A 221,766-nucleotide genomic window follows, 5' to 3' on the forward strand; every position below is an offset into this window, starting at 1 on the left:
CCTCGAACACGTCCTGGATCGACAGGGCCTGGTCGCCCAGCTTGCCGGGCATGATCGTGCCGCCATAGAGGATGCAGCCCGGCACATCCATGCGCGCTAAGGCCATGGCGGCGGCCGGGATGGTCTTGTCGCAACCGACCAGGATGACCACGCCGTCCAGGCTATGGCCGCGCGTCGCCAGCTCGATCGAGTCAGTGATCACCTCGCGTGAGATCAGTGAGGCGCGCATGCCCTCGGTGCCCATCGAGATGCCGTCGGAGACAACGATGGTGTTGAAGTCGACCGGATGGCCGCCGGCCTCGCGCACGGCCTCACGGACCGGCTCGGCGAGATCGGCCAAATGCATGTTGCAGGGCGTGACCGTGGTCCAGGTGTTGATCACCCCGATCATCGGTTTGTCGAAATCGCCATCCTCCATGCCGGTGGCGCGCAACATGGCACGGGCCGGCGCGCGGGCCGGGCCTGCCGTGATGGCGTCTGAGGATTTGCGGTGGTCCTGGGTCATTTCATGTTCCGTGGTTCGAAACACAAAAAACCCCGCTCCGTGTCCGGGAGCGGGGTTTTTTGTGTCTGCGTGTCCGAGGTCTCTCGTCAGGCAGGCGCGCTAACCGCTCCCGTTATGGTGGGGATAATAAGTACAAGTACGAGAAGGAGGAGGCCGAGCGTGTTCGCCCGCTCGCCGGTCAGGGCAGCGGCCGGTGCAACCGGCAGGGCGTACGCAGTGATCATCAGATCGGCTTTCCAGAACTCTATTGCGGTGCAACGTGACCGGTGAATTTGGTTAAGGCAACCCCGATTTGGAAAAAAACTGCACCGAAGCTCAAATTTTGGCACAAAGCGGCAGGTTCATTCCCGGAATGAGGCTTTTGAGCACTGGAATACTACGCGCTCGCGCGCGCGAAACAGGATAGGTTGCCACGATGTGGTTGAAACGCATGATCTGGCGCGGGCTTGGCCTGGTCTTTGTGGCCCTGGCGATCGCCGGTGTCGTGCTGCCACTTGTGCCGACGACACCCTTTCTCCTGCTTGCGGCCTTTTTCTTCGCCCGCTCCTCGCCTCGCCTGCATGCTTGGCTGTTGTCGCACCGGCAGTTCGGCCCCTTGATCCGCAACTGGCATGACCATGGCAGTATTGGCCGGCGGACCAAGTATTTTGCGGTTGGCGCGATGCTGGCCGCATTGCTGATCAGCATCGCCCTGGGGCTTCGCCCGCTCCTGATCGCGATACAGGCGCTGGTCCTGTCCGGTGCCGCCTATTTCATTTTGAGCCGCCCTGAGGGACCTCAAGACGAGGCCTGAAGCGCCATGTGACGGCCGGTTCACCTTGCTGCATCGGCAGGCAGGCCTGTTCATTTTCGTGCAGCGGGAAACGTCAGCACCGGAATCCTGATTAACCGGTTGACGGAACATTGAGCGCGCGCAGCAAATTTTCGGGCGACATCCGATCATGTCGCGACTCTGTGGATTGAACTGCTGGCGGCGGCCGACGCCAGCCTCTTTCCCGGAGAAGAAATTTGCAGGTCGGAGCAATATTTGGACCCACGGTGAAAAAAAGCACCGCAAATGCATCGTTCGGAGAAATTTGTTGCGATGCAGCATAATGGGTCCTACACTGATGATATCAAGAGTCGCCTCAAGGTGACCTGACCACAGAGCGCACAGATTGGATCCGTCACCACAGCGATGTGGTGCGGATCGTGAGGGACGGCGAAACCACAGGGTTTTCGCTGGTGCGCGCCACGTATGGCGACCGTCAACTCATTGATCCTCGACAAGTTTTTTCAAGTGCTGCGGGCAGTCCGCAGCCCTGTTCGCGACCTGATGACAGGCCGGATGGTGAGGGGCAGTTGCCAGAACGGGGGGATCCCAATGATTGGCAGAACACAGATGAACAAGACACTGGCCAGGGGCGCATTGTGCGCCGTGGTGGCAGGCATCGGTTTGACCGGTGCCGCCCACGCCGAGGTGTCAGAGGAAACAGCGTTTGTTTTCAACACGCTTCTATTCCTGATCGGGGGTTTCCTGGTCATGCTCATGGCGGCCGGGTTCGCCATGTTGGAAGCCGGTTTCGTGCGCACCAAGCACACGGCCGCGATCTGCCTGAAAAATATCGCCCTCTACTCGATCGCCGGCATCATGTTCTACTTGGTCGGCTATCAGGTCATGTATGGCGGGCAGACCCCCTATTTCGGCATCCCTGAAATCTGGGCTCCCTCCGAGGTGGCCAGCGACGAGGCGATTGACCTGGGAACCGGCTATGCGGCGGCATCAGACTGGTTCTTCCAGATGGTGTTCGTGGCCACTGCGGCTTCGATTGTCTCCGGCACGATCGCCGAACGGGTCAAGCTGGGCCCCTTCTTCATCTTTGTCGTTGTCCTGACTGCGGTGATCTACCCGATCCAGGGCAGCTGGGAGTGGGGCGGCGGCTGGCTGGATGCCGAGTTCGGCTTCTCTGATTTTGCTGGCTCCACCCTCGTTCACTCGACCGGTGGCTGGGCGGCGCTCGCCGGTGCCATCCTGCTCGGTGCCCGCGCCGGGCGGTTCGGCCCAGACGCCAAGCCGATGCTGCCGGGTTCGCTGCCCTTGGCAACGCTCGGCACCTTCATCCTCTGGTTCGGCTGGTTCGGCTTCAACGGCGCCTCCCAGCTCGCCCTGGGGTCATCGGCCGATGCGGTCGCGATCTCACAGATCTTCGCCAACACCAATATGGCGGCCGCCGGTGGTGTGGTGACGGCATATCTTCTGTCCATGCTGCTCGGTGGCGGCAAGGCCAATCTGGCCTATTGCCTCAACGGCGCCCTCGCCGGTCTTGTGGCCATCACCGCCGAGCCGCTGACGCCGACCATCATGGAGGCCATCGCCATCGGTGCGGTGGGTGCCGTGATCGCGACATTCGGTGCCAAACTGCTGGAACTGGTCCGCATTGACGACGTCGTCGGCGCCATCCCGGTCCACCTGTTCGCCGGTATCTGGGGCACGATGGCAGTACCGCTGACCAATTCCGACGCGACCTTCTTCGGTCAGGCGGTCGGGGTTGGCGCCATCGGTGCCTTCGTCTTCGCCACCAGCTTCGTCGTCTGGCTGGTCCTCAAGATCACGGTCGGGATCCGACTGTCACCGGATGCCGAGAATGTCGGTGGCGACCTGTCCGAGCTGGGACACAATGCCGGCTCGATCTTCGCCAGTGACGTGGGAAAGACGTCGGCCCCGGCGCAGTAACGGCACATGTGGCCGGATCCGGTGAGCCTGTCTCGCCGGATCCGGTCCCGCCGCCGGACGGGGCCGTCCCGCAGCCAAGCCAGACCGTTTCATCAACCCCGGAGCGCCGGTCCAGCCCGACCTCCCTGCAGACACTGAAATCCGCGCCGGTCGTCACGCGGTCAACGGGAGAGCTGCGCTCCCGACCAGCGGGCCGGAGCACTCTGAAATCCAGACCATCAACACCCGATTTTCCACCCAGGAGTAAGTCATGAAAACCAAGTTTCTCGCCCTCGGCCTCGCGGCCTGCTGCTTCACCGCCCCAGTTGCCGCCCAGGAAATCACCGGCAATGTCGCACTCGCGACCGACTATATCTTCCGCGGCATCACCCAGACCGATAATGGCCCGGCGATTTCCGGCGGCTTTGACGTCGAAAGCGGTGGCTTCTATGGCGGTGTGTGGGCGTCCAGCGTCGATTTCAGCGACGACACCACCATGGAACTCGACCTCTATGGCGGTTACGGCTTCGCCGCAGGCGGTTTCGACTTTGACGTTGGCGGCATCTACTATGCCTATCCCGATAGCCCGAGTGCCGGTGGCGACCAGAACTTTTTCGAGCTCTATGGCGGCATTGCGCGCAGCTTCGACATCCTGAGCTGGGACGCCAAGCTGTCCTATTCGCCGGAATTCTACGGCGAGACCGGCCCGGCCATCTATCTCGAGACCGGCCTCGGTCTGGAAATCGGCGCCGGCATCACGCTGGACGGCCGTGTCGGAGCCAGTCGCTTCGATGATTTCTCAGGCGCGGATTATGAGGATTATAGCATCGGCCTCTCTGGCACGATCTTCGACAATGTCGGTTGGGGCCTGCGCGCTCACGATGTGTCGGGTGGCGGCAATGAGTCAGTCGTCCTGTCCTTCTCGCAGAGCTTCGGCGGTTAGTCGCGGCAACCCTCCGCTCAACGCGAACGCATTGACGGGCCCGGCCTTGCGCCGGGCCCGTTTCTATTGGGCCGTCAACCGCCAGATGCCGCCATTGGCACCAATGATCCAGCCGGTCTCGCCGGACGGTGAAAAGGCAACCGCATTGGGAGCGGCAATCTCCCAGCCGCTCGCCTCCCAGCTAATGGTGTCGCCACTCACACGACCCAGATCCACACCATTCGTGCCCACCGCGATCCAGCCATAGCCGAGCGGGCTGATGTCAGAGCGGTAGCCATTCGGCTGCGGATCGCCCCGGACCCAGCTTGCGCCACCATCCCTGGTCAGGGCGAATGTGCCGTCGCGGCGTTCCGGGTCCTGGTAATCGCCGCCGACTGCAGCCAGCAGCCCGTCCGGCCCGGCTGCCAGCGCGAAAATCCCGGCCCCGCCGGACCCCGCTGCCAGAGGCGCGGCTCGCGCGACCCAGCTCTCGCCGAAATCACAACTTGCGAGAACGCGGGCGATGGCACCGCCCCCGGTTCCGATATAGGCGCAACCGTCCGGGGTAAGCGCGATCGACGTGTTGGAAGCGGCAAACCCGGCTTCGCCGTCAAGCGGTTCGGGTAGTCCTTCGACCTGTTCCCAACTTGCCCCCCCATCGCGTGTTCGGAGGATCAGGAATTGACCATCGACCGGGTCGGAAAAAGCAAGGCCTTGCCTATCATCCCTGAAAGCGAGGCTGTCAAAGAAGGCGGACCCGCTCCTGTCTTCCCAGGCGATCGTGAAACTTGCTCCGCCGTCTCGCGTTTCCAGAATCCGGGCGGGCTGGCCCGCGGTGACGAACAGCGCGTGGCTATCGTCAAAACCATGTGCCGAGCGCAGATCGGCGCCTTCGGCCGGCCCGGCTGTCGTGACCTGCCAGGACAGGCCGCCGTCCAGCGTCCGCAAAACGCCGCCTTCAGGCGCCCCGATCCAGACGACTTGGTCCGAGACGACACTTAGTCCGCGCAGCGACGTTGTGACGCCGCTGTCCTGGCGCTCGACCTGCCAGGTCTCGGCGGAACACCCGGTGAGCGCGAGTGCGACCGTGGCCAGGCCGAACCGGGACTGCCGCTTCACTCTCCCAGCCCCAGCAAGCTTGCGCTGTCGCAATGCCAGCATGTGTCGGCCCCGATCGGGCTGCCGGGCGGGACCGGCGTGTCGACCAGCTCCGGCGTTTCGCCCTCATCAAACCGGGCCAGGCCGGCCGCCGCAGCACGGGCCAGCCAGAGCTGGTGGCTGGCTGCTGCGTCACTGCGCTGCCGGGCGGGTTCATTGCGAGCAATTGTTTCAAGGCGCTGCCGGGCCGCGGCGGAAGGTGCGGCGGGGTCCGAGACAAGAATGTCGAGCAATTGCGCGACATACTCGGTCTGGAGCGCCCGGCGCAGCGGCACCAGGCGGGCCGCCTCATTGCGGGGCGCGTCGAACAATTGCGCCTCGACCCGGTCAAACAGGCTTGCAAGGCTCATCTGGCTGCCGCCCCGAGCCGCCTGGTCCGCCAAGCGGGACAGCCGGGACGGGTTGAGCATGGTTTCAAGCGTGATCTGTCCGGCTGCGGCGGCGGCGCCGGTGCGGCTGAAGGCCGGGTAATCATCGGACCGGAAGAGTTCCCGCGTTGCGGCCGGATCATAGTCGGCGAAGGGGGCCGGCATCATCAGGGTGAGGATATCATCAGGAATATCCAGCACTTGCGGATCGAGGGTTGCGAGGAGTGCGTCGAGCGCCCGGGTCTGATCTGCAGCGCTCACCGGCGTCAGCCCGATCAGGCCGGCCTCGTTGGGCCCGTAGTTGAACACCACGCCGCCAATGGATTTTCCAACCGCCTCAACCTGATAACGATGGTAGAGATAGATCGGCGGCAGCACCTGACGCAGGCCGCTGGCGGGTTCGCTCTGTGCCAGCACATGGGGACCAAAAGCCGCGAGAGCTCGCGCCCGGACGGCCAGCGTCTCCTCAAGCATGGCGACCGGATCGGCGCCATTGTCCCACAGATTGGCGAGCGGGTGGGCGCTGGCATTGCCGCGGGCATGGCGGTCAGTGATGTAAAGCAGGCCGTTGGCGGCGGCGTCATCAAGAATGGCGTTGAGCGCTGCAGTCTCTGTCGACCCCTCACCGAACTCGCCATAAAGCCATGAAATCGCGACACGATCCCAGGCCGCTATGCCGGTGTCATAGGCCGCGCTGGTATCGATCTCGCCATTGCTGTCGAGTGTCACCAGGGGGGCCGGATAGTCCATCACCGAGGCCCGATCGGAGACGCTGGCGGCGAAATTATGGGCGAGGCCGATCGTGTGGCCGATCTCGTGCGCCGAGAGCTGCCGGATACGGGCAAGGGCGAGTTCCAGCGGATCATTTGCGGCACCGGTCCCGGTATTTTCCACTCCCATAAGCCCTTCAAAGATCATGCGATCCTGACGCACGCGTTGGGAGCCGAGTATGACATGCCCTTTGAGAATTTCACCGGTGCGTGGGTCAATCACCGAGCCGCCATAGGACCAGCCGCGGGTCTGGCGATGCACCCATTGGATGACATTATAGCGGACATCGAGCGGGTGGGCGCCTTCCGGCAGAAGCTCGACACGGAAGGCGTTTTCATAGCCGGCCGCGGTGAAGGCCTCGGCCCACCAATTGCCGCCTTCGATCAGCGCGTCACGGATGAGGGGCGGAGTGCCGCGGTCGAGATAATAGACGATCGGTTCGACAACAGGCCCGGATTGTGTTGACGGATCAACACGCTCCAACCTGTGGCGCAAGGCGAGCGAGCGCCGGACGGGGGCGTCCAGCGGTGTGGCCATGTCGTAGAAATCCAACGTGATCGCGCCCGAGCGATCATCGGCTTCGCGCGCTTCATAGCCCGCTTCGGGCAGGGCCGCGAAGGAGTGGTGGACGGTCAGGGTGATCGAGTCTGGTGCCGGCGTCACAGCGCGCACTTCCGACCCCGGGCTGGAACTCGATAACGTTAAAAGTGAATCGATTTCAACATTTTGTGGAAATACCAGAGCGCTGCCGGTGAGCGCGGCCGAGCGCTCGACGGCAATCGAGAAACTGCCCTGGCCGCTGTTCGACAATTGCCGCACCGTGCCGATCGGGTCGCGCTTGAGGAAATCGCTGAGGTCGATCAGCACGGAGCCGTCCTCTTCCGCCACGATATCGGTCGACCAGATGACCGAACGGGCGAAGGAGTTTCGGGTCGCCGCAGCCTCGTCCGGCCCGGCACCCTCGGCGCGATAGCCCGTATTCTCGAACTCGGCGAACACCCGGTCGTTGACCCGGAAAAAACGCAGGATTTCAGAGCTTGATCCGAGTCCGCGATCCAGTCCCACCGGGTTGGATCCGAGGCCGGATGTCAGCCGCGCGGTATAGATCATGCGACCAAGATCATTGCCTTCGCCGCTGGCCAGCCGGGCCAGGATGCGACCATCGGACGGGTCGAGATAGAGCGGGATGAAACCGTCGCGCAATTCCAGTTCGGCAATCGTCTCGACATAGCCCGCCGCGTCATTGTCCTGCCCCTGCGCGACCGGCGTCAGGGCGGAAAAGGCGAGTGCGCAGCCGGCAATCATGGCCAGCGTCTTCGTGGTGGTCATCCTGGTGGTCTTCATGGTGGTCCTGGTCCCCTTCTTTGCGGCGACGCTAGCCGAGCTGTCACGCACTGTCACGTTGGCGGTTGACCAAATTGGATATTGTATACAATTTGGTCCTTGTTGATTTTCCCGCCGGGAGTGACAGGCTGATCGGGGCCGATCCGGCCGTTCGTCCGGCGCGGCGGCGGACACGGATGACACGGCGTTGAGCCAGGCCCGGAAGGTGCCCGAACAGGGCGTCGGTCCGGCACAAGGGGTGAGTGATGACGGTATCAAGCTGGCGCGGGGTCTTCCCCGCTGCGACGACGCAATTTGCCGAGGATCTCTCGGTCGATCTCGAAGCGACCACGGCGGTGGTCAAGGCCCTGGTCGAGGACGGGGTGCATGGCCTCATCGCCATGGGTACGGTGGGCGAGAACAATTCCCTCACTGCAGCGGAAAAGCGGGCCGTCCTCACCGCCATTGTCGATGCGGTCGATGGCCGGGTGCCGGTTCTGACCGGCGTCTCCGAACTGACCACCGATCTGGCCCGCACCTATGCCGTCGACGCGGCGCGGATCGGGGCCGACGGGCTGATGCTGTTGCCGGCCATGGTCTATGTCCCGTCCGAAGCCGAGCTGGAGGCGCATATCCGCACCGTCGCGGCCGCCACCTCTCTGCCGGTCATGCTCTACAACAACCCGCCCGCCTATCGCGTCGCGATCTCGCTCGACACGCTGGAGCGCCTGAAAGATGTCGAGACGCTGGTGGCGATCAAGGAGAGCGCGCCCGATCCGCGCCGGATCACCGACATTCTCAATCGCTGCGGCGATCGTTACCGGGTCTTTGCCGGACTGGATGATGTCGCGCTGGAGGAAATCCTGCTCGGCGCGGTCGGCTGGGTGTCCGGCCTGACCAATGCTTTCCCGGCCGAGTCGATTGCCCTGTGGGACGCCGTCGAGAGCGGTGATCTGGAGACCGCCCGCGCCATCTATCGCTGGTTCATGCCGCTGTTACATCTCGATGCCGAGCATGATCTCGTCCAGTCGATCAAACTGGCCGAACAGGTGATGGGCCGCGGCTCCGAGCGTGTGCGCATGCCGCGCATGCTGCTGTCGGGCGAGCGCCGCGCTGAAGTCATCACCATGGTCGAAACGGCGCGTGACACCCGCCCGCTCAAACTACCCTCTGTGTTGGCGCACTAGGACGGGAGCGCGCCGGTGACACGCCATGTCTTCCAATGCCTGGACGGGCATGCCTGCGGCAATCCGGTCCGCCTCATCACCGGGCCCTTGCCCTTCCTGGCGGGCGACACGATGAGCGAGAAGCGGGCCGATTTCATGGCCCGCTTCGACTGGATCAGGCGTTCGCTCATGTTTGAGCCGCGCGGCCATGACATGATGTCCGGGGCGATGTTCTACCCGCCCTGCTCGGACGATGCCGACGCCTCCATCCTCTTCATCGAGACCTCGGGCTGCCTGCCCATGTGCGGCCATGGCACGATCGGGGCGCTGACCATGGCGCTGGAAAATGGCGTCTTCACGCCGGCCGATCGCACCTGCGTCAAGCTCGACGCGCCCGCCGGGCGGATCGAGGCGGAGATCGACTGGCAGGGCGCGCACGTCACCGGCGTCCGCATCCGCAATATCGCCTCCTATCTCGCCGTCACCGGCCTGATGCTGGACATTCCCGGCTGGCAGGCCATCACCGTCGATATCGCCTATGGCGGCAATTTCTACGCCATCATCGAGCCGCAGCCCGGCTATGCCGATCTCGACGAAATGAGCGTCGCCGACATCCTGCGCCTCAGCCCGCTGGTCCGCGCCGCCGCCAATGAAGCCGTCACCCTCAGCCACCCCGATGACGCCCGTGTCCAAGGTGTCAGCCACGCCCTGTGGACCGGCCGTCCGCGCGACCCGAAAGCCCACGCCCGCAACGCCGTCTTCTACGGCGCACGCGCCATCGACCGCTCCCCCTGCGGCACCGGCACCAGCGCCCGCATGGCCCAGCTCGCGGCAAGAGGCGAACTCAAGCCCGGCGACGCCTTCATCCATGAAAGCCTGATCGGCAGCCTGTTTGAGGGCAAGGTGGAGGCCGCCACCACCGTCGGCGACCACGCCGCGATCATCCCCAGCATCAAGGGCTGGGCCATCCAGACCGGCATCAACACGATCTGGGTCGATGAGCGTGATCCGTATGCGGGTGGATTTACGGTGGGGTAGGAGCTGTCTTCTGACACGCACCCACCTTCCCTCTCCCCTGGGAGAGGGTCAGGGTGAGGGGGAAATCCAGGCGAACGCCGGAGCATCCCCCCTCATCCGGCCCTTCGGGCCACCTTCTCCCAGGGGAGAAGGACGGTCGCCATGGCACCGCCCTTTCAAACCAAACCCACCCTCATTTTTCCCGGACGCAGGCCCGGCCCTGAGCCGGGCGGAGATCCGGGACCCACCGCCTCCTCCGGCAAGCGATGAGCCTCCTGTCGGTCCCGGATGGCGCTTCGCGCCTCCGGGAAAAATGAGAGGGGAGGAAAGGGGGCGGAAACCTATCCCTCAAACGCCGTCACCAGCGCCGTTCGCGCCGTCACGATATGCTGCGTCATGCGATTGGCGCCGGCGATGGGGTCGCGGGACTTCATCGCGTCCAGCAGGCCGTCATGTTCGGTGTTGGCGGTCGTGCGGGCGTCGGGGGTGAGGGAGAGCTGGAGCCTCACATAGCGATCTATGTGCTGGTTGAGGGATTGCACGATGGCTTGGGTACGCGGGCGGTTTGCCGGGGCGTGCAGGGCGGCGTGGAAGTCGCGGTTGAGGGCGCCAAAGCGGGCGGTGTCGCCCTCGGCCAGGGCGGCGGTTTCGCGGGCGCGGATGGTCTCGACGGCGGCGATGTCGGCGGTGCTGGCGCGCTCGATGGCGTGGGCAAAGAGGCCCGGTTCCAGCTGCACGCGGATATCGAACAGCTCGGCCATTTCCGTCGCGGAGACCGGCGAGACGGTGACGCCGCGATTGGGCTGGAAGACCACCAGGCCCTCCACTTCCAACCGCCGCAGCGCTTCGCGGACCGGCATGCGCGACACCTTGTAGGCGTCGGCCAGTGTCTCCTGGCGCAGGGCTTCGCCCGGCTTGAACTCATTGGCCAGGATGCGGGCGCGGATGCGCGCGGCCAGCTGGTCGACGACCGAGGGCTGGGCGATGGGGTCGGAAAAGCTGGTATCAGTGCCCGGCAAGGGGGCGCTCCCGGATGATTGGCGTCGGGGCAGATTAGGCAGGTGTGTCGCGCGTGTCATGCCGCCAGGTCCGCTGGCGGCCTTGCGGCTCAGTCTAGGAACAGGACATTGATCATCTGGCCCGCCCGTGTCGGCGGCGCGTCGACGGCGCGCGGGATGAGGAGCTCGGCCCGGGCCAGGGCCGAGATCAGGCCGCTATCCTGACTGCCGGAGGGGCGGACACGGCCCGTTTCGGCATCGAAACGACCGCGAATCCAGGTCTCGCGCGGCCCATTGCCGGGCAGGTCGACCATCAGCCGCACCGGACGCAGGCGCGAGCGTGGCGTTTCGTCGAGCAGACGTTCGACGGCCGGGCGCACGACCAGTTCGGCGACCACAAGGGCGGAGACCGGATTGCCTGGCAGGCCCAGCACCGGCAGGTCCGGCAGCTGTCCGAACCAGGTCGGCTTGCCCGGCTTCAGCGCGATCTTGTCGAAGGCGAGCGTGCCGCCCATCTCGGCGAAGACCCGGCGCAGATGGTCATGATCCCCTACCGAAGCACCGCCGATCGTGACCAGAAGGTCGAGATCGCGGGCCTGTTCCAGCGCCGTTCGGACAGCGTCCGGCGTGTCGCGAGCGATGCCGAGATCAATGGCGATGGCGCCCCAGGCATTCAGCAGGGCCATCAGGGCCGGGCCGTTGGAATTGATGATCTGGCCGGGACCGGGCGGGGCACCGGCGGCGACCAGCTCGTCGCCCGAGGCCAGCACGCCGATGCGCGGCTGGCGGCGGACCCGCAGCGAAGCGGCACCGCCGGCGGCGGCCAGCGCCAGGCGCGGCGCGGTCAGGCGCAATCCGGCCTCCAGCAGGGTCTGGCCGGTGGTGAAGTCCTCGCCCCTGGTGCGGACATGGCGCCAGGGCTGGGGCGGGTCCTGCAGGGTGATCTGGTCGCCGGTGCGCGTCGTGTTCTCCTGGATCACGACCTGGTCGGCGCCCTCGGGCAGGGCGGCGCCTGTGGAGATGCGCACTGCGCTGCCAGGCCGGATCGGACGGTCGAGGGCATGACCGGCGGCGGATTCGCCATCGAGCGGCAGGGTGACGGGGTTGTCGCCGAGATCACCGGAACGCACGGCATAACCATCCATCGCCGAGGCATGGAAGGGCGGCTGGGTGAGGCCGGCGGTGACCGCTTCGGCCAGCACCCGGCCCGCCGCCTCGCCAAGGCCGACCGTCTCGACCTCAATCGGCGTGAGACTGGCCCGCACGCGGGCTATGGCGTCGGAGAGCGGGATCACGGCGTCGTCGTCTCGCGCTGCCAGTCGCCGGACTTGCCGCCGCGCTTGCTGTCCAGCTGGATCGCGGTGATGCGCATGCCCTTGTCGAGCGCCTTGGCCATGTCATAGAGGGTCAGCGCCGCGACAGAACAGGCCGTCAGCGCTTCCATCTCGACGCCGGTCTTGCCGTCGGTGCGCACGGTGGCGGTGATGGCAAAGGCGGTCTCGCCGGTCACCGGTTCAATCGCGACCTCAACCTTGGTGATCGGCAGCGGATGGCAGAGCGGGATCAACTCGGATGTCCGCTTGGCGCCCATGATGCCGGCCAGCTCGGCGGTGCGGCAGGCATCGCCCTTGGGACCCTGGCCGTCGCGCACGGCGGCAAAGGCTTCGGCACTCATCTCGATGCGGGCGCTGGCGGAGGCGGTGCGGCGGGTGACGGGTTTGTCGCCGACATCAACCATGCGGACCCGGCCCTCGCCGTCCTGATGGGTCAGTCTGGCCATCAGGCTTCTCCCAGGCGCGGCAGGATTTCGACCAGGTTGCAGGGTTTGTGGGAGGCGTCGAATTCATGCCGCAAAATCCCGTTCCAGGCATCCTTGCAGGCGCCCATCGAGCCGGGAATGGCAAACACATAGGTCGCCTTGGCAATGCCCGCCAGCGCCCGTGATTGCAGGGTCGAGACGCCGACCGACTGGAAGGAAATCTGGTGGAAGACGACGGAGAAGCCGTCGATCTCCTTGTCCAGCAAAGGGCGGATCGCCTCCGGCGTGACATCGCGCCCGGTCAGGCCGGTGCCGCCGGTGGTAATGACGGCGTGGACGGCCGGGTCATCGAGCCAGGTCTGCAGCTTGGCGCGGATGGTCTCGATCGTGTCGGGCACGATGCCATGGTCGATGATGGCGTGACCGGCAGCGGCGATGTGTTCGCGCAGCCAGGGACCGGTCTTGTCGCTGGCCGCATCACGCGTGTCGGAAATCGTCATCACGGCAAAGCCGAGCCGGGTCTCGTCGCTCATCAGGCATCCTCCTGCGCGATCTGGTCGCGCCAGTATTGCGATGCTGATGTGTCGCTGTCACGGGCCGCAACCCAGTGACTGCCGTCCTTTGTGTGGACCCGCTTCCAGAACGGCGCCTCGGTCTTCAGCCGGTCGATCAGGAAGCTGACCGCCTCCAGTGCGGCGCGGCGGTGCGGGGCGCTGGCGGCGACCACCACGATGGTCTCGCCGATGGCCATGCGGCCGACCCGGTGATGGATCAGAGCCTGGCTCAGCGACCAGCGGCTGATGGCTTGTTCGCAAAGCTCGGTCAGGGCGGTTTCGGTGACGCCGGGATAATGTTCCAGTTCCAGCGCTTCAAGGCCCGGCTCGGCGCGGACCTGGCCGACAAAGCTCGCCATCGCGCCGTCATCGGGATGGGTTCCTGTCAGGGCGGCGATCAGGGCCGCTGCGTCGAGCGGATCAGGCGTGACCAGGATGTCCGTCGTCATGGGTCAGCCTCCGGTGAAGGGCGGGCAGAAGGCAAGCCGGTCGCCATCATCCAGCGGGCTGGGGCGGGTGACGATGCGGTCATTGCGGATCAGGCGGATTTCCGGTGCTGCAAGCGCGGCGGCTGCAACGTCAGCGGATGTGAGATGGGCGATCAACGCTTCGCTGTCGGTGATCTCGCCGGGCAGGTCGAGCGTGGTTTCGCCCGCGCCGAGCCGGTCACGCAGGGCAGCCAGATAGCGGATATGAACCTGCATGGATCAGCCTCCCGTGATGGCCATGTGCCGCGTTACCGAGGGTTTGGCCCCCGGGCTGACGTCGAAATCATGCGCTTCCGGCTTGGCGGCCACGGCGGCCTCCAAGGCTGAATGCAGGCCGGCGACACCGTGCTCGCGCAGGGCGCCGCGCAGATCGACGCTGCCCTCCTGTCCCAGGCAGGCATGCAGCTGGCCGGTGCAGGTCAGGCGGACGCGGTTGCAGCCGGCGCAGAAATTCCCGGTCAGCGGCGTGATCAGGCCGAGCTTGCCGCCGGTCTCCGCGACATGATGATAACGCGCCGGCCCGCCGGTGGTTTCATCCAGCGGGGTCAGGGTCCAGCGTTGGTCGAGGCGATCCCGGACCGCGCTCAGCGGCAGAAACTGCACCGAACGATCGGTGCCGACATCGCCGATCGGCATGACTTCGATCAGGGTGATGTCATGGCCCTGGCCATGCGCCCAGGCGATGAGGTCGGGCAGTTCGTCCTCATTCTCGCCCTTCATGGCGACCGCATTGATCTTGACCTTGAGACCGGCAGCCTTGGCCGCTGCGATGCCGGTCAGCGTGTCGGCGAGGCGGCCGCCACGGGTCAGGCGGGAAAAGCGCCCGGCGTCCAGCGTGTCGAGCGAGACATTGATGCGCATCATGCCGGCAGCAGCGAGGCGTTCGGCAAAGCGCGGCAGCTGTGTGGCATTGGTGGTCAGGGTCAGTTCCTCGAGGCCGCCTTCCTGACCCAGACGGGCGCCGAGCCGTTCGATCAGGCTGACCACATCACGCCGCACCAGGGGTTCGCCGCCGGTGATGCGGATCTTGCGGACGCCGCGCGCGATGAAGGCGCCGGCGACCTGTTCCAGCTCTTCCAGGCTCAACAGCTCCGATTTCGGCAGGAAGTCCGGCTGCGCTTTCATGCAATAGACGCAGCGCAGATCGCAGCGGTCCGTCACCGACAGGCGCAGATAGCGGATCTGGCGACCGAAACTGTCGATCAGCGGCGAGTAGGGGTGGGACATGGCCATGCTGCGAATTTGGGGGGGAAGGCGAGGCGGGGCAAGGCGTTTTGGCGGATGAAAGCCGGTGGCACGCAATCGTGACCGGGCGTGTCGCCAGCGGGCATTGGTTCTGCAAATTGCGCCCGGAGGGCACGTCTCGCCCGCGTCGTCGCGCTGATGATCCCCAATCTGCCACATTGGCGAGCAGGCTTGCATCATTCTTGCGCGCTCGGGTCGGGCGGCCATCCCACGGGATGCCAAGTATTTGCCGTGGTGGCGGTATCAAGTCATAATTCGTGGAAATCCATTCCCTGAATTCCACTTTCAGGGCATAAAATGCCAATTCGCCGCACAGGCTCCGACTTGTGCGCATGCGAAGTCTGTGCTGCATTAGCGAACTTTCGGCTGTGTGAAGGGGGCAGGATTGCTCAGATTTGTGGACATCGACCAGGCCTATCCGGAGAAGCGCTCGGAGAGCGAACGGCGCAAGGATTTCAATGAGATCTATCGCGGTTTCTCGACCGAGGCCGCGGCGGGCCAGGCCTCGCGCTGTTCACAATGCGGCGTCCCTTTCTGCCAGTCCGGCTGTCCCTTGCAGAACAATATCCCCGACTGGTTGATGCTGGCCGGCGAAGATCGTCTCAAAGAGGCCTATGACGCCTCCGCCGCAACCTCGACCATGCCGGAGATCTGTGGCCGCATCTGCCCGCAGGACCGTCTGTGTGAAGGTTCCTGCGTGGTTGAAAAGTCCAAGCACGGCGCCGTGACGATCGGTGCCGTCGAGCAATACATCACCGATACCGCCTGGAAAGAAGGCTGGGTCGAGCCGCTCAAACCCGGCCCTGAACGCGGTCAGAGCGTCGCCATCATCGGCTCCGGCCCTGCCGGTCTTGCTGCCGCAGAACGGCTGCGCGAGAGCGGGTTCGCGGTCACCGTCTACGAGCGCGCCGACCGCGCCGGCGGCCTGTTGATGTATGGCATTCCCGGCTTCAAGCTGGAAAAGTCCGTCGTCCAGCGTCGGCTCGACCGGCTGGCCCGGGGCGGTATTGCCTTCAAGATGAATTTCGAGGTCGGCCGAGACGCGACGCTGGACGAGATCCGTGCGGAACATCATGCGGTCCTGCTGGCAACCGGGGTCTATAATGCCCGCCTGCTGACCTGTCCGGGCTCCGGTGACGGGGTGCTGGCGGCGCTGGATTACCTGACCCGCTCCAATCGCGATGATCTGGGCGATCCGGCGGCCAATGACAGTGTGCTCGATGCCAAGGGCAAGGATGTCGTCGTGGTCGGCGGCGGCGATACGGCGATGGATTGTGTCCGCACCGCCGTGCGCCAGGGCGCCAAATCCGTGACCTGCCTCTATCGCCGCGACCGCGCCAACATGCCCGGTTCGGCCCGCGAAGTGAAACATGCCGAGGAGGAGGGGGTCGTGTTCGAATGGCTCTCCGCCCCGCTCGCCGTCCTGACCAAGGGCGATGCCATTTCAGCCGTCCGCGTCCAGGGCATGCGCCTCGGCGCGCCCGACCTGTCGGGACGCCGCGCCCCCGAGCCCGATCCCGGCAAGACCTGGGACCGGCCCGCCGACATGGTGATCTCGGCCCTCGGATTCACCCCGGAAGACCTCCCCGTCCTGTTCGACGCGCCGGACCTCTCCGTGCATCGCGACGGCCGGGTCGAGGCGGATCGGGATACCCGCATGGCCAGTCTTGACGGCGTGTTTGTCGCCGGCGACCTGCATCGCGGCGCTTCGCTGGTGGTCTGGGCGATCAAGGACGGACTCGATGCCGCGCGCTCGATCGAATCCTATCTCGACAACCGCATGCGTGTTCTGGGAGCGGCCGAATGACGAACAAGACCTGGTCCGAAGCCGCCCACCGCCAGGGGCTGGAAACCCTCACTCGTGCCGGCCTGATCGATCCGCGTGATGAACGCGATGCCTGTGGTGTCGGCCTTGTCGCGGACATGAAGGGCCGCGCCCGTCGCGATATTGTCGAGCTGGCGATTGATGCGCTCAAGGCAGTCTGGCACCGCGGGGCCGTCGATGCCGACGGGCTGACAGGTGACGGGGCCGGCCTGCGCGTTGGCGTGCCGCAGGACTTCTTCAAGGCGGCCGTGGCCCGCACCGGCCACGAGCCCGAGCGCGGCGATGTCATTGTCGGCATGGTCTTCCTGCCACGCACCGATTTTGCCGCCCGCGAACGCGCCCGCGCCATCATCGAGGCGGAAATCCTGCGTGAGGGTTTTGCCTTTTACGGCTGGCGCCAGCCGCCGATCGACACGTCTGTTCTGGGCGACAAGGCCCGCGCCACCCTGCCGGAAATCGAACAGGTCCTGTTCCGCGATCCGCGCGAACGCGACAGCGAGGCGGTCGAGCGCGTGCTCTATATTGTCCGCCGCCGCATCGAGCGTCGGGCCCGAGAGGAAAATCTCCGCGACCTCTATGTCTGCTCGCTGTCCTCGCGCGACATCATCTACAAGGGCCTGTTCCGGGCCGAGGATATCGATGCGTTTTATCGCGACCTGCAATCGCCGGACTTCGTCTCGCCCTTCGCCATTTTCCACCAGCGCTATTCCACCAATACCTTCCCGGAGTGGCGGCTGGCCCAGCCCTTCCGGATGCTGGCCCACAATGGCGAGATCAACACGATCCGCGGCAATATCAACTGGATGCGGAGCCATGAGGTCCACATCGCCGAGACGGCCTTTGCCGATGTCATCAGCGATGTGAAACCGGTGATCCAGCCGGGGGCCTCGGACAGTGCCGCGCTCGACCAGACCTTTGAAATCCTGGTTCGCGCCGGCCGCTCGGCGCCGATGACCAAGACGCTGCTTATCCCGGAAGCCTGGTCCAAGCGGGCCGATGTCATGCCCGAGGGCTGGAGCCGGATGTATGAGTATTGCAATGCGGTGATGGAGCCCTGGGACGGGCCGGCCGCGATTGCCGCCTTTGACGGTCGCTGGGCGATTGCCGGTCTCGACCGCAATGGCCTGCGGCCGATGCGCTATGCCCTGACCAATGACGACGTCTTCGTCGCCGGCTCGGAAACCGGCATGGCGCCGGTTGATCCGGTGACCGTCACCGAGCGCGGTTCGATCACGCCGGGCCGCCTGATCGCGCTCGATATCGTCGAAGGCAAATTCTACCGCGAGCAGGACATCCTCAACGAGCTGTCGGAACAGCACCCCTATACGCGTTGGCTCGGCGAGATGGAGGATCTTGAATCCGTCGTCGGACCGGGATCGGAAGACCAGATTTTCAGCGAGGATGACCGCACGCGGCGCCAGGCGGCATCGGGCTTTACCTTCGAGAATATAGAACTGGTCATCAAGGCGATGGCCGAGGATGGCAAGGAGGCGGTCGGCTCGATGGGCGATGATGCGCCGCTGGCCGTGCTGTCTGAGAACTATCGCCCGCTCTCGCACTTCTTCCGGCAGAATTTCTCCCAGGTCACCAATCCGCCCATCGACCCGCTTCGCGAAGGCCGGGTGATGGGACTGAAGACCCGCTTCAGAAATCTGGGAAACATTCTCGGCCAGGGCGAAGCACGCGCGAGCGTGCTCGTGCTCGACAGCCCGATCCTGACCAATGGCGGATATGAACGCTGGCGCGGCCATATGGGCGGTGCGGTCAAGGAGATTGATTGCTTGCTGCCGGTCGTGGCGGCCTCAGGCGACGGTCAGGTTCTGCGCCAGGCCATTGATGATGTGATCCGCGAATGTGTCGCCGCCGTCCGGGATGGTGCTGCCCATCTCGTGCTCACCGATCACCGACAGGATGCCGAAAATGCGGCCCTGCCGATGATCCTGGTGGCCGGCGCCGTCCACTCGACCCTGACCCGCGAGGGGCTGCGCAATTTCTGCTCGCTCAATGTACGGGCCGGTGAGTGTTTCGACGCCCATTATGCCGCCGTGCTGATCGGGCTCGGCGCGACCACGGTGAACCCCTATCTCGCCTTCGACACGGTGACGGCCGGACGCGAAAGCGTGGGCGGCGAAAGCTGGGCCCGCGCCCGGGCCGGTCGCCTCAAGGCGGCGCTTGATGGCGGGCTTTTGAAAATCCTCTCCAAGATGGGGATCTCGATCATTTCCTCCTATCGGGGCGGCTGCAATTTCGAGGTTCTCGGCCTGTCGCGCGCTCTGGTCGAAGCCTATCTGCCGGGCGTGGTCAGCCGGATTTCCGGTATCGGCCTGCCGGGCCTGGAAGTGCGGACAGTGGAGCTGCACCGCAAGTCCTGGCGCGATGACGAGGCGCGCCTGCCGATCGGTGGCTTCTATCGCCAGCGTTCCAGTGGCGACCGCCATGCGCTCAACGCGCCGGTGATCAGCGCCCTGCAGGCCGCCGTGCGCGGCAATGATGCCAAGGCTTGGAAATCCTATCGCAGCGCGATCCGTGACCAGGGCCCGATCCAGCTTCGCGATCTGATGGACATGCGCCCCATCGGCCCGGCCGTCGGGCTCGACCGGGTGGAATCGATCAATGGCATCCGTCGCCGTTTCGTGACGCCGGGCATGTCGCTGGGCGCCCTGTCGCCGGAAGCGCATGGCGCGCTGAATGTGGCGATGAACCGGATCGGTGCCAAATCGGTCTCCGGTGAGGGCGGCGAGGACCCGGCCCGCTACAAGCCGCTGCCCAATGGCGACAACATGAATTCCGCGGTCAAGCAGATCGCCTCGGGCCGGTTCGGCGTGACCGCGGAATATCTCGGCCAGTGCCGCGAGATGGAAATCAAGGTCGCCCAGGGCGCCAAGCCCGGTGAGGGTGGCCAGCTGCCCGGCTTCAAGGTCACCGAATTCATCGCCCGCATGCGACTGGCGACGCCGGGCGTCAGCCTGATCTCGCCGCCGCCGCATCATGACATTTATTCGATCGAGGATCTGGCCCAGCTCATCTATGATCTCAAGCAGATCAATCCGACCGCCCGGGTCGGTGTGAAGCTGGTCGCGGCCGCCGGTGTCGGGGCTGTCGCCGCCGGCGTTGCCAAGGCCAATGCCGACATCATCAATATCTCCGGCTCGGTTGGCGGGACGGGCGCTGCGGCCCTGTCTTCAATCAAGTTTGCTGGCGGTCCGCTGGAACTCGGCCTCGCCGAAGCCCACCAGATGCTGTCACTCAACGGGCTGCGTGAGCGCGTCACCCTGCGTGCTGATGGCGGGATCCGCACCGGGCGCGACATTGTCATTGCCGCCATGCTGGGGGCCGAGGAATTCGGCGTCGGCACGGCCTCGTTGATCGCGCTGGGCTGTCTGATGGTGCGGCAATGCCATTCCAACACCTGCCCGGTCGGCGTCTGCACCCAGGATGATGATCTGCGCGCCCGTTTCGGCGGTTTCCCGGACCATGTCGTCAACCTGATGACCTTCCTGGCCCAGGATGTGCGCGAAATCCTCGCTGGTCTTGGTGCCACGTCGCTGGAAGACGTGATCGGGCGGGCCGACCTGCTCGACCAGGTCTCGCGCGGTTCGGAATCGCTCGACGATCTCGACCTCTCGGCGATCATGTCGCGGGCCGATGCGGTGGAGCGTCCGGCACGCTCGACCCGCAGCCTGCGCAATCCTGTCGCTCCGGCTCTCGACGAACAGATTATCGAGGATGCGGCCCCGGCCTTTGATCGCGGCGAGAAGATGCAGCTCGATTATGGCGTCAAGAATACCGACCGCGCCGTCGGCACGCGGACCTCGTCGGAGATTGTCTCCCGCTTCGGTCTGGACGGGCTGGGTACTGATCACCTCACCCTGCGCCTGCGCGGTTCGGCCGGTCAGTCGCTGGGGGCTTTCGCCGCCAAGGGGCTGCGCATCGAGCTTGATGGCGATGCCAATGACTATGTCGGCAAGGGCCTGTCCGGTGCCAGCATCATTGTGCGGCCCTATGGCGGCGCGACCGAGGCCAATGAGGAACACGCCATCATCGGCAATACCTGTCTTTACGGTGCCACTGCGGGCCGGCTCCTGGCGGCCGGTCGTGCCGGGCAGCGCTTCGGCGTGCGCAATTCCGGCGCCGATGCGGTGATCGAGGGCTGTGGCACCAATGGCTGCGAATACATGACCGGCGGCACCGCCGTCATTCTTGGCCCGGTCGGCGATAATTTTGCCGCCGGCATGACCGGCGGCGATGTCTTCGTCTATGATCCGGAACGCCGTCTCGATGCCCGCCTCAATCGCGAGACCGTGCTCGCCTTTGATCTGGAAGGCGAGGGCGAGCGCCGCTGCCTGACCCTGATCGAGGCGCATGCGGCCGAGACCGGCTCGCGTGTCGCCCGCCGACTGTTGGCGGGCTGGCCGGAAGAGCGGGGACATTTCGTCCATCTGCGCGGCGAGGAAGTGGTCAAGCGGGAGCGCGCCGCGCTGGCGGCCGCGAATGACAGCCAGACCGCCTGATTTGCCGTTTCTTGTGACCTTGAGAATTGATATTGCGGCGCAACACGGGCATTGGTCGCGCCAGCATTTGGGCGTAAAACCTCGCCCGGACCAGCCGCAAGGAGCACAGGATGCGGATCGACAAAATCTCCGCGGGCGAAAATCCGCCTGAAGACATCAATGTGATCATCGAGGTCCCGGTGGGCGGCCAGCCGGTGAAGTACGAGATGGACAAGGATGCCGGCACGCTCTTCGTCGATCGCTACCTGCACACGCCGATGAGCTATCCGTGCAATTATGGCTTCATGCCGCACACCTTGTCGGAAGATGGCGATCCGATCGACGTGATGATCGTCGGCCACACCACGCTGGTGCCGGGCTGCGTCGTCCGCGCCCGTCCGATTGGCGTTCTCCTGATGGAAGACGAGAGTGGCATGGACGAGAAAATCCTCGCCGTCCCGCACCCCAAGCTCTCCCCGCTCTATGGCAAGGTCAATGAGCCCGACGATATCCCGGAAGCCCAGCTGATGCGGATCAAGCATTTCTTCGAGCACTACAAGGATCTCGAGCCCAATAAATGGGTCAAGGTCATCGGCTGGGGCGACGCCGCCAAGGCGCGCGAGCTGATCTCGGAATCGATCGAGCGCGTGAAGGGCTGAGGCCTTTCCCACCACCGACACGAAAGAGCCCCGGACTGGCTGGTCCGGGGCTTTTTGTTGCGCTAACCTATCCTTTTGCCGAAATCCTTGAGGATTTCGCGGGCTGCATTGTGGCCGGGGGCGCCGGTGACGCCGCCGCCGGGATGGGTGCCGGCCCCGCATTGGTAGAGGCGTTTGATCGGGCTTCGATGGTCGGCATGGCCGAGCACGGGGCGGGCAGAAAAGAGCTGGTCCAAGCTGAGCGCGCCGTGGAAAATATCGCCGCCGACGAGGCCGAAAGTCCGTTCCAGGTCCTTCGGTGTCAGGGCCTGATAGCCTAGCACGCTGTCCCGGAAACTCGGCGCCCAGCGCTCGACTGTGTCGAGCATCACCTGTGCCACCTCATCGCGATGATCATCCCAGTCGCGGCCACCGGACAGTTCCGGCGCGACATGCTGGCAGAACAGGCTGGCGACGTGCTGGCCGTCCGGAGCGAGGGTTGGGTCGAGGGTTGAGGGGATCAGCATTTCGATGATCGGTGAGGTCGACCAGCCCTGGCGGCGCGCGTCGATATAGGCCTGTTCCATATAGGCCAGCGAGGGCGCCATGATGATGCCGGCGGTCAGGTGGTCGCCCGGGCCGGGCAGGGCGGTAAAGCTGGGCAGGCGGTCGAGCGCGACATTCATCCGGAAGGTGCCGGAGCCGCATTTATAGTGGCGGATGCGCTCGTTGAAATCGGCCGGCAGGGCGGCGGGATCGACCAGCGAGCCGAACAGGAGTTTCGGGTTGAGATTCGAGACCACGGCTCGGGCGCTCAGTTGCTCGCCACTGTCGAGCACTACCGTACCGGCACCGCCATCCGCGACCAGCACTTCGCGGACCGGACAGCCGGTGCGGATCTCGACGCCGCGCGCCTCGCAGCAACGGGCCATGGCCTGGGTGATCGCGCCCATGCCGCCGATGGCATGACCCCAAGCACCCTTCTTGCCATTCACCTCGCCGAACAGATGATGTAGCAGCACATAGGCGCTGCCCGGCGTGTAGGGGCTGGCGAAATTGCCGACAATGCTGTCGAATCCGAACAGGGCCTTGATGGCGTCGCTCTCGAACCAGCCATCGAGCCAGTCGCCGGCCGATTTGGAGAACAGGTCGAGCAGGTCGCGCCGTGCCGTCATCGACATGGCGCCGAGCCGTCCGCCCAGATTGGCGGCTTTCATCATCTCCGGCAGCGCGCCCAGCCAGCTGCCCTCGGACAGGTTGGGCGGGGTTTCCAGCACCAGCGAGCGCAGCGTGTCGGCGACCACTTCCAGCCGGGCGCCATACTCGGCCAGTCGTTCGGCATCACGGGTTGAGAATTTCGCGACTTCGTCGCGCGTCAGCCCGTCTCCGGCCAACAGGTATCGGTCGTCCTCGAGGGGTAGGAAATTGCCGATCTTCCGCTCGACGATTTCCAGGCCATGCCCGTGCAGGTCGAGATCGGCAATGATTTTCGGGTTGAGCAGGGAGACGGTGTAGCTGGCCACCGAATTGCGGAAACCGGGATGAAATTCCTCGGTGACGGCCGCGCCGCCGACAACGTCCCGGCGTTCCAGCACGGTGACCTTGAGGCCGGCCTTGGCCAGGTATGCGGCGCAGACGAGGCCGTTATGGCCGCCGCCGACGATCAGGATATCGCGGTCGAGGCGGGTCTGGCCGGGGCGCTGCGGGCGCGTTGCGGTGAGGGCGGTCATGGCGCGGCAGATTGGCCGTGAACCGGAAAAAGCGCAATGCAGCGTGGAGGTTGTGGCGCTGGAGGCCTGTTCAGACAGGCGTGTTGAAAGCGCCGGCCACGTCTTTCGCCAGCACCAGGGCGCGGCCTTCGGCGATTTTGACGCCGCCGGACGTCGTGCAGGTCGTGGCCAGGTCGACCAATTGCTTGTCCGGACGCAGGCGGGTGATCTCGACCCGCGCGATCAGTGGCTCGCCGAACGGGGCGTCGGCCAGGAAACGGGTTTCCTGCTTGAGATAATTGGTCCCCTGGCCTGGCAATTCGACGCCGAGCAGGTAGGAGAAGAGTCCGTTGATCAGGGGTTCCGGCACACGGGCGGTTTCCGGCGGGGCGCCGGTCAGCGTGTGCAGTTCGGCGGCATCGGCGGGCGTGAAGCGGCGCTGCGTCTGTGCCGATTGGCCGATTGTCAGCGCGGCGCTCATGCGGTTACCTCGGTCTGGCCGAGACAGGTCACCACCCCGTCGCCGAGGCGGGTGACTTTCAGGGCGATCACCATACCGTCAGGCGTTTCGCCGGTTGTTTCGGCCTCGAAACGAAGGGGCTCGCCGACCGGGCTGGGGGCCGGATACTGTGTGTCCTGGCGGATCTGCCGGGCAGCGGGACGGATTTGCGCCACCAGCCCGCGCAACACCGAGCACAGCAGGGCGCCGTGGGCGACGGTTTTTGCGAACCGGGTTCCAGCCGCGAAATCCGGATCGACATGGATCGGATTGTCATCGCCGGACAGGCGCGCGAAAGCGTCGAAATCGGCCTGGCTGAAGGTCTTGTCCAGCACGATATGAGCGGTTGTCGGCCGCGGCTTGGTGGGGGTCATCGCACCCCCTCCGGGCGAGGCAGAAGATGTTTCTGGACCTTGCCGGCGGCGGTGCGCGGAAAGTCGGTGCTGCGCAGGAAATGGCGCGGCACCTTGTACGCGGCCATGCGCTCGCGGCACCAGGCCCGCAGCGCCTCGTCGCTGACGCTTTGGCCTTCGCGCAGGATGAGATGGGCGCAGCCGACCTCGCCCCATTTCTCGTCGGCGATGCCGGTCACGGCGGCTTCGAGGATGGCGGGGTGTTCATCGAGCAGGTTCTCGACCTCGGCCGGATAAACATTCTCGCCGCCGGAGATATACATCTCCTTGATCCGGCCCGCGATATAGCAATAGCCCTCATCGTCGAACCGGCCCAGATCGCCGCTTTTCAGCCAGCCATCGGGCGTGAACAGCTGGGCCGTCTCACTGTCGCAATGCCAATAACCCGGTGTCAGGCCGGGACCGAAAAACTGCACTTCGCCGGTCTCCCCGGCCGGTAGGGGTCTACCCTCCGGTGTCGCGATGCGGGCCTCGATGAGGAGTTGCGGCTTGCCAACCGAGCCGATCTTGTCGAGCGCGTGTTCGCGATCCATCAGGAAGGCGGTCGGGCCGGTCTCTGTCATGCCGAAACCATTGCACACGACCGCGCCGCGGGCCGCAAACTGCTCGATCAACACGTCCGGCATCGGCGCACCGCCACAGGCCCAGTGGCGCAGCCGGGTCAGGTCAGTGGTGGCGAAATCGGGATGCAGGGCAAGCTCGCGATAGACCGCCGGCACACACAGCATGACATCAAGCCGGCCGGCATTGATCAGGTCGAGCACGGCGCCGGCCTCGAAACCCGGCAGGATATGGTTGAGGCCGCCGGCCATCAGCACCGGCAAGGTGTGCAGATTGATGCCGGCGGTGTGGAAGAGTGGCAGGAAGTTGAGGCTGGCATCGCCGTCGCGCAGGCCGATGGCTTGTGAGATGTTGACGTAATTCACCAACGCCATGCGATAGGTCTGGATCACGCCCTTGGGGCGCCCGGTCGTGCCGGACGTGTAGATCAGATACCAGGTCTCCTCGCCGGGCCAGGCCGGCCGGCCGGGGTGTGGTTCGGCGGCGTTCCGGGCGGCCGGCCAATCCTGCTCCAGGTCAAGCAGCGGCGTGCCGTGCGGCTGCGCGGCCTCGGCCGCAGTCGCTGTGTCCTCGGCACCGGTCAACAACAGGCTCGGCGCGCAATCGGCGAGCAGGTCGGCCAGTTCACGGGCCGGCATGCGCCAGTTCAATGGCGCGAGAATGGCGCCCAGCTTGGCACAGCCGAACAGGGCCTCAAAAAATTCCACCCGGTTGCGGCACAGGATGGCAACCCGGTCACCGGGGCCGACACCGCGATCAGCCATCAGCGTCGCGGCCCGGGCGCAGCGGTCCTCGAGTGCGGCAAAACTGACAATCTCGCCGGATTTGACATCGTGGAAGGCCGGGCGATCGGGTGTCAGGGCTGCGCGGCGGGCAGTGATGTCGGTGACGATATCCATCAGCGAACCGCCTCCCGGTGTGGTGCGAGGAAGGCCGCCATGCGCGACCGGGTCTCCGGCCGTACCAGCAGGTCGCAGAAGGCCGCACGCTCGCGGTCGAGCCGGTCACCGAGCGGATCGCGGCCCTGCCGGGCATCAAGCAAGCGGCGGCTGGTGGTGGCGACAGCGGGATCGTGGGCGGCGAGCGTTGTGATGATGTCGGTCAATGCAGCGTCGAAGCTGCCGGCCTCGGCGAGGCGGTCGACCAGGCCCATTTCGAAGGCGGCGACGGCGCTGACGCGGTCGTCCAGGGCCAGCCAGGCGCCGGTTCTGGCGCTGCCGATCCGCTCCGGCATCAGGGCGGTCCATCCCCCATCGGGAGCAAAGCCCATCTTGGCGTAGTAGGGCTGGATGAAAGCGTCGCGGTGCATCAGGACGGCATCGCAGGCCAGCATCAGGCCGATTGCGCCGCCGGTTACCGGCCCGTTGACGGCGGCAATGCTGGCGCAGGGCAGGGCCCGCAGGGCAAGGATGGCACGGTTGAGGGCGCTGACGAGTTGGTCGCCATAGGCTTCCAGCTGAGCCAGATCGCCGGTTCGGGCGTGAAACTCGCCGATATCACCGCCGCTGGAGAAGGCCCGACCCTCACCGGTCAGGATGACGGCGCGCGCGTCACCGCAATCGGCCAGAGCCACACAGAGCGCGTCCAGCAGCTCCGGTGTCAGCGCATTGCCGCGCCGTGGCCGGTTCAGCCGCAGCCGCACGATTGTGCCGTCGCGGTCAATGAGGAGCGGTGGTGCTGCGCCGGTATCTGTCATGGCTTCAGGCCGTTGGCGATCAGGTCCGAGACGACGCGGGCGATGTCTTCCGGGTCGCGGTCACGCTCCCAGATGCCGAAGCGCAGACCCATGAACACGCTCATGCCGATCAGGGCCCAGGCGCGTTTGCCCTGGTCTCCGGCCCGCACTTCGCCGCGTGCCTCGGCCTCTTCCAGATTGCGCTGATAGCGCTCCATGAAGACGTCATAGTGGGCCTTGTAGGCGTCCGGCGCGACGAACTGGCTCTCTTCGATGATGCGATAGAGATTCGGGTGGGCCCGGGCGAACTCGATATAGGCGACGAGGCCGCGATGCTCGGTTTCCAGCCGGTCCGGTGCGCCTTTGACACGTTCGGCGATCCAGCCGCGTGTCATCTCGCCCATATGGGCGACGAGGGCGCGGAAAATCTCGTCCTTGGAGTCGAAATAGACATAGAAAGTTCCCAGTGCCACCGAGGCCCGGCGCGTGATGTCGCCGATCGAGGTGGCATGAAACCCGTTCTCTCCGAAGGCGCCCTCGGCGGCCTCCAGAAGCTTGTTCCGGGTCCTCAGACCGCGGGCGGTTTTGGGTCTTTTATCGACCGTGCTCGTTTCAGAAGTTGACATATGATTCAGTTTTCACAAAATGGCTCCTAAATCAATATGACACGATCCAGCGAAAATTGGACGGTCGAGGGGAGATGCAACGTGGCCGAAGCGCAGCCGCACAGATCAGACGAGGGTGGGCGCCGCGCGCAGCACCTGACGCTGCGTGACGGCACCGTGATGGCCTATCGCGATCTCGGTCAGGGTCCGGCGCTGGTTCTGGTCCATGGTTGGGCCGCCTCAAGCGAATTTTTCGATACGATTGCGGATCGGCTGGCCGACGAGCACCGGGTTCTGGTGCCGGACCTGCGCGGCCATGGCGAGACGCCGGCAGGCGCAGGCGCGGCTTCGATTGCCGATCTTGCCGATGACATGAATGAGTTTCTCACCGCGCTCGGTCTCGACCGGGTCGTGATGCTGGGCTGGTCGATGGGGGCCACCGTCCTGTGGTCGATGATCGAACGCCACGGGCCCGACCGGCTGGCCGGCATGGTGATCGAGGATATGAGTCCGCGCATTCTCAATGATGAGAGTTGGGCGCTGGGCATGTCGAGCGGCATGGATGTGGAAGCCTCCGTCCGCGCCACCGCCGCCATGCGCGCCGACTGGCCGGCCTACGCCGCCGCCTTTGCGCCGCGCATGTTCGCCCGGGATCGCGCCGCCCGCGAGCCGCAGATCGTGGCCGATGCCTTGACTTTACTGACAGCCCGCAACGCCGATGCCATGGCGGATTTGTGGGCGTCGATGGCGCAGCAGGATCTGCGCGCAAGCCTTCCGGGAATGGCCATCCCGGCGCTGATCGCCTTTGGCGAACGCAGCGATGCCTATGGCCCGGAGACGAGCCGCTATCTCGTCGAAACCCTGCCCGCCGCCACGGCGCACGGGTTCGCCCACTCCGGGCATGCACCGCACCTCGAGCAACCGGAAGAATTTGTCGACGCGGTCAAATCCTTCGCCCGCCAGGCCCTGGCGCAGGCGACATCAAAACAGACCATCGAGGGGAGTATCTCATGAAACACTTCAAGACCCTGACGGGCACCGCGCTTCTGTTGAGCACGGTTGCCGCATCAGCCCTGGTTGCGGCACCCGCCGTCGCCCAGGACAATGGCGCGTCGGAAAGCCGTGACGTCATCACCGTCACCGCCCGCCGCCGCGAAGAAACACTGCAGGACGTGCCGCTGTCCGTGTCCGCCATGTCCGGCGAGGACCTCGAGCGCATGGGGGCTCTCGACATTGTCGCGATTGCCGACACCACGCCGAATATCACGCTGGAAGTGTCGCGCGGTACCAATTCGACCTTGTCCGCCTTCATCCGCGGTGTCGGCCAGCAGGACCCGGTTGCCGGTTTCGAAGCCGGTGTCGGTATCTATGTCGACGACGTCTACCTGAACCGTCCGCAAGGCGCCGTGCTCGACATTTATGATGTTGATCGGATCGAAGTGCTGCGCGGTCCGCAAGGCACGCTCTACGGTCGCAACACGATCGGTGGCGCTGTCAAATACGTCACTCGCCGTATCGATGCCGACGAGCCGACCATGACGGCCCGCCTCGGCATTGGCAGCTATGGCCAGCTCGACACCGTGCTGTCCGGCAGCGCGCCCTTGACCGACACTTTCCGCGTCGGCGGCTCGATGGGCCGTTTCACCCGTGACGGTTTCGGCGACAACCTGACCACCGGCGAAGACAATTACGACAAGAATGTCTTCGGCTATCGCGTTTCGGCCGAGTGGGAACCGACGGATAATTTCTTTGTCCGTCTGGCTTATGACAATGTCTCCGACACGTCGAATGCCCGTGGCGGTCACCGCCTGACGGTCGGTGCCCTGTCCGGCGCGCCGGTTCTGTCGGATGTGCATGATACCCGCGCCGGCCTGAATGTGGTCGACCAGGAAGTTGAAGGCGACGGTCTTGCCCTGACGGCCGAATGGCAGATCAACGACAACTGGACCGTCCGCAATATCCTTGCTGATCGTTCCGACACCTCGGTCACGCCGATCGATTTCGACAATCTGGCCTCGGGCGATCTCGATGTTCCGGCGATCTACGACAACGAGCAGTTCTCCGAGGAGTTCCAGCTGCTCTATTCCGGCGAGCGCCTGAACGGCCTGGTTGGCTATTACTATCTCGATGCCAGTGCGATGACGGTGTTTGACGTGCTGCTGGACAATGTCCTGGCCGGTCTCAACGCCCAGACCTTCGGCGAAGTGGACACCAAGACCTGGTCGGTGTTTGCCAACTTCACCTATGATCTGACCGACGAATTCTCGCTGACCCTCGGCGGTCGCTATACCGAGGACGAGCGCACCTCGCGCGTCCTGCGCCGCACCTATCTGGGTGGATTCTCGGAATTCTTCGGTGGTAGCGGGTTCTCGATTGCAACGACATCGGACTTCCAGGGCACGAATTCCTGGGATGATTTCTCGCCGACGGCATCGCTCGCTTGGCAGCCCAATGACGCGAATAATTTCTACCTGACCTATTCGCAGGGCTTCAAGGGCGGTGGTTTCGACCCGCGCGCCCAGACGACCGGCGCCCCGGACTTCGACCAGAATGGCACGGTCGAGGCGGACGAAATCTATGAGTTCATGAGCTTTGATCCGGAAACGGTCGACAGCATCGAGATCGGCTGGAAATACCAGGGCAATGGCTATCGCCACAGCCTGGCCGTTTTCAACATGGACTATACCGACATCCAGGTCCCGGGTTCGGTCGGCATTGATACCGACAATGACGGCGTCAATGACAGCTTCACCGGCGTGACCACCAATGCCGGTGCCGCGACCATTCGCGGTATCGAGTATGAAGGCTCACTCGATCTCGGCACTGACGTGTTCAGCGCTGGCGACATCATGACGCTGGGCTGGGCCGTTGGCCTGCTGGACGGTGAATACGACCAGTTCATCAACGCCTTCGGTGTCGATGTTTCCGATGACGTCGTAATCCAGAACACGCCGGACACGACGGCGTCGGCGACATTGACCTACATCACGCCGATGCGTGGCGGTGACCTGTCGGTGATCAACACGATCAGCCATCGCGGTGCGTCCAGCCAGTTCGAATTCCCCTTCCCGCTGCTTGACCAGGGTTCCTACACGCTGTGGAACGCCTCGGCTGTCTGGGAAGGTGATGATGGTCACTGGCAGTTCGGCCTGCATGGTCGCAACCTGACCGACGAAGAATACAAGGTCTCCGGCTATGACTTCGTCAACAACACGACCCTGGCTCCCGAACTCGGCGCCGAGGGCACGCTGGTTGCCTATTACGGTCCGCCGCGGACCTTCACGGCGACCCTGACCTGGCGCTACTGATCCGGCTTGTCCGGCGGACGGGAACCTCCCCCGTTCGCCGGAACCGGGCTATCCTGCGGCGGCGCCCCTCCGGGTGCCGCCGTTCATTTTATTTTTGCGATGAGGTTTGCCATGCGTCTGGTCATCGGTCTTTTGCTCGGTCTGGCTTTGCTGGCCGGTCTCGTTGTTTTCTGGTTGCAGCGGGAAAATGCGGACGCGCCCGACCCGGTCGGCGATGACATCGGCGTCGCGGCAATCCCGGTCATGATCGACTCGCCCTGGTGGGGTGAAAGCGACCGTCTGGTCGATGTTGACGGGGTCATGACGCGGGTCCGCATTGACGGGCCGGACGACGCCCCGGTCCTGGTCATGGTGCACGGTTTCTCGCACTCGCTGGAGAGCTGGGATGCCTGGGCGGCCGACTTGTCGGCCGATTATCGCGTGGTCCGCATGGACTTGCCGGGGCACGGTCTGACCGGACCGGATCCGCAATCCCGTTATTCCGTGCCGCAAACGGTCGAGTTCCTCGATCAGCTGATGGCAGAACTCGATATTCCCGAGGCCACGCTGGTCGGCAATTCCCTGGGCGGGCTGGCGAGCTGGCGGCTGGCGGTGGCGCATCCGGACCGGGTCAACCGGCTCGTCCTGCTGGCGCCCGGTGGTTATTCGATCAATGGCGTGACGGAGGAACCGGTGGCGGTGCCAATGCCGGTGCGCTTTTATCTGACCCAGGCGCCGCAACCGGTGATCCATGCTGCGACACAGGCCCTGTTCGGCGATGCCGCGCGCATGCCGGAGGGCATGTCAGACCGCGTCTATGCGTTGATGCAGGGCGACGGCGTCGGCGAGGCGATGATTGAGCGGCTGGAAGTTTTCACCCTGCCGGAACCGTCCGCCGACCTGGCCCGGATCGATGTGCCTACCCTGATCCTGTGGGGCGAGGCCGACCGTGTCGTGCCACCGTCGCTCGGCCCCCTGATGGCAGCCACCATCCCGCAGGCACAGCTGATCACCTATCCCGGTCTGGGGCATGTGGTGCATGAGGAAGCGCCGGACCAGACAGTCGCCGACATGCGGGCCTTTCTGGCGGCACAATAGTCCGGTCGGCGTTTCGGCGTCAGGCCTTGCGGCGCTGGGCGATCTCGGCTTGCAGGTCGGCCCAGTCCTTCGGGTCGACATCGCTTTCGCGCAGTACGACGACGCCCAGCCCGTTATCGGCGGCAGTGCTGTCGCCGCACAACAGGCGACCAAGTGCATGGGTGCGGGCGGTCTCGCGATTGAGGCGTGGTCGGTAGACGGTATCGCGGCCGGCCTGCTGGCGCTCGACGGCGCCCTTGCGGCGCAGCCCGTGCAGCAGGTTGAGCGTGGTCGCGGCCGGCTGACGTGTGGCGATGGCGAGTTCGCTGACCGAGGCGCCGCCGCGGTCCCACAGGATGCGCATGGTGGCATTCTCGTCGTCGGTGAGGCGTTGTTGGCTCTGGCTCATCATCGTCATCCTTCCACAAGTCGGTCCTGACCTGAATTGCAACAGGTCTGGTGTGTTAAGGATTTGTTTGCAAAGCTCGCGCCGAAGATCGCCATCAAAGTCATGCGATCAGTCTGGGGGAGCACATGGCGCAAGACAAGTCATCCGCGCGCAAGGCCTATTGGCGCGCCAATCTTGGCCTCATGGGCATATTGCTGGCGATCTGGTTTACCGTATCCTTCGGTTTCGGCATCCTTTTGCGTCCCTGGCTGGACCATGTATCCCTTGGCGGCGCGCCGCTGGGCTTCTGGTTCGCGCAGCAAGGCTCGATCTTCACCTTCATCGTGCTGATCTTCTACTACGCCTGGGCGATGAACCGGCTCGAAGCGCGCTTTGCAGACCAGCTCGGCAGCGATGACATGCCGCCCCCCATCCCGCCGGGACAGGAGGACGCGTCATGACCCCGACCCTGTTCTGGACCGGTTTCTTCGTCATCACATCCTTCGCGCTCTATATCGGCATCGCGATCGCCTCGCGGGTCGGCTCGACGGACGAATTCTACGTCGCCGGGCACCACGTCCCGCCGGTCTTCAACGGCATGGCCACGGCCGCCGACTGGATGAGCGCCGCCTCCTTCCTGTCGATGGCCGGGCTGATTGCCTTTTCCGGCTATGACGGCTCCGTCTTCCTGATGGGCTGGACCGGCGGATACGTCTTGCTGGCCTTGCTGCTGGCGCCCTATCTGCGGCGTTTCGGCAAGTTCACCGTACCCGACTTCATCGGCGACCGCTATTATTCCGATACCGCCCGCGTGGTTGCGGTGATCTGTGCCATCTTCGTCTCCTTTACCTATATCGCCGGCCAGATGCAGGGCGTCGGCATCGCCTTCTCGCGCTTTCTGGAAATCCCCATCGAGGCCGGTGTGGTGATCGGGGGACTGGTCGTGCTCATGTACGCCACGCTCGGCGGCATGAAGGGCATCACCTACACCCAGGTCGCCCAGTATTGCGTGATGATCTTTGCCTTCATGACGCCGGCCATTTTCATCTCGCTGCAGCTGACCGGATCGCCCGTCCCGCAGCTCGGTTTCATCGGCAATGTGGCCGACGGGACGCCTTTGCTGGTCAAGCTGGACGGCATGCTGACCGAGCTTGGCTTCGCCCCCTATACGGACGGCTCGAAATCGACCTTCGACGTGTTCGCGATCACGCTCGCCCTGATGGCGGGAACGGCCGGCCTGCCGCATGTCATCGTGCGCTTCTTCACCGTGCCCAAGGCGGCGGATGCCCGCAAATCGGCCGGCTGGGCGCTGCTCTTCATCGGCATCCTCTATGTCACCGCCCCGGCGGTCGCGGTCTTTGCCCGCACCAATTTTATCGAGACGGTGAATGAGAGTGTCTATGACGCCGAGACCACCACCCTGGTCGAGGGCGAGCGCGAAACGCCGGACTGGTTCCACCGTTGGGAAAACACTGGGCTTCTGGCTTTCGAGGACCTCAATGGCGATGGCCGCATCCAGTATCGTGCCGATCCGGCGACCAATGAGGTGACCACGCTCAATCGCGACATTTTCGTGCTCGCCAATCCGGAGATTGCCAACCTGCCCGGCTGGGTGATCGGTCTCGTCGTGTCCGGCGGCATCGCGGCCGCCCTGTCCACCGCGGCCGGCCTGTTGCTGGTGATCTCGTCCTCGATCTCGCACGACCTGTGTCGCAAGGTGTTGTTCAAATCCATGACCGACCGGCAGGAGCTCCTGATCGCCCGACTATCGGCGACGGGGGCGGTGCTGATCGCCATCCTCGCCGGCATCTATCCACCGGGCTTTGTCGCCTCGGTCGTGGCGCTGGCCTTCGGGCTCGCTGCCGCCAGCTTCTTCCCGGCCATCCTGCTCGGCATTTTCTGGCAGCGCATGAGCAAGGAAGGGGCGATCGCCGGCATGGTGACGGGGCTGGGCGTCACCGGTGCCTATATCCTCACCTACAAGATATTCGGCTGGATCCCGAATGATGCCGAACACTGGATCCTTGGCGTATCGCCGGAAGGTTTCGGCACGATCGGCATGGTCATCAGCTGTATCGTCTCAGTCACCGTCTCGCTGCTGACACCCGCTCCGCCGGCCGAGGTCAGGGAGCTGGTCGAACGCATCCGCGCGCCCTAGATCCCAGCCATGATCCCCTATCTTCTCAATCTCGCCCTCATCCTTGCCGTGATGGTGCTGGCCTGGCCGTTCAGCGTGCCGCGCAAGGACCCGTCCTATATCGACGCGATCTGGCCCATCGGCTTTCTGGTGCTGGCGCTGTCCTCGCTGCTGTTCGCCGGGGCAGATGGCGCGACCTGGTATGTCGGCCTGGTCGCGATCTGGGCCCTGCGCCTGGGGCATCACCTCTTCACGCGCTGGCAGCATGAGGGGGCGGACAAGCGCTATCAGAAACTCCTGCAGCGTTCGCCGCCGGGCAAGGAAGCGATCTTCATGCTGGTCACCGTCTTCCTCCTGCAGGGTGTCCTGCTGTGGGTGACCGCCCTGCCGATCCAGCATGCGGTGATGGAGGGGGCCCGCTTTGCCACGCCTGCTGCGATCGCGGGGGTCATCCTCTTCGGCATCGGTCTTGCCTTCGAAGTGATCGGCGACCGCCAGCTCGCCGCCTTCAAGGCCGATCCGGCCAATAAGGGCCATGTCATGGATGCAGGCCTCTGGCGCTATACTCGCCATCCCAATTATTTCGGCAATGCCGTCCTGTTCTGGGGCCTGTGGCTGATCGCCGTCGCCGATGGCGATGGCTGGTGGACCGTTATCGGTCCGCTTTTCCTCACCTTCACCCTGACCCGCTGGACCGGCGCCAAAATTCTGGAAGACGGCCTGCATGAGAGTCGCCCCGGCTATGCGGATTATGTCGCCCGGACGCCGGGCTTTGTGCCCTGGTGGCCGAAGCGGGGGTGAGGGGGTGCGTGGTTATGGAAGCTCTGCGCCGGCGCGTATCTCTTGGGTGTCGTGCTTTACCCGGCTTTTCCGGGGCCGGCGGCGTAGGCGGCGAGCAGGTCACCGAATTCCTCCATTGGCGGGAAAGCCTCATAGCTGTGCGGGGCCGTTATCGTGACGCCTTCGAGCCGGTCTTTGGTGCAGGTTTCCAGGAAGGGCGTGAAGCCGGACGGGTCGTCCAGCATGGGGGTTCGGACATTCACGAAATCCATGCCGGTCGGGCGGGTGAAAACCCAGCTCAGGCAGTGCGGGCAGTGGAAATGCCGGATGTCGTCACCGTGCAGGCCGCCAATGACGGGTTCGCCTTGGGTTACTGCAAACTGGGCGTCGGGGACAGCAACCGTGAGCGAATAGGCGCCGCCGCTCATGCGCTGGCAGCCCCGGCAATGGCAGGCGGCCGTGAACAGGGCCGGTTCGGTCAGGCGAAATCGCAGCTCGCCGCAGCGACAGCCGCCGTTTCGGGTTTTCTGTGCTTGCGTCATGTCTGATGGCTCCCGCTTGGTCATGCGTGTGGTTGTCGCTCGCGCCGCCCGAGAAATCCATCGGTTCAACGATCCGCCTCATCCGGTTCCGGTTCGAGGGGCATGTCCCAGACCGACCCTGTGGGCGCCTCGACCGGTTGTTCCTCACGCCAGCGCTTGAAATAGACAGTGAAGGCCCGCTCCCAGGCCTTGTCGATGCGGGCCGTCGCCTCGCATTCCAGCTCACCACGATACATGCCCATTCGGCGGGGGATCATGTTGGCCCGGAAGGTCCGTTCATACTCGGCCTGCAGGCCCTCGGCCTCGTCGAACAACCGGTCTTCGTAGTCAATTTCCACGCCGTTGAATGTGTCGTATATTTCAACGAAGGGCATGCTCTGCCCCCTGAAAAACCAGTTTATCACCGGCCAGCCCGCGACCTCATCCTGGAACCAGGCGTAGATGCGCGCCTCGTCTGATTGCGGCCGGACCATCCCCCACTGGAAAACGCTGATCAACACCATCCAGAAGATCATCTTGCCCTGGAAAACGCGGATCCAGACCGGGATGCGTTCGCGTTTGGGGCGGACGATGAGGACGCAGAACCACAGCGCCAGTGTGACCGCATAAAGACTGGTCCATTGTAGTGTCGCCATGCCGAACATCTCGCGGTCGAACCACCAGTCATAGAACTCGCGGCAGTTGTAGGAGACGGTCGAAAACAGATGGATCAGATACCAGAAAAAGGCCGCCAGCATGATGACCCAGGTCGTCATCCAGGCATGGCGCACGGGAAGGGGCGCGGACCGTTCAACCTTGCGGCGGACGCGTCGCCTCATCCGGCACCACCGGGCAGCGCCCGAGCGACCAACGAATGTCCAACGGCCAGCCAGTTCTGATCTTTCAGGGCGCGGGCGATACGGGCGAGGATCATTCGTCCAGCTCCGCATTGATGAGGGCGAGCAGGGCGCGCGCCTCGTCCTCCCGGGCCAGGATACTGGCGGTCTGGAACTGCCCGGTTTCCCGACTGGTTCGCAGATAGGCGAGGAAGGCGGGATTGTTGCGGGCGGCGTCGAGCACGGTGTCGATTTCATGGTCGGAGAATAGCGAGAACCCGTGCTCGAACAGTACCGGCAGGGCCGCGCTGCGAATGTCCCGGAAGGTGTTCAGATTTCTCTGGAAATCGTCATAACCGGCATAATAGCGCTGGATGGAAGAGCGCAGCTCGCCGGCCTCGATCAGGCGCAGGCTGCCGCCATTGACCAGGCTTTGATATCCCGTACGTCGCCCGGTGACGCCGCGGATCAGATTGACCCGCGCCAGAAGCATCGGCAGGTCGGCCTCGGTCACGGTGGGCAGGAGGGTCGCGTCAACCGTGCCGCCAGGCGCTGTCGACATCGATCGCAACCCGGCCCCGTCATTGGCCTCGGTCAGCAGGTACTCCGCCGCGGCGAGACGCCAGAGGCTGGCATCGCGGGTCAGCTCAATGGCCGTGATGTCGGCCCGGATATCATCGCGAACTTCGTGCAATTGCCGCGTGATCACGTCCTGTTCGGCGCGGTCGGCATTCCAGGCCGTGACCTGAAAGCCGATCACCACACCCAGGATCACGATCACGAATTCGATGCCGACGGCGAGCCAGTTCTGGTCTTTCAGGGCGCGGGCAATGCGGGAAAGGATCATGGTGCGTTTGCCTCCGGGGCGTCGTCGGGCATCGCCGCGAGCACGTCACGGGCCCGTTCCAGCGTGCCCTGATGCCAGACCCGGTTGGCTAGGTTGGCGCGAGTGGTGAGGCGGGCAGCTCCGTAGACCGCGGCCGAATGGCGGATCGCCGCGAAGACGTCATAGAGGTGTGGCGGCAGGCTGTCGGGATCATTCGAGGCGTAGGCCTGAACCTCCAGAAGCAGGCCGGCATTGTCGGTGATCAGTCGCGCCAGCGAGGCATAGGCCAGTTCCTGGCGACGCACCTGCTCGTCAAACTCCACGAGTGCCTCGCGCAGGGCTTCGGACCGGATCAGGCGCATCTCGCCGGAGGCGACCAGCTCGGCATAGGTCGCCGAGCGTCCATTGGGGACCGGCGTGCCGATGGCGTTTTGCAGGCTGGCGAAGAATTCAAGATCGCTGACCTCGCTCTGGTTTCGGCGCAGTAAGGCCTCGAAGGCATGGCCGGCCTCGATACGGGCATCCAGTTGTTCGATGACGGTTGCGGTGCGCGTTTCGATCTCGGTGAAGTCGGTGTGCAGGCGTTCCAGGATCAGCGCTTCGCGTTGATGCTCGATCCGGGTCTCATTCCAGGCAGAGATCTGGAAACCGATCACCACGCCGGCCAGAACGATGATGAATTCGACGATGACGGCGAACCAGTTCTGGGTCCGCAGGGCCTGGGTGATGGAGGTGAGGATCATGGCGAGGTCTCCGGGGCGGGCACGGGCGAGGGCTGGCCCAATTCTTCCGCCAGTGAGGCGCGAAGCTGGTCGACCTCGTTTTTCAGCACGCGCAGGAAAAGGGCGGCCGAGCGATTGAGATAGATCGCAAAGGCCAGGTTGTTGGCCAATTCGGCGTCTTCAGGGGTGAGACTGTCCGCCAGGAGGACCGAGTCCACGCCCAGACCGTCCATCGTGACGCGAAGATGGGGACGGAGGGTGGCGACGATATCGACCTGCTGGGCCTTGATCTGGTCGATGACCCCGTGGGCATCGGCCTCGACCAGCGGTAGATTGGCCAGTTCCGCGCGCAGTGCCTCATTGCGGATGAGGCCGAGCCGGCCGCTGGAAATCAGCTCGTGCAGCGCCGCCGACTGGATCTGGACTTCCGAAACACGGGTGATGGCCAGAAGCGCGAACGTCTCGCGCGCCATCGCCTCGCGGTCGCCGGCATCGAAGGCGGCGAGAAAGCCTTCCGCCTGCTCGCGTGCATCATCAAGATCGCCGCTGGCATCGTCGAGCTCGTCACTGACCACCGCAAACTCGCTCAAAAGCCGTTCCAGATAGGCCTGCTCCAGCCCGCGTTCCTGGCGCGCCTCATTCCAGGCGGAGACCTGGAAACCGATCACCACACCGGCGATGACGATGATGAATTCCAAGCTGACGGCGAGCCAGTTCTGTTCGCGAACAGCCTTGGAGATCCGGGCGAGGATCATGTGTCAGCCTCACCGTCCGGCTCCGGCCGGTCGATGCGCCTGGCGCGGACCACGAAGAAGAAGCCGAGCGAGCCGATATAGGTGACGGCCAACAGGACGGAGATCATGACCGGCATATTCCCCATGCCCGCACCACCCGGCCCGGCCGGGCCGAGCCAGGCGAGGTCTGCGGACTGGCCGGCAGTCTCGTGGATATGCACGCCCAGGGCGGCAAAGTCGGAAAAGGCGAAGAGGACGCCCGACCCGGTCATCACCGCTCCGATCGAGTAGAGCAGGAGAAAGAGCGCCGCGACCCAGCGCTCCATGCGGTGGGCGAGGAAAAAGGACGCCGTCAGCATCGCAAAAACCAGCGCCATGAAATTGGAAAAGATGAAATTGGCGGTGTTGAGATATTCCGAGAATAGCAGCGCCAGTTCGAAATCAGACATCGTCACCGCCTCCCCAGCCGGTTGAGCGCCAGTTTTCAACAAAACCGCAAGGTGTGAAAGGGGGATGGCAGCGGGTTTGGTCCCCGTCGCGCAGCAAGCCGGGCGCGACGGGGAGAGGGTCAGACCCGGTGTGGCAGGAGTTTGCGGTTGCGCAGCAGGGCCGCGGAGATCAGGCTGACCAGCACGCCGATCGGGAAGATTTCGATGAAGGTCATCGGCAGGCGGAACCACCAATTACCGTACAGCTCCATCATGGCGCTCATCTCGTCGCGGAAGGCAGCCAGTTCCGCAGCGGTCGCGCCGGCCGCTTCGCGGGCGGCGATCTGGCCGTTGAGATAGCTGTCCATGAAGGCGCGGTCGGTGGCGTTGAAATAAATCTCCCAGGCGACGACGTAGAAGACGGCAGCGAGAGCCGCGACCCCGAGGCCCAGGGCGAGCGCTGGCCAGAAGCGGATCACCCCGCCCAGATTGATGTCGCGATGGCGTTTGATGGCGACGAAGATGATGGACAGTGACAGCAGCATGCCCAGATAGCCGATGGCCTCCGAGCCAACGCCGTCGGACCCGGCCAGCAGCGTCATGCCGAGGATCAGGAAGAGGGCGACAAGGCTGCCGGCGATGCTGCCGAAAACGAGAATGATACGGGTCATGATGTCGATATCGCCCGGTCGGGCGCCTCCTTGTTTGATGGACCGGTCCAGCCTGCCGGTCCCGCGCCGCGCGTCGTCACCCGGATGGGTGATTGTGACGAAATCACCCGTCTGACCGGGTCGTCGGAGTGGGCGTATCGCCCGCCGCCGGGATCAGGCGCAGGTCGCGGGCGGTCTCGATCGCCTGGATGCGGCTGGTGACGTCCAGCTTGTCGAACAGGCGGGCGATATGGGTCTTCACGGTATTGGGCGAGACGCCGAGCGTGCGGGCGAGTTCCTTGTTGCTGTCGCCGCTGACCAGGGCTTCCAGCACGTCCAGTTCGCGCGGGGTGATGGCGAGGGACTTCAGCGCCGCCTCATTGCGCACGAAGGGCGCGGGCGGCGCCCGGCGCGTGAGCCGCATCCCGACCCAGACCCCCAGTGCCGCGAAGGCGGCACCGATCAGCCCGATCATGATTTCAAGCGGGATCATGCGGGCCCAGAAGCGGTATTGCAGCCATTCCAGCGCGAAGGCCCCGAGCGCCAGCGCCGCCGCGTAGAGCAGGACGGGGCGCCACAGGCCGCGTATGCCTGCACGGTCAGTCACAGGCGAAATCATCAGCGCCGACCGGTCGGCAGGGAGCCGGGAAACCGTGCTCGCGCCAATAGTCGAACGTGCCGCTCGATCGCATCAATTGCCGGAAGGCCGGTGTTTGCCGATAGCGCGAGGCGCCGGGTTGCCAGATCGACACCGGCGAGACTGGCAGGCCCTCTGCGCCGAGCGGGGTGAGCAGGAGCGACAACAGCAAGGCGGGGTGGTCACGATCGTCCGGCGGCATGTAGTCGAGCGCTTCGCGCAGGAGTTCCGAATGGTCGCCATCCGGGGTCTGATAGGCGTCATAAATCTCCCCGAGGCGCGGAAACCCCGGCAATATCCAGGGCTGATTGGCCGCAATCAGGAAGGCAAGCCGTTCGTCATTCTCCTCCAGAACAGCGAAATTGACCCATTGAGTGGTGCTCAGCCCGTTGGCCAGATTGGCCTCCAGTGCCGCCAATGCTTCGTCCGTTCGGCCCATGGCGGCCAAGGTGTCGTAGTAATTTTCGGCGCATGCTGCGTACCGCGCCTCGATCTGCACGCAGGTCTGGAAGCTTGACAGGGCACCGTCCAGATCGCCGACAAAGAGCCGGCCCATGCCCAGCCAGTTATGGATTGTGGCGTCGTGGGGATTGAGCGCCGCCGCTCGATTCAGGTCCGTGAGAACCGAGCCAATGTCGCCCGGCTCGCCGTGGAACATCATCCGCTGCGATCGATGGCTGGCCCGAACCGCGATGGCAAGCGCATTGTCTGGATTCAGCGCCAGGGTTTGCCGGGCATAGCTTTCGGTCAGGGCCGCCTGGTCCACCCCGGCTTCGGGGCCATAGCCATGGGACCCCCGCACATTTGAAATCGCTGCCCGCAAGGCCCAGGCTGCGGTGAAATCGGGTGATTGCCCGACGGCCTGCGCCAGCAGGTCGGCGGCGACGTCGAGATCGGCGCGGCGATGGAAGAGGTCGCGTGCCTGCAGATAGAGGTCATAGGCATCGACACTGTCCGTCAGCGGTGCGACCGCAATTTCGGGCGCTTGAATGTCCAGAACCTCGCTGAGGGCGCGGACGATGGCATTGGCGATCTCGTCCTGGATGGCGAACAGGTTTTCCGCCGTCAGCGACTGGTCATAGGTCTGCGACCATAAATGCACATCGGTGCGGGCATCGATCAGCTGGGCGGTGATGCGGATCGTGTTTCCCGAGCGACGGACAGATCCTTCCAGCACGTGGCGAACCCGCAGCCGCTCTGCGATCTCGGGCACGCCCATCGTATCACTGCGATACTGGAAGGCCGAGGTCCGCGAGGTGACGTCCAGCCCTTCGATCCGGACCAGGACATTGAGGATCTCCTCTGAAATCCCGTCCGAGAAATATTGCTGGTCACCGGCCGGGGAGAGGTCGAGGAAGGGCAGGACGGCGATCGAATTGTCACTGGGGATGCCGTCGGCGACCGCGCCTGCGTCCGCTGTCGGCATTTCCGATTGGCCGGGCCGGGTCAGCATCTGGCTGCCTGCAATCACAGCGACGATGATAAGGGCCCCGATCAGCGCATAATCGGGCATTCCCGCCGCCGGGACATGACTGGCCTTGTCCGCCGGCCCGGTCTTCTTCAGCCCGTCCGGTGAGAGTTCGAAGGCCCAGGCGATGAAGAGAATGACCGGGAAGCCGGCCAGCAGCAGGACCAGGGCGAGACTGTCAGCCCAGTCGGGCAGGCCGGCAGCGCCGCCGATCGTTGCCACCACCTGCATGATCAACCAGGCAACCACCAGATAGGCGGCGGCGACGCGAAACACGCTGCGACGGCGCAATTCGGCAATCAATCCCAACATCTGTTCCGATTTCCCCCGGTAGTTGCGTGGCATCCTGACCATATTGGCAGAATAGGCAAGCTGACGCGGGACCCGGTCGAGCCGGGGCATCGGGCAAAGAAAACGCCCCGTCCGGGCAGACGGGGCGAGAGGTCATGACAGGTCTAGCGGGTTTGGGGGATGCTAGTCCTGCTCGTGAAGCCAGGCTGCGTGCTTGGGTGCGCGCTTGGTCTGGCTCCATTCCTCGATCATCGCCGGGGCGACGCGTTTCAGTTCGGCCATCTGCTCGTCGGTGCCGGTATTGGCGGCGAGTTCCAGACGGTGGCCATTCGGGTCGAAGAAGTAGATCGACTTGAAGATGCCGTGATTGACCGGGCCAAGCACGTCCAGGCCTTGTGCCTCGATATGCGCCTTGGAGGCCAACAGCGCGTCCATGTCCTCGACTTCGAAGGCGATGTGCTGGACCCATTCCGGCGTATTGCCGTCGCGGCCCATTTCCGGCGAGTTGGGCAGTTCGAAAAAGGCCAGGACATTGCCCATGCCGGCGTCCAGGAAGACGTGCATGTACGGGTCCGGCGCCTTGGTCGAGGGGACTTCGTCCTCGGCAATGGCGAGTTTGAAATCCATGCCCATGACACGCTGGTAGAACTCGACCGTCTCTTTCGCGTCCTTGCAGCGATAGGCGACGTGGTGGATGCGCTTGATGTTGACGGACATGATGTCCTCCTACTCGGCTGCGTTGATGACGCCGCGTTCGATCTGGTCGCGTTCGATGGATTCGAACAGGGCCTTGAAATTGCCTTCGCCGAAGCCTTCATCTTCCTTGCGCTGGATGAATTCGAAGAAGATCGGGCCGATCGCCTTGCCCGAGAAGATCTGCAGCAGCAGGCGCGGCTGGCCGCCTTCGGTGGTGCCGTCGAGCAGGATGCCGCGCTTCTTGAACTCTTCTGTCGGCTCGCCATGGCCCGGCAGGCGGTCTTCCAGCATGTCGTAATAGGTGGCTGGCGGCGCTGTCATGAATTCGGTGCCGGCCTTTTTCAGACGGTCCCAGCATTCCAGCAGATTGTCGCAGGAAAAGGCGATGTGCTGGATGCCTTCACCCTTGTACTCGCGCAGATATTCCTCGATCTGGCCGACGGCTTCGGACTTCTCTTCGTTCAGCGGGATGCGGATCAGACCGTCCGGTGCCGTCATGGCACGCGAGACCAGGCCGGTATATTCGCCCTTGATGTCGAAATAGCGGATCTCGCGGAAATTGAAGAGGTCCTCGTAGTACTTGGCCCAATAGTCCATCCGGCCCTTGTAGACATTGTGGGTCAGGTGATCGATCACGTTGAAGCCACAACCCTCGGGGTGGATGTCGACGCCGTCGAGATAGACAAAATCGATGTCATAGATCGACTTGCCGTCCTCGAAACGGTCGATCAGATAGACCGAGGCGCCGCCAATGCCCTTGATCGCCGGGATGACCAGCTCGGAAATGCCCGGCTCGGTCAGCACCGGCTCGGCGCCGCGCTCCAGCGCTTCCTCATAGGCCGCCGCCGCATCGCGAACGCGAAAGCCCATGCCGCAGGCTGACGGGCCATGTTCCTTGGCGAAGAAGGACGCTTGCGTGTCGGGCTCGTAATTGATCAGGAAATTGATCCCGCCCTGGCGCCACAGCTCGACATCCTTGGAGCGGTGATTGGCGATATGGGTAAAGCCCATGGCCTGGAAGACCGGCTCGATGATGCCGCGCTCTGGGGCGGTGAATTCCACGAAATCGAAGCCGCAAAGCCCTATCGGATTTTCGAACAGGTCAGCCATGTCATCTCTCCTGGAGTGTCGGGGCGACGCCGTGGGGCCGCTCCCGGACCGGGGCGGAGGCGCGCTGTGTTCAATGTGCCCCTTGACTACCTTATTGGTTGCTATTGCGTCAAGTTGTGATTGCAACTATCATGGTGTCATGACCCAGACGAACACCCATGCAGCCAGCCCGTCCGCTGACGCCCTGGCGTCCGCCGACCGATCCGACCTTGCCGAGACGTCGGCCGACTTCGTGACCGACGTGGACTGCGAGCCGATCCGGCTCACGGAATACTGGCCCTACCAGGTCACCGTGCTGGCCGACCGGATCGCCCGTCTGACGGCGGCCATCGTCAAGCGCGAGGCCGGACTCAACCTGTCGCAATGGCGGGTGCTGGCGGCGATTGCCGAGGCGCCCGGGCGGACGGCGGTTGAGGTGGTGACGGTGACACCTATGGACAAGGGCATTGTCTCGCGCGCCACCAAGGCGCTGCTGGAAGGCGGTCTTGTGGTGCGCCGGGCATCGCAGGCCGACGGCCGGGTCAGTCATCTCTACCTGACCAGCAAGGGCAAGACGGTCTATGCCCGTTTGCGTCAAGCGGTGGAAGTGGTGCCGCTCGCCGCCAACCGGATGATGGATGCCGGCGAGCAGGGGGCGTTTTGTTCCCTTGTGACACGACTTGCCAATTCCGTGCCGGACGAAGCGCGATAGACAAGCGAATCGGCTCATCAAATATCACCGTATGTCAGCCAGTCCCGGTGTATAGGAAGGTCTCGAATCAAGGTCGGTTTTCCGTGCGCCAGGCGATCATTATTGCTGTCCATGTCCTGATTTCGGTGGTTTTTGCCGGAATTTCCGGCCTTGCTGCGCACAAAATCCTGATGTCGTCCCTGTCGATGGCGCGGGCCGAAATGCTGCAATCCTATATCCGGGTACGGGCGGATCGCGAGCAGACCCTGTTCGACGAAGCGCGCACTCTGGCCGAGGCTGCCGAGGCCGCTTTCCTGCGCCGTCACGCCCTGATCGATGGCGAGGATATCGTCGACGACTTCAACGCCTTGTTCCCGCCCTTTGGCGACGGCACCCGGCGCAGCCATCCCGACCTGTTCGACGGCCGCTCCCTGCCCGGCGCCGATCATGTGTTCGGCATCGGCGCCTATATGGGCGACGGCGAGAACATGACCATCGAGGAACAGCGCCGCTACATGGCCGGCTTCCATGTCGTGCGCGCCTTCGGTGAAGCGCATCTGGGCGAATTCTCCAGCCTGTACTATTTCACGCCGGACCGCCGCGTCGTGATCTTTGCGCCGGAGCGCGCCGACCGGCTCGCCTTCTACCGCTATGAGGCGCCGGCTGATTTCAACCTGCAGGCGGATGAAGACCCGCGCCTGTTCAGCCTCGAGACCAATCCCGACAGCGCCATGCAATGCACCCGCCTGTCGCGTTTTGTCTATTCCGACGGTGGCGAGCGCTCGGCGACCGCCTGTCGCAAACCGATCCGCGTCGATGGCGAGCTGATGGGGGCTTTCGGCACCTCGATCGACATGACCGAACACCTGGCCTCCTCGCTGGAAGCGCCGCCGGCCGGTGGCGTGAATCTGGTGTTCGACCGCGACGGCAGTGTCATCGCCCGAGGGCAGACCCTGCAGCAGGCCCGCGCGATCGGTATCAACCCGGTCGAGATCATGGCCCTTCTGCGCGATGATCCGCGACCGCGCGGTGTCGTCGGAACGCCGCGCAGCGAGTTTCTGGTCGCCTTCAGCCGGATTGCCGGTCCCGACTGGTATTTTGTCTCGGTCAGTCATCTCGCCGAAATCAAGGCCGCCTCGGATCGCTGGGGCTGGCGATTGTTCTGGTTCATCCTCGTGGTGTCGCTGGTGATCACCTCGCTTCGTGGCTTGTTGCGGCGCTCGAACTTCGTGCGCGCCTTCCTCGAACCGCAGGCGCCAGCCCCGGCGACGCGTCGCTACATGTCGACCCCGGCCCGCCCGGGACAGGACGCCAAGCCGCCCCGTGATGCCGGTCCGCCGCCGGGCGGACACTGACCGGCCGGGCACCCGCTCATCAACTCTTGACGCCCGTGCGCGGAATAAGCACTGGCCAGCCACGCCCTCACAGCGTATGAGGGCGCGCCTTTTCACGACAGGAATGACATCATGAGCGCGTCCCTCGACAAGCTGCGCAATATCGCCATCGTGGCGCACGTTGACCACGGCAAGACCACGCTGGTCGACCAGCTGCTGCAACAGTCCGGAACGCTGGGCGAGCGGGCCAATGTGTCCGAGCGCATGATGGATTCCAACGATCTGGAAAAAGAGCGCGGGATCACCATCCTGGCCAAGAACACCGCCGTCACCTGGAATGACTGGAACATCAATATCGTCGACACCCCCGGCCACGCCGATTTCGGCGGCGAGGTTGAGCGCGTCCTGTCGATGGTCGATGGCGTCCTGCTTCTGGTCGATGCGGTGGACGGCCCGATGCCGCAGACCTCCTTCGTGACCAAGAAGGCGCTGGCCCGCGGCCTCAAGCCGATCGTCGTGATCAACAAGGCCGATCGTCCCTCGGCCCGCCCGGACTGGGTGGTCGACCAGACCTTCGACCTGTTCGACCGTCTCGGCGCCAATGAGGAACAGCTCGACTTCCCGGTCGTCTACGCGTCGGCCCTGCAGGGCTGGGCTGCCAATGAGGCCGGCGTGATCGGCACCGACATGACGCCGCTGTTCGAGATGATCACCGCCCACACGCCGCGCCCGGATGTCGACCTCGACGGCCCGCTGCAGCTGCAGGTCTCGGCCCTGGACTACTCCTCCTTCACCGGTGTGATCGGCATTGGCCGGGTCGCCCGTGGCCGTGTCGCCCGCAACCAGCCGGTCGTGGTCGCCAAGGCCGATGGCAGCGAACAGCGCGGCAAGGTGCAGCAGATTTTCGGCTTCCATGGCCTCGAGCGGGTCGAGCGTGAGAGCGCCCAGGCGGGTGACATCATCACCTTCACCGGCATCGACAATCTGAAAATCTCCGACACGCTGTGCGATCCGGCCAACGTCGAGGCGCTGCCGCTGCTCTCGGTTGACGAGCCGACCCTGTCGATGACCTTCCAAGTCAATGACAGCCCCTTTGCCGGCCGCGAAGGCAAGTTCGTGACCTCGCGCAATCTCAAGGAACGTCTCGACCGCGAGCTGATCCACAATGTGGCGCTGAAGGTCGAGCAGCAGGACAATCCGGACAAGTTCACCGTCTCCGGACGTGGCGAACTGCACCTGTCCATCCTCATCGAAACCATGCGCCGCGAAGGCTTCGAGCTGGCCGTCGGTCGTCCGCGCGTGGTCATCAAGGAAATCGATGGCGAGCTGTGTGAGCCCTATGAGAGCCTCACCGTCGACCTCGAGGAAGACCATCAGGGCGGCGTCATGGAAAAGCTCGGCCAGCGCAAGGCCGAGATGAAAAACATGGTGCCGGACGGGCATGGCCGCGTCCGCATCGACTACATCATCCCGACCCGCGGCCTGATCGGTTTCCGCTCGGAATTTCTCACCCTGACCTCGGGCACCGGCCTGATGTTCCACACCTTCGACCACTACGCCCCCAAGACCGGCGGCGAGATCGGCCAGCGTCACCACGGCGCCATGGTCTCGATGATCGACGGCAAGGTGCTGGGCTTTGCCCTGTTCAACCTGCAGGAGCGCGGCAAGCTCTTCGTCGGACACGCCGTCGAGGTCTATGAAGGCATGATCATCGGCGTCAATTCCCGCGATGACGACATGATCGTCAATCCGACCAAGGGCAAGAAGCTGACCAATATGCGGGCCTCGGGCACGGACGAGAACATCGTCCTGACCACCCCGATCAAGCTGACCCTGGAATACGCGCTGGAATTCATCAATGACGACGAACTCGTCGAGGTGACCCCCCAGACCATCCGCATTCGCAAGACCTTCCTCAAGGAACACGAGCGGAAAAAGGCATCGCGTTCCGCGGGTTAGAGTCAAAACACCTTGTCATCCCCGTTGGACGTCCGGCGAAGGCCGGACGCAGGACGGGGACCCATATGCCCGCCACTAGTTAGGTCCCTGACTTTCGCCCCGCCTTCGCGGGGCGGGAACCTGCGCCCGCGCAAGCGGGTGGCAGGGATGACAAATTTGCAGCAGGCCCGACTCCCGAGCCCCTCCCTCACGTCCCCACATAAAGCTTCCGCTTGCCGGACTCGGCCTGTTTCTTCGCCTGCTTGAGCAGCCTGTGATACTCGTCGGGATCGCGGGCCCAGCCGTTGGGCTCCATGCCTTCGCCGAATTCTCCGTCGAGCATGCGGGCGATGTCGCGCAGGGTCTGCACCACGTCGAGGCGGACACTGTCATCATCAGCGCGGAAATACGCGTTCAGCTCGTCCAGCGCATTGCCCAGCCAGCTGGACTTCAGCCGGTCCAGCAGGATTTCGGCTGTGGCGATGGCAGCCTTGCTATCGCCCTTGGCGAGTTGCTGCTGCATGGCGTCGTGAATGGCTTTCAGGGCCAGGCATTCATAATGCACGCAATCGCCGATCAGCGCGCCTTGCGTGGTGGTGAGGTCGGGGTTTTTCAGGGTGATCGGCGCTTGCGGGTCGATCGGGCGGGTTGAGCGCGGCATGGGTGTCTCCAATCTTTGGTAGGTTTTCAGACAGGGTGAGGGGTCCGCACGCGTGAGCGCCGGAGAGATGGGAGGGAGCGGGATGCCGGCCGGAGCCGATAAAGCGCTGATTTAATAACGGTAGGCTTCGACAAGCATCCCGCTCACGGAGTTTTCCCGGACGCTCTCGCGACCGATTCCAATGCGTCAGGTAGATGGGGTCGGTCGTTTAGTGCCCCGCGACCTGGTCGCACGCCCTGCCGGAGCTTCGGGATGTCACCCCCGAGACGCGGACAGGCTCCGCTCGTTTCCGGGCACAAGTGACTGAGCTCGCGCCTCCCGTCCCGAAAACCGAGGGCATTATCGCTTGCGGTGAAGGGGAGCGGATAAGTTTGCCGCCTATCCCCGTAACAAACACCGTCATCCCGGCGCACGCCGGGACCCGGAATGCGACGCAAGCTGTTACCAGGCCAGGCGAAATCGTGTGCGCGAGACTGGGTCCTGACTTTCGTCAGGATGACGATTATTGGGCGGCCAGGGCGGGGATAAACTCCCGCTTGTCTCCCCGCATGCGGGGAGGTGGGCTCGGTATCGCGCAGCGATGCCGAACTCGATGGGGTCGAAAAAGGGCGGGTGAGCATCGCGAGGGAAAGACATGTCGGCGGCCCTTCACCGGTGAATGTCGCTCATTCCGTACCCGACCCTCGACAGTCGCGTTTTCACCCGCTACGCATCCCGTAACAAAACATAAACCCTGACGGGAGGTCCGTACCATGTTTGATAATCTGTTTTCCCTTGAGGGCCGTGTGGCTCTGATCACCGGCGGCTCGCGCGGCATTGGCGAGATGATCGCCGAGGGCTATGTGCGGGCCGGGGCCAAGGTTTACATTACCGCACGCAAGGCGCCCGATTGCCTGGCGACGGCCGAGCGCCTGTCCGAGCTCGGCACTTGTATCGCCCTGCCGGGTGACGCGTCTGGCGCAGATGGAGCCCAGGCTCTGGCCGCCAAGTTTCTCGAGCATGAGAGCAAGCTCGACATCCTGGTCAACAATGCTGGCGCCGCTTGGGGCGCACCGCTGGACGAGTTTCCCGAGAGCGGCTGGGACAAGGTCATGGACCTCAATGTCAAGACGCCCTTCTTCCTGATCCAGGCCCTGCACGGCGCCCTCAAGGCGGCCGCCTCGCCGCAACAGCCGGCCAAGGTGATCAATATCGCCTCGATCGACGGGCTGTCGGTCAACATGATGGAGACCTATTCCTATGCCGCGTCCAAGTCCGGCATCATCCATCTGACCAAACGCCTCGGCCTGGAAATGGCCAAGGAAAACATCAATGTCACCGCGATTGCGCCGGGCGCCTTTGCCTCTTCGATGAACAAGGTGGCGCGCGATCATGCCGAGATGGTGTCGAAGGGCGTGCCCTCGGGCCGGGTCGGTGAGCCGTCCGACATGGCGGGCGCGGCGATCTTCCTGGCCTCGCGGGCCGGGGATTATGTGGTGGGTTCGACCGTCGTGGTGGATGGCGGCGTGGCGCAGGCGCGCGGGGCTTTTTAGGGGCGGATCGAATTGAGTTTTTGGGGGCGGGTCTCGCGTGGCGGGCCCGCCCCTTTTTGTGAGCGGAAGCAAGCATTGTGGTCTTGTCAGCCAGCTGAAACTCCCCCTGAGGCGTCCTCCCGGCAAGACAATCAAGGGTGAAAGGGCGCGGATCGCGCCATTTTCGACTCACGCCCGCTCCCCCTTGCCTCCCCCGTTCCGGGTATTCCCGGCAGGCGGGGCTGCGACCGATAATCCGCCCGTCTTGAACAGGGGAGGACGTGATGCGGTGGTTGCGGGCATTCTTGATAGTGGCGTGTGTCGGGCTGGTCTCGGCCTGCAATACGATAACCGGCGGGCCGCTGGTCCGGCCGGGTGAGCCGACCGGTGTGCTCGAGATATCGAATGGCTCGCGTCATACGCTGACAGCGGTGTTGATCTCGGATTGCTCGGCGATGAGCTATGGCCTCAATCGCTTGCCCTCGGGCGTGACCATCCCGCCGGGACGGTCCTATCGCTTCACCGTGTCGGCCGGGTGCTGGGATGTCGATGCCGGCCTCGCCTACGGCACGACGCTGCACGAGGCCCGCTTTCGCACCCAGGTCCGGCAAGGGCGATTGACCCGTCACATCATACGCGGCTGATCTGGCGGCCGATGGCGTGAAAACGGGCGCCGGAGATGTCTCCGGCGCCCGCCTCATTTGTGGAACGGGTGTGAGCCGTGGCCGACGGGTTACTGACCCATGCGGCGGACTTCCACCTCACCCATGTCGAGGGCCCGGATACCGGCTTCGATCTCGGCGGCATCGCCGATGATCAGCCAGACCAGCTGTTCGGGGTGAACGACTTCCTGGGCCGCAGCGCGGACTGTCTCCAGATCGAGCGCGTGATAACGCGCGGTGATCGTGGCCGGATAGTTCCAGTCCCGGCCCAGATTGGCGCTGTTGGCCAGCGAGTTGCGAACCGCAGCCGAGGTCTCGAACTGACCCGGCAGCGAGCGGGTCGAGTTGTTGACGGACCGCTGCAGCTCCTCGGCCGTGGCCGGGTTGGTCGAGGTGAACTCGTCAAACTCGCGCAGGAGTTCGGCGAGCGAGTCCGAAGTGCGGTCGGTCTGGACCGGCGCATAGACCATCCAGGGCCGCTGGCCGCGGGCACCCCAGAGCAGGGTCTGGGCACCGTAGGACCAACCCTTGTCCTCACGCAGGTTCATGTTGACCCGGGCGGTGAAGGAGCCACCGATGGCGTCATTCATGGCCGCGTAGACTTCCGGGTTGTCGACTGAGCCGGACGGGCCGATGAGGCCGGCCAGGATCAGCGATTGCGGCGAGTTCGGGCGATCAATGATGATCACACGGGCGCCGTCGGCATTGCTGGCCTCGGTCAGGTTTTTCTGCGGCAGCGGCGCGTCGGGTGCGCGCCAGCCACGGAAGGCCCGCTCGAGGATCGGCGTCACCTCGTCCAGCGTCGTGTCACCGACGATGAACAGGGTGGCATTGTCCGGACGCAACCACGCTTCCTGGTGGGCCAGCAGGTCGGCACGACTGAAACCGGTGACGGCTTCCGGCGTACCCGATCCGGTGAAGGGCACCGAATAGGCGTGACCCTCGCCGAACATTTCCGGCGGCAGCATGCGCAGGGCGATGGCGATCGGATTGGCCATTTCCTGCTGGATGCCGTTCAGCGTCTGGGCGCGGACCCGGTCGATATCCTCGTCCCGGAAGCTGGGATCGGTGATGACCGTGGCCATCAGCTCGACCGACGGACGCAGGTTCGAAGTGAGGGCCGACAGGGTCACCGAGGAGGTGTCCAGGCCGGCACCCGTGCCGAGATTGGCGCCGAGGCTTTCGGCCCGTGCGGCAATGTCGGTGGCATCCATCCGCCCGGCACCTTCGTCCAGCATGTTCATGGTGAAACTGGCGAGACCCAATTGACCGCCTTCAACGCTGTCGGCTGCATAGCCGGCATCGAAGACCATCTGCATCTCGACCACCGGGACGGCGTCGCGGCGCACAAAGACGATATCGACACCGTTCGACAGTTCGGCGGTCTCAACCGACGGCCAGACCAGTTCCGGTGTCGAGTCGACCACCGGCAGGGCCGAGCGGTCGGCATCGGTTTCAACGCTGGCATACTGACCGAACGGCAACACGGTGATTTCGTGCGAGCCGGTGGTCAGCCAGTCATTGGCCGTCGCGGTGACCTGGTCGGCGTCGGCATTGTTGAGACGCTCCAGCTGGGTGCGCCAGAAGCCGGGATCACCGGCATAGAGCGCGCCTTCGGCGAGGGTGACGGCCTTGCCGCCAAAGCCGCCAATCTGTTCCAGACCGCGCACGACACCGGCATTGATGCGGGTGCGGGCGGCAGCCAGCTCGTCATCGGTTGGACCTTCGGCGAGCAGTTCAGCGACGATTTCGTCGATCCGTGCCGAAGCCGCTTCGACGTCCTCACCCGGATTGAGTGTGACTTCGATATGGAACTGGCTGGCCAGCTGATGGGCTTCAACATAGGCGACGGCCCGGGTTGCAACCTGGCGACCGAAGACGAAGTCCTGATACAGGCGCGAGGTGCGTCCGCCGCCGAGTACGGTGGCGAAGAGTTGCAGGTCATTGCGCGCCTCGGTGATGCGGCCGGGCACGACCCAGGTGCGGTAAATGCGCGCTTGCGGCACGTCGTCATAGAGCACTTCGGTGGTGTCGTAGCGGCGCTCCGGGATCCACTCATTGATGCGGTTCAGCGGTGGTCCGACCGGGGCGTCACCGAAATAGCGCTCGACCAGGGGACGGGCTTCTTCGGCATTGATGTCGCCAGCCAGGACCAGGACGGCATTGGTGGCGCCGTAATATTGCAGGAACCATTCACGCACATCGTCCAGCGAGGCGGCGTCCAGATCGTCCATCGACCCGATCGTGGAGTGGGCGTAGGGATGGCCTTCCGGGAAGAGGGCGCGCAGCTGGGAATACTCGACCATCCCATAGGGTTGGTTGTCGCCTTGGCGCTTCTCGTTCTGGACCACGCCGCGCTGCTCGTCGAGACGCTCCTGGTCAATGGCGCCAAGCATGTGGGTCATCCGGTCGGATTCCATCCACAGCGCCATTTCAAGGGCTGGCGTCGGCACGGTCTGGAAATAATTGGTGCGGTCGAACCAGGTGGTGCCATTCATGCCGGTTGCACCGACCTGTTCGAACGGACCGAAATACTCGTCATTATAGTTTTCCGACCCGTTGAACATCAGGTGTTCGAACAGGTGGGCAAAGCCGGTCCGGCCCTCCGGCTCGGCGCCGGATCCGACACCATACCAGATCGAGACCGCGACGATCGGTGCCTTGCGGTCTTCATGAACGACAACGGTCAGGCCGTTCTCGAGTTCGAATTGTTCAAATGGAATGTCGACGTCCGGGACCTGGGCGCTGGCCAGTCCTGTCCATGACAGGGCCGCCGCGAGGGTCACCGCAAGAATGCGTGGCATGAATGTCTCCCACCTCTGCTTCGTGTTGTGCACAACGTGACGCTGCAGGGCGTGGAGTTTAACTAAATTTCCTGTAATGGACACGGCGCCCCGGGCATGCTTGCCCGACTCAGGCCTTCTTTACGAACTCGGTCTTCAACCCCATCTGGCCGACACCGTCGATGCGGCAGTCGATATCGTGATCGCCGTCGACGAGCCGGATATTCTTGACCTTGGTTCCGACCTTCACGACCTGGCTCGTGCCCTTGATCTTGAGATCCTTGATCACGGTGACGGTGTCGCCATCGGCCAGCTCGGCGCCATTGGCATCGCGCCAGACCTTCGTCGCCTCGCCATCGCCCGCATTGGCCGGCGCATCGGCCGACCATTCATGGGCACATTCCGGACAGACCAGCAGCGCCCCGTCCTCATAGGTCCATTGACAGTCGCATTGCGGGCAGGGCGGGAGTTCGGCCATGGTCGTGTCCTTGTCGGGCGCGGCGGGGCCGGCATGGCGGCAGGGCCTCCCTTTAGACGCGGGTCCCCGGCATTCGTCGAGTCAGCAGTTGCAGGCGGCAGCTGCAAGCGGCAATGGCGAGACCGGGCTGTACCTTGCCGAGCGCCAGCGATCAGGCCTGCCGCATCAGCCTCCGCCGCGGATCGCCTGCACGACGCCGATCACCACGCCGACATTGAAACCGATGCCGAGCGTTGTCACCGTGGCGGCCAGTGCGGCAACGAGGGCCAGCATCACGGCACGCAGGGGCATCATCATCACGGCGCGGACCCGTTCCGGCCCGACCCAGCGCGGCCGGGTCAATTTTTCGACCAGGTCGACAAAGCCGCCGCGCCACAGGCAAACCGTGAGGAATATCCAGATCGCGGCCCAGACAAGCGGCGCGACCGTCAGGGCCAGGCCCATGCCGGGCAGATCGAGCAGGGCCTGGATGTCTTCGAACATATTGGGTCACTCCGGCGCACATTCCTCATTAGCCTTTACACCCGTCGCGCGCTACATGCGCAGTGAAGGCTGTTGCTCGACGCATTTGCTGTGAAAAGGCTGCGGCGGACGCGACGGATCGGGGTGACCGGATCGTGTCACAACAGGGACAGGCTCAGGGGCAGGTTGACGGGAATGGTGTCGATGAAGCGGATTTGGATCGGTGTGGTCGGTCTTGTAGTGCTGGCTGCGGTCGGCTGGTGGTGGATGTCGCAGGGGGCACAGGCCGCCGGCGAGATGGTGATAGAGACCGAAACGGTCAGCGAGGGCGAGGTGCGCCGCATCGTCTCGGCCTCGGGTGCCGTACGGGCACTGGTCACGGTCGAGGTCGGCTCGCAGCTGTCCGGCCAGATCGAAGCGCTCTATGTCGATTTCAACGACACCGTCGAGGCCGGGCAGGTCATCGCCCAGCTCAATCCGGAGACCTACCAGACGCGTATCCGTGAGGCCGAGGCCAATCGCGCCACGGCCGCCGCGACACTGGCCCTGCAGCGCGCCAACCGCCTGACCGCCGAAGCCAATGCGCGCTCCGCGCAACAGGAATATGATCGTATCCAGGCGCTGTTCGACCGCGGTATCTCGGCTCAGGCCGCGCTCGAAAACGCCCTGACCGCACACGAGGCGGCGCAGGCCAATCTCGCCGTATCCGACGCCCAGATACGCAACGCACAAGCCGTTCTGGCGCAGCGTGACGCGACCCTGGAAGGCGTTCAGATTGATCTCGAACGCACCACGATCCGGGCGCCGATCAATGGCATCGTCGTTGATCGCGCCGTCGATGAAGGCCAGACGGTGGCGGCCAGCCTGTCGGCCCCGACCCTGTTCACCATCGCCCAGGATTTGGGCCAGGTGCAGATCGATGCCCAGGTTGACGAGGCCGATATCGGCCAGATCGCCGAGGGGCAGCCGGTCTCCTTCACGGTTGATGCCTATCCGGGTCTCGACCTGACCGGCGTCGTCGACCAGATACGCCTGGCACCGCAAACCCTCAACAATGTGGTCACCTACACGGTGGTCATATCGGCCGCCAATCCGGGCCAGCGCCTGCTGCCCGGCATGACGGCGAACATGGACATCATCACCGGCGAGCGCACCGACGTGCTGACCGTGCCCAATTCGGCCCTGCGTTTCCGGCCATCACCGGCCCTGGAAAGCCGGACCCGACCGGTTGAGGCCGGTGGCGCCGGCGCCGGCGGCGGCGGACGGGGTGGGGTCGGTCGCGGTGGCCCCGGTGGCGGCCGCGGTGGCAATCCGATGGGCCAGATGGCTGACCAGCTCGAACTCACCCCGGATCAGGTCGAACGGGCCGGTGCCATTTTCCGTCAGGTTTTCGGTCGCATGGCCGCGGCGGCCCAGGCCGGCGAGGCGCCGGACCGCGAAGCCGCCCAAGCGGAGATCATGCGCGAGCTGCAGGGTGTTTTCACACCGGAGCAAATGGCCCGCTATCGCGACATCCAGCGCGAAGCGCGCGAAACCCGCTCCGTGACGGTCTGGGTGCTCGAGGCGGATGGTATGCTGGTTGAGCGGCGTATCCGCGTCGGCATCAATGACACCCAGCAGACCGAAGTGGTCGGCGGTGAACTGGAGGCCGGCGACGCCATCATCACGCGGGCCCGCGAGGTTCGCGAGTAATGCCGGCGCTGATCGAATGCCGCGATCTGGTCAAGACCTACACAATGGGCGATCAGGTCGTGCACGCCCTCAACGGGGTCTCGCTCGATATCGAAGCGGGCGAATATGTCGCCATCATGGGGACGTCGGGATCCGGCAAATCGACCCTGATGAACCTGCTCGGCGCGCTCGACCAGCCAAGCTCGGGCGAGTTGCGGATTGCCGGCGAGAATGTGCGGGCGCTGGGGCCGGACGCGGTGTCGCGCTTTCGCAATCGCACGATCGGCTTCGTCTTCCAGCAATTCAATCTTCTGCCGCGGACCAGCGCCGTCGAGAATGCCGGCCTGCCGCTGATCTATTCCGGCCTGCCACATGGCGAACGGGTGGCCCGGGCCATGAAGCGGTTGCAACAGGTCGGGTTGGGTGACCGGACCGACCATCATCCGGCGCAATTATCCGGCGGTCAGCAACAGCGCGTCGCCATCGCCCGGGCATTGGTCAATGATCCGAAAATCCTGCTCGCCGATGAGCCGACCGGCGCGCTCGACACCAAGACGTCCGAGGACATCATGGCGATCTTCGACCAGCTCAACCGCGAGGGCATCACGGTTATCCTCGTGACTCACGAGCAGGAAGTGGCCGATCATGCCCGCCGCCAGATCGTGTTCCGGGACGGTGTCATCGTGGAGGATCGCTCATGAATGCCTTTGCTTCACTGCGGGTCGCACTGACGGCCCTGCGTATCAACGCCCTGCGCAGTGCGCTGGCCATGCTCGGCGTCATCATCGGCGTCGCCTCGGTGATCGTGCTGGTCTCGATCAGCGAGGGAACGAAGCAGGCGGTCGAGGCGCAAATCGCCAGTTTTGGCGCCAATCTCCTGATCATCCGGCCCGGCTCGTCCACGTTCGGCGGCCGCCGCGGCGGTGCCGGCTCTGCCGATCCGTTGACCGACGGCGATGTGCTGGCCATCCGCGAAGAGGTTGCCGGCCTGTCCGGCGTGTCCGGCGAAGTCTCCGCAAGCACCACCCTGGTATTCGGTGGCATCAACTGGACCTCGCGCATCCAGGGCGTGAATCCGGACTATTTCACCGCCCGCGGCTGGATCATCGATGAGGGGCGAGCTTTCTCCGGCGCCGAGGATATCGCGGGCCGGCGCTATGTCCTGGTCGGCCAGACCATTATCGAAGAGCTGTTCGACGGCGCCAACCCGATCGGCCAGTCCATCCGTATCGGTGCCCAGCCGTTTGAAGTCATTGGTACGCTCGCGGCCAAGGGCGAGAGTTCTTGGGGGCAGGACCAGGACGATGTTGTGTTCGCACCACTCTCAACCGTGCGCCAGCGCTTCGGCGCCGGCATGAGCGTGACGGTGCGCGACGCGGTGTCCACCATCTATGCCGATATCGCACCGGGCGAATCGACGTCGCGCGTGATCGCCGACATTGAGGACCTCCTGCGCATCCGCCGCGATATCCAGCCCGGCGCCGAGGATGATTTCGCGGTCGGTTCGCTGGCCGAATTCATCCGAGCCCGCAATGAAACCGAGAGCCAGCTCGGCCTGCTGCTCGCGGTGGGGGCCGGGATCGTGCTGCTGGTCGGCGGCATCGGGATCATGAATATCATGCTGGTCTCGGTGACCGAGCGCACCCGCGAGATCGGCTTGCGCCTGGCTGTCGGGGCGCGTCGCGCCGATGTCCGCAACCAATTCCTGATCGAGAGCATTGTGCTGTGCGTGATCGGTGGCCTGGCCGGACTGGTGGTCGGGGTTGGCGGGACGCTGATCTATGCCGAGGTCGGTCAGCTCGAGATCGCGATTGACCCGGTGATTGTGGCCATCGCCATCGGCGCATCGGCCTTTGTCGGTGTCTTCTTCGGCCTTTATCCGGCCCACCGTGCCTCACGTCTCAATCCGATCGACGCGCTGCGCTTCGAATGACCCGGACCGGCGTCAGCTGGTATCGCCGCGTGGTTTGGGGGGCGTGTTCGGCAGGTCGAAGATGAAGCGGGCGCCCTTCTCCGGTTCCGACTCGACGCGGATCGTCCCGCCGAGGCGTTCGACCGCCTGACGCACCACGGCAAGGCCGATGCCGGTGCCTTCATACTGTTCGCGCGTGTGCAGGCGCTGGAACGGCGCGAAAATCTTTTCGGCAAAACGCATGTCCAGCCCGATACCGTTGTCGGCGACGGTGAAGCACCAACCGGTTTCGGTTTCGCGGGCTGACAGCGAAATCTCCGGATCCGCGTCGCCGCGATATTTGACGGCGTTCGAGATCAGGTTTTGAAGGATCTGGGTCAGCAACACGCGGTCGGACTCGATCACCGGCAGCTCGCGCGCCGTGATCCGGGCCTTGTTCTCGGTGATCGCGGTTTCCAGCTGGTCGGTAATTTCATTGACCAGCGCACCGGTATCGACGGTGGCGAGGTTCAGGGGCTGGCTCGACAGCTTGGAGTAGGACAGGAGCTCGTTGATCAGACGCTGCATGCGCTGGGCGGCATCGGCGAGGAAGTCGAGACTGCGCACGCCATCTTCATCCAGCTTGTCGGAATAGCGCCGCTTCACCAGCGAGGAGAAGGCTGCGACCTTGCGCAGCGGCTCCTGCAGATCGTGCGAGGCGACCGTGGCGAAACGGTCGAGCTCGCGATTGGTGCGTTCCAGCTGTTCATTGATGGCGCGCAGCTCCGACACGTCGGTGAGAATGGCATAGCTGCGCAGCGGCTTGCCTTCGGAATCCCGCTCCAGGAAGGACGACAACAGGACATCGATCGGCTCGCCCGTCTTGCGGATGAAGCGATAGGGTGTGTTGATGTTCTCGCCGACGCGGAACAGTTTCGGCAGCTCCACCTCGACGGCACGTTTGCGCGATTCCGGGTCGAGAAAATCCACGGACCTGCGACCGATCACCTCAGCTCGTTTGTAACCGAGATGGGTCAGCCAGAAATCGCTGACCTCGACGATGAACCCGTCATTGTCGATGGTGTGCATCATGGCCGGCGTGGCGCGGTAGATGCGTTCGAAGCGGGCGCGCTCCTCGGTCATCATGGATTCCAGGCGCCGCGTGGCGTCGATATTCCACAACACGCCGGAGGCGGCGATGGCCCTGCCGTCATCGGCCCGCTCGATGATGCGTCCGGTCGAGCGGTGCCAGACATAATCGCCGTTCAGGTCGCGCAGGCGGTACTGGTCATCAGCCTGGACATCACAGGTGGTGAGGATATGGGCGACGGACGCATCGACGCCGGCCATATCGGCCGGGTGGATCCGTTCACGCCATTCGTCCAGCGGTATGGTGCGGGTTTCGTCAGCGCCGAAGAGTTCGGCGACAATGGTGCCGCGTAGATCGATGGTGCGCGCGACGAGGTCGATCCGCCAGGTGCCGAGCGCCGCCGCCGTGACGGCCTGAAAGAGTTGTTGTTCGCGATCCGCCAACGCTTCCTGGGTCGACAGGCGTTCCGAGATATCGGCGACGAACCCGGTTGCGAAGGAGGGGCGGCCATCCTTGTCACGCTCTGAAACCCGGCCGCGATTATGGACGCGGATCCAACCATCGGCTTCCGACTGATAGCGAAAGACGACATCGATCGAGTCACGCTCGCCGGCGCGCAGGGCCTCGAAAGACGCGCGTGCCAGGTCGAGATCGTCACGATGGACGCGCTCCTCCCAGTCGTCATAGGTGACGCGGGCATCGCCGGCCGGCAGGCCCATCATTGCGGCGATGATGGCGCTGACTTCGGCGACCCTTGTCTTCAGATTGATCCGCCAGGCGCCTTCGCCGGCGGCCAGAAGCGCTTCACGCAGGCGCCGGTCGCTCTCGGCGAGGGCGCGTTCAAGTCGGCGTTCCTCGGTGATATTGCTGACGATGCCGGCGGCACGCGCGGCGCGGCCATCCGACGTCCATTCGACGATCCGGCCGCGTGACTGCAACCAGACTTCCGAACTGTCCGGGCCGATGACGCGGAAACGACCAAGGCTGTGACTGGCGCCGGCGCTCGGTTCGTCGCGTGTTTGTCCGGTGAAGCGACCGAAACGGCCGCGGGCGATCGGCTCGGCATCGGTGGGCAGGAGGGCGAACCAGTCGTCGAGTGAGACCGTGCTGCCGTCCTCCCGCTCGAGCAGGCGGGACAGCAGGCCGGAAATGCGCAGCTGCCCGCGTTCAATGTCGAGGCTCCAGGCGCCGTCATTGGCGCCTTCAAGGCCTTCGCGCATCAGGCGTTCGGTCTCGACCAGCTTGCGTTCCAGCAGTTTGCGCTCGGTGATGTCGACCAGGACGCCGGCGGCAACCCGGTTCCCGCTGTCGGCCTTGACGCTGCCGCGGGATCGCAGCCAGGTCCAGCTGTCGGTGCGGGCATCCCACAGTCGATACTCTGCCTCCAGCATGTCACGACTGCCATCGGCAAGACCTTGGACCTGGCGCGTCATCTCGGCCCGGTCATCCTTGTGAATGCTGTCGAGCCAGGTTTTTGAGTTGATTTCCTGTGGCTCGTCATCCAGGCCCAACATCGCCCGGATCGGACCGATTGGCGTGACGCGGCGATTGACCGGGTCCATCTCCCAAACGCCGCTCGAGCCCGACTCGATGGCGTCCGCCAATTGCCGCTCACGCGCCGCGAGCTTGTCCTCCAACGCCTGTCGCTCGGTCGTGTCTGCGACCACGCCGGAGATCCGGAGGGCATGACCTTCGCGGGTGAATTCGGTGACCTTGCCGCGCATGTGCAGCCAGCGCCATTCGCCGTCGGCGCGCTGGGCCTTGAAGACAATATCGAGTGACTGGGTCGGGTGGGTGCGCAGCGTCTCGATCGCATGCGACAGCCGCTCGCGATCCTCCGGCGCCGTGATCTCGAGCCAACGTTCAAGCGAAATGGTGGCGTCGGCGCTGATGATGCCGAGGAATTCATTGATAAAGCCGCGCGTCGAGCCGAGCCGGGTGACCAGGTTGAGCGAAAACGCGCCCTCATTCGCCGAAGCGAGCGCCGCGCGCAACTGGATGTCGCTCGCTTCGAGCTTGGCTTTCAGCGACAGCTCGGCCGTGACGTCGCGGATGAAGAACAGGGTGCCCGTGCCGTAAGCCCCTTGGCCGGCAGCCCGCACCGCCACGGTCTCGCCATCGAATACGCGGCTGTTTCGGGTGCGGTATCGTGCCGTGAACCGGCCCTCGGTCATGCCGTCGGGAATGTTGAAATGCTCGTTTTCAAGCCGGTCATAGGTGCGGGCATCGGCAAAGACGATCTGTGCCCGCTTGCCCGACAGGTCGGCCCGGTCATAGCCGAGCAGGTCGGAGGCGGCAGCATTGACGGCGGAAATGGCGCCGCGAGCGTCCAGTTCCAGGATGGCCAGTGGTGAACTGGCGAACAGGGCGCGTTGCATGTCGGACGACCTTGCGGTCATGGTGGCGCTGCTCCCACGCTGCGTGTCATCGGTCACAACATCCCCGACGCCGGTCCGGCAGTTTGCGCGCGTCCGGTGCGGATTGAAAAGGACTGATTTGGCGGAAACTTAGCATTTGCGCAGGCGGGCCGCCACGCAAAGACATTGCACGTCACGGGCAGTTGGGCATGAGAACGAGGCTGGCCTTGCGCCATTGTGTCGATATGCTCCTCCGTCACCGAGTATTTGGGGAGTATTATTGTGCCCAAGACGCAAGAGCACACGTCCGGTTCGGCGCCGATCCTTCGGGTGTCCGATCTCAATGTCGATTTCCAGACCCCGGACGGGGTGGTCGAGGCCGTCCAGGGCGTTTCCCTGGAAATCAATGCCGGCGAATGCCTCGCGGTGGTCGGCGAGTCGGGTTCCGGCAAGAGCCAGACTTTCCTGGCCGCGATGGGGCTTCTGGCCTCCAACGGCAAGGCGACCGGCTCGATCAAATACCGTGATGCCGAGATTCTCGGCCTGTCGGCCAGCAAACTCAATCGCGTTCGCGGCCGCTCGATGACGATGATTTTCCAGGACCCGCTGACCTCGCTGACGCCGCACATGACGGTCGGCGACCAGATGCAGGAAGTCCTGGGCATTCACATGAAAATGCGCGGCAAGGCGGCCGAGGCGCGGACTTTGGAATGGCTCAACCGGGTTCGTATTCCCGAAGCCAAGCGCCGCCTCGCGCAATATCCGCACGAGCTGTCCGGCGGCATGCGCCAGCGTGTCATGATCGCCATGTCGATGCTGTGCGAGCCGGACCTGCTGATCTGCGACGAGCCGACCACGGCGCTTGATGTGACTGTTCAGGCCGAAGTGCTCGATATCATGGATGAGCTGAAGCGTGAGACCGGCGCCGCCCTGGCCCTGATCACCCACGACATGGGGGTCGTCGCCCGCATGGCCGATCGCGCCCAGGTGATGAAGCATGGCGTCTATGTCGAAGGCGGCAAGATCGAGGATATCTTCGCCAATCCGCAACACGACTATACCCGCATGCTGCTGGATGCGATGCCACGCCTGGACCGTCCTGACCGGCCGGGCCACACGGCGCTGAAACCGGTTGCCGGTGACGCCGATGCCGATCCGCTGCTGTCGGTCGACAATGTGAAGGTCCAATTCCCGATCCAGGTCTCCGGCGGACTGCGCCCGACCTACAAGACGCTGCGTGCGGTCGACGGGATCAGCTTTGATCTCCAGCCCGGCGAAACGCTGGGTGTTGTCGGCGAATCCGGGTGCGGCAAGTCGACCCTGGCGCGCGCCGTGCTGCGCCTGGTTCCCGCTCAGGAAGGGACCGTGTCGTGGATCGGCCGCGATCTGCTCGGTCTCAAGCGCGATGCGCTGCGCAAATCCCGTGAGGATTTCCAGATCGTCTTCCAGGACCCGCTCGCCTCGCTCGATCCGCGGATGACGATCGGTGCCTCGATCGAGGAGCCGATGCTGACCTTCCGCAAGTCGATGCGGCGCAAGGAACGCGAGGTGATGGTCAAGGAGATGATGGAGAAGGTCGGTCTCGACCCGAACATGATCAACCGCTATCCGCACGAGCTGTCCGGCGGCCAGAACCAGCGGGTCGGCATTGCCCGCGCCATGATCCTGCGTCCCAAGCTGGTGATCTGCGACGAGGCCGTGTCGGCGCTCGACGTGTCGATCCAGGCCCAGATTGTCGAGCTTCTGATCAAGCTGCAGCAGGAGATGGACCTGTCGATGATCTTCATCTCGCACGACCTTTCGGTGGTCCGCGAGATCTCGCACCGGGTGATGGTGCTCTATCTCGGCCGGGTCGTTGAACTGGCTGATCGTGACCAGATCTATGAAGACGCCCGCCACCCCTACACCCAGGCGCTGATCTCGGCCGTGCCGGTTCCGGACCCTGTCGTCGAGAAGGCGCGGGTTCGCGTCAAACTGGACGGCGAATTGCCGTCGCCGATGGACACGCGGGCCCAGCTGCGCTTCATGAAATCGCGGTTGGTGGACGATCCGGACGCCGAGCAGTATCGCCCGCAATTGGTTGAAATTGCCGATGGTCACTGGGTCGCCGAGCATGATCCTTTCGAGCGCGTCCCGGGCTGATCGGCCGGCTTGCCGCTAATTCACTCGACAGCCGCTCCGTGGCCACTAGGTTCCGGATCGAACACAGAGCCTTGGGAGAGATGTGATGACGGTTGGACGTGGTTGGAGACTGGGCATTGCGGCGCTGGCGCTGACGTTCGGACTGGGCGCCTGTCAGCCGGCCCGGGAGGATCCGGTCGGTTCTGTCGACCTTCCCACCGACTATGCCTTCGTGCACGACGTCACCGATCTTCCGGCCGACCCGGACATCATTTACGGCCAGCTCGACAATGGCCTGCGTTATGCGGTCCGGGCCAACCAGACGCCGCCCAATGTCGCCTCGGTCCGCATGGTCTTCAATATGGGCTCGCTCGGCGAGGCCGATGACCAGCGCGGTCTGGCCCACTTCATCGAGCACATGGCCTTCAATGGCTCGACCGAGGTGCCCGAGGGCGAGATGGTGCCGCTGCTGGAGCGCCATGGTCTGCAGTTCGGCCCCGATACCAATGCCTTCACCGGCTATGAGACCGTCGGTTATCAGCTCGACCTGCCTGATGCCGGCGAAGACGCGCTGGACACCGCGCTCTTCCTGATGCGTCAGACGGCGAGTGAATTGCTGCTCGATCCGGACGCAATTGACCGCGAGCGCGGCGTTGTCCTGTCCGAGGAGCGTGTCCGCAACACGCCGATCCGGCGCTGGAACAACGCGCTGTGGCGCTTCCGCCTGCCTGACACGCTGGTTCCCGACCGCGATGCCATCGGAACGACCGAAGTGGTTGAGACGGCACAGCGCGAGCGTTTCGTCGATTATTACGAGAATTTCTACACGCCCGAGCGGGGCATGGTGGTCGTGGTTGGCGATATCGACCCGGAGGCGGTGGTTGCCCGGATCGAAGCCGGCTTTGCCGACTGGGCCGGGATCGAGGATCCGCGGGCTGATCCCGATATCGGTTCGGTGAGCGCCGACCGCCCGATTTCGGCCGGCTATTTCCATGATCCCGAACTCTACACTATCTTCACCGTCGACGCCGTGCGGCCGCACCAGCCGGTGCTGGACAGTGCGGCCACCCGCTTCGACAATAATCTGGCCAATATCGGCGATGCCATTCTGGGGCGTCGTTTCGCGACCCTGACCAGTTCCGGCAACTCACCCCTGATCCAGGCAGCGGCCAATCGCGGCACGGATTTCGGCGTTGCCGACCGCGCCTCCGTGCTGGCCATTGTGCGGCCGGATCGTTGGGAAGAGGGGGTCACCACCGTCGAGCAGGAATTGCGTCGGGCGCTGGAGCATGGCTTCACGCAGGCCGAGCTGGACGAGCAGATCGCGAACATGCACACCGGCCTGCGCGATGCGGCTGAGCAGGCCGGGACGCGGCAGACCGCCAACCTGTCTGACCAGATCTGGTCGAGCTGGCGTTCCGATCAGGTGTTGACCACGCCGCAATCCATGCTCGAGCGGTTTGAGGCAAGCTTGCCGCAGGTAACGCCGGAGGCGGTCAGTGCCGCTTTCCGGACCCGATGGGACGGTGTCGAGCCGCTGCTTTTCCTCGCCACCTCGATCGAGATGGAGGATGCCCAATCCCGTCTGATCGAAACCTGGCAGGCCAGTGCCGCCGAACCCGTCGAGGCACCGGAGGATCACGGCGCACTGAGCTTTGCCTATACCGATTTCGGCGCCGCCGGCGTCATCGCCTCGCGCGAGGAAATCGCCGATCTTGGGCTGGTCCGCCTGCAGTTTGAAAACGGCGTTGCGGTGACCTTCAAGCCGACCGATTTCGAAGACCGCACCGTGCGGGTCCGTCTCGATTTCGGTCGCGGCGAGCTTGAGCCGCGGGCGATGCCGGCGGTTGATATCATTGCCGGCTCCGTCTTCACCGCGTCCGGTCTGGGCGCGCATTCCGCCGACGATCTCGGCCGCGTGCTGGCCGGTCGAAATATCGGCTACAGTTTCAATGTCGGGGACGACAGTTTCAGCTTCAACACGGCGACCACGCCGGGGGATCTGCGTATCCAGATGGACCTGCTGACGGCCTTCATCACTGATCCGGGCTGGCGTCAGGAAGGGCTGGACCAGTTCCGTGCCGTGATTCCGGAAATCCGCCGCAATTCCTATTCCACGCCGGGCGGCGTGATGTCGGCGGAAGTGTCGCGTCTGATCCGCTCCGGTGATGAACGCTACGGCCTGCCTGATCCGGAACAGGTCGCCGGTGTCGACATGGCGGCGATCGAGGCCTTCCTGTCGCCGGCCCTGGAGCAGGCGCCGATAGAAGCGACCATTGTGGGTGATGTCTCCGAGGCGGCGCTCATCGAGGCGCTCGCCCCGACGCTGGGCGCCTTGCCGGCCCGGGCCGGCAGCTGGCCCGATTATGACGAGGCCCGCACCATCGTCTTCCCGGAGGCCGTCGCCGACCCGGTCGTGTTGCACCATAACGGTCCGGCCGATCAGGCCCGCGCCAATGTCTACTGGCCGACCTTTGACGACAGTGATCCGGCCCGGACCCGCGCCATGGCCCTGCTCAATGCGGTGTTTGACCTCAAGCTGACCGAACGCCTGCGCGAACGCGAAGGACTGACTTATTCGGCCTCCAACGCGGCGTCGGAGTCGGATGTCTATCCCGACTATGGCTATCTCTATGTCGGTGCCGATGTCAGCATCGACACGGTTGATCAGACCTATGCCGCGATCAATGAACTGGCGGCCGATCTTGCCGCCGGTGAGATTAGCGAGGACGAAGTCCTGCGGGCGCGCCGCCCGATGCTCGAGCAGATCGAGAATGCGATGGAAAACAATGCCGCCTGGATGAGCTGGCTGTCCCAGTCCTGGACCCATCCCGAGCGCCTTGACCGGATTCGCACGATCCGAACCGATTATGAGGCCGTGACACAGGCTCAACTTGTCGAGCTGGCTGCCACCTACCTCTCGCCCGAGCGCAGCTGGCGTGTCACCATCCTGCCGCGCGACGCCGAATAACATCCAGCTGACAGGACAGATTTCATGACCCGTTTTGCCCTTGCCGCGACCTGCTACGCCCTGGCGCTGTCGGCTTGTTCCGACCCGGCCGCGTCGTCTTCCAATGCCAATTCAAGCGAGACCATGACCACTCAATCCACCAATGCCGACACGATTGCGACCGGCGATGAAGCCGCGCTGCGCGCCCGCCTCGCACTGGCTGAACGGGTTGTGCCCAATCTGGACCAGCTGATCGCCCGCCAACTGGTTGTCGATTCTGCCCGTGCGTGTCCGGTCGATGACGGCGTCACCATTCCGCTTGTTGATCTGCCCGAAGATGCAACCGATCCGGCCGCCAATGGCGCCCTGGCCGAAGACTATCTCGGCAATATCGTCAGCGAACCGTGTGTGTTCCAGCTGCCGTCGGGACTGGCTTTCCGCATCCGTACCGCCTCCGACGACGGCGCCAGCCCGATGCGCGGCGACATGGTGACCGTCAATTATCGCGGGCAATTGCTCAATGGCGAAGAGTTCGACAGCTCGTGGACGCGCGGCGAGCCCGCCACCTTCCCGTCCGACCGCCTGATCGCCGGCTGGGTCGAAGCCCTGCCGCTGATGCGGGTCGGCGAGCGCTGGGAACTCTTCATCCATCCCGACCTGGCCTATGGCATGCGCGGTACGCCGGGCGGCCCGATCGGCCCCAACATGGCGCTGGTCTTCGAGCTGGAATTGCTCGACCTGCCGGGCTGATCCGGCGTCCGGAATTTGACTGAAACGGCCTGCGCCTGTCGCCTACCGCGACAGGCGCAGGTTTGTCAGGTCACCGGCAATCATTTCGAAGGCATCTTCCAGCGCCTCCGATGAGGGCGAGTCGAAATACAGGCTCGGATTGCTGGCACAGCCGCGCATCAGGTCACGGGTCGAGCTGGAATTGACCTGGAAGGTTATCGTGTAGACGCGGATGCCCTGGGCCTTGGCATAATCACAGGCGTCCTCCAGACGGTCATCGAGGCGGTTGCCCAGCGTGCTGCTGCTCGACGAGGTCGTGCCGAGCCGGCCATGCGCCGAGAAGCCATAGGCCGAGTAGTCCGACCGCAGATCGGTTGACCGGCCGGTCATGACATTGTCGCCGTCGGTCAGGATCACCATCGCCTTGATGATTTCGCGATCATCATAGGCAGTGCCCTCGGTGAAGGGTTCCTGCGGTGACAGGACACGAATGCCCCAGCCCACGCCTTGCGGGATATTGGTGGTGCCGTTCGCCTCCATGTCGTCGATGGCGTTCAGCAGGCGGGAGCGGTTCGAGGTCAGGGGCGTGATCGGTGTGGTCGTGCAGGCGCTGTTCGGACCGCCACCGCTGGGGCGGCCATTGTCATACTTCAGCAGGTTGATCAGGCGACCCAACAGGCTGGATGTAATGCCATCGTCCAAATAGTCATTGCTGTAGTCCCGGTCATTGTCCGGCTCGTCGGGGGCGAAGAAGGGCACAAAGAGCGTTTCCGGATTGCCGACCGATGGCGGGGTGTCGTCAATGTCCATCGGGATGGCGCGCGCTTCGACGCAGCCCTCCCATTCGGTGTTCCGCAGATCGTCAAACAAGTCCCAATGATTGATCAGGACTTCTTCCGTGGTGCATCGCCGCCGTCGGCCCCGACCGGTGCAGGTCTCGACCTCGACGGTGCTGCCGCCGGCCCATTCGGCGTGGAGCGGCGAGGCCGCCAGCGGGTCGAGCCACCAGGCGCGCTCGTAATTCGTGCCGACATTCACCGTCGCCGCAAAGGGGACGAGGCCGATCTTGACGTCCTCGGGCTCATCGGCGGCGTCAAACAGGATTTCGGTGAGAAGCTCGGCGCTGTCGCGAAGATTGCGGATCTTGGAGCCGCCCATCGAGCCCGTATTGTCGAGCACCATGACCAGTTCAAGGCGCTGGCGGGCGCGCTGGACTTCGCTCTCCCAGTGCACGGTGATGTAATCGATCCCCGCCATCCCGAGCATGGTGGTCTGGACCCGGGCCTCGCCCGTCACGGTGACCGTGTCGGTGACATCATCGACACTGACATTGATGTTCTGGACCACGCCAAGCTCGCGGCCGGGATAATTGGCGGCGATGAAATCATTGGCGATCTGCGTTGCCTGGGCATTCGACAGCGAGGTGTTGACCCCGACAGCAAGTGCCGCCGCATCGAGTGCCTGGGCGAGGCGCGAGCGGGCATTCATCGACTGGCTGAGATCAACCGCGCCGCCCGACAGCAGGGCAACCGGGACCAGGGACAGCGCAAAAATCGTCGCGACATTGCCGCGCGTTTCGCGGCAGAAGCGGGAGCAATGGTTGAACAGGCCTTGGAAAGGCATCGCAGGGATCCAATACAGAATTCGCTAAAATCTTATCGGATCGGGATTAAGGGGGCGTTATAAGGCACGGTTATTCAGTGGTTAATCCCGGACCTATCTCGACAGGCGCAGATTGGTGAGATCGCCGGCGATCATCTCGAAGGCCGAGCGCAGGGCGGTGTCGGACGGGCTGTCATAATACAGGCTGGGGTGGGTGGCGCAGTCGCGCATCATGTCGCGGGTCGAACTCGACGAGACCTGGAAGGTGATCGTATAGACGCGGATGCCGAGTGATTTGGCGTATTCGCAGGCCGCTTCGGTGCGGTCGTCCAGCGCGTTGCGGATCGTATTGTCCGAGCGCGACTGGATGCCCAGCCGTCCGTCGCGCATGAAGCCATAGCCGGAATAGTTCGAATAGTTCGGATTGTTCCGGCCATCGAGATAATTCTCGCCATCGGTCAGCACCACCATCGCCTTGATCGTGTCGTCCTCGTCGAAGCCGACGCCCTCGGTGAACGGCATGCCGGGCGACAGGACCCGCACGCCCCAGCTGACCCCGATCGGGATATTGGTCGTGCCGTTGGCGATCATGTCCTCGATCGCGTCGTCGATGGTCGAGCGTTGATTGGTCAGTGGCGTGATCGGGCGTGCGGTGCAGCCCCATTGCGGGCCGCGGCTCGACGAATTGATCGAGGAGTTGGTGTATTTTGGCGTGTTGCGCATCCGCGCCCGCTCATTCGAGCCACCCATCCCGTCATTGAGATAGGAGTTCGAATACCCGGCATTATTGGCGTAATTGGACTCGTCCGGGGCAAAATAGGGGAGGAAGAGCGTCTGCGGGTCGGACGTTGTGGGCAATGTGTCCTCGACATCATGCGGGATGGCGCGCGCCTCGACACAGCCCTCCCACGCGCGGTTCTGGATACTGTCATAGAGGTCCCAGCGATTGGCGGACGGGTCGAAATTCTCCGAATGCAGAGGTGACTGCGCGTCCGGATCCAGCCACCAGGCGCGGTCATATTGGGTGCCGACATTCACCGTCGCCGAGAAGGGCACCAGTCCGATCTTCAGCCGGTCGGCATCGGCGCCGTCAAACAGGATGTCGGTCAGGAGCAGGCCGGCCGAGCGCAGGCTGGAGATTTTCGAGCCGCCCATCGAGCCGGTATTGTCGAGCACCATCACCAGTTCCAGCGAAGACCGGGCGCGTTGCACCTCGCTCTCCCAGTGCACGGTGATGTGTTCAATGCCGATCAGGCCGAGAATGATCGTCTCGACCCGGCTTTCGGCGCGCACGGTGACGCGGTCATTGTCCTGGTCGAGATGGACGGTGAGGTTCTGGATCGCGCCGATCTCGCGGTCGGGATAATTCGCACCGACGAAATCGAGGGCCAGGGCGGTCGCTTCATTTTCGCTGATCGAAGTCCGCACGCCGACCGCCAGCGCCGCCGCGTCGAGCGCGCGTGACAGGCGGGCGCGGGCATTGAGCGCCTGGTTGATGTCCACCGCCCCGCCGGACAGGACGGTGATCGGGACCAGCAGGAGCGAGAACAATATCGCGATATTGCCGCGGCGATTGCGCGGGAAGTCGCCGAGGCGTTTGAAGAAGTGTCGCAACATGTCGCGGTCTGGTCCCATTGTGAGCAAGGGACAGGGTGAACCAGCAGGCCGGACAAGCGGAGCGGTGTTTGATAACGCTGTAAAAAACCTCATAACACTGTCAGCCAAATACGGATCAGATTGTTCCCATGCCCGCTTCTGCCCATCTCGATACCGCCATCGCCGAACTGCGCGATCTCGTCGCTTTCGACACCACCTCGCGCAATTCCAACCTGCCGCTGATCGACCATGTCGAGGCCAAGCTCCTGGCCCTCGGCGCGGTCTGCGAGCGCATCCCCAATGAAGACGGCACCAAGGCCAACCTGCACGCCCGTTTCGGGCCAGCGGTTGATGGCGGTGTGGTCCTGTCCGGTCATACCGATGTGGTGCCGGTCGATGGCCAGCCCTGGACGTCCGATCCCTGGGTGCTGACCGACAAGGGTGATGGCCGGCTCTATGGTCGCGGCACCTGCGACATGAAGGGCTTCTCCGCCTGCATTTTGGCGCTGGCCCCGAAAATCGCCGCGGCAAGCCTCAAGACGCCGATCCATATCGCGCTTTCCTTTGACGAGGAGGTCGGGTGTCTCGGTGCGCCGGCGCTGATCGACCGGATCATGGAGGGCCCGGTCAAACCCGCCATGGTCGTGGTGGGCGAGCCCACCGACATGCAAGTCGTCACCGCCCATAAGGGCCTGTTCTCGCTGACCGTGACAGTGCGTGGCCGCGAGGCCCATTCCTCACTGGTCCGTGATGGTGCCTGTGCCATCACCCATGCGGTGCCCCTGATGCAGTACCTGGTCGATGAGGCTGGAAAAATGGAGGCGTCGGCCCCGGCCGACAGCCCGTTCAACCCGCCCCATGGCACGCTGACGATTGGCGAGATCAAGGGCGGAACGGCACTCAATATCCTGGCGCTTGAGTGTGAGTTCGGCACGCTGATGCGGCCCTGCCCGTGGGACGACCCGCACGCAATTGCCGACGGTCTGCGCGAGCGGGCGGCCGGGATCGAGGCGGCGATGAGACAATCCGCACCGGACGCCGCGATCGAGATCACGGTGCGGTCCGACGTGCCCGCCTTCGCGCCGGAAAATGACGGGGCTGCCGAGCGCCTTGCCCGCCAGCTCACCGGCGACAATTCCACCCGCGTGGTCTCCTACGGCACCGAAGCCGGCCAGTTCCAGGCGGCGGGTCTTTCCGTCGTCGTCTGCGGCCCCGGTTCGATCAACCAGGCGCATCAGCCGGACGAGTTCGTGGCGATCGATCAGCTGGCCGCCTGTTGTGAATTTCTTGAGAAAATGGTGCGGAAAATGGAGGCCTGACATCGCGGCCGGGGACAGCCATGAGTTACCGTTACACCTTTGACACGGGGATCAATGCCTTCCGGATCCGGTTCGAAGGCCGGGTCGATATGGAAGAAATCCTGAAGTCGGATCGGGAGATAATCGGTGAGCCGCAATGGGCCGACTCGCGCCGTATCCTGACGCATCTCGATATTGATGCCGATCTGAGCGCCCTGACCCTGCAGAAATATCTCAAGGTCGCCATGCCCTATATGGATGCGACCCGTGATATCCGCGGCCGGGGAACGCGAGAAGCCTGGGTCATCCCGGCGCGCTGGAACTCGCCGATCATCCAGGTCTGGGAGCAATTGCCCCACAAGGACGAGCATCACGCTTTCGCGGTCTTCGACACCGAACCGGAAGCGTTGGCTTGGCTGCTGCAGTCGGTGGTACAGGCCCGTTAGGCCGAGCCCGAAAATCCGGGCCCCGTGAGGCGCCGTTTTCGTACTAGAGCCCGACCCAATTCGGGGGGCGCATGTTTCTCGGGGGCCATTCCACAACCGTCATCCTGACGCACGTCAGGACCCAGTGGGGCGGTTGGCCTGGCGTCCGGATTTTGACGGAATGGCGGTGTGTGGGAAGGCTCGGGATCAAAAGGGCGGCAATCTCAATCCATCGGTGCCCACATCTGGATGGTGTCGTAGAGATCATCCCAGTCCGGATTGGTGGCTTCGATCAATTTGAGCTTCCAAGACCGCCGCCAGTTTTTCAGGCGCTTTTCACGCTCAATGGCGAAGCCGAAATCTTCGTGAAACTCGTACCAGACCAGTCGGTGGACCCCATATTTGCGAGTGAAGGCAGAATCCTTGCCGTCGCGATGCAGCATCACCCGCATGGCGATATTGCCGGTGACACCGATGTAAAGCGTTCCGTTTCGCTGGCTCGCCAGTATGTAGACACAGGGGTGTTTCGCCATCCAAGCCTCAGCCGGTCTGGGTCCTGACTTTCGTCAGGATGACGGCTGGCGGTGGCGGCAAGCTGTGACCGATGTCACGCCCTCACAACATTATGGCTCACAAATCACCGTCATCCTGACGCACGTCAGGACCCAGTGGGGCGGTGGGGCCAGGTGGTGGTGTTCGTCGGCGTGAAGGCGGATCTATGTCTCGGGCAGATGGCGGACCGTTTGATGGAACCGTGCCGGTCTGGGTCCTGACTTTCGTCAGGATGACGGTAGAGGGTCGCGCGCGCACAAAAAAAGGGCGCCGCAGCGGGCGCCCTTTGATCGTGGCGTCAGACTCGCCTACTCCGCCGCCGTCTCCGCCGGCTTGGCGATGGCCGCGTCCTCACGCCCCTTGCCCCAATAGGAAATGCAGGGGATTTTCGAGTTGTCGCAGCGGTCCGCATATTTGCGGGCGATGTCGGTGACTTCTTCCATCAGCCCGTCGGCGAGCGTGGTCGGGTTCAGGCCCAGCTGGAGGAAGGTGTTGTTCTCGACATGCAGGTCGTTTTCGTCCGCCTCATTGCGCGGATTGGGGACGAGCTGCATCTCGGCGCCGGCTAGGTCGCAGATCATCTTGGCCAGGTCGCGGACCCGGTGGGTCTCGGTCATCTGGTTGAGGATGTGGACCTTGTCGCCCGGCTTGGGCGGGTTCTCGACCGCCAGCTGGATGCAGCGCACCGTGTCCTGGATATGGATGAAGGCGCGCGTTTGGCCGCCCGTACCGTGCACGGTCATCGGATAGTTCACCGCCGCCTGCATCAGGAAGCGGTTGAGCACGGTTCCGTAATCGCCGTCATAGTCGAAGCGGTTGATCAGGCGCTCATCGCGCTTGGTCTCTTCGGTCTGGGTGCCCCAGACAATGCCCTGGTGGAGATCGGTGATCTTCACCTTGTCGTTCTTGTTGTAGAAATGGAAGAAGAGCTGATCCTGGGTCTTGGTCATGTGATAGATTGAACCCGGATTGGCCGGATAGAGGATTTCCTGATCCTTCAGGCCCTCATCGGTCTCGATCTTCACCTTCAGATAGCCCTCGGGAATCTTCATCCCGGCCGTGCCATAGCCATAGACGCCCATCGTGCCGAGGTGGACGAGGTGGATGTCGCGGCCGGTCTCGACGATCGCAGCGAGCACGTCATTGGTGGCGTTGAGATTATTGTCGACCGTATAGCGCTTGTGGCGGGCCGATTTCATCGAATAGGGGGCCGCCCGCTGTTCCGCGAAATGGATGATCGTGTCGGGCTGCTCAGCCTCGATCAGATCGACGAGTTCCTGATAGTCCTTGCCGACATTCATGTTCACGAAGCCGATGTCGCGCCCCGACACCTCTTTCCACGCGGCCAGGCGTTCCGACATCGGACGGATCGGTGTCAGGCTTTCAACTTCCAGCTCGATATCGATCTTGCGGCGCGAGAGATTGTCGACGATGACGACGTCATGGCCGAGATTGGAAAGGTGGAGTGCGGTCGGCCATCCGCAGAAGCCGTCTCCGCCCAGAACGATTACTTTCATGCGACGTCTGCCCTTGACGTTAAATCCCTAGGTTTTTTGTTCTCGCAGTGAGGGGCTGGCATGGCAAGGGGTGGTCTGCTGTCCAGCTGATCGCGTCATGCGGGCAAGCTTGGCTCGACCGGCGCGAGCTGCTTGGTGCAAGCGGTAGCGTTATCATCAATCGTTGATGCGAGAAGGCGGCATTTTCGGCATGATGTTTGCGTGCTGGCGGAAAAATGCGATGAAATGGGCGGCGCAGTCGTGATTTGTAAAAAATTCCGTCCCTTGCTGTTTTGCGGCACCGCATCGGTGGACTAGGGCCTCAAAGGCCGCTAAATCCGCGCCAACTTCTTCCGGACGAGCCCTGCGTCCGGTCGATCTGACAAGGAGAGATGAGCATGGCCCTTCGGGTTGCGATTACCGGTTTTGGTCGTATTGGCCGTCTGGCGTTGCGCGCGGTTCTGGAGAACAAGCGCTGGGACGAGGTCGAGATTGTCGCGATCAATGACAGTTCCACCCCCGAAACCAATGCCCACCTCCTGACCTATGACAGTGTCCATGGCCGCTATCCCGGCGAGATCAAGGTCGGTGATGACTGGATCGATGCCGGTTTCGGCAAGATCCAGAAAGTCTCCAACCGCAATCCGGCCGAGCTGCCCTGGGGTGATATGGGCGTCGATATCGTCATGGAATGCACCGGGGCCTTCAACTCGAAAGAGGCCTCGATGGCCCATATCGAGGCGGGCGCCAAACGCGTGCTGTGCTCGGCTCCGGCCAAGAATGCCGACAAGACCATCGTCTATGGCGTCAATCACGACCAGCTGACCGCCAGCGACATCATCGTCTCCAACGCCTCGTGCACGACCAATGGCCTGGCCCCGGTCGCCAAGGTGCTCAATGACGCCGTCGGCATCGAGCGTGGCCACATGACCACCATTCACGCCTATACCGGCGACCAGCCGACTCTGGACCGCAATCACAAGGATCTGCACCGCGCCCGCGCCGCCGCCATGTCGATGGTCCCGACCTCGACCGGCGCCGCCAAGGCTGTCGGCCTGGTCCTGCCGGAACTGGTCGGCAAGCTCGACGGCGCCGCCGTCCGCGTGCCGACCCCGAATGTGTCGCTGATCGACCTCGTCTTCACACCGGGCCGTGCCACCACGGCGGAAGAACTGGCTGAAGCCGTCAAGGCCGCCGCTGACGGTCCGATGAAGGGCGTGCTGGGTTATGATAGCCTGCCGCTGGTCTCGATCGATTATAATCACGACAGCCGCTCCTCCATCGTCGCCCTCGACAAGATCAAGGTCATCGACGAGCGCCTGGCCCGGGTCATGACCTGGTATGACAATGAGTGGGGCTTTGCTTGCCGCATGGTCGACACCACCGTCGCCATGGGCAAATTCCTGTAGTTCGAGCGCCAAGAGGCTCCGTCATGACCACGATCCGCCGCATCCAGGATGCCGATGTCCAGGGCAAGCGCGTGCTTGTCCGGGTTGATTTCAACGTGCCGATGAAGGACGGGCAGGTCACCGACGCGACGCGTCTGGAATCGGCCCTGCCGACGATTGACCATCTTGTTGAGCGTGGCGCGAAAGTGATCCTGATGGCCCATTTCGGTCGTCCCAAGGGACAGCGCGTTGCGGAGATGTCGCTGGAGCCGGTCTGCCAGCCGCTGGCGGATCTGATGGGTGTCGAGCTCAGCTTTGTGGACGATGTTGCGGGTGACGATGCCGCCGCGGCTGTCGCCGGCCTGTCCGATGGCGATGTCCTGTTGTTGCAGAATACGCGCTATGAGCCGGGCGAAGAGAAAAATGAGGCCGGTTTTGCCAAGGCGCTTGCCGCACTCGGTGACATTTACGTCAATGACGCCTTCTCCGCCGCGCACCGCGCCCATGCGTCGACAGAAGGCGTAACCCATCACCTGCCGTCCTATGCCGGTCTGGCCCTGCAGCGTGAGATCGACCATCTGGTCGCGGCGCTGGAAAGCCCGAAACGTCCGGTCATCGCCCTGGTGGGCGGGGCCAAGGTCTCGACCAAGATCGACCTGCTGCAAAACCTGGTGAAGAAGGTCGACACGCTCTTCGTCGGTGGTGGGATGGCCAACACCCTGCTGCACGCTCAGGGCATCAAGATCGGTGCCAGCCTGTGCGAGAAGGACCTCGTCGACACCGCCCGCGCCATCCTGGCGGCGGCCGAGGAAAGCGGCTGCAAGCTGATGCTGCCGAGCGATGTGGTGCTGGCAAAGGAATTCAAACCCAATCCGGAGACCCGCTTGGCCGCCGTCACCGATGTTGCTGACGACGAGATGATCCTCGATTGCGGTCCGGCCACCGTGGTCGCGCTCGGCCAGGCGATCGACAAGTCGGCAACGCTGATCTGGAACGGACCGCTCGGCGCCTTCGAGACGCCGCCCTTTGACACCGCCACGGTCGAGGCCGCCCGCCACGCCGCCCGCGCCGCCGTCGAAGGCGAGCTGATTGCCGTGGCCGGCGGTGGCGACACGGTCGCCGCCATGAACCAGGCTGGTGTCGCCGGTGATTTCACTTTCATCTCGACCGCCGGGGGTGCTTTCCTGGAGTGGATGGAAGGCAAGACGCTGCCGGGTGTGGCCGCCGTCATGGGGCCGCCAGAACTGGTCGCGTGACGCGGCGGGATGACTTGCCGCATATCGGATGGTATCGGTAACATGAAAAGTCGGGCGCGGCGCGAAAATCCGCGCCTGACCGGTGGGAATTCACGCCGTCCCGCGCTAAAAGGGCGGCGTTGGAACGGGCAGGCGGGCGCCTGCCGCAACATGCTTGAACAGCTGGGGGTATCCTGATGGATCTCGATCAACTCAACGAAATCGCCTGCGCCATGGTGGCCCCGGGCAAGGGTATTCTGGCCGCTGACGAGTCGACCGGCACGATCGGCAAGCGTTTTGCCTCGATCGGTCTGGACAACACGCCGGACAATCGCCGCGATTGGCGCGACATGCTGTTCCGCACCGAGCCGGCCATGAGCAAGCACATTTCCGGCGTCATCCTCTATGATGAAACCATCCGCCAGAGCGCCAAGGACGGCACCGCGCTGACCAAGCTGATCACCGATGCCGGCTCGATCCCGGGCATCAAGGTCGATATGGGTGCCAAGCCGCTGGCCGGTGCCGAGGGCGAAACGATCACCGAGGGCCTCGACGGGCTGCGCGATCGTCTGGCTGATTATTACGAGCTGGGTGCCCGCTTCGCCAAATGGCGCGCCGTGGTCAATATCGGCGGTGGCAGCGATGACAGCGTGCCGAGCCAGTATTGCATCAATACCAATATGCACGCCTTGGCCCGCTATGCCGCCCTGTGCCAGGAAGCCAATATCGTCCCGATCGTCGAGCCGGAAGTCATCATGGATGGCGATCACTCGATCGAGCGCTGCTATGAAGTCACCGAGTTTGCGCTGAAGACGCTTTACCGCGAGCTGTTCGATCAGGGCGTCGTGCTGGAAGGCACGATCCTGAAGCCGAACATGGTCATCTCCGGCACCACCAATGATGATCGCGCCAGCCGCGAGGAAGTCGCCGACATGACCGTCCAGTGCCTGGCCAATTGCGTGCCGGCGGCCGTGCCCGGCATCGCCTTCCTGTCCGGCGGTCAGTCCGACGAGGAAGCTACCGATCATCTCTCGATCATGAACGAAGCCTATGACCTGCCCTGGCCGATGACTTTCTCCTACGGCCGCGCCCTGCAGGCCGCCCCGCTGAAAGCCTGGGCCGGTAAGGCGGAAAATTACGCGGCTGCCCAGGCCGCCTTCAACCACCGCGCCCGCATGAACGGCCTCGCCTCGCTGGGCGAGTACAAGCCGGAGATGGAAAAAGAGACGGCTTAGGGCGCGACCTTCCAGACCGACGCACAACAAAAAACCCCCGGCCGTCTGGCCGGGGGTTTTCCGTTCCGGATATCCGGTTGGCTTAGCCGCCGAGCTCGGAGATGTGGAGCGTCGAGGAAGCGAGGTCGGAATTGGTGCCGTAGGTGCCGATCCAGATGTCGTACTGGCCGGACATCGGGCTGCCCCAGGCGAGCGACGGGTTCAGGCCGTTGCTGTCGTCATTGCAATACCAGGAACCGTCCGGTGCGTTGACCACGAGCGTGGTGTCGGCGTTGGAATAGGCGCTGATGTAAAGCGGCAGCGAGCCGGCATTGAAGTTCAGGCGGAAGTCCGGAGCGTTGGCGATCATGCCGGCGCAGGAGGAGGACAGGTTGGACGCCTGGATGGTGCCGCCCGCGGTGATCGAGGTGGTGTACGGATCCGGGGTGAAGCCCGAGTTCAACGACACCGAGCCGAAGGTCGGCGGCTGCGACCAGTCCTGGGCAGCGGCCAGGCCGGCGAAGGACGCGGCAGCGATGCCGGCGGCGAGAATGGTTTTGAAAGACATGTGAAAAATCCCCTTTTTAAGACACGCAGACATCACGCCTACCCGTGTTGCGCGTCACCCTTGTATAAACTGGATGAAAGGAAGATGAATGACCCGATTGGGTGATGTTCATCTCCGATTGTCGCGGCGCCATTGTGCCGGTCGCGCAGGCCTGCGAAAAGGCGCCCCATGAGCGAGCTTTACCTGATCACCCCGCCGCGCATTGATGCGCACTTCCTTGCAAGGCTGGAAACGGCCCTCGATGCCGGTCCGGTGTCGGCCCTGCAGATACGTCTCAAGGATCACGACGAGGCGGATATCCGCCGTCTCGCGCCGGATCTCATTCGGGCGGCCCAGACGCGCGGCGTTGCTGCCATCCTCAATGACAGTCCCGACCTGGCCGACCAACTCGGCTGCGACGGTGTCCATATCGGTCAGTCCGATGGCCGGGTGAAGGATGCGCGCGCGATCATGGGCAAGGAGCGGAGCGTGGGCGTGACCTGCCATGCCAGCCGTCACCTGGCGATGGTCGCGGGTGAGGCAGGGGCGGACTATGTCGCGTTCGGTGCCTTTTATCCAACCGCGACCAAGGCAACCGACCATGTCGCGACGCCGGACATCCTGACCTGGTGGGTGGAATTGTTTGAGCTGCCCTGTGTCGCCATTGGCGGCATCACCGCCGACAATGCCGCGCCGCTGATAGCGGCTGGCGCCGACTTCCTCGCCGTCTCGGCCGGCATCTGGGCGCATCCGGACGGGCCGGCGGCAGCGGTCAGGGCCTTTGCGGCGCTGACCGGCGAGGCCTGACGGGATGATCGCGGCCGGCCCCTGGATTACATTTCACCCAGCAAACGCAGCGCAGGCTTGACGGTGCCGCAATCGACGCGCTCTAGAAGGGGCATGATCGCTTCCAACCACACCGCCCGTCTTGCCGCGTTGACCGTCAGCGCCTCCCTGTTGCTTGCCGCCGTGCCAGCCCACGCCCAGGACGTGGCCGAGCCGGAGCCGGTGCTCACCGAAGACGCGCCGACCGAAGGCACGTCGCCCGCGACGGTCTTCCCGCGCGAACTCATCCTGTTGCCCGAAGACGTCCAGAGTGCTGCGGTCGAGGGGCTGGAAGCGGACAACGCCGAAATTCCTTCCGGAATGGGCGGCGCCGAGGCGGCTTGGTATCGGGCCCAGATTGCCTATCTCGGTGAAGACTGGGCCTCGGCCCGCAATTATGCCGCGACCGCGGCTGCCGGCGGCATTGTCGATGCCGCGCTTCTCTCGGGCATCATGACGCGCAATGGCGAGGGTGGCCCGGTTGACCTGACGGCGGCCGCGCGCTGGTTCACACGTGCCGCGGACCGCGACGATCCGGTCGCGCTCTATAATCTCGGGCAACTGGCGGCGCTCGGGGATGAGTCGCTGGCGCTTGGTCAGCCTGAGCCCTGGTTCGAGCGCGCCGCCCGGGCCGGTCATATCCCGGCCATGGTTGCGCATGCGGTGACGCTGAAAAACTCGCCCGTGCCCCAGGACGCCATCGCCGCCCGCGAGTGGGCCGGCCGCGCCGCCCAGCAGGGCTCGGCGGAAGGCATGTACCAGCTCGCCCAATTGCTCGATGAGGGTTTGGGGGGCGCGCGTGACGCGGCGGGCGCCCGGGTCTGGTATGAACGTGCCGCCAACCAGCGCCACGCCGAAGCCGCGTTCCAGGCGGGCATGATGTGGGTCGATGGCGAGGGCGGGGCGCAGGATGATGTGACCGGCCGGAACTGGATGCGCATCGCCGCCGAAAGTGGTTACGCGCCAGCCCAGGGCCAATACGGTCTGATGATGTATCAGGGTCGCGGCGGCGATACGGATCCGGAATTGGCCGCCTACTGGTTTTCGCGCGGTGCCCGTGGCGGGGATGCCGAGAGCCAATTCCTCTACGCTTTCGTGCTGGCGCGCGGCGAGGGCGTGTCACAGGATCTTGAGCTGGCCTATCGCTGGTCCTTGCTGGCGGCGACCGATCATCTCGGCGCACCGGTGCATGATCGTGACCGCGACCGGCTCGAGGCCGGGCTGGCAAGCGCCCTGCCACCGGATGTCCGCCAGCGGATACGGGCTGAATTCGACGCGCTGCGCTGACGGTTTGGTGCGCCCCGGCGTCGGGCCGGTGCCGCGCGGCTTGCCGTTCCGCATGCCCGCTGATAGGAGAGCGCCACTTTGCGGCGCGCGCGCGCCGACGCGAAATATGGGCCGCATTGGCGCGGCAACAGGTGAGTTATGAAAATCAACGGTAACGAAATCCGCCCCGGCAATGTCCTGATGCACCAGGATACGCTGTGGGTCGCGGTCAAGACGGATCACGTCAAGCCGGGCAAGGGCGGCGCTTTCGCCCAGGTCGAGCTGAAAAACCTCCTCGACGGTCGCAAGCTCAACGAACGCTTCCGCGCCGCCGACAAGGTCGAGCGCGTGCGCCTTGAGCAGAAGGATCACACCTTCCTGTTCGCCAGCGATGACATGCTGACCTTCATGGATGCCGAAAGCTATGAGCAGATCGAGCTGCAGGCCGATTTCGTCGGCGAGGAACGTGCGGCCTATCTCACCGATGGCATGAATGTCGTTGTCGAGTTCCACGAGGAACGGCCGATCGGCATTTCCCTGCCGCAGCACGTGACCCTGGAAGTGGCCGATACCGAGCCGGTGGTGAAGGGCCAGACTGCCGCCAATTCCTACAAGCCGGCCATCCTGTCCAACGGCGTGCGCTCCTCGGTTCCGCCCTTCGTTGGCGTTGGCGAGCGCATCATCGTCGCCACCGAAGACGGCAGCTATGTGAAGCGGGCGGACTGATATCATGGGTACGCTGTCTCCGCTCCTCACTGTCATGACCGATGTCGCCGCCCGCGCCGGCCGTTCGCTCAATCGCGATTTTCGCGACATCGAGCACCTGCAGGTCTCGCGCAAGGGTCCGGCCGATTTCGTCTCGGTCGCCGATCACAAGGCCGAGGACATCATCTATGACCGTCTGAGCCAGGCCCGTCCGGGTTATGGCTTCCTGATGGAGGAACGCGGGATTGTTGAAGGCAGCGACAAGTCGCACCGCTGGATCGTCGATCCGCTCGACGGCACGCTGAACTTCCTGCACGGCATGCCGCACTTTTCGGTCTCGATCGCGCTCGAGCGCGAGGGCGAGCTGGTTGCTGGTGTGGTCTACAATCCGGCCACCGACGAGATGTTCCACGCTGAAAAGGGCCGCGGTGCCTGGTTGGCCGACCGCCGTCTGCGGGTTGCCGAGCGCAAGCATTTCGACGAAGCCGTCATCGCCACCGGCACGCCCTATATCGGCAAGCCGGGCCAGGCACGTTTCCTCAAGGAACTCCACCAGATCATGCCGCATTGCGCCGGCATTCGCCGCATGGGTTCTGCCGCCCTCGACCTCGCCTGGGTCGCTGCCGGTCGCTATGACGGCTTCTGGGAGCGCGGCCTGAAATCCTGGGACATCGCCGCCGGCATCATCCTGGTCCGCGAAGCCGGTGGTTTCGTCGCCGAAGCCGATGGTGCGGAAAACCTGCTGGAAACCGGTAATATCGCTGCCGGCAACGAGCCCATGCTGGCCGAGGTGGTCGAGCGTCTGAAGAAGGCCGCCGCCTAGCCAGCCGGACCCATTTTCGAAGCGGCGTCCCGCTTGGGGCATCTTTTCGGGAGAATATGGCCTAGCCTGCAATCATGACGTGCCGTTTCGGGCGTCGGCAAGGCAGGGGGGCTCGCTATGGGCCGGGCTATCGGGTTTGTATTCGGCATTGCCGTCTACGCATTCTTCTTCGTTGTATTCCTCTATTCGATCGGGTTTGTCGGCAATCTTCTCGTGCCGAAAACCATCGATTCCGGTGTGGCCGGGCCGGTCGTGACGGCCATTATCGTCAATCTGGCATTGTTGAGCCTGTTCGCCGTGCAGCACAGCGTCATGGCGCGTCCGGCCTTCAAGGCGGCCTGGACCCGACTTGTGCCGACCTATCTGGAACGCACGATTTACGTGCTGCTGTCCTCGATCGCTCTCGCCTTGATCTATGCCTTCTGGCAGCCGATTCCGGGCCTGGTCTGGTCGGTGCCCGAGGGGCTGGCGACCTATGCGGTGCAGGCCCTGTTCTGGTCCGGCTGGCTGATCGTGCTGATCTCGACCTTCCTGATCAGCCATTTCGACCTGTTCGGCCTGAGCCAGATCTACGCCAATCTGCGGCGGCGCCCCTTCAAGGGCGCCCCCTTCCGCAAACACCTGTTCTACCGTCTGGTGCGGCATCCGATGATGACCGGTTTCATGATCGCCTTCTGGGCGGCGCCGGTGATGACGCTGGGCCATCTCCTCTTCGCGGTCGTCACGACGGCCTACATGATCATCGCGGTCTATCGTTTTGAGGAAAAGGATCTGATCGCCGAAATTGGTGATGACTATCTGGATTATCGCAAGGAAGCCGGTGCCTTTCTCCCCAAGATTGGGCGAAAGGATTCCCTGGCCCAGCCTGGGGAGTAGGCGCTTCGCGCCGGCCAGATCCTGGCCGGCGCCAAGCCGTCTAGGCCGCCAGACGCTCGATCGCTTCACCGGCCGCAGCGAGCTTTTCGTCGGCGCCCTGGCCGAGCTGGTCGGCGGCGATGATTTCGACGTCGTGGATGCCAATGAAGCCGAGTACGTGTTTCATGTAGTTGGTGGCGAAATCGATCTCGCTGCCGACCCGGGTGCCGCCGGAGGCGACGACCAGGATGGCGCGCTTGCCCGTCAGCAGGCCGACCGGACCGGTCTCGGTGTAGTTGAAGGTGACGCGGGCGCGGGCGATGAGGTCGATCCAGGCCTTCAGCGCGGCGGGAATTCCGAAATTATAGACCGGGGTGGCGATGACCAGCGTGTCGGCGGCCTTGAGTTCGGCGATCAGGGCGTCCGAGCGGGCGAGCACGGCCTTCTGGGCGTCACTGCGAGCGTCCGCATCGGTGAAGTTGGCACCGATCCAGGCCTCGTCAATGAAGGCCGGCGGATTGTCGGCCAGGTCGCGGCCGGTGACGCGGATCGCCTTGTCGTCGGAGGACAGGCGCTCGATCAGCGTCTCGGCGAGCTGGCGCGTTACCGAGCCGTGATGGCGCATGCTGGCATCGACGCGAAGGATGTGGCGGGTGGCTGGATTGGTCATGGCAAACTCCATCAGCAGGCGGTGGCAACGGGCGGCGGGTGCGTGCCCCGAATTCGATGCTCGGAAGATGGCTATCGCTCCACCTGCGAAAAACCACTAATCTGGCGGCTTATTGTTTCCGTTTTGGACACAAACCCGCCATGCCTGCGGTGATGAAGCGGCGGCATCCGCGATTAGTTCGCACCAGCCCTTTGACCTCGCCTCCAAATTGTCCCAATCCGGGGGGTAGGAAAGACGGCGGCTTTTACGAGGGGTCAGCATGCCCGTTCTCAATTCCGATCAGGATATGTCCCAGGCACCCAGCGTCCGGTTCACCGGGCCGTGGCGTTACATCATCTGGATGGCACTGTTCACGGCCGTGGTGGCGGCGCTTGGCATCTTCCTGATCGAACCACTGGAAGAGGCCTTCCGGGCCAATCCGGCGATCAATGGTCTCATTCTGGGCGTGCTGGTGATCGGTGTGCTCTACACCTTTGCACAGGCGCTGGGCATCGGTCCGGCCGCGCGCTGGCTGATCCGCTTCCGGTCGGCGGAAGACCCGGCCAGCCTGCCCAGCCCGCCCGCCCTGATCGCGCCGATGGCCTCGATGATTTCGCAGGCCGATGGCCGCGTCTCGCTGTCGGCGGGCTCGGTTCGCACCGTGCTCGACTCGGTAGGCGCACGGATGTCGGAAGCCGGCGCCTTCACCCGCTATTTCGGCCGACTTCTGATCTTTCTCGGCCTGCTCGGCACCTTCTGGGGTCTGCTTTCGGTTGTCTCCGATGTCGGCGAAGCCGTCCGCGCTGTTACCGAAAGCTCGACCGGTGGTGAAGCCGATGTGATGCGGCTGATGTCGGCGATCGAGGACCCGATCCAGGGCATGGGCACTGCCTTTGCCTCCTCGCTCTTCGGTCTGGCCGGCTCGCTGGTCATCGGCTTCCTCGACCTGCAGGCCAGCCGCGCCCAGAACCGGTTCTACAACGAGATCGAGGAATGGCTGTCGTCGATTTCGCGGCTCGCCGCCGCCGGCCCGGCGACGGGTGATGATGGCGAGGTCTCGTCCGCCTATGTCGGCGCCCTGCTGCAACAGACCGCCGAGACGCTCGACCGTCTGTCCCACACGCTGGAGCGCAATGCTCGCCAGATGGACACCACGCTGCAGCGCTTTGCCGAGGACAGCCGGGCCAGCCAGGAAGAATCGATGCGGGCCCTGCGTGACGAGATCCGGGTGCTGATCCGGGCCCTGCAATCGCGGGAGCGGGGAGGGGAGTAGGCCATGGCCTCGCCGCGTTTCGCGCGTTTCCAGGAAGCCGATAATGGCGATCACTGGCCGGGCTTTGTCGATGCTCTGGCCACGCTTTTGCTGGTCATTGTCTTTCTGTTGTCGATCTTTGTGGCCGGCCAGTTCGCCCTGTCGCGCGCCCTGACCGGTCGTGACGAGCAGCTCGCTGCGCTCAATGCCCAGCTGGCCCAGCTGGCCGACGAGCTGGCCCTGACCCAGGCGGAAAACACCGAGCTCGAACTGCGCGTCTCCGGACTGGAGACTGAGCGCGATGCGCTGAGCGATGCGCTGGCGATGGCTGGCACCCAGACGGCGGCGCTGCAGGCCGAGCTCGATGCCGAGCGTGAACTGTCCGAAGAGAGCCGCCGTGCCCTGATGATGCTCAATCTGCAGATCCAGGCCCTGCGCGACCAGATCGCCACGCTGAATGCCGCCCTTGATGCGGCAGAGCTCCGCGCCGAGGAGGCTGAGGCCCAGGTGATCAATCTCGGAGAACGTCTCAATGCGGCGCTGGCCGAGCGCGCCGCCGAGCTGGCTGTCTACCGCTCCGACTTCTTCGGCCGCCTGCGCGCCATTCTCGGAAACCGCACCGGTGTACGCATTGTCGGTGATCGTTTCGTTTTCGAAACGGATGTGCTTTTCCCGTCCGGCTCGGCTGCGCTGTCAAATGAGGGGCGCGAAAGCCTGCGCCCGATCGCCGATGCGATCATCCAGCTGACCGATGAAATCCCGGCCGACCTGGAATGGGTGATCCGCATTGACGGCCACACAGACCCGGTCCCGATCCGCACCACCTACCCCTCCAACTGGCACCTCTCCGCCGCCCGCGCCATCTCGGTGGTCAACTGGATGGAGCAATTGGGCGTCCCGTCGGACCGCCTGGTCGCCGCCGGTTTTGGTGAGCACTATCCGATTGTCGAGGGACGGACCGCGGAGGCGAATGCGCGGAACCGGCGTATCGAGCTGAAGCTGACGGCGAGGTAGGGGTGCACCCAATATTGTATTATATTGTTCTTTCGGTCTTTGGTTCCGCTATTTATACCGATCAATTTCCGGATAGAACTTATGTGAAGCCCCTTTTGGAGGTTTCTATTTTCTATTTTGTTTATGCATACCCGGCGGCATTTGTTGTATATAAGTACAATCATAGTCTAAATGTTAAGTTGATATCCTTTTTTCTGTCATTTGTTTTTTTGGTAGACGTGGCGGCGCGGGCGTTTGTATCTCTTGCAGAGCGTGACGATCTAATCTTGCTTTCTGGTCTAGGTAACCTATTGGCGTTTGCTAGCCTGTTTTCGCTTTTGGCGTTGGCAGCAGACCGTCTCCATAGTTCGCATTTTGACGGTTGGGGGGAGGTTGGTCGTCGAGGCCCCATCCTAGCTTTCCTGTATGTTCTCGCCGGCTCGATTACCTATCATAGTCTGTACCAAGAGCGCCCCGAACGGGTCGGAGCTTAGGTCGGCCCTGGGCACTTTCTCCATCGCTCAGACCTGCTCATAAATCACTTGTCAGCCAGCGGGCCGTATCCGGTTCTTGAGGTCAAGGGCGGCGCAGCCGCCGCTTCGCGGCTTCACCCTTGAGCTGAAGAGCCGGATACGGCTTTCTCTCGGCAAGGGATGTATGGCCGGGTGTGCGCCGGGGCGCGCTATCCGGCTCACAGGCTCTCCGTTTTCTTCCCCATTACATGGGAAAGTGGGCCGATGGGGCCCAGCGAAGCGAGGAGGCCGCCCTCCCTCAATACCCCTGAAACAGAAGGTCCAGCGCGTTGACGATGTCGTCCCGATGTCGGGCTTCCACATTGGCGATAGCGGTGCCGAGTTGGTTCGCAGACTGCACACCCAGACCGGCCGTCGCGAAGAGATAGGCCTCGCCGTCAATGTCCAGTATCGGCTCGAGGCGGGAAATTGGCGGGCGTTTGAGATCGGCGGTCGCAAGGAGCGGGACAACGATCCGGCTGGGCAGCTCGCTCAAGAGGTTGGCCTGAATGTCGACAACCAGCGCAACACCGCTTCCCTTCAACGGGTGAACGTCGAAGCGGGCCATTCAATCGTCGTCCGGTTGGGCCCACCAGGGGGGAGGCAGCAGGGGGCCATCGCGCAGATAGCGCTCGTTATAGGCCTTGATCCCCTCGCGGTTCTCTTCCAGCCAGCGGCGGCCCTTCTCCTCGCGGATGGCGGCCTCGATGCCCGCCTCGGCGGCGCGGGAGGTGTTCAGGCCCAGCGCCTTGGCTTCGGCCATGACATCCTCGCGGACGGTAAGGTTGGTGCGCTTGCGGCGTTCGGCTTGCGGATATCGCGGTTCGGACATGGTCAGGCTCCGGTGTGTGTATGATTATACACACATTTGCCGCCGTCTCAAATCACGATTGGTGACCCGGCCCGTCAGACTCCATACCCCGCTTGCCATGGCCGGTATCTTCGGCTACTAGCCCCGCTCCTGAGTTTATATGAGCTGCGTGCGGGGCAACGTAATCCCGTTGCGCGGCGGACAAGAGAAAGCCGGACCGATGAAAAAGGATACCCATCCCGAGTATCACATCATCAATGTTGTGATGACCAACGGGACCACCTTCCAGACCAAATCCACCTGGGGCAAGGAAGGCGATACGATCAATCTCGACATCGATCCGACGTCGCACCCGGCCTGGACCGGCGGCAATCAGCACATGCTGGACCGTGGCGGCCGTGTTTCGCGCTTCAAGGACAAGTTCAAGGGCTTCGCGTAAGCTTTTCGACGTCCTTCGCGACAAGAAAAAGGCCCGTTCCGGTTGGAGCGGGCCTTTTTTCTGTCCGGCGATGTGGGGCGTGCAGCTAGCGCTGGCCGAAAGCGCCGCGCAGCATGGCCATCTGGTCGGCAACGGGATTGGCGTCCGTGTCGACCACGCCGTCGACATAAAGATTGTCGTCGATCCGCTTGAGACGGTCATAGAGCGAGCGCGAGCGGCGCACGAGTTCGCCGAGCACCGCCGGCGGGGTTTCGCCTTCCGGCCATAACTTCTCGCTCGGGCGATCCGCGGACAGGCGGTATTTGCCATCGGTTGCAGCCTCGGCCGACATCTCGCCCTCGGCCACGGCGCGCTGGGCCAACAGCCAGGAGGCGGCCTGCATCAGGCGGGTCGTCAGCTTCATGCTCTCGGTGGCGTAGGACAGGGCGCCGGCCCGATCGAGTGATTTGGAGTCGTCACGCCCCGGCCCGTCAAGATAGCTCGCGGTCTCTTCCACCAGGTCCATGCCTTCACGGAAGAGTTTCTGGAACATCTCCGAGGCGGCAAAATCCTGGGCCCGGGCAGCAGGGCCGCCGCCGGCTGGGAAGAGGGTCGGTGTGTGACTATCGGTCATTACGCGTCCATTCGTGCGTCGATCACGGGTTACGGGCGAATCGTAGCAAGGCTCGGGCCAGACTGCCCAAAGAGTTTGATCAAAACTTAAACACGGCGTCCGCCGCGTTCAGCCCGGCCTTCTTTTTTTCAGTGATATCGTCGATGCGGCGGATCTCGTCTTCCAACAGCCCACGCCGCTCGGCCAGATCGTCCAGCGACAAGGCGCTGAGATCCTCGCCGGGAATGATGCCCTGGCGTGCCCGTTGGCTTGCGATGCTCTCCTCGTCATGAAACATGGATCGGCCTCCACATGCTTGGCTCCTGGGGGCAGCATAACGCGAAGGAAGGCAAACTCCCATGATCGAGATCGCGAAAACTGAAAACCGCATCGTTATCGCCCGCGAGCCAGGCGGCCCGGATGTGCTTGAAATCGTGACCCGGCCCGTGCCGGTCCCTGGCCCGGGCGAGCTGTTGATCCGGAATGTGGCTTGCGGCGTGAACCGGCCGGACCAGATCGAGCGGCTCGGCTTTTATCCCGCCCCGCCCGGCGCACCGGAAGGCTTGGGTCTGGAGGTGGCCGGTCATGTCGCCGAGCTGGGCGAGGGTGTCAGCGCGTTTGCGGTCGGCGATCCGGTCTGTGCCTTGGTGGCGGGCGGCGGCTATGCCGATTTCTCGGTCGCCCCGGCCGGCTCGGTCCTGCCGGTGCCGGACACTGTCGCAGTGGCGGATGCGGCCGGACTGCCCGAGACCGTGTTTACCGTATGGACGAATGTGTTCGAGATCGGCGCATTGTCGCGTGATGAAACATTTCTGGTCCATGGCGGCACAAGCGGGATCGGATCGACGGCGATCCAGATGGCCAAGGCGGCGGGCGCACGGGTGATCGCAACGGCTGGCACGCCGGACAAGGTCGCGCAGTGCAAGACGCTCGGTGCCGATATCGCGATCAACTACCGGGACGAGGATTTCCAGGCGGTGGTGACCGAAGCCGGCGGAGCGGATGTTATCCTGGACATGGTTGGCGGCGCCTATGTCCAGAAGAACATCAATTGTGCGCGCATGGGGGCGCGGATTGTCTCGATCGCCTTTCTGACCGGCAGCCGTGTGGAGGTCGATCTGATGCGGGTCATGCTCAAGCGGATCACGCTGACCGGCTCGACCCTGCGGGCGCGGCCATTGGCGGAAAAGGCCCGTCTCGCGGCCGCGGTCCGTGACACCGTGTGGCCCTGGATCGCCGCCGGCAAATTGGCGCCGCTGATCGACAGCCGTTTTGCCCTGGATGATGTTCGTTCCGCACACGAACGGCTCGATTCCGGCGCCCATGCGGGAAAGATACTGCTGGATTGCTGATTTGTGCAGGCTGCCCCGCTTTGCAGGCTGCGCGGTCTGCGCTATAAATGCATCAAATCGCTGGATGGTGCAGACCTGCCACCAGCGTCGGAAGCCCAAGCCCGGCCGCCGCGTCGGGCTTTTTTTGTTTTTGTACTTCAATCCCATGCCTTGGAGCTGAGACCATGACCGAGATCCTGATGCCGAAAGCGACGGCCGTCTGGCTCGTCGACAATACCTCGCTGACCTTCGACCAGATCGCCGATTTCTGTGGCTTGCATCCGCTCGAAGTGAAGGGCATTGCCGATGGCGATGTTGCTGTCGGCGTGCGCGGCGCTGACCCGATTTCCAACGGGCAGCTGACGCGCGAGGAAATCGAGAAGGCCGAGAAGAGCGACAAATACCGCATGACGGTGGTGAAGCCGAAATATTCCGAGCTGCACCAGCCGGCCAAGCGTCGTGGTCCGCGCTATACGCCGCTGTCGCGTCGCCAGAACCGTCCGGACGCCATCGCCTGGCTGGTCCGCAATCACCCGGAACTGGCCGACGCCCAGATCTCCAAGCTGATCGGCACCACCAAGACGACGATCCAGGCCGTGCGCGAGCGCAGTCACTGGAACTCGTCCAACATCAAGCCGACCGATCCGGTGTCGCTGGGGCTCTGCACCCAGATTGACCTCGATGAGCAGGTCAAGAAGGCCTCGGCCCGTCGCCGCAAGCTCGAGGAAGAAAACCCGGAACTGCTGACCGATACGCTGAAGGCCCAGGAAGACCTGCACCAGGCCGAGGAAAAGCCCGCCCAAGAGGCCGAGATCGACCTGGAAACGCTGTTCGGTGGTCCCAAGGCCGAATAGGCCGGACCTCTGTCACCAGAATTGAAAAAGGCCTGGAACCCGTCGGTTCCAGGCCTTTCTTATTGCGTTGTGCGTCGCGGCCTCAGCCCTTGGGCACCGTGTAATTCATCGCCAGGCGTCCGCCATCGGCATAGATCGTGGTGCCGGTGATATAGCTGGCATCCTTTGACGCCAGGAAAGACGCCACTGAGGCGATCTCGTCGGGGTCGCCGATCCGCTGCAGCGGGGTGCGGGACATGATCTTGTCCATCGCTTCGGGATTGTCATTCACCGCCTTGAGCACGTCGGTATTGATGCTGCCCGGTCCGATCGCATTGACGCGGATGCCGTATTTGGCGAGCGCCAGCGCCATCGACTTGGTCATCTGGTTGATCGCCCCCTTGGTGGCGCAATAGGCGAGCTGGTCGGGGATCGCCATGACGCCGTTGACCGATGACATGTTGATGATCGAATAGCGGCGGCGCACATCTTCAGTCCGTTCGCCGTCTTCCTCGATCTGGTCGACCATCTGCCGTGCGGCCTCGCGGGCCACCAGGAAGGCGCCGCGCAGATTGACGCCCATCACCTTGTCGAAATCGGACTCCGAGAGGGTCAGGATATCGCCGCTGGCCACGATGCCGGCATTGTTCACCAGCACGTCGAGCCGTTCGAAGGTCGAGCGGGTTTCCGACAGCAAATTGTTAACGGCGAGCCGGTCCGCAACATTGCAGGAGACAAAGAGGGCGCGATCCTTGTCGGCGCCCAATTCCTCGGCGAGGGCCTGGCCGGCGCGGGCATCGACATCGGCGATCACGACATGGCAGCCGTCTTCGGCGAGACGACGGGCACAGGCCTTGCCAATGCCGTTGGCGCCTCCGGTTATGATTGCGACGCGGTCACCCATCTTCAGTCCTCATGGCCAGCGCGCAGAAACGCGCGATCAGGATTGCTGACCTTGCACAGGCGGGCGGCGCTGGCAATCCATCCGGGCGCCGCGACAGCGCGGTCAGGGATTGTGGGTTCGCTCATAGTCATGGAGGATTTCCGGATCCTCCGGCGATAACCGCCAGGCCCGGCGATAAAGCGGCCGCGCCTCCCGCATCCGGCCGACCGCTTCCAACGCCGTGGCGTGGGAGTGGACGATGGCCCCGGAGTCCGGTTCCGCCGCCACAGCCTGTTCGCACAAGGGCAGGGCGGTTTCGGCGCGATCATCCTTGATCAGGGTCCAGCACAGCATGTTCAGGGTCGATCCGTCCTCGGGCGCCAGCTCGACCGCGCGGCGGGCATCCTCGACGGCGGCCCCGGTCAGACCGAGGTCGAGCAGGGCGCCGGCCCGGTTGATCCAGGAGCCGATCCAGTCCGGTTGCAGCCGGACGACATTGTCGAAGGCGACAACCGCCTCCGCGTCGCGGTCGAGGGCCTGATAGACGATGCCCAGGGTGATCTGGGTCAGCGTGTCGTCGGGGGCTGCGGCGGCGGCCATTCGCAGGTCGTCCAGCGCCCGCTCGTGCTGGCCAAGCTCGGACCGGGCGATGCCGCGATTGCGGTAAAGCGTCGGTTCGACGGCGCGGGCACCGCCTGTCTCGATGATGGCGAAGGCGAAATTATAGGCGTCCAGCGCGTCCTGGAATTCCTGTTCGGCCAGCAAGGCGGCGCCCAGCGAGGCATAGGCGCCGACCTCCTGGTTCATGTCGAGCTCGGCATGGTCCAGGCAGGCCCTGAACTGGCGGATCGCTTCGGCATTCTCGCCGCGATCCAGCGCGGCTTGTCCGGCCGCGCATTCGGACGCATCGGACGATGCCTGGACAAGTGCGGCGGCATGGGTGGCGGGTGCGAACACCAGGCCGGCGGCCAGAAGGGGGGCAGAAAGGCGCATCGGGAACTCCGGGAGTGGCGTTTGCTCAGTGTAGCGCGCAAAAAGGGCGGCCCGAAAGCCGCCCCGTTGATAATTGCGCTGTTGTAATCAGCTAGCCCGTAAGGGTCGCGTGCGCCGATAGTCGCAAACTTTCTATCTGTTCCTTGATTCGAAGCTTCTGCTTCTTGAGTCGCGCCAGTTCCAGGGAATCCGCCGACGGGTGCTTCTTGACCTCGTCGATTTGTGTATCCAGACGCGTATGTTTAGCGTCGAGCTCACGGATGCGGGCTTCGATGGGCATGGAGACGTCTCCCTCTTGTGAAGTGGAACACTCGATTGAAGCAGGTTCCCGCATTATGTCTACTCACGAAACGTTTCGAGGATAAGATATGATGAAGCCGGAGCGGATGATTGTCGGAGTCTCGGGCGCCTCCGGGATCATCTATGGCATACGGGCGATGGAGGCGCTGAAGGCGCTGGGCATCGAGACCCACCTGGTTGCCTCGAAGGCGGCCGAGATGACGCTTGGCTATGAAACCGATATCTCGATCAAGGACTTCCGGGACAAGGCCGACCATGTCTACAAAATGCCGGATGTCGGTGCACCGATCGCATCGGGCTCGTTTGCGACCCGCGGCATGCTGATCGCGCCGTGCTCGGTCAAGACCATGTCGGAGATCGCCACCGGTGTGACGTCCAGCCTGTTGACCCGGGCCGCCGATGTTGTCCTGAAAGAGCGTCGACGGCTTGTCCTGATGGTTCGCGAGACGCCCTTCCATCTTGGTCATCTGCGCACGATGGAAGCGCTGACCGAAATGGGTGCCGTCATCTGCCCCCCACTGCCGGCCTTCTATGCCAAGCCGAAATCCATTGACGACCTGGTCAACCAGTCGGTCGGACGCGCCCTTGACCTGTTCGGTCTCGACTGGGATGGCACGCGGCGCTGGGGTGAGGACCTGGAAGGCGGACGGCGCTGAGCCGCCCCTATTCCAACGTGATGCGGGTAATGTCGCCCGCCGTGATGTCGATTGACTGCTCGGCGTCATTGCCCCATCGGATGGTGTAAGCGCCGGCGGGAATGGTCAGGATTTCACCCGGGCGACCGGTTGTGATGACCTCGCCGGTGGCCGGATCGGCAAGTTCGAAAGCACCGGTGACAGCCTGGGTCAGGGCCGCGGCGAGTTGGGTCCCGTCGGCGGCGCTGAAATAGCCACCACCACCGCTGGCCGCCCACGCGCGGAAGACGGCTTCGAGATCGGTATCGTCGATGGCAAAGCCGACAATATTCACCCGGATATCCCAGCCGCGATCGCGCAGGCCCTGAATGGACGCAGCGGCATCGCCGTCGCAGGTCTCTTCGCCGTCAGTCAGGACGATCAGGATGCGGGTGCCGGCGACATTGGCCAGGTCGCTTGCGGTCATTTCGATCGAGCGCCCCAGCGGCGTGCGGGCGAGATTCATGGCGTTGACGCCGCGGATCACACCGGTGGCGGCTGCCGGATCGAGCGGACCGAGTGGCATTTCCAGATCGGTACGGCAGCTGTCGGCCTCGCGATGCCCGAAGACCCGCAGTGCAAAGCCGGTCCCCGCGGGGATGGTGTCGTTGACCAGGCTGGTCAGTGTTTCCCGCGCAATGGCGATGCGCCGCTCCTCGCCAACCCGCTGCAGCATGGAACCGGACGCATCCAGGATAACGCCGACAGCGTCGTCGGGACCAAGCGCGGCGCGTGTCTGTTCGACCAGCAATTGCCCCGGCTCGGCCGACGGCGGCAGGACGGTTATGGCCTGCCGCGCCATCTCGCGTCCCGCCCGTGTGAGATAGATGAGGGTGTAGTCGCCCGGGGTCTCGGGCGCGCCCAGCGTGACGCTGTCTGAATTGGGGTCGATATAACTGAACGTCGCGCGCGAACCGTCGCTCGCGTGCATCTCGATCAGGTCGCCTTGATTGCCGGTGCCGGCCCAGGTGACAGGAAATTGCGTATAGGCTGCCACCTCGGCGGGCGCGTCGATAGCGATATGGGCCGCAACGACGTCGATGGATGTGCGTCCAATCACCCGGCCACTGGACACATAGACGATGTCATAGGCACCCAGCGTCTCTGATGCAGTCAGAATGGCCGCGTCGTCCGCTCCGGCATTGCCGACATAGTAGTAGCTGGCGCCGCCAAGCGGTTCACCATCGCGCGCGGCGAAGGTGATACGGTCCTGGCTGTTCTCCGGTCCGACCCAGGAAACGCGCACGGGCCCGCCCTGAAAGACCTCGGACGGGGCGGTCAGGACCGCCTCGATGCCGCCGACCTCGATCGGTGAGCGGGCGAGGACGGTCGAGCCACTGACATAGACAATGTCATAACTCCCCGCATCGGCGGGTGCCCGCAAGCTGGCCGGCCCGCCGTCCAGATTGCCGACATAGGCGTAACCCGTTCCGCGGATGGGTGAGCCGTCCCGGGCCGCGAATGTCAGATTGTCGCTGCGGCTGACGGGGCCGGTCCAGTCGAGGCTGAAGGTCTCGCCGGCGCTGACAGCGGCGGGTGCAGTAATGGACGCGCCCGGCAGGGTCACGGTCAGGGGCAGGCTGGCGCGCACCTCGCCGCCCGACACGTAAACCAGTACATACTCACCCGGTGCTTCCGGTGCCATGATCACTTGCGGGTTGTTGTGGGTGTAGGCGTAGGAGAGCCGCCGACCTTCGCCGTCGGCGGGTCGCACTTCGAGAATGTCACCGCGTGCTTCAGGGGCGGACCATTCAACCTCGATGCTCTGCCGGATATGGGCCTCGGTCGGTGCACTGATCTGCCAGTTCTGGGCCGGTGCCGGGCTGATCGTCAGAAGAATGAGGGCGCAAAGGCCGGTCAGAAAACGCATGCCTGGCTCCTAGGGTTCGACCAGTGTGTAGTGGTGATGGCTGCGAAAGGCGGCGCCGTTCCAATAAAGGCTGTAGGCCGACTTCTCGATACGCTCGAGGGTGAGGGCGTCGCCCGGCCCCTCCGGCAGCCTGGCATCGCCGACATAGTGTGCCACGGCGTCGCGCGGGCCGATCCGCCAGGCCTCCACCTGATTGAAATAGTCCGGCGCGAGATCGCTGCCCGGCGGGGCATCGTCGATCCCGTGGATCGATGTCCAGGTGCCGGCGCGGCAGATGGCGATACCGTGCTGACCGTCGACGTCCCGCACAATCGGTACCGCGAAATCATGGGCGCCATCGGCGTCGAAATCCCCGTTGAGCATTCGCGGCAGAACCCAGGCCTCGGGTCGGTAGGCGAGATCGAGGCCGCAGGTGCGGATCAGCTCCATCTCTTCGTCAATGTAAACCGGACTGGTGGCGTCCAGCTCGCGGGCGCGCTCCTCGTCAGTCTTCGGCACGATGATACAGGCGTTGAACTGGAGATAGACCATGCGCGCCTGCTCGCCCGGCTCCAGGTCGGCCAGTCCGAAATCGGTGATGCGCAGCCAGCCAAGCCCGGTATCGCGAAAGGCGCCGCCGCGTGGATCATTCAGCATGAAGCGGCGCTCGTGCTGGGGCGCATTGACGTCGCCCTCATTGGGGCCGGTATTGGCGGCGTTGCGGAAGTGCCAGCCATAAAGAAAACGCGGATTGGTGTTGCCATGGAGCGGCAAGGTGGCAAGGGCGAGATTATAGCCACCTGCGTCGAGCACATTGATGTCCCAACCGTGCGGCGCCGGCGCCAGCAGGAATGTCCAGCCGAAGCCTATATCCGCGGCGTATTGACGGTCTCTGGAAACCTCGCCGCTGACCGGGATGGCATGGTGCAGCGCTGTGTCGGTGCAGCTGTCTGCGGCGGCGCGGCTCGGCACGAGGCCGGCCAGGCAGGCTGCGATCAGGGCGATAACGCCAATTGTCACGGTAGAGCCCCTCACCGTGTTGGCTCTTCGTCGGGCAGCGTCGGCGCCGGCTCGGTGACGGGCGTCGTCGTTGTTGTTCGTGGCGGCGGCGCGTCGGATCCGGGCTGACTGTCGTGGTCGGCATTGTTCACGGCAATCGCGATGGCGATGGCCAGAATGGTGAGGCCGAGCATGCCGGCGACGACGCAGGCAATCAGCGCTTTCATCGGCATTCTGGTCGCCGCGACGATCGAGACCGCCAAGCCGGCCAAGCTCGCGAGCAGGCCATAGCCCAAGGCCTCGGCGGGTGCCGCCAGTCCCTGACCGGGCGGCACGAGATACTTGCCGCCAAAATAAGTGCCGAGCCCGAACGCCAAGACCACCATGGCGATGATGACGGGCAGGCTCAGTGCGATGCGGGTGAGGCGCGGCGACACGGGGCGTCCTAGTTCAAGACCGTGACGGACAATGTCGTGGTTGATCCGTTCGGGATCAGGTTGAATGTCGCCACGCGCCCGTCTTTTTCAAAACGCAGCATGTGCCCCGGACCGCTGGGGGCATTGGCCGCTTCGGTCCAGCCAAGCGCCGTCATCTCGCGGGCGTAGAAAGCGGCGACGTCGTCCGGCGATCCGTCGGCCAAGGCGGCCAGCGAAAAACCCATGTTCGGAATCGTGTTGGCGCCATAGATGTTGAGATCAGGGTAGTGGGCGACATCGTCCGGAAATCCGGCGGGCAGGTTCAGATTGGCGCCGGCCTGCGATTGCAGACCGCCGACATTCTGCTCCATCACAACTTGCGGCGCGTCGCTTCCGGACCGGGCAGGACTGTCGGGGCCAACCGGCTGTTCGGTGTTGCCGCCACAGGCGGCGAGAGGCAGGGCGCAGGCGGTCAGTGCGAGCATGGTCTTCAAGGTTTTTGTCATGGCAGGTCCCCCTTTGTCTGCCGCTGTCAAAACGCCCCTTGCCGGCTCCTGTCGGATCGAACCCGGTCAGCAAGGACCGGTTTGCGGGGCGTGTTGATCGCCACGCTACACTGCCTGGTCGAAATGGGTAGTCTTTTCAGGAAACCTGTTTCGTCGCTTCGTGGTCAATGATGGTGATGATCAGCGCAGTCCGACCTGCCCGACCGCGGCCTCAGCCAGGCTTTCAGGGTCATAGCCGAGACCGTTGCGGAACACGATTTGCGGGTGTCGGATCCGGCTGATGTCCGCCGACAGATCGCCTTGCAGCACGACCAGGTCGGCCCGATAGCCGGCCCGGATGAGGCCGCGATCCGTGCCCAGGCCCAACTCGACCGCGCCGTTATGGGTCGCGATCCGGACCGCCTGCTCGACCGTGAAGCCGGCTTCAACAAGCAATTCCACGTTCCGCTGGTCGCCATGACCGGGAATGATGTGGCGGCCTGTGTCGGGGCCGGCGACGAGGTGTCCGCCAGCGGCGACAAAGCGGCGTTCAAAGGCGAGCACACGGCCGAATAATTCCGGCGTGAAACGGGTCGTCTCCAGTCGCGCGGCGAGGGCGTCCTGGCGGCTGTCATAGGCCGCGCGGGCCTCGGGCGCCAACATGGCCAGCGAGCGGGCATCGCCCTGGGGCCGGTGCGCGAAATGGCTTTCTATGATGGCCAGGGTCGAGGTCAGGGTGACATCATGATCGACGAGGGTCGCAATGACGGCGCCGATGGCCTCACCATCGGGATCACTGGTTTCCAGCGATGCCAGCGTCGCGGTGCAGACGCCTTCCGGCTTGTCCGCGACCAGGTCTGACATCGACAGGAAACCGTGCTCGATACGGTCGATGCCCATTTCGGCGGCTTGCCGATAGGTCAGCGAGCACAGATGGCCGGTGACAGGCAGGCCGTGCGCATGGGCGCGTGTGATCACGGCGCGGGCAACGTCTGGCGTCACATGCCGGTAAAGCTTGAAACCCGCGACGCCGTTCTCGGTCCAGTAATCGACGAAACGATGGGCGGCCTCGGCGGTGTCCGGCTGCGCCATGACCCAATTGCCGTCCGGGCCGGTGACATAAGGTGCGGCGATGCGCATGTCGGGGCCGGGTCCGTATCCGCGCTCGACCGCTCGCGCCATGTTCAGTTCGGCGACCGGTGCGGCGCTGCCTGCCGAGAACAGCGTCGTCACACCGCCGGCGAGGTAGAGGTGCGGCGCTGTGTGATGGCTGGCCGGCGTGCCGGGATAGTGGAGATGGTTGTGCAGGCCGACCAGGCCCGGGATGACGCTGTGACCGGCCAGATCGAGAACGGCAAAACCATCCGGCACACTTATGTCTGCGGTCGGGCCGACTTGCCGGATCCGACCGTCTTCGATCAACACGGTCTGGTTGGCACGCGCCGGGTCATCGCTGCCATCGACAAGGCGGACACCGACCAGTGCGATTTGCGGCGCGTCATGGCGGATATGCTGACGCGCCCGGTCGGACAGGTCCGCAACAGGTTGCGCCGACGCGCCGGCCCAGCCGGCAAGGCTTGCGAGGAGTGCGATCATTCGAAGCATGGTTCTGTCTCTTTGCTACATTCGTGACCGTTGTGTTACATATGTAACTTGCTTGACGCTATCCGTCGTGCGGCGCAGCGTCCAGCTCCAATTCTTCGCATCTGCAGCGTGATCGGGAATTTATTTGACCGGCGAATGCCGGTATCCTACCCGCTTCGCCACACTGGCTCGGGCGAACCTGCCACCAGGGCGCCGGTTCCGACCTCCGGAGCAAGCGGATCAGAACAAGATCAGAAAGAGACGGCTGAGGAATGGATGGAGAATCCCTGGACCAGCAGGCGCTGACCGAACGGATCGAGCGCCTGCGGGAGCAGCATGAATCCCTCAATCATGAAGTCGACGCGCTGACCGAGAACGGCGTTGTCGATCAGCTCAAATACGCTCGGTTGAAGAAGGAAAAGCTGAAGATCAAGGACGTGATTTCACAGCTTGAAGACCAGCTGACGCCGGACATCATTGCCTGAAGCAGGCGGCGGCCGGATCAGGCCTGCTTGCGTTCATCGCCTGATTTCTGCGCCTGCTTGCAGGCATACATGGCGGCATCGGCGCTCGCCATGACGTCTTCGGCGCGTTTGCCAGCCTCAAGCGGCTGGCAGCCCCAAGCCGTCCCGACGGTCAGTTTGCGACCGGCATAATCGAACGGGGTCGTCGAGACCCGATCGGCCAGTTCGCGTGCCTTGGCTTGCGCCCCGTCAGCACCGGTCAGTGTCAGCACGACGGCAAACTCATCGCCGCCCAGCCGGCCGACCGCGTCGGTTTCGCGCACATGGGCCGTGAGCAGGTTGGCGACATGATGCAGGGCGGCATCGCCGGCGGCATGGCCATACTGGTCATTGATGGCCTTGAAGCCGTTGAGGTCGAAATAGACGAGCGCTGACGGCGCGCCATGACGCTCGGCGAGGGCCAGTGCGCGGCTGACTTCGCGCAGGAAGGCGCGGCGGTTCAGCACCGGCAGCATGACGTCGTGATCGGCCAGCGATTCCAGTTCGCGGACCCGGCCGCGCAGGCGTTCGGTTTCCTTGCGCAGCTGGTCGACCTCGCCCATCAGCGACAAGAGGGCGCGCTGCACATTCGGCGTGAGCTCGGCTTCCGGCACGCCCATGATCGAGGCGGCATCAGAGGGCGCCGCAGTCGATTGGGCGCCACCGCTGCTGCGGCGGGCGGTGTCGGTCTTGCTGGGGCGGGAAACATTCCCTGTGGGGCCGGTCGGTCCGATGCGCATGGCACGTTCCAATTCGATTCTGTTCGGTCGCAGCGTCGCGAAGTGTGGTTAAGAAACGGTCAAGCGCGGACGGATCGCGCTTGCTTTGCGGGATGTTCTTGACCTTCACGCGCGCAGAGTTATGGTCGCGCGCTTCCTTTTCACGCGCAGGAAGCGTCATGAGCGAAGTTTCGCCCCAGTCCCCGACCTCCCCGAATTCAGATATCGACGTCGCCATCATCATGGGTTCACGCTCGGATTGGCCGACGATGAAGAAGGCCGCCAACGTGCTCGGCGATCTCGGGATCAGCTATGAGACGCAGGTCGTGTCCGCCCACCGGACGCCGGATCGTCTGGTCGAGTTTTCCAAGGGTGCGCGCGGACGCGGCATTAAGGTGGTAATCGCCGGCGCCGGCGGTGCGGCGCACCTGCCGGGCATGGTCGCCTCGATGACGTCGCTGCCCGTGCTTGGCGTGCCGGTGAAATCGAAGGCATTGAGTGGTCAGGACAGCCTGCTCTCCATCGTCCAGATGCCTGGCGGTGTGCCGGTCGGCACGCTGGCGATCGGCGATGCCGGGGCCAAGAATGCAGGCCTCCTGGCCGCCTCCATCCTGTCACTGATGGATGCCGGCGTGGCGGAACGCCTTGACGCCTGGCGTCAGGCCCAGACCGACAGCGTTCCGGTGACGGTCGAGGACTGATCCGATGCGTGATGCGCCGCTTGCTCCGGGCAGTGTGATCGGGATACTCGGCGGCGGCCAGCTCGGTCGCATGCTGGCCGGCGCCGGTGCCGCCCTCGGCTTCGACGTCCATATCTATGATCCTGAGCCCGATTGCCCGGCCAGCCGGGTCGCCGCACGCAGTTATTGCGCACCTTGGGATGATGCCGGCGCCGTCGCCAATTTCGCCAATCGTTGCGACGCCATCACCTATGAGTTCGAGAATGTTCCGGTCGACACGGTCGCGATTGCCGCTGCAGCCGCGCCGCTGCGTCCCGGTGCGAAATCGCTGGAGCTGACCCAGGACCGCTTCATCGAAAAGCATTTCATCAACCAGCAAGGGGTGAAGACGGTCCCCTTCGCCCAGGTCGATGATGTCGACGGCCTGGAGGCCGCAATCGAGGATATCGGCCTGCCGGCGGTGCTGAAGACCCGGCGTTTCGGTTATGACGGCAAGGGGCAGGCCTGGATCCGCAGCGTCGATGATGCCCGCGGGGCGTGGGACGCGATCGGCCAGCAGCCGGCCATCCTTGAGGGGGCTGCGGCTTTCAAGCGCGAATTATCGGTCGTGGCGGCGCGCTCGGTGACCGGGGAAGTCCTGGCCTATCCCCTGTCCGAGAATGTCCATGGCGATGGTATCCTCAAGACCACCACGGCCCCGGCGCCCGGCGTCGACAGTGCCACCCAGGATCGCGCCCTGGCGATTGCCCGTGCGCTAGGGGATGGGCTGGGTCATGTCGGGGTGTTCGCGGTCGAACTGTTCGATCTCGGCGAGGGAGAGTTGATCGTCAACGAGATCGCGCCACGGGTCCACAATACCGGCCACTGGACCATGGATGGCTGCGGCTGCGACCAGTTCGAGCAGCACATGCGCGCCGTCGCCGGCTGGCCGCTGGGCGATCCGGCCGCGCATTCGGCCTGTGTGATGACCAATTTGATCGGGCACGACGCCGATGCCTGGGCCGAGCTGGCCGCCGATCCGCAGGCCCGTCTCCACCTCTATGGTAAGCGCGAGACCCGCGATGGCCGCAAGATGGGGCATGTGAACCGGCTGTCGCCGCTCTGAGCCGTCTTCCAATGGTCGCCGGACTCCTTATGTTAGGGGCATGATCCGAACGTCCCCCGATCCGCGCGCCTATATTGATGACCGCGGACCGTTCGACCTGATTGGCGATATCCATGGTTGTTTCGACGAGCTGGTGAGCTTGCTCGAACGCTTGGGCTATGACCGGCGTGATGTGCATGACTGGCACCATCCGGAGGGCCGCCGCCCGGTCTTTCTCGGTGATCTCGTTGATCGCGGACCGGACAGTCCGGGCGTGCTGCGCACCGTGAAGGCGAGCGTCACGGCGGGGCGTGGTTATTGCGTGGTCGGCAATCATGACGACAAGTTTCGCCGCTGGCTGGCCGGCCGCGACGTGAAAATCTCGCACGGGATTCGCGAAACCATCGACCAGATGCAGGCCGAGCCGGACCCGTTCCGTGAGGAATTGGCCGATTTTATCGATAGATTGCCGCATCACCTCATCCTTGATGAAGGGCGGCTGGTCGTGGCTCATGCCGGTGTCCAGGCCGACATGCATGGCGAGGATTCGTCACGCGTGCGGGCCTTTGCCATGTTTGGCGAGGTCACCGGCGAGCGCGACCTGCACGGTCTGCCGATAAGGCGCGACTGGGCCCGCAATTATTCCGGCGACGCCACGATCGTGCACGGCCATGTTGCCGAGCCGGAAATCCGTGAGCGCAACAATGTCATCTGTATCGACACGGGTTGCGTGTTCGGTGGCCATCTGACCGCCATGCGCTGGCCCGAGCGCGACTATGTCCAGGTACCGGCTCGGGAGGCCTGGTTCCACTCGCCGCGCTGGGCCGTGGACGACAACAGCGGTTAAGCCGTCTGGGCGCGTGGTTTGCGGCCGAGCTGATCGGCATAGTCGTGATTGACATCGCGATGGCCAGCCTCGTCGGCGCGGACCGCAACAACCACATCCCGCAGCCGGGCATCGGCAGCCATGTTCCAATAGTCGATGGCAATCTGCGGCGCTGGAACATTCTCGTGCTTGCCGGCGTCGATGCCTTCCAGATACTGCGTATAGCTGATCACGGCCTCTTCCTCGAAATAGCCGACCACGCGGTGCGCCGTGCGCGGGGCGAAGAGGTAGAGGAAGAAATAGCAATTATAGAAGATCGCCTGCACGACCATGATCACGATCCGCTCGAACAGGGTCGGCTTGGCGATTTCGATGAAGGTCATCAGGTGCATGCGCTCGTTTTCCGCCTCGTCCAGCAGGGTGCGGATCCAGCCTTCGTCATCGCGGATGCGGCGTAGCGCCTTGAGGTGCTGCAAGAGGCCGCCGACCATGCCGGGCACGGCCGCAACGGTTTCCAGAACCACGGCCCGGTGGCCATAGCGTTTGGCGAAGAAAGTGTCGGCGAAAAAGCGCAGGAATTTCACGAAACCAAGGGCGATATGGTCGCCTATGCCCTCGGGCTTGCGGTGTTGGTCGAGAATGATGTGGTCCGTCTTCGGCATGTCGCTCTCCCGTTTGGGACGGTGCATGCCGACACTGTGCGCCCGGATGTGGCGAGGCGGAAGGTGGCACGGCGCCGCGCGTCGATAAATCTCGCAATCGGGATGTGGGTATTGGCGCGGCGGGTTTAAACCCGGCGCGAACGCTAAATCCGCGGACCCGGCCCGTGGCGCAGCTTGCCCAGCAGCCCGGCGAGGTCGGGCAGGTCGGCGGTCAGCTTGGCGATATTGGCCTTGGTCTTTTCGAAATCCATCACATTCTGGATGCGGCGATCGAGGAAAGCCTCGGCCTCGGTCTTGTCCATGTCGGCCTCGTTGAGCCAGGTCGACAGGGTCGAGCCATAGACGCCGGCCAGTATGGTCCGCTTGGAATAGAAGTTCACATCGGTCGAGGTGTCGCCAATGGCGCGCCAGATCGTGTCGGCGGTGGCCCACAGAAGCTGCGGCGCCTCGCTGGCGGCATCCGGCAGCATCAGGCGGGCGCGGGCGCGGCGGGCGGCTTCCTCGTGCGGACCGATCGCTTCGAGCCGCGCCATCACACCGAATCGGACCCGCTCGCGGATCTTCATCGCCTTGATGTCGGCACCCCGGACAGCCGCGACCACGGCCAGGTCGAGCTGTCTTGACCAGCGCACGATCAGGTCGAGTGCGCCACGCGGGCAGGCCAGCAGGGCCTGGCCCTTGTCGATGCCGGCATCGGCGCAGGCCTGGGCGAAACTGTCATCGGTCCAGCCATCAAAGGCTGCCAACGGTAGAATCGACTCTAAAAGCGCGTCGCGTGTGCTATCCTTCACGGAGCGGGGCAGGGTATCGGCTTCCATCATGTCGATCTGTCTAGACCAGTGCGGTGACTTCGTCACCTCGCCCGTGTGTGCTGACAGTGTGGACACGTGGTCGCAGCTCTGCTAGTAGCCCCGCCTCTGGCGAACTAGCGACACGAGGAATGGCCCTCGCGTCCAACCTATGGAGAGAGAGCCATCGTACAGATCGTTGTGCGCGACAATAACGTGGAGCAAGCGCTCCGCGCGCTGAAAAAGAAGATGCAGCGGGAAGGTACTTTCCGCGAAATGAAGCGTCGTAATCATTACGAGAAGCCCTCGGAGAAGAAGGCTCGCCAAAAGGCTGAAGCCATTCGCCGGGCGCGCAAGCTGGCTCGCAAGCGGGCCCAGCGCGAAGGTCTCGTCGCCAAGCGTGGCGGCACGACGCGTCGCTAGGGTCGCCAGGCCTCATTGCGAGTAAAGTGAAACCGCCGTGTCCGTTCGGACGCGGCGGTTTCCTTTTGCCTGCAATTCAGACAGTGCAACCGGCCGCCCCGAAGGGCAGCCGGTTGTTGTGTGTCAGGACGCTGCCGGTTTTTTCTTGCGGCCGATCCTGAACCAGCCCTTCACCGTGTCCTGATTGGCCTGGTTGAGTGACCCCATGCGGAACAGCACGCCTGATCCCCAGATCACGAAGACGGCAAAGGCGATCATAGCGGCCGTGGTGCCGACAATGTCGATGAGACCGACATCATGCGGCAGACGCGCCAGCATGATGAAGGGAGTCCACAGCGGCACCCAGCTGGCAATTGCCACGATCGGGTTATCAGGGGCGTTGAGCGCCATCATGATCAGGATGATTGGCACCATCATGATCAGCATCATCGGGCTCATCAGGGTCTGGGCGTCCTGCAGGGTCTCGCACAGCGAGCCGATGGCCAGGAAGACCGCGCCATACATCAGATAGCCGATGATGAAATAGCCAAATGCCGGCAGCAGCAGGCCGGGATCGAGCACGGCGGCGAGAATGTCCGCGATCGGCATGTCGGACGAAGCCGCGACCTGCTGCAAGCCCAGCGTGCCGAGCAAGCCTATCCCGCCCCAGACGGCCAGCAGGGTTGCCGAGACGGCGGCGACGCCGATCAGCTTGCCGGTGAGAATTTCATGGTGCCGGGTCGAGGCCAGCATCATTTCCAGCACCTTGTTGCCCTTCTCCTCGATCATCGCGGTCAGCAGCATGTTGACGACAGAGAAGATGACCGCCCACAGGCCGATGGCCATCATCGTGCTGACGACCAGCGGGATGCGTTCAGCGTCGGTGACCTCGGCCGTGTCGCCGGTGCGCTCCGGATTGAGTTCGCGCACCGATGGTGACAGCTCGTCCGCGGTCTCGATCAGGCCCGGGTCAACGCCGGAATCGATGAGAAACTGCGTCTGCATGTAGGCACGCAGGGCGTTGCGGATCTGCGAGCGCAGCCCGCCATCGGAGACATTGGCGCTCCAGTAATCGATCTGGATCGCCCCATCCGCGTTTTGGCGCAGATAGATCGCCGCAAACAGGCGATGTTCGCCATCCGCGGCGGTGAAGGTCGCGTCGCCGGTGAGGTAGGGCCGCAAGGCGTCCAGTTCGGAAACGCCGACATCCACCCGCAGATAGCGCTCATCGGACAATTGCGGCTGGGAGGCGAGCGCCGCGTTCACCTGGGGCAGGTCGCCGAACAGCTCCCGGGCTGTTTCCCGAGCCCTTTCCAGCGCTTCCGCCTGGCTGGCCTCGGCTTGCGCTTCCAGTGCCGTCTCCAGCGAACCGCCGGTCTCGTCGATCAGCACATAATAGCGGGTGGGCTGGGAGTTCTCGATCAGGATCGGCAGGCCGAACCCCAGGGCCATGAACAAGGGCATAGAGGCCAGCGACAGCCAGAAGCCCCAAGTGGCGGCGTAGGACAGATATTCGCGGCGGGCGATGAGATAGATGGCGCGCATCACACGGCCTCCGTTTCGGCAGTGGCACTTGAGCCGACAAGATGGACAAACGCGTCATGCAAATGGGCGCGCACCGGCTCGAAGCGGGCCAGTTTCACGCCACCGTCAACGCAGGCCTTGAGCACGTCCTGGGCATCGACGCCGGCGGCGAGATCGATGGTCCAGACGACATTGCCGTCCAGCTCACTACGGGCGATCTCGCCCTTGCCGACCAGTATTTGCGACAGGTCATGGTCGGATGCCGCCTCCACCGTCACCCGGCGCGGCACTTCGCCGAGCGCTTGCTTGACACTGCCATCGAAGACCTTGCGCCCCTTGGCGACCAGCACGATCTGGTCACACAGGCGCTCGGCATGTTCCATGACATGGGTCGAGAACAAGACGGTCCGCCCGGCTTCGGCCTGGCGGCGCACGATCTGTTCCAGCGCATTCTGGTTGACCGGGTCGAGGCCCGAAAAGGGCTCGTCGAGAATGATGAATTCCGGCTCGTGCACCAGGGTCGAGATGATCTGGACCTTCTGCGCCATGCCCTTGGACAGGGTTTTCACCTTGCTGTCGGCGACGCCCGGAAGGTCGAATTCCTCCAGCATCGCCAAGCCGCGCTTGCGCGCCTCGGCGGCGCCGACGCCCTTGAGACGGGCGAAGAAGGTGATGACATCGATCACCTTCATCTTGCGGTAGATGCCGCGCTCTTCCGGCAAAAAGCCGACCCGGTCGAGCGCCGCCGGTCGCGGCTTGCCGCCGAACAGGCTGACGGTGCCGCTGTCAGGCGTGAGAATGCCCAGGGACATGCGCAGGCTGGTGGTCTTGCCCGCACCATTGGGCCCGAGAAAGCCGGTGATCTGGCCGCGCTTGACCGCAAAGCTGACATCCCGAACCGCTGGTTTGCCGCTATAGGTCTTGGATACATTGGATAGTTCGAGAATGGTCTCGGACATGATGCCCCCTGTCATCTTTGCGGCGAAGCCTAGTGAGGATGCAGAGCGACGGCCACCGGCATTGGGCAGTGGACCGTCCCCCCATACATTCGATCAGACAAGATCAAGCACGAAATAGGGCAGGTCGAGCGGCGGCGGTTCGGCCAGACCAAGCTGGGTCAGCTGGTGATGCGCCTGGCCGCGGTGATGGGTCGCATGATTGAACATGTGGGTCAGGATGATGCGTCGCGGCAGGGTGCGCGGATTTCCGCCCATGTCCTTGTAGTCAAAATCCGCCAGGATGGCGGCGTCATCCAGTCCGGCAATGAAGGCCCGGGTCGCCGCATCCTGCTCGCGCCGGGCTGCCCAGAGCGCCTCGAAATCGGCGGTGGGAGTCTCATCGAGCCGGGCATGCGGCGCGGGCTGCTCCAGCAGTCGGGCCATCCACAAATGGTCGGCAACGAGGATATGGGTCAGCGTGCCCTGCAAGGATCCGAAATAGGCCCCGATATCACGGCTGCGCGCCTCGGCACCGATTTCGCGTGTGGCGGCATAGATCCGCTGATTGGCCCAGCCATTATAGTCGGCAAGTTGCAGGAAATGGGCGCGCATTGGGGCCTCCGGGCTGTGTGCCGCGCTGGTCGGCGGTCTTAATCACGCAGATAGTGCCCGCGCCGTCTTGGCATGCAAGGGCGAGGATACATGACCCCTGACAATGCCCGCGCACGGCTCAACGCCCTGCGCCAGGAAATACTCGACCTGTCCGATGCCTCCAGCGAGGATCGCAAACCGGTTGAACTCGACCAGCAATCGGTCGGGCGCCTGTCGCGCCAGGACTCGATGCAGGTCCAGGCCATGGCCAAAGCCGCGGATGCGTGCCGGACCCAGGAATTGCGGCGGATCGATGCCGCCCTTGCGCGTATCGACGAGGATGAGTTCGGTTGGTGCGCCGAGTGTGGCGAGCCGATCGAGGAAGCCCGGTTGGAGATCGACCCGGCCGCGCCGCGTTGTTCCGGCTGCGCCTGACCGTGGCGGCATCGGGCACTGTCATCGCCCGGGCGAATTGCCGTTGAGTCACTTCAATCCTGCCACATGGTCTGGAAGACTGGCCGTGAAGAGGTGACCGAAATGTTCAATCTGTCGGCGCAGGGCTGCGCCCAGGCACAAAACCAGATGCGGGCATTGACCCGCGGTCAGGTCGATCACGCCCTGACGGCAACGGCGCAGGCGGCGGTTCTCGCTGCGGTGGCCCGCATACCGCGCTGGACGCTGGTCACGCGGCTGGCTGGCCGCCATCTCGATCTTGATGCCGCGGCGATGCAAGCCCTGCCAAAGGCCCAGCGGGCCGAATTCGACCTGCGTGTCCGGGCCGAGGCGGCACAGGGCTTTCAATATCTCTACGAGACCTACCCGCTATACGACAAATGGCATGGTGGCGTGCTGGCTGATGAGGCGCCGGTGCTGGCCGAGCTGTTCACGGCGCTCAACAGCGCCGCCTTCCTCGATCCGATGCGCGACCTCTTGGATGCGCCGGAGATCAGCTTTGCCGATGCCCAGCTGACGCGCTACCGCGCCGGCCATTTCCTGACCACGCATGATGACGGGATCGAGGGCAAGAACCGCGTCGCGGCCTATGTGCTCACCCTGTCGGAGGGCTGGCACGGCGATTGGGGCGGTGTCCTTGAATTCCAGCTGCCCGACGGGCGCGTTACCGAGCGTTTCGTGCCGCGCGGCAATACCTTGTCGCTGTTCAAGGTTCCCCAGCCGCACGCGGTCACGCCGGTTGCATCGACGGTGACGGCCGACCGGGTTTCGGTGACCGGATGGCTGCGATCCGGTCGTGACCCGGGGCCGGAAGCGGGCACGCGTTAGCGGGTGGCGTAGCCGGCCTGACGGACCAGGCGGCGCAGGGCGTCATCGCCCGGTGAAGCCAGTTTGAGGAGTTCGACATAGGGATCGCCGCCGAGTTTCAGGCATTGCGCGAAGGCCGGTTCGGTCTTCAACCCGCCGGCCTTGGCGTCGCGGACATCGCTGCGCAGCCGGTCTTCGGCGAGGCCGAGAAGGCGATGTTCGGCGAGCCAGTGGACATAGCTCTCATGTGTGTCCACCGGGCGTTCCCGGCCGAAGATTTCCACCGGCACGCCCTCGATCTCCAGCTTGGCGATGACGGACGCCTCTCCGGCATGTTGGTTGTCACTGACGGTCGCGTCCGCAAAACGCGAGACGAATGCATCCAACGCCGCTTTGAAGTTGGCCAGCCCGCCTGTGGCAGAGCAGGCGATGTCGATATCGGCGCCTGGTCCGTGAATGTTGAGCGGGATCGAGCCGACCCATCGCGGCGTGAACCCGGCCAGGCGACGCATCAGCCCGTGCCGGGTGATGATCTGGCGGGCGTCGCGGCAGGGCAGGAAGGCATCAGTCATCGCCGCGCTTTCGCGCGAAGCCGTGTCTGTGTCAATCCTGCCGACGCGTGTGCGCGTTGACGATTGTGTGCATGGACATGCAGGCTGTGCCGGGCCAGCCTGTGTCGAAACCGGGACGATCGACATGGGATTTTACGACGAACGCATTCTGCCCAATCTCCTCGCTTGTGCCTGCGGCAGCAAGCCGGTTGCCAATCATCGTAAGATCATGGTGCCGGAAGCGTCGGGTCGGGTGCTGGAAGTCGGGATGGGGTCGGGGCCCAACCTGCCCTTCTATGACGCGGCGCGCGTGTCGCAGGTCATTGGTGTGGAGCCTTCGGCCGGGATGCGGCGCAAGGCACAGCGGGCGATCGCTCGCCAGTCCATTCCGGTCGAACTGCTGGATGCGCCGGGCGAGGCCCTGCCGCTGGAGGATCACGCCGTCGACACGGTCCTGCTCGCCTTCACCCTGTGCACCATCCCCGACTATGATCAGGCCCTGGCCGAGATGCGGCGTGTGCTCAAACCGGGCGGTCGGCTTGTCTTCATGGAGCATGGGCTGGCACCGGATGAAGGCATTGTGAAATGGCAGAGGCGGCTGGAGCCGATCTGGAAAATCACCGGCGGTGGCTGTCATCTGACCCGCCCCATGGATCGGCTGATCGAGGCGGGTGGCTTCCGGATCAATCGGCTGGAGGCCGATTATGAGCCGCGGACGCCGAAATTTGCAGGCTATGTCTATCGCGGGCTGGCGGCGGCACGCTGAGCGCAGCCCCCGGCGCGGCGCGAGGCCAGCAGAACAGCAAGATCGGGTACGCCGAGTGCTCTACATTCCGCTAGAGTCATCGCGATCACAACAAAGGGGTGGCGGCGATGACATATGCAATACTGGCGTTGGCCTTGATGGTTCAGTCGGCCGAGGCTGAACCCGTTGATGCCGGCATTCTCGAGCAATTGGCGTGGATGGAAGGCTGCTGGCGGGCGGACGGGTTCGCCGGCGAGATGTCGGAATGCTGGATGCGCACGCAGAGCGGTGAGCTGGTGGGGGCCTTCCAATACTCTGCCCAGGGCACGCTTCAATTCACCGAAATGTTGATGATTGGCACCAATGCCGAGGGTGAATTTGGCTATCATGTGAAGCATTTCAATCGCGACTTCACGGGCTGGGAAAGCCAGAACGAGCAAGTCACATTCGACTATCGACAAATTTCGGAGACCCGGATTGAGTTCCGGGGCCTCGTGCTGGAGTTCGATGGGCCGCATGCGTTCACGGCCCGGCTCGACATGAGACAGCGGGATGGAAGCCTGACGACCGAGGTGTTCGAATTCAGCCGGATATCGCCGTAGTCGCGGGCCTTTCCGCTTACGGCAGGCCGGGAAAGCTCGACACGTATTCGATCTTGATGTCCGGGAAGCTGGTCACGAACTGGATGGTGAAGTCCGGAAAGCTGTCAACGAATTCCCACTCCCCGCAATCATCCGGGAAGGATGTGACGCGCTTGACTTTGAGGTCGGGGAAGCTGGTCACGAGTTGCACCCGAATGTCCGGAAAACTCTCCACGATCTCGACATCACCATAAAGCGGGATGCCGTTGAAGGTGCAGTCTTCGGCGACAGGGCCGGAAAGGGCGGCAGATAGCGAAAGGGCGAGTTCGGCGAGCATGGCACCAGCCTAGCCCGTCGAAACTGATCCGGCGATGAACGCCTAGTCCAGCGCTTTCAAAATGCTTTCCGTCATCTTCTTCGCATCGCCCAACAGCATCATCGTGTTGTCACGGAAGAAGAGCGGGTTTTCAACGCCGGCATAGCCGGAGCCCAGGGACCGTTTGATGAAGAAGACGGTGCGTGCCTTCCAGACCTGCAGGACGGGCATGCCGTAGATCGGCGAGCCGGGGTCATCCTCGGCGGCGGGGTTGGTGACGTCATTGGCGCCGATCACGAAGGCGACGTCGGCATTGGAGAAATCCGAATTGATATCCTCCAGCTCGAAGACCTCGTCATAGGGGACATTGGCTTCGGCTAGCAGCACATTCATGTGCCCCGGCATCCGCCCGGCGACGGGGTGGATGGCATAGGCGACATCGACGCCTTCGGCCTTCAGCATGTCGGCCATTTCCTTGAGCGCGTGCTGGGCCTGGGCGACGGCCATGCCATAGCCGGGCACGATGATGACCTTGCCGGCATTCTTCATCACGAAGGCGGCGTCCTCGGCCGATCCCTGCTTGGCATTGCCCTGCGGACCGGCGGCGGCTGCCGCGTCGCCGCTCTCACCAAACCCGCCCAGGATGACCGAGATGAAGGAGCGGTTCATGCCCTTGCACATGATGTAGGACAGGATCGCACCGGACGAGCCGACCAGGGCGCCGGTGACCAGCAGGGCGGTGTTCTCCAGCGTGAAGCCGAGCGCGGCGGCGGCCCAGCCGGAATAGGAGTTCAGCATCGACACCACGACCGGCATGTCGGCGCCGCCGATCGGGATGATCAGGGTCACGCCGAGCACGAAGGCGGCCAGGGTGATCAGCCAGAAGGCCGTCTTGGCGTCACCGCCCGAGGCCATCAGGAAGGCGATCATGATGACGATGAAGCCGCCAATGGCGATGTTGATGAGGTGACGGGCCGGCAGCATGATCGGCGCGCCGGACATGTTGCCGTTCAGCTTGGCAAAGGCGATCACCGAGCCGGAGAAGGTGATGGCGCCGATTGCCGTGCCCAGCGACAGTTCGAACAGGGACAGGTGTTTCAGGTCACCCATCGCGTCGGCAATGTGGAAGGCGCCGGGGGCGTAGAGCGCCGCGGCGGCGACCAGTACGGCGGCGAGGCCGACCAGCGAGTGGAAGGCGGCGACGAGCTGCGGCATGGCGGTCATCGGGATGCGGCGGGCGATGATCGCGCCGATCCCGCCCCCGATCATGACGCCACCGATGATCAGGGCAATCGAGGCTCCGTCCAGATTGACGGCCAAGAGGGTGGTGACAATGGCAATCGCCATGCCGGCCATGCCGAACTGGTTGCCACGGCGCGCGGTCTCCGGATTGGACAGGCCCCGCAGCGCGAAGATGAACAGGATCCCCGAGACGAGGTAGAGCAGTGCGGCGAGATTTGCAGACATGGCGCTCTCTTGCGAGTTGTGGCGATTAGTCGGAGTAGCGGATCGTGTAGCCGCTGAGGTCGCGGACGGTAGTGCCGCCGTTCAGGTCCAGCGGTCCGATCATCAAGGTCAGGTACGCGTCCGGATCATTGCGGGTGATGTTCACTGCTTCGACCAAGCGTTCGGCACGCCAGCGACGTTCCTCATTGGTGCCGCCGTCCTGGGCCGGGAAGGCGCTGACGTCGAGCCAGAGAATGTAATAATTCTGCCCGTAAGGGTCATTGCGGTCGCAGGTGATCCGCATATCCGTGACATCGATCCGCATTTCGATCACCGAATTGCATTCGACCTCGTAAAAGCGGGGGCGGGGACCGGCAGCGCGGCGTTGTTCGGCTTCCAGGGCTTGCTGATACAGTTCAACAGTGCGGCGGGTCATGACCGGAGTGTCCGAGGCGTCGTCCTCGCTCTCGGCGAGCTGCTCGGCGCCCGGGCGCTGCAGGATGGCCGGATTGCGCAGGGTCGGCAAAGCTGTCCGGGTCTGCGGTTGTGGCTGGTTCTGGGCTTCGGCGCCCGAAATGCCCACCGCCAGGACAGACAGGAGAATCAGTGGCTTCATCATGCCGGACGCTCCTTTTTCTTGTACATCGCCAGCATCCGCTGGGTGACCAGGAAGCCGCCGAATATGTTCACGCTGGCGAGGATGATGGCGACGAAGCCAAGCCCGCGCGAGAAGCCGGCCCCTTCGGTCTGCGCCGCCGTGGCAGCGACATCACCGGACCCGGTCGCAGTCGCCGTGGCGGCCAGAAGGGCGCCGACGATGATGACCGAGGAGATGGCATTGGTAACGGCCATCAGCGGCGTGTGCAGGGCCGGGGTCACCGACCAGACGACGTAATAGCCCACGAAAACCGCCAGCACGAAAATCGCCAGGCGGAAGATGACGGGATCAACGGCTTCCATGATCAGGACTCCTTTTTCGTCAGCGTCGGATGCACGACTTCACCATCCTTGGTCAGCGCCATGCCCTGGATGACTTCATCATCCCAGTGCGGGGCGAGGCCGCCCTCCTCATTGACGAGGAGCGGCAGGAGATTGGCGAGGTTTTTGGCGTAGAGCGCCGAGGCGTCGGCGGCCAGGCGGCCGGCGAGATTGCCATAGCCGGCGATCTTGACGCCCTTGTGCTCGACGACTTCATCGAGCTTGGTCAGTTCGCAATTGCCGCCATTGGGGGCGGCGAGATCGATGATCACCGAACCCGGCTTCATGCTCTCGACCATGGCTTTCGTGACCAGGGTCGGGGCCGGGCGGCCCGGGATGAGGGCGGTGGTGATCACAATGTCCTGCTTGGCGATATGGCTGGCCACCAGCTCGGCCTGTTTGGCCTGGTATTCCGGTGACATCTGCTTGGCGTAACCGCCGGCGGTTTCGGCCTGCTTGAACTCGTCATCCTCGACGGCAACGAATTTCGCGCCCAGCGAGGCGACCTGTTCCTTGACCGCCGGGCGGACATCGGTGGCGGTGACGATGGCGCCGAGGCGGCGCGCCGTGGCGATCGCCTGCAGGCCGGCGACGCCGACCCCCATCACGAAGGTCTTGGCCGGGGCGACCGTGCCGGCGGCCGTCATCATCATCGGGAAGGCGCGGCCATACAGCTCGGCACCCTCGATGACCGAGCGATAGCCGGCGAGATTGGCTTGCGAGGACAGGGCGTCCATGGCCTGGGCGCGGGTGATGCGCGGCACGAATTCCATGGCGAGGGCATTGATGCCGGCCTTGGCCAGGCCTTCCGCCATCTTGGTATTGCCGTGCGGGCTGAGATGGGCGACCAGCAGCACACCCTTCAACTTGGCCAGTGTGGCCTCGTCCGGGCTGCGCACCGCAAAGAGCGCGTCGGCGCCTTTCAGTGTTGCGGCTGCGGTGCCGATCTTCGCACCTGCGTCGGTGAAAGCCTCATCGGTCACGGCGGCGGTCAGGCCGGCGCCCTTTTCGATGGCGACTTCATGGCCGGCGGCCACGAATTTCTTGACGGTGTCCGGTGTGGCCGCCACGCGGGTTTCGCCCGCATGTCGTTCTTTCAGAATGGCAATTCGCATTTCGTCCCGCCGCTTTTGGCTTGATGGGGCGAGGATGCGCGAATTCTCCCCTGAGGGGAAGGCCCCTCCGGGAAATTTCTAGACCGAAATCGGGAAAAATTGTGCAGTGCGAAGAAAGAGCGTCTTAATCAGCCGCCCAGCGCCATACCGAATAGTTGAACAAGGCCGCCGCAAACCAGTCCGAAGACGAAAAGCCCGCCCAGGGTGACATACCAGGACGTCTTCATGCCAAGCGCCAAGCCCAGCACGCCGCCGACAATGCCGACCGCGATCAGCGATACCAGCCAGTCCATGCCCACAGCAAAGGCCAGCGTCAGGTAGAGCACGCTGACGACGGTGAGCAGGCTGCCCCAGACGGACACTGCGATGAAACCGCCAAAAGTCGCTTTCTGGTCGGCGATGTTCATTTCGCCACGAACATAATCAGACGCCATTGGTCGCGTGCCTCCGTCAATCAGGTCTGGTGCGGATAGCACGCGTTGAATGCTCCGCCAAGATGCCGGCGCCATATGCCGCAGGTGACAGCTGTCATGCTCCGGTCCCACATCCGCATCAAGCTTGCGCACCCGGCCCGACGAAAGGGGTGGTTGTCGGAAAACCCCTGTCCTAGACTGTTCGCGCTGCAGCTAGTTCGGAGCCTCGCATGCGCATTCCCTTTGCCCTCTGGTCGGGTGTCATCGCCGTTTTGGCCGTCGCGGCCCTGGCAGGGCGGGAGTATCTCAATTTCGGCGTGATCGAGTTCGCGCACGTGTGGCCGATTGCCCTCAAAGTGGCTGGCGTGTGGCTGGTGCTGGTTGTGATCGTCGGCATCGTGTCCGGCTTGCGCAAGGCGACGACACCGCCGCCGAGCGAATTGCCGGACGATGTGGCGCGGGAAATCCGGCGCCACCCCGAACACTGATCCGATTGTCGAAACGGTGTGTCAGCCCCAGCCCGGACCGGTCAGCACTTCCAGTGCGGCGGCGACGGCAATCGGTTGATCGAGGATGAGATGGTGCTCGGCCTGCGGGATCGACACCATCGTGGTCTGCGGCCCGAAAGTCTCGCGCATGAAAGCCCAGACCTCGTCATTCACCAGTCGCGACTCGGCGCCCCGGAACAGGGCGATACGGGTCTTCAGCGCACCGACGATATCGGCCGGCGGCGGGCGGTTATAGTCCAGCTTGTCCCAGAGTTTGGGGTCGAATTTCCAGGTCCAGCCCTCTGAGCCGTCCGGGCGGGTGACCTGTTTGAGCGATTGCCGGGCGATGTGATCGAGCAGGAAGGCGTTGTCGCAACCCTGTTCCGGCAACAGGCGAAAGCGCGCCAGGGCGGCCTCGAATGTATTGTAGATCATGCCGCCGCGTGATGGCGGCGACGAGCGCCGTTGCTCATCGCGGGGTCGGACCGGGCTGTCGAGCACGGCGATACCCTGCAGGCGTTCGCCATGTTCCATCGCGGTGGCCAGCGACACGAAGCCGCCGAAGGAGTGGCCGACCAGGAAGGGTTTGCCGGCATCGAAGGCGCCGCCGGCTTCGCCCGAAGCCAGCACTTCCAGCGCATAGGTTTCCATGGTGTAGCGGTCGCGATGATCGCTGTCGCCCATGCCGGAAAGGTCAAGCGCGACGACCCGGCGCGTATCGGCGAGGAAGGGGGCGATACTGTCCCACCAGTCCTTGTGGGCGACGCCGCCATGGACAAGGATCAGCCCGGCATCACCGCGCTTGCCCCAGGCCTTCCAATGGATGGTGGCGCCCTCGACGGTCACGGTCCCGCGCTCGGTCGGAACGGCGAGCGCTTTGGTAAACCAGTCCGGGGCGGGCGGTCGGTCGCCGTTGAAGGCGACAAGCGGAGCGGGGGGGCGAGGGGAGGCGGCGGCTTTTTGGCTCATTGTCTAGCGCTAGCCCCGGGCGGGCGTGCCGTCAATTGCCGCCGGTCGCCGGAGCCAGCGAGATCAGGTAGGGCACGGCGAATACCGCCCATGCATTATTGGCGACATGGCCGAGGATCGGCGCCGCCAGCCGCCCGGTCCACACCCGTGCCGCGCCCAGTGCCAGGGCCAGGAAGAAGGTTGATGTCATCACCAGCAGGCCCTGGGCGATATGGACCAGGCCGAAGGCCATGGCGGAAATGATCACCGCGAACAGGGCCGGAACGCCGCGGGCCATCATCATCGGCAGCATCCAGCCACGAAACAGGATTTCCTCGGCGATCGGCGCGGCGATCAGGGTCAGGCCGATGACCAGCCACACACTGGCCCCTGCACCGGCGAAGTCATCGACATTGGACAAGTCATCACGCGTGGCCCCGCCCGACAGGGTGAGCTGCGGATCGCTCATGGCGAATTCGTGGAAGCTCAGGGTCAGCGGGCTGGCGATCAGCACCATGAAGACCATGACCAGGGCCGCGGCGAGGAAATCGGTGAGGCGCAGCGGGAAGACACTGAAGACCGGCCGGTGGGCCTGATAGCGTTTCATCCAGGCCCACATCACCAGGGCGAGACCGGAATAGCCGATGATATTGCCAAGGAAGACGGCGCTGCCCTCGCTGAGCCCGGTGCGCGGCCCACCCACCGCATTCCAGCCGACCAGGGTCGCAAGTTGTGCCGCGATGATCAGGGCGAACATCAGGGCCGGCCAGACAATCATGCCCGGCAAGGAGCGGATAACCCGCATGCGATAGGGTTCCGCCAGTGCAGCGAAGACGTCGTGGCGGGCAAAGGGCCAGCGGGTTCGTGATCCTGGGGTAACAGCCATGTCGCGGGCGGATGCCACTTCCGTGCCAGTCGTTAAGCGGGTCTTGATCCTTATGCTTAACCGGTCGTTGCCGCCTCTTAAACGTCAAATTTAGACAAGTGTCCCATAACGGTTCGCATAGACGCCCCGCTCGCAAGGGTGGTGAGGCCAAAAGGTCCGGCGAAATAACAAGGCGACCGAAAAGGCGTGGGTGATGGTGAAATCAGTTCTGATCGTGGATGACGATCCGACGCAACGCCGCCTCCTTCAGGCGGTGATCGAGAAGCAGGGGTATCGGGCCGAGACCGTGGAGAGCGGTGAGGCGGCGCTGGATCGTGTGGCCGAGCCCGGGATCGACGTCATGCTGCTCGACCTGATCATGCCGGGCATGGACGGGATGGAAACGCTGGAAGCGCTCAAGCGCAAACAGCCGGACCTCCCGGTCATCGTGCTGACGGCGAGCGGGGGTATCGAGACCGTCGTGGCGGCCATGCGCGCCGGCGCGGTGGACTTCTTCGTGAAGCCGGCCAGCCCGGAACGCATCACGGTATCGATCCGCAATGCGCTCAAGGTCCAGAATCTGTCGGGTGAAGTGAAGCGTCTCAGCCGCAAGGCCGAAGGCACGCTGGGCTTTGCCGACATGATCGCCGGGGCGCCGACCATGCGCCAGGTCGTGCGTCTGGGTGAACGCGCCGCGCAGTCCGACATTCCGATCCTGATCACGGGTGAAAGCGGCGTCGGCAAGGAGCTGGTCGCCGGGTCGATCATGGCCGCTTCCAAGCGTGCCGGTGGTCCCTTCGTCGCTGTGAACTGCGGTGCAATCCCGGAGAATCTCGTTGAATCGACCCTGTTCGGTCACGAGAAGGGCGCTTTCACCGGCGCTGTCGGCAAGCATATGGGCAAGTTCCAGGAAGCCGATGGCGGAACGCTCTTCCTTGACGAGATCGGCGAGCTGCCGCTCGACATGCAGGTCAAGCTGCTGCGTGCCCTGCAGGAAGGCGAAGTTGATCCGGTCGGCGGCAAGCGCCCCGTGAAGGTCAATGTCCGTATCATTTCGGCGACCAATCGCGATCTCGCCGAGCAGGTCGCCTGCGGCGCCTTCCGCGAAGACCTGTTCTATCGCCTCAATGTCTTCCCGATCGAAGTGCCCTCCCTGCGTTCGCGCAAGGACGACATTCCGGCCCTGGTGCGCCACTTCATCGGTCGCTTCAATGCCCAGGAAAACAAGTCGATCCAGGACGCGGCGCCGGAAACACACGCCTTGCTGTCGACCTATGACTGGCCGGGCAATGTGCGGCAGCTGGAAAATGCGGTCTTTCGTGCGGTGGTGCTGTCGGATGACGACCATCTCAAGCCGGAAGATTTCCCGCAGATCTCGGGTCTGACGCCGCAGATCGGCGAGATGTCGGACACTGGCGCGTTGACCGCGATGGCGACGTCGCTGGCCGGTGGTGACGCCACGGCTGGTGCCGATCTGGGCCCGGTCGATATCATGGATGAAGGCGGTCATCTGCGCTCGCTCGAAGAGATCGAGCGTGACCTGATCGAGTTCGCGATCGAGACCTATGCCGGGCGGATGAGCGAAGTGGCGCGTCGCCTTGGCGTCGGTCGTTCGACGCTCTACCGCAAGGTTCGCGAATACGAGCTCGATGTGGACGGTGTTCGCGCCGCCGGCTGATCAATCAGTGTAACGTGACGGCGGGTATGGCTAATAGGCGGGATTAACCGGGGACCTCGGGGCGAAGGCGAGTGTTGGTGCGTTTACAGTGGGTTGGACCGGTAATGGGCGAGCACTTGCGGGGATTTGGCGTGTCGCCCCAGTTGGCAAAAAATCGGGCAATCGGACCAAAAGCGTGCAAGCGGGCCGAAACCTTCAAAACGCGTTTCTAGTAACCGACGCACCGTTCAAAAGCAAGCAATAGCAATTGATGAGCGCGTTTTAAGCGTGGTGACTAAACGGCTTAGAAAGCCCGTCACAGGTTACCAAGAAAGACCGCTTGGGTTACCGGCCCCGTTGGGGCATTGAAGACGTCAAGAGACGTGTTAAATCAAAGGCTACACCCGATTTAGTTGCGATGACAACGGGTAACCGAATATGCGGCCAATTTTGCCAATTTGGGCGGCTGGTAGGTCGTCAAAATGAAAGGGCTGAAACGCTTCGTTTCAGCCCTTTTAAAAGCCCAATTGAACGACGACTTCAGGCCGTTTCAACGGTGGCTGCAGGAGCCGGCGCGCGGGCTGAATTCATCATCGAAAATTCGGTCTGAAGTCGTGCGCGCAGCTTGTTGTTGTCGCTCTTGATCATGCCGGACATCAGGAAGGCATCGACCACCCACCAGATGAAGCCAGGGACGGCAAACATCAGCCAGGCGAGGATCATCAAGAGGGCCGTACCAGGCCGGCCGAGATAGAAGCGATGCCCGCCGAAGACGCCGAGAAAGAACCAAAGCAGGAAGGCTGTTCCCAGGCTTTTGCTTTCGGCGGCGACACGCGTGTCGATCATCATGTATTGTTCAGGTGTCATGCCATTGATCCCCTTTTGCCATGGCGCTTCAACACGCATCGGTAGCACAGCTGTGGCAAATAAGAGAAGCGTGCATTCGGTCGGTCAGGCCTGATCCGGCACCAAGGCTGCGAGGTCGTGCAGCAGCAACATGATTACATCCCCCTCGACCTTGTAGAGCCGAACCAGATTCACCAGGTGACCGACGACCTGGGGCGATGGCGTCCAGCCGGCTGCCTGGATCGCATCCGCGACGACGGCCTTTGACCAATCCATCTCGGCCTGGACCCGTTTGCGACGCTCTGCTTGGCGCAACTCCGCCGCCTTGTCGGCGTCGGTGTCGCGCATCGCAAACCGAATAACGAGGTCGGCGCGGGCACGGATCGGGTCATCCAGAGTGTCGTCACACGCAATCGCTATGACCTTGTCGGCGATGTCCCCGTTAAGGGCACCGGTGCTCTCCAACTCAGATTCTGCTGAAGTGATCGTCTCCAATGCTTGGCCTGGCGAAATGCCAGCACCCGAATCCGCATGCTTGCCAGTGACAATGTAGAGGACATCGGCGCCGGCCGCAGCGATCTCAGCGAGGTATGCTCCAGTTGGTGCGCGCTCTCCACGCTCATATAGCGACTGGGAGTTCACGGCTTGGCCGCCAATGTCGGCAAGTTGACGTTGCGTCTTTTCCAGTCGCAAGCGTTCCTCTTTCAGCCGAGCACCCATTTTTACTAGATTGACACCCATTTTGACATATCACCCCCATTGACACACTCATATGTGTGTGACGTTATCCAATAGTGTGTTTCACAGGTGATGATATGACAAGAAGCGAAAAAGCGAAACAGGTTCGCGCCCGTCTGCGGGCAGCGGGCGTGCAGATCAAAGAGGTCGCGCTCGAACTCGGTGTCGAATCTTCCTTGGTCTATGGCGTGCTGTCCGGCCGCCTGAAAGGCGCACGCGGCGATTCGCGGCGGGTTGCGGTTCGGTTGGGGCTCGTCGAAGAGCGGCCCCTTGCTGAACGGATGAGTGAAGCCCTGGGGCGTGCATGATGAGCGCGGCTGTCGGGCGCAGATTGCGCGAAGAACGTATCCGGTTGGATGCAAGCCAAGAAGCGTTCGCGCAGACGGTGGGGGCTTCAAAGAGGGCGCTCATCGAATGGGAGAAGGGTGCGACCTCACCAAAGGTCTGTCACCTCGCTCGTTGGGATGAGATCGGCCTCGATGTCCTCTACGTCGTCACAGGACGGCGAGAGCAGGCCGAGGCGCAAAAGGTCGGCCGCGTAGAGGTCCGTCTCCGCGTTGATGAGGTGAAGCTCTCCTCGCTGACCGACGAGTGTCTTTCCCAGTTCGAGGCCCGGCTGAACGCGGAAGATATCATCACTGTCGAGACGCGTCCCAAAGAGGGCGCGCCAGAGGCCCGCCCGCAACGACCGGTTCGTTCGACCAAGTGGTCCCTGGCATCGTTTTTGGGCCTTAACAGCAATCGTCGGGAGGGCTGACCGTCGATGCGTGAGTGGTTCACCATTGCAGACGTGCTGGAGCTGGGCATCGAGAATGCGCCTGTCTCGACGAAGAAGGGCTGGAACGGCCTCATCGTCCGCGCCGGCTGGCGCGATCTGGACGGCAAGGCCCGGCAGGGCAAGCGCGGGTGGGAATATCATATCTCGCTGTGGCCGCTGGAGGTGCGCGGCCAGCTGATGCGGGTGACGGCGCAGGAGATGATCCGCGAACGCGCCCTGGTCACCGAGACGGATCAGCGGACCGGCCCGCTGTGGGATGTTTTCAAGGCCACGTCGCAACGCAATCGCGACGCCGCAGCGGAGCGCCTGGCGGCGGTCGAGGCGGTTGCTGCGCGGGTGAAGACGGGCGCTCGCAAGGGCGAGGCCATAACGGAACAAGCGGCCGTGTCCGGCGTGTCCACCCGATCACTGCAGCGGTGGTGGGACAGTGTCCGCGACGTGCCGCATGCCGACTGGCTGCCGGCCCTTGCGCCTGGTTACCGGCCGACGGCGGTTTTCGGGCCATGCCATCCCGAGGCGCTGGCCACAATCAAGGCCGACTTCCTGCGGCCGGAGAAGCCCAGCTTCAACGCCTGTTTCCGGCGCCTGAAAAAGCTGGCCGAAGCCAAAGGCTGGTCGCCCATTCCATCGAGCCGCGCCATGCGCCGGCGTCTTGCGGCCGAGGTCGAGCAGAGCGTGGTGGCGACACGCCGCGAAGGCCGGGACATGGCCAAGGCGCTCTATCCCGCGCAGCTGCGCGTGAAGGACGGCCTTCATGCCATGCAGGTGGTGAACATGGACGGCCACCGCTTCGACGTGATGGTGAAAAAGCCGGACGGCAAGGTGTTCCGCCCGGTCCTGACAGCTTTGCAGGACGTCTATTCGGGCAAGTTTGTTGGCTGGCGCATCGATGAGACCGAAAACAAGGTCGCGGTGCGTCTCGCGATCGGCGACATGATCGAGCGCTATGGCATTCCGGAACATATCGTCCTGGATAATGGCCGGTCGTTTGCGTCGAAGTGGATCACGGGCGGGCAAAAGAGCCGCTTCCGCTTCAAGATACGCGATGACGAGCCGGACGGGTTGCTGACGCTTCTCGGCGTGAAGGTTCACTGGGCCAAGCCCTATTCCGGCCAGTCAAAGCCCATCGAGCGGGCGTTCCGCGACCTTTGCGACGACATTGCCCGGCACCCGATGTTCCACGGTGCCTATACAGGCAACAGCCCGACAACCAAGCCCGACAATTACGGCGCCCGCGCCGTTGATTATGAGACGTTCCGCCGCGCGGCCCATGGCTGCCTGCTGGAGCATAACGCCCGCGCAGGCCGCAATACAGGCACCGCGAAGGGTCGCAGTTTCGACGCGACATTCGAGGCGTCGATGAATGATGACGCGACGGTCGTGCGCCGTGCCGCCCCAGCCCAGCGCGCCTTGTGGCTGCTGACGGCCGAGGCGATCACCGCCCGCAAGCCATCTGGCGAAATCCACCTGATGGGCAACCGGTATTGGTCGGAAACGATGATCCAGCACGCCGGCAAGAAGGTGTGCGTGCGGTTTGATCCGGACAATCTGAGCCTGCCTGTCGAGGTCTTCGCGATGGACGGGGTGAAGCTGGCCGACGCCCAGGCTGTCGAGGCCGTCAACTTCCTCGATGCCGAAGCGGCGCACCGCCATGAGCGGGCGCGCCGGGACTTCCTGAAGAAGCAAAAAGAGCTGGCAGCCATGCATGTGACCATGACGCCGGAGGAGCTGGCGCGGGTCTATGCGCCAGCGATGGCCGACCCCGTTGAGGAGCCGGTCTATCCGACCGTGACGCGCCTGGCGTCCGCCAAAGGCCCGGCCGCGCCAGCCCACGAGCGCGCCGAATGGTCCGACGAGGACGAAGCCGCCTTCATCAACGTGACCAGCCTGATGGGCCGAAAGCTCATGAGGGACTGAAGAAATTCCCTCCGGCGTCCTGGCAGGGACGCCGGAGGGCTGAACGGCGAAAGCCATCCATAGCAAGACGGAGAGACGTACATGGTAGATACTTCAATCACAACCACCGCGACGGTCGCGGATCGAGACGGTTGGGCCGATCTGGTCACACGCGTGAACGCGCTCGCAGAAGCGCGCGGCTGGTCCAAGGCCGAAATCTCGCGCAAGAGCGGCGTTGCGCAAGGCACGCTGAGCCAGTGGATGAGCGGCAAGTATGCTGGCAGCTACGCGGCGGTCAGCAGCAAAATCCGCAACTGGCTTGACCAGGCCGATGCTGTCGAGGAGTTGGCCGCGAGCGTGCCGACATCGCCGGACTTCCTCGACCTGAATTTCGCCCAATCGGTCATGTCGACGCTGTCGATCGCTCAGGTCATGCCGGCCATGGTGATGATCACGGCCGACGCCGGCATGGGCAAGACGGTCGCGGCGCGGCGCTATGTGGCGACCCGGCCCAACAGTTTTCTCGTGACGATGACACCGCACACGCGGTCGATCCACAACATGCTGGCCGAGATCGCCGCCGAGCTCGGCGTTGAAGAGAAATCATCCGGCAAGCTGGTCCGGGCCATCGGCAAGCGGATCGAGCGCGTCGGCGACGGCACGCTGCTGGTCATCGATGAGGCGCAGAACCTCTCGGATGAGGCCATCGACCAGCTTCGCTGCTTCACCGACAATTATCGCTGCGGCATCGCCCTGGTCGGCAACCGCGAGACCTATGGCCGCTTCTCAAGCTGGGGCCAGGGCGACAAGTATGGCCAGCTGCGCCGCCGTGTTTTCCGGCGCATCCGCCGCGACAAGCCGAGCAAGGAGGATCTGGCGTCCTTCCTGACCGCCTGGGGCGTCACCGATCCCAAACAGGTCGAGTTCCTGACCGGCGTCGGTTTGAAGCCCGGCGCGCTCGGACAGATCGACATGACCATCAAGCTGGCCCGCCTGACAGCCGAAGGGCGCGGGCGCGATGTCTCCCTCGTCGATCTCAAATCGGCCTGGGCCAATCGCGATGTGGAGACGGTCTGATGGCTGACGGCATGACACACATGATGTCGGACCGCATCGCCATGGTTCGCGACGACATCGACAAGCTTCAGCGCTTGGCGCTGGAATTGGAGAACGAGGTCTCCAAGCTCAGGTGGAACGAAAAGGCTCGCGAAGAGCGGGTTGTCGAGCCGGACGAACAGGCTGTTGCGTCCGGGAGTGTGACCGGGATCGATTTGATGATCGAGGCCGCGATCCGCGCCGGGATGCGACTGTCTGAAGACCTCAACACCCACAACGAGGCCGCGTCGATCCAAAGCGTGATCGCAGCGCTGCTCGCCCTCTCCGCAGCCTGGCAGGAGGGACCGTCATGCACGAAGGCATAGACCATCTTGGCACGAACAGCGCCGTCGAGCCGGTGCCTGCCGGCTCGGTTTGGGGCGTCGATGTCATGAGCAATCTGGCCATCCCGGAAGGCGTGATTTGCGTCGTGCCATCCGGCGCGACCCTGACAGATCGACGCGTCCGGATATCGGCGATCGATCCGTGCTTCCTGCCGGCCGCGCGCCGCCTGGCCTTCCAGTTGGCAGCAATGCGGGACGGCAAGCCTGGCTTCCATTTTTCCCTACCTGACGAGGAGACACTGTGATGTCGCAACTCAACACACTGACCGAGCCTGGCGAGACCATCGTGAATGGCAGCCGCTATATGCGCGACGCGAAAGGCAGCCTGGTCCCGGTCGAGGCAATCAAGCCGGCCCACAAGCTGGAAGATGAAGTGATCCGCAAGATCATGGGGCATGCCCGCGATTTGTCGGCACAGATTGCCCGATTCCGCGGGCACACCTTCACCGACCTGGGCGAGTTCGACGCGCTGCTGGAGCAGGAATACGGCTCTACGCGCGGCGGCAAGAAGGGAAACCGGACCTATCAGAGCTTTGACGGCCTGATGAAAGTCTCGGTCTCGGTCGCCGATCACATCGACTTCGGCCCGCAGTTGCAGATCGCCAAGCAGCTGATTGACGAGTGCCTGAATGAATGGGCGGCGGACAGCCGGCCGGAGCTTCGCGCCATCGTGACGCGGGCTTTCAACACTGACCGGCCCGACCAGGTCAATCGCGGCGAGATTTTCATGCTGCTGCGCTTGGAGATCGAAGACCCGCGCTGGCTGCGCGCGATGGAAGCGATCCGCGATGCGATGCGGGTGACCGGGTCGAAGACCTATCTGCGCTTCTACGAGCGCGCGGCGCCGGACGCGTCCTGGGAAGCCGTGACGATCGACATGGCCAAGGCGAAAGGCGGTGCATCATGACTCCTCAAGAACGCGCCACCGAGAGCTGCGCCGGTCATGTGGTGCAGACCGATCAGTCTACCTGCTTTCGTTTCTCGACACCGGAGAAGTCGGCCTATTGGTTTTTCGTCTGCTGGGTGCCGGGCCACATCTTCATTGGTGGCGATATCGGGACCATCACCTTTGTCCACTACCAAGCGTTCCAGTCCATGCGCTCAGCCATGGATTGGCTGTCGGGCGGCGACGACACCTACCAGCTCGAAAAGTCCAACGCCTCGATGGCGATTGATGTCGACAAGACCCGCGCTCAACTGAAGGTGTTTGAGCGGGAGGCGGAAGAATATGGCGAACCGACGGAAGAGTTCAGGGAGCTTTTTTCGCAGTGTTTTCGCGGCAATGAGCCGTCCATCCCAGGCGTCTTGGCGGCGGCGAAGTGCGTCGAGGACTATTGCGGCACCGAAGATTATGGCTGGCAGTCACGCTTCCAGATCGCCTGCGCTCGCCTTGCGGCCAAGGCCTGGCTCGCCGCCAATCCGGCCTGCGTTGATGAGCGGGGGGCGTCATGAGCACTCTCGATTACACCGTACAGACGGCGGGGCGTCACCAATACGCCGTGTTCAACGGTCGCGGCGAGCGTGTCTCCGGCCTCTATGACTGCCGGCAGGAAGCGATCACGCGCGCCGACAGCCTCATTCGGAAGGGACGCCGCAGCGAACGGCCCTGCCTGACCTGCGAGCGCTCTTTCATGTCGGATGGCCCGCACAATCGCATGTGTGATCCCTGCCGCCGTGATGCGGCCGGCAAGGCCTATCTGGGCGATCCGTCGATGACCCACATCACCACCGGCGGAGGGCTGCCGTCATGACGACGAAGCGTCATCGCAGCCGGTCGGGCGCACGCACGTTGTGCCCGGTCTGTGGCCGCAGGCTGCGCGGCAAGAAGGGCCTGAAAATGCACATGGAGGCCGAGCACCCGTCCGACTTCGTCGGCGGGGCGGTATCGGCGTCCCCCGTTCGCGTCGGCGAGCAAGGGCCGGAAATGGGCATCCGGCGGTCAGAGGAGCAGGGGTCATGAGCGCGCAACCCGCATTCCGCGACTTGGTTATCCGTTTCGTCGAGACGAACAAGGAGCTCCACGAAGCGAACGACGATCTGTCGGCTGCCGCCGAGGTGATGCAGAGGGCTGAAGCCCGCTATGGCGCAGCGGTCAGGGCAGAGCGCGAGTCGCTCAAGGCCATGAGGGACGCGTCGTCAAATCCCGACCTGTTTGACGATTATCTTTCTGGTGGCGTGTCATGAGCGCGCTCGCCGCCATGCATGTGGCCAAGAAGCAGCTCGGCCTTGATGACGACAGTTATCGGGCCGTCCTCAAACAGGTGACGGGCAAAACGTCCGGCAAGGACATGTCGGACGGGGAGCGCAAGATGGTGCTGGCCCGCTTCCGCGAGATGGGGTTCGGTCCGGGTTCAACGGGGCATAAAAAGCGCCTTGAAGGGCCTTACGCGAAGAAGCTGCAGGCGCTGTGGATTGCGGGCTGGAACCTCGGCCTGGTCCGCGACCGCAAGGACTCGGCCCTGATCGCCTTCGTGCATCGTCAGACGGGCATCGAGCATGTCCGCTTTGTTCACGAACCGGACGATGCGGCCAAGGCGATTGAAGCGCTGAAGGCGTGGATGGCGCGGGAGGCCGGGGTGGAATGGGACCCCGGCCGGCATGCCGAAGCCTGGGCCTGCCAACCCGGCTACCGGATCGCCCTGGCGCAATTCGCCATTCTCAAACGGGAGATGGCGCGCAATCTGCCGACACATGTGCCAACGCAGGCCGACCTGACCGGTCGGAGCCAGACGCTGACGCTGTGGATGCAATCTCGCAAGTACGGGACGCCTGCCACGGTGATCGACACCGAATGGCACGCTGTCATGAACGAGTTGGGGCGACTGCTCCGCGACATCAAGCGAGCAGCCTGACCATGGCCAGCGGCGCGCCCCTTCTGACGTGGCGTCAGGATGCGCCGCTGGCAGCCATTGCCGCAGACCGGACCGCATTGATGGAACGGATCGAGCGGCTTCCCCCAATGAGCCATAAGCGCGTCGAGCTGATCGCCCGCCTGAAGGCTCTCACGGCCGAGGCCTTGCGCCTTGAAACGAGAACGCCGGCACCGCCCGGCAGAGAAGTGAGCTGAGAGCATGAGAGACGCCGAACAAGTCCCGGCCAATCTGCAGCCCTATGTTGATGCCCTGGGCGCCGAGGAAGCCGAACGCTTCTTCCTCGCCCTTGGCGGGTCAGACATCTACTTGCCAATCAAATCGAGTCCGCGCAGCTTGGCGGCTCGCACGATCGGCGCTGACCGGGTTGAGAAGCTTGCCGACGCGATGGGCGCGGGATACTACAAAGTTCCGCTGGCCCGGCAATGGATCGCCCGGTCGATGGCCGCGCGCGGGGCGCACTATGCCGAGATCGCCCGCACAGTCCGCGCCGATGTCGCGACCGTGCGCAGATGGCTCGGCCCTCGCGAAACCCACCAACAACCCCAACTCTTCTAGCCGGGCCTAGCCCGCGCATCCGCGCGTATGAACGCGGACCGCTGAAGCTGCCAAATTTGCCACCGTATCGCCCTCCTTCGGCCCAGCTAGCCGGGGAGGGTTTCGGCAACAAGGCAGGGACGGCCTCCAGCAATGTCTGAAATCTTCACGCTTTACCGGCCGTTACTGGACCTGATCGGGCGCTCCGAAGGGACCGACCGGCGCGAGGGCTATAACGAAACCCTCGGCTATGGCCGCTATACGGGCGGTGACCGCTTCCTGTGCGGCATGACCCTGGACGAGATTGATCGTCTGCAGACAGCCATGCTCGGCCACCCGGACAACAAGTGGCAATCCTCCGCCCTGGGCCGGTATCAGATCGTCCGCACGACCTTGCGCAAATTGCGCCAGGACCAGGGCCTGAACCCCACCGACTTGTTCGATGCCTTCATGCAGGACCGCCTCGCGGTGCAGCTGCTGATCGGTCGCGGCTTTGATCGCTTTATCTCGGGTTCGCGCACGGAAGATGAGTTCATCAACGCGCTGGCACGCGAGTGGGCCAGCCTGCCAACGACTGAAGGCGTCGGCCACTACGGCGGCCAGAGCGCCCATGTCACGGTTGATGATGTCCGCGCGGCGCTGGCCGAGTGCCGACGCCGGTTCGGTGCGGGCGAGAATGCGGCCAACGCGCCGCCTGTCGAGCCTGTGGCGACCACCGGCGATGTCGCGACCGCCGGAGTTGTCGGGACGGTCGGTGTGGCCGGACTGGTTGTGGCGGGCGCAATCGCGCCGGTATCGGCTCCGGTGTCGATTGCCGATCCGGTGCAGGGGTTTGGCCTTTCGTTTGCGGGTATCGCGGCCGGCCTGGTCCTGATCGCCATCGCGGTCCTCATCGTGCGGAGGCGCCGCACCTGATGCGACTGGACGCTGTAATTGCCTCGCCCCCAACCGCCTCGTGCGACAAGTTTTGTCACCCCTTCAAGGGGAGAGTGTGATGGGGCCGAGCGACGCCGAAATCGAACGCGCCGAGGCGAAGGTTGCTGCCGAACGCGACTTCGCCGTCCGACGCATCAGCGCCGCCCTGGATGGCGATGGCTGTGATGACTGCAGGACTTGCGGGGAGGCGATTTCGCCAGCCCGGCGCGCCGCATATCCGGCCGCGAAGACTTGCCTTGATTGTGCGCAGGACGGGGAGAATGCACGCCGATGGATGAGGTGAAGGGATGGGCTGGCGTTCTCGCCACGCTGCTGTCGATCGGGTCGATTGTCTACACGTGGCTGACCGCGACCGGCCGTGCCAACGGGGCGAAATTGGATGAGCACGGCGCCGCCCTGGTCGACCACGACCGGCGTATTCAGGCCGTCGAAGCTGAGTTGAAGCATCTGCCGACCAAGGAAGATGTCGCCGAGGTCAAGCTCGCGATCAGCGAGTTGAATGGTCGGCTGGGCCGGATTGAAGAAAGCGGCCAGGGAACGAGCCGCGCGGTTCGCCGGATTGAGGAATACCTACTGAAGGAGCGTGGGTGAAATGGCATTCGAAGAGCACCTGGTCGAAGACGCCCGCCTTGTCATTCTCAAGGAATTGGCGAGCCAGAACGACAACCGGCTGAGCGAGACCATGCTCGGCCATGTGTTGCAGATTTTCGGCCACACCCGCTCACGCGAGTGGGTGCGGGCGCAACTGCGCAAGCTCGAAGAGATGGGCGCGGTCAAGCTCACCGAAGTCGGCACGGTCGTGGTTGCGGATCTCGCGCAGGCCGGACTGGATCATGTCGAGCGCCGGGCCTTCCTCGACTTTGTCCGCCGTCCCAGCCTGGAGACCTGATCATGGCCCGTCGCAGCCGTACCAAGAGGCAGCGCCGCCAGGGCCGTGGCCGGCTGTCGACGCTGGACCTGCTGCCCGATGAGGCCGATGGCGACATCCTGTGGCTGAATGAGGAGCTGCGCGAGGGCCGCCGCCTTCAGATCGACCTGCTGGACGAGTTCAACGCGCGTCTGGCGGACAAAGGCATCGGCTCGATCAGCAAGAGCGCTTTCTCTCGATACTCGGTCCGCAAGTCGACGCAATTTCGCCAGCTGGACGAAACGCGCCGGATCTCGGTCGAGCTGGCCGACATGCTGGGCGTTGACAGCTCTGACAAGATGACGATCGCGCTTTCCGAGATGTTGAAGATGGCCGCGTTCCGGATCGCCGAGGGCGGCAATCTGGGCACCAAGGACGTGATGGAACTGGCACGGGCGACACAGTCTCTGACCAGCGCGCAGAAGGCGTCGGCCGACTATCGCCGCCAGCTGCAGGACGAGTTCAATGAGCGCGTCGAGGATGGCGCTGATCGCGCCGAAGTGATTGCGCGCGAAGCGGGCCTGTCGGCCGACCGCATCGCCCAGCTACGGCGCGAGTTCCTCGGGGTTCGCGCTTCATGAGTGAGCCGACGACCATCGACCAGGACGTCCCGCGCTCGCCGATCGACGACGTATTTCCCGGCATGATGCCGCCCGAGGATCTCGATCCTCTGGCCGACGGCATTTTGATGGAGCACCAGCGCGCCTGGATCGCCGACCAGTCCCCGCTCAAGCTGGGCGAGAAGGGGCGCCGGACAGGCATCACCTTTGCCGAGGCGCTGGACTCGACGCTGATCGCCATGGCGGCGAAAAGTGCAGGCGGTGATCACACCTATTATGTCGGCGACACCAAGGACAAGGGTCTGGAGTTTGTGGCGGTCGCCGCCCGGTTCGCAAAGACCGTGGCCAAAGAGCTGCTGGACGTTGAGGAGTTTGTCTTCACGGATGTGCAAGGGGACGGGTCCAGCAAGGACATCGCCGCTTATCGCATCCGCTTTGCGTCGGGCAACCAGATCGTCGGCCTGTCCAGCAACCCGGCCAATATTCGCGGCCTTCAAGGGCGCGTCGTGATCGATGAGGCAGCCTTCCACCGCAACGTCGCGGCTGTCATTGATGCGTGCAATGCCCTGCTGATCTGGGGCGGCACGATCCGGATCATCTCAACGCATAACGGTGCCCTCAACCCGTTCAACGAGCTGATCAAGGAAATTCACCAGGGCCTCTACGACTATTCGATCCATCGCATCACGTTCGACGATGCAGTTGCGAACGGGCTGTATGAACGTGTCTGCCTGGTGCGCGGCTGGGAGGCGTCGCCGGAGGGCAAGGAAGAATGGTATCGCCGCGTCCGGAAAGCTTATGGCAGCCGGGCCGAGGCCATGCGCGAGGAGCTGGACGCCATCCCGCGCGAAGGTGACGGCGTGCTGCTCCCCTTGGCATGGATCGAGGCGTGCAGCTCGGCCGAATACAAGGTCGTGCGGTGGGAGCCACCCTTTGAGGGCTTCGTCGACATGCCTGAAGCGGCACGTCGCGGCGAGATGGCTGTCTTCCTCAACGAGAGGGTTGCGCCGGCACTGGACCGGTTTCGCGACCAAGGCCTGACTTGGTTTCTCGGCGGCGACTTCGCCATGCGCCAGGATCGAAGCTCCTACCCGATCGGCTTCGTCGGTCAGGACCTGAAACGCCATGTTCCGCTGATCCTGGAGCTGCGCACCTGTCCCTATGACCAGCAAAAGCAGGCCCTGTTCTGGCTGGTTCAATATGTCGGTGCGTTCGGTGCCGGCGTACTCGACGCCAACGGCAACGGGATGGTGCTCGCCCAGGAAGCGCGACAGAAATTCGGCCCGAGCCGGATCACCGAGCTGATGCCGTCCGACGACTGGTTGCGCGAGTACACGCCGCGCTTTCGGGCGGCGTTCGAGGACAAGACCATCATGCTGCCGGCCGACCTCGATGTCCGCAGCGACCTTCGGCAATTCAAGATCATCGGCGGTGTGGCCAAGATCCCGCGCCATATTCGCACCGAAGGCTCGGACGGTGGCAAGCGCCACGCCGATTCGGCGGTGGCGCTCCTCAACTTCTTCGCGGCGACGTTCGGCGGTGACGCCCCTCGCTGGCGACCTATGACCGAGGCTGGCGAGATGCGGCCAGGCCGCGACAACCCAATCGACGAGAACTGGATACCGGCCGATGCTTAAAGCTCTCAAAGCCGCCGTCGACGCGACCCTGTCGCGGATGCGGCATGTGCCAGATACCGGGGCCGGGATGATGCGTCTGATGCGTCGCACCCGGATCGACTACCGTAAGGAGGTCGGCAACGGGCTGGACGCGTCGGTGTTCACCGCGCCTGTGCAGTGGATTGCGCGGGCCTTGCCGGAGGCGCGCCTGACCGTGAAGCGGACGCGCCGCGATGGTGTCGAGGAGGATCTGGCCGATCACGACCTGGTCAAGCTCGTGGCGAACCCGAACCCCTTTTATGGCGACATGGCGCTGTGGATGGCGACGATCGTCTGCTTCTGCTTCGACGGTAACGCGTACTGGGTGAAGCTGCGCAACCGGGCCGGTCGGCCGGTGCAGCTCTGGTATGTGCCTCATTGGATGATGGAGCCGTTGGGGTCGCTGGACGGATCGAGCTTCCTGACCCACTACAAGTATACGCCCGGCAGCGGGCTGGAGCCGATCATCATCGCGCCGGACGATGTCGTGCATTTTCGCCACGGCATCAGTCCAAGCAATCCGCGCAAGGGCTTGTCGCCCATCGGCGGCGTGCTGCGCGAGATCTTCATGGATCTTGAAGCGAGCAACTTCGTCGCGGCACTCCTGCGCAATATGGGCGTGCCCGGCGTGGTGATTGCACCCAAGGCCGGCGCCCTGCCGACGGCCGAGGATGTCGAGGCCACCAAAGTCTGGTTCAAGCAATCCTTCGGCGGCGACAAGCGCGGCGACCCGCTGGTGATGGGCGCGCCGACCGATGTTCACCAGTTCGGCTTCAATCCGCAGCAAATGAACATGGACGGCGCTCGCGACGTGGCCGAGGAGCGGATCTGCGCCGCCCTGGGCGTGCCGGCCGCTGTGGTCGGTTTCGGTGCCGGCCTGCAGCAGACGAAAGTCGGCGCGACCATGGAGTCGCTGCTCAAGCTGGCCTGGCACAATGGCGTTCTGCCTTATTGCCGCATGTTCGCCGACGAGCTGAGCCGGTCGCTGCTGCCTGACTTTGGCAACCCGGCCGGAACGCGCGTGACGCACGACACATCCGAAGTCATGGCCTTGGCTGACCACGAAGACCGCGAGACGGACCGTTGGGTGAAGCGATTGGGCAGTGGCGGCGTTCAGGTGGCCGAGGCGCGCGAAGCCTGGGGCTTGCCGGTGGACGACTCTCATCGCGTCTATCTGCGGCCGATTGCCGTGCTGGAAGTACCGGCCGGTGCACCGCCCCGCGCGATCGCGCCACCAAAGGCGCAAGGCGAGAAGGCCCGCGCCAGCGCACAGGCCATGGAACGGGCCTCGGCCTATGCCCGCGTCGTCGCGAGCGCAGAGAAAGGCCAGATCGCCAAGGTTGAAGGCCTGCTCAAGGCTTTCTTCATGGGTCTCGGCGCGGCCGTTCGTGAGGCGGCACAGCCCTTCATCGACGCCGATCCGACGATCGCCAAGGCCCGGCCGGCCGACGGCGAGAAAGCGGACGAGCTGTTGATCGAGCAGATCCTGCAAGCGCTGGGCATTCCGGCCCACGAGACCACTTTCCGGCGGCTGCTCGAGCAGCACTTCCTGGAAGTCGCGCGAACGATTGCCGAAGCTGGCGAGCTGGCCGGCCTGTCCGGGCGTCTGCCTGATCCGGTGGCGCGGGCCATCGTGGCGGCCGGTGGCCGCAGGGCGGGCCTGATCGACATCTCGGACCAGACGCGCCGTGCGCTTTACGACGCGCTCGCAGAAGGGCGCGCCGCTGGTGAAGGTGTGACACAGCTGGTGGCCCGCATTGCCGGTGAGGTTGAAGCCGGGCCGTGGGGCTCGGCCGAGACGCGGGCGCGGACCATTGCCCGCACGGAAACGAAGTATGCCCAGAACATTTCGACGATCGAGCGCGGCCGCGCGGCCGGCGTCGAACAATTCATGGTGATCGACGGCCGTCTCGGGCCGGGCCGGTCACTGCCCAGCCACATGGCCCGCAACGGCTCGATCGTCAGCGCGACAGAAGCGCGTGAGATGGCCGATGCGGAGCATCCGAATGGAACCCTGTCCTTTGCGCCGCACTTCGGCTTGGACGATGAGGAGGACTGACCCATGAAAACCGAGATCAAGAGCCTGATTGTCGAGCAGATGGACGACGCGGGCCATGGCTTGGCCCGTATCGCAACCTTGTCGGCGGTCGACCACGACGGCGACGCCTATGAGGAAGGAGCATTCGGCTGGAAGGAAGGCGGGCAATGGGTGCCGATCCTCCCCGCACACAATCGGAAGGCCCTGCCGCTCGGAAAGGCGCGGGTTTACGAGGCCAAGGGTGTTGCCTACGCGGAGTTGCACCTCAACCTCGACACCGATGATGGTCGGAACTGGCACTCTCACCTCAAATTCGATCTCGCCAAGGGTGAGCCATCGCAGGAATGGTCCTACGGCTATGGCGTGATGGATGCCCGCCAGGAGCTTCGAGGTGGCGAGGTTGTCCGCGTGCTCAAGAAGCTCGACATCCACGAGGTCTCGCCGGTGGTTCGAGGTGCCGGCGCGGGCACTGGCACGTTGGGCATGAAGTCACACGGAACCTTTGCCGACCAGATCGACCAGACCATCGCGGATCTCGATGACCTGGTCGAACGCGCCGAGGGCGTGAAGGCGGCGCGGGAGGGCGACGGGCGTCAGCTGGGAGCAGAGCGTCTCGCCCAGTTGGGCGAGCTGAAGGCCCGGCTTGAAGCGGTGCTGGAGACCGGCCAAGCCGATCCGGATGATGCCGAGGCCAAGGCCCGTGCGGAGGGTGAGCGGATTGCGGCAGCGTTCGAGACGCGGGATGCGTTCAGGCGCTGGGCGCGCACTCTATAGTTCGAGACGCGGAGGGCGCGGGTTCAAATCCCGCCCGAATGGTAGCTCAGCCTGGTAGAGCACCGCGAACCCGAGACGCCGGTTCGATCCCGGTCAGACGAGTCGGCTTCATGCCCCGGCGCATGCGTCTCTTGGCGCTGTCTGTAGCTCAATTGGTAGAGCGCGGTTTGAGGTTGCGGGCGGCGATGGGGTGATCTCCCAGGGCCGCCCGACAACCGACCCCGATAGCGCGCTGCGCGCCTGGAATGGCCCTTCGCGATTTTAACGGCCACAGAGCGCCGTCAGCAGCGTCTCTGCACCCCATGCGCCCGGCAGCCGGTGAATCGCGCCCCATCGCGTTCAAACTGCCTATTTAGGGGGTCTTCGCGCCCGGCCTTCACCTGCAAAATCCACCGGGCGGACCCGACGGCTGGATTCTGCGGCGATTTTCCGCCAGAACATCGACATCAGTCCTATCCGCCCCGAGCGCCCGCGCACCGGCGCGGATAGGACCGACCGCCCCCTCCAAATAGCTTTGCTTCCGATCTGACCTGCCGCGCGGGCTGCGGCGCTCATCCAACGGGAGCAACCACCCATGACCACCCTCACTGCGGCCCGCGCCAAAGCGGCCGCTCTCCAAACTTCGCTGGGTATGGTCTTCGCGGAAGCGAAAACCAATGACGGCCAGTACGACTTCCAGGAGGTGTCGAAAGACACCCTGCAGTCCAGCCTCGGCCTTGATGCCAAGGCCCACACGACGATTGATGTGGTCAAGCGCATCAATGAAAAAGACGCCGAGCTGAACGAAGCGGTCGAGCAGGTCGAAGCGCTGGAAGCGGCCGAGAAAGCCGCCGCCACTCTGTCTGACCGTGAAAAGGCCGTCCGTGGCCTGCCGATGCCGGGCGGGGACAAGTCGCGCACCGAGCGCGTCGTCCAGCAGCTCAAGGCCCTGGGCGACATGGTCCACGACGAAAAGGCCTTTCAGGAATGGGTCGAGCGCGGCGCGCCAGACGGCATCACCCTGCAATTTGACGACTACCTGCCGTCCGACATGCTGGCCAAGGGCCTGTCGATCGACACGATCGGCTCCAAGGCGGCGATGACCACGTCGGCCGGCTGGGCGCCGGAAAGCGTTCGCCTGCCCGGCTTCACGGAAGCAGCCACCCGCCCGATCCAGCTGCTGGACATCGTCCCGATGTCGCGCACCGGCCAGGCGGCAATCCCCTACATGGAAGAAACCACGCGGACCCATGGGGCTGCCGAGGTTGCGGAGGGCGGCGATTATGGCGAAGCCACCTTCGTGCTCACCGAGAAAAATGGCACGATCGTCAAGGTTGGCACGAGCATCCCGGTGACCGACGAGCAGCTGGAGGACGTCGAGCAATCGCAGTCTTACATCAACTCGCGCCTGGTCTTCGGTATTCGCCAGCGCCTGGACGGCCAGATCCTGGTCGGTAACGGCACGGCGCCGAACATGCGCGGCCTTAAGAACACGGTCGGCATCCAGACCCAAGCCAAGGGTGCTGATCCGGTTCCGGACGCCTTCTACAAGGCGATGACCAAGATCCGCGTCACCGGCCGGGCCGTGCCGACCCACCATGTCATCCACCCGGAAGACTGGCAGGATGTGCGCCTGATGCGAACCGCCGACGGCGTCTACATCTGGGGCAATCCGAGCGAAGCCGGGCCGGAACGCCTGTGGGGTCTGCCGGTTGTCCAGTGCGACGCCGACGCTGCCGGCACCGGCTATGTCGGTTCGTTCAACCCGGCCTTCGTCTCGCTCTTTGAGCGTCGCGGCGTGGACGTCCAAGTCGGCTTTGTCGGCTCGCAGTTCACCAAGGGGCAGCGCACGATCCGGGCCGACGCGCGGATGGGCATCGTCTTCTTCCGCCCGACCGCCTTCGCTTCGGTCACCGGCCTTTAATCCAGATTGGCGGGCGCGACAGTCGTCGCGCCCGCGTCCCTCATACCCCCGAGAGGGGCGTCCGGTACGGCTCGCAAGGCCCCCGGCGGCTGGTTCTAGGGCCAGCCTGAAACAAGGCCCACAAGGCGCGCCCCATTCTCCTGCCCATCGGAGGGCTTGATGACCACCATTTCCGGATTTTCCGTTGCAACCGGCTGCTGCCTCATTCCCGGCGGCGCAGCCGGCGAGCACGCGGTCCATGGCAATCTGACGCCGGGCGACACGTTGCTGTCGGTTGAACACATCGTCGACGGGTCGCCGCCAACGCGAACCGACCGTACCGCCGAGTTTTCCATCCACGCCACCAAGGCCGGGGTCGTTGAGAATACGACCACCGACACGACCGGGGACTTTCTGCATGTCCTCTGGGCGAAGAGCGAATAGGAGCTGATCATGAAAGCCACTGCACGCCTGTTTCTAAACGCCGCCAAAGACGCCCTGGTCGCCGAGGGCCACAAGGATGCTGCCTTCCTCTATGCCGCGCCGGGCGACGACATTCCCGACTCCGCGGCCGAGCGCTTCGGTCTGGTTGAGGGGGCTGTGGGCCGGCAGGGCGGCAAATCCGCGCCGGTCAGCCCGAACAAGGACAAGAAGCCCGACGGCGACAAGTCGAAGAAGCCGGACGGAGACAAGTCTGGCGGCCCGACGACCGACGATCTCACCGAGCTGAAGGGTGTCGGCGCGGCGACGGCCAAGGCGCTCGTCGCAGCCGGTATTGACAGTTTCGCCGCCCTGGCAGCCATCGACCCAGCCTCACCGCCGGAGTTGGAAACCAACGCAAGCGCCAATGATTGGGTGTCCTGGACGACACAGGCGCGAGCCATTGTGGCGGCTGGCGCACCTGATGAGCCGCCCGCCAGTGCGCCGGGCGGCTTGACCGTCACCCCTCTCGAAACCGCCAGCTGAGGCCTTGTAAATGGCCCTTCTGGATCGTGTGAAAGAACGCACCGGGTCGGACCTGTCGGATACCGAGCTGCAGGCGATGATCGACGGCGTCACGGCCGAGATTGTCGCCCGCTTCGGTCCGGCCGGGCCGATCACGCTTGAAATGGCCGACCCGACCGATCCGGAGGCGCGCACGCTCAAGACGCTGCGCCTGGCGCGTCCGATCGATGACGGCGAGGCGATCACCGTCACGGAATCGGACCCGGCCGATACGGGGCTGGCGGACACCGACATCGAGCTTGACGCGGCGGACTATCGAATTTTGCACGGCGGTCGAACCTTGCAGCGCCTCACCGGCGGCCCGAACGGGCGCAGCCATTGGGCGCCGCTGGTGACGATCACTTACACGCCGATCGGCGAAGCGGCCGCGCGTGACGAGGCGGTGATCAAACTGGTCCAGCTAGACCTGTCCTATCGCGGCGGGCTGAAGTCGGAGCGCGCCGGCGACCATTCCTTCACGCTGTCCGGCAACATCTCGGCCGAGCGTGAGCAGATCCTTGAGAGCCTGGCGCAGCGGCGCGGCGGCTTTCTCCTGGCTTGAGGCAAAAGATGCACCCGCTTTCCTTTTTTCTGGTCGGCCTGCTGGCCTTCGCCTCTTGTGGCCTCAGCGTCGTGCTGTTGACGCTCGGCCGACGCAGCGAAGGGGGGACGTGATGTCACCGATCCTGTGGCTCCTGGGCGCCGCATTCCTTGTCCTGTGGCTCTTCATTTCAGGTCTGCCGGGATGGCTGGTCAGCCAAATCCCGGAGGGCGCGCGCAGGCTTATCGGCCATGCGTTGTCATCAGCGCTAGCGGCGCTGATCCTTGTTGTCGTCGCAGCTATCTGGCTTTTGTCGTGGCTACCGATCTCGATCGGGGGGCAGTGATGCCGGCGATTGTCTATTTGTCAGAAGACAAGGTCGTTGCCGGTCGTCGGATCGACGGCGATGAGGACGCGAACGGCCTGCTTCAGCAATTGCGCAACAAGACCGGGCGCGACTGGATCGTTCTGGTCCATGTTCAAGTCGGCCGCAGGCCGCTGTTCGGGTCCTACCCGACCACCCGCCATTATGACCTGTGCCTGCCGTGTGGCGGTGAGTGGCAGGTTCTCAATCTGTGCACGAAGTCGGGCGGGTCGCTGTACGATGATGACGGCAATAGCCGCGAGCACGTCATGAATTACATGCTCGGCCTGCTGGCCGGGCTGGAGGGCTGACATGATCTCCGGCCGTCTCGTCCACTTGGCTGATGTCGAACGCAACCAGGCGGTCGGCAAAGATGACTGGGGCGATGATGTCGAGCCGGACTTCGTCGCACTGGCCACGGTGAAGTGCTGGGCTTGGTCCAACTCAACGCGCGAAGTCGTCGACGGCGACAAGTCCGCCCTGATCGAGGACATGCGCGTCATGTTCGCCCTGGGCGCTGACGTGAATGAGGGCGACGAGATTGCACGGATTACCAACCGGCGCGGCACCGTGATCTTCGCCGGCCGCTTCCGCGTCGAAGGGCAGGTTCAGCACAAGCACACACACCTTGAAGCCGCCTTGAAGAGGATCGCCTGATGCGCGTGAAGATCGGCGATGACTGGTTCGATAGCGACCACCAACCGATTTGCATCGAGCTGTCGGAGGCCGAGATCGATCGGGTCGACCGGTTCCTGGTCAATGGCGAGGACGCGCCCGAGCGCAAGTTCGCCTGCTTCCCCGATGATTGGGGCACATCAGAGGAGATGATCGCCTGGATGGACTAGGCGCAGACTGGTCAGCGGATGGCCGAGGCGAATGTCTCGGCAGCGGGGTTACAGATTGGCGTCATCGCCCCACCAAGCACCGGAAATGCTTCATCCGCCGCCCCTTGCGGGGCGCAGGGTGATTTTCACGATTCCGGAAGGATTGGAATGACACCTGACAGTATGCGGCCGGTACGGCCGACCCGAACACCGTCCGCCTATATCGGCGGCAAGCGCAATCTCGCCAAGCGGATCTGCGGATTGATCGCCGCGACGCCCCACGCGACCTATGTCGAGCCGTTTGTGGGGATGGGCGGCATCTTCCTGCGCCGCACGAGCGCGCCGGCCTGTGAGGTCATCAACGACTTCTCTGGTGATGTGGCCAACCTGTTTCGCATCCTGCAGCGCCACTACCCGCAATTCATGGACACCCTGCGCTTTCAGGTGACCAGCCGGCGCGAGTTCGAACGGCTTCAGGCCTGCGACCCAGCAACCCTCACGGATTTGGAGCGGGCGGCGCGATTCCTCTACCTGCAGCGCGTGGCCTTCGGCGGCAAGGTGGCCGGGCGGCACTTCGGGGTTAGCGTCGGCCGGGGTGTCCGGTTCAACCTCAACACGCTCGCGCCACTGCTTGAGGAGGTGCATGAGCGGCTGGCCGGCGTGGTGATCGAGAACCTGCCCTGGCAGGCGGTGATCGAGCGCTATGACCGGCCGGAGACCCTCTTCTATCTCGATCCGCCCTATTGGGGCTGTGAGGAGGATTATGGCGCCGGCATGTTTGGCCGGTCCGAGTTTGAGGCCCTGGCCGCGCGGCTGTCGTCGATCAAGGGCCGGTTCATCCTATCCATCAATGACCGGCCGGAGATCCGCGCGCTCTTCGCCGACTTCGCCCTGGACACGGCAACGGTCAACTATTCGATCTCCGGTGGCGCGGGACTGCCGGCCGGCGAGCTGATCATCCAGTCGAAAGGATAAGCATGGCCACCTCCCAGGATCTGCAATGGTTCGGCGATGCCGTGACCTCGAAGATGCGCCAGGCGCAGATCCTCGGGGTCAACAAGACGATGGCCAGTGCGGCCGCGCGCGCCAAGTTGAACCACGCCTGGCAAAACCGGACCGGTGTGCTGGAGGGCGGCATCGACATCACGGACTACGCGGCGCGGGAAGAGTCTGGCGTGCGTGGCACTTGGGGCGTGAGGGATGTCGTTTACGCCCGCATCCATGAGCTGGGCGGCATCATCAAGCCGAAAAATGGTGCCGCCCTGACCATCCCGCAGTCCGATGGAAGCGTGCGCCTGGTCAGTCAGGTCAAGATCCCGGCGCGGCCCTATCTGCGCCCGGCTGCCGATGCGGAATATCCCAAGCTCGCCCTCAACATCCGCAAGGCCTATGAACGCCTCTAGGTGGTCGCCCCTTGACCGGGTGGCGCGCGCCAGAGATTGTGGCCCGGCTTTCCTGACATAGCTCGCCCGCGCAGCCGCGCCGATATTTCAGACCCTGACTGATGCCTAGTCTCGCTGCATGGCTGAAGACGTGGACATCATCGGCGCCGTGACGGCGGTCTTGAAGGCGGATGCCCCTGTGGAAACCGTTCTGGGCACGCGCGTGTTCGGCGGGGAGCTGCCGGCCGATGAGGCCCAGCACATGCCCCGCGCCGCCGTGGTCATCCGGCCGTCCGGCGGCGTGTCCAACGCCCAGGGCAGCAATGTCCAGCACGACACCCAACGCTTTGACCTGGTCGCTTATGGCGCGACGCCATCAAAGGCGGATTCGCTGCGCCGCAAATGCCGGCGCGCGCTGACCAATGTCGAGCGCCTGACGGTCGCCGGCGCCCTCATCCACTGGATTCAGCCGGCGGGCGGGTTTTCGAGCGGCCGCGATGGCGACGCCGACTGGCCCTACGCCTTCCAATCTTTCCAGATCTATCACGCCCTCAACGAGGTTTAGATGAACACCGCACCGTTTGAAATCATCGCCGGGCCGATCGAGGCCTATATCGCGCCGGTCGGCACGGCCTTTCCCGCCATCGATGCCGCGCCAGCGGGTCCGTGGGCGCTGATTGGCGCGACGGGCTCGGAGAATTACGACGAGCAGGGCGTGAAAATTGCCCACAGTCAGGACGTGAAGGCGTTCAAGTCGCTCGGCCTGACGGGTGCCAAGAAAGCCTTTCGCGAGAATGAGGGGCTGACGGTCGGCTTTACCTTGTTCGACCTGCAGCTGGAGCAATATTCGCTCGCGCTGGCCGGCACCACCGTTGCCACCACGGCGGCCGGCGTCGGGACGGCCGGCTCAAAGGCGCTGCCCTTTTATCGCGGGCATGACGTGGCGCTTCACGCGCTGCTCCTGCGCGGCGCGTACTCGCCCTATGGCGATGCCATGAACCTGCAATACCAGATGCCGGTCTGCTACCTCAACTCCTCGCCCGAACCCGTCTTCAAGAAGGGTGATCCGGCCGGATTGGCGTTCGAATACATGGCGCTTGTCGACCCAAGCGCTGCGACGGCCGCCGCGCGCTTTGGCCAGCTGGTGATTCAGCACCAAGCCCCACTGGAAGAGTAATGCCCGGGCCGCATATCGACCCCGCAGCACTGGCGGCAGAGCACCGACAACTGGACAGCGCGGCGGCGGAACACAAGCGCGCCGCGCGGCGACACAAGGACGGCCTGAAGGCGGTTCGAACGCGCCAGGCCGAGATCGAGCGGGTCTGCGCCCGTCTTGGCATTCAACTGACCGAACACCCCGGCGAAGGAGGTATCCATGGCCGACGAAGCAATCCTCAGTCTTGAACCCATCAAGCGCGACTTCATCAGGATCAATGGCGAAGGCTTCGAGATCTACGCGCCCGACGAATTGTCGGTCGAGGCGTGCCAGGAGATCACTCGCGATGGCGCGCTGATCGGGGAACTTTCCGCCAAGCATGACAAGGCTAGCCACAAGAAGATGGCCAAGCTGATCGATGAGGTTGCGCACCGTGCCTTCGTCGAGATCCCCGATGAGGTGTTCGACAAGATCCCCGGCTTTCAGCGAATGCAGATCGTGTCGGTTTTTACCGGGCTTCTGCTGCGTCAAGCGACCGGGCTGGCAGGAGCGACAGCGAGGGCGGTGAGCGGATTGGCTGGGGTGAAGCCATCATCCGGCTCCAGCGGTTCTTTGGCGGGTCTCCCGACTGGTGGTGGCGCCGCGCGCCCGTCCGGCACGTAAAGGCCTATTTCACCATGCTCACCCGTCTGCAAGCCGAAGAGACGCTGCGGTCCGTCCAGGCGCAAGCCCTGGGCAGCGGCCTGCTGGAGAAGGGCGATTTTCACCGCTCGATCGCGCGCCTTGAGCGGGCCGCTTACGGCCGCCCGGTCCGCGCGGCGCAGGCATCGCCGGCCGCGCTGCAAGCGATGGGCATTGGCGTGACGGTTGTGCCGCCGGTTCAAGGGGCGAAGGAGGCGCATGATGGCTGAGCGCCTTGGTGTTGCCCTTCTGGATCTGCGGACCAATGACGCCGGCCTCGCGAGCGGTATGCGCAACGCCAAGGCCGGTGCCCAAAGCGTGCAAGCCTCGTTCAACGAGACTTCGGCGAAGGCGGCGCTGACGACCGCGCGCATCGAGCAGCTGACCGGCGTAACCGGTGGCCTTCGGCGTAGCGCCACCGACATCACGGCCTATGGCAGCGCGCTGGATGATATGCGGGCGCGCTATAATCCGGTCTATGCGGCAATCCGGCAGTACCGGCAGGCCCAGACAGAGGTGCGCCAGGCGCACGCTGTCGGTGCGATCTCGGCCGATGAGATGTCGGCGGCGATCAGCCGGGAGCGACAACAGGCCTTGGCCTCGATCGCTGCCCTGCGCGGCCGCGCCAACGCAATGGATCAGCTAGGCCGATCGACCCGCAATACGGCCATGCAGCAACGCCTGTTGATGTTCCAAATGAACGACGTCTTCACGACGTTGGCCATGGGCATGAACCCCTTGATGGTGCTGATCCAGCAAGGCCCGCAGATCTCGCAAATCTACGGACCTGGTGAAGGCGGCGCGGCCCGGGCCTTTCGCGAAATGGGCAGCATGCTGACCAGCGCGGTGACGAAGTTCTGGCCCTTGATCGCGATTGTCGGTGTGGCGGCTGTCGGTATCGCCGGCATGACCAACGCCATTGATGACACCACGAAGTATTCCGTCACCATGGGTGACGTGATGATGGGGGCCTTTCAGACGATCGGTGATGGCGTCCTGAGCTTCATTCAACCTGCGCTGGACACGCTGGGCGTCACCTTCAGTCAGGTGTGGGATGGGATTGTCGAAGGAACGCGAATGGTCGGCAATGTGCTGATCAACGGCTTCCGGCGCGCCATCATCCAGACGGCGGCGCAATGGCGTGTCCTGGCGACTCCGGCGATTCGCACCTTCCAGCTGATTAGTGAGCACTGGAGCCGGTTGCCCGTCATCCTGGGCGATGTGGTCCTGGGCGCGGCCAACCGTGTGATCGCCGGCATGGAGGCGATGGTCAATGGCGCTGTCGATCGGATCAACGGACTGATCGACATGCTGCCTGACTGGGTCGAGGTGGACCGCCTCGGTCAAGTCCATATGGGCCGGATTATCAACCCCTTTGAGGGCATGTCCGATACATTCGGCGAGGCACTGTCCGATCTTCCGGGCGATATCGCGGCCGAGATGGTTTCGGTGATGCAGCAGGCGGCAGCCAGCGCGGCCGACACGCTCGACGACGACCCGATGGGCGACTTCTATCGAGGCACCCGCGACCGGGCGGTTGCCCGCGCCCGTGACCGGGCCAATGCCCGTGAAGGCGACAGTGAGCGGGCGGTGGAAAACCCCTATCGCAATCTTGTTCGCGGTGCCCGCGATTTCATCGCCGCGCAAGAGATTGAGCGCCAGGCGATGTCGCTCACCGACCAAGCCGCTGCGGCGCTGCGCTATGAGCACGATTTGCTGAACCAGGCGATGCGGGCCAACATCAAACTGACGCCGGCGCAGCGTGAGGAGATCGAAGCGTTGGCGCGCGAGATGGCGAGCGCCGAGCACGAGACCGAAGCCCTGCGCGAACGGATCGATTTTCTCCGGACCCAGACGCGCAGCTTTATCGAAGACATGCGTGAAGGCATGCGCCAGGGGATGACCGTCTGGGAGGCCTTCGGCAGCGCCGTCGAGCGCGTGATCAGCCGCCTGGTCGACCGGTCGCTCGACCAGTTGATCGACGCCATCTTCCAGACGCGCGATGCCATGGCCTCGACAGGCGCTGGCACCGGCGGTGGCGGCGGAATTGGCGGGTTCATCTCACAGGTGTTTGCGGGGTTCTTTGCGAACGGTGGCATGATCCCGGCCGGCCAGTTCGGCATTGTCGGCGAAGCCGGTCCGGAGCCGGTGATCGGCACATCGCAGGGCGCCAAGGTTTTGCCGAACTCAGCGCTGCGCTCGATGGGCAATGGCCGGCAAAACAGCGGCTTTCTCGTCACCGTGGACAAGAGCAAATATTTCGACACCGCCGTTCGCAAGGTTTCCGAACCCATCGCCACCCAGGCAGCCGGCGGCGCGTACTCGATGTCGCAGGCCGTGGCCGAGAAGCGGTCTTATGACCAGTCGCGGAGGCTTGGATGACCCTGGACCTCCCGGCCGATCTGGATATCGCCAGCATCACGCCCTATCCGATCACCGCGCGACGCGAACAAAAGCCTGTGTTCGGCGGGCCGGTGTCACGCGTCAAGCGCATGGGAACCCGCTGGGCCATCGCGTATCAGCTGTTGCCGCACAGCTATCTCGAAGCGATGGACCTAACGGATCTGGAGGATGAGGACGAGCGTGTTTCGGCGCCGATACCGCAGCCCGGCCTTGATGTCGGCAATCCCGGCGATCCGGTCGTCGATGGCGCCGGGCAGACTGGCAATAGCTATGCCGTTCGCGGGCTGACCGTCGGCTATACGATCCGCAAGGGCCAGTGGATGTCGGTGATCGTCGGCGGCAAGCGCTTCGTCTACCGCGCACGCGCGGCAGTGACGGCGGACGGGACTGGCCGGGCGGTTGTTCCGGTCCGCCCGATGATCCGCTCGGCTGCGCTGGATGGTGCCACGGTCGAGCTGGCTGATCCGCGTATTGAAGGCTTTGTGACGCTGCCTCAAGACGCGTTCAAAGTCAGTGCGCCCGTCATGGTGTCCGGCCTCTCCTTCACAATCGAGGAGACCGACTGATGGACGCGCTTCTCAAGGCGGCCTGGTCGAACCCGATATCGACCCATTTTACCGCAGTCGAGATCGAATTGCCCGACGGGGCGCTTCGCCTGGTTGATGGCGGAATGGTGGCTTTCGAAGTCGATGGCGAAGCCCAGAACTTCACATCCCGCGATGTGACCTATGGCGCCCTGGGCGGCGTCGACACGATCACGGATGGCGTCGCGACCACGGCCGTTTCCGCGCAAATCACGCTCATTCCGTCCTCGGACGGGGCCGTTGCGGCGCTGGCCGCGCCAGCCGCGCAAGGATCGCAAGTACGGGTCTGGCAAGGCGCTGTTGACCCTGACACCGGGCAGGCCATCGGCGCTCCGGAGCGTTTGTTCATCGGCAGCCTGGACTTCGCCAACCTCAAGATCGGCGAAGCGACGCGGCAAGTAATCTTGCAATGTGGATCGGATGACGAGCTGCAGCTCGAGCCGACGGCCCATCAACGCCTGTCACATGCCTTTCATATCTCCGTCTGGCCGGGTGAGTATGGTCTCGTTCATATCCCGCAGGTTGCCGGCAAGGTCTTTTGGCGGGTCGCAGAACCGCGAAAGAGCATCACCAGCGGTTCAGGCGGCGGTGGGAACGTCACCAATGGCGGGGTGGTGGTGCGATGAGCCATCAAGCCAAACGCCAACGCGCAGCCCAAGCGGCGCTCGATAGCTTTCTCGGCCGACCGCAGACGTGGGGCCGCCATGACTGTGCCAAGCTGATCGGCTTCACCCTGCATCAGCTTGGCGTCGGATTGCCGCTGATGAAGGGTGTCCGGTATCGCTCCGAAGCCGGGGCGATCCGGGCGCTGCGCAGGCTGGACTTGCCGGGCCTGGCAGAGGGCGTTGATCAAGCCGGACTGACACGTATCGCGCCGGCGCGGGCCTGGCTGGCGGATATCGTCGCGCTGCCAGCACCGGAGCCGTTTGGCGCCTCGCTGATGATCAATGTGGGCAATGGCCGACTGCTGGGCCTGAATGACGGCCATTTCGTCGTCCTTCAACCGACCCAGTATCTAGCCGCGTGGCGGGTACCGGTCGATGGCTGATCCGTTCTCAGCAGCCATCGGCGCCGTGGTGACCTATGTCGGCGGGGCCTTCGCAGCGTCTGCTGCCGGCACGGCCACGCTGGCCCAGGCGGCAACGGTTTTCGCCGTGACGACCTCGGTCAACATCGGTGTCGCCGCGATCATGGCGCCGCAGGTCGGTGCGGGCGGATCTCCGACTGAATGGGCGGCCGACCCGGACGCCGCAATCCCGTTCGTGATGGGTAAGCGCGGTGTGGCGGGCAAGATCGTCCACCGCGACACCTGGGGTTCGGACAATCGTTATCAGTCGCTGGTGACAGTTTACTCCGGCGCAGGTCCGATCAAGAGCTTTGGCACCTTCCGCGCCGACGGCGAGGTGTGCTCGTTCAGCGGGCCTTATGGTCGCCAGACGACCGGGACGTGGAAGGATATCTTCTGGCGCGACCTGCGCCTTGGCACACAGCCAGACACGGCGCTTCAAACACCCGGCCAGCTGAGCGATCCGACGATAGGCGGCGCGCCGATGCCGCAATGGAATTCGTCGCATCGGATTTCCGGCAAGGCGTGCTCGATGATCACGGCCGCGATGGATGCCAAGCGCGAGCGGTGGCCCGCCGATCTGCCCAAGGTCGTCCAGGACATTGAGGGCATCTTCGGCTACGACGCGCGCGAGGACTCCACCTATCCTGGCGGTGCCGGCAGCTGCCGGGCCGATGACCCGACGACATGGGTCTACACGAGGAATGGCGCGGTCGGCGCGCTGACCTTCGCCCTCGGTCTTCGCGAGAATGGCCAGCTGGTTGGCGGGTTGGGCATGGCACCCTCGCGCATCGATGTCGCGGCCTTCGTCGAGTTGGCCAACGTCGCGGATGCCAATGGCTGGACAATGTCGGCCGCGTGGACCTCGGCCGATGACAAACACCAGACCTTGCTGGCTTTCCTACAATCAGCCGGTGGCATGTACGCACAGAATGGCGGGTTGCTGTCATGCGTCACGCGGGGCGCACCCAAGACATCGGTCGCGACGATTTCGGCTCGCGACACGGCGGGCCCGGTCGAGATTTCCGCTGCCGCGTCCCGCCTCAGCCGCATCAACACGATTGTCCCGAAGTGCGTCCAGGAGGCACAGGACTGGGAGATGGTGCCGATCGATGAGGTGACGGTCGCGGCTTACCAGACCGAGGATCGCGGCAAGCGCGTGCGCGGCATCGAATACGTCTTTGTTGATAATAGCGTGCAAGCCTCGCAGCTCGCGGTCTATGACATCTGCGACAGCCGTGAAGGCATCACCGGACGCATCCCGCTGAAATCTTATATGCGTGAGCTGAAGGCGGGTGACGCCTTCACGATCGACGAGCCGGAATTCGTCCTGGACGGCTTGAAGTGCCTCGTCCTCAAGCGCGACTTTGACCCGCTCACGTCCGTGGTCACGCTCACCTTCAGATCCGAGACAGACTCGAAGCACCCGTTCGCGCTCGGCCTCGACCCAACGCCACCGGCACCGCCGAGCCTGACACCGGCCGACCCGTACACCTTCCCGCAACCGCCTGAAGCTGATTGGGTTGCCACGCCGATCACGATTGACGGCGAGAATGGTGAAACGCAGCCGGCAGTAGAGGTCGCCGGTGAAGTCACAACGCCAGGCGTCCGGTTGGTCGAAGTGACCTATCGCTATCGCATCGGCGACGGCGCAGGGGGATGGCAGGCGTTCACGGCCTGGACGGTATGGGGATACATTGACCCAGCCGAAGGCCGAGCGGTGCTTGAAGGTATCCCCCCTGGCGCTCAAGTCGAGACCCGTGTTGCCTACATCTCCCAAAGCGGAGTGAGGTCGACGGACGCCCGCGCGCTTGCGGCGGTGACGGTGTCGGGCGAGATAATCGCGACAGGTAGCGTCAATGTCGGGGTCGGGCTGGGTTCGCGCCCGGCCGCCGCCGTCCTCGCCGACGTAGACGCCGCACTCGACGGTCTGGCGCAAGAGGTGATCGACCGCATCGACGGTGATGAGGGCTTGGGCGTCTCGCTTGACGAGGCCAATGCACGGCTGGATCTGGCGCGGGCGGATATCGACCACGAGCGGCGCCGTCTGTCTTCGACCCTTGCGCAGATGTTGGCCGGGTTTACCGGCCTGGTCTCGGAGGTCGAGTTCCGCGCCGACGAAACCGAAACCGCCTTCGTCCAGATCGAGGGGGCGGTTGTCCGGTTGGGCAATGCTGAAGCTGCGATCATTGCGGAAAACACCGCGTGGACGGACGCGGTTGCAGCCGAGGCGGCGGCTCGGCTGCTGCTCACGGCGCGCATGGACGTGGTCGAAGGTGAGGCGAGCGACAACGCCGACGCGGTTGCGGCGGTGGCGGCCGATCTGGCAACGGAAGAGACGACGCGGGCGAGCGAGACGGGCGCCAACGCCGGCGCCATTGTCGCGCTGGATGGCCGCATGACGAATGCCGAGGGTGATATCCTCACCCGCGCGACCAATGATCGGGTCAATGAAGTCGAGGTTGATGCGACCGAAGGTCTGCGCGCGGCGTCGCGGCGGCTGGACAGCTTGACGGCGCAAGTCCTGGCCGGATTCGCGGGCTATGTTGCCGAGCTGGAAGTCCGCGCCGACGAAACCGAAACGGCGTTCGTCCAGATCGAGGGCGCGGTTGTCCGGTTGGGCAATGCTGAAGCTGCGATCATTGCGGAAAACACCGCGTGGACGGACGCGGTTGCTGCCGAGGCGGCGGCTCGGTTGCTGCTCACGGCACGCATGGACGTGGTCGAAGGTGAGGCGAGCGATAACGCCGACGCGGTCGCGGCAGTCGCGGCCGATCTGGCGACGGAAGAGACGACGCGAGCGAGCGAGACGGGCGCCAACGCGGGCGCCATTGTCGCGCTGGATGGCCGCATGACGAATGCCGAGGGTGATATCCTCACGCGGGCCACCAATACGCGAGTTGATGAAGTCGAGGTTGATGCGACCGAAGGTCTGCGCGCGGCGTCGCGGCGGCTGGACAGCTTGACGGCGCAAGTCCTGGCCGGATTCGCGGGCTATGTTGCCGAGCGCGAGGTGCGGGCAACCGAGACCGAAACGGCCTTCGTCCAGATCGAGGGCGCGGTTGTCCGATTGGGCAATGCTGAAGCGGCCATCATCGAGGAACACAACGCGTGGACGGATGGGGTTGCGGTCAACGCGGCGGCCATTGTCGCGCTCGATGCGCGCCAGACGACGGCCGAGGAGGATATCCTCGCCCGCGCCACCATTGCCCGCGTTGATGAAGTCGAGCTGAACGCAGAGAACGCGCTTTCGGCCTCTGAGGACCTGATCTACGCCGCGATTGGGGACAACGCGTCTGCGGTTTCTGTGAATGCCGGCGCGCTGGCTGATGTGAACAACCGGTTGGAAGCGACCTATGGGTTCACGCTGGATGTGGGCGGCAAGATCAACGGCATGCAGGCGCATTCCGATGGCGAGACGGCGACCGTCAACTTCGCCTTCGACTTCTTCGTCATCGAAGGCGAAGAAATTTTCACATACGACAGTGGCACCGGCACGCTCACGCTTAATGGCATCAAGGCAAATTGGGCGGATATTCAAGACGTCGTTATCACGAACGCGCACATGGGCACGGCGGCAATCGACACGCTCCAACTGGCCGGCGGCGCGGTTTCTGTCCGGCCGCCGTCTGCCACCCTGACCGAACACAAGATCTGGCCATCGCCGGCTGGCGCGCTCGACCCTTACACGCATGGCGCGTCGGGGCCTCGCCCGTGTGTGTCAGAAGATTTGACGCTGTCGGTGAATCTGGTTGGCGGCAATCCCGGCGGTGAGGTCGACCTTGGTGTGGTCTACTGGCTCAAGGCCGGCGGCGACTTGTTTGAGTGGATGCATTGGTATCACGAGATTTATCGCCTGCCGTTCGGCAGCTCGGCGCCGGCGGTCGGCTCTACGACGGGCCTTGTTTATCAAGTGCCTTTGAACATGGCGAACGGGCGCGGCAACTCAGCGGTGTCGGCGAACCTGGTCAGCGACAAGCGCCACAACACGGCCGAGTTTTCTTTCGGCGCGCCGGACACGCTGCCGCTGACGGGTGCGGGCGATTATTCCGCCACCGGCTATGTCTATTTCTTCCGTTGGCGGGTCGACAAGGCGCTCCACTCGGCCGGCACGGGCGGCGACTCAGCCGGCTTTGAGGGCTTGGATGGCGGCGGCCACAACGCATACGTGAGCCATCACGGCCTGGCACCGTATTCAGCGCTCTCTCTCAACAACATCAAATTCTTCGTCGATCATCAGAAACGATAGGTCCCGGCATGTCCCTGAATCTCGCAACCGGCAATTTCTCTTCCGGCGCCCATCCGACAACCCATGAAGTGCGCCGCCTCACGCGGGAAATGGCGCGGCAGCTGGCCGATGGCGCCGCGCTCGATCTGCGCTTTGTGGATGGCCTCTATTATCGCAAGGACGTGGCGACGGGAGATGATGAATTGTTGCCGGCGTTCGAGCTGCTGGCAACATGCAGCCGCGCCAGCTTGAAGTATTATCCCAACTGGTCGGGCCGCTCAGGCGACCCGGTCGGCCGGCTTATCAAGTTTGGCGTCGACCAGCGCGCGACAGGGGATTTGGGGCCTCTTGATGAGGGTGTTGGCGAAAACCTGATCGAGTATGAGCGCACCGAGGGCGCTGTGCGGGGCGTGTTGGGGTCCGGTGGTGAATTGCCGACAGGTTGGGGCGCCTCGACCGATGGCACAACAATCGAAGTGACCGACGCCGGCAGTGAGCGCGGATGGCGCCATGTCGAGCTTGAGATTGTGGCGAGCGGCGCCGCGTCGCCCATCATCTATTTCGCCGGCGCCGCCGAAATCGCAGCTGCGACCGGTAATGAGCGCACCCTGTCAGTCACGGCGCGCGCCGTGGGCAGTGTGATCGCCAACTTCTCAGGCATCCAACTTCGCCAAGATGAGCGAACGGCCAGCGCGTTCGTATCGCCGAACACCAAGGCTGTCGAGGCGGTGACAACCGAGCTGGCGCGGTATGGTCACCCGGTCACGCTGTCGGGCGGCGGCACCGTGGCCTATGTGCGTCCGGCCGCACAGCTTACTTTTTCCGGCGCTGGTACGCAGCGCATTCGGCTGTCCATGCCGCAGCTTGAGACGGGCCTGGTTGCGACATCGCCCATGATCAAGGAATTCGGCGAGACCGGCACGGCTACCCGGTCGGCTGATGTGATCTCGCGCCTGACGATCTCGCGCGCCTCACGCAAGTCGAATGCTGGCGAGTGGGATTTCAAGTCGGGTGGCGTATACGGCCATCATATTGAGTTCGCGCCGGGTGTCGCTGCGCTGACAGGTAAGGGCCTGTTGGTTGATCCGGCGACCACGAACTGGATACGCAACCCATTGGCTGTGGGGGCGGCGGCGGGCAGCCCTGGCACGCTGCCGACACACTGGTTGACGCAGCTTTCCGGCGGTGTCTCGGTTGATGTGGTCGGGTCTGGCAAGTCGGCTGGCGCGCGCTATGTCGACTTGCGGGTTCACGGGGCAGTGACGTCCGGCGTCGCGACAATTTATCTGGAAAGCTCCAGCTCGGTCCCGGCTTTGCAAAACCAGATCTGGACAATGGCCACCGGCTTGCAGGTTGTCGGCGGGACGGCGGCCAATATCAACTATGTCAATCTGGGTCAGGTTGAACGCTCGGATGCAGGCGTGGCTCTGGCAGTGAACAACGGCGCCTCGTTCATGCCGGATCACCAGCATCGCCGCTGGGTGCAGACCGCCACGATGACAAATGGTTCCACGGCCTATGTTCAACCCCGTATTGATATCCGTACCGGCACCGGCGACGTGGACATCACCGTCCGGATATTCTTGCCGCAGTTGGAGAAAAAGTCTTACGCGACTTCGCCGGCGATGCCGCTCGATGGTGTTATTGGGACAACGACGCGTGCGGCCGACAAGATCACATTGACCGGTGATGTCTGGCTGACGGGCGGGCGCGGCACGTTGTTTGCCGAGGGCGTTGTCCCGCAGGCGGTCGCCTCGTCCGCTGATCCGGATCGTGCGGGGACGCTGGCATTCCTGCGGCCAAACACGTCGCGGGGCATTGTCGTCGGACTGGATCGGCTCGAGGACGAAGCCGAGTTTTCGTTGCGCGCCGAAGATTATACGACGAACTCGGCGACAAGACCCCTTGGTGATCTATCGGTTGGCGACAGAATTGCCCTCGCGCTGGCTTGGGATGGTGACACTTGGTCGGCGAGTGCGACAGGCGCGACGCAGGTCGTGGACAGTGTCTTGAGCGGCGACGAATTCCCAGACCAGGACTTGCAACTCGGTTGGGGGTGGCCCGGCGGTGGCTCGCCGAACGATGCCAATCTTTCCTCTTACCTTCGCCGGGTCTCGTTTTGGGATTACCGGCTCTCCAATGCGGCGCTGGAAGACCTGGCCGCTTAACCTGAAAGGAACGCATCATGAAGTCCAAGTCTTCTGCCCACGCGGCGCTTGCCTTGATCGAATGGGCCCATTCGGCCGGCCACTATCCGCCAGAGCTGGTTGAGGCAGCTGTCCACTTCGCCGGACAACCTGCTATCGACCGTGCCGGGCGCATGCCCCTGATCGCGGCTTATGGGCTGTCGACCTGGTCGACGGTCGCCCGTGAAGAATTCCTCGCCGAGGCTGACCTTCCCAAGTCGGTGCGGGACGCGCTGGCGGCTGACCCGGTTGTCAATCCGGAGCCGCTGCCGGTGATGGCGCCGGCCGAGATGTCGGAAGACGATATCGCCGCCTATCGCCAGCGTGGGATTGCCGATCTGGCTAATCGGGCCGAGCGCCTGCGCCTCTCCGTCCTGACAGGCGGCGCCGCCAAAGCGCAGACCTATCGCGAAAAGCTGGCCGAGGTGGAGCGCCACGAAGCGGCCGCCTTGAACGAGGAAGAGATCGACCCGGCCGATTATCCATACCTGTCTGCAGAGGTGGGTGTGCACGGCGCAAGCATTGCAGAAGTGGCCGCCCTGATCCGCGCCAAGCACGTTGCCTGGACGCCGGTGAACGCCGCAATCGAAGGCCTGTATTTCGCCGCCAAGGCAGATATCGCCGATCCGGAAACGGATATCGCCGGTATCCCGGCCCGCATCGATTTGGCTGAAACCGACATGGTGGCCGCGTTGGCGGGACTGGGATAGGGGCGACCAATGGTAGTTCATCGGGGACTAGCTTTGTTGGCGGGTGCGCTCGTGATGATCGCGGGAGCTTATCTGAACGGCCGCGTGGAAGGCTGGGAGCGTCGCGACGCAGCCCAGGACGCGGCGGACCTAGCGGCTCTTACGGCGTCTCAAATCAGCTTTATGGCCGATCTTCAGGTGGCGCTTGAGGACGGTGAGACCACAGCCCGATTAACTAGCGATTGGGCGCAGACAATCGGAGGAATTCGAAATGAAATATCGCGCATCTCTAGTGGCGTTGATTGCCCCAGCGATCCTGACCGTAGCCTGCTCGTCGATCACGCCGTCGAGGAAGCCAACGCCGCCCTACGCGCCGCCGGCGCCCAACCTGATGGTGCCGGCGCCGCTGGTGGCGGGGATTTCGACCCCCCCTGAAGAGCGGCAGTGCTCGGACTATGAGACGGCTTATGTCGACATGGTCAACGAGTACGTTCTGGTCAGTAGTCGGCTGCTCGGTCTACAGCGATATGCACGGCGCGTAAGCGGTGATTCGGCAGAGGATTGAACTGAGACGTTCAAAGGCGCTTTGAGGCCCCACCGAAGAGGGTTAGAAGGCCACCCTACACCGATGACAAACCCGGCGACACAATTTGCCAAACCGGGCGGCGCGCTACAATCAGAAAAAAGCCTCCCCGCCACGGGAGGAGGCCTGCCCCTCGGGGTGGGGGACGGAACGGGCCGGCGCTGCCATGCGCGCCGGCCCGTTTTCATTTCCCCAGTGGGGCCGCCGGCAGGGGCCTGATGCGATCGAAACGGTGGAAGATGGCGTCCTGGCCTGTATCGAAGACATAGCCCTCGCGGGCGGCTTCACGGGTCCAGTACTCGATATGGGCGTCCATCCACCAAGCCAGGCTGCGATCGCCTTCGCCCTCAACCCAGGCAAATTCTTCCGTGGTGTCCTTGATGGGATGGCGATCGACCCGGCTTGTCTTGATGATGCAGGCTGGTTCACCGCGGCCGTCGAGCACCAAGGCCAGCTCGCCCGGCTTGGGCAGCGGATCGCCGCCGGGTTCATGCCAGCGACTGTGGGAGGCTGTCGCCTTCTTGCGGTCGATCAGGACGAGCGCCAGCAATTCATCGGCCAGTTGGGGACTGTCGCCGAAGGCAAACACGTCATCGGGCGCCCGGTCATGCCCCGTCGCAGCACAAAATTCCTGCCAATAGGCGGATTGAGAAGGGGTAATGTCAGGCCTCCAGCGTGAAGGCCTGGTCAGGTGCGTCATGGCATTGCCGGGGTCAAGGCCCCGGCGATCGGCGTCAGCGCGCGGCGATCGCCGCGGTGGCGGAGTTCGCGGTGCGATCCAGCCAGCCGGCATAGACCGGGATGAGGGCGGCCTCGCGGCGAAAGCGGGTTCGCAATTGGCGGACCAGATTGTGCAAGGAGGCGTCCAGGGCGTCGCGGTTATCGCTGTCGGCCATCAGGCCCAGTTCGATATGGGTGCGCAGGATATCGATCCGGCTCGACAGGCCGTGGATTTGCCCATCGAGGCGGGAGATATAGTCGCGTGTCAACGGGTCTGCCGCGAGGGGGGAATAGAGATGCTCCTCCCGCTCATCGACCAGCCGGTCGAGTGCCGTCATTGCCTCGCTGAAGGCGGCATGCCCGGTCGCGCTGGCCAGACCGTCGCATTGCGCAGTTTCGAGCGAGCGGAAAAGCGACTGCTCGTGATGATCGAAAACACCCACGTCCTGAAACATCGCACCCATCCTGTGTATCCAAGATGGTCAGCCTAGCCGGGCATAGGCGCATCGGCGCGCGAAAGCCGGATTAACCCTGAACGAAGTGCTAATTGGCGTCGCCACCCCCGCCGGGGATGACGCGAAAACCGGCGCGTCGAACCTCCGGTGCGGCGGGTGGTGCGGTCTCCACGGATTCGTCCGGCCCGGGCGGGGCGTCGAGATCATCATAGATGTCCCGCCCGCGCGGCGGGGTGCTGGCGCCGGATTTTCGTTTGAAGCCATTGCCGCGCGACATCGGCTTGCGGGCCTTGCCCTTGGCCTTTTTTTCGATCTCGCGAAGCTTCAGGGCCTGGCGGGCGGAGAGCGCGTCGTCGGTATTGCCCTTGTCGGGATCATTGAAGGCGGAGCCGAATTTCTCCAGACGCTCTTCGAGTGATCCGAGGAATTCGCCTTCCCACTCGGACAGGTCGGGCTTGTCGTCCGGGGAATCAGCGGCCGCCTTGCGGGCTCGTTCGAGCCGTCGCAAGGCGCGTCGCGTCTTCTTTTCGTCGATCTTGCGGACCAAGCGGGCCTCCCGGAGAAGGCCGCCAGTCTAGCCTTCGACGGCGCCGAGATACAATTCCAGCAGCGCTTCGGTTTCCTGGCGTTCGTGACGGTCGATCTTGCGCAAGGCGATCACCTTGCGAAGGATCTTGGTGTCATAGCCCGACGACTTGGCCTCGGCATAGACTTCCTTCATGTCGGCCATGACATTGGCCTTGTCTTCCTCGAGGCGTTCGATGCGCGCCACAAAGGCCTTCAGCTGCTCGCGCGCGGCAGCGCCGATCGCGTCGGATTCGTCTTTGTGGGTTTCGTTCGCGGGATCGATGAATGCCATGGGGGAAGCCTTTCAGATGGACGGAGCGGGAGACTAGAACCAGCCCTTCGCGGCCTCAAGCGGCGGGGCCAGTCATCGCGGCTTTTCCCGACAGATAGGCAGCGCGTTGCCGGATATCCGCGACGGCTTTCGCAACCCGCTCCGGGTGATGATGGTGGAGATTGTGACCGGCGCCGGAGATCCAGTGCGCCCGCGCGCGCGGCATGCGCTCGGCCACCATGCCGCCATGGCGATGCGACCACAGCACGGTATCGGCCCGGGCGAGCAGGATTTCGGTGGGCTGGTCGATATCCTCATAACGATCCTCCTGGGCCTCCAGGTGGAAATTGACTCGCATCATGTCTCGCGAATTGGCCCGCCAGGTGCGTGGCCGAAGCAGGAGCGGCAGCGCCGAGCGTTCGACATAGGCCTCCGGCACCGGTTCGGGATGGAAGGCGCTGGCGACACCGCGTCTGGCCTGGGCCTCGCCGGTCAGTGGCACGATGACATGGGTGATCAACGGCCCCAATACGGGCCAGAAACTGGCCGCGTTGAACCAGGCGGCATCACCGATCCAGGCCGACAGGGCCGGTGCAATCAGCACGAGGCCTTTGACTTGAGCCGGATGATCCATCGCCAGCCGCATGGCGATCGCGCCGCCCCAGGAATGCCCGATAACGGTGACGGGGCCGCAATCCAGCGTCTCAAGCAAGCGCGCGATCAGGGCGGCCTCTGTTTGCGGACTCCAAGGCCCGGCCGGGCGTTCGCTCCAGCCAAGCCCCGGTCGGTCGAGCCAGATCACAGACTGATCTGCCAAGCTGTCGGCCAAGGCGAGATAGGGTTCTTCCAGGTTTGACGCGGCCCCGTGCAGGACGAGAACCGCAGAGCCGTCCGTCGGCCCGGTCCGGCGCACATGCAGCCGGGTACCGTCTATGGTGATGAAATCGGCGCGCGGTGGGAACCGGGTTTCGATACGCTTGACGGCCCGCCGGGCGGCACAGATCGCGAACCCGGCCAGAATGGCGAGCGCGGCCACACTGCTGATCAGGACCGGGTCGGTCAGCACCACCGGTTAGAGGGCCCGTCCGGCCTGCAGGGCGAGCAGGCGGTCACGGGCTTCGATGGCACCGGGATGGGCCGGATAGATGGCGAGCGCATCTTCATAAGCTTCCAGCGCTGCCTCGACTTCATTGGCCCGCTCAAGCAGTCGGGCGATGGTCAGATAGGCGTCGTAGCGGCGCGGTTCGAGGGTCAGGGCCGTGTTCAGCGATTCCAGCGCATAGGCCCAGTCTTCGGCCTGGGCGGCCATGCGACCGGCGGCAAGCCAACCTTCCGCAAAGCCCGGATCGATCTGGGTGACGTGATCATACATGCGCGCGGCGATATCGGCGTTGTCGGCCTGCTCGGCTGCGCGTCCGCGATCCATCAACAGGGCAATCGTCGCGCTGCCGGAATGGGCCCACAGGGCATGAATTTCATCGATCAGCGGCGCGGCTTCGCGCGGGCCGGCCTCGGCGAGCGCATCGAGCCGTTCGGTCAGGCGGACTTCAGGCGTCTGGAATTCGGTCTGCGGTGCGATCTGAACGTCGGCCGCAGGCGCGTCCTGCAGCGTGGTCGGGAATATCAGGCCGGAGAGAAGCAGCTGGATCATGGGCAAAACATAGCCCGGCCATCGGCTGCGTCCAGATGTCGTGTCCACATGATGGACGAGATTTAAGCCGGATCAGTGGGTGCCGTTCCCGTGCGGCGGCAGCACGGCGGTCGCAAACCAGAAGCTTTCAACCGCGTCGACGATCTCCTCATAGCCCAGCGCGTCAAACGGTTTGGTCAGATAGGCGTTGGCGTGCAGGGCGTAGCAGTTCTCGATATCGAGCGGCGAGGAAGACGTTGTTAGGACCAGAACCGGAATATTGGCCAAGCTATTGTCTGTCTTGACGGTTTTGAGGACGTCCCGGCCATCGATCTTGGGCAGGTTGAGGTCAAGCAGGATCAGGTCCGGCACCGGCTTCTCGGCATGTTCCCCAAGGCCGCGCAAGCGCTGCAGCGCCGCTTCGCCATCGCGGACGACTTCCAGTTCGTGGCGCGCGCGACCACGTTCGAAGGCGTCGCGGACGAGGAATTCATCGCCGGAATTGTCTTCCACAAGCAGGATTTTGGCGGAGCGTGGCATCTTCATTGATCTTGTTTGTCTGGTCCGGTCTTCGGGAGTGTGAAGCGGAAGACACTACCGCAGGGTTCATTGTCTGAAACAGTTAGCACGCCGCCATGCGATTCAACAATTTTTCGGCAGATCGCCAGACCCATGCCGCTGCCGGGATAGGTGTCGGGTGAGTGCAAACGCTTGAACGGCATGAAAACCTGTTCGCGATACTCGGGCTTTATCCCGATCCCGTTGTCGGTGATTGATAGGCGCCAGGCATCACCGACATCCTCGGCGTCGATGGTGATGTGAGCATCTTGGCCGACGGGCTGGAATTTCACCGCATTGCCGATCAGGTTTTGCAGTAACTGCCCGAGTCGCGCAGGATTTCCGCGTACCACCGGCAGCGGTCCGATTTTGATATTGTCGCGGGCGGCCTGTACTGACGGGCCGAGCGTGTCGAGCGTGCTGGTGACCAGCTGCGCCAGATCGACATCGCGATTCATCATGTCGACGTCGGAATTGAGACGGCCATAGGCCAACAGGTCGGTGATCAGTGCCTGCATCCGCACGGTGGCGTCGAGCGTGTGGCGGATATAGGTCCGCCCCGCCTCGTCGAGATTGTCATTGTAGCGACTGGCCAGGAGCCCGGTGAAGTTCGAGATCAGCCGCAGCGGTTCCTGCAGGTCATGACTGGCGACGAAGGCAAAGCGTTCCAGTTCTTCGTTGGCACGGGTCAGGCGTTCGATGAAGCGGTCACGATCGGCCTCGGCCTCCAGCCGCTCGGTAATGTCGCGCATGATCGTCACATCGCCCAGCGACCGGCCATCGGTGTCGCGGATCACTTCCGACGAATATTCGGCGAAGAAGTCGCTACCGTCCTTGCGACGGAAGCGCTCGACGCCGCTATGCTGGTCCGACTCCCGACCGCGCAGAACGAGGGGGCAGCCGGCGCGCGCATGCGGTTTGCCATCCATGTCCACCGGATGGATGAGGTCATGCACGTTCCGGCCGGTGAGCTCTTCGGGTTCATATCCGAGCAGTTTGGCCGCCGCCGGGTTTACCAGAACGCCGCGACCGTCCGCGTCCAGACCCATGATCGCGTCTGCGGCGTGTTCCAGGATGAGCGACAGGTTACGCGACAGGGCGAGCGTTTCCGCGGTCTTCTCGTCGACGAGGCGTTGCACCAGATCCGTCCGCGCTGTCGACAACAGGGCGAGGGCGTTGAGCACGGAGACAAAACACAGGCCGACCACAATCACGGCCCAGGAGACCCAGTCCTGCTGGGCGGCAAGGAAGCGGTCGGTTGCGACATAATCAATGCGCCAGATCTGGCCTCCGAGCCGGAATTCGCGGCTCGTTGCGAGCGGGCTGTCAGCCGGTGCTGACCCGTATTGCCAGGCCGTAGACCCGTCCGCCGCAAGCCCGTTGACCCGATAGTTGTAAACCTGCCTTTCGCGCTGAAAGGCTCCGGTCAGGATGGCGTCGATGCGGAAGGTTCCGATCGCGACGCCTTGCAGGTTTTCCCGGCGTTGTGCGACGTCGTCGGGCAGGCTTCGCCCTGAAAAGGCCGGGATCGCCAAGGCCAGCCAGGCCGTATGATCGTCTCCGCGCAGTGATGATGCGGAGAGCGTGCCGGAGGCAAGCAGGTCGTCTATGAGGTCGGTCAGGCCCTCAAAATAGAAATCGGTGACCAAGCGGCGTCCGGCCGCCACCGGGATGCGTCTGCGGGTATCAAACAGAAGGTGATCGACCGGGGCGAGAATGGCGTGGCTTGATCGCGAGTCCGCGTCCTCGACAACAAGCCAGTGGACCGAGTTGACGCTGTCGAACTGGCCGAACGCGATATCGATGAATATTTCAAACTCGTCGCGGGTCACATTCTCCGAGGCAGCAAAAAAGCCTTCCAGTGATTCAAGGCGGCGACGGGCGCCGTTCAGGCGTTCTTGCAGGGCGATGTGGTCTTCGGTGACCTGGGCGTTGAACAATTCGTCACGCCGCTCGATGGCATTGATGCGGGCAAGTGAAAACAAGCCGATCCCGATGGCACACAATAGCAGAAAGGCCAGCGCGACATTGCGTTTTCGGGTTCGGCTGACCCGCTTGCTGGCAAACAGGAGCAGGATGATCGGGGTCAGCGAGGCGCACGCCACCGCGTTGCCGGTCCAGTTGCGCAGAAAAGCCGTAAAGAAGTCGAGTTGGGGGGGCGCAAATCCGCCGATGGTCAACCAGGCTGAGGCCAGGGCTGCGCCGCACATGCTGGCGAAAATGGCGCCGAACGCGATCAAGCGGATGAGTTGGGCGCCGGATTCGAGCGACAGGTCTGACCGGTCGCCAGGATGGATGAGGCGTTTGGCAATCACGGCCTGCACAACGGCCGCCGCAGCGAGTCCGAAACTGCCGGCAAGCGAGCGGACCAGCCCCGCATCCAGGACATAAAGCCCGTAGGGCAGTGTCAGGGCGAACATGCCAAGCGCGATCGCGGGCAGGGCGCGGTGACCGACAATCAGGACACTGGCAAGACCGACAGCGCCGGGCAGCCAGACCGGGGCCAGGAAGCCCGGGGGTATGGCAAGCAGGAAGGAGCCGACGCCGACGATCAGATAGGCGATCAGTATGATCGCATTGGCCCTGAGATCACGCATTAGCGCAATCGCCTCCCGCGTCGCTGCTATCGGTGACGCCCGCGGGTATGATTGAAGCGCAATTCTGTCGGTCCGACAAATATTTGCGCAGGCATGCCGTAACGGGCCGGCCTGTCACCGGCCCGTCAATCGGCGGCTCAGGCGGTTCCGGCGAGGTCGGACAGGGCCATCGCCGTGCGCAGCTGGTCTTCGGTATCGCCCAGCTGGTGGTCGATCATGATCAGGCGTTTGGCGTAGTGCGACCCGGAATACTCCCAGGTCATGCCGATCCCGCCATGCATCTGCACCGCTTCCTCGGCGACCAGCTTGCCGGCCCGGCCGATCAGGTTCTTGGCCTGGGCGACGGCCAGGGCGCGGGCCTTGGCATCATTCGAGTCCAGCTTGGCGGCGGCATGGATCGTGATCGAGCGCGCCTGTTCGATCTCGATGGAGAAATCCACCAGCCGGTGTTGCAGGGCCTGGAAAAGCGCAATCGGGCGACCGAATTGCTGGCGCTGCATGAGGTAGTCCTTGGTCATGACCTTGAGGACATCCATGGCGCCGACCGCTTCGGCGCACAGCGCAACGCGACCGGCATCCAGGGCGAGCTCGATGGCGGCACGGGCGTCTTCGGCCAGGCAGCGAGCCTTGGACTTGTCGAGAATGATCTCGGCCGCCCCGGCGCCGTCAATCATGGCATAGGGCAGGACTTCGGCGTCGCCTGCAGCAACCTCATAGAGGCCGAGCGCACCCTTGGCCGATTTGGCGGCGATGAGCAGGTAATCAGCACTATTGCCGCCATAGACCACCGTTTTGCGGCCGGTCAGCGTGTCGCCGTCGGCGCTGGTGGTGATGCTGTCGAGATCGCCATAGGCGTCGCTCTCGTCAAAGCCGAAGGCCGCCTTGTCGGTTCCGGCGATGATGGCTTCGACGCGCTCAGCCTCGCCATGGGCGGCATAAAGGCGCAGGGCCATAAGATTGCCCAGCATCGGTTCCGCACAGATGGCGCGGCCCATCTCCTCGAACACGGTGGTGATGTCGAAACCGGCACCACCGAAACCGCCATCATCCTCGGAAACGAGGGCGCCGAGGATACCCAGTTCGGCCAGTTCGGCCCATTTGGCCGGGTCGTGGAAGACGCCTTCATAGGCGACCTTGTTGCGATGCTCGATCGGATATTGCTCGGCCAGATAGCGACGCAGGCTATCACCGATCATGCGGCGATCTTCAGTCGGCGTGAAATCCATGATCAGGCTCCGAATGTTTCTTTGGCGATGATATTGCGCTGGATCTCGTTCGATCCGCCAAAGATCGAGAGTTTGCGATTGTTGAAGTAGTTGGCGGCATTCGACGCCGCTTCCGCCGGGGCAATGGCGTAATTGCCGATCACATCCTCTGACGGGAAGGGCGCCGCCGTGGCGCCGAGGGCGCGGCGTGCCAGGTCATTGATGGCCTGGCGGATCACCGTGCCCTTGATCTTCAGCATGGACGAGACCGAGCCCTGCGCGTCGGCCACGCCGGATAGCATGCGCAGATTGGTCATCCGCATCGCTTCCAGATCGATCTCGACCTCGGCGATCTTGGCCGCGAAGATCGGGTCCTGGGCCAGCGGCTTGCCCTTGCGCTTGACCTTGCGGGCCAGGGCCTTGAGCTGGCTGAGCGCCTCGCTGGAGGCGCCGACGCCGGCGATATTGGTGCGCTCGTGGCCGAGCAGGTATTTGGCGATGGTCCAGCCCATATTCTCCTCGCCGACCATGTTGGCGGCGGGCACGCGAACATCGGTGAAGAAGACCTCATTCACCTCATAGCCGCCCTCGATCAGCTTGATCGGACGCATTTCAATGCCCGGCGTGTCGAGATCGACGAGGATGAAGGAAATGCCCTCCTGGCGCTTGCCTTCGGTCGAGGTGCGCACGAGGCAGAAGATCTTGTTGGCGAACTGGCCCAGCGTGGTCCAGGTCTTCTGGCCATTGATGATGTAATCATCCCCATCGCGGATGGCGCGGGTCTTCAGGCTCGCCAGATCGGAACCGGCGCCCGGCTCGGAATAGCCCTGGCACCACCAATCCTCGCCCGACAGGATGCGCGGCAGGATGGTCGCCTTCTGTTCCTCGGTGCCGAATTTGATCAGCACCGGGCCCAGCATGCTGAGGCCGAAGGGAACCGTGCGCGGCGCGTTGGCACGGGCGCACTCCTCTTCGAAGATATGCATGTGGACCGAGTCCCAGGTCGTGCCGCCGTGCTCGACCGGCCAGCCCGGCGCCAGCCAGCCGCGGCTGTTCAGCGTCGCGTGCCAGCCTTCCAGGTCGGCCTTGTTCAGGTCGCGACCATTGCGGACCTTGGTGGCCAGCTCCTCGGACAAATTCTCCTTGAGGAAAGCCCGGACTTCCGCACGGAAAGCCTCTTCCTCGGGGGTGAAATTCAGATCCATCTTGTTTCTCCTCGCGCCCTGTTATCGACCGTATTCACGACGAAGGCGGGGCCTGGTCTTGTGCCGGGTCCGTGCCGCTTTCGATGACTGGGTATGTATGTAAATCAAAACCTGTCGGTGTGAATAGTGCGCACCTGCAGCAATTGGTGCGGCGCTGCGGCGCAGGTCAGGGTGACGTAAGGGGAAGTTTGGCCCGGGCGAGACCCGGGCGGCGGCGTCAGGCCGAGACGAGCAGGCCGCGCGATTCGAGGGCGTCGCTCAGCGCCGCCTTGCCGGTAAACAGCTCGGCATCGAAACCATGTGCCCGCGCCGCGTCGACATTGGCCTGCCGGTCGTCGAAGAAGACAACCTCATGCGGGGCATGGGGAAGACGGGCTTCGGCAATCGCGTAGATCTTGGGATCCGGCTTGATCACGCCTTCATGCGCCGAGACGATGACGTCGCGCATATGCGCCATCTGCGGGTAAAGGCGGTGGACCGGTTCAACCCATTCGGCCGGCAGATTGGTCAGCGCGTATTGCGGCACGCCGTGGGCGGCGAGGGCGTCCATGATCTGGGGCGTGCCGTCGATGGCGCCGTTGAGCATTTGCTCGAAGCCCGTCTCCCAAGCGCGGATGGCGTCTTCGAGATGGGGATGGGCCTCGATCAGGGCGACACGGTTATCGGCCATGGAGACGCCGCGGTCATGCTCAGCATGCCAGTCCATGGTGCAGACATTGTCGAGAAAATTCCGGCACTCGTCGTCAGTGGCGAAGAGTTTCGAGTAGAGATAGGCGGGCGACCAGTCCAGGAGGGCATTGCCGAGATCCCACAGAACGGCTTTCGTCGTCATGGCCATCTCCTCAACGCAAAACCCGCGCACCTTTTCGATGCACGGGGCAAGCGGCGTAAAAGCTGATAAGCGGGCGCGCCCCGGTGGGGCGCTGCCGACGCGTCGACTAACCGGCGCGCGCTTTGAAGCGCGGATCGGTCTTGTTGATCACGTAGATGCGGCCACGGCGCTTCACGACCTGGCAATCGCGGTGGCGGTTTTTCAGCGATTTGATCGAGCTGCGGACTTTCATCGTATGGCCTTCGCATTAGAAGCGTAATTCAACGGAGCGCGGTGGATACTGGAGCAATAGCGGCCTGTCAACACGATCCGCCTGCGCAACTCGGCCGGACTGCAGTTCTCTCGCTGGCGGATTTCAGTCGTGCCTGGCGTCATTCTGACGGTGTACGTAGGGAGCGGTTCAGCACTGCGCGCGAAATGCCGATCTCTTTTCTGCGAATATTTCGTGAATTTGAAATTTTCAGAATATTGATATCAACCATAGATGATTGTGTGCTTTCTCAATTCTTCAAAACGTTAATAAATCGTCTCCTCTTTGTTACGTTTCGATCCCATATGCGGCGCGGTAACGCCTGGATAGAGGGGATCAATCATGGCGACTGCATACTCAAACGGCTTCAAGGCCGCTCTGCTAATCGGAAGCGCCGTTCTTGCGGCACCGGCTATCGCACAGGACCAGGCGGCGTCGGAAGACGTGGTCACGGTCTACGGTCAGGCGCTGTCGATCCAGCGGGCCATCGAAGCCAAGCGTGAGGCTGACGGCATCCTCGATGCGGTGGCCCAGGATGATATCGGCCGCCTGCCGGACCTCAATATTGCTCAGGCCATCGTCCGCGTGCCGGGCGTCGCGGTCCAGAACGACCAGGGCGAATCCCGCTTCCCGATCATCCGCGGTCTCAACGCCACCTATAACCGCACCACGATTGATGGCGGCATTGTCGCTTCGCCGGAGCGCGGCGGTTCGGCCCGCGCGGTCCCGCTCGACCTGATCCCGGCCTCGCTGGTCGGCAGCATCGAAGTGCGCAAGTCGGTGACGCCGGATCTTGATCACAACGCCATCGGCGGCACGATCAATCTGGTCACTCGTTCGGCCTTTGACAGTGACGGCCCGTTCTTCGTCGGCGGTCTGTTCATGGGCAGGCATGAGAGCGCTGGATCCGGCACCACGCTGGACGAAGGCGATCAGGTCCAGCCCTGGCGCGGCAATTTCGCGGTCGGTACGACCTTCGGTGCGAATGACCAGTTCGGCGTTGTCTTCGGTGTCGACTATTCAATCCGCAATTTCGAGATCACCCAGGTCGAAGTCGATGATGCCGACTACACCGAATTTGACGCCACCGGCGCCAATGTCGGCCTCGGCAATGGCAATGGTTTCGTTGTCCCGACCAATAACCGCCTCTTCCTCTACAATAATGTGCGCGAACGCCTGGGCCTGTCCGGTCAGTTCGAGTGGCGCGCCAGCGACGCCCTCCACCTTGATGCCGGCATTTCCTACAACCAGTACAATGACAGCGAACGCCGCGACGAAGAGACCTATGAGCTGGGCACCAGTGGTGCGTCCTCGCAACCGGCCGTGATCCGGGACCAGACCGCCACATCCGGTATCACGGACACCGGTTATGGCTTTATCGGCATTGGCCGCTTCGTGCTCGACCGTGAAATCCTGTCGCTGCGCGCGGGTGCCGACTGGGTGCCGGCCGAGAACTGGCTGATCGAAGCCAATCTCGTCTACACCGAAGCCGAGCTCGACAATCCGGAAGTGACGGAAGGTTTCCGCACCGGAACCGGCTATGGTGCGCGTTACGACACCTCGCAATTCTTCAACACGTTCAGCCCGCTCGATCCGGCTGCCTATAACGACCTGTCCAATTGGAACCACGTCAATCGCGGCACGCTGGACCGTTTTGCCGAAGACGAAACCCGCGAATTCCGCCTCGACGCGACCTGGACCGATGGGCTGGTCGCCGGTCTCACCCTGAAGGGTGGCCTGCTGAGCCGGTCGATCGAAAAGTCGGAAGGTTTCACCTTCGAGCGTTTTGTCGCTGATCCGGCCGCCAACTATACGCTGGCGGATGTTGCCGACCCGCAACTGGCCAATCTGGTCTGGCAGGGCGGCTATCGCTTCGAGAACCGGATCGATCTTGACGCTTCCGACGCCTTCTTCGGCGCCAACACGTTCAACTCCGTGCTGACTTCGCAGAGTGGATCGTCGGCCAATGAAGACGTCAATGCCGTCTACGCCATGGGCGATTATCGCTCGGGCCGCTGGCAGTTCATCGGCGGTGTCCGCATCGAGCAGACCGAATGGGATGGCGCGCCGCTGGGCGGCACGCGGGTTTCCGGCGATTACACGGATGTCCTGCCGTCGCTGACGGTCCGCTTTGACGTGAATGATGACTTTGTCCTGCGGGCCGCGGCCTCGCAGACGCTGGGCCGTCCGAACCTCAACGAGCTGACCCGGGGCGAAAGCATCAACCTGGTCGACAACACCATCTCGCGCTCCAATCCGGACCTCGCGCCGCGCCAGTCGACCAATTTCGACCTGTCGGCCGAATGGTACATCCCGCACGGCATCCTTGCTGCCGGTGTGTTCTACAAGGACATCCAGGACGAGGTCTTCGTTCAGACCACACAGGGTCCGATCGTGGTGGACGGGGTCACCTATGACGCCCTGACCCAGCCGGAAAATGCCACGGGCGCCGAAATCCTCGGCTTCGAAGCACAGTATCAGCAGACGCTGGCCTTCCTGCCGGGTCCGTTCAGCGATTTCGGTGTCGCTGCGAACGTCACCATTCTCGACACCGAGTTTGAAGTGCCGACCGCAACGGGCAGCCGGACGACCGGTTACTTCCAGCAGCCGGACCTGACCTACAACCTGACCGGCTTCTACGCGACCGAGGCTTTCGAGGTCCGCGTGTCCTACAATTTCACGGACATGTTCCTCGACACGATGAACGCCAACAATCCCAATCTCGACGAGTATTGGGAAGAGCGTTCGCAGGTTGACCTGCAGGCCCGCTTCAACCTGACCGACCGCTTCACGCTGATTGGTGAGGTCCAGAACCTGACCGACCAGGGTCGTCGCGAACTGACCGGTCCGGACGCGCAATACCTGCAGGAAGATGCCGAGTTCGGCCGCACCTTCTGGGTCGGCTTCACCGGCGCCTTCAACTAGGCCGCATCACAGCAACAGCACCCGGGCGCTCTCATGCGCCCGGGTGTCTGTGCGTTTGAAGGAGACAGAGATGACATTGAACATCAAAAGCCTTGGCCTTGGCGTCGCATTGGCAGCCGGTCTTTCCGGCATCGCTGCGGCGCAGCCCGACCTGCGCTCGATCCCGGTCTATGAGGCCCCCGAGCCGGTTGTGCTCCGGGCTGTGACGCTGCACAGCTTTCCGGCCGTCGAAGCGGGCCAGGGCGCGGCGGTCGATGACACGCATTTCTACGCCATCGTCAATTTCGCCATCGGCCAGTATGACCGCGAGAGTGGCGAGCGGGTCGGCGGCTGGATCGGTCCGCGCCGTGGCCTGATCGGCCATCTCAATTCCTGTTTCGAGGAAGAAGGCCGTCTCTACTGCGCCAATTCCAACCATCCCGAAGTGCCGATGGCGAGTTCGGTCGAGGTTTTCGAAACCGAGGGAATGACCCATGTCGACAGCCATAGCCTCGGCCTGATGGATGAGGGGTCGCTGACCTGGTTCGACCATTATCGCGATGGCTGGATCGTCGGCTTCGCCCACTATAACGACGAGACCGGCGAGCCGTTCAAATCCAACGCCTATGGCGGCGTGCACACGTTTGACGCCCAATGGCGCCGCACGGGTGGCTGGCGACTGCCGCCGGCCTTGATTGAGCGCATGGCACCGCAAGCGGCCTCCGGCGGAGCGATCGGGTCTGACGGCCTGCTCTACGTCTTCGGCCATCACGTGCCGGAGCTTTATGTGCTGGCCCGTCCGGCGATGGGACCGACCCTGCTGCATGTCGCGACCATCGAGCTGGAGGCCGAAGGCCAGGCCTTTGCCTTTGATCCGGCCGATGACCGCGTGATCTGGGCGATCAGCCGCCCCAACCGGGAAGTCCGCGCCATCCGCCTGCCCGAGGTCAGCCTGACCGATCCCGATGCCCGGCGCTTTGACGACTGACGCCGTGCTGGCTTGACCTGCCGGGTCGGGTACCGCTCAATCGCGGGCCCGACCCGGAGCTTTCATGACCCATTCGATTGTCCTGCCACGCCTGATCCGGACCGGAAGCGGTGCGCTCGGCCAATTGCCCGACTTGTTGACCGCTTGCGGCGTGAAACGTCCGCTCATTGTCACCGACGCCACCATGGTCGAGCTCGGCTATCTCGCCCGTCTCGGACAGGGTCTGGCGCAGGCCGGGATCAAGTCCGGCCTGTTCGACGCGACCGAGCCGGAACCGACAGAGACCTCCGTGTTGGTTGCCGAGGCTATTTTGCGAGCCGGTTTGGACGGGCAGGCGTTTGACGGTCTGGTCGCGCTTGGCGGCGGCAGCGCCATTGACACGGCCAAGGCGCTTGCGGTGCTCGGCCCCCATGGCGGCCGGATGCGGGATTACAAGGTGCCCAGGATTGTCGATGAGCCCGGCCTGCCGGTCATCGCCATTCCGACCACGGCCGGGACCGGCTCCGAAGCGACCCGCGTCACGGTGATCACCGACCCCGACAATGACGAGAAGATGCTGTGCATGGGTCTGGCCTTCATGCCGGTTGCGGCGATCCTTGATCCGGACCTCACCCTCTCTTTGCCGCCGCGGGTGACGGCAGATACCGGCATTGACGCGCTGACCCATGCCATCGAGGCCTATGTCAGCCGCAAGGCCTCACGCTTCTCGGACCAACAGGCATTGGCGGCGATGCGCCTGATCGCGCCCAATCTGCGCCGCGCCTTTCATGACGGGGAGGATCGGCAGGCCCGCGAGGCCCTTCTGATCGGGGCCTGTTTTGGCGGCATCGCCTTCTCCAATGCGTCTGTGGCGCTGGTACACGGGATGAGCCGGCCGATCGGTGCCTTCTTCCATGTCCCGCACGGGCTTTCCAACGCCATGCTGCTGCCGGCGGTGACGACCTGGTCGATCCCGGCCGCGCCGACACGTTATGCCGACTGCGCGCGGGCGATGGGCGTTGTTGGCGACGGTGTGAGCGATGAGATCGCCAATACGGCGCTGCTGGATGAGTTGCGGGCACTGAACGCCGAGCTGGGCGTGCCGACACCGGCGGGTTTCGGTATCCAGCCGGAGCGCTGGCAGCAATTGCGGCCTCTGATGGCCGAACAGGCGCTGGCCTCGGGATCACCGGGCAATAATCCGCGCATTCCGACCCATGACGAGATCATCGCGCTTTATGATGAGGTTTGGGGGTAACACCCGGGCGCCAAGCGCTTGCCTTACAACATCGAAAGTTGCCGGGGCTGAAGGCGCTCCATAATGTGCGCGCCATGACAGGCTTGGGTAATACGGGTGCCGCCGTTCTGGCGGCCTTTTTCGTGGCTGCGTCCGCTGCATCGGCGTACCAGCCCGGTTCCATCGATGTTGATGTCGAGCTCGTGCTCGCCGTCGACATTTCCTATTCCGTGGACGAGGAAGAGGCGCAGCGTCAGCGCGAGGGCTATGTCGCCGCGCTCGCGTCTGAAGACGTGATCCGCTCGATCCAGGGCGGGCCGCTGGGCCGGATCGCTGTGACCTATGTCGAATGGGCCGACAGCGGTTTCCAGCGGGCCGCCGCCGACTGGATGGTGATCGGTTCGGAAGAAGATGCGCTGACCTTTGCCTCGCGCGTCGCCGCTGCGCCACTCGAACGTGGGCATTACACCGCGATCGGTGCGGCGCTGGCCGATGCCGTCAACCGGATCGAGAGCAATGACTACAATGCGCCGCGTCTGATCGTCGATATTTCCGGCGACGGGCCGCAGAACCAGGGCCTGCCGCTGGAACAGGCACGGGCGATGGCCGATGCGGCGCATGTCGTCGTCAATGGCCTGCCCGTCATCTCGTCGGGCGATGGCCGCTGGGTGCGCCCGGTCGAGGTCAATCTGGACGACTATTTCCGCGATAATGTGATCACCGGGCCGGGCGCATTTGTGCTGCCGGCGCGCACCGAGGCCGAGTTCCGCGAGGCGATCCTGCGCAAGCTGATTATCGAGATCGCCGGTGCGCTCCCGTCGCCGGGCGAAGTTGATGCCGAGTACGGAATGGTCGTGGGCCGCGCCCCGTGACGGCCGGTCGGCCAATTCTGCGCACGCTCGTTCTGGCAGGCAGCGCCTGGTTGATGCTGGGCGCCGGCGACCGGGCGCCTGCGCCTTGGGTCGGGGAAGCGCGTCCGCACGAATACACCGATGATGGTCGTGAACTTGTTGACCTGGAACTTGTGCTGGCTGTCGATGTGTCCTCCTCGATCGACGAGACCGAGGCGCGCCGCCAGCGCGAGGGGCATGTGGCAGCCCTTGCCGACCCCGATATCATCTCGGCCATCCAGAGCGGTGGCTATGGTCGGATCGCGGTGGTCTATCTGGAGTGGGCCGATGCCGATTTCCAGCGTGTCGTGGCGCCCTGGACGGTGATCGAAACCGAAGAGGATGCCCAGATCTTTGCCGCCACGCTGGCGACGGCGCCTTTCATCTCCGGACGCCGGACGGCGATTGGCGCGGCCATCGACAGTTCCGTCGGCCTGATGCAGGACAATGCTTTTGAGGGCGTGCGCCAGGTTATCGATATTTCCGGCGATGGTCCGCAGAATTCCGGTCCCAGCCTGAGCCTGGCGCGGGAGCGGGCGGATACGGCCAACATCACCGTCAACGGTCTGCCGATCACCAATAACCGCCAGCATCCTTTCCGGCCTTCAGTCTCGATTGATGTCAGCGCCTATTTTGAAAATCAGGTGATAACCGGACCCGGTGCCTTCATTTCGCCAAGTAATGAGCATGATGATTTCGTGGACGCGCTGCGGCGCAAGCTTATTATCGAAATCGCCGGGCTCGATCCGACCCGTTTTCTCGAGCCGGCTGTGCGTGTGAGGAATGGATGATCCGTCGACTGCTTGTACTGGCCGCCAGTTTTTCCCTGATCACTGCCGGTGCGACCGCCCAACCCGAAGGTGAAAGTTTCGCGGACTGGCTTGGCGGGTTCCGGACCCGGCTTGTGGCGTCCGGCGTCGAAGACGCCACGGCAGCCGCCATGCTTGACGGGCTGCGGCCGGAAATGCGGATTATCGAGAGCGATCGCAGCCAGCCGGAATTTGTCCGCCCGCTCTGGTCCTATCTCGACATCGCGGCATCGGACCTGCGTATCTCGAATGGTCGCGCCGCCTTTGAGGAAAACCGTGATGCGGTCGACGATATCGCCGCCCATTTCGGTGTCCGGGCCGAAATCCTGATTGCGATCTGGGGGCTGGAAAGCTCCTACGGCGCGATTCCCGGCAATAACGACATCGTCCAGGCGCTTGCGACCCTGGCCTGGGAAGGGCGCCGCCGGTCCTGGGCCGAGGCCCAACTCTTCGCCGTCGCTGAAATGCTCGAGTCCGGCTATGCCACACGGGCCCAGCTGACCGGTTCCTGGGCTGGTGCGATGGGGCAGATGCAATTCATTCCGACGACCTATCTCGAGCGCGCCCACGACTGGGACGGCGATGGTCAGCGCAATATCTGGACCGATCCGGAGGACGCGCTTGCCTCCGCCGCCAATCTCCTCGCCCGCGAAGGCTGGCGCGTTGGCGCACCGACCCTGCTGGAAGTCCGCGTTCCGGCCGAGTTCGACTTTGCCGCTTGGGATCCGGGCCAATCACGCCTGGTCAGCGAGTGGGCCATGCTGGGCCTGCTGCCGGCCGCCGGTGAATGGCAGGCCGACCATCTGATGCGGGCGGCGCGTCTCGAATTGCCCGCCGGCGGGCAGGGGCCGGGCTTTCTGACCTTTCCCAATTTCCGCGTCATCAAGCGCTATAATAACTCCACCTCCTACGCGATCGGCGTCGCCCACCTGGCTGACCGTATCGCCGGCGAGGCCCCCCTGGTCGGTCCGTGGCCGCTTGATAATCCGCCGATCAACCGCAGCCAGACGCGGGAAGTCCAGGCCGGCCTGAACGCGCTGGGCTTCGACAGTGGAACGCCTGACGGTTTGGCTGGTCCCAATACGCGGGCCGCCCTGCGCGCCTTCCAGCGCGCAAACGGTCTGCTGGCCGATGGCTATCTCGGGCGGACGATGTATGAGGCGGTGATTGCGGCGCAGGCCGGAAACACCGACTGATCAGACCTCGGGTTCGATCTCGACCACATCCACCGCGCGCCGGATGCCGGGATGGTACCAGGCGATGAGGGCGGCGATCACGCTCAGCACGATGGCCACGTAGTAGGGCACCAGATGGCCGAGCTGATTGTACATGGCCAGACCGCCAACCGGGCCGATGATGAAGCCGAGGCCGGCTGTCGCGGTGGTCAGTCCGGCGACGCGGCCCTGTTCTTCCGGCTCGACCGCAATCGAGGCGCCGCCGACAAAGCCCGAGCGTGACAGGCCGAAGGCGAAGCTGATCAGGATATAGGCCGTGACGATGCCGGCATAATTCGGGGCGATGATCATCAGGGCGAAGCCGGCAATGGTGATCAGCGCTCCGATGGCCATCAGGACGCGCGCACTGGCTTTCATCGCCGGAATGACGACAAGCTGGGCCACAATCAGGGCGCCGGCCCCGGCCGCCAGGGCGATGGCCGACATTTGCAGCCCCTGGGCCTCATCGAGCACCAGCGTGTCCATGATGAAAAAGGCCAGGGTCGACAGGCTCAGCGATTGTACGATCCAGGTGACGCAGCCATAGCCGACGAAGGGCGCGATCCGCGGGTCGGCGGCAAAGGCGAATTGCTTGAACGGATTGATCGGACGGTTTTGCTGTTTCGGTGGGGATTGTTCCGGCAGGAAATGCCAGACCGCCCAGGCGCCCAGTGCGACGGTCGCCGAGATGATGACCATGAAGATCGGCACGCCCACCAGTTCGACCAGGGTTGCCGCCAGGGTCGGGCCGATCACGGCGCCCATGCCGAAGGCGGCGGTCAGTCCGGCCAGGGCCTCGGTGCGTTCAGCCGGTGAGGTCCGGTCGGCGACATAGGCTTGAGCTGCCGGGTTGGTGGCCGAGCCGAGGGAGCCAAACAGGGTGCGGGCCAGCGCCATCGCGAAGATCGCCGCCAGCGGCGGCACCCAGCCACTCTCCCCGGCCCAGGCGGCGCCGGCAAAGATCAGGGTCGAGCAGGCAAAGGCCGACAGGCCGAAAACGATGAAGGGCTTGCGCCCGCGCCGGTCGGACAGGGCGCCCCAGATCGGCGTCATGGTCATGAACAGGACGGCGGACACCGTGTAGATCGCGCCAACCCAGTATTCCGGCACAGCCAGTCCGCGCGCCAGCGGCGGCAGGATGGCGAACAGCATGTTATTGCCGATGCCCGTCGCCATCAGGCAAAGGAAGAGCAGGCGAAAGGCCTTGCGGCGTTCGGCGTGGCTGGATGGATTGGCGGGATCATAGGGCGGCGTCATGCGGCAGATGTAGACCGCGTGGTCCGGCGGCGTCCAATGCCAATCCCGAAAGGCCGCCATCTGATTTTGCGATGGCCTCCGGTAAACAGCCATCTAACGCCCGTTCAACCGGACATTAAGCTTAACCCGTCATAGTACGCTCAAATCGGGTGGAGAAACCGCCCGGAAAGCGTGGTGGACGGGTAGATGTTTCAGATTATCGGCATTGTCGTCGTTTTCGTGATGGTGTTTGGCGGCTTCTCGCTCGCCGGCGGACATTTCGACGTTATTTTGAAGGCCTTGCCCTTCGAGATGATGATGATTGGCGGCGCCGCCGTCGGGGCTTTCCTGATCGGCAACAAGCCGAAAACCGTGATGAAAACCCTGGGCGACCTGTCCAAGGTCTTCACCGGTCCCAAATGGAAGGGGCAGGACTATACCGACCTCTTGTCATTATTGTTCTTGCTAACAAAAACAATGAAGACAAAAGGGGTTATTGCGCTCGAAAGTCATATCGAGAACCCCACCGAGAGCACAATTTTCACCCGCTTCCCACGCATCATGAAGGACCATTTTGCGGTCGACTTCATCTGCGACACGCTGCGCATGATGACCATGAACCTGGAAGATCCGCACCAGGTTGAGGACGCGATGGAAAAACAGCTGGAAAAGCACCATCACGAAGCCGCCGACCCGGCCCATGCCATGCAGACCATGGCCGACGGCCTGCCGGCCCTGGGCATCGTTGCTGCCGTGCTGGGCGTGATCAAGACGATGGGCGCGATCGAGAGCCCGCCGGCGGTGCTGGGCGGTTATATCGGTGGCGCGCTGGTCGGGACCTTCCTCGGCGTCTTCATCGCCTATGGTTTTGTCGGCCCGTTCGCAGCTTATATGCAGGCCGTCTATGACGAAGAGCACGCTTTTTACAAGATCATCCAGGATGTGCTGGTGGCGCATCTGCACGGCAATGCCGCCCAGATCTCCGTCGAGATCGGCCGCGGTGGCGTGCCCTCCAAGATGCAGCCCAGCTTTACCGAGCTGGAAACGGCCCTGGACGCAATTCCCGCCGAAGCGGCCTGATCAAACAAGGCGCACACGGGTTACTGGCGCGGAGCTGAAAGGCTCCGCGCCTTTGTTTTTGTGCAATCGCTCGCCCTGTCGGGGCTGGCAGCCGCCGAAATTGGGGTTAGAAGAGCGGCATGAAAATCAAGGATTGCGAACTTCTCATCGTGCCGGGCCTCGGCAACGCCTCGCCCTTCCACTGGCAAAGCCGCTGGCAGGACAAGATGTCCACCGCGCGCCGCGTCGAGCAGGATGACTGGGATCTGCCACGGCGCGAGCATTGGGCCAATCGCCTGATCGACGAAGTCGAGAAGGCTGAAAAGCCCGTCATCCTGATTGCCCATTCGGTTGGCGTTTTGACGGTTGCCCATGCGGCCCCAGCCCTGGTCAACAAGGTGGCCGGGGCCTTTCTCGTGGGTGCCTCCGATTGGGAACGTCCCGAGCTCAAGGACAAGTATGGCGATCACGGCTTCGACCCGGTGCCGCGCGTGCCGCTCGGCTTTCCCGGCCTGATGCTGGCCAGCTCCAATGATCCGTCCTGCAATATACTGAAGGCGGAAGCTTGGGCGCGTGACTGGGAGGTTCGTTTCGGCAATGCCGGCGAGGCGGGTCATTTCGAGGCCGAGAGCGGGCATGGCCCGTGGCCGGAAGGCTTGATGGCTTTCGCCAAATTCACCCAATCCCTCGGCACGACACCGCAATGACCCCGGACGGGCTTTATTGCCAGCCCGCCTTGCTCGACTGGTCTGCCGAAAGCGGCCCGCGTGCCCGTGATTATGGCGATGTCTATTTTTCCGCCGAAGATGGCCTGGAAGAGACGCGCGCGGTCTTCCTGCGCGCCTGCGGCCTGCCGGACGCCTGGGCCGGACGGCGCAATTACACCGTCGGCGAGCTCGGTTTTGGCACCGGCCTCAACGCCTTGGGCTTGTGGCAATTGTGGCGCGAGACCCGGCCGGATGATGGCTGGCTTGACCTGGTCTCGATCGAGAAACACCCGCTCGACCGGGCCTCGGCTGCGCGCGCCTTCGCGGCGTGGCCGCAATTGGGCGAGCTGGCCGGGCGCCTGCTGGCGCAATGGCCAAGCCGTCTGAAAGGGCCGCAGCGGCTTGTCTTCCCTGAAGACCGGTTCGCGATCACGATTTTCCAGGACGAGGTCGAGGCCGCGCTGGCGCAGATGGATGGTCCGGTAGACGCTTGGTTCCTTGATGGTTTTGCGCCTGACCGGAATGCCGCCATGTGGTCGCAGCCTGTCTTCAACCGGATCGGTGAGCTGTCGGCACCGGGCGCCCGGATCGGCACATTCACGGTCGCAGGCTTTGTCCGGCGCGGATTGGCCGAGGCGGGATTCTCGGTTGCCAAACGCCCGGGCTTCGGGCGCAAGCGAGAGCGTCTGGAGGCAATCTGGCCGGGTGAGACGGTGGCCCGGTCGGGATTGCAGGCCGCGGGGCCGGTCGCCGTTATTGGTGCCGGTATCGCCGGTGCGAGCCTGGTGCACGCCCTGGCTGCGCGCGGCATCGAGACGGTGTTGATCGGCGCGGCGGATGCGCCGGGCGGCGCCTCGAATGCACCGGCCGGCCTGTTGACGCCGCGTCTGGAAAAAGCCGACCGCCCGCATGTCCGAGCGACGATGGCGGCCTTTGATTTTGCCCGTCGCCTGTATGAGGGTCGCGACGGGTTTCACGCCGAACCGGTGATCCGCCTGCCCAGGGATGCGCGCGAGGCGGCGCGTTTCGCGGTGCTGGCCGATTGGCTGCCGGACCATCTTGACTGGCAGGATGACCGCCTGGTGATCAGCTGTGGTGGACGGTTTGAACCGTCCCGCCTGGTCTCCGGCCTGATCGGTGCCTGTGATCGCCAGGACTGGCAATTCGGTCATCACGAGGCGGGTGGTGATGGTGTGCGCCTGTTCGACCGTGACGGTGTGTGCCGGCTTGAGGCGGCGCATCTGGTGATTGCCGCCGGGGCGGCTTCCCAGGCCTTCCATGGCGACATTTCGCCCAGCGCCGGGCAGGTCGCGGTATTTGAGGGGCCGGCGCCGGCCTCACCGGTCAGTTGGGGGCATTATGCCTGCCGGGCGGGCGACGGCGTGCTGGTCGGCGCGACCCATCTGCGCGGTGAGGCGGCGGCACCCGATGACGAGGCCGAGGCGTCCTTCCGGACGGCCATCGCCGAGCGTTTGCCAGACCTCGCGCTGGGGCGTGTGACGGAGCGGTGGAGCGGTGTGCGGGCTTCGACGCCGGATCGTTTGCCGGTGGCGGGGATGCTTGGCGACAGGCTGTCCATCCTGTCAGGGTTTGGGTCCCGCGGTTTTGCCCATGCGCCCTTGCTGGCGGAAGATCTTGTCAGCCGCATAACCGGCGGTGCGTCGGTGTTGGCGGCCGATGCGCGGGTGGTGTTGGGGCCGCAGCGGTTTGCCGAGCGGCGAGCGCGCAAGGCCGGTCAGACGACCGGCTGATAACGCGGCGCCTCGCTTGGTCCGATATGCAGCATGGCGATCGGGCAGGCCGAGACCAGGCAGGAAACATCCAGATCAAAATCGACGCCATGGGTCCGGGAAACTTCGACGCCCACCGGCCCGAATGACACCGACACGGCCGCGCCGGCGGCATAGGGCAGGGCAACCGGCAGGCCGAGCGCGCCCGAAAGAAGTCCGGCGATAATCGCGGATTTCGTCAGCATCATCCTCTCCCCTCACATCAAGGCTTCGACCTGTGATGCCGCCAAACGTGCATTTGGATGCAGGGCGACCGGAAAATTTCGGCGCAGGTTTTGCACGGGACGGGCGCAAGCGCGCGATTTGACGCGTATCGAGACAAGAGTGGTGCAACATGGTCATGGCAACGGGTGAGAGTTTCGTTGATCGGCGTTCCGGTTCGCGACATGTCTGGTTCCTGAACTCGGCCTTCGACAAGATCAGCATGGACGTCGCCCTGCGCCGGATCACGGAGCGCGAGGCCGCCAGCCCCTTCGCTTTCGTCGTCACACCCAATGTCGACCACCTCGTTCGGCTCGAAACGGACACGGTTCTGGCGACGCTTTACGCCCAGGCCTGGCTGACGGTCTGTGACAGCCGCGTGCTCGAACTGATCGGCAAGATCTCCGGCGAAACGATTGATGTCACGCCGGGTTCGGACCTCACCGCGCGCCTGTTCGACACGGTCATTGATCCGCACCAGCCGGTCACCATCATCGGTGGTAGCCAGGCGGTCATTGATGCCGTGACGCAACGTTATGGCCTCACCGATGTGCGCTGGCATGAGCCTCCCATGGGGCTGCGACACAACCGCGAAGCGGTTGAGGCGTGTGCCAAATTCGTCGCCGACAATCCCTCACGCTTCACCTTTTTCTGTGTCGGCTCGCCGCAACAGGAGATGATTGCTGAAGCCTGCCTGGACCATGGTGGCTGCACCGGTGTCGGCTTGTGTGTCGGCGCGTCGCTCGATTTTCTCGCCGGGGCTGCGCAGCGGGCGCCGGTCTGGATGCAGAAGTCACGACTGGAATGGTTGCACCGTCTGGTCCAGGAGCCGACCCGCATGTGGCGTCGCTACCTGGTTGAAGGGCCGAAAATCCTGCTGCTGTGGCGCCGCTGGCGCAAGACGCGGCGCTCGATGCGTGAGCTGGAAATGGCACTTGGCGCGCCGGAAAAGGTCAAGGAACGCAATCTCCATCTGCGCCTGCGCGATCTCGAGCGCCAGCTCGCAACGCGCGACTGACCCTCCTTCATTGCTTTTTGCCGCAGCGCGACATAGCGTCCGCGCCGTGATGGTTCCCTCACGGGAATAATAGGGAAGCTGGTCAGGCCGCAACGCCAAGTCCAGCGCTGTCCCCGCAGCCGTAGGCGGTGAGCGGTGAAGCACAAAGCCACTGGGGGCGACCCTGGGAAGGCGCTTCATCTGCAATGACCCGCAAGCCGGAAGACCTGCCGTCGCTGTCGTCTGTCCGCTCGTGCGGGAGCTCACGAGACCGGCGCGGTATATCCGTTTCTTGACGACTCCTTTGCAACCAGCCGGTGACCCGCGCGGGCGCCGGCACCCATGCTATGGAGACGCGGCATATGCGTATCAAAAACTGGCACCGGCTCTGCCTTGCTGCCACCTGTCTTTCCCTTCCCGGCCAGGTTCTGGCCCAGGATATCGGCGACGAGGATGTCGTCTATGTCACTGCGGCGCGTATCGCGCTGCCGGCTGACCAGGCCACGTCGAGCGTGACCCTGCTTGATGCCGCCATGCTGGAGGCTCGCGGTGCGCCGTTTGCCGCTGACGCGCTGCGGGCCGTGCCCGGCCTTGCCGTGTCACGGTCCGGCGCTCCCGGCTCGCTGACCCAGATCCGGGCGCGCGGCGCCGAGGCCAATCACGTCCTCGTGCTGATCGACGGCGTGGAAGCATCCAACCCATTCACCGGCGAAGCGGATTTCTCGCATTATGTGTTCGATGATCTGGCCTCGATTGAGGTGGCGCGCGGCGAGCAATCAGCCTTGTGGGGCGCTGACGCAATCGGCGGTGTGATCCGGCTCAACTCGGTCCGTCCCGACAGCGATTTCAATGTCGGCTTGCGCCTGGAGGCAGGAAGCTTCGACACCCGGCGGATCAGCCTGCAGGCCGGCGGCGAGTTGGGGGATCACTGGTTGACCGGCAGTTTCGGCGATTATGCCAGCGACGGCATCGATGTGTCCGGCCTTGGCGGCGAGACGGATGGCTATGACAACACCGTCCTGGCGCTGTCTGGCGGCTACCGGTTCAACGAGGCGGTTCGCCTTGAAGCCTCGCTGCGCCGCATCGAGAGCGGCAGCGATTATGACAGCGATACGGACTTCGATGGCCGGCTCGACAATGTCGATCTGCATACTGACAGCGAGACGGTGCTGGCGCGGGTCGCGGTGCTGGCTGAGCAGAGCGTCGGCAGCGTCCGCCTCTCCCATGAGGCGGCCGTGCAGCTGACCGACGACACCTCGCAATCCCTGTCGGCGGGAGTCCGGACATCGCGTTCACTTGGCCAGCGCTTGCAGGCGCATTACCAGCTCACCGGGCATTGGGAGACCGGGCCCTTCCAGCATCGCCTGACCGGTCTGATCGAGCGCGACCAAGATCGTTTGAAGGCGGATGCCGGGCCGGCGGCAGGTTCCAATCAGAGCCGCCAGCTCGAGGCCGACGCGATCGCGTTTGACTATGGTATTTCGCGCGGTGCTCTCGATCTCACCGCATCGGCCCGGCGCGATGTCCACACCCTGTTCGCGGACTCGACGACCTGGCGCGTCGGCGCCGGCTGGGCGTTCGACCGTCTTGACGGTCGTCTGCGGGCCAATTTCGGCGAGGCGGTCAAGAATCCCGGCGTCTATGAATTGTTCGGCTTCTTCCCGGATTTCTTCGTTGGCAATCCCGATCTGGAACCGGAACAGTCAAAAGGCTGGGAAATCGCTTGGGACCAGACGCTGCTGGACGGCGCCGCCAGCCTGTCCGTGAGCTATTTCCGATCCGAGCTGGAGAATGAGATCTACACGGATTTCTCGGCCTTCCCGTCAACCGCGCTCAATTCCGGCACGCAATCGGACCGCAGCGGGGTGGAGATTTCCGGCATCTGGGAAATCGACGTCGACTGGTCGCTGTTCGGCTCGCTGAGCCTGCTGGAGAGCGAGGAGAATGGTGTCGCAGAAATCCGCCGCCCCGAGCAACTCGCCTCATTGACGATATCCTGGGCGCCGGCGGACGGGCCGGTTTCGGCCTCGGCAACGTTCGACCATACCGGCGATCAGACCGATACCGATTTCGGGACGTTCCAACCGGTGGTACTCGATGCCTACACGCTGGTCGGCGGTCAGGTCAGCTGGGATGTCCGGCCCGGCATTGAGGTCTATGCGCGCGGGGAAAACCTGCTCGATGAGGAGTATCAGGATGTCTTCGGCTATCACACGCCGGGGCGCGGCCTTCATGTCGGCCTGCGTCTCAGCCACCGCTAGTCTGCTTCTGGCTCCGCAAGGCCTGGCCCAGGAGGCAGCGCCGCATGCCGGCGTCGCTTCGGCCTCCTTGTGCGCTGACGCCTATGTGCTGGCCGTGGTGCCGATGGAGTCGATCAGCGCCCTGTCCTGGCAGGTTGATCAACCCGTCTCTGTCGCGCCGTCCTGGTCTCGCGGCTTGCCCAAGGCCTGGCCGGACGCGGCGCGCTTGCTGGAGCTGGCACCGGCACTGACCGTGTTCGCAACCGGCGAGGCGGGTCGAACCGGTCGTTTGCTGGAGCGTTCCGGGCAGACGGTGTTCGAGCTGGTCTGGGCCGATGATTTTGATGCGGTCCGCGGCAATCTTCGCGCCTTGGGTGCCGCCACCGGCCAGGCCGAGGCGGCCGATGCCGTGATTGCCGATATCGACGCGCGCCTTGCCGAAATGGTGCGTCGAGCCGAGGCCCGAGCCCGAACGCCGCGGATTGCCTATCTCAGTGTGTCGGGCGGCTCTGCGGGTGCGGGAACCTATATCGACACGGCCATCGTCGCGGCCGGCGGGATCAATGTCGTGGCGGAAAACGGCGCGGTGGGCTGGACCCGGTCAGATCCGGAATTTGCCCTCACGCTCGAGGCCGACATCGTGCTCACCAGCTTCTTCATCGACGGCTATGCCAGCACGTTCAACCGGGCCCGCCGCCATGCCGCCTATCGCCGCTTGCTCGACCATCCCGAGCGTGCGGAAATCCCCGCCGGCCTGTGGCCCTGTGCGGGGCCGCGCCTGGTCGATGCTGCGGAACTGATCGCGGATGCGATTGATGCCTGGGAGGACGGCGCGTGACCCATCTGCGTCTCAATGGGCTTCTGCTTGTTGCACTGGTGTTGGTGTCGCTGGTCGCGATCTTCGCCGGCAGTGGCGGTGCCGCACCGGCGGCCCTGTTCGACACTGGCGGGGCGCTTGACGCCCTCGTTCTGCGCGAATTGCGGCTGCCGCGGGTTTTGCTGGGCGTTTTGATTGGTGCCGGACTGGGTGCGGCGGGGGCCGTGCTGCAGGGGTTTTTCCGAAACCCCCTGGCCGATCCCGGTGTGATCGGTGTTTCGGCCAGTGCCGGACTTGGGGCGGTGATCTGTCTCTATTTCGGCTTGTCGGCGAGCTTCGCCCTGGCCCTGCCCTTGGCAGGTGTTTCCGGTGCCGCCCTGGGCGTGGCGTCCTTGTTCCTGATCGCCGGGCGCGGTGCGACCGCGACCACGTTGATACTGGCCGGTGTCGCCGTGAATGCGACCGCCGGTGCCGTCACCGCCCTGTTGATGAATCTGGCGCCCAATCCCTGGGCGCTGGCGGAAATCGCCTATTGGCTGATGGGGTCCCTGAGTGATGCCAGCTGGACCGAAGTGGGTTTCGCGGCGCCGGTCATCCTGGCCGGGCTCATGGTCCTGGCGCCGCTCGCCCGCGGGCTGGACGCGCTGGGGCTGGGCGAGGAAACGGCGCGATCATTGGGGATCGGGCTGGGGCGATTGCGACTGGCGGTGATCTTCGGCACGGCCTTGGCGGTCGGTGGCGGTGTGGCCGTGGCCGGTGCCATCGGCTTTGTCGGTCTCGTCGTGCCGCACATCCTGCGACCGCTCGTCGAACACCGGCCCGGCGCCCTCATCCTGCCATCGGCGTTGGGCGGCGCCGTGTTGATCGTGCTCGCCGATCTGGTCACGCGCCTGCTGTCCGGACCGGGCATCCCGCTTTATCTTGGCGTGTTGACGGCGTTGATCGGCGCGCCCTTCTTCCTGTGGCTGGTTCGGCATTCCCAGAGGCGCGCGCCATGACCCGGATTGTGTTCGACGCTGTCACCTATCGCCCCGGCGTCGCAGACCTGTTTGCCGGCCTGTCCTTTGATGTCTCCGGCCCGGGATTGGTGGCGCTGGTCGGACCGAACGGGGCCGGCAAGTCCAGCCTTTTGCGACTGGCAGCGGGCCTGGCTGCGCCGGCTGCCGGCCATGTTCGCCTCGACGGTCGCGACCTCGCCGCGCTCAACGAGGCAGAGCGGGCGCGGGCGATCGCCTATCTGCCACCGGATGGCCGCGCCGCTTGGCCGATCACCGCGCGCCGCCTCGTCGCGCTGGGTCGTATTCCACACCTCAAACCCCTGCGCCGTCTGACCGCGGACGACGAGGCCGCCATCGAGCACGCCCTGCAGCGGACGGCAACGGCGCATCTCGCCGAGCGTGGCTTTGATACGCTGTCATCAGGCGAGCAGGCCCGGGTGCTGTTGGCGCGGACACTGGCGGTCGGGGCCTCCGTCATTCTGCTGGACGAGCCAACGGCGGCGCTTGATGTGCGTCACCAGCTCGGTGTGCTGGAAATCCTGGCCGCCGAGGCCCGGCGTGGCGCGTTGGTCATTGTGTCGCTGCACGCGCTCGACCTTGCGGCCCGGCATGCAGATCGCGTCATTGTGCTCGATCGCGGTCAGCCCGTTGCAGATGGACCACCGGCACAGGCGCTGACGACCACAGTCCTGGCGGATGTTTTCGGCGTCGAAGCGCCGGACGGGCTGACGTCCGGAGGGCTTCGCCTGTCCCGCTGAACCCGTTTAGCTGAGGACGATTTCCGGCGCCGGCTTGTTGGCCTGTTCGGCGGCTTCGAGCGCGGCCAGGGCCGTCTTGCGGAAAGCCTTGCCGACGGGGCCGTCGTCAAGGGCTGCAGGTTCGCCGGCATCGGACCGGGCGCGCAGATCCGGGTGCAGCGGGATATCGCCGAGATAGGCCAGGCCCATGCGCTCGGCTTCGGAGCGGACACCGCCCTCGCCGAAGATATGGCTGCTTTCACCGCAATGCGGGCACAGGAAGACGCTCATGTTTTCGACCATGCCGAGCAGGGGGACATGGGTCTGCTCAAACAGGCTCATTGCCTTGCGGGCATCATCCAGGGCCAGATCCTGCGGGGTCGAGACGATGACCGCGCCATCAACCGGGAGGTCCTGGGCGATGGCCAGCTGGGCGTCGCCGGTGCCCGGTGGCATGTCGATGATCAACACGTCGGGCTGGCCCCAATCCGTGTCCATCATGAATTGCCGGATCGCGCCCTGCACCATCGGGCCGCGCCAGACCACGGCGGCGCCCGGTTTTACCACGAAGCCCATCGAGACGATTTTCACACCATGCGCTTCGACCGGCTGGACACCGGCATCGGTCTTGCGCAGGCCGGCGACATCCGTGAGACCGAACAGGCGCGGTGCTGACGGGCCGTAGATATCGGCGTCGAGCAGGCCGACCTTGAGCCCGGTCCGGGCCAGGGCCACGGCGAGATTGGCGGCGATGGTTGATTTGCCGACACCGCCCTTGCCGGAGGCGACGGCGATGATGCGTTTGGCGGGCTTGGCGCCTGCCGGCTTGCCGGTGCGCTGTGGCGCCGGGCGGGCAGGGGCGGGCTTTTTGTCGCTGTGGGCGGTCATGATGACTTGGACGCGTTCGATCCCGTCGAGCTTGCCCAGGGCTTGTTCGATCTCTGGTTTCAGCCGGTCCATATCCGCCTTGCCGGCGACAGGTGCGCGCAGGATGATGGTGGCCGTATCGCCGCGTATGGCCGCGGACTCGATCCGGTCGGCATCGACCAAAGGACGGCCGGACTGGGTCTCGATAACAGTGTTGAGCGCGGCTTTCAGGCGGGTATCCATGTCGGGCCTCCGGTTGCCCGGCTGAGATAGGCCTTCCGGCACGCCGGTTAAAGCGGCAGCCGCAGGCGCGGCCGGCCGGGTGGTGTCAGGACAGTCCGATCTGCAGCGCAATCCGCACAAGCCGGGCGCTCGAGCGGACGGCCAGCTTGTCCATGATGTTCTCGCGATGCTTGCGGACCGTGGCCCGGGCAATGCCGAGGCGTGCCGCGATTTCCGTCAGACCGGCACCGCGGCCGATTTGTCGCAGGACGTCGCGCTCGCGCCGGGTCAGCTGGCCGATCCGACCGAGACCGGGCGGGGTGAGGTCCGGGTCGATGTCCGGGCTTTCGGGACCGGTCGCTGTGCCAGCGGTCGGGTTCGCATCAAGGACGTCGCGCACAACCGAGATCAATTGCTCGACCGGATCCTGCTTGTGATAAAAATGGCCTGTATGGTTCTGCAGGCGTTGGCGTTCGTCCGCATCGAGCGGTGAGCCGGTCATCAGGATGCAGGGCAGGGACGGGGTGGCGGATCGCAGCGTGGCGACGGCGTCCAGTCCGGATTCGCCCGCCAGTCCGACATCGATGATGGCAAAGCTCAGCGCGTCAAACGCCTGGTCGTCGGCCAGTCCGGCGAGGCTTGATCGTGACAGGACGTGGTCGACCAGCCCTTGATCCCGCAGAAGCCCGGCCATCCCGTCGATCACGATCTGGTGGTCGTCGAGGATCAGCGCGGTGATGCCGGTCTCTGACAGCACGGTGCGGCCCTGCATCGCAGGGGTCTTGTCGGACGGGGATTGTGCTGGCGTCATGACTTCCATCACGGGAACAAAGCAATACTGTGTCGACCCGAACAGTACCCGTACAGATTGCCAGGGGGAAGTAAATGGGTCTGATCGAGTATCCGAAGATCGACGGTTTGACTGGCGCTTTTGCTGATGACGACCTTGAAGCCGCCTATCGGCGCTCGGTCAGGGCCCAGGCTTTGCAGCTGGCGGCTTTCATCGTGGTGTCGAGCGGGTTGATCTGGCTGGTGTCGATCTCGCACGAGATGGGACGCATCGCCGAGCATCCGGGCATGAGCCTGTTGATCGCGCTGCGTATTCTTCTGGTCGTCAGCAGCGTCGTGGCGGCAGCCTACTGGCTGTGGCGGGTTCCGCGTCGCCCGCACGCTACCGAGGGGCATGTCCTGACGGCTTGGCTCATCCTCTACCTGGTTGAGATCGCCGTGGTCTCGACGGTCTATCTCAGTCTGGAAACCACACCGCAGGGCCTCGCCGACCGTTTTCTGGCGACATCTTTCTGGGTCACGCTGACTTTTGGCCTGGTCGGTATCGTGACCTTCCACAACGCGCTGCGGGCCCGTCTGTTCGGCGCCGTTTGTGTGGTCTGGTATTTTTTGCTCCTTGCCGTGTTCCGGCCGGACGATCCGCGCCCCTATCTGATCGGCGGCACCAGCATGCTGGTGACCCTGCTCATCCTGCATTTCAGCCTGCATCTGCTCGGCGGTGCCGGTCGCCGGAATTTCCACCTCACCCGGGTCTATGCCGATGCGCGCGAGAAGGCCGAAGAAGTCAATTCGGTCCTCTCCCTCCTGCTCACCACGACCGGCCATGATGCGCGCCAGCCCCTGTTCGCCCTCGATGCCAATGCGCTCGCCCTGGACGGGGCGATCGGGCGCGCCGACCTGCCGGCCGCCCGCGACCTTGCGGCCCGCCAGCGGGATCTGACACGCCATGTATCGCATATCCTGACCTCGGTACTGGAGTTGTCGCGGGCCGAACGAAACCTGCCCGGCTGGCGGACGCGTGACGAGGTGGCACTCGCCGCCCTGCTCGATGGCATCCGGGATCGCGTTGCGGCGATGATTCCCTCCGGCGATATCGCTTTGACGACCCGGGTCAGCCCGTGCACGGCGAGCACGAGTGCGGCGATGATCGAGCGCATCCTCGTGAACCTTCTCGTCAACGCCATCAATCATGCCGGCGCCACACGTGTCCAACTGATCGCCCGGCCGCGACGGGGCCGGGTCGTGATCCTGGTCATCGACAATGGGCGCGGCCTGTCCGATGTCGCGCTTGACCTCGACAGCGCCGGTTTCTTCGCAAACCGATTGACGCCGGCCGCCCATAATTCCGGCCATGGCCTCGACCTCGTATTCCGCATGGCGCAACTGGTCGATGCGCCGCTGCGTATCCGGTCGCGGCCGGGGCGCGGCGTCATCGCAAGGCTGGTGCTGCCGATCGCGGCGGGATGAGTTGAACGCGTCGAAAATACGACGATCGCCGTATTCCGCGCATTGCCCCGACATGGTGAATCTCCGGCCAAGCCAAGCGCGAGACCGGGGGGCGGGGATGAGATGGTTGCAGTGGATATCAAACCGGTTGGCGCGACAGCGCCGGGCGGGCGACCTGGCCCTTTACCCTGACGGATTGCGGATCGTCGATAATGGTCGGGCGGTTGCCGCGTTCGGCGACAAATGGGCCGATGTCAGGTCCACGCTTGCCACCAATGGCACCAGCATACCGCCACCCCCTTTCCCGATCGGCCATCCCCGACGGGAGATTGAACGGCTCGGGCAATTGCTCGGTGAGACGCGCCTGAGCGCCAGCGGCCGGATGGTTCAAACCGGTCTGCCGGACCGCGTCGACGTCGAGGGCTAGTCCGACAGGTTTGGCGCGTGGGTCCTCACCCAATTCCCGCGTGTCATTCTCCACCGGTACTCGGTCGAGAGTCCTGGTGAGGAGCGGCCGGCGCCGGATGGCGTCGGCCGTCTCTGCCCGTCGGGGAAGGCTCCGACCGATCCGGATCAGTTCTTCGGCATTGCCTGGCCGGCGGCGGAATGTGGGCCTTTGCAGCCGTGACGAGATTGCCGACACGCCTGTCCGGCGGGCTCGACCGGTGTGTCTTGCCTCTGCACTCTCACGGTGTCCGGAATGCCTGAGACTTGGATGGTGGGCGATACTGGGATTGAACCAGTGACCCCTTCGATGTCAACGAAGTGCTCTCCCGCTGAGCTAATCGCCCATCCGTCTCAAGAGAGCCGGGGTTCTAACCTCAGCTTCCGCGGAGTGCAAGCCGTCTGTCGCACCCGGTTGCACACGGGTCGCAGGCGACGGTGTCTGAAGCGTGACGGTGCGGGTCAGGCTTTCTGTCCACGGCATGTCCGGCACCTGAATGGGCTATGACTTTTTTGCAACAATTGAGACGGAAATGCGGCGGCGCGGTGAGTCTTGCTTTCATCGTCCATCGGCCTTCGACATAGTCCCGGCAGGTAGGGTTTAACCCAACCATCCCGAGTTCTGCGCCAAAGTGGATCCGGGTGACACGTAACAAAGGGGTACAATCGTGAGCAATATTTGGGATCGGGAGCGTCTTCTGCGCTCCACCATGCTTGCTGGTTTTGCTGTCGCAGGTCTGGCGATGTCGCCGGCCTACGCACAGGAAGTCCAGCAGGTTCCTGACGCAGTTGAGGAAGAAGAAGAAGACAGCGCGGACGACCGCATTGTCGTCACCGGTTCGCGTATTGCGCGTAACACTTTCTCCAGCCCGTCGCCGCTGCAGGTCATCAATGCCGACACCGCGCGCGACGCGGGTCTGATCGATGCTGCTTCTATCGTCCAGCGCACCTCGGTGGCTGCTGGTACGCAGTTCGACAACACCTTCACCGGCCAGGTCACGGACTCCGGTCCGGGGGCATCGACGGTCAGCCTTCGTGGTCTTGACGCCGAGCGTACGCTTATCCTGTTCAACGGTCGTCGTGTTGGTCCGGCCGGTGTGCGTGGCGCGCCGACCCGTCCCGACCTGAACCTCATTCCGTCGGGCATTGTCGAGCGTTATGACATCCTGACCGATGGCGCTTCCTCGGTTTATGGTTCGGACGCCGTTGCCGGCGTGATCAACGTGATCACCCGCACCGAGTTTGACGGCATCGAAATCGACACCTTCTTCTCGCATCCGGAAGACGGTGGCGGTGAAGAGCGCCAGATCTCGATCGTGACCGGTGTCAGCAATTCCAGCGGCTATATCGGCTTCGGTTTCGAATACTACAATCGCGACAATGTGCGTCGCGGCGAGCGCAAGTTCACCGCCCTCTGCACGCGTGACGTCGAAGTCAATCCTGACACGGGCACGATCCGCGAAATCTGCGAAAACAATGCCTTCGGCAACATGTTCCTGGACCCCTATCAGGTGTTCTTCGGTACGGTTGATGATCCGGGTCTTGGCGCCGACTTCGGTATTCTGGCCTTTGATTTCGACAATGGCTCCGGCTTCCAGGTCTATCCGACCAACTCGCAGCCGGGTGGCCCGGGCGATGACCTCGGTTCGCGTTGGTTGTATGACCCGCGTTACAACAACAATGCAGGCCAGGGCGCCTTCGACCTTGCCCAGGGCACGCAGCGCTATTCATTCTTCACGAATGGCGAATACTCGCTGGACATGCTCGGCGATGCGGACTTCTACTTTGAAGCCCTGCATTCCGGTCGTACCCAGGAAATCTATGCCGGCCGTAACCAGATCTTCCCGGCCGTCCAGTGTGACAACCCGTTCCTTCAGTCGGATCCGGTGCTTGCAAACGCTGGTTCCTGCCGTGAACCGTTCCGCAGCATTCTTGAAGGTGCCGGTCTCGGTGGTCTCGTCTGGACGCCGATCATCGACAACACGCTCGGCCCGATCAATGTCGACGTGACCGCAACGCGCGGCCTCGGCGGCCTGCGTGGCAACCTGGACTTCATCCAGGGCGATCTGGGCGGTGAAAGCTTCGGCATCGGTCTGAACAACTGGACCTATGACGTTTTCGCTTCCTATGACCGCAATGTCGGTATCGACACCCAGGAAACGTTGAACGAAGAGCGCGTCGCTGCCGCACTGAACAATGTGACGGACAATGGCGATGGCACGTTCAGCTGTGAATCGGTCCCGTCGGACCTGTTCGGCTTCATTACCGCTGAAGAATGTGTCCCGCTCGACATCACCGATCCGGACATCTACATCAACGGTCAGCTGCCGGAAGACTTCCTGGCATATGCCGGTGGCCTCGCTTCGACGCGGACGACCATCCAGCAGTCGATGTTCCAAGCTGCCTTCTCTGGCGACCTGGCCTATCTGCCGGCTGGTACCGTGCCGGTGGTGTTCGGTTTCGAATACCGCAAGGACGAAATCTACACCGAGAACAGCTATCTGATCACCTCTGCTTCCGGCACGGGTCGTTCGGAAAGCAACACGGTCGGCAACACCACCACCCGGGAATTCTTCGTTGAGACGGAAATCCCGATCCTGGCTGGCATGCCGCTCGCTGAAGAACTGTCTGTGACGGCTGCTGCCCGCTATACCGACGAAGAGAACTACGGTTCGCTTTGGACGTATCGTGGTCAGGCCCTGTATCGTCCGGTTGACTGGGTGACGCTGCGTACCACGGTTGGCACCACCTTCCGGGCGCCGAACCTGCGCGAGCAGTTCCTCGGTGGCCAGACATCGTTCGCCAGCGCGTTCTCCGATCCTTGCGTCGCGTCGACCTACGACAATTACACCGATGCCGATGATCAAGCCCGTATCCGTAACAACTGCCTGCTGCAGGGTGCGGATGTGGACTCGCTCGGCCTTGGCGGCGCGACCTCGATCGCCGTTGTCTCGGGTGGTTTTGAAGAGCTGAATGCTGAAACGTCTGACTCGCTGTCAGCCGGCTTCATCATTGAGCAGCCTTGGTTCGACTCGTTCGACCTCCGTCTTGCGGTCAACTACTTCAAAATCGAAATCCAGGACTCCATTGAGGAGCCGACTGTCGGTCTCATCCTCAATTCCTGTATCGTCGAGTCGACCAACCTGAATTCGCCGTTCTGCGAACTCATCGATCGTTCGACCTCGACCGATCCGTCCCGTAACTTCATCAGCCAGATCAATTCCGGCTTCGTGAATGTGGGCCGGATTGAAACCGATGGTGTTGACCTGAATGTCGGCTTCAATACCGACTTCACGCTCTTCGGTTCGCAGGCTGACCTGTCGGTCAACAGCGTTGCCACCTATATCGCGTCCAACCGTCGCGATATCTTTGCTGACCAGGATACGGCTCCGATCGAATCCTTCCGCGGCAATTACGGCTATCCGCTGTGGCAGGGTAATATGAGCGCCAACCTTGATTGGCGTGATTTCGGCCTGAACTGGTCGGCCCGCTACATCGGTGAATGGCAAGAAGATGATATCGACGCGGTTCGCGTTGGTCAGTTCATCGACGAAGCCAGCGGTGTTGTCTTCTTCGAGGAAGGCTTCCGTGATGTCGAGGAAGCTGATGCCAAGATCTTCCACGACGTGTCTGTCTCCTGGGAGCAGGACACGTGGGAAATCACCGGTGGTATCCGGAACGTCTTCTCTGAATCCCCGCCGATCATTGACAGCAATGAAGGTGTTCCGAACTCCGCCAACGCGGTGATCGGTATGGGTTACGACGTTTACGGCCGTACCTTCTTCGCTGGCATTTCCAAGCGCTTCTAAGCACTTGAATGATCACCTGCGGCTTGCCGCAGGTGATCCCGGCTTTAGTGGACGGCGCCGTGGGTAACCACGGCGCCGTTTGCGCTCAGGCTGGTGGCGTCACGCGACCGTGGGTCACCTTCACAATCACCGCATAGCCATACGGGGAGTAACTATGCGTTACGTAATCACGGTTTTCCTGGCCGGCCTGACCGCCGCGCTGGCCAGCTTCGGGGCCACGGTGCAAGCCCAGGACCCGCTTCCGCTTGAAGCTTTTGCAACCCGACCGGTCATGAGCAATGTCGCGCTCTCGCCCGATGGTCGCTATCTCGCCTATCGCGTGGCCCAGAATCGGACCGGCGACTACTACATCGAAATTCGCGAGACCGACAATCTCGGAGCCGATCCGGTTCGCCTCGGATCCGAGCGCATGGATATCACCGGCTTTTCCTGGGTCAGCAACGAGCACTTGCGGGTCAGTTTCCTCCAGCAAGTGCGGAACCGCATCGAAGGTCAGAATGCCGGCGTTTTCCAATCCAAGCAGGCGATTGTTCGCGCTGACGGCCGCGGTCGCTTCCGTGAATTGTTTGATGACGTGCAGCTCTACAGCTCGCTTCCGGATCGCCCGAACGAAATCCTCATCTACAGCGCGGATGTCAATTATGAGGACATGAACAGCGACGACATCCGCAATAGCGGTCGCTCGATGTCCGCAATTGTTCCGGACTTCAAAATCCTGAATGTGGACACCATGCGGACGCAGACCTATTTGCGCGGCGTCTCGATGTTGGGTGGTTATCGGCTCGACAATGACGGCAATGTCCGGATCGCCCAGTCCTTCGATCCTGCCAACCGTCAGTCGGTGTATTGGCACCGCGCGCCAGGCGAAGACAGTGAATGGGTGGAGTTCTTCAGAACGGACACCGAGGATCGCAACTCGTCCTTCTCGATCATCGACTTCGATCCGTCCAATCCGAACATGCTGTTCGTATCGGCCAATCGTGGTCAGGACACGGCGAGCATCTACGAGTTCAACATCCTGACGGCAAGTTTTGGCGAGCGCGTGTTTGGCTATGACATGTTGGACAACGTGCCACATCAGGATATCGACAGCGGCTGGTTCAGCACCGATCCGGACACGCTTGGCGATCTGATCGGTTTTGTCTTCTATGATGCCGATGGTGAGCGCCAGGTGGCGTTCATCAATCCTGAGGAGCAGGCGCTGTATCAGCAGTTGCAGGCGACCTTCCCGGGCAAGGAAGTGACCATCTCCAGCCGGTCGCGCGGAAGCGAGATGATGGTGATCCACACCGTCAGCGGCGACGATCCCGGCACGTATTACCTGCTTGCCGATGGTCAGCTCCAGGTCATCGGGAACCAACGCCCGACCCTTCCTGCGGATGCCTTGGCCCATGTTGAGTACATCGAGTACACCGCGCGTGATGGTCGCCGGATTCCCGGTTATCTGACCGTTCCGCAGGGTGAAGGTCCCTTCCCCCTGATCGTGCTGCCGCATGGCGGTCCGTGGGTCAATTTCCGCACAACGGGCTTTGACGAGTGGGGCCAGGTTCTGGCGAACAATGGTTACATGGTCCTCGAGCCGCTGTTCCGCGGGACGACAGGCCACGGCAATGATCACTGGTTGTCGGCTTTCGGCGAATGGGGGGGCGCGATGTCGGATGACATGGATGATGGCGCGCTGTACCTCGTCGACCAGGGCTTGGTCGATCCGGACCGGATCGCGATGTTCGGCTGGAGCTTTGGCGGCTATTCAGCCTTTGCCGCATCCATTCGGACGCCGCAGATCTATCAGTGCACGATTGCCGGCGCGGGCGTGGGTGATCCGGTGGAATTCCGGGCGTTCTTCACCCGGAACCGTTTCGGCCGTTCGATTCTGGAAGAGGGATATGCCGGCATGAACACGATTGACCGGGCTGCGGACGTCAACGTTCCGATCCTCGTCATCCATGGCGCGCTCGATCAACGGGTTCGGCTCTATCATTCCGAACAATTCGTCGATCAGCTGGAACGGTTCGGCAAACCGCACCGCTTTGTTGTGTTGGAGGGGGCAGACCACTTCGACAACACGCTGACATTCGACCACCGCATGACGCTGTACAGCGAGATGCTGGGTTTCCTGGAGAATGATTGCGGTCCGGGCGGTCTCTGACCGGACACCCCTGACGGCCATGTGAAAGGCCCGCCGGCAATCGCCGGCGGGCCTTTTCTTTTCAAGTATCGTGGCCGCTCAGGCCGCCATGACGCGGGCCACTTCGTCGACCAGTTCCCGCAGGTGGAACGGTTTGGACAGGACTTTGGCATTCGTCGGGGCGCCGGACCCCGGGTTCAGCGCCACGGCCGCGAAGCCGGTGATGAACATGATCTTGAGGGCCGGATCGATCTCGGCCGCGCGTCGCGCCAGCTCGATACCATCCACACCCGGCATGACGATATCCGTCAGCAACAGGTCGAACTGGGCCGGCTGCTCGCCGATCGCATCCAGCCCCTCTTCGCCGTCCGAGCAGACCAATACCTCATGCCCGGCCCGTTTGAGCGCCTTGGCGAGGAAGTCGCGCATCGAATCGTCGTCTTCCGCGAGAAGTATCTTAGCCATGTGTGTTCCCACCCTTGCGAAATCTCAAAGTGAACGCACCCTACAGCCATCTGGTAAAAACGGGCTGAACGCGCTGCGGCGCTTGACCCGCGAGATGCAGCTGACCAATCTTCGTCAATGGCAACCACGATTCCCACTCCGCACGCCACGGACGAAACACTTCGACCGAAGCGTGACGGGAAGGTTGTGCGGATCGAGCGCCCGTCTTTCGACCTGGCTCGACCGGTCATACTCGCTTCGCCGCATTCCGGACGCGAGTATGACGCCGATCTGAGGGCTTCCACAAGACTTTCCGTGGATCATCTGCGTCGGTCCGAAGATGCCTACGTCGACCAACTTGTTGATTTTTCCCCGGAATATGGTGCGTCACTGATCTGTGCCGAATTTCCGCGCGTTTTCGTCGATGTCAATCGTGCGGTCGGGGAAATAGATCCCGGCATGTTTTCAGACCGGGTCCCGGCGGATGATGTGCAGCCATCCCGGCGCGCCGCATCAGGGCTGGGCGTGATCCCGCGTATCGGTGCCGACGGGCGCACCCTTTATCGCCGCCGCCTGCGATTTGCCGAGGCCCAGGCCCGGCTGGCCCGCTTCTACCACCCTTATCACCAAGCCTTGCAGAACGAGATTGCCGCGCTTCGGAGCCGTTTTGGCTGTGTCGTGCTCGCCGACATGCATTCCATGCCGGCGCTCAGCGCACACGGCGCCGATATCGTGCTCGGAGACCGGTTCGGGACGTCGTGCAGTGATGTCGTGATTGACCGGGTCGAGGCGCTTTTCCGCGACTTGGGATTCGTTACAGTTCGGAACAATCCCTATGCTGGCGGCTATGTCACCGAGCATTATGGCCGTCCCATGGAAGCGGTGAATGTGATCCAGATCGAGATCAATCGCCGCCTCTACATGGATGAAAACCGGGTCACCCTGACCGCGTGTCACGCCGAATTGATCAACAAAATGCGCTGCTTTGTCAGGGGGTTGACGGCAACCGACTGGTCGATGCTCCGCTAGCCATAATCATGCCCATTTCAGGCGAAGACTGGTCGCTGCCTTCGCCCGGCACGCGCTTTGCTCCCCTGTGAGGTGTGCGTCCCATACCGGCGCATTTTGAGACGCGAAGATTAGGCGGCGAGTAGTTATGACGAATGATATCGACCTTCATGTGGGTAAACGGTTGCGCCGTCGGCGTCGCCTGCTGGGCCTGACCCAGCAACAACTGGCCGAGTCGGTCGGTATCCGCTTCCAGCAGATCCAGAAATATGAGTGCGGCGCCAACCGCGTCAGCGCAAGCCGGCTTTTCGAGCTGGCGGAGTCGCTGGATGTGCCGGTGCAGTATTTCTACGAGGGCCTGTCCAAGCGCGACGAGGCGGGTGGCGATGATACGCTGGCGCCCGACGTGCTGTCGCAAAAGGAAACGGTCGACCTGATCCGTGCCTATTACCGGCTCGGTGAGCGGCCGCGCAAACGGCTTCTTGAGCTGGCCAAATCGCTCGAGCCCGAAGAGGCGGCGAACGACGCCGCCTGACCAGTCCGATATTGACGCGATGGCGTCTGGCACCGGCTCGCCGCCCGTGCTAGGCGCCTTTGCATGTCTGATCGCACCTTCCAGCCTGATATCGGCATCGCCCACGAAATGGCGGACGCGGCACGCGCCGCCATCAAGCCTTATTTCCGGACCGCCCTTGCGGTCGACAACAAGTTGTCGAGCGGATTCGACCCGGTCACGGCCGCTGACCGGGCCTCGGAAGCGGCCATGCGCGATGTACTCGCCCGCTTGGCGCCGGACGACGGTATTCTGGGCGAGGAGTTCGGCATAACCGATGCCCCGGGCGACCGCCGTTGGGTTCTCGACCCGATCGACGGCACCCGCGCCTTCATCGCCGGCCTGCCCACCTGGACTGTGCTGATCGCCCTGGAACAGGCCGGCCAGCCAAGGGTGGGGGTTATTGACCAGCCGCATATCGGCGAGCGTTTCACCGGCTGGCCCGGCGGCGCTTCGCTGGACCATGGTGGCGCAAGCCGTGCCCTGAAAGTGTCAAACTGCGACAGGCTCGACACCGCCATCATGGCCACCACCGATCCCTATCTGTTCGAGGACGGCGAGCGGCGGGCCTTTGAAGCGGTGCTCGACAGGGCCCGGCTGTGCCGCTTCGGTTTCGACGCCTACGCCTACGCCATGCTGGCGGCTGGCGGCGTCGATCTGGTGATCGAGAGCGGCCTGCAGATCTATGACGTGCAAGCGCTGATCCCCGTGGTGACCGGCGCTGGCGGTGTCGTCACCAACTGGTCGGGCGGTGATGCCTCGGGCGGCGGACAGGTTGTTGCCGCCGCCAGCCGGTCGCTGGTTGAGCAAGCGCTTGAACATCTTTCGGATGCTGCTGTTTAGCTGTCGATCAAGACCCGGATCGGCGCCTCACCGAACTCGATACGCACAAGATCGCGCATGCCCCGATCGCGCGGGCGCACGAGGACACGGTTTTCCTGCACTGTCAGGTCTGTCGATGATCCGTCTTCGTGAATGGCGCGGGCCCGGGGCGCCGGGCCGTCGAAGACGAAGACCAAGGTTTTGAAATTCGGTGCGAACAAGGCGGCGACGCCTGCGGTCTGTCGGACGGCGTGATTGGCCTGGCCCAGGGCCAGGTCAAGGTCATCCGCGGCATAGGCTGGTCCGTCCCCGAGCCGCGCCTCGAACTGCATGGACAGCGACATGCCGCCGCCTTCCTGATTGATCCAGACGGCGGGTTCAGCCTCAAGTGTTTCCAGGTCTGGCAGGTGTTGGATACGGCCCTGCGCGTCGATCCGGAAGGAGATGCGCGTGCCATCGAGCTCGTACCACATCTCGATCTCGTCCGGCGGGATGCCGTCCTGCGAGGATACGATATAGGCGAGCTGGAAATGGCTGCGTCGGTCGGCATCCAGCTCGAGATAAGTCTCCCGGTGGGGAAAGAAACGGGGCAGGGGGCCGGCCTCCCGTTCGACGGATTGCGCGAACGCATCCGTCGGCAACAGGAGGCCGGTCACCAGACCGATCATGAGCAGGCCGAGGCGCATTATTCGCTGGCGGCCGGCTTGCGGAATAACAGCGTCATGCGGTCGCTTTCGCCGATCGCGTCATAGGCGGCGCGGTCGAAATCGGCGGCCTGTTCACTGTCGGCTGCCGGGCTGCGGCGCACCGGCGGCAGCGTCCACACGCCCATCGGATGGTCGGCAGTGTCTGCAGGATTGGCGTTGATCTCCGAGGCGCCGACAAGTTCAAACCCGGCTTCTTCCGCGAGGGCAATGACATAGGCCTGCTGGACATAGCCGCTTGATGCGCCGGGGTCCTGCTCGCGGGTCGAGGGCAGGCGGTGTTCGACAACGCCGAGCGTGCCGCCGGGGGCGAGCGCTGTGTGGAAATCCGCGAAGGCGCGTTCGGCATAGCCGCGTGACATCCAGTTGTGAATGTTGCGGAAGGTCAGGATTGTATCGACCGATCCCGCTTCCAGCGCCAGCGCCGTGTCGCTGTTGAAGTCGACAATCTGTACATCGCCATAGATCTCGGCATTCGCGACGTGGGCTTCGAACGCGGCTCGGGACCGGCGGCGATTTTCGCTACCCGACTCGGCGTCGAAATGGGCCGCCACATACTGGCCGCCATTGGCGTGGATCCACGGCGCCAGAATGTCGGCATACCAGCCACCACCGGGCCAGATCTCGACGATCGTGCCACTCGGGTCGATCTCGAAAAATTCCAGTGTCTCCTGCGGATGGCGCGAGCTGTCCCGGTCCTGGCTGGATGCGCGCCAATCCGCGTTGATCACCTCGGCCAGCACGGTCAGGTCGGGACCGGCCGGGACCTCTGCGACATCGGTCGTGGTCTCGTCTGCGGCTTCGACCGCAGTGTCCGGCGCAACCGGTTCGACAGGATCGCCGGTTTCGCCACTGCAGGCCGCAAGCACGGCTGTGCTGGCAAGCAGAGCGAGGAGAGAGAGATGACGCATGATGGAGAACTCCTTGGTGAGAGCGCAATTGGTAACCAAGCTGCCGCCCGTGCGCAAATTCTGTTTTCGGGGGTTGAAGCCGAAAAACGGGTTACCCAAATAGATGGCACGGGTCGCCATCAGGGACCCGGAACAGCGGCCAGGATCCGTCGGATCTGGCTATTTTCCAACTGCCCGGACTTCCGGGCCTGTTTATCGCTCTGAAGGAGGATGGACTGCCATGCGTACTGTTGATTTTACCCCGCTTTACCGCTCGATCGTCGGTTTTGACCGGCTCGCGGATATGATGGATTCCGCGACCAAGATCGAGTCGCAGGGATATCCGCCCTACAATATCCAGCACGTTGCCGATGATGAGTATCTGATCGAACTGGCCGTTGCCGGCTTCGGTGAGGATGATCTTGTTGTGGAAGTCCAGGAAAACGTCCTGACCGTGTCCGGCAAGATCGGTGAGAAAGCCGAAACCGATGACCGTCGCTTCCTGCATCGCGGCATTGCCGAACGGTCTTTCGAACGCCGTTTCCACTTGGCCGACCATGTTGAAGTGGCCGATGCCGGGCTGCAGAACGGTTTGTTGCAGGTGCGGCTCGTCCGGGAAGTTCCCGAAGCCGCCAAACCGAAACGGATCGAAATCAAATCCGGTGCGGGTAAGACCCGTGCCAAGCTGATCGAGGGCGGCAAGACCAAGGCCGCCTGACCCGTCGCTGACGGATACTGATTTCCCCTCCGATTGACCCTGAAGGCGGTGAGCGACAGCTCGCCGCCTTTTCTTTTGTCTTGTTCGGGGACGGCTCAGGCCGCGTTGAGATCAACGGCGCCGTCGACCGACTCGACGCTGCCGACAAATTCCTCGTCGATGCGAGCGCCAGTGAAGCAGGAGCCGTTGAAGCTGGCCTTTTTCACATTGGCGCCATTGAGGGTGGCGTAGGAGAAGTCACCACCGGTTGCCTTGGCCTGACGAAGGTCGGCGCCACGCAGGTCTGTGTAGCGCGCCCGCACACCAGCGAGCGAGGCCGGAAGAAGGCGGTTGCCGTCGAGCAGAAGCGGCCCGAGTTGGCAGTCGCGCAGATCGGCATTCGACAGGTTGGCGCCAGTGAGGTCGGCACCGCGCAAATCGGCGCCGCGCAAGCTCACCATGCGCAGGTCGGCCTTTTCCAGTCGGGCGCCCTGCAATTGCGCGCCTTCCAGGTCGAGCCCGTAAAGCGTTGCGCCGCGGGCATGGAAGGCAGTGAGGGTTTTACCTGCCAGCGACGTCAGGCCGCGCAGATCGGTACCATCGAACAGCGATGGTTTGCCCTCCTTGCCGTTGGTATCGCACCAGCGCACATGTTCGGCGATCTGGTCGGCGACCGGCTGCTCGAGGGCGTTGGCATCGATGCCGACCGGCTTGTTGGTCAATGCACCGTCCGTATTCATTCCCTGGGTCTTGGCCATCACTGTCTTGGTCCCGATCAGCACGGCGTGGCTGAAATCGGTGTCAGACAAGTCAGCGCCTGACAGGTCGGCACCTTCCAGGTTTGCACCCTGGAAGGAGGATCCTCGCAGATTGGCGCGGATCATGCGCGTGCCGAGCAGCATGGCGTCAGTGAAATCGGCTTTTTGGGCCGCGATACCGGCCATTTTCGAACGCGACAGGTTGGCGCCCGTGAAATTGGCGTTGCCAGCATCGTTTTCCTGCGACTGATGGGTCAGGATGGCGAGGCCTTTTTCCTTGTCCATCTGGGCGATCGCGCCCTCGCGCAGATCGGCTTCGGTCAGGTCGGCGCCGGTCAGGTTGGCGCCGCGCATGATGGCACCGCGAAGGTCGGCGCGGCGCAGCGAGGCGCCCTCAAGATTGGCGCGGCGCATGTCGGCCGCGAAGAATATGGCACTGTTCAGCGTGGCGCCCGAAAACACCGTGCCGCGCAGTACGGCGCCGCTGAAATCGGCATCCGACAGATCACGATTGGCCAGCACCATGTCTTCCAGGATCGTGTAGGCGAAGCTGGCCCGGGCACCGCCGGCGCGTCCCGACCACAGGCGTTCATGCCGCTCGCAGATCGCGTCGACCTCATCCTGTGTGAGTTTCTTGAACTCGATCTTGCGACCGGTCATCGGCGCGATCCTGTGGTGTAGTGTCCGGACTACCACCATAGAGAATGACCGTTAACAGGCTGTTTGTCGCCTATCTGTCATGCGCGGTCGTCCAGTCGAGTCCGGCCAGCGGGTGTTCCGGCGCAATCCGGATCCGGTTCCGACCGGCTTCGCCATGCGCCTTGAGTTCGGACTCAGCCTCGTGCGGCGTGGTCGCCGTGAGGGTGGCGTCATAGCCGCGCAGCCGGGCATCGACGCGAATTTCAGGGCGGCCGGTTTCGACGCGCGAGAAGAAGCCGGCATAGAGTTGTCCGGCCGCCGTACCGCCAAGCCCGGTATCAACCGCGATGCCCGCCGCTTCAAGGCGGGCGATGCCACGTCCGGCGACCTGCGGGAAACGGTCGAGACAGGCGATCACGACACGGGAGACCGCCGCAGCGATCAGCGCATCGGCGCAGGGCGGTGTCTGGCCGTGATGGGCGCAGGGTTCCAAAGTGACGTAGGCGGTCGCGCCCTGTGCCGCGGCGCCGGCCGCATCGAGGGCAACCCGTTCGGCATGCGGGCGACCGCCATCCTGGGTGGCGCCTGTCGCGAGAATTCGGCCGTTCTTGACGAGAACGCAGCCGACGGCGGGATTGGGCGCGGTGTGCCCTTGCCGGGCCCGCGCCAATGCCAGCGCAAGGCCCATATATCGCGCGTCGTCGAGCGCTGTCATGCGCCGGGGAGCGGCGGCAAGGGTTTGGCGCGTTGCGCGTCAAGATAGCGCGCCGCCGTGATGGTTTCGCCGTCGTCCTCAAGGTCGATCAGGAGCGGGTTTCCGGTCGGAACCTCAATGTCCATGATGTCGCGGTCGGAGACGTGGAAGAGAAGTTTGACCAGGGCTCGCAGGCTGTTGCCGTGCGCTGCCACGACCAGGGTCTCACCGGCCTTGAGACGCGGCAGGATGGAGGCCGACCAATAGGGTTCAACCCGGTCCAGTGTCGACTTCAGGGATTCCGAGGCCGGCAGGAATTCGCGCGGCACGTCAGCATAGCGATCATCATTGCGCGGATGGAAGGCATGGTCTTCGGCCACTGGCGGTGGCGGTGTGTCAAAGGAGCGCCGCCAGATCTTGACCTGCTCATCGCCATGCTTGGCCCGGGTCTCGTCCTTGTTGAGGCCGGCCAGACCGCCATAATGTCGCTCATTGAGCCGCCAGGACTTGTCGACGGGGATCCACAGCCGGTCGAGGCCATCGAGGGTGAAGTTGAGAGTCTTGATCGCGCGCTTGAGCACCGACACAAAGGCGTGCTGTGGCTTGAAGCCGGTGTCGGCGAGCAGCTGGCCGGCCCGCTGGGCTTGGGCCACGCCTTCTTCGGTGAGGTCGACATCGACCCAGCCGGTAAAGCGATTTTGCAGATTCCATTCGCTCTGGCCGTGTCGGATGAGGGCAAGTTGCGGCATGCGTCGACTCCCGAGATTGTCCCGTTGCGCGCAGCGATAGCCCGTGACGGCCTGCAGGGCAAGGCAGGCGCGCCCGCAGGCGCAGAGCCCAGAAATCACTTACACTTCCCGATCAAGTTGTGGTATAAAGAGACTACAGGTTCCGGGGCGGGCCTGGTTCGAAAAATCTGAACCCACACCCAAGGCATGACTTATCCGCCCCGATGAGCGGCGGCCGGATGTGAGGCTCTTCTCCGTCCCCCTAGAGCCGGATCGCATCTCGCCGCACCAACCGCGCGCGTCTCTTCCCCGGACGTGCGCGGTTCTGGTATGGGGTCATCCCTGAAAAGGGCATTCCTGTCCTGACTGGCTGCGAGGAACCGGCATGTCCGACAATGATCCCGTGCAATCCGCCCGCCGGGTGATTGCTACAGAACGCGAAGGCATGGTCGCGCTCGAGCAATCGATTTCAACCAACTTCGCCGAGACGGTGATGCGCCTGCGCGGACTCGAGGGGCGGTTGATCTGTGCCGGGGTCGGCAAGTCGGGGCATGTTGCCCGCAAGATCGCGGCGACCCTCGCCTCGACAGGAACGCCGGCCTATTACGTCCATCCGACCGAAGCCAGCCACGGCGATCTCGGCATGATCGGTGCCAGCGATGCGGTGCTAGCCCTGTCAAAATCGGGTGAAACCAAGGAGCTGGGTGACCTGATCGCCTATTGCCGCCGTTTCGGGGTCCCGCTGATTGCGATGACGGCGCAGCCTGACAGCACACTCGGTCGGGCTGGTGATTACCTGTTGGCGATCCCGGCGGCACCGGAAGCCTGTGGCGAGACGCGGGCACCGACCACATCGACCACACTGATGATGGCGCTGGGCGATGCGCTCGCGGTGGCCTTGCTGGAGGCACGGGGTTTCACGGCGTCGGACTTCAAGACATTTCACCCCGGCGGCGCACTCGGTGCCGCCCTGGCCAGCGTCGGTGACATCATGCACGCCGGCGAGGCTGTCCCGCTGATCGGTGAGGATGCACCGATGAGCGATGTGCTGATCGAAATGACGACCAAGAGTTTTGGTTGTGCCGGTATTGTCGATGGCGAGGGCCGGCTGGCCGGGATCATTACGGATGGAGACCTGCGCCGTCACATGGGCGCGAGCCTGGTCGACAAGCGCGCCGCGGATGTCATGACGAGCAACCCGCGAACCGGCAGCGCCGGCATGCTCGCCGCCGACGCCCTGCGTCTGATGACTGCGGGGCAGCCCAAGATCATACAACTCTTCATTGTCGACGGCGACAAGCGGCCCGAGGGGATATTGCACCTGCATGATCTTTTGCGTGTCGGCCTCAAATAAGGTTGAGACCCTGCACACAAGCCCGTGTCGGCACTGGCGAAATGCCGTTTCTGACGTTATCGTTGCATGAGAGGGTAAAAGTGGTTGTCAACGCAGCCTGCGGGGAGCGTGACCGCTTCGTGTCGCCCGGGTCGGAGTGAGAATGCAAAAACCCCTCGCCTTGCAGGTCAGGCAATGCTTGCGACCGCACATGGCGGCGTTGGCAGGGTTTTCACTTGCCTCGAACCTGCTGCTCCTGGTGTCCCCGCTTTACATGCTGCAGGTGTATGACCGTGTCCTGTCGTCGGGGTCGATCGATACCCTGATCTGGTTGTCAGTGCTGGCGGTCTTCCTGCTCGGTGTTTATGGCGCGGCGGAAGCCGGTCGTCGCCGGGTCAGCGCCCTGGCCGGGCGCGAGCTTGATGCGTTGCTGACACCGCTCGTTTTCGACCGTTTCCAGAGCGAGTCCGGCCAGCCGCATCTGGCACGGGATCTCGGTGCGATCCAGCGCGTGCAGACCGCCTTGCAAACGGGCAGCCTGATGGCTTTCGCGGATTTGCCGTTCGCACCATTTTTCCTGGTCGTCCTGTTTCTGATCCATCCGGTCATCGGGTTGGTTGGTCTGGTTGGCGCCGTGGTCGTGTTCGGCGTCGCAGTGACGGCGGAGTTGAGCACCCGGCAGGCCGGGCAGTTCTCGCAAGGTGCCTTGCGCAGTGCGGGCGATTTCGCTGCCGGGCTCGAGCGTCAGCGGTCGGCGATGGCGGCCATGGGTCTGGTGCCGGCGGCGTTCCGTCGCTGGCGCGCCACCCAGGGGGCCGGTCAGGGGTTTTCGCTCGATGCGGCCAAGGATGATGGAAAATTCACCGCCATCTCGCGCTCAACCCGCCAGGTCCTGCAGATCTGCGTGCTGGGCGGAGGAGCGGCGCTGGCGCTGAGCCAGCAAATCTCGCCCGGCGCGATCGTTGCCTCGTCCATCATTCTCGCCCGCACGCTCGGACCGATTGACCAGATTGTCGGCGGTTGGCGCAACACGATCCAGACCTGGTCGGCCTGGAAAGGGCTGATGGAAAGCCTCGATGGTGCCCAGGCCGAAGCCAGTTACACACCGCTGCCGAGGCCGGCTGCTGAACTCAAGCTGGATCGGCTGTCTGTCGTGGTGCCGGGCGCCGAGACGCCGCAGGTTCGGCCCTTCAGCTGGTCCGCGTCCGGCGGTCAGCTGGTCGCCGTGACCGGCGGCAATGGTGCCGGAAAGACGACCCTGCTCCAGACCCTGGCCGGCGCTTGGCAGCCGGGTTCAGGAACAATGAGTCTGGGCGGACGCAATCTGCATGACTGGCCGGCGCCGGATCGCGGCCGCTTTGTAGGCTATGTGCCGCAGGATGTGGAATTGCTGCCCGCGACCGTCGGCGAGAACATCGCGCGCCTCGGTGATGCCGAGCCGGAGGCGGTCATCGCGGCGGCCCGCGCCGCCGGTGCCCATGAAACCATCCTCGCCTTGCCGGACGGTTATGATACCCGCGTCGGACCGGGTGGCACGCACCTTTCGGCCGGGCAGCGCCAGATGATCGGTCTCGCGCGGGCGCTGTTTGGCGATCCCGTCCTGTTGCTGCTGGACGAGCCGACCGCCAATCTCGATGCGGCCGCGGCACCGGCCCTGGTCAATGCCTTGCGACAGGCTGCGGAGCGCGGTGCCATCATCCTCGCCGCGACCCATGACCGACGGGTGATCGAACGGGCCAAGACAGTGTTGCTGGTGCGCAATGGCGATGTCATGGCGGCACCGGCCGAGCAATTCCTCAAACTGGCGACCGGCCCCGGCGCCGGCGCGAGCGCGTCCGGCCGCGGAGGGGCGGCCTGATGTCCGGTCCCGACACACCCACCCGTCTTCTCGGCGACAGCTTCGTGCGCCGCTCGGCCCTTGCCTGCCTGATTGGCCTTGGTGGTTTTCTCGCCTGGGCCGGTCTGGCGCCGCTGGAAGAAGGGGTGCCCGCCGCCGGCCAGATCGTGGTCGAGAATGACCGTCAGGTCGTGCAGCATCTGGAAGGCGGTATCATCCAGGAGCTCATGGTGCGCGACGGCGACCGGGTGGAAGCCGGCGCGCCGTTGTTGACGTTGCAGGAAACCGCATCGCTGGCGGTGCGCGATGAATTATTGCAGGAAATCGCGACCCTGACCGGCTCCACCCAGCGCCTTGCGGCCTTGCGCGACGGGTTGGAAGAGCCGGATTTCTCGTCGCTCGACGAACTCGGCCTGACGACAGAACAGCGCGACGCGGTGGTGACGCGCCAGCGCGACCTGTTCCGGCAACAAACCCAATCCTTCCAGGCCGACATTGCTGTGCTGACGGCCCGGCGTGACGGCGCCCGTTCCTCCCGTGACCTGCACGCCCAGCAGATCCGCATCACCCAGCGCGTGCTGTCAGCGGCCCAGGATCAGCTGTCCCTGCTGAACGAGCGTTACGAGCGCCAGATGGCGAGGCTCGACGAGTTGCGCGGCATGGAGCGGGATGTGGCGGCACTCGAGGCCGATATTTCGCGCTTGCGCACCGAGGCGCAGCAGGCCGCGACGCTGGAACAGGATCTCGACGGGCAGATCGCCCAGACCGAGGCGGCTTTCAACCGTCAGGTGTCGGCTGATCAGCTGGAGGTCCGCAGCCAGTTGGAACAGGCGCGGGAACGTCTTGCGGCCGCGCAGGACGTGCTGAACCGGTCGGTCGTTCTGGCGCCGCAATCAGGCGAGGTCCTCAATTTGCGCTTCTCCACACGCGGCGGCGTCGTCCGGCCCGGCGAAGCCATTTTGGAGATCGTTCCTGCCGTCGGTGAAATGACGGCGTCGGTCCGTATCCAGCCCGCCAATCGAGCAGCGGTCTATGAGGGGCAGGCGGTCCGCACGCGGCTGACGGCCTATAAGAGCTGGATGACGCCGCGGCTTGATGGCGAGGTGATCAGTGTCAGCGCCGACCTCAAGACCGACCAGAATACCGGTGCAGCCTATTACGAAGTGCGTATCCGCATCCCTGCCGAACAAGCCGCGCGTCTGGGTGAGTTGGATGTGATCCCGGGCATGCCGGTGGAGGTCTTCATCTTCTCCGGGTCCAGCCGGACCACGCTGGATTACCTGCTCGAGCCGATCAGCGAGTCGCTGTTCCGCGGCGCGCGGACCGGGTGAGCGGGATGGGGTTCGACCGTTTTCATCTTGTGTTGGGCCGGGCGTTGTCCGGTCTGTGTCTTGTGGTGACCGCTCCAGCGGCTGCCTTTGCGGCGCAGCCGGAGACGTGCCTGTCGTTCGAGCAGGCCTTGCGGATCGCTGCCGAACGCGCGCCGGAAGTCGCCGGCGCGATCGCCCGTCAGGACGAGGCCGCCGCCGACTACCGCGAGGCCGAGTCACTAAGGCTTCCGCAATTGTCGACCTTCGGTCGTACGGCGTCGGGCGATAGCGGGTTGACCGGCAGTCAGATCGAGAACCAGGTTGGCCTGCGCTTGTCACAGCGACTCTGGGATTTCGGTGATTCCCACTACGCCATGGCCGCGGCCAGCAGCTCGATCGAGCAACGCGCGCACGAGCTTCGGGCTCAGCAAATCGACGCATCCGGACGCCTCGCCGACGCTTATCTTACGCATCTGGAAGCCGATGCCATGATCAATGTCGTGGCCGAGCGGCGCGATTATTTCGAGCGTCAGCGGGCTGCCGTGCAGTCCTTGCTGGCCACTGGCGGCGCCACCCGTGCGGATCGGGCGCAGATCGAAGCGCGTTTGGCCGAGGCCGAGGCCGACGCGCTGGAACTGGGGTTCATGCGTGACCGGGCCGCGACCCGTATCCGCGAATATACGGGCTTCGCCCCTGATGCGCTGTGCGGCGCGGAGGCCGCGGAGCAAGACCTTGCCCGCGCGTTGCGCGGTATCGAGACGGTGCATGATGCGGTCGACCACACCCTGACCCGCAATCCCGGAATTGCTGCCCAGGCCGAGGCCGTTCGTGGCCTGGATGCGCAGCGGGAACGGGCGCGGCGCAGCCGGCTTCCGGTGATCGAAGCTGTGGGTATCGCGTCCTGGGTCTATGATGATTTCAGTGAGACGTGGGATGCCCGCGACCGGGTCGGGATAGACCTGTCGGTGCCGCTGCTGACCGGCGAGGCCCTGCAGGCGCGCGGCGAACGGGCCGTGGCCCGGATGGAGCAGCAGGAGAGTGGTCTGAGAAGCCTCCAGCGCGAACTGCGTGAGCAGGCCGAAATCGTTTTTCGCCGATCGATTTCGCTGCAAGCGCAATTGGTCCGTCGTGAAGCCGTCGCTCGCTCACAGTATGAATATTTCGACGCGATCTCGGGGGAGTTCGAGTTCGGCTTGGGAACTCTGCCTGATCTGGTTGATGCACGTCTGACGTATGAGCGGGCAGAGCTCGATGTGATCGGTGCGAGGTTCTCGCTGCTTCGTCAGAAGCTGGAGCTGATGGGGTTGACGGCGCGCATGCCTGAGCCGCGCGCGGATGCTGGAAGGTTGACATCAGTGCCTTGACGCCGGGGCGGGCACCGTGAACGGTGGCATTCTGATGCCAATGAAATTGGTTGTATCGCGTGCCGAAAAGCCGGACGGCTGGGCACGCCGGGTTCGCGACGAACCCGATAGGGGATTGAACCAGTCTGCAACGAGACCGGTTCCGGGAGGAAATGAACACCCTGGGTTCAGGGCGGGGCTTGTGAGCGGGCGTTGGTCAATGCGCACCCGCTGAAATATGCCTTTTCGGAGAAGCAAGAAGATCGTCGGGAGAGATCCATCATGCCTGCTGCCAACAAAGAAAATCGACAGTCCACTGTCCGCAATGCCCTTCTGTCCACCGCACTGGCGACGGGCGGTGCCCTGATGCTGGCGGGGGGCGCCCAGGCCCAAGAGCCGGGAGCAACGCCGCCCGACGGTTTCACGCCGGTGTCCGGTGTCGATGGCGTTGCCCGGGTCGCGATGGGTGCCGATGGGTCGGTTGAGCTCGTGATGGCCGACGGACGCACGGTTCTGATCGCCGCTGAGGACGTCACCGTGCTGGACGGCGTTGTCTATCTCTCTGACGCGGCGTTGGAGGCCAATGCCCTGCTTGAAGCCGCTGCGGGGGCAGCCGCTGGCGGCGGCGGCGGCGGTGCAGTGCTCGGCCTGCTTGGTGGTGTCGGCCTGCTCGGCGCGGCCGCAGGCGGCGGCGGTGGTGGCGGGGGCAGCTCGCCGACACCGACGCCTCCACCGACAAATACAAACCCTCCGGTTTTCACCTCGGCCGAGACGGCGGGCGTCGATGAGAATGTCACCGGCACGATTTACACTGCGACCGCAACTGATGCCGACGGCAATTCCGTCTCCTTCTCGATCAGTGGTGGTGCGGATGCGAGCCTGTTCTCGATCAACAGCACGACCGGTGCAGTGACCTTCAACGCGCCGCCTGATTTCGAAAATCCGGCGGATTCGGGTGGTGACAATGATTATGTGATCACGATCCGAGCGTCGGACGGGACCAACACGACCGACCAGACCGTCACCATCACGGTCGGGAATGTGGATGAGGCGCCGGTCTTCTCATCTGGTGCGTCAGCGAGTGTCGACGAAAATGACGCCGGCACGGTTTACACGGCCACTGCGACGGATCCCGAAGGTGAAGCGGTCACCTATAGTCTCGGCGGCACGGATGCGGCCCTCTTCACCATCGATGCGGCGACCGGCGCAGTCAGCTTTGTCGCGGCACCCGACTTTGAAAATCCCGGTGATGCAAATGGCGACAATGTTTATGAGGTGATCGTCACGGCGTCTGACGGGACGACCAGCACGACCCAGGCGGTTTCGATCACGGTCAATGGTGTTGAGGAAGGCCCGGCATCTTTCACCTCGGGTACAGCGACCAGTTTCGACGAGAACGGTACCGGGGTTGTCTACACCGCCACGACCACCGATCCCGACAATGACACGATCACTTATTCGCTCGGGACGGCGGGCGACAGCGCGCTCTTCGCGATCGATGCGGCGACCGGTGAATTGACATTCCTGACCGCACCGGACTTCGAGGCGCCCGCTGACGGCAATGCCGACAATGTCTACGAGGTCGAGATCCAGGCCAATGATGGTACCGCGACGACCACGCACACCGTGTCCGTAACGGTCAATGATGTCGATGAGGCACCGTCGATCACATCCGGCGCGTCAGCATCTGTGGCCGAAAACACGGCCGGGACCGTCTACACGGCGACCGCAACAGATCCGGAAGGCGCGACGCTGACCTATTCGGTGACCGGGGCCGATGCAGCCCTGTTCAGTATCGATGCCAACACGGGCGCCGTCAGTTTTCTCGCGCCGCCCGATTTCGAAACACCGCTCGATGCCGATGGCGACAATGTCTACGAAATTACGGTCAACGCGTCGGACGGCGCCAATACAGTGACCCAAGCCGTTTCGATCTCGGTGACCAATGTCAATGAATTCGCACCGGTCTTCTCGTCGGCGGCAGTCGACACGGTGGCTGAGGACAGTGTTGGCAGCTTCTATACGGCTGCCGCAACCGACGGGGACGGAGACACGCTGACATACAGTATCGCCGCGAGTGGCGATGGCGCGCTGTTCCAGATCGATTCCGCGACAGGTGAGCTGAGTTTTGTGTCATCACCGGACTTCGAAAACCCCGCAGACGCGAACGCCGACAATGTCTATGAGCTGACACTGCAAGCGAGTGACGGGTCGACAACAACGACGCATGCGCTCGTCGTTACGGTAACCAATGTGAACGCAGCGCCGGTCATCACGTCGTCCGCGACCGCGAACTTTGTCGAGAATGGTGGCGGCACCGCCTATACCGTCACCGCGACGGACGGTGATGGGGACGCAATCGTCTATTCCATCGGCGGGACGGATGCGGCGCTGTTTGCGATCAATGCCGCGACAGGTGCTGTGAGCTTCCTCGTATCGCCCGATTTTGAAGCGCCAGCCGACGATGATGGCGACAATGTCTATGACATTACCGTCACGGCGTCGGACGGCCTTCTGTCAGATACCGAGTCAGTGGCTATCAGCGTGACCAACGAGAATGATGTCGCGCCGGTGATCACCTCGGCGGCAAGCGCGTCGACAGCTGAAAACAACTCCGGAACCGTTTATACGGCAACCGCGACGGACGCCGAGGGAGACACGATCTCCTATACGATCACCGGAACTGACGCCGCCTTGTTCCAGATCAATGCCTCGACCGGCGCCGTGTCGTTCCTGACACCGCCCGATTTCGAAAGCCCCGCCGATAATGGCGGCGACAATGTTTATGATTTCACGGTGGTCGCGTCCGACGGAACGCTGACAGACACACAGGCGGTGAGCATCACCGTGACCGATGTCGACGAGGCGAACGCGCCGGTCTTTTCATCGGCGGCGAGCCAATCGGTATCCGAGAACCAAACGTCGGCCTATGTTGCGACGGCAACCGATCCCCAGGGTGATACGGTCAGCTATTCCATCTCGGGCACCGACTCCGCCCTGTTCTCGATCGATGCGGCGACCGGTGAGGTCACGTTCAATGCCGCGCCGGATGCCGAAGCGCCCGGTGATGCCAATGCCGACGGCAATTACGAGTTCACAGTGACCGCCAGTGACGGTTCGGCGTCCAATGACCTGTCGGTCACCGTGACAGTCGACAATATCGATGATGCTGCCGAAATTCCCGACAATGACTCTACCGAGATCAGCATGGTCTCCGGCGGCTCCTATGTCGGCAATCTTGAGACGGCCGGCGATGAGGATTGGATCCGTGTCGAGCTGGTTGCTGGCCAGCGCTACGAGTTCAATCTCACCGGGACCGGGGCTGAAGAAGTCGAGGACCCCCTTATCCGGCTGTTCGACGCCTCAGGGGATCTTATCGCCGAGAACGACGATATCTCGCTGGGCAGCATCCGCGACAGCCGCCTTGCCTTTACCGCCGAAACGTCCGGCACCTATTATATTGAGGTGGATTCTTGGGATGGCGGCTCGACCGATGAGCGGACCGGCGAGTACACATTTGAATTCCACCATGTCGACCCGCTGAGCGCCTGGAACTACCAGGAAATTGGCGACTATCTGAATGCCAACGGTTTCGGCGGCCTGCAATGGGACCGGTCGACTGGGGATACGATCACCGTCAACATTACGGCCCTGACGACGGACGGCCAGACATTGGCACGTGCGGCGCTGCAATTGTGGTCAGATATCACCGGCATCACTTTCAGCGAAGTTGCGACCGGAGGTGAAATCACCTTCGATGATGACGAGGAAGGTGCGTTTGCGGGACCGGATACGACGTCCGGTGGCTTCATTACCTCGGCCAGCGTCAATGTCGGCACCGGTTGGTTGTCGACTTACGGAACCAATCTGGATGGCTATTCCTTCCAAACCTACATCCATGAGATCGGGCATGCACTCGGGCTTGGTCATGGCGGCCCCTATGACGGGTCCGCTGACTACGCCGTCGATGCGATCTATCTGAATGACTCCTGGCAGGCATCCATCATGTCGTACTTCTCCCAGAACGAGAATACGTATGTGGACGCCTCTTTCGGGTATGTGATCGGGCCGCAGGTGGCTGACATCATTGCCGTGCACGACATGTATGGCGCATCGACGACGACCAGGTCGGGCGATACGGTCTACGGTTACAACTCCACCGCGGGCAACACGATCTTCGATGCGACCGCCTTCACAAACCCGGTGAGCTTCACGATCTTCGACGCTGGCGGTACCGACACACTCGACTATTCCGGTTCCGGCGCCGACCAGATTCTCGACCTGCGTGAACAGGCATATTCCAGTGTTCAGGGCCGGACCGGCAATGTCGGGATCGCGAAGGATACGGTGATTGAAAACGCCATCGGCGGCAGCGGCGATGATATCCTCGTCGGTAATGACGCCGACAATACGCTGACCGGGAATGGCGGCGCCGACACATTCTACGCGTCTGGCGGTACAGACGTGTTCGATGGCGGCAGCGGCAATGACACGGTCATTTTCTCTGGCGCGTCGAGTGATTACAGCCTCAGCACCAATGGATCCGGCAATACGGTCGTCACCGACAACCGGGCCGGCTCGCCGGATGGCATTGTCGAGCTCATCAGTGTCGAGACCATCACCTATGATGGCGCGACTGGTCACCCGGAGTATTTTGGTGATCCGGAGAATGCAGGCCAGGAAGGGCTGGACCTCGACAAGCCGTTGGAGCTTTCCCCGATCGATCCGCGTTTTGCGGTGAGTGAGGATGGCGGGCATCTTGTGATGGCAGTCCTCAATGACAGCAAGGCGCCTGACCACGGTCACGATCGGCATGTCTATCCGCATCTGAGCGATGACGACCTGGCATTGCTTGAAGCTTTGGGCGATAGCGATGCCAACGCCACGGCCTTGTCTGTCGAAAAGGGCGCAGTGCAGGTGATGCGCGAGTGGGCCCTCGACATGTCGATGGATATCGACGTCGCTGTCCTGACCGAGAAAGCCGGCCCGGTCATGGAAACGCTGACATCGCCTGAGGCAACGGGTCTGGCGATCACGGCCAGCCAACCATTGCATTTGGCGAGTTTCCAGCCTGGTGCGCCAGGCGGTGAATCGACCGATCCGTTCGGCGCCTGGGTTCCGGCCCTGTTGGACGAGACACCCGACGGTTGGGCCTGATGGCAAGACGGGGAGATGGCATCGTCTCCCCGTCCTGACCCCCTGCCCGGTGTTAGCGGGCGTTAGTGTATGTGGGGGCTGTCGCGTCGTCCGGCGTTGAGGCAAAACATCAGTGCCGTTAACAGCGCCTCCGGTTTTCCATCAACAGGATGGGTCGAGAAGGTATTGATCGGCGGATCGGGGAGACGTGCGTTTGACGTGTCTGGTTACAGGAGCGGCGGGCTTTATCGGCTTTCATGCCGCAAAGGCGCAGTTGGAAGCGGGCGAAGATGTCGTCGGTCTCGATAATCTCAACACCTATTATGATCCGGCGCTGAAACGGGCTCGCCTCGACGAGCTGGCACGGTTTCCCGGCTTCCGCTTTGAGAAGATGGATCTTGCCGACAATGACGCCATCGCGGCGTTGGCAATGGATGTCCGGCCGCAACGAATTCTGCATCTCGGTGCGCAGGCCGGCGTCCGGTATTCCTTGGAAGCCCCCTTTGCCTACGCCCGCTCGAACCTGCTCGGGCATTTGTCGGTCCTGGAAGCGGCTCGTCTGCTTGGTGACCGGCTGGAACACCTCGTCTACGCATCGTCGAGCTCGGTGTATGGAGAGCGTTCACAAGTACCGTTTCGCGAAAGTGATGCAGCTGAGTGTCCCGCCTCGCTGTATGCGGCAACCAAACGATCTGACGAGCTCATGAGCGCCGCATATTGCCGGCTTTACGATATTCCAGCGACTGGGCTTCGTTTCTTTACCGTGTATGGTCCATGGGGGCGTCCGGACATGGCCTATTGGCTGTTCGCCGAAGCGATGCTCGAAGGTCGCCCCATCGAGGTCTTCAACAATGGCGATATGGAGCGTGACTTCACCTTCATTGATGACGTTGTTGAAGCCCTGTCACGCATTCTTGCCGCTACGCCGGCTCGCGCCCACCATGCCGTGTACAATATTGGCGGCTCGTCACCTGTTCGACTTGTCGACATGATCGAGACGCTCGAGCGCGAACTTGGCGTTGATGCCGAGAAAATCATGCTGCCCATGCAGCCGGGCGATGTGACCCGCACCTATGCCGACACCAGTCGTTTGGAGGCGGATTATGGGTACAAGCCGAAAGTGGGTATTGAGGAAGGACTGAAGGCGTTTGCCGATTGGTTCAGGGTTTGGCGGGGGCGTTCGGCCGCAGCAAACTCCGCTCAAGCTTGATCGAGCGATGTCAGGCTGGCTTGTGGGACGGCACCAACGGATTCAGCCGTCTGCGCGATGGCGATTTATTGCCGCCGCCAACCCGGCATTGAAATCGGCCGGGGCGCAGCCGAAGATTTCCCTGACCCGGCTTGAATCCAGGGCCGACCAGGCTGGCCTCGCGGCGATGCTCGGATAATCGGAACCGGGAATAGGGCGAATGGTGCGGTCAGTCAGGCCGGCGGCGGCCAGGATATGCGCCGCAAAGGTCGCCCAACTCATCACGGTGTCGCCGGCGTAGTGATACACTCCCCAGGGCGCATCGCCGCTTGCGGCATGTTCAGCCATAGTCAGCAAAGTGTCAGCGAGTGCCGCCGCCGGAGTCGGTGTGCCGACTTGGTCGTCCACAATCGAAATTTCATTCCGGTCCCGGGCGAGCCGAAGAATGGTCGTCATGAAATTCGGTGCGAAGGCGGAGAACAGCCATGATGTCCGCACGATGAGGTGTTTTTGACAGGCTTGCGCGACCGAGCGTTCGCCGTCCAATTTGGTTCGCCCATACACCGATACCGGCGCCGGTTGGTCAATCTCCGACCACGGTCTCACGGCTCGTCCCGAGAAGACATAATCGGTTGAGACATGGATCATGGGACGGTCAAATTCGGCGCAAACGTCCGCGATGACTCTCGGGGCGTCCGTGTTCATCCGCCGGGCCTCTGCGGCTTGCGCCTCGGCCGCATCCACGCCGGTGAAGGCGGCGGTATTGATCACCACCTGCGGACGGTCTGTTTGCATCAGGCGTTCGCGGAGCCAGGTTCGCGCGTGCTGGACTTCGTTGAGATCGAGAGACGGGCGCCCGGCGGTTTCGATTTTGATTGCGCGCGCCATGCCCGCGCCGACCAGCGATCGAGCCAACTGGCCCGAGTGTCCGATGACCAGAACGCGGAGACCCGTCATGTGCCGGCCAAGACAAGACGTGAAGAAGGTACAGCACCAACGGTGCCGTGCAGGGCAGCATCGCCAATTCTGACCTTGTCGAATGCGTCGTCGCGAGCACGCGCGGCGCGCGCAGCTGCGGAACCGATAAAGCCGTATCCTCCTGTGATCTGAAGCTTCATCGCCCAGCCTGTCTAGCTTGCTTCATACCGGAAGGGTGTATCGAACTCGGCCCAACTTAACGCGTCTTTGTCCTTGCGCGAGAGAATGGGCGCTTGCGTGCCCAGTCCCCAGTCGATGCCCAGCGCCGGATCGTTCCAGCTTACCGATCGATCGGCGCCGGCGGCGTACTCATTGTCGACCTTGTACAATACCAAAGTGCCGGGTTCGCGGGTGATAAAGCCGTGCAGGAAGCCGCGCGGCACAAATACCTGAAGACCGTTCTCGGCGCTCAACTCCTGTTTGGCGTGTTGGCCGAATGTCGGGGAGCCGCGGCGGGCATCAACGAGCACGTCAGTGATGCGACCCTGGAGCACGCGGACCAGCTTGGCCTGATCGTGTGGCGGGAGTTGGCAGTGCATGCCGCGCAGCGTATTCACTTCGCTTGAAAGGGATTGGTTGTCCTGCAGAAAATCCGCAGTGATCCCGCCGCGTCGAAAGGCGTCCCGGTTGAACGGAACCGCAAAATACCCTCGATAGTCGGCATGTCGGCGGGTTTCTATTATCGCGGCATCTTTAAGAGGCAGCGATTGGATATTGAATCCTGTATCGGCCATGCCTTCCCCCGACATGTCTTGGTGAGCTCTCAAAATTGCGCCTGAGCGCGGCTCGGTCGGCTAGTTTGATCAGGCAAAACGCCACCTTCAGCTTCTATATTGATGCGTCACACGGACACAAGCGCCAAACCCGGCGCCGCACTCGATTTGGGACTTCTACGGGCTGTGAAACAGGGCTTGATCCCTCTTTTGCTGCAGCCGGGGTGGGGCGGCCTCGGGCCAGGGGGGACTTTGAAGGGCCCAATGATCGCGTACTTAAAATGGGTCGGTTCGTGTCGGGGGCGGCGCGTGATCAACCTCCTCTCCTGGGAGGCTTGGCCGGGCGTCGCGGAAAACGGGATCTCGTCTACGAATTATGACCGGATCGATGTTAGGCACCTTCCGCCGACCAGAGGGGCGCCAGCCACTCGCCTCGGTCGACATGCTTGCGGCGGGTAAACGAAATCGGGTTGCGTGTCAGGAACCGAGTTCGTGATCACGGAACCAGGCATAAGCATCTTCCAAGCCTTCTCGCAGCTTGATGGAGGGCGTCCAGCCCAGGGCGCGGATCTTGTCGGCGCTCATCAGTTTGCGCGGTGTACCGTCCGGCTTGCTGGTATCCTTGGTCAATTCGCCATCAAATCCCACCACAGACATGATTTCGCGCGCCAAGTCCTCGATCGGCAGGTCCTCGCCTGACCCGACGTTGATGTGGCCGGCGTCCGAATGCACCTTCATCAGGTGCACCAGGGCGTCCGCGCAATCATCGACGTGCAGGAATTCGCGTCGTGGTGTGCCGCTTCCCCAAATCTCCATGGAGGCGGCACCACTGAGCTTGGCTTCGTGCGCCTTGCGGATCAGGGCCGGGATAACGTGCGAGTTCATCGGGTGGTAATTGTCGCCCGGACCATAAAGATTGGTCGGCATGGCGGAGATGAAATCGGCGCCGTACTGCTTGCGATAGGATTGGCACAATTTGATCCCGGCGATCTTGGCAATCGCATACCATTCATTGGTCGGCTCGAGATCACCAGTGAGGAGGGCCTCTTCGCGGATCGGCTGATCGGCGAATTTCGGGTAGATGCAAGACGAGCCGAGGAACAACAATTTCTCGACGCCGGCCGTGTGGCTGGCGTGGATGATGTTCGCGGCGATCATCAGGTTTTGGTACAGAAATTCTGCCGGATAGCTGTCATTGGCATAAATGCCACCAACTTTGGCGGCCGGGACGAAAACGGCGTCGGGACGGGTGTCCTCTATCCAACGTGATGTGGATGCCTGGTTGGTCAGGTCCAACTCGGCCCGTGTGACTGTAATGATTTCAGCAGGATGTTCGCGCTGAAGGCGCCGAACCAGGGCTGCGCCGACCATGCCGCGATGCCCGGCAACCCAAACGCGTTTGCCTTCAAGCGAATACATCCGATCAGACCTCGCCGTGATTGGACCGATAGGCAGCCTCAGTTTCGATGACTTTCAGATCGCTCCGGACCATCTCGCTTACCAAGGTGTGGAAAGGCGTCGTATGCTCCCAGTTCAACTTTTCCTTTGCCTTGGTGGGATCACCAATCAGCAGGTCGACTTCGGTTGGGCGGTAGTAGCGCGGATCGACGGCGACCAGTTCACGACCGGTTTTCGCGCAGCGGCCGGTCTCGTTTTCAGCGGCGCCATTCCATTCCAGGGTAATGCCGACTTCCTTGAAGGCCAGTTCCACGAACTCACGGACGGTGTGGGTTTCACCTGTGGCGAGCACGAAATCATCCGCGACGTCGTGTTGCACGATACGCCACATGCCTTCGACATAGTCGCGGGCATGTCCCCAGTCCCGTTTGGCGTCAAGATTGCCGAGATAGAGCTTGGTCTGCCGTTCTTGGTGGATGGCGGCAACTGCACGCGTGATCTTGCGCGTGACGAATGTCTCGCCGCGGGTCGGGCTTTCATGGTTGAACAGAATGCCGTTCGATGCGTGCATGCCGTAGGCTTCGCGGTAATTCACCGTGATCCAGTAGGCATAAAGCTTGGCCGCAGCGTAGGGGCTGCGGGGGTAGAAAGGTGTCTTCTCGCTTTGTGGAACTTCCTGGACGAGGCCGTAAAGCTCCGACGTTGAGGCCTGGTAGAAGCGGGTCTTTTCCTTGAGGTCGAGAATCCGGATCGCCTCGAGCAGGCGTACCGCACCGATTGCGTCCGCATTGGCGGTGTATTCCGGTGCTTCGAAGCTGACTTTCACATGGCTCTGGGCGGCCAGGTTGTAGATTTCATCAGGTTGAATCTGCTGGACCAGCCGGATCAGGTTGGTCGAGTCCGTCATGTCCCCATAGTGCATGAAGAAGCGCGTCTCGGCTTCATGCGGGTCGACGTAAAGGTGGTCGACGCGTTGGGAATTGAACGAAGAGGCCCGACGCTTGAGGCCGTGAACCTCGTAGCCTTTGGCGAGTAGAAGTTCGGCCAGATACGCACCGTCTTGTCCGGTCACGCCAGTAATAAGTGCACGCTTTGTCATGGAATTCTCGGAACTTGAGCATGTGGGGCTGATCTTTGAGCATCCTGTTAAACTGTCGCACTAGCGAAGACAAGCACCGAGCATGCTCGCAAGACGCGCATGCTCGGTGACGGAGACTTGAAAGCACCGGGGTGGCCTTGTTGCTCGTACGCATGTGGGGTATCGGGTTGTGTCCAAAATGTTGAGAAGGGTCATGAACTTGTATCACTCGGTCGTGCATTCGGAACTGCTCCCAGGGGGCGTTGCCAATATGGCACATCTCGGAGAGGCTGTGCCGTTCGACCGCGAATTGCTGCACAAGCGTCTCCACGGCAAGATCGATGCACGACTTGTGATGTTGGCGGCGCCCGCATCGCAACTTTACGCTGCTTGTCTGTCAGAGGGCATGGATTCCGATGGCGCCCATGAGTGGGTACAGACGCGTATCAAGGAAATTTTGGATTTGTTCAGGCGTGCCCGGCGCCAAGCGTTGATCTTGCCGGCTGAGGTCTGTTGGCTCCGGCCCAATATTGTTGCAACTGCGGTGAGCGCCTATTTCGAGGGGCGCATGCAACCCGCTTTCCGCATCAGAGCGAACGAACAGCCAGTTTCGGATCCGACCCATTTGTTGTTTCGGCTTATCGGAGCCGCTGCGGTCGAAGTCAGCCCCGTGCTCAAGAGGTTGGATGAGGAGTTGCGGGGCTGCATGGGGCGGTTGGACTTCGATTCTGACATTCTGGCGCGGGATGTCGACGTGGCGCTGGCCGGGCTTTCGGACATGGCCAAACGGGCAGCATCGCCATCGCACCATCTTGCCGGTGTTGATGAAGGCCCTCTGACCGCCCTGGACGCCCAGCGCGAGCTGGTGTCGGAGTTGCAGGACGCACTTCTGGCTTGTCAGTCCGAGATGGAGTGGAGCCACCGTCAGGCATCTCGCAAGGGCGGCGAGCTAAAGCGGAGGCAGGCTGGCTCTGAGGGTGAAGTGGGGCTGGGAGCATTTGTCGCACTCAAGGCCCAGGTATCTGATCTCGAGTCGAAGCTGGAGTGGGCGCAACAAGATGCTGAGAAGTTGCGTGACGCGCTCGATCAGATGCGGAATTCAACGTCTTGGAAGGTTACCGCGCCGCTGAGGAGGCTGCGCGGAGGTTCTGCGACTGACGAGGGCGGCGAATGATGGAGGGGTTGCTAGAGTCCGTGGGCGAGCGCTTCGGCTTGGTTGTCCATATCGGTTGCGGTGAGGCTGCGGGGCGTTCTTGGCAAGGGCGTGTCGATGATCTCGTGCTGGTGGAACCTGATCCGGAACGGGCTCAGGCAGTTCGGGGTTGGCTTGAGGAAACCGGCGCGGGCTCCCTGGTAGAGGCCGCAGTAATGGACCGGCTGGGCGCGGCGCATTTCCGACGCACCAGCTTTGGCGACATGAACAGTGTGCGCGTGCTTACTGGCGCGACGACCCTCTTTCCAGGCCTGCGATATCTCGAAAGTGTGCCGGTTCAAGCCGTTCGGGCCCGCGATTTGCTCGATGGGCGCAATGTCGCGGCGATTGAGGGTTTGAAGGCACTTGTTGTCGAACCCCCTTCGGAAGTGCTTGTTGTCTTGTCCGACCTGGATGATGCTGGTTTGCTTGACCAGTTCGATGCCGTTGTCGTCTGTGTCGCCGAGACAGCGCTCCATGATGGCGGCGCGGATCGGAAAATGGTGACCGACTGGCTTGAAGCGACGAACCGACACCTTGTTTGGGAGACTGATTCAGTCGATCCGGACATGCGGTTTGCGCGGGTCGAAAAGAACTGGAAGGCGCTTAGCTTGACGTTCGAACAAGGTGTTCGGGAGTTCGAATTGGTTATTTCGGATTTGCGAGAAACCTATGCGCTTCAATTCGACCAGGACCGCGCGATCCTCGACAGCCTGCAAGTTGAGATGGACGCGCTTGCGACCGAACGGGAGCAGGCAGTGCGTGAGGCGCGGGCCGCACAGGATGCTCTGTCGGAAGCGTGCAGCGAGCGTGACCGGTTGAGGCGCGAGATGGACGCGCTTGCCACCGAGCGCGAGCAGGCCGCGGGTAAAGTACAGGCTACGTTGGAGGCGCTTTCCGAAGCCCGCCTTGAGTGTGACCAGTTGAGGGACGCGATGGACACGCTTACGACCGAGCGTGAGCAGGCGATGAGTGAAGCGCAGACCTCATTGGAGGCGCTTTCGGAAGCCCGCCTTGAGTGTGACCAGTTGAGGGGCGCGATGGACACGCTTACGACCGAGCGTGAGCAGGCAATGAGTGAAGCGCAGACCTCATTGGAGGCGCTTTCGGAAGCCCGCCTTGAGTGTGACCAGTTGAGGGACGCGATGGACACGCTTGCGGCCGAGCGCGAGGAGGCGGCGAGTGAAGCGGCCTCATTGGATGTCGATGCTCTTTCGGAAGCCCGCCTCGAGTGTGATCGGTTGAGGAGCGAGATGGACGCGCTGGCGGCCGAGCGCGAGAAGATCGCGGCAGACGCGCAGGCTGCACAGAATGCTCTTTCGGAAGCGTGCCGCGAGCGTGACCGGTTGAGGGGCGAGATGGATGTGTTTACGACCGAGCGCGAGCAGGCAGCGAGTGAAGCGCAGGCGACATTGGAGGCGCTTTCGGAAGTCCGCCTTGAGCGTGACCAGTTGAAAGGCGAAAAAGACGTACTCGAAGATCGGTTGGTCGAGCGAAGTCAGGCTGCCCAGCGGGCGGGTGCCGAGCTCGAAGCTCTGCGGGACGATAACCGCTTGTCATTGCGAATTCAAAGGATTGCTCAAGCGGATCTCGCCGATCTCCAAGATCGTTTTGCGGCTTTGGCTGATGAGAAGCTCGAGCTCGAACGCTTCTTTGATGATCTCGCGCAAAAAGTGTCGCGATCGATGGAGGCCGACCAAGCGCCCGGGGCCAAGGCGAGCCCCAAGCGTGTTGGTGCGCGGACACGCCCAACGGCCAAGTCTTCCTCAAAGAGCACAAAAGTAACCAGTCGGGCGAAGTCTTCATGACGGCGTTGACGACAAGAAATGCGGCAATATCTGCCAGCGGAGGTGACGGGTTTACGCGATCGCCAACTGAGACAATTGCCGGTTTGAGCCAAGGGGATCTCAGCCGCTTGGCCACATTGCTCAGTCAGCGTCCGGTGGGCGAACCGGCGCCTATCCGGACAATTCATCATTTTGCCTGCACGGGCGGGACGCTGATCGCCAGGGGGCTGCAGTCGCAACCGAACTCTCTATTGTTGAGCGAGGTCGATCCGCTCAGCACGGCCCAGCTGAACACGCAACGATCCCGGTTTGCGCCGACCGATCCGATCCTTTTGGCGCGCGGTGCGCTGAATCCGGTTGATGAGGGAACCGCGGTCGAAATGTTTGGTGCGGCAGTGAAGGTTCTGTACACGCGCCTGAATCGGACTGGTCGGCGCTTGATCCTGCGCGACCATACCCATTCCCAATTCTGTACGGATGTCGACTATGGTGCCCGGCCAACCCTTGCGGCGATGCTTGCAGATGTTGCGCCGCTTCGCTCGATCGTGACGGTTCGCCATCCCATCGACTCCTACCTCGCCCTCGACCAGAACGGATGGCGGCATTTTTCCCCGTTCTCACTCGAGGAATACGCGCGTCGGTATCTCGCTTTCCTTGCCGCTTACGAAGATGTCGCAATCATTCGGTACGAGAGCTTTGTTTCTGATCCTGATGAGACAATGCGGGGTATCTGCCGGCGACTTGAGCTTGTGTACAATCCAGACTGGAAGGCTCTGCTCTCGGCGGTCCAGCTTTCCGGGGACAGCGGTCGGCGAGGTGACAAGATTGCGCCGAGATCGCGGCGGGCGTATTCCGATGATCTGGTCCAGGAAGCGCAAGCCAGCACGTCTTATCAGGCGTTGTGCCTGCAATTGGGCTATGATTCGGTGCTCGAATGACGGATGGCAATTTTCATATTGGTGAAGAGGTGCCTGTTGCTCGCGACCTTTGGGTCTTGGCCAGATTGCAATTTCGAGGGGGGTGGTAGTGTCGATTTCGTTGTTCATGCCATATTTTAGGCCGGCCGAAGCTGCGAGGCAGGAAGAGCTGGCGCTTTGTCTTCAGAAGAACAGGGAGAATGAGCTGATCTCCCATATCTATCTGATGGTTGATGATGATGCGGAGGTCAGTCAGCAGGACGGCCGTGTCACCGTGATCCGGATGGACCGGCGTCCAACCTACCAAGACTGGACCCGCCTCACCGAAGCTTACTGTCCGCAGGACATTTCGATATTGGCGAATGCGGATATCTGTTTTGATGAAACGGTGAGTCGACTTGAGGACTTGTTTGCCGTTGATCCGACCGGTTTCGTCGCGTTGAGTCGATATGAGCTGATTGGCGAAGAAACCAGTCTTCATCCCAATCCGCACTGGTCCCAGGACAGCTGGGCC

The 221,766-nt window shown here is 63.6% G+C and carries 224 protein-coding genes, 1 tRNA gene, 2 pseudogenes and 1 riboswitch (2 of these 228 running past the window's edge); of the genes and pseudogenes, 129 read left to right on the top strand and 98 right to left on the bottom strand.

Annotated features, from left to right (window positions below; translation table 11 throughout):
• Positions 1-505 carry the beginning of a dihydroxy-acid dehydratase gene (locus AWH62_RS00205; RefSeq protein ID WP_075188450.1) on the bottom strand. The gene continues 1,220 nt to the left of window position 1, outside the view, so the window shows 505 of its 1,725 coding nt (coding positions 1-505); the start codon lies at positions 503-505; its stop codon lies beyond the left edge, outside the window.
• Between the two features lie 86 nt (positions 506-591).
• A complete protein-coding gene (locus AWH62_RS16930; protein WP_158025516.1) occupies positions 592-729 on the bottom strand; it encodes a hypothetical protein in 138 nt (45 codons plus the stop codon).
• A gap of 191 nt (positions 730-920) precedes the next feature.
• Here AWH62_RS16930 and AWH62_RS00210 point away from each other — a divergent pair, with 191 nt between their 5' ends.
• From AWH62_RS00210 to AWH62_RS00220, 3 genes are all read left to right on the top strand, one after another.
• Complete coding sequence (locus tag AWH62_RS00210; RefSeq protein ID WP_075188451.1) at positions 921-1,298, top strand: YbaN family protein; 378 nt, start codon at positions 921-923, stop codon at positions 1,296-1,298.
• 588 nt (positions 1,299-1,886) lie between these two features.
• Positions 1,887-3,218, top strand: coding sequence for an ammonium transporter (locus AWH62_RS00215; RefSeq protein WP_233128212.1), 1,332 nt, complete (start codon positions 1,887-1,889; stop codon positions 3,216-3,218).
• Between the two features lie 250 nt (positions 3,219-3,468).
• Complete coding sequence (locus tag AWH62_RS00220; protein WP_075188453.1) at positions 3,469-4,140, top strand: TorF family putative porin; 672 nt, start codon at positions 3,469-3,471, stop codon at positions 4,138-4,140.
• Positions 4,141-4,203: 63 nt separating this feature from the next.
• On the opposite strand, the gene AWH62_RS00225 is transcribed toward AWH62_RS00220, so the two are convergent.
• A complete protein-coding gene (locus AWH62_RS00225; RefSeq protein ID WP_083634872.1) occupies positions 4,204-5,238 on the bottom strand; it encodes a hypothetical protein in 1,035 nt (344 codons plus the stop codon).
• Complete coding sequence (locus tag AWH62_RS00230; RefSeq protein ID WP_233128213.1) at positions 5,235-7,760, bottom strand: zinc-dependent metalloprotease; 2,526 nt, start codon at positions 7,758-7,760, stop codon at positions 5,235-5,237. Before AWH62_RS00230 ends, AWH62_RS00225 begins: the two co-directional genes overlap by 4 nt.
• 245 nt (positions 7,761-8,005) lie before the next feature.
• On the opposite strand from AWH62_RS00230, the gene AWH62_RS00235 reads away from it, so the two are divergent.
• Positions 8,006-8,926, top strand: a complete 921-nt coding sequence (locus AWH62_RS00235; protein ID WP_075188455.1) for a dihydrodipicolinate synthase family protein — start codon at positions 8,006-8,008, stop codon at positions 8,924-8,926.
• Positions 8,927-8,941: 15 nt separating this feature from the next.
• Positions 8,942-9,943 carry a 4-hydroxyproline epimerase gene (locus AWH62_RS00240; RefSeq protein WP_075188456.1) on the top strand — a complete coding sequence of 334 codons (1,002 nt, stop codon included), beginning with the start codon at positions 8,942-8,944 and terminating at the stop codon, positions 9,941-9,943.
• A gap of 320 nt (positions 9,944-10,263) precedes the next feature.
• On the opposite strand, the gene AWH62_RS00245 is transcribed toward AWH62_RS00240, so the two are convergent.
• The 7 genes from AWH62_RS00245 to moaA all read right to left on the bottom strand — a co-directional run bounded on the left by AWH62_RS00245 (position 10,264) and on the right by moaA (position 14,954).
• On the bottom strand, positions 10,264-10,941 hold the full coding sequence (locus tag AWH62_RS00245) for a GntR family transcriptional regulator (protein WP_075188457.1): 678 nt from the start codon (positions 10,939-10,941) through the stop codon (positions 10,264-10,266).
• Between the two features lie 89 nt (positions 10,942-11,030).
• Positions 11,031-12,215, bottom strand: coding sequence for a gephyrin-like molybdotransferase Glp (glp, locus tag AWH62_RS00250; RefSeq protein ID WP_198928850.1), 1,185 nt, complete (start codon positions 12,213-12,215; stop codon positions 11,031-11,033).
• Positions 12,212-12,700, bottom strand: a complete 489-nt coding sequence (gene moaC, locus AWH62_RS00255) for a cyclic pyranopterin monophosphate synthase MoaC (RefSeq protein ID WP_075188459.1) — start codon at positions 12,698-12,700, stop codon at positions 12,212-12,214. Before moaC ends, glp begins: the two co-directional genes overlap by 4 nt.
• Complete coding sequence (gene moaB, locus AWH62_RS00260) at positions 12,700-13,212, bottom strand: molybdenum cofactor biosynthesis protein B (RefSeq protein WP_075188460.1); 513 nt, start codon at positions 13,210-13,212, stop codon at positions 12,700-12,702. The genes moaC and moaB overlap by 1 nt, the downstream gene beginning before the upstream one ends.
• Positions 13,212-13,682, bottom strand: coding sequence for a molybdenum cofactor biosynthesis protein MoaE (locus AWH62_RS00265; protein ID WP_075188461.1), 471 nt, complete (start codon positions 13,680-13,682; stop codon positions 13,212-13,214). Before AWH62_RS00265 ends, moaB begins: the two co-directional genes overlap by 1 nt.
• A 3-nt stretch (positions 13,683-13,685) precedes the next feature.
• Entirely contained in the window at positions 13,686-13,937 is a 252-nt protein-coding gene (locus tag AWH62_RS00270) for a MoaD/ThiS family protein (protein WP_075188462.1), read from the bottom strand.
• 3 nt (positions 13,938-13,940) lie between these two features.
• On the bottom strand, positions 13,941-14,954 hold the full coding sequence (gene moaA / locus AWH62_RS00275) for a GTP 3',8-cyclase MoaA (protein ID WP_075188463.1): 1,014 nt from the start codon (positions 14,952-14,954) through the stop codon (positions 13,941-13,943).
• Between the two features lie 397 nt (positions 14,955-15,351).
• Here moaA and AWH62_RS00280 point away from each other — a divergent pair, with 397 nt between their 5' ends.
• The 3 genes from AWH62_RS00280 (at position 15,352) to ppa (ending at position 21,940) form a co-directional block, all read left to right on the top strand.
• Complete coding sequence (locus AWH62_RS00280; protein WP_075188464.1) at positions 15,352-16,773, top strand: NAD(P)-dependent oxidoreductase; 1,422 nt, start codon at positions 15,352-15,354, stop codon at positions 16,771-16,773.
• On the top strand, positions 16,770-21,302 hold the full coding sequence (gltB, locus tag AWH62_RS00285; RefSeq protein ID WP_075188465.1) for a glutamate synthase large subunit: 4,533 nt from the start codon (positions 16,770-16,772) through the stop codon (positions 21,300-21,302). The genes AWH62_RS00280 and gltB overlap by 4 nt, the downstream gene beginning before the upstream one ends.
• A 110-nt stretch (positions 21,303-21,412) precedes the next feature.
• Complete coding sequence (gene ppa, locus AWH62_RS00290) at positions 21,413-21,940, top strand: inorganic diphosphatase (RefSeq protein WP_075188466.1); 528 nt, start codon at positions 21,413-21,415, stop codon at positions 21,938-21,940.
• Between the two features lie 62 nt (positions 21,941-22,002).
• On the opposite strand, the gene AWH62_RS00295 is transcribed toward ppa, so the two are convergent.
• The 6 genes from AWH62_RS00295 to AWH62_RS00320 all read right to left on the bottom strand — a co-directional run bounded on the left by AWH62_RS00295 (position 22,003) and on the right by AWH62_RS00320 (position 27,402).
• On the bottom strand, positions 22,003-23,649 hold the full coding sequence (locus AWH62_RS00295; protein ID WP_075188467.1) for an NAD(P)/FAD-dependent oxidoreductase: 1,647 nt from the start codon (positions 23,647-23,649) through the stop codon (positions 22,003-22,005).
• A gap of 70 nt (positions 23,650-23,719) precedes the next feature.
• Complete coding sequence (locus AWH62_RS00300; RefSeq protein WP_075188468.1) at positions 23,720-24,109, bottom strand: phosphate acetyltransferase; 390 nt, start codon at positions 24,107-24,109, stop codon at positions 23,720-23,722.
• Positions 24,106-24,501 carry a MaoC family dehydratase gene (locus tag AWH62_RS00305; RefSeq protein WP_075188469.1) on the bottom strand — a complete coding sequence of 132 codons (396 nt, stop codon included), beginning with the start codon at positions 24,499-24,501 and terminating at the stop codon, positions 24,106-24,108. The genes AWH62_RS00300 and AWH62_RS00305 overlap by 4 nt, the downstream gene beginning before the upstream one ends.
• Positions 24,498-26,000: a long-chain fatty acid--CoA ligase gene (locus AWH62_RS00310; protein ID WP_075188470.1), complete on the bottom strand. Its 1,503-nt coding sequence runs from the start codon at positions 25,998-26,000 to the stop codon at positions 24,498-24,500. Before AWH62_RS00310 ends, AWH62_RS00305 begins: the two co-directional genes overlap by 4 nt.
• On the bottom strand, positions 26,000-26,797 hold the full coding sequence (locus AWH62_RS00315; protein ID WP_075188471.1) for an enoyl-CoA hydratase/isomerase family protein: 798 nt from the start codon (positions 26,795-26,797) through the stop codon (positions 26,000-26,002). The genes AWH62_RS00310 and AWH62_RS00315 overlap by 1 nt, the downstream gene beginning before the upstream one ends.
• Positions 26,794-27,402: a TetR/AcrR family transcriptional regulator gene (locus tag AWH62_RS00320; RefSeq protein WP_075188472.1), complete on the bottom strand. Its 609-nt coding sequence runs from the start codon at positions 27,400-27,402 to the stop codon at positions 26,794-26,796. Before AWH62_RS00320 ends, AWH62_RS00315 begins: the two co-directional genes overlap by 4 nt.
• Before the next feature lie 81 nt (positions 27,403-27,483).
• Between AWH62_RS00320 and AWH62_RS00325 the strand changes: the two genes are divergently transcribed.
• From AWH62_RS00325 to AWH62_RS00335, 3 genes are all read left to right on the top strand, one after another.
• Positions 27,484-28,395, top strand: coding sequence for an alpha/beta fold hydrolase (locus tag AWH62_RS00325; RefSeq protein ID WP_075188473.1), 912 nt, complete (start codon positions 27,484-27,486; stop codon positions 28,393-28,395).
• Positions 28,392-30,689 carry a TonB-dependent receptor gene (locus AWH62_RS00330; protein WP_075188474.1) on the top strand — a complete coding sequence of 766 codons (2,298 nt, stop codon included), beginning with the start codon at positions 28,392-28,394 and terminating at the stop codon, positions 30,687-30,689. The genes AWH62_RS00325 and AWH62_RS00330 overlap by 4 nt, the downstream gene beginning before the upstream one ends.
• Before the next feature lie 111 nt (positions 30,690-30,800).
• Positions 30,801-31,766: an alpha/beta fold hydrolase gene (locus tag AWH62_RS00335; protein ID WP_075188475.1), complete on the top strand. Its 966-nt coding sequence runs from the start codon at positions 30,801-30,803 to the stop codon at positions 31,764-31,766.
• 19 nt (positions 31,767-31,785) lie between these two features.
• Here AWH62_RS00335 and AWH62_RS00340 read toward each other — a convergent pair whose 3' ends face one another.
• Complete coding sequence (locus AWH62_RS00340) at positions 31,786-32,154, bottom strand: BlaI/MecI/CopY family transcriptional regulator (RefSeq protein ID WP_158025517.1); 369 nt, start codon at positions 32,152-32,154, stop codon at positions 31,786-31,788.
• Between the two features lie 125 nt (positions 32,155-32,279).
• Between AWH62_RS00340 and AWH62_RS00345 the strand changes: the two genes are divergently transcribed.
• Genes AWH62_RS00345 through AWH62_RS00355 form a run of 3 tightly spaced genes read left to right on the top strand, consistent with a single transcriptional unit; the run spans position 32,280 to position 35,071 of the window.
• Positions 32,280-32,594, top strand: a complete 315-nt coding sequence (locus AWH62_RS00345) for a DUF4212 domain-containing protein (protein WP_075188477.1) — start codon at positions 32,280-32,282, stop codon at positions 32,592-32,594.
• Entirely contained in the window at positions 32,591-34,291 is a 1,701-nt protein-coding gene (locus AWH62_RS00350; RefSeq protein ID WP_075188478.1) for a sodium:solute symporter family protein, read from the top strand. The genes AWH62_RS00345 and AWH62_RS00350 overlap by 4 nt, the downstream gene beginning before the upstream one ends.
• 9 nt (positions 34,292-34,300) lie before the next feature.
• Positions 34,301-35,071, top strand: a complete 771-nt coding sequence (locus AWH62_RS00355; protein ID WP_075188479.1) for a DUF1295 domain-containing protein — start codon at positions 34,301-34,303, stop codon at positions 35,069-35,071.
• Between the two features lie 56 nt (positions 35,072-35,127).
• Here AWH62_RS00355 and AWH62_RS00360 read toward each other — a convergent pair whose 3' ends face one another.
• From AWH62_RS00360 to hppD, 11 genes are all read right to left on the bottom strand, one after another.
• On the bottom strand, positions 35,128-35,592 hold the full coding sequence (locus AWH62_RS00360; protein ID WP_075188480.1) for a GFA family protein: 465 nt from the start codon (positions 35,590-35,592) through the stop codon (positions 35,128-35,130).
• 65 nt (positions 35,593-35,657) lie between these two features.
• Positions 35,658-36,410 carry a hypothetical protein gene (locus AWH62_RS00365; RefSeq protein ID WP_075188481.1) on the bottom strand — a complete coding sequence of 251 codons (753 nt, stop codon included), beginning with the start codon at positions 36,408-36,410 and terminating at the stop codon, positions 35,658-35,660.
• Between the two features lie 91 nt (positions 36,411-36,501).
• Positions 36,502-37,254, bottom strand: a complete 753-nt coding sequence (locus tag AWH62_RS00370) for a hypothetical protein (protein ID WP_075188482.1) — start codon at positions 37,252-37,254, stop codon at positions 36,502-36,504.
• A complete protein-coding gene (locus AWH62_RS00375) occupies positions 37,251-37,976 on the bottom strand; it encodes a hypothetical protein (protein ID WP_075188483.1) in 726 nt (241 codons plus the stop codon). Before AWH62_RS00375 ends, AWH62_RS00370 begins: the two co-directional genes overlap by 4 nt.
• Positions 37,973-38,710 carry a hypothetical protein gene (locus AWH62_RS00380; RefSeq protein WP_075188484.1) on the bottom strand — a complete coding sequence of 246 codons (738 nt, stop codon included), beginning with the start codon at positions 38,708-38,710 and terminating at the stop codon, positions 37,973-37,975. Before AWH62_RS00380 ends, AWH62_RS00375 begins: the two co-directional genes overlap by 4 nt.
• Positions 38,707-39,138 (bottom strand): hypothetical protein, encoded by a 432-nt coding sequence (locus tag AWH62_RS00385; RefSeq protein ID WP_143742840.1) that lies wholly within the window; start codon positions 39,136-39,138, stop codon positions 38,707-38,709. The genes AWH62_RS00380 and AWH62_RS00385 overlap by 4 nt, the downstream gene beginning before the upstream one ends.
• A gap of 119 nt (positions 39,139-39,257) precedes the next feature.
• Positions 39,258-39,788, bottom strand: a complete 531-nt coding sequence (locus AWH62_RS00390; RefSeq protein ID WP_075188486.1) for a DUF4199 domain-containing protein — start codon at positions 39,786-39,788, stop codon at positions 39,258-39,260.
• 103 nt (positions 39,789-39,891) lie between these two features.
• Complete coding sequence (locus AWH62_RS00395; RefSeq protein ID WP_075188938.1) at positions 39,892-40,347, bottom strand: response regulator transcription factor; 456 nt, start codon at positions 40,345-40,347, stop codon at positions 39,892-39,894.
• Between the two features lie 19 nt (positions 40,348-40,366).
• A complete protein-coding gene (locus AWH62_RS00400; RefSeq protein WP_143742841.1) occupies positions 40,367-42,184 on the bottom strand; it encodes a hypothetical protein in 1,818 nt (605 codons plus the stop codon).
• A 162-nt stretch (positions 42,185-42,346) separates the two neighbouring features.
• Positions 42,347-42,880 carry a VOC family protein gene (locus AWH62_RS00405; protein WP_075188488.1) on the bottom strand — a complete coding sequence of 178 codons (534 nt, stop codon included), beginning with the start codon at positions 42,878-42,880 and terminating at the stop codon, positions 42,347-42,349.
• A gap of 9 nt (positions 42,881-42,889) precedes the next feature.
• Complete coding sequence (gene hppD, locus AWH62_RS00410; RefSeq protein ID WP_075188489.1) at positions 42,890-43,969, bottom strand: 4-hydroxyphenylpyruvate dioxygenase; 1,080 nt, start codon at positions 43,967-43,969, stop codon at positions 42,890-42,892.
• Between the two features lie 139 nt (positions 43,970-44,108).
• Between hppD and AWH62_RS00415 the strand changes: the two genes are divergently transcribed.
• From AWH62_RS00415 to typA, 3 genes are all read left to right on the top strand, one after another.
• A complete protein-coding gene (locus tag AWH62_RS00415; protein WP_075188490.1) occupies positions 44,109-44,660 on the top strand; it encodes a MarR family winged helix-turn-helix transcriptional regulator in 552 nt (183 codons plus the stop codon).
• A gap of 83 nt (positions 44,661-44,743) precedes the next feature.
• Positions 44,744-45,994 (top strand): cache domain-containing protein, encoded by a 1,251-nt coding sequence (locus AWH62_RS00420; protein WP_075188491.1) that lies wholly within the window; start codon positions 44,744-44,746, stop codon positions 45,992-45,994.
• Positions 45,995-46,105: 111 nt separating this feature from the next.
• Positions 46,106-47,932, top strand: coding sequence for a translational GTPase TypA (gene typA / locus AWH62_RS00425; RefSeq protein WP_198928851.1), 1,827 nt, complete (start codon positions 46,106-46,108; stop codon positions 47,930-47,932).
• A gap of 187 nt (positions 47,933-48,119) precedes the next feature.
• On the opposite strand, the gene AWH62_RS00430 is transcribed toward typA, so the two are convergent.
• A complete protein-coding gene (locus AWH62_RS00430) occupies positions 48,120-48,572 on the bottom strand; it encodes a hypothetical protein (protein ID WP_075188493.1) in 453 nt (150 codons plus the stop codon).
• Positions 48,573-49,324: 752 nt separating this feature from the next.
• Between AWH62_RS00430 and AWH62_RS00435 the strand changes: the two genes are divergently transcribed.
• On the top strand, positions 49,325-50,104 hold the full coding sequence (locus tag AWH62_RS00435) for an SDR family oxidoreductase (protein ID WP_075188494.1): 780 nt from the start codon (positions 49,325-49,327) through the stop codon (positions 50,102-50,104).
• Positions 50,105-50,364: 260 nt separating this feature from the next.
• Complete coding sequence (locus tag AWH62_RS00440) at positions 50,365-50,727, top strand: hypothetical protein (protein ID WP_158025518.1); 363 nt, start codon at positions 50,365-50,367, stop codon at positions 50,725-50,727.
• A gap of 89 nt (positions 50,728-50,816) precedes the next feature.
• Here AWH62_RS00440 and AWH62_RS00445 read toward each other — a convergent pair whose 3' ends face one another.
• From AWH62_RS00445 to AWH62_RS00455, 3 genes are all read right to left on the bottom strand, one after another.
• Positions 50,817-53,549 carry a pitrilysin family protein gene (locus AWH62_RS00445; RefSeq protein WP_075188496.1) on the bottom strand — a complete coding sequence of 911 codons (2,733 nt, stop codon included), beginning with the start codon at positions 53,547-53,549 and terminating at the stop codon, positions 50,817-50,819.
• 109 nt (positions 53,550-53,658) lie between these two features.
• Positions 53,659-54,006, bottom strand: coding sequence for a zinc ribbon domain-containing protein YjdM (locus AWH62_RS00450; RefSeq protein WP_075188497.1), 348 nt, complete (start codon positions 54,004-54,006; stop codon positions 53,659-53,661).
• Positions 54,007-54,171: 165 nt separating this feature from the next.
• Positions 54,172-54,489, bottom strand: coding sequence for a hypothetical protein (locus tag AWH62_RS00455; protein ID WP_075188498.1), 318 nt, complete (start codon positions 54,487-54,489; stop codon positions 54,172-54,174).
• A gap of 183 nt (positions 54,490-54,672) precedes the next feature.
• Here AWH62_RS00455 and AWH62_RS00460 point away from each other — a divergent pair, with 183 nt between their 5' ends.
• Genes AWH62_RS00460 through AWH62_RS00470 form a run of 3 tightly spaced genes read left to right on the top strand, consistent with a single transcriptional unit; the run spans position 54,673 to position 58,072 of the window.
• The gene (locus AWH62_RS00460) at positions 54,673-56,160 is read left to right on the top strand and encodes an efflux RND transporter periplasmic adaptor subunit (RefSeq protein WP_075188939.1); all 1,488 of its coding nucleotides are present in this window, start codon (positions 54,673-54,675) and stop codon (positions 56,158-56,160) included.
• Positions 56,160-56,840, top strand: a complete 681-nt coding sequence (locus AWH62_RS00465) for an ABC transporter ATP-binding protein (RefSeq protein ID WP_075188499.1) — start codon at positions 56,160-56,162, stop codon at positions 56,838-56,840. Before AWH62_RS00460 ends, AWH62_RS00465 begins: the two co-directional genes overlap by 1 nt.
• Entirely contained in the window at positions 56,837-58,072 is a 1,236-nt protein-coding gene (locus AWH62_RS00470) for an ABC transporter permease (RefSeq protein WP_075188500.1), read from the top strand. The genes AWH62_RS00465 and AWH62_RS00470 overlap by 4 nt, the downstream gene beginning before the upstream one ends.
• 12 nt (positions 58,073-58,084) lie before the next feature.
• On the opposite strand, the gene AWH62_RS00475 is transcribed toward AWH62_RS00470, so the two are convergent.
• On the bottom strand, positions 58,085-61,519 hold the full coding sequence (locus AWH62_RS00475) for a PAS domain-containing protein (RefSeq protein WP_143742842.1): 3,435 nt from the start codon (positions 61,517-61,519) through the stop codon (positions 58,085-58,087).
• A 240-nt stretch (positions 61,520-61,759) separates the two neighbouring features.
• On the opposite strand from AWH62_RS00475, the gene AWH62_RS00480 reads away from it, so the two are divergent.
• The 3 genes from AWH62_RS00480 to AWH62_RS17060 all read left to right on the top strand — a co-directional run bounded on the left by AWH62_RS00480 (position 61,760) and on the right by AWH62_RS17060 (position 67,298).
• Positions 61,760-63,619, top strand: a complete 1,860-nt coding sequence (locus tag AWH62_RS00480) for a dipeptide ABC transporter ATP-binding protein (RefSeq protein ID WP_075188502.1) — start codon at positions 61,760-61,762, stop codon at positions 63,617-63,619.
• 85 nt (positions 63,620-63,704) lie between these two features.
• Positions 63,705-66,569, top strand: coding sequence for a pitrilysin family protein (locus AWH62_RS00485; RefSeq protein ID WP_075188503.1), 2,865 nt, complete (start codon positions 63,705-63,707; stop codon positions 66,567-66,569).
• A 24-nt stretch (positions 66,570-66,593) separates the two neighbouring features.
• Entirely contained in the window at positions 66,594-67,298 is a 705-nt protein-coding gene (locus tag AWH62_RS17060; RefSeq protein ID WP_083634878.1) for an FKBP-type peptidyl-prolyl cis-trans isomerase, read from the top strand.
• 42 nt (positions 67,299-67,340) lie between these two features.
• Here AWH62_RS17060 and AWH62_RS00495 read toward each other — a convergent pair whose 3' ends face one another.
• Together AWH62_RS00495 and AWH62_RS00500 are read right to left on the bottom strand one after the other, a co-directional pair.
• Complete coding sequence (locus AWH62_RS00495) at positions 67,341-68,900, bottom strand: vWA domain-containing protein (protein WP_075188504.1); 1,560 nt, start codon at positions 68,898-68,900, stop codon at positions 67,341-67,343.
• 93 nt (positions 68,901-68,993) lie between these two features.
• Positions 68,994-70,496, bottom strand: a complete 1,503-nt coding sequence (locus tag AWH62_RS00500; RefSeq protein WP_075188505.1) for a TadE/TadG family type IV pilus assembly protein — start codon at positions 70,494-70,496, stop codon at positions 68,994-68,996.
• Between the two features lie 128 nt (positions 70,497-70,624).
• Between AWH62_RS00500 and argE the strand changes: the two genes are divergently transcribed.
• Both argE and AWH62_RS00510 read left to right on the top strand, forming a co-directional pair.
• On the top strand, positions 70,625-71,794 hold the full coding sequence (argE, locus tag AWH62_RS00505) for an acetylornithine deacetylase (RefSeq protein ID WP_075188506.1): 1,170 nt from the start codon (positions 70,625-70,627) through the stop codon (positions 71,792-71,794).
• Positions 71,795-71,814: 20 nt separating this feature from the next.
• Positions 71,815-72,219, top strand: a complete 405-nt coding sequence (locus AWH62_RS00510) for a hypothetical protein (RefSeq protein WP_075188507.1) — start codon at positions 71,815-71,817, stop codon at positions 72,217-72,219.
• Between the two features lie 203 nt (positions 72,220-72,422).
• Here the strand turns inward: AWH62_RS00510 and AWH62_RS00515 are convergent, their stop codons facing one another.
• Together AWH62_RS00515 and AWH62_RS00520 are read right to left on the bottom strand one after the other, a co-directional pair.
• Positions 72,423-72,731 carry a GIY-YIG nuclease family protein gene (locus tag AWH62_RS00515; RefSeq protein ID WP_075188508.1) on the bottom strand — a complete coding sequence of 103 codons (309 nt, stop codon included), beginning with the start codon at positions 72,729-72,731 and terminating at the stop codon, positions 72,423-72,425.
• A 327-nt stretch (positions 72,732-73,058) separates the two neighbouring features.
• A complete protein-coding gene (locus AWH62_RS00520; protein ID WP_075188509.1) occupies positions 73,059-74,267 on the bottom strand; it encodes an NAD-dependent epimerase/dehydratase family protein in 1,209 nt (402 codons plus the stop codon).
• A 377-nt stretch (positions 74,268-74,644) separates the two neighbouring features.
• Between AWH62_RS00520 and gap the strand changes: the two genes are divergently transcribed.
• The 3 genes from gap (at position 74,645) to AWH62_RS00535 (ending at position 78,104) form a co-directional block, all read left to right on the top strand.
• Entirely contained in the window at positions 74,645-75,655 is a 1,011-nt protein-coding gene (gene gap, locus AWH62_RS00525) for a type I glyceraldehyde-3-phosphate dehydrogenase (protein WP_075188510.1), read from the top strand.
• Between the two features lie 23 nt (positions 75,656-75,678).
• Entirely contained in the window at positions 75,679-76,890 is a 1,212-nt protein-coding gene (gene pgk / locus AWH62_RS00530; RefSeq protein ID WP_075188511.1) for a phosphoglycerate kinase, read from the top strand.
• 176 nt (positions 76,891-77,066) lie between these two features.
• Positions 77,067-78,104, top strand: coding sequence for a class I fructose-bisphosphate aldolase (locus tag AWH62_RS00535; protein WP_075188512.1), 1,038 nt, complete (start codon positions 77,067-77,069; stop codon positions 78,102-78,104).
• Between the two features lie 82 nt (positions 78,105-78,186).
• Here the strand turns inward: AWH62_RS00535 and AWH62_RS00540 are convergent, their stop codons facing one another.
• Complete coding sequence (locus AWH62_RS00540; RefSeq protein WP_075188513.1) at positions 78,187-78,651, bottom strand: peptidase S1; 465 nt, start codon at positions 78,649-78,651, stop codon at positions 78,187-78,189.
• A gap of 168 nt (positions 78,652-78,819) precedes the next feature.
• Here AWH62_RS00540 and thiE point away from each other — a divergent pair, with 168 nt between their 5' ends.
• The 5 genes from thiE to mddA all read left to right on the top strand — a co-directional run bounded on the left by thiE (position 78,820) and on the right by mddA (position 83,125).
• The gene (thiE, locus tag AWH62_RS00545; protein WP_075188514.1) at positions 78,820-79,437 is read left to right on the top strand and encodes a thiamine phosphate synthase; all 618 of its coding nucleotides are present in this window, start codon (positions 78,820-78,822) and stop codon (positions 79,435-79,437) included.
• Between the two features lie 93 nt (positions 79,438-79,530).
• Positions 79,531-80,742, top strand: coding sequence for a tetratricopeptide repeat protein (locus tag AWH62_RS00550; protein ID WP_075188515.1), 1,212 nt, complete (start codon positions 79,531-79,533; stop codon positions 80,740-80,742).
• Positions 80,743-80,880: 138 nt separating this feature from the next.
• Positions 80,881-81,447 carry an elongation factor P gene (efp, locus tag AWH62_RS00555; protein WP_075188516.1) on the top strand — a complete coding sequence of 189 codons (567 nt, stop codon included), beginning with the start codon at positions 80,881-80,883 and terminating at the stop codon, positions 81,445-81,447.
• Positions 81,448-81,451: 4 nt separating this feature from the next.
• Positions 81,452-82,249 carry an inositol monophosphatase family protein gene (locus AWH62_RS00560; protein WP_075188517.1) on the top strand — a complete coding sequence of 266 codons (798 nt, stop codon included), beginning with the start codon at positions 81,452-81,454 and terminating at the stop codon, positions 82,247-82,249.
• A 117-nt stretch (positions 82,250-82,366) separates the two neighbouring features.
• Complete coding sequence (gene mddA, locus AWH62_RS00565; protein WP_075188518.1) at positions 82,367-83,125, top strand: methanethiol S-methyltransferase; 759 nt, start codon at positions 82,367-82,369, stop codon at positions 83,123-83,125.
• Positions 83,126-83,165: 40 nt separating this feature from the next.
• On the opposite strand, the gene AWH62_RS00570 is transcribed toward mddA, so the two are convergent.
• A complete protein-coding gene (locus tag AWH62_RS00570) occupies positions 83,166-83,774 on the bottom strand; it encodes an FMN-dependent NADH-azoreductase (RefSeq protein WP_075188941.1) in 609 nt (202 codons plus the stop codon).
• Positions 83,775-84,033: 259 nt separating this feature from the next.
• Between AWH62_RS00570 and AWH62_RS00575 the strand changes: the two genes are divergently transcribed.
• The 3 genes from AWH62_RS00575 to AWH62_RS16675 are packed head-to-tail and all read left to right on the top strand — an operon-like array spanning position 84,034 to position 86,492.
• Positions 84,034-85,026 carry a hypothetical protein gene (locus AWH62_RS00575; RefSeq protein ID WP_075188519.1) on the top strand — a complete coding sequence of 331 codons (993 nt, stop codon included), beginning with the start codon at positions 84,034-84,036 and terminating at the stop codon, positions 85,024-85,026.
• 3 nt (positions 85,027-85,029) lie between these two features.
• Complete coding sequence (locus tag AWH62_RS00580; protein ID WP_075188520.1) at positions 85,030-86,019, top strand: peptidoglycan-binding protein; 990 nt, start codon at positions 85,030-85,032, stop codon at positions 86,017-86,019.
• Positions 86,020-86,033: 14 nt separating this feature from the next.
• The gene (locus AWH62_RS16675; protein ID WP_143742843.1) at positions 86,034-86,492 is read left to right on the top strand and encodes a hypothetical protein; all 459 of its coding nucleotides are present in this window, start codon (positions 86,034-86,036) and stop codon (positions 86,490-86,492) included.
• Between the two features lie 277 nt (positions 86,493-86,769).
• Here AWH62_RS16675 and AWH62_RS00585 read toward each other — a convergent pair whose 3' ends face one another.
• Both AWH62_RS00585 and AWH62_RS00590 read right to left on the bottom strand, forming a co-directional pair.
• Positions 86,770-87,078 carry a CcdB family protein gene (locus tag AWH62_RS00585; protein ID WP_075188521.1) on the bottom strand — a complete coding sequence of 103 codons (309 nt, stop codon included), beginning with the start codon at positions 87,076-87,078 and terminating at the stop codon, positions 86,770-86,772.
• Positions 87,079-87,342: a type II toxin-antitoxin system CcdA family antitoxin gene (locus tag AWH62_RS00590; protein WP_075188522.1), complete on the bottom strand. Its 264-nt coding sequence runs from the start codon at positions 87,340-87,342 to the stop codon at positions 87,079-87,081.
• 199 nt (positions 87,343-87,541) lie between these two features.
• Between AWH62_RS00590 and rpmE the strand changes: the two genes are divergently transcribed.
• Positions 87,542-87,760, top strand: a complete 219-nt coding sequence (gene rpmE / locus AWH62_RS00595; protein WP_075188523.1) for a 50S ribosomal protein L31 — start codon at positions 87,542-87,544, stop codon at positions 87,758-87,760.
• An 85-nt stretch (positions 87,761-87,845) separates the two neighbouring features.
• On the opposite strand, the gene AWH62_RS00600 is transcribed toward rpmE, so the two are convergent.
• Together AWH62_RS00600 and AWH62_RS00605 are read right to left on the bottom strand one after the other, a co-directional pair.
• On the bottom strand, positions 87,846-88,373 hold the full coding sequence (locus tag AWH62_RS00600) for a DUF1465 family protein (RefSeq protein WP_075188524.1): 528 nt from the start codon (positions 88,371-88,373) through the stop codon (positions 87,846-87,848).
• Positions 88,374-88,452: 79 nt separating this feature from the next.
• Positions 88,453-88,650 carry a DUF1192 domain-containing protein gene (locus tag AWH62_RS00605; protein ID WP_075188525.1) on the bottom strand — a complete coding sequence of 66 codons (198 nt, stop codon included), beginning with the start codon at positions 88,648-88,650 and terminating at the stop codon, positions 88,453-88,455.
• 61 nt (positions 88,651-88,711) lie between these two features.
• Between AWH62_RS00605 and AWH62_RS00610 the strand changes: the two genes are divergently transcribed.
• Positions 88,712-89,704, top strand: coding sequence for an NAD(P)H-quinone oxidoreductase (locus tag AWH62_RS00610; protein WP_075188526.1), 993 nt, complete (start codon positions 88,712-88,714; stop codon positions 89,702-89,704).
• Between the two features lie 164 nt (positions 89,705-89,868).
• Entirely contained in the window at positions 89,869-90,537 is a 669-nt protein-coding gene (locus tag AWH62_RS00615; RefSeq protein ID WP_075188527.1) for a DUF1013 domain-containing protein, read from the top strand.
• A gap of 82 nt (positions 90,538-90,619) precedes the next feature.
• Here AWH62_RS00615 and AWH62_RS00620 read toward each other — a convergent pair whose 3' ends face one another.
• The 3 genes from AWH62_RS00620 to AWH62_RS00630 all read right to left on the bottom strand — a co-directional run bounded on the left by AWH62_RS00620 (position 90,620) and on the right by AWH62_RS00630 (position 92,672).
• Positions 90,620-91,420 (bottom strand): SDR family NAD(P)-dependent oxidoreductase, encoded by an 801-nt coding sequence (locus AWH62_RS00620; RefSeq protein WP_075188528.1) that lies wholly within the window; start codon positions 91,418-91,420, stop codon positions 90,620-90,622.
• Positions 91,421-91,522: 102 nt separating this feature from the next.
• A complete protein-coding gene (locus AWH62_RS00625) occupies positions 91,523-92,392 on the bottom strand; it encodes a tetratricopeptide repeat protein (protein ID WP_083634879.1) in 870 nt (289 codons plus the stop codon).
• Between the two features lie 91 nt (positions 92,393-92,483).
• On the bottom strand, positions 92,484-92,672 hold the full coding sequence (locus AWH62_RS00630) for a YdcH family protein (protein WP_075188529.1): 189 nt from the start codon (positions 92,670-92,672) through the stop codon (positions 92,484-92,486).
• A gap of 88 nt (positions 92,673-92,760) precedes the next feature.
• Between AWH62_RS00630 and AWH62_RS00635 the strand changes: the two genes are divergently transcribed.
• Positions 92,761-93,348 (top strand): UbiX family flavin prenyltransferase, encoded by a 588-nt coding sequence (locus AWH62_RS00635; RefSeq protein ID WP_075188530.1) that lies wholly within the window; start codon positions 92,761-92,763, stop codon positions 93,346-93,348.
• Positions 93,349-93,355: 7 nt separating this feature from the next.
• Here AWH62_RS00635 and AWH62_RS00640 read toward each other — a convergent pair whose 3' ends face one another.
• From AWH62_RS00640 to AWH62_RS00660, 5 genes are all read right to left on the bottom strand, one after another.
• On the bottom strand, positions 93,356-95,236 hold the full coding sequence (locus AWH62_RS00640; RefSeq protein WP_075188531.1) for a VWA domain-containing protein: 1,881 nt from the start codon (positions 95,234-95,236) through the stop codon (positions 93,356-93,358).
• A 9-nt stretch (positions 95,237-95,245) separates the two neighbouring features.
• Positions 95,246-96,235 (bottom strand): hypothetical protein, encoded by a 990-nt coding sequence (locus tag AWH62_RS00645; RefSeq protein ID WP_075188532.1) that lies wholly within the window; start codon positions 96,233-96,235, stop codon positions 95,246-95,248.
• 11 nt (positions 96,236-96,246) lie between these two features.
• Positions 96,247-96,651: a hypothetical protein gene (locus AWH62_RS00650; RefSeq protein WP_075188533.1), complete on the bottom strand. Its 405-nt coding sequence runs from the start codon at positions 96,649-96,651 to the stop codon at positions 96,247-96,249.
• Positions 96,652-96,659: 8 nt separating this feature from the next.
• Positions 96,660-97,136 carry a hypothetical protein gene (locus AWH62_RS00655; protein ID WP_075188534.1) on the bottom strand — a complete coding sequence of 159 codons (477 nt, stop codon included), beginning with the start codon at positions 97,134-97,136 and terminating at the stop codon, positions 96,660-96,662.
• Positions 97,137-97,316: 180 nt separating this feature from the next.
• Positions 97,317-98,720, bottom strand: coding sequence for an amidohydrolase family protein (locus AWH62_RS00660; RefSeq protein WP_075188535.1), 1,404 nt, complete (start codon positions 98,718-98,720; stop codon positions 97,317-97,319).
• A gap of 251 nt (positions 98,721-98,971) precedes the next feature.
• Here AWH62_RS00660 and AWH62_RS00665 point away from each other — a divergent pair, with 251 nt between their 5' ends.
• A complete protein-coding gene (locus AWH62_RS00665; RefSeq protein WP_083634880.1) occupies positions 98,972-99,184 on the top strand; it encodes a YdcH family protein in 213 nt (70 codons plus the stop codon).
• Positions 99,185-99,201: 17 nt separating this feature from the next.
• Here AWH62_RS00665 and AWH62_RS00670 read toward each other — a convergent pair whose 3' ends face one another.
• The gene (locus tag AWH62_RS00670; protein ID WP_075188536.1) at positions 99,202-99,942 is read right to left on the bottom strand and encodes a GGDEF domain-containing protein; all 741 of its coding nucleotides are present in this window, start codon (positions 99,940-99,942) and stop codon (positions 99,202-99,204) included.
• Positions 99,943-100,100: 158 nt separating this feature from the next.
• On the opposite strand from AWH62_RS00670, the gene purE reads away from it, so the two are divergent.
• From purE to AWH62_RS00685, 3 genes are read left to right on the top strand one after another with little or no spacing between them, the layout of a single operon-like run.
• Complete coding sequence (gene purE, locus AWH62_RS00675) at positions 100,101-100,622, top strand: 5-(carboxyamino)imidazole ribonucleotide mutase (protein ID WP_075188537.1); 522 nt, start codon at positions 100,101-100,103, stop codon at positions 100,620-100,622.
• 4 nt (positions 100,623-100,626) lie between these two features.
• Positions 100,627-101,706, top strand: coding sequence for a 5-(carboxyamino)imidazole ribonucleotide synthase (locus AWH62_RS00680; protein ID WP_075188538.1), 1,080 nt, complete (start codon positions 100,627-100,629; stop codon positions 101,704-101,706).
• A gap of 40 nt (positions 101,707-101,746) precedes the next feature.
• Complete coding sequence (locus AWH62_RS00685) at positions 101,747-102,532, top strand: metallophosphoesterase (protein ID WP_075188539.1); 786 nt, start codon at positions 101,747-101,749, stop codon at positions 102,530-102,532.
• Here AWH62_RS00685 and AWH62_RS00690 read toward each other — a convergent pair.
• Together AWH62_RS00690 and AWH62_RS00695 are read right to left on the bottom strand one after the other, a co-directional pair.
• The gene (locus AWH62_RS00690; protein ID WP_075188540.1) at positions 102,529-103,173 is read right to left on the bottom strand and encodes an alternative oxidase; all 645 of its coding nucleotides are present in this window, start codon (positions 103,171-103,173) and stop codon (positions 102,529-102,531) included. The genes AWH62_RS00685 and AWH62_RS00690 overlap by 4 nt on opposite strands.
• A gap of 143 nt (positions 103,174-103,316) precedes the next feature.
• Complete coding sequence (locus AWH62_RS00695; protein WP_075188541.1) at positions 103,317-103,994, bottom strand: COQ9 family protein; 678 nt, start codon at positions 103,992-103,994, stop codon at positions 103,317-103,319.
• Positions 103,995-104,147: 153 nt separating this feature from the next.
• Here AWH62_RS00695 and rpsU point away from each other — a divergent pair, with 153 nt between their 5' ends.
• Positions 104,148-104,384 carry a 30S ribosomal protein S21 gene (gene rpsU / locus AWH62_RS00700; protein ID WP_075188542.1) on the top strand — a complete coding sequence of 79 codons (237 nt, stop codon included), beginning with the start codon at positions 104,148-104,150 and terminating at the stop codon, positions 104,382-104,384.
• Between the two features lie 123 nt (positions 104,385-104,507).
• Here rpsU and AWH62_RS00705 read toward each other — a convergent pair whose 3' ends face one another.
• The 3 genes from AWH62_RS00705 to AWH62_RS00715 all read right to left on the bottom strand — a co-directional run bounded on the left by AWH62_RS00705 (position 104,508) and on the right by AWH62_RS00715 (position 107,437).
• Positions 104,508-105,908, bottom strand: a complete 1,401-nt coding sequence (locus tag AWH62_RS00705; protein ID WP_075188944.1) for an ABC transporter permease — start codon at positions 105,906-105,908, stop codon at positions 104,508-104,510.
• Positions 105,908-106,846, bottom strand: a complete 939-nt coding sequence (locus AWH62_RS00710; protein ID WP_075188543.1) for an ABC transporter ATP-binding protein — start codon at positions 106,844-106,846, stop codon at positions 105,908-105,910. The genes AWH62_RS00705 and AWH62_RS00710 overlap by 1 nt, the downstream gene beginning before the upstream one ends.
• Positions 106,847-106,939: 93 nt before the next feature.
• A complete protein-coding gene (locus tag AWH62_RS00715; RefSeq protein WP_075188544.1) occupies positions 106,940-107,437 on the bottom strand; it encodes a DinB family protein in 498 nt (165 codons plus the stop codon).
• A gap of 90 nt (positions 107,438-107,527) precedes the next feature.
• Between AWH62_RS00715 and AWH62_RS00720 the strand changes: the two genes are divergently transcribed.
• Together AWH62_RS00720 and AWH62_RS00725 are read left to right on the top strand one after the other, a co-directional pair.
• The gene (locus AWH62_RS00720; RefSeq protein ID WP_075188545.1) at positions 107,528-107,851 is read left to right on the top strand and encodes a TraR/DksA C4-type zinc finger protein; all 324 of its coding nucleotides are present in this window, start codon (positions 107,528-107,530) and stop codon (positions 107,849-107,851) included.
• A gap of 102 nt (positions 107,852-107,953) precedes the next feature.
• Complete coding sequence (locus AWH62_RS00725) at positions 107,954-108,697, top strand: 2OG-Fe(II) oxygenase family protein (RefSeq protein WP_075188945.1); 744 nt, start codon at positions 107,954-107,956, stop codon at positions 108,695-108,697.
• Here the strand turns inward: AWH62_RS00725 and AWH62_RS00730 are convergent.
• Complete coding sequence (locus tag AWH62_RS00730) at positions 108,694-109,248, bottom strand: DUF4269 domain-containing protein (protein WP_075188546.1); 555 nt, start codon at positions 109,246-109,248, stop codon at positions 108,694-108,696. The genes AWH62_RS00725 and AWH62_RS00730 overlap by 4 nt on opposite strands.
• Positions 109,249-109,372: 124 nt before the next feature.
• Between AWH62_RS00730 and AWH62_RS00735 the strand changes: the two genes are divergently transcribed.
• Together AWH62_RS00735 and AWH62_RS00740 are read left to right on the top strand one after the other, a co-directional pair.
• Positions 109,373-109,993: a class I SAM-dependent methyltransferase gene (locus AWH62_RS00735; RefSeq protein ID WP_075188946.1), complete on the top strand. Its 621-nt coding sequence runs from the start codon at positions 109,373-109,375 to the stop codon at positions 109,991-109,993.
• A 107-nt stretch (positions 109,994-110,100) separates the two neighbouring features.
• On the top strand, positions 110,101-110,574 hold the full coding sequence (locus AWH62_RS00740) for a DUF6265 family protein (RefSeq protein ID WP_075188547.1): 474 nt from the start codon (positions 110,101-110,103) through the stop codon (positions 110,572-110,574).
• A gap of 16 nt (positions 110,575-110,590) precedes the next feature.
• On the opposite strand, the gene AWH62_RS00745 is transcribed toward AWH62_RS00740, so the two are convergent.
• The 6 genes from AWH62_RS00745 to AWH62_RS00770 form a co-directional block, all read right to left on the bottom strand.
• Complete coding sequence (locus AWH62_RS00745; protein WP_075188548.1) at positions 110,591-110,890, bottom strand: hypothetical protein; 300 nt, start codon at positions 110,888-110,890, stop codon at positions 110,591-110,593.
• 42 nt (positions 110,891-110,932) lie between these two features.
• Positions 110,933-112,336: an NAD(P)(+) transhydrogenase (Re/Si-specific) subunit beta gene (locus AWH62_RS00750; RefSeq protein WP_075188549.1), complete on the bottom strand. Its 1,404-nt coding sequence runs from the start codon at positions 112,334-112,336 to the stop codon at positions 110,933-110,935.
• A 25-nt stretch (positions 112,337-112,361) separates the two neighbouring features.
• On the bottom strand, positions 112,362-112,934 hold the full coding sequence (locus AWH62_RS00755) for a hypothetical protein (RefSeq protein ID WP_143742844.1): 573 nt from the start codon (positions 112,932-112,934) through the stop codon (positions 112,362-112,364).
• Complete coding sequence (locus AWH62_RS00760; RefSeq protein ID WP_075188551.1) at positions 112,931-113,275, bottom strand: NAD(P) transhydrogenase subunit alpha; 345 nt, start codon at positions 113,273-113,275, stop codon at positions 112,931-112,933. The genes AWH62_RS00755 and AWH62_RS00760 overlap by 4 nt, the downstream gene beginning before the upstream one ends.
• 2 nt (positions 113,276-113,277) lie before the next feature.
• Positions 113,278-114,408: a Re/Si-specific NAD(P)(+) transhydrogenase subunit alpha gene (locus tag AWH62_RS00765; RefSeq protein WP_075188552.1), complete on the bottom strand. Its 1,131-nt coding sequence runs from the start codon at positions 114,406-114,408 to the stop codon at positions 113,278-113,280.
• A 128-nt stretch (positions 114,409-114,536) separates the two neighbouring features.
• On the bottom strand, positions 114,537-114,842 hold the full coding sequence (locus tag AWH62_RS00770) for an aa3-type cytochrome c oxidase subunit IV (protein ID WP_075188553.1): 306 nt from the start codon (positions 114,840-114,842) through the stop codon (positions 114,537-114,539).
• A gap of 209 nt (positions 114,843-115,051) precedes the next feature.
• On the opposite strand from AWH62_RS00770, the gene AWH62_RS00775 reads away from it, so the two are divergent.
• Positions 115,052-115,309: a hypothetical protein gene (locus AWH62_RS00775; protein ID WP_075188554.1), complete on the top strand. Its 258-nt coding sequence runs from the start codon at positions 115,052-115,054 to the stop codon at positions 115,307-115,309.
• Between the two features lie 21 nt (positions 115,310-115,330).
• Here the strand turns inward: AWH62_RS00775 and AWH62_RS00780 are convergent, their stop codons facing one another.
• Together AWH62_RS00780 and AWH62_RS00785 are read right to left on the bottom strand one after the other, a co-directional pair.
• Positions 115,331-116,278 (bottom strand): alpha/beta fold hydrolase, encoded by a 948-nt coding sequence (locus AWH62_RS00780; protein WP_075188555.1) that lies wholly within the window; start codon positions 116,276-116,278, stop codon positions 115,331-115,333.
• Between the two features lie 31 nt (positions 116,279-116,309).
• Complete coding sequence (locus tag AWH62_RS00785; RefSeq protein ID WP_083634885.1) at positions 116,310-117,143, bottom strand: CPBP family intramembrane glutamic endopeptidase; 834 nt, start codon at positions 117,141-117,143, stop codon at positions 116,310-116,312.
• A 193-nt stretch (positions 117,144-117,336) separates the two neighbouring features.
• Between AWH62_RS00785 and AWH62_RS00790 the strand changes: the two genes are divergently transcribed.
• A complete protein-coding gene (locus AWH62_RS00790) occupies positions 117,337-118,800 on the top strand; it encodes a sigma-54 dependent transcriptional regulator (RefSeq protein ID WP_075188557.1) in 1,464 nt (487 codons plus the stop codon).
• A gap of 519 nt (positions 118,801-119,319) precedes the next feature.
• Here the strand turns inward: AWH62_RS00790 and AWH62_RS00795 are convergent.
• Both AWH62_RS00795 and AWH62_RS00800 read right to left on the bottom strand, forming a co-directional pair.
• Positions 119,320-119,685, bottom strand: coding sequence for a TM2 domain-containing protein (locus tag AWH62_RS00795; RefSeq protein WP_233128216.1), 366 nt, complete (start codon positions 119,683-119,685; stop codon positions 119,320-119,322).
• Positions 119,686-119,730: 45 nt separating this feature from the next.
• The gene (locus AWH62_RS00800; protein WP_158025519.1) at positions 119,731-120,366 is read right to left on the bottom strand and encodes a helix-turn-helix domain-containing protein; all 636 of its coding nucleotides are present in this window, start codon (positions 120,364-120,366) and stop codon (positions 119,731-119,733) included.
• A gap of 74 nt (positions 120,367-120,440) precedes the next feature.
• On the opposite strand from AWH62_RS00800, the gene AWH62_RS00805 reads away from it, so the two are divergent.
• The 44 genes from AWH62_RS00805 to AWH62_RS16685 all read left to right on the top strand — a co-directional run bounded on the left by AWH62_RS00805 (position 120,441) and on the right by AWH62_RS16685 (position 154,288).
• The gene (locus tag AWH62_RS00805) at positions 120,441-120,671 is read left to right on the top strand and encodes a hypothetical protein (RefSeq protein ID WP_075188559.1); all 231 of its coding nucleotides are present in this window, start codon (positions 120,441-120,443) and stop codon (positions 120,669-120,671) included.
• Positions 120,671-121,120: a hypothetical protein gene (locus AWH62_RS00810; RefSeq protein WP_143742846.1), complete on the top strand. Its 450-nt coding sequence runs from the start codon at positions 120,671-120,673 to the stop codon at positions 121,118-121,120. Before AWH62_RS00805 ends, AWH62_RS00810 begins: the two co-directional genes overlap by 1 nt.
• Before the next feature lie 6 nt (positions 121,121-121,126).
• Positions 121,127-123,058, top strand: a complete 1,932-nt coding sequence (locus tag AWH62_RS00815) for a transposase domain-containing protein (protein ID WP_075188561.1) — start codon at positions 121,127-121,129, stop codon at positions 123,056-123,058.
• 81 nt (positions 123,059-123,139) lie between these two features.
• Positions 123,140-124,114, top strand: coding sequence for an AAA family ATPase (locus tag AWH62_RS00820; protein WP_083634886.1), 975 nt, complete (start codon positions 123,140-123,142; stop codon positions 124,112-124,114).
• Complete coding sequence (locus tag AWH62_RS00825) at positions 124,114-124,458, top strand: hypothetical protein (RefSeq protein WP_075188562.1); 345 nt, start codon at positions 124,114-124,116, stop codon at positions 124,456-124,458. The genes AWH62_RS00820 and AWH62_RS00825 overlap by 1 nt, the downstream gene beginning before the upstream one ends.
• Positions 124,443-124,721: a hypothetical protein gene (locus AWH62_RS00830; RefSeq protein ID WP_075188563.1), complete on the top strand. Its 279-nt coding sequence runs from the start codon at positions 124,443-124,445 to the stop codon at positions 124,719-124,721. The genes AWH62_RS00825 and AWH62_RS00830 overlap by 16 nt, the downstream gene beginning before the upstream one ends.
• Entirely contained in the window at positions 124,721-125,383 is a 663-nt protein-coding gene (locus AWH62_RS00835) for a DUF3164 family protein (RefSeq protein WP_075188564.1), read from the top strand. The genes AWH62_RS00830 and AWH62_RS00835 overlap by 1 nt, the downstream gene beginning before the upstream one ends.
• Entirely contained in the window at positions 125,380-125,928 is a 549-nt protein-coding gene (locus AWH62_RS00840; protein ID WP_075188565.1) for a hypothetical protein, read from the top strand. The genes AWH62_RS00835 and AWH62_RS00840 overlap by 4 nt, the downstream gene beginning before the upstream one ends.
• Positions 125,925-126,227 carry a hypothetical protein gene (locus AWH62_RS00845; protein WP_075188566.1) on the top strand — a complete coding sequence of 101 codons (303 nt, stop codon included), beginning with the start codon at positions 125,925-125,927 and terminating at the stop codon, positions 126,225-126,227. Before AWH62_RS00840 ends, AWH62_RS00845 begins: the two co-directional genes overlap by 4 nt.
• Positions 126,224-126,436: a hypothetical protein gene (locus tag AWH62_RS00850; protein WP_075188567.1), complete on the top strand. Its 213-nt coding sequence runs from the start codon at positions 126,224-126,226 to the stop codon at positions 126,434-126,436. The genes AWH62_RS00845 and AWH62_RS00850 overlap by 4 nt, the downstream gene beginning before the upstream one ends.
• The gene (locus tag AWH62_RS00855; RefSeq protein WP_075188568.1) at positions 126,433-126,660 is read left to right on the top strand and encodes a hypothetical protein; all 228 of its coding nucleotides are present in this window, start codon (positions 126,433-126,435) and stop codon (positions 126,658-126,660) included. The genes AWH62_RS00850 and AWH62_RS00855 overlap by 4 nt, the downstream gene beginning before the upstream one ends.
• The gene (locus tag AWH62_RS00860; RefSeq protein ID WP_075188569.1) at positions 126,657-127,328 is read left to right on the top strand and encodes a regulatory protein GemA; all 672 of its coding nucleotides are present in this window, start codon (positions 126,657-126,659) and stop codon (positions 127,326-127,328) included. Before AWH62_RS00855 ends, AWH62_RS00860 begins: the two co-directional genes overlap by 4 nt.
• A gap of 2 nt (positions 127,329-127,330) precedes the next feature.
• Entirely contained in the window at positions 127,331-127,543 is a 213-nt protein-coding gene (locus AWH62_RS00865) for a hypothetical protein (protein WP_075188570.1), read from the top strand.
• A 4-nt stretch (positions 127,544-127,547) separates the two neighbouring features.
• Positions 127,548-127,904 carry a helix-turn-helix domain containing protein gene (locus AWH62_RS00870; protein WP_075188571.1) on the top strand — a complete coding sequence of 119 codons (357 nt, stop codon included), beginning with the start codon at positions 127,548-127,550 and terminating at the stop codon, positions 127,902-127,904.
• A 132-nt stretch (positions 127,905-128,036) separates the two neighbouring features.
• Positions 128,037-128,798, top strand: a complete 762-nt coding sequence (locus tag AWH62_RS00875; protein ID WP_075188572.1) for a hypothetical protein — start codon at positions 128,037-128,039, stop codon at positions 128,796-128,798.
• A 79-nt stretch (positions 128,799-128,877) separates the two neighbouring features.
• Complete coding sequence (locus AWH62_RS17230; RefSeq protein ID WP_075188573.1) at positions 128,878-129,102, top strand: TraR/DksA C4-type zinc finger protein; 225 nt, start codon at positions 128,878-128,880, stop codon at positions 129,100-129,102.
• A complete protein-coding gene (locus tag AWH62_RS00885; protein ID WP_083634887.1) occupies positions 129,090-129,410 on the top strand; it encodes a DUF2730 family protein in 321 nt (106 codons plus the stop codon). Before AWH62_RS17230 ends, AWH62_RS00885 begins: the two co-directional genes overlap by 13 nt.
• A 1-nt stretch (position 129,411) precedes the next feature.
• Positions 129,412-129,708, top strand: a complete 297-nt coding sequence (locus AWH62_RS00890) for a hypothetical protein (RefSeq protein WP_075188575.1) — start codon at positions 129,412-129,414, stop codon at positions 129,706-129,708.
• Between the two features lie 2 nt (positions 129,709-129,710).
• Positions 129,711-130,307 (top strand): DUF3486 family protein, encoded by a 597-nt coding sequence (locus AWH62_RS00895; protein WP_075188576.1) that lies wholly within the window; start codon positions 129,711-129,713, stop codon positions 130,305-130,307.
• Entirely contained in the window at positions 130,304-131,923 is a 1,620-nt protein-coding gene (locus AWH62_RS00900; protein ID WP_075188577.1) for a hypothetical protein, read from the top strand. Before AWH62_RS00895 ends, AWH62_RS00900 begins: the two co-directional genes overlap by 4 nt.
• Entirely contained in the window at positions 131,916-134,000 is a 2,085-nt protein-coding gene (locus AWH62_RS00905) for a phage portal protein (RefSeq protein WP_075188578.1), read from the top strand. Before AWH62_RS00900 ends, AWH62_RS00905 begins: the two co-directional genes overlap by 8 nt.
• 3 nt (positions 134,001-134,003) lie before the next feature.
• Positions 134,004-134,753: a hypothetical protein gene (locus AWH62_RS00910; protein WP_075188579.1), complete on the top strand. Its 750-nt coding sequence runs from the start codon at positions 134,004-134,006 to the stop codon at positions 134,751-134,753.
• 574 nt (positions 134,754-135,327) lie between these two features.
• Complete coding sequence (locus AWH62_RS00920) at positions 135,328-136,656, top strand: phage major capsid protein (RefSeq protein WP_075188580.1); 1,329 nt, start codon at positions 135,328-135,330, stop codon at positions 136,654-136,656.
• A gap of 159 nt (positions 136,657-136,815) precedes the next feature.
• Complete coding sequence (locus tag AWH62_RS00925; protein WP_075188581.1) at positions 136,816-137,079, top strand: hypothetical protein; 264 nt, start codon at positions 136,816-136,818, stop codon at positions 137,077-137,079.
• A gap of 9 nt (positions 137,080-137,088) precedes the next feature.
• Positions 137,089-137,601: a helix-hairpin-helix domain-containing protein gene (locus AWH62_RS16585; protein ID WP_083634888.1), complete on the top strand. Its 513-nt coding sequence runs from the start codon at positions 137,089-137,091 to the stop codon at positions 137,599-137,601.
• A 10-nt stretch (positions 137,602-137,611) separates the two neighbouring features.
• Entirely contained in the window at positions 137,612-138,181 is a 570-nt protein-coding gene (locus tag AWH62_RS00935) for a hypothetical protein (protein ID WP_075188582.1), read from the top strand.
• 112 nt (positions 138,182-138,293) lie between these two features.
• Positions 138,294-138,506 carry a hypothetical protein gene (locus tag AWH62_RS00940; protein ID WP_075188583.1) on the top strand — a complete coding sequence of 71 codons (213 nt, stop codon included), beginning with the start codon at positions 138,294-138,296 and terminating at the stop codon, positions 138,504-138,506.
• Positions 138,506-138,835: a hypothetical protein gene (locus tag AWH62_RS00945; protein WP_075188584.1), complete on the top strand. Its 330-nt coding sequence runs from the start codon at positions 138,506-138,508 to the stop codon at positions 138,833-138,835. Before AWH62_RS00940 ends, AWH62_RS00945 begins: the two co-directional genes overlap by 1 nt.
• 1 nt (position 138,836) lies before the next feature.
• Entirely contained in the window at positions 138,837-139,181 is a 345-nt protein-coding gene (locus AWH62_RS00950) for a hypothetical protein (protein ID WP_075188585.1), read from the top strand.
• Positions 139,181-139,369, top strand: coding sequence for a hypothetical protein (locus AWH62_RS00955; protein ID WP_075188586.1), 189 nt, complete (start codon positions 139,181-139,183; stop codon positions 139,367-139,369). The genes AWH62_RS00950 and AWH62_RS00955 overlap by 1 nt, the downstream gene beginning before the upstream one ends.
• A gap of 147 nt (positions 139,370-139,516) precedes the next feature.
• On the top strand, positions 139,517-140,323 hold the full coding sequence (locus AWH62_RS00960; protein WP_075188587.1) for a DNA adenine methylase: 807 nt from the start codon (positions 139,517-139,519) through the stop codon (positions 140,321-140,323).
• Between the two features lie 2 nt (positions 140,324-140,325).
• Positions 140,326-140,751, top strand: coding sequence for a phage morphogenesis protein (locus AWH62_RS00965; RefSeq protein ID WP_075188588.1), 426 nt, complete (start codon positions 140,326-140,328; stop codon positions 140,749-140,751).
• A 118-nt stretch (positions 140,752-140,869) separates the two neighbouring features.
• Positions 140,870-141,295: a DUF3168 domain-containing protein gene (locus AWH62_RS00970; RefSeq protein ID WP_075188589.1), complete on the top strand. Its 426-nt coding sequence runs from the start codon at positions 140,870-140,872 to the stop codon at positions 141,293-141,295.
• Positions 141,296-141,907, top strand: coding sequence for a hypothetical protein (locus AWH62_RS00975; protein ID WP_075188590.1), 612 nt, complete (start codon positions 141,296-141,298; stop codon positions 141,905-141,907). It begins immediately after the preceding gene.
• 198 nt (positions 141,908-142,105) lie between these two features.
• A complete protein-coding gene (locus tag AWH62_RS00980) occupies positions 142,106-142,549 on the top strand; it encodes a hypothetical protein (protein ID WP_075188591.1) in 444 nt (147 codons plus the stop codon).
• 14 nt (positions 142,550-142,563) lie between these two features.
• A complete protein-coding gene (locus tag AWH62_RS00985) occupies positions 142,564-142,797 on the top strand; it encodes a hypothetical protein (protein WP_075188592.1) in 234 nt (77 codons plus the stop codon).
• Positions 142,790-144,949, top strand: coding sequence for a phage tail length tape measure family protein (locus AWH62_RS00990; protein ID WP_075188593.1), 2,160 nt, complete (start codon positions 142,790-142,792; stop codon positions 144,947-144,949). Before AWH62_RS00985 ends, AWH62_RS00990 begins: the two co-directional genes overlap by 8 nt.
• The gene (locus tag AWH62_RS00995) at positions 144,946-145,536 is read left to right on the top strand and encodes a hypothetical protein (RefSeq protein WP_075188594.1); all 591 of its coding nucleotides are present in this window, start codon (positions 144,946-144,948) and stop codon (positions 145,534-145,536) included. The genes AWH62_RS00990 and AWH62_RS00995 overlap by 4 nt, the downstream gene beginning before the upstream one ends.
• Positions 145,536-146,180: a hypothetical protein gene (locus tag AWH62_RS01000; RefSeq protein ID WP_075188595.1), complete on the top strand. Its 645-nt coding sequence runs from the start codon at positions 145,536-145,538 to the stop codon at positions 146,178-146,180. Before AWH62_RS00995 ends, AWH62_RS01000 begins: the two co-directional genes overlap by 1 nt.
• A complete protein-coding gene (locus tag AWH62_RS01005) occupies positions 146,177-146,602 on the top strand; it encodes a hypothetical protein (protein ID WP_075188596.1) in 426 nt (141 codons plus the stop codon). The genes AWH62_RS01000 and AWH62_RS01005 overlap by 4 nt, the downstream gene beginning before the upstream one ends.
• Positions 146,595-150,869: a hypothetical protein gene (locus AWH62_RS01010; protein WP_075188597.1), complete on the top strand. Its 4,275-nt coding sequence runs from the start codon at positions 146,595-146,597 to the stop codon at positions 150,867-150,869. The genes AWH62_RS01005 and AWH62_RS01010 overlap by 8 nt, the downstream gene beginning before the upstream one ends.
• A gap of 8 nt (positions 150,870-150,877) precedes the next feature.
• On the top strand, positions 150,878-153,016 hold the full coding sequence (locus AWH62_RS01015) for a hypothetical protein (protein WP_075188598.1): 2,139 nt from the start codon (positions 150,878-150,880) through the stop codon (positions 153,014-153,016).
• Positions 153,017-153,033: 17 nt separating this feature from the next.
• Complete coding sequence (locus AWH62_RS01020; protein WP_075188599.1) at positions 153,034-153,744, top strand: hypothetical protein; 711 nt, start codon at positions 153,034-153,036, stop codon at positions 153,742-153,744.
• 250 nt (positions 153,745-153,994) lie between these two features.
• Complete coding sequence (locus AWH62_RS16685) at positions 153,995-154,288, top strand: hypothetical protein (RefSeq protein ID WP_143742847.1); 294 nt, start codon at positions 153,995-153,997, stop codon at positions 154,286-154,288.
• 202 nt (positions 154,289-154,490) lie between these two features.
• Here the strand turns inward: AWH62_RS16685 and AWH62_RS01030 are convergent, their stop codons facing one another.
• The 12 genes from AWH62_RS01030 to ykgO all read right to left on the bottom strand — a co-directional run bounded on the left by AWH62_RS01030 (position 154,491) and on the right by ykgO (position 164,578).
• Positions 154,491-155,006: an ASCH domain-containing protein gene (locus AWH62_RS01030; RefSeq protein WP_075188601.1), complete on the bottom strand. Its 516-nt coding sequence runs from the start codon at positions 155,004-155,006 to the stop codon at positions 154,491-154,493.
• Between the two features lie 34 nt (positions 155,007-155,040).
• Entirely contained in the window at positions 155,041-155,481 is a 441-nt protein-coding gene (locus AWH62_RS01035) for a hypothetical protein (RefSeq protein ID WP_143742848.1), read from the bottom strand.
• 88 nt (positions 155,482-155,569) lie between these two features.
• Positions 155,570-156,028: a hypothetical protein gene (locus AWH62_RS01040; protein WP_075188603.1), complete on the bottom strand. Its 459-nt coding sequence runs from the start codon at positions 156,026-156,028 to the stop codon at positions 155,570-155,572.
• Positions 156,029-156,055: 27 nt separating this feature from the next.
• Complete coding sequence (locus tag AWH62_RS01045) at positions 156,056-156,340, bottom strand: DUF2312 domain-containing protein (protein WP_075188604.1); 285 nt, start codon at positions 156,338-156,340, stop codon at positions 156,056-156,058.
• A gap of 55 nt (positions 156,341-156,395) precedes the next feature.
• The gene (locus AWH62_RS01050) at positions 156,396-157,388 is read right to left on the bottom strand and encodes an alpha/beta fold hydrolase (RefSeq protein WP_233128218.1); all 993 of its coding nucleotides are present in this window, start codon (positions 157,386-157,388) and stop codon (positions 156,396-156,398) included.
• A gap of 3 nt (positions 157,389-157,391) precedes the next feature.
• The gene (locus AWH62_RS01055; protein ID WP_075188605.1) at positions 157,392-157,970 is read right to left on the bottom strand and encodes a hypothetical protein; all 579 of its coding nucleotides are present in this window, start codon (positions 157,968-157,970) and stop codon (positions 157,392-157,394) included.
• Between the two features lie 72 nt (positions 157,971-158,042).
• Positions 158,043-158,495: a response regulator gene (locus AWH62_RS01060; RefSeq protein ID WP_075188606.1), complete on the bottom strand. Its 453-nt coding sequence runs from the start codon at positions 158,493-158,495 to the stop codon at positions 158,043-158,045.
• Positions 158,492-161,104: an ATP-binding protein gene (locus tag AWH62_RS01065; protein ID WP_075188607.1), complete on the bottom strand. Its 2,613-nt coding sequence runs from the start codon at positions 161,102-161,104 to the stop codon at positions 158,492-158,494. The genes AWH62_RS01060 and AWH62_RS01065 overlap by 4 nt, the downstream gene beginning before the upstream one ends.
• 137 nt (positions 161,105-161,241) lie before the next feature.
• A complete protein-coding gene (locus tag AWH62_RS01070; protein WP_075188608.1) occupies positions 161,242-162,330 on the bottom strand; it encodes an acyl-CoA dehydrogenase family protein in 1,089 nt (362 codons plus the stop codon).
• A 2-nt stretch (positions 162,331-162,332) separates the two neighbouring features.
• The gene (locus AWH62_RS01075) at positions 162,333-163,514 is read right to left on the bottom strand and encodes an acyl-CoA dehydrogenase family protein (protein ID WP_075188609.1); all 1,182 of its coding nucleotides are present in this window, start codon (positions 163,512-163,514) and stop codon (positions 162,333-162,335) included.
• A 217-nt stretch (positions 163,515-163,731) separates the two neighbouring features.
• On the bottom strand, positions 163,732-164,346 hold the full coding sequence (locus AWH62_RS01080; protein WP_075188949.1) for an HAD family phosphatase: 615 nt from the start codon (positions 164,344-164,346) through the stop codon (positions 163,732-163,734).
• A gap of 106 nt (positions 164,347-164,452) precedes the next feature.
• Entirely contained in the window at positions 164,453-164,578 is a 126-nt protein-coding gene (ykgO, locus tag AWH62_RS01085) for a type B 50S ribosomal protein L36 (RefSeq protein ID WP_075188610.1), read from the bottom strand.
• Positions 164,579-164,938: 360 nt separating this feature from the next.
• Here ykgO and AWH62_RS01090 point away from each other — a divergent pair, with 360 nt between their 5' ends.
• From AWH62_RS01090 to AWH62_RS01115, 6 genes are all read left to right on the top strand, one after another.
• Positions 164,939-167,521, top strand: a complete 2,583-nt coding sequence (locus AWH62_RS01090) for a TonB-dependent receptor (RefSeq protein WP_083634891.1) — start codon at positions 164,939-164,941, stop codon at positions 167,519-167,521.
• Positions 167,522-167,591: 70 nt separating this feature from the next.
• Positions 167,592-168,488, top strand: a complete 897-nt coding sequence (locus AWH62_RS01095; RefSeq protein WP_075188611.1) for a hypothetical protein — start codon at positions 167,592-167,594, stop codon at positions 168,486-168,488.
• A 64-nt stretch (positions 168,489-168,552) separates the two neighbouring features.
• Positions 168,553-169,725, top strand: coding sequence for an iron-containing alcohol dehydrogenase (locus tag AWH62_RS01100; protein WP_075188612.1), 1,173 nt, complete (start codon positions 168,553-168,555; stop codon positions 169,723-169,725).
• 74 nt (positions 169,726-169,799) lie between these two features.
• Complete coding sequence (locus AWH62_RS01105) at positions 169,800-170,576, top strand: DUF1194 domain-containing protein (protein ID WP_121209646.1); 777 nt, start codon at positions 169,800-169,802, stop codon at positions 170,574-170,576.
• A complete protein-coding gene (locus AWH62_RS01110) occupies positions 170,573-171,385 on the top strand; it encodes a DUF1194 domain-containing protein (RefSeq protein ID WP_233128220.1) in 813 nt (270 codons plus the stop codon). The genes AWH62_RS01105 and AWH62_RS01110 overlap by 4 nt, the downstream gene beginning before the upstream one ends.
• A complete protein-coding gene (locus AWH62_RS01115; protein ID WP_075188614.1) occupies positions 171,382-172,599 on the top strand; it encodes a lytic murein transglycosylase in 1,218 nt (405 codons plus the stop codon). The genes AWH62_RS01110 and AWH62_RS01115 overlap by 4 nt, the downstream gene beginning before the upstream one ends.
• Here the strand turns inward: AWH62_RS01115 and AWH62_RS01120 are convergent, their stop codons facing one another.
• A complete protein-coding gene (locus AWH62_RS01120; protein WP_233128221.1) occupies positions 172,600-173,934 on the bottom strand; it encodes an MFS transporter in 1,335 nt (444 codons plus the stop codon).
• Positions 173,935-174,060: 126 nt separating this feature from the next.
• Here AWH62_RS01120 and motA point away from each other — a divergent pair, with 126 nt between their 5' ends.
• From motA to mnmD, 3 genes are all read left to right on the top strand, one after another.
• Positions 174,061-174,933 (top strand): flagellar motor stator protein MotA, encoded by an 873-nt coding sequence (gene motA / locus AWH62_RS01125; RefSeq protein WP_075188615.1) that lies wholly within the window; start codon positions 174,061-174,063, stop codon positions 174,931-174,933.
• Between the two features lie 119 nt (positions 174,934-175,052).
• A complete protein-coding gene (locus tag AWH62_RS01130) occupies positions 175,053-175,619 on the top strand; it encodes an alpha/beta hydrolase (RefSeq protein ID WP_075188616.1) in 567 nt (188 codons plus the stop codon).
• Positions 175,616-177,370 (top strand): tRNA (5-methylaminomethyl-2-thiouridine)(34)-methyltransferase MnmD, encoded by a 1,755-nt coding sequence (gene mnmD / locus AWH62_RS01135; protein WP_075188617.1) that lies wholly within the window; start codon positions 175,616-175,618, stop codon positions 177,368-177,370. The genes AWH62_RS01130 and mnmD overlap by 4 nt, the downstream gene beginning before the upstream one ends.
• Here the strand turns inward: mnmD and AWH62_RS01140 are convergent.
• On the bottom strand, positions 177,355-177,594 hold the full coding sequence (locus AWH62_RS01140; protein ID WP_143742849.1) for a hypothetical protein: 240 nt from the start codon (positions 177,592-177,594) through the stop codon (positions 177,355-177,357). The two genes, mnmD and AWH62_RS01140, sit on opposite strands and share 16 nt — an antisense overlap.
• 149 nt (positions 177,595-177,743) lie before the next feature.
• Here AWH62_RS01140 and AWH62_RS01145 point away from each other — a divergent pair, with 149 nt between their 5' ends.
• The 5 genes from AWH62_RS01145 (at position 177,744) to AWH62_RS01165 (ending at position 183,420) form a co-directional block, all read left to right on the top strand.
• Positions 177,744-178,628, top strand: a complete 885-nt coding sequence (locus tag AWH62_RS01145) for a WecB/TagA/CpsF family glycosyltransferase (protein WP_075188619.1) — start codon at positions 177,744-177,746, stop codon at positions 178,626-178,628.
• A 33-nt stretch (positions 178,629-178,661) separates the two neighbouring features.
• Positions 178,662-178,857: riboswitch (cobalamin riboswitch) on the top strand.
• 112 nt (positions 178,858-178,969) lie between these two features.
• Positions 178,970-180,868, top strand: a complete 1,899-nt coding sequence (locus AWH62_RS01150) for a TonB-dependent siderophore receptor (RefSeq protein WP_158025520.1) — start codon at positions 178,970-178,972, stop codon at positions 180,866-180,868.
• Positions 180,804-181,685, top strand: coding sequence for an ABC transporter substrate-binding protein (locus tag AWH62_RS01155; protein WP_158025521.1), 882 nt, complete (start codon positions 180,804-180,806; stop codon positions 181,683-181,685). Before AWH62_RS01150 ends, AWH62_RS01155 begins: the two co-directional genes overlap by 65 nt.
• Positions 181,682-182,662 carry an iron ABC transporter permease gene (locus AWH62_RS01160; protein ID WP_075188622.1) on the top strand — a complete coding sequence of 327 codons (981 nt, stop codon included), beginning with the start codon at positions 181,682-181,684 and terminating at the stop codon, positions 182,660-182,662. Before AWH62_RS01155 ends, AWH62_RS01160 begins: the two co-directional genes overlap by 4 nt.
• Positions 182,659-183,420 carry an ABC transporter ATP-binding protein gene (locus AWH62_RS01165; RefSeq protein ID WP_075188623.1) on the top strand — a complete coding sequence of 254 codons (762 nt, stop codon included), beginning with the start codon at positions 182,659-182,661 and terminating at the stop codon, positions 183,418-183,420. Before AWH62_RS01160 ends, AWH62_RS01165 begins: the two co-directional genes overlap by 4 nt.
• A gap of 6 nt (positions 183,421-183,426) precedes the next feature.
• On the opposite strand, the pseudogene AWH62_RS01170 reads toward AWH62_RS01165, so the two are convergent.
• The 3 genes and pseudogenes from AWH62_RS01170 to AWH62_RS01175 form a co-directional block, all read right to left on the bottom strand.
• Positions 183,427-184,201: pseudogene (locus AWH62_RS01170) on the bottom strand (Mrp/NBP35 family ATP-binding protein); the annotation flags it as partial.
• 101 nt (positions 184,202-184,302) lie between these two features.
• A pseudogene (locus AWH62_RS17235) lies at positions 184,303-184,509 on the bottom strand (iron-sulfur cluster assembly protein); the annotation flags it as partial.
• A gap of 85 nt (positions 184,510-184,594) precedes the next feature.
• Positions 184,595-185,299 (bottom strand): LuxR C-terminal-related transcriptional regulator, encoded by a 705-nt coding sequence (locus AWH62_RS01175; protein ID WP_158025522.1) that lies wholly within the window; start codon positions 185,297-185,299, stop codon positions 184,595-184,597.
• Between the two features lie 74 nt (positions 185,300-185,373).
• Between AWH62_RS01175 and AWH62_RS01180 the strand changes: the two genes are divergently transcribed.
• Complete coding sequence (locus AWH62_RS01180; RefSeq protein ID WP_075188626.1) at positions 185,374-186,744, top strand: HAMP domain-containing sensor histidine kinase; 1,371 nt, start codon at positions 185,374-185,376, stop codon at positions 186,742-186,744.
• A gap of 97 nt (positions 186,745-186,841) precedes the next feature.
• Positions 186,842-187,150 (top strand): hypothetical protein, encoded by a 309-nt coding sequence (locus tag AWH62_RS01185; RefSeq protein ID WP_143742851.1) that lies wholly within the window; start codon positions 186,842-186,844, stop codon positions 187,148-187,150.
• Between the two features lie 289 nt (positions 187,151-187,439).
• Here the strand turns inward: AWH62_RS01185 and AWH62_RS01190 are convergent.
• Positions 187,440-187,514: transfer RNA gene (locus AWH62_RS01190), tRNA-Val, on the bottom strand.
• A gap of 321 nt (positions 187,515-187,835) precedes the next feature.
• On the opposite strand from AWH62_RS01190, the gene AWH62_RS01195 reads away from it, so the two are divergent.
• Both AWH62_RS01195 and AWH62_RS01200 read left to right on the top strand, forming a co-directional pair.
• Complete coding sequence (locus AWH62_RS01195; RefSeq protein WP_143742852.1) at positions 187,836-190,976, top strand: TonB-dependent receptor domain-containing protein; 3,141 nt, start codon at positions 187,836-187,838, stop codon at positions 190,974-190,976.
• A gap of 154 nt (positions 190,977-191,130) precedes the next feature.
• Positions 191,131-193,125, top strand: a complete 1,995-nt coding sequence (locus AWH62_RS01200) for a S9 family peptidase (RefSeq protein ID WP_075188629.1) — start codon at positions 191,131-191,133, stop codon at positions 193,123-193,125.
• A gap of 78 nt (positions 193,126-193,203) precedes the next feature.
• Here AWH62_RS01200 and cpdR read toward each other — a convergent pair whose 3' ends face one another.
• Positions 193,204-193,569 carry a cell cycle two-component system response regulator CpdR gene (gene cpdR, locus AWH62_RS01205; RefSeq protein WP_075188630.1) on the bottom strand — a complete coding sequence of 122 codons (366 nt, stop codon included), beginning with the start codon at positions 193,567-193,569 and terminating at the stop codon, positions 193,204-193,206.
• 117 nt (positions 193,570-193,686) lie between these two features.
• Here cpdR and AWH62_RS01210 point away from each other — a divergent pair, with 117 nt between their 5' ends.
• The 3 genes from AWH62_RS01210 to hisN all read left to right on the top strand — a co-directional run bounded on the left by AWH62_RS01210 (position 193,687) and on the right by hisN (position 195,952).
• Positions 193,687-194,577 carry an N-formylglutamate amidohydrolase gene (locus AWH62_RS01210; RefSeq protein ID WP_083634892.1) on the top strand — a complete coding sequence of 297 codons (891 nt, stop codon included), beginning with the start codon at positions 193,687-193,689 and terminating at the stop codon, positions 194,575-194,577.
• Positions 194,578-194,704: 127 nt separating this feature from the next.
• Positions 194,705-195,091, top strand: coding sequence for a helix-turn-helix domain-containing protein (locus AWH62_RS01215; RefSeq protein WP_075188631.1), 387 nt, complete (start codon positions 194,705-194,707; stop codon positions 195,089-195,091).
• Positions 195,092-195,154: 63 nt separating this feature from the next.
• Positions 195,155-195,952, top strand: coding sequence for a histidinol-phosphatase (gene hisN / locus AWH62_RS01220; RefSeq protein ID WP_075188632.1), 798 nt, complete (start codon positions 195,155-195,157; stop codon positions 195,950-195,952).
• On the opposite strand, the gene AWH62_RS01225 is transcribed toward hisN, so the two are convergent.
• Positions 195,949-196,617 carry a hypothetical protein gene (locus AWH62_RS01225; RefSeq protein ID WP_075188633.1) on the bottom strand — a complete coding sequence of 223 codons (669 nt, stop codon included), beginning with the start codon at positions 196,615-196,617 and terminating at the stop codon, positions 195,949-195,951. The genes hisN and AWH62_RS01225 overlap by 4 nt on opposite strands.
• On the bottom strand, positions 196,617-197,546 hold the full coding sequence (locus AWH62_RS01230; protein ID WP_075188954.1) for a class I SAM-dependent methyltransferase: 930 nt from the start codon (positions 197,544-197,546) through the stop codon (positions 196,617-196,619). The genes AWH62_RS01225 and AWH62_RS01230 overlap by 1 nt, the downstream gene beginning before the upstream one ends.
• Before the next feature lie 220 nt (positions 197,547-197,766).
• Between AWH62_RS01230 and AWH62_RS01235 the strand changes: the two genes are divergently transcribed.
• A complete protein-coding gene (locus tag AWH62_RS01235) occupies positions 197,767-198,243 on the top strand; it encodes an Hsp20 family protein (protein WP_075188634.1) in 477 nt (158 codons plus the stop codon).
• A gap of 95 nt (positions 198,244-198,338) precedes the next feature.
• Here the strand turns inward: AWH62_RS01235 and AWH62_RS01240 are convergent, their stop codons facing one another.
• From AWH62_RS01240 to gpmA, 3 genes are all read right to left on the bottom strand, one after another.
• Complete coding sequence (locus AWH62_RS01240; RefSeq protein WP_075188635.1) at positions 198,339-199,640, bottom strand: pentapeptide repeat-containing protein; 1,302 nt, start codon at positions 199,638-199,640, stop codon at positions 198,339-198,341.
• Positions 199,641-199,710: 70 nt separating this feature from the next.
• A complete protein-coding gene (ribD, locus tag AWH62_RS01245) occupies positions 199,711-200,334 on the bottom strand; it encodes a bifunctional diaminohydroxyphosphoribosylaminopyrimidine deaminase/5-amino-6-(5-phosphoribosylamino)uracil reductase RibD (RefSeq protein WP_075188636.1) in 624 nt (207 codons plus the stop codon).
• Complete coding sequence (gene gpmA / locus AWH62_RS01250) at positions 200,331-201,062, bottom strand: 2,3-diphosphoglycerate-dependent phosphoglycerate mutase (protein WP_075188637.1); 732 nt, start codon at positions 201,060-201,062, stop codon at positions 200,331-200,333. The genes ribD and gpmA overlap by 4 nt, the downstream gene beginning before the upstream one ends.
• A 364-nt stretch (positions 201,063-201,426) precedes the next feature.
• On the opposite strand from gpmA, the gene AWH62_RS01255 reads away from it, so the two are divergent.
• The 6 genes from AWH62_RS01255 to AWH62_RS01280 all read left to right on the top strand — a co-directional run bounded on the left by AWH62_RS01255 (position 201,427) and on the right by AWH62_RS01280 (position 213,210).
• On the top strand, positions 201,427-202,395 hold the full coding sequence (locus AWH62_RS01255) for an SIS domain-containing protein (protein WP_075188638.1): 969 nt from the start codon (positions 201,427-201,429) through the stop codon (positions 202,393-202,395).
• A 142-nt stretch (positions 202,396-202,537) separates the two neighbouring features.
• Entirely contained in the window at positions 202,538-204,232 is a 1,695-nt protein-coding gene (locus AWH62_RS01260; RefSeq protein ID WP_075188639.1) for a type I secretion system permease/ATPase, read from the top strand.
• The gene (locus AWH62_RS01265; RefSeq protein WP_075188640.1) at positions 204,232-205,542 is read left to right on the top strand and encodes an HlyD family type I secretion periplasmic adaptor subunit; all 1,311 of its coding nucleotides are present in this window, start codon (positions 204,232-204,234) and stop codon (positions 205,540-205,542) included. The genes AWH62_RS01260 and AWH62_RS01265 overlap by 1 nt, the downstream gene beginning before the upstream one ends.
• Positions 205,543-205,547: 5 nt before the next feature.
• Positions 205,548-206,885, top strand: a complete 1,338-nt coding sequence (locus AWH62_RS01270; RefSeq protein WP_075188641.1) for a TolC family protein — start codon at positions 205,548-205,550, stop codon at positions 206,883-206,885.
• A gap of 261 nt (positions 206,886-207,146) precedes the next feature.
• Positions 207,147-212,021, top strand: a complete 4,875-nt coding sequence (locus AWH62_RS01275; protein ID WP_143742853.1) for a cadherin domain-containing protein — start codon at positions 207,147-207,149, stop codon at positions 212,019-212,021.
• A gap of 193 nt (positions 212,022-212,214) precedes the next feature.
• A complete protein-coding gene (locus tag AWH62_RS01280) occupies positions 212,215-213,210 on the top strand; it encodes an NAD-dependent epimerase/dehydratase family protein (RefSeq protein WP_075188955.1) in 996 nt (331 codons plus the stop codon).
• A 42-nt stretch (positions 213,211-213,252) separates the two neighbouring features.
• Here the strand turns inward: AWH62_RS01280 and rfbD are convergent, their stop codons facing one another.
• The 5 genes from rfbD to gmd form a co-directional block, all read right to left on the bottom strand.
• Entirely contained in the window at positions 213,253-214,146 is an 894-nt protein-coding gene (rfbD, locus tag AWH62_RS01285) for a dTDP-4-dehydrorhamnose reductase (protein ID WP_075188643.1), read from the bottom strand.
• Positions 214,143-214,307, bottom strand: a complete 165-nt coding sequence (locus AWH62_RS16935) for a hypothetical protein (protein ID WP_158025523.1) — start codon at positions 214,305-214,307, stop codon at positions 214,143-214,145. The genes rfbD and AWH62_RS16935 overlap by 4 nt, the downstream gene beginning before the upstream one ends.
• A gap of 12 nt (positions 214,308-214,319) precedes the next feature.
• Entirely contained in the window at positions 214,320-214,901 is a 582-nt protein-coding gene (rfbC, locus tag AWH62_RS01290) for a dTDP-4-dehydrorhamnose 3,5-epimerase (RefSeq protein ID WP_075188644.1), read from the bottom strand.
• Positions 214,902-215,357: 456 nt separating this feature from the next.
• Positions 215,358-216,299, bottom strand: a complete 942-nt coding sequence (locus AWH62_RS01295; RefSeq protein WP_075188645.1) for a GDP-L-fucose synthase — start codon at positions 216,297-216,299, stop codon at positions 215,358-215,360.
• Positions 216,300-216,303: 4 nt separating this feature from the next.
• Entirely contained in the window at positions 216,304-217,377 is a 1,074-nt protein-coding gene (gene gmd / locus AWH62_RS01300) for a GDP-mannose 4,6-dehydratase (RefSeq protein ID WP_075188646.1), read from the bottom strand.
• A gap of 193 nt (positions 217,378-217,570) precedes the next feature.
• Here gmd and AWH62_RS01305 point away from each other — a divergent pair, with 193 nt between their 5' ends.
• The 4 genes from AWH62_RS01305 to AWH62_RS01325 form a co-directional block, all read left to right on the top strand.
• Positions 217,571-218,530, top strand: coding sequence for a hypothetical protein (locus tag AWH62_RS01305; RefSeq protein ID WP_143742854.1), 960 nt, complete (start codon positions 217,571-217,573; stop codon positions 218,528-218,530).
• A 20-nt stretch (positions 218,531-218,550) separates the two neighbouring features.
• Positions 218,551-220,356 carry a hypothetical protein gene (locus AWH62_RS01315; RefSeq protein WP_143742855.1) on the top strand — a complete coding sequence of 602 codons (1,806 nt, stop codon included), beginning with the start codon at positions 218,551-218,553 and terminating at the stop codon, positions 220,354-220,356.
• Positions 220,357-220,463: 107 nt separating this feature from the next.
• Entirely contained in the window at positions 220,464-221,273 is an 810-nt protein-coding gene (locus AWH62_RS01320) for a sulfotransferase (RefSeq protein WP_158025524.1), read from the top strand.
• 88 nt (positions 221,274-221,361) lie between these two features.
• Positions 221,362-221,766 carry the 5' end (the start) of an exostosin family protein gene (locus tag AWH62_RS01325; protein ID WP_158025525.1) on the top strand. Its footprint extends 1,455 nt past the window's final position, so the window shows 405 of its 1,860 coding nt (coding positions 1-405); the start codon lies at positions 221,362-221,364; the stop codon falls past the right edge of the window.

It is taken from the genome of Maricaulis sp. W15 (assembly GCF_001924955.1).
Lineage (GTDB): Bacteria > Pseudomonadota > Alphaproteobacteria > Caulobacterales > Maricaulaceae > Maricaulis > Maricaulis maris.

What these genes read in the sequence shown, in the direction of transcription:
- AWH62_RS01270 (WP_075188641.1), top strand. Translation starts at nt 205,548, where the DNA reads ATGGGGTTCGACCGTTTTCATCTTGTGTTGGGCCGGGCGTTGTCCGGT.
- AWH62_RS01165 (WP_075188623.1), top strand. Translation starts at nt 182,659, where the DNA reads ATGACCCGGATTGTGTTCGACGCTGTCACCTATCGCCCCGGCGTCGCA.
- AWH62_RS00270 (WP_075188462.1), bottom strand. Translation starts at nt 13,937, where the DNA reads ATGCAGGTTCATATCCGCTATCTGGCTGCCCTGCGTGACCGGCTCGGC.
- AWH62_RS00385 (WP_143742840.1), bottom strand. Translation starts at nt 39,138, where the DNA reads ATGTCTGATTTCGAACTGGCGCTGCTATTCTCGGAATATCTCAACACC.
- AWH62_RS16930 (WP_158025516.1), bottom strand. Translation starts at nt 729, where the DNA reads ATGATCACTGCGTACGCCCTGCCGGTTGCACCGGCCGCTGCCCTGACC.
- AWH62_RS01090 (WP_083634891.1), top strand. Translation starts at nt 164,939, where the DNA reads ATGGCGACTGCATACTCAAACGGCTTCAAGGCCGCTCTGCTAATCGGA.
- AWH62_RS00825 (WP_075188562.1), top strand. Translation starts at nt 124,114, where the DNA reads ATGGCTGACGGCATGACACACATGATGTCGGACCGCATCGCCATGGTT.
- AWH62_RS01070 (WP_075188608.1), bottom strand. Translation starts at nt 162,330, where the DNA reads ATGGATTTCACGCCGACTGAAGATCGCCGCATGATCGGTGATAGCCTG.
- AWH62_RS00995 (WP_075188594.1), top strand. Translation starts at nt 144,946, where the DNA reads ATGACCCTGGACCTCCCGGCCGATCTGGATATCGCCAGCATCACGCCC.
- AWH62_RS01225 (WP_075188633.1), bottom strand. Translation starts at nt 196,617, where the DNA reads ATGCGCCTCGGCCTGCTCATGATCGGTCTGGTGACCGGCCTCCTGTTG.
- AWH62_RS00640 (WP_075188531.1), bottom strand. Translation starts at nt 95,236, where the DNA reads ATGCGTTTTCTGACCGGCCTTTGCGCCCTCATTCTTCTGACGATCAGC.
- AWH62_RS00235 (WP_075188455.1), top strand. Translation starts at nt 8,006, where the DNA reads ATGACGGTATCAAGCTGGCGCGGGGTCTTCCCCGCTGCGACGACGCAA.
- AWH62_RS00460 (WP_075188939.1), top strand. Translation starts at nt 54,673, where the DNA reads ATGAAGCGGATTTGGATCGGTGTGGTCGGTCTTGTAGTGCTGGCTGCG.
- AWH62_RS00350 (WP_075188478.1), top strand. Translation starts at nt 32,591, where the DNA reads ATGACCCCGACCCTGTTCTGGACCGGTTTCTTCGTCATCACATCCTTC.
- AWH62_RS00330 (WP_075188474.1), top strand. Translation starts at nt 28,392, where the DNA reads ATGAAACACTTCAAGACCCTGACGGGCACCGCGCTTCTGTTGAGCACG.
- AWH62_RS00470 (WP_075188500.1), top strand. Translation starts at nt 56,837, where the DNA reads ATGAATGCCTTTGCTTCACTGCGGGTCGCACTGACGGCCCTGCGTATC.
- AWH62_RS00740 (WP_075188547.1), top strand. Translation starts at nt 110,101, where the DNA reads ATGACATATGCAATACTGGCGTTGGCCTTGATGGTTCAGTCGGCCGAG.
- AWH62_RS00965 (WP_075188588.1), top strand. Translation starts at nt 140,326, where the DNA reads ATGGCCACCTCCCAGGATCTGCAATGGTTCGGCGATGCCGTGACCTCG.
- AWH62_RS00365 (WP_075188481.1), bottom strand. Translation starts at nt 36,410, where the DNA reads ATGAGGCGACGCGTCCGCCGCAAGGTTGAACGGTCCGCGCCCCTTCCC.
- AWH62_RS00230 (WP_233128213.1), bottom strand. Translation starts at nt 7,760, where the DNA reads ATGAAGACCACCAGGATGACCACCACGAAGACGCTGGCCATGATTGCC.
- AWH62_RS00745 (WP_075188548.1), bottom strand. Translation starts at nt 110,890, where the DNA reads ATGCTCGCCGAACTCGCCCTTTCGCTATCTGCCGCCCTTTCCGGCCCT.
- AWH62_RS01145 (WP_075188619.1), top strand. Translation starts at nt 177,744, where the DNA reads ATGGTCATGGCAACGGGTGAGAGTTTCGTTGATCGGCGTTCCGGTTCG.
- AWH62_RS00780 (WP_075188555.1), bottom strand. Translation starts at nt 116,278, where the DNA reads ATGAGCCAAAAAGCCGCCGCCTCCCCTCGCCCCCCCGCTCCGCTTGTC.
- AWH62_RS00535 (WP_075188512.1), top strand. Translation starts at nt 77,067, where the DNA reads ATGGATCTCGATCAACTCAACGAAATCGCCTGCGCCATGGTGGCCCCG.
- AWH62_RS00370 (WP_075188482.1), bottom strand. Translation starts at nt 37,254, where the DNA reads ATGATCCTTTCCCGCATTGCCCGCGCCCTGAAAGACCAGAACTGGCTC.
- AWH62_RS00590 (WP_075188522.1), bottom strand. Translation starts at nt 87,342, where the DNA reads ATGTCCGAACCGCGATATCCGCAAGCCGAACGCCGCAAGCGCACCAAC.
- AWH62_RS00345 (WP_075188477.1), top strand. Translation starts at nt 32,280, where the DNA reads ATGGCGCAAGACAAGTCATCCGCGCGCAAGGCCTATTGGCGCGCCAAT.
- AWH62_RS00890 (WP_075188575.1), top strand. Translation starts at nt 129,412, where the DNA reads ATGGCATTCGAAGAGCACCTGGTCGAAGACGCCCGCCTTGTCATTCTC.
- AWH62_RS00680 (WP_075188538.1), top strand. Translation starts at nt 100,627, where the DNA reads ATGCGTGATGCGCCGCTTGCTCCGGGCAGTGTGATCGGGATACTCGGC.
- AWH62_RS00905 (WP_075188578.1), top strand. Translation starts at nt 131,916, where the DNA reads ATGCTTAAAGCTCTCAAAGCCGCCGTCGACGCGACCCTGTCGCGGATG.
- AWH62_RS01200 (WP_075188629.1), top strand. Translation starts at nt 191,131, where the DNA reads ATGCGTTACGTAATCACGGTTTTCCTGGCCGGCCTGACCGCCGCGCTG.
- AWH62_RS00210 (WP_075188451.1), top strand. Translation starts at nt 921, where the DNA reads ATGTGGTTGAAACGCATGATCTGGCGCGGGCTTGGCCTGGTCTTTGTG.
- AWH62_RS00315 (WP_075188471.1), bottom strand. Translation starts at nt 26,797, where the DNA reads ATGACAGATACCGGCGCAGCACCACCGCTCCTCATTGACCGCGACGGC.
- AWH62_RS00550 (WP_075188515.1), top strand. Translation starts at nt 79,531, where the DNA reads ATGATCGCTTCCAACCACACCGCCCGTCTTGCCGCGTTGACCGTCAGC.
- AWH62_RS01140 (WP_143742849.1), bottom strand. Translation starts at nt 177,594, where the DNA reads ATGCTGACGAAATCCGCGATTATCGCCGGACTTCTTTCGGGCGCGCTC.
- AWH62_RS00400 (WP_143742841.1), bottom strand. Translation starts at nt 42,184, where the DNA reads ATGTTGGGATTGATTGCCGAATTGCGCCGTCGCAGCGTGTTTCGCGTC.
- AWH62_RS00715 (WP_075188544.1), bottom strand. Translation starts at nt 107,437, where the DNA reads ATGCGCGCCCATTTCCTGCAACTTGCCGACTATAATGGCTGGGCCAAT.
- AWH62_RS00665 (WP_083634880.1), top strand. Translation starts at nt 98,972, where the DNA reads ATGGATGGAGAATCCCTGGACCAGCAGGCGCTGACCGAACGGATCGAG.
- AWH62_RS01130 (WP_075188616.1), top strand. Translation starts at nt 175,053, where the DNA reads ATGAAAATCAAGGATTGCGAACTTCTCATCGTGCCGGGCCTCGGCAAC.
- pgk (WP_075188511.1), top strand. Translation starts at nt 75,679, where the DNA reads ATGACCACGATCCGCCGCATCCAGGATGCCGATGTCCAGGGCAAGCGC.
- AWH62_RS01120 (WP_233128221.1), bottom strand. Translation starts at nt 173,934, where the DNA reads ATGGCGGCCTTTCGGGATTGGCATTGGACGCCGCCGGACCACGCGGTC.
- AWH62_RS17230 (WP_075188573.1), top strand. Translation starts at nt 128,878, where the DNA reads ATGGGGCCGAGCGACGCCGAAATCGAACGCGCCGAGGCGAAGGTTGCT.
- AWH62_RS00720 (WP_075188545.1), top strand. Translation starts at nt 107,528, where the DNA reads ATGACCCCTGACAATGCCCGCGCACGGCTCAACGCCCTGCGCCAGGAA.
- AWH62_RS00830 (WP_075188563.1), top strand. Translation starts at nt 124,443, where the DNA reads ATGCACGAAGGCATAGACCATCTTGGCACGAACAGCGCCGTCGAGCCG.
- AWH62_RS00475 (WP_143742842.1), bottom strand. Translation starts at nt 61,519, where the DNA reads ATGACCGCAAGGTCGTCCGACATGCAACGCGCCCTGTTCGCCAGTTCA.
- AWH62_RS00570 (WP_075188941.1), bottom strand. Translation starts at nt 83,774, where the DNA reads ATGACCAATCCAGCCACCCGCCACATCCTTCGCGTCGATGCCAGCATG.
- AWH62_RS01240 (WP_075188635.1), bottom strand. Translation starts at nt 199,640, where the DNA reads ATGACCGGTCGCAAGATCGAGTTCAAGAAACTCACACAGGATGAGGTC.
- AWH62_RS00455 (WP_075188498.1), bottom strand. Translation starts at nt 54,489, where the DNA reads ATGTTCGAAGACATCCAGGCCCTGCTCGATCTGCCCGGCATGGGCCTG.
- AWH62_RS00450 (WP_075188497.1), bottom strand. Translation starts at nt 54,006, where the DNA reads ATGGCCGAACTCCCGCCCTGCCCGCAATGCGACTGTCAATGGACCTAT.
- argE (WP_075188506.1), top strand. Translation starts at nt 70,625, where the DNA reads ATGCCCGCTTCTGCCCATCTCGATACCGCCATCGCCGAACTGCGCGAT.
- cpdR (WP_075188630.1), bottom strand. Translation starts at nt 193,569, where the DNA reads ATGGCTAAGATACTTCTCGCGGAAGACGACGATTCGATGCGCGACTTC.
- AWH62_RS00630 (WP_075188529.1), bottom strand. Translation starts at nt 92,672, where the DNA reads ATGCCCATCGAAGCCCGCATCCGTGAGCTCGACGCTAAACATACGCGT.
- AWH62_RS00600 (WP_075188524.1), bottom strand. Translation starts at nt 88,373, where the DNA reads ATGACCGATAGTCACACACCGACCCTCTTCCCAGCCGGCGGCGGCCCT.
- AWH62_RS00800 (WP_158025519.1), bottom strand. Translation starts at nt 120,366, where the DNA reads ATGGGTGTCAATCTAGTAAAAATGGGTGCTCGGCTGAAAGAGGAACGC.
- AWH62_RS00870 (WP_075188571.1), top strand. Translation starts at nt 127,548, where the DNA reads ATGAGAGACGCCGAACAAGTCCCGGCCAATCTGCAGCCCTATGTTGAT.
- AWH62_RS00660 (WP_075188535.1), bottom strand. Translation starts at nt 98,720, where the DNA reads ATGCTTCGAATGATCGCACTCCTCGCAAGCCTTGCCGGCTGGGCCGGC.
- AWH62_RS00560 (WP_075188517.1), top strand. Translation starts at nt 81,452, where the DNA reads ATGGGTACGCTGTCTCCGCTCCTCACTGTCATGACCGATGTCGCCGCC.
- AWH62_RS00515 (WP_075188508.1), bottom strand. Translation starts at nt 72,731, where the DNA reads ATGGCGAAACACCCCTGTGTCTACATACTGGCGAGCCAGCGAAACGGA.
- AWH62_RS00620 (WP_075188528.1), bottom strand. Translation starts at nt 91,420, where the DNA reads ATGGGTGACCGCGTCGCAATCATAACCGGAGGCGCCAACGGCATTGGC.
- AWH62_RS00405 (WP_075188488.1), bottom strand. Translation starts at nt 42,880, where the DNA reads ATGTCCGTCAACATCAAGCGCATCCACCACGTCGCCTATCGCTGCAAG.
- AWH62_RS00865 (WP_075188570.1), top strand. Translation starts at nt 127,331, where the DNA reads ATGGCCAGCGGCGCGCCCCTTCTGACGTGGCGTCAGGATGCGCCGCTG.
- AWH62_RS01150 (WP_158025520.1), top strand. Translation starts at nt 178,970, where the DNA reads ATGCGTATCAAAAACTGGCACCGGCTCTGCCTTGCTGCCACCTGTCTT.
- AWH62_RS01015 (WP_075188598.1), top strand. Translation starts at nt 150,878, where the DNA reads ATGTCCCTGAATCTCGCAACCGGCAATTTCTCTTCCGGCGCCCATCCG.
- AWH62_RS00955 (WP_075188586.1), top strand. Translation starts at nt 139,181, where the DNA reads ATGCGCGTGAAGATCGGCGATGACTGGTTCGATAGCGACCACCAACCG.
- AWH62_RS00920 (WP_075188580.1), top strand. Translation starts at nt 135,328, where the DNA reads ATGACCACCCTCACTGCGGCCCGCGCCAAAGCGGCCGCTCTCCAAACT.
- AWH62_RS00670 (WP_075188536.1), bottom strand. Translation starts at nt 99,942, where the DNA reads ATGCGCATCGGACCGACCGGCCCCACAGGGAATGTTTCCCGCCCCAGC.
- AWH62_RS00430 (WP_075188493.1), bottom strand. Translation starts at nt 48,572, where the DNA reads ATGCCGCGCTCAACCCGCCCGATCGACCCGCAAGCGCCGATCACCCTG.
- AWH62_RS00655 (WP_075188534.1), bottom strand. Translation starts at nt 97,136, where the DNA reads ATGACAAAAACCTTGAAGACCATGCTCGCACTGACCGCCTGCGCCCTG.
- AWH62_RS00980 (WP_075188591.1), top strand. Translation starts at nt 142,106, where the DNA reads ATGGCCGACGAAGCAATCCTCAGTCTTGAACCCATCAAGCGCGACTTC.
- AWH62_RS00340 (WP_158025517.1), bottom strand. Translation starts at nt 32,154, where the DNA reads ATGAGCCAGAGCCAACAACGCCTCACCGACGACGAGAATGCCACCATG.
- AWH62_RS01080 (WP_075188949.1), bottom strand. Translation starts at nt 164,346, where the DNA reads ATGACGACGAAAGCCGTTCTGTGGGATCTCGGCAATGCCCTCCTGGAC.
- AWH62_RS00390 (WP_075188486.1), bottom strand. Translation starts at nt 39,788, where the DNA reads ATGACCCGTATCATTCTCGTTTTCGGCAGCATCGCCGGCAGCCTTGTC.
- AWH62_RS00375 (WP_075188483.1), bottom strand. Translation starts at nt 37,976, where the DNA reads ATGATCCTCACCTCCATCACCCAGGCCCTGCGGACCCAGAACTGGTTC.
- AWH62_RS00970 (WP_075188589.1), top strand. Translation starts at nt 140,870, where the DNA reads ATGGCTGAAGACGTGGACATCATCGGCGCCGTGACGGCGGTCTTGAAG.
- mddA (WP_075188518.1), top strand. Translation starts at nt 82,367, where the DNA reads ATGGGCCGGGCTATCGGGTTTGTATTCGGCATTGCCGTCTACGCATTC.
- AWH62_RS00950 (WP_075188585.1), top strand. Translation starts at nt 138,837, where the DNA reads ATGATCTCCGGCCGTCTCGTCCACTTGGCTGATGTCGAACGCAACCAG.
- AWH62_RS01260 (WP_075188639.1), top strand. Translation starts at nt 202,538, where the DNA reads ATGCAAAAACCCCTCGCCTTGCAGGTCAGGCAATGCTTGCGACCGCAC.
- AWH62_RS01305 (WP_143742854.1), top strand. Translation starts at nt 217,571, where the DNA reads ATGAACTTGTATCACTCGGTCGTGCATTCGGAACTGCTCCCAGGGGGC.
- AWH62_RS01265 (WP_075188640.1), top strand. Translation starts at nt 204,232, where the DNA reads ATGTCCGGTCCCGACACACCCACCCGTCTTCTCGGCGACAGCTTCGTG.
- AWH62_RS00705 (WP_075188944.1), bottom strand. Translation starts at nt 105,908, where the DNA reads ATGCGCGCCATCTATCTCATCGCCCGCCGCGAATATCTGTCCTACGCC.
- AWH62_RS01095 (WP_075188611.1), top strand. Translation starts at nt 167,592, where the DNA reads ATGACATTGAACATCAAAAGCCTTGGCCTTGGCGTCGCATTGGCAGCC.
- AWH62_RS00760 (WP_075188551.1), bottom strand. Translation starts at nt 113,275, where the DNA reads ATGGAAGCCGTTGATCCCGTCATCTTCCGCCTGGCGATTTTCGTGCTG.
- AWH62_RS00885 (WP_083634887.1), top strand. Translation starts at nt 129,090, where the DNA reads ATGGATGAGGTGAAGGGATGGGCTGGCGTTCTCGCCACGCTGCTGTCG.
- moaC (WP_075188459.1), bottom strand. Translation starts at nt 12,700, where the DNA reads ATGGCCAGACTGACCCATCAGGACGGCGAGGGCCGGGTCCGCATGGTT.
- AWH62_RS00850 (WP_075188567.1), top strand. Translation starts at nt 126,224, where the DNA reads ATGACGACGAAGCGTCATCGCAGCCGGTCGGGCGCACGCACGTTGTGC.
- AWH62_RS00815 (WP_075188561.1), top strand. Translation starts at nt 121,127, where the DNA reads ATGCGTGAGTGGTTCACCATTGCAGACGTGCTGGAGCTGGGCATCGAG.
- AWH62_RS00510 (WP_075188507.1), top strand. Translation starts at nt 71,815, where the DNA reads ATGAGTTACCGTTACACCTTTGACACGGGGATCAATGCCTTCCGGATC.
- AWH62_RS01020 (WP_075188599.1), top strand. Translation starts at nt 153,034, where the DNA reads ATGAAGTCCAAGTCTTCTGCCCACGCGGCGCTTGCCTTGATCGAATGG.
- AWH62_RS16585 (WP_083634888.1), top strand. Translation starts at nt 137,089, where the DNA reads ATGAAAGCCACTGCACGCCTGTTTCTAAACGCCGCCAAAGACGCCCTG.
- AWH62_RS00910 (WP_075188579.1), top strand. Translation starts at nt 134,004, where the DNA reads ATGAAAACCGAGATCAAGAGCCTGATTGTCGAGCAGATGGACGACGCG.
- moaA (WP_075188463.1), bottom strand. Translation starts at nt 14,954, where the DNA reads ATGGCCATGTCCCACCCCTACTCGCCGCTGATCGACAGTTTCGGTCGC.
- AWH62_RS00945 (WP_075188584.1), top strand. Translation starts at nt 138,506, where the DNA reads ATGCCGGCGATTGTCTATTTGTCAGAAGACAAGGTCGTTGCCGGTCGT.
- AWH62_RS00725 (WP_075188945.1), top strand. Translation starts at nt 107,954, where the DNA reads ATGTTCAATCTGTCGGCGCAGGGCTGCGCCCAGGCACAAAACCAGATG.
- motA (WP_075188615.1), top strand. Translation starts at nt 174,061, where the DNA reads ATGTTTCAGATTATCGGCATTGTCGTCGTTTTCGTGATGGTGTTTGGC.
- AWH62_RS00795 (WP_233128216.1), bottom strand. Translation starts at nt 119,685, where the DNA reads ATGCGTGTTGAAGCGCCATGGCAAAAGGGGATCAATGGCATGACACCT.
- AWH62_RS00790 (WP_075188557.1), top strand. Translation starts at nt 117,337, where the DNA reads ATGGTGAAATCAGTTCTGATCGTGGATGACGATCCGACGCAACGCCGC.
- AWH62_RS00730 (WP_075188546.1), bottom strand. Translation starts at nt 109,248, where the DNA reads ATGACTGATGCCTTCCTGCCCTGCCGCGACGCCCGCCAGATCATCACC.
- gmd (WP_075188646.1), bottom strand. Translation starts at nt 217,377, where the DNA reads ATGACAAAGCGTGCACTTATTACTGGCGTGACCGGACAAGACGGTGCG.
- AWH62_RS00380 (WP_075188484.1), bottom strand. Translation starts at nt 38,710, where the DNA reads ATGATCCTCGCCCGGATCTCCAAGGCTGTTCGCGAACAGAACTGGCTC.
- thiE (WP_075188514.1), top strand. Translation starts at nt 78,820, where the DNA reads ATGAGCGAGCTTTACCTGATCACCCCGCCGCGCATTGATGCGCACTTC.
- AWH62_RS01255 (WP_075188638.1), top strand. Translation starts at nt 201,427, where the DNA reads ATGTCCGACAATGATCCCGTGCAATCCGCCCGCCGGGTGATTGCTACA.
- AWH62_RS00855 (WP_075188568.1), top strand. Translation starts at nt 126,433, where the DNA reads ATGAGCGCGCAACCCGCATTCCGCGACTTGGTTATCCGTTTCGTCGAG.
- AWH62_RS01230 (WP_075188954.1), bottom strand. Translation starts at nt 197,546, where the DNA reads ATGCGTCATCTCTCTCTCCTCGCTCTGCTTGCCAGCACAGCCGTGCTT.
- AWH62_RS00295 (WP_075188467.1), bottom strand. Translation starts at nt 23,649, where the DNA reads ATGACCGCCCTCACCGCAACGCGCCCGCAGCGCCCCGGCCAGACCCGC.
- AWH62_RS00520 (WP_075188509.1), bottom strand. Translation starts at nt 74,267, where the DNA reads ATGAAAGTAATCGTTCTGGGCGGAGACGGCTTCTGCGGATGGCCGACC.
- AWH62_RS00875 (WP_075188572.1), top strand. Translation starts at nt 128,037, where the DNA reads ATGTCTGAAATCTTCACGCTTTACCGGCCGTTACTGGACCTGATCGGG.
- mnmD (WP_075188617.1), top strand. Translation starts at nt 175,616, where the DNA reads ATGACCCCGGACGGGCTTTATTGCCAGCCCGCCTTGCTCGACTGGTCT.
- AWH62_RS01060 (WP_075188606.1), bottom strand. Translation starts at nt 158,495, where the DNA reads ATGAAGATGCCACGCTCCGCCAAAATCCTGCTTGTGGAAGACAATTCC.
- AWH62_RS00485 (WP_075188503.1), top strand. Translation starts at nt 63,705, where the DNA reads ATGACGGTTGGACGTGGTTGGAGACTGGGCATTGCGGCGCTGGCGCTG.
- AWH62_RS00360 (WP_075188480.1), bottom strand. Translation starts at nt 35,592, where the DNA reads ATGACGCAAGCACAGAAAACCCGAAACGGCGGCTGTCGCTGCGGCGAG.
- AWH62_RS01180 (WP_075188626.1), top strand. Translation starts at nt 185,374, where the DNA reads ATGGGTCTGATCGAGTATCCGAAGATCGACGGTTTGACTGGCGCTTTT.
- AWH62_RS00580 (WP_075188520.1), top strand. Translation starts at nt 85,030, where the DNA reads ATGGCCTCGCCGCGTTTCGCGCGTTTCCAGGAAGCCGATAATGGCGAT.
- AWH62_RS01215 (WP_075188631.1), top strand. Translation starts at nt 194,705, where the DNA reads ATGACGAATGATATCGACCTTCATGTGGGTAAACGGTTGCGCCGTCGG.
- typA (WP_198928851.1), top strand. Translation starts at nt 46,106, where the DNA reads ATGAGCGCGTCCCTCGACAAGCTGCGCAATATCGCCATCGTGGCGCAC.
- AWH62_RS00685 (WP_075188539.1), top strand. Translation starts at nt 101,747, where the DNA reads ATGATCCGAACGTCCCCCGATCCGCGCGCCTATATTGATGACCGCGGA.
- gpmA (WP_075188637.1), bottom strand. Translation starts at nt 201,062, where the DNA reads ATGCCGCAACTTGCCCTCATCCGACACGGCCAGAGCGAATGGAATCTG.
- AWH62_RS00895 (WP_075188576.1), top strand. Translation starts at nt 129,711, where the DNA reads ATGGCCCGTCGCAGCCGTACCAAGAGGCAGCGCCGCCAGGGCCGTGGC.
- AWH62_RS17060 (WP_083634878.1), top strand. Translation starts at nt 66,594, where the DNA reads ATGACCCGTTTTGCCCTTGCCGCGACCTGCTACGCCCTGGCGCTGTCG.
- AWH62_RS00355 (WP_075188479.1), top strand. Translation starts at nt 34,301, where the DNA reads ATGATCCCCTATCTTCTCAATCTCGCCCTCATCCTTGCCGTGATGGTG.
- AWH62_RS00500 (WP_075188505.1), bottom strand. Translation starts at nt 70,496, where the DNA reads ATGTTGCGACACTTCTTCAAACGCCTCGGCGACTTCCCGCGCAATCGC.
- ykgO (WP_075188610.1), bottom strand. Translation starts at nt 164,578, where the DNA reads ATGAAAGTCCGCAGCTCGATCAAATCGCTGAAAAACCGCCACCGCGAT.
- AWH62_RS00610 (WP_075188526.1), top strand. Translation starts at nt 88,712, where the DNA reads ATGATCGAGATCGCGAAAACTGAAAACCGCATCGTTATCGCCCGCGAG.
- AWH62_RS01005 (WP_075188596.1), top strand. Translation starts at nt 146,177, where the DNA reads ATGAGCCATCAAGCCAAACGCCAACGCGCAGCCCAAGCGGCGCTCGAT.
- AWH62_RS00310 (WP_075188470.1), bottom strand. Translation starts at nt 26,000, where the DNA reads ATGGATATCGTCACCGACATCACTGCCCGCCGCGCAGCCCTGACACCC.
- rfbD (WP_075188643.1), bottom strand. Translation starts at nt 214,146, where the DNA reads ATGACGGGTCTCCGCGTTCTGGTCATCGGACACTCGGGCCAGTTGGCT.
- AWH62_RS00215 (WP_233128212.1), top strand. Translation starts at nt 1,887, where the DNA reads ATGAACAAGACACTGGCCAGGGGCGCATTGTGCGCCGTGGTGGCAGGC.
- AWH62_RS00820 (WP_083634886.1), top strand. Translation starts at nt 123,140, where the DNA reads ATGGTAGATACTTCAATCACAACCACCGCGACGGTCGCGGATCGAGAC.
- AWH62_RS00925 (WP_075188581.1), top strand. Translation starts at nt 136,816, where the DNA reads ATGACCACCATTTCCGGATTTTCCGTTGCAACCGGCTGCTGCCTCATT.
- AWH62_RS00960 (WP_075188587.1), top strand. Translation starts at nt 139,517, where the DNA reads ATGACACCTGACAGTATGCGGCCGGTACGGCCGACCCGAACACCGTCC.
- AWH62_RS00805 (WP_075188559.1), top strand. Translation starts at nt 120,441, where the DNA reads ATGACAAGAAGCGAAAAAGCGAAACAGGTTCGCGCCCGTCTGCGGGCA.
- AWH62_RS00900 (WP_075188577.1), top strand. Translation starts at nt 130,304, where the DNA reads ATGAGTGAGCCGACGACCATCGACCAGGACGTCCCGCGCTCGCCGATC.
- moaB (WP_075188460.1), bottom strand. Translation starts at nt 13,212, where the DNA reads ATGAGCGACGAGACCCGGCTCGGCTTTGCCGTGATGACGATTTCCGAC.
- AWH62_RS00810 (WP_143742846.1), top strand. Translation starts at nt 120,671, where the DNA reads ATGAGCGCGGCTGTCGGGCGCAGATTGCGCGAAGAACGTATCCGGTTG.
- AWH62_RS01035 (WP_143742848.1), bottom strand. Translation starts at nt 155,481, where the DNA reads ATGTTTCAGGACGTGGGTGTTTTCGATCATCACGAGCAGTCGCTTTTC.
- AWH62_RS00495 (WP_075188504.1), bottom strand. Translation starts at nt 68,900, where the DNA reads ATGCCTTTCCAAGGCCTGTTCAACCATTGCTCCCGCTTCTGCCGCGAA.
- AWH62_RS00320 (WP_075188472.1), bottom strand. Translation starts at nt 27,402, where the DNA reads ATGTCAACTTCTGAAACGAGCACGGTCGATAAAAGACCCAAAACCGCC.
- rpmE (WP_075188523.1), top strand. Translation starts at nt 87,542, where the DNA reads ATGAAAAAGGATACCCATCCCGAGTATCACATCATCAATGTTGTGATG.
- AWH62_RS01210 (WP_083634892.1), top strand. Translation starts at nt 193,687, where the DNA reads ATGGCAACCACGATTCCCACTCCGCACGCCACGGACGAAACACTTCGA.
- hisN (WP_075188632.1), top strand. Translation starts at nt 195,155, where the DNA reads ATGTCTGATCGCACCTTCCAGCCTGATATCGGCATCGCCCACGAAATG.
- AWH62_RS16935 (WP_158025523.1), bottom strand. Translation starts at nt 214,307, where the DNA reads ATGAAGCTTCAGATCACAGGAGGATACGGCTTTATCGGTTCCGCAGCT.
- AWH62_RS00335 (WP_075188475.1), top strand. Translation starts at nt 30,801, where the DNA reads ATGCGTCTGGTCATCGGTCTTTTGCTCGGTCTGGCTTTGCTGGCCGGT.
- AWH62_RS00695 (WP_075188541.1), bottom strand. Translation starts at nt 103,994, where the DNA reads ATGATGGAAGCCGATACCCTGCCCCGCTCCGTGAAGGATAGCACACGC.
- AWH62_RS01155 (WP_158025521.1), top strand. Translation starts at nt 180,804, where the DNA reads ATGTCTTCGGCTATCACACGCCGGGGCGCGGCCTTCATGTCGGCCTGC.
- AWH62_RS01075 (WP_075188609.1), bottom strand. Translation starts at nt 163,514, where the DNA reads ATGGATCTGAATTTCACCCCCGAGGAAGAGGCTTTCCGTGCGGAAGTC.
- AWH62_RS00635 (WP_075188530.1), top strand. Translation starts at nt 92,761, where the DNA reads ATGATGAAGCCGGAGCGGATGATTGTCGGAGTCTCGGGCGCCTCCGGG.
- AWH62_RS00305 (WP_075188469.1), bottom strand. Translation starts at nt 24,501, where the DNA reads ATGACCCCCACCAAGCCGCGGCCGACAACCGCTCATATCGTGCTGGAC.
- AWH62_RS00575 (WP_075188519.1), top strand. Translation starts at nt 84,034, where the DNA reads ATGCCCGTTCTCAATTCCGATCAGGATATGTCCCAGGCACCCAGCGTC.
- AWH62_RS00625 (WP_083634879.1), bottom strand. Translation starts at nt 92,392, where the DNA reads ATGCGCCTTTCTGCCCCCCTTCTGGCCGCCGGCCTGGTGTTCGCACCC.
- AWH62_RS00435 (WP_075188494.1), top strand. Translation starts at nt 49,325, where the DNA reads ATGTTTGATAATCTGTTTTCCCTTGAGGGCCGTGTGGCTCTGATCACC.
- ribD (WP_075188636.1), bottom strand. Translation starts at nt 200,334, where the DNA reads ATGACAGCGCTCGACGACGCGCGATATATGGGCCTTGCGCTGGCATTG.
- AWH62_RS00840 (WP_075188565.1), top strand. Translation starts at nt 125,380, where the DNA reads ATGACTCCTCAAGAACGCGCCACCGAGAGCTGCGCCGGTCATGTGGTG.
- efp (WP_075188516.1), top strand. Translation starts at nt 80,881, where the DNA reads ATGAAAATCAACGGTAACGAAATCCGCCCCGGCAATGTCCTGATGCAC.
- AWH62_RS00735 (WP_075188946.1), top strand. Translation starts at nt 109,373, where the DNA reads ATGGGATTTTACGACGAACGCATTCTGCCCAATCTCCTCGCTTGTGCC.
- AWH62_RS00615 (WP_075188527.1), top strand. Translation starts at nt 89,869, where the DNA reads ATGACCGAGATCCTGATGCCGAAAGCGACGGCCGTCTGGCTCGTCGAC.
- AWH62_RS01115 (WP_075188614.1), top strand. Translation starts at nt 171,382, where the DNA reads ATGATCCGTCGACTGCTTGTACTGGCCGCCAGTTTTTCCCTGATCACT.
- AWH62_RS00445 (WP_075188496.1), bottom strand. Translation starts at nt 53,549, where the DNA reads ATGCCACGCATTCTTGCGGTGACCCTCGCGGCGGCCCTGTCATGGACA.
- AWH62_RS00690 (WP_075188540.1), bottom strand. Translation starts at nt 103,173, where the DNA reads ATGCCGAAGACGGACCACATCATTCTCGACCAACACCGCAAGCCCGAG.
- AWH62_RS00265 (WP_075188461.1), bottom strand. Translation starts at nt 13,682, where the DNA reads ATGACGACGGACATCCTGGTCACGCCTGATCCGCTCGACGCAGCGGCC.
- AWH62_RS00845 (WP_075188566.1), top strand. Translation starts at nt 125,925, where the DNA reads ATGAGCACTCTCGATTACACCGTACAGACGGCGGGGCGTCACCAATAC.
- AWH62_RS01105 (WP_121209646.1), top strand. Translation starts at nt 169,800, where the DNA reads ATGACAGGCTTGGGTAATACGGGTGCCGCCGTTCTGGCGGCCTTTTTC.
- AWH62_RS01045 (WP_075188604.1), bottom strand. Translation starts at nt 156,340, where the DNA reads ATGGCATTCATCGATCCCGCGAACGAAACCCACAAAGACGAATCCGAC.
- gap (WP_075188510.1), top strand. Translation starts at nt 74,645, where the DNA reads ATGGCCCTTCGGGTTGCGATTACCGGTTTTGGTCGTATTGGCCGTCTG.
- AWH62_RS00220 (WP_075188453.1), top strand. Translation starts at nt 3,469, where the DNA reads ATGAAAACCAAGTTTCTCGCCCTCGGCCTCGCGGCCTGCTGCTTCACC.
- AWH62_RS01030 (WP_075188601.1), bottom strand. Translation starts at nt 155,006, where the DNA reads ATGACGCACCTGACCAGGCCTTCACGCTGGAGGCCTGACATTACCCCT.
- AWH62_RS00935 (WP_075188582.1), top strand. Translation starts at nt 137,612, where the DNA reads ATGGCCCTTCTGGATCGTGTGAAAGAACGCACCGGGTCGGACCTGTCG.
- AWH62_RS00770 (WP_075188553.1), bottom strand. Translation starts at nt 114,842, where the DNA reads ATGGCGTCTGATTATGTTCGTGGCGAAATGAACATCGCCGACCAGAAA.
- AWH62_RS16685 (WP_143742847.1), top strand. Translation starts at nt 153,995, where the DNA reads ATGAAATATCGCGCATCTCTAGTGGCGTTGATTGCCCCAGCGATCCTG.
- AWH62_RS01065 (WP_075188607.1), bottom strand. Translation starts at nt 161,104, where the DNA reads ATGCGTGATCTCAGGGCCAATGCGATCATACTGATCGCCTATCTGATC.
- AWH62_RS00755 (WP_143742844.1), bottom strand. Translation starts at nt 112,934, where the DNA reads ATGATGAAGCCACTGATTCTCCTGTCTGTCCTGGCGGTGGGCATTTCG.
- AWH62_RS00415 (WP_075188490.1), top strand. Translation starts at nt 44,109, where the DNA reads ATGACCCAGACGAACACCCATGCAGCCAGCCCGTCCGCTGACGCCCTG.
- hppD (WP_075188489.1), bottom strand. Translation starts at nt 43,969, where the DNA reads ATGGCTGACCTGTTCGAAAATCCGATAGGGCTTTGCGGCTTCGATTTC.
- AWH62_RS00605 (WP_075188525.1), bottom strand. Translation starts at nt 88,650, where the DNA reads ATGTTTCATGACGAGGAGAGCATCGCAAGCCAACGGGCACGCCAGGGC.
- AWH62_RS00985 (WP_075188592.1), top strand. Translation starts at nt 142,564, where the DNA reads ATGCTCACCCGTCTGCAAGCCGAAGAGACGCTGCGGTCCGTCCAGGCG.
- AWH62_RS01010 (WP_075188597.1), top strand. Translation starts at nt 146,595, where the DNA reads ATGGCTGATCCGTTCTCAGCAGCCATCGGCGCCGTGGTGACCTATGTC.
- AWH62_RS00765 (WP_075188552.1), bottom strand. Translation starts at nt 114,408, where the DNA reads ATGCGAATTGCCATTCTGAAAGAACGACATGCGGGCGAAACCCGCGTG.
- AWH62_RS00465 (WP_075188499.1), top strand. Translation starts at nt 56,160, where the DNA reads ATGCCGGCGCTGATCGAATGCCGCGATCTGGTCAAGACCTACACAATG.
- rfbC (WP_075188644.1), bottom strand. Translation starts at nt 214,901, where the DNA reads ATGGCCGATACAGGATTCAATATCCAATCGCTGCCTCTTAAAGATGCC.
- AWH62_RS00300 (WP_075188468.1), bottom strand. Translation starts at nt 24,109, where the DNA reads ATGAGCGCCGCGCTGACAATCGGCCAATCGGCACAGACGCAGCGCCGC.
- AWH62_RS00785 (WP_083634885.1), bottom strand. Translation starts at nt 117,143, where the DNA reads ATGGCTGTTACCCCAGGATCACGAACCCGCTGGCCCTTTGCCCGCCAC.
- AWH62_RS00585 (WP_075188521.1), bottom strand. Translation starts at nt 87,078, where the DNA reads ATGGCCCGCTTCGACGTTCACCCGTTGAAGGGAAGCGGTGTTGCGCTG.
- AWH62_RS01235 (WP_075188634.1), top strand. Translation starts at nt 197,767, where the DNA reads ATGCGTACTGTTGATTTTACCCCGCTTTACCGCTCGATCGTCGGTTTT.
- AWH62_RS01185 (WP_143742851.1), top strand. Translation starts at nt 186,842, where the DNA reads ATGAGATGGTTGCAGTGGATATCAAACCGGTTGGCGCGACAGCGCCGG.
- AWH62_RS00775 (WP_075188554.1), top strand. Translation starts at nt 115,052, where the DNA reads ATGCGCATTCCCTTTGCCCTCTGGTCGGGTGTCATCGCCGTTTTGGCC.
- AWH62_RS00835 (WP_075188564.1), top strand. Translation starts at nt 124,721, where the DNA reads ATGTCGCAACTCAACACACTGACCGAGCCTGGCGAGACCATCGTGAAT.
- AWH62_RS00990 (WP_075188593.1), top strand. Translation starts at nt 142,790, where the DNA reads ATGGCTGAGCGCCTTGGTGTTGCCCTTCTGGATCTGCGGACCAATGAC.
- AWH62_RS01275 (WP_143742853.1), top strand. Translation starts at nt 207,147, where the DNA reads ATGCCTGCTGCCAACAAAGAAAATCGACAGTCCACTGTCCGCAATGCC.
- AWH62_RS00975 (WP_075188590.1), top strand. Translation starts at nt 141,296, where the DNA reads ATGAACACCGCACCGTTTGAAATCATCGCCGGGCCGATCGAGGCCTAT.
- AWH62_RS00540 (WP_075188513.1), bottom strand. Translation starts at nt 78,651, where the DNA reads ATGTCTTTCAAAACCATTCTCGCCGCCGGCATCGCTGCCGCGTCCTTC.
- AWH62_RS00860 (WP_075188569.1), top strand. Translation starts at nt 126,657, where the DNA reads ATGAGCGCGCTCGCCGCCATGCATGTGGCCAAGAAGCAGCTCGGCCTT.
- AWH62_RS01175 (WP_158025522.1), bottom strand. Translation starts at nt 185,299, where the DNA reads ATGACGCCAGCACAATCCCCGTCCGACAAGACCCCTGCGATGCAGGGC.
- AWH62_RS00940 (WP_075188583.1), top strand. Translation starts at nt 138,294, where the DNA reads ATGTCACCGATCCTGTGGCTCCTGGGCGCCGCATTCCTTGTCCTGTGG.
- AWH62_RS01055 (WP_075188605.1), bottom strand. Translation starts at nt 157,970, where the DNA reads ATGATCCAGCTGCTTCTCTCCGGCCTGATATTCCCGACCACGCTGCAG.
- AWH62_RS01295 (WP_075188645.1), bottom strand. Translation starts at nt 216,299, where the DNA reads ATGTATTCGCTTGAAGGCAAACGCGTTTGGGTTGCCGGGCATCGCGGC.
- ppa (WP_075188466.1), top strand. Translation starts at nt 21,413, where the DNA reads ATGCGGATCGACAAAATCTCCGCGGGCGAAAATCCGCCTGAAGACATC.
- purE (WP_075188537.1), top strand. Translation starts at nt 100,101, where the DNA reads ATGAGCGAAGTTTCGCCCCAGTCCCCGACCTCCCCGAATTCAGATATC.
- AWH62_RS00710 (WP_075188543.1), bottom strand. Translation starts at nt 106,846, where the DNA reads ATGTCCGAGACCATTCTCGAACTATCCAATGTATCCAAGACCTATAGC.
- AWH62_RS01000 (WP_075188595.1), top strand. Translation starts at nt 145,536, where the DNA reads ATGGACGCGCTTCTCAAGGCGGCCTGGTCGAACCCGATATCGACCCAT.
- AWH62_RS00750 (WP_075188549.1), bottom strand. Translation starts at nt 112,336, where the DNA reads ATGTCTGCAAATCTCGCCGCACTGCTCTACCTCGTCTCGGGGATCCTG.
- gltB (WP_075188465.1), top strand. Translation starts at nt 16,770, where the DNA reads ATGACGAACAAGACCTGGTCCGAAGCCGCCCACCGCCAGGGGCTGGAA.
- AWH62_RS01100 (WP_075188612.1), top strand. Translation starts at nt 168,553, where the DNA reads ATGACCCATTCGATTGTCCTGCCACGCCTGATCCGGACCGGAAGCGGT.